Consider the following 187,272-nt stretch of genomic DNA (forward strand, 5'->3'; position numbering starts at 1 on the left):
GACCCTCGCGGGCTTTCCTCCGGGCGCTTCCTTCGTTCTTGCGTTTCCGACTCTATCAGATCTTTCCGATCCGATTTCCTCGGTGCTTTCCAGGTCCTCGCTCTCGCGTTTCCCTTTCCGGCGTTTCCGACTCTATCAGATCCTTTCGGGCCTGACTCCCAGTCAGCGGGTTTGCCTTCCGGGCCGTTTGGCCCTTGCGACGAGTGAGACCTTAGCGGATTCCTTGCCCCCGTCCTAATCGGCCGGAGTGTCACTCGGACACGGATTCCTCATTCGCAAATACGCATGAAAACGAGACGACACAGTGCGTCGTTCGTTCGAATGAGTGTTGCGGAATGGCTGTCCGGGGACCGACCGGAGTCGGCGCTCACGTCGGACAACTCGAAGAACCTTACGGATCGCGGAAGTCCGTGTCAACCCCGGGCTGACCCGCTAGCCTGGCTCCCATGACTACGCATGCGCTCACGCCCAGCCTTCGCTGGTGGGCCGCCTGACGGCGGCCCACCCCCACGCGCGCACGCATGCGCTCCACGGCCGCCGCCTCGGCGGCCGTTCTTGTTTCTGCCCCCCCCGGGCAGTCGGCCGCCGGCAGCGGTGGCGACGACACCACAGGGAGTAGAGACAGAGATGACGAGGATCTTCAGCGGGATCAAGCCGTCCGGGCACCTGACGCTGGGCAACTACCTGGGCGCCGTGCGGCAGTGGGTCGCCACCGAGCAGCGGCCGGACGAGGCGCTGTTCTGCGTTGTCGACCTGCACGCGCTGACCGTCGAGCACGATCCCGCGCGCGTACGGCGGCTGAGCCGGCAGGCGGCGACCCTGCTGCTGGCCACCGGGCTGGATCCGCGGGTCTGCACGCTCTTCGTGCAGAGCCACGTCGACGAGCACACCCGGCTGGCCTACGTGCTGGAGTGCACGGCCGCGGACGGCGAGCTGCGGCGCATGATCCAGTACAAGGAGAAGGCGGCGAAGGCCCAGGCGGCCGGGGAAGGGGTGCGGCTGTCGCTGCTCACCTATCCCGTGCTGATGGCGGCGGACATCCTCGCGTACGGGACCGAGGAGGTGCCGGTGGGCGAGGACCAGCGCCAGCACGTGGAGCTGACGCGGGACCTGGCGGTCCGGTTCAACCAGCGGTACGGATACACGTTCACCGTGCCGCGCGCGACGACGCCGGCGGTGGCCGCGCGGGTCATGGACCTCCAGCAGCCGACGTCGAAGATGGGGAAGTCCGAGGCCGTGGGGTCCGGAATCGTCTACCTGCTCGACGAGCCGGAGGTCATCACCAGGAAGGTGATGCGCGCGGTCACCGACAACGAGGGCGGGGTCGTGTACGAGAGGGAGGACCGGCCCGGGGCGGCGAACCTGCTGGACATCCTGGCCGCCTGCACGGGCGGGGACCCGGCAGTGCTGGCCGGCGGGTACAGCGGCTACGGGCAGCTGAAGCGGGACGTCGCCGAGGCCGTGGTGGAAACGCTGCGGCCGGTACGGCAGCGGCACGCGGAGCTGGCGGCCGATCCGGCGGCGGTGGACGCGGTGCTGCGGGCGGGGGCCGAGCGGGCGCGGGCGATCGCGCGGCCGGTCGTGGACCGGGCGTACGAGGCCATCGGGCTGCTCGCCCCCTGAAGGCTCGTCCCCTGAGGGTTCGTCGTCTCGGGGAGAGGGCGGGGCCCGGCGTGGCGATTCCGGGCCCCGTTCGCCTTCGCTCAGCTGTTGCCGGAGGCCAGCTCGCGGCTGCGGTCGCGGGCGGCTTCGAGGGCGGCGATCAGGGCCGCCCGTACGCCGTGGCGCTCCAGCTCGACGATGGCGTTGATCGTCGTACCGGCCGGGGAGGTGACGGCCTCGCGGAGCTTGACCGGGTGTTCGCCGCTGTCGCGGAGCATGACGGCGGCGCCGATGGCGGCCTGGACGATGAGGTCGTGGGCCTGGGCGCGGGGCAGGCCAAGGAGGATGCCGGCGTCGGTCATGGCTTCGACGAGGAAGTAGAAGTACGCGGGGCCCGAGCCGGAGAGGGCGGTGGCGGCGTCCTGCTGGGACTCGGGAACGCGCAGGGTCTTGCCGACGCCGCCGAAGATCTCCTCGGTGTGGCGGAGGTGCTCGGCGGTGGCGTGGCTGCCGGCGGAGATGACGGACATGGCCTCGTCGACGAGGGCGGGCGTGTTCGTCATGACGCGGACGACGGGGGTGCCGGGGGCGAGCCGTTCCTCGAAGAAGGACGTGGGGATACCGGCGGCGCCGCTGATGACCAGGCGGCCGGCGGGCACGTGCGGGGCGAGCTCGTCGAGCAGGGTGCCCATGTCCTGCGGCTTGACCGTGAGGATGAGGGTGTCCGCGCGCTTGGCGGCCTCGGCGTTGCTGACGGCCTCGACGCCGTAGCGGGTGCGGAGCTCCTCGGCGCGTTCCGGGCGGCGGGCGGTGACCAGCAGCTTCGAGGCGGGCCAGCCGCCGCGGATCATGCCGCTGAGGAGCGCCTCGCCGATCTTGCCGGTTCCGAGGACCGCGACTGTCTGGGTCATGCCCGATTCACCTCGCCTGGGATACGTGTACTCCCTCCTCATCCTTGCACCCGGGCGGGGAGCGGGGCGGGCGTGTCCGGAGTGCGGTCAGGTCCGGTCAGGGGGTGCGGCGGCGGAGGGTGGCCGCGCCGAGGGCGAGGACGAGCAGGGCGCAGGCGGCGACGACGACGGCGTCGCGGACGAACTCGGCGGTCATGTCGGTGTGGGTGAGGACCTGGGTCATGCCGTCGACGGCGTACGACATCGGCAGGACGTTCGAGAGGGCTTCGAGGGCGGGCTGCATGGTGTCGCGGGCGGCGAAGAGCCCGCAGAGCAGCAGCTGGGGGAAGATCACGGCCGGCATGAACTGGACGGCCTGGAACTCGCTGGCGGCGAAGGCGGAGACGAAGAGGCCCAGGGCGGTGCCGAGCAGGGCGTCGAGGAGGGCGACGAGCAGGAGCAGCCAGGGGGAGCCGACGACGTCGAGGCCCAGGAGCCAGAGGGCGGTGCCGGTGGCGAGGAGGGACTGGATGACGGCCATGGTGCCGAAGGCGAGGGCGTAGCCGGCGATGAGGTCGCCCTTGCCCAGCGGCATGGCGAGGAGGCGTTCGAGGGTGCCGGAGGTGCGTTCGCGCAGGGTGGCTATGGAGGTGATCAGGAACATCGTGATGAGGGGGAAGATCCCGAGGAGGGACGCGCCGATCTGGTCGAAGGTGCGCGGGCTGCCGTCGAAGACGTAGCGCAGGAGCGTCAGCATCAGGACGGGGACCAGCAGCATCAGGGCGATGGAGCGCGGGTCGTGGCGCAGCTGGCGCAGGACGCGGGCGGCGGTGGCGGTGGTGCGGGCGGCGTTCATCGGGGCTGCTCCTGGGCGGCGAGGGCGTTGGCCTCGTCGACGAGGTGGAGGAAGCCCTCTTCGACGGTGGCGGAGTGGGTGCGGGTGCGCAGGGCGTCGGGGGTGTCCTGGGCGAGGATGCGGCCCTCGCGCATGAGGAGCAGGTCGTGGCAGCGCTCGGCCTCGTCCATGACGTGGGAGGAGACGAGGATCGTGGCGCCGCGGGTGGCGGCGATGTCGTGGAAGAGGTTCCACAGGTCGCGGCGCAGGACGGGGTCGAGGCCGACGGTGGGTTCGTCGAGGACGAGGAGCTCGGGGGTGCCGAGCAGGGCGACGGCGAGGGAGACGCGGCTGCGCTGGCCGCCGGAGAGGTTGCCGGCGAGGACGGTGGTGTGGCTGGTGAGGTCGACGTCGGCGATGGCGCGGGTGACGGCCTGGTGGCGGCGGTCGGCGGCGGCGCGGCCAGGGTCGAGGACGGCGGCGAAGTAGTCGAGGTTCTGCCGCACGGTGAGGTCGTCGTACACGGACGGTGCCTGGGTGACGTAGCCGATGCGGGAGCGCAGGGCGGGGTGGCCGGCGGGGTGGCCGAGGACGTCGAGGGTGCCGGTGACGTGGGCCTGGGTGCCGACGACGGCGCGCATGAGGGTGGACTTGCCGCAGCCGGAGGGGCCGAGGAGGCCGGTGATGCGGCCGCGGGGGACGTCGAAGCCGATGCCGTGGAGGACGGTGCGGGGGGTGCGGCCGGTGCCGCGCCGGACGGTGAGGGCGTGGGCGTGGACGGCGGGTGGGGCGGCGGTCGAGGCAGCCTCCGGAGGGTTATTCATCATGTGATGAATAATGCTCCTGGCTGTGCCGGGGCGTCAACCGTCGGGAGGCCGGGACTACTTCTGCCCGGGTGCCGGGACTACTTCTTGCGCTTGGGGCGGCGGGCGGCCGGGTTCCCGGTACGGGCGCTGCGGCGGCGGGCGTACTCGGCGACGGCGCGCTCGTACTCGGTGCGGTGGAGCTTCTCGCCCGGGGCCTCGGAGAGGGTGCGCAGGAAGTACGCGATGAGGGAGCCGATGAAACCGATGGCCTTCAGGCCCTTGAGGGAGGCCTCGTCGGAGGAGGGAGCCGGGCGGCGGCTGTAGGACTCCCAGGTCTTGATGAAGGCGATGGCGCTGCAGACGGCGAAGAGGACGACGACCGAGATGCTGAGGAAGCTGCCGACCTTGCCGATCTCCATGCCTTCGTAGGCGAAGCGGAGCAGGTAGGCGGCGGAGAAGGCGCCGAGGAGGGAGCCGACGGCGAGGCCGGCGCGGCGCAGGTGGTAGCCGCCGTCGTGGTCGACCCAGGTGGTGCCGTAGAAGCGGAGCGGCTCGGGCTGCGGGCCGGCGGGCGGGTTCGCCGACGCGGCCGGGCGCGCGGACGGGGTCCGGGCCGGGTCCTGGGCCGGGTCCTGGGCCGCCTCGGCGGGGGTCTGGTCTCGCTGGTCGTCGCTCACGTCAGCGATTATCCCTCCCGCCGGGGCGGCGGCCGGGCTCAGGCGCAGCGGTTGGTGACGTAGCCGTCGGTGCCGGTCTGGACGTAGGCGTCGGAGATGAACTGGCCGTTGCCTATGCAGTCCCAGATGTCGGTCGTGCCGTAGGGGCCGGAAACGGTGGTGCCCTCGCACTGGCAGCGGATGGTCACGACGGCGCCGTACGGCAGCACCTTGATGATCGAGTAGCCGGTGCCGGGGCCGCTGCGCACGTTCACGCGGTAGCCGGGCGCGACCGGGAACGACGGGTAGCCGGACGCGACGGACAGGGCCTGCGCCTCGGACAGGCCCTCTGCCCCGCCGGCCGCCTGGCCGGTCTCGTTCTCCACGGACATACGAAATCTCCCCCCCTGGGCATTACGCTCCGCAACTCGCGCAGGGTAGCAGGACCTTGTGGCTCCGCAGGTGCGATCGTCTAGGCTCGCGCGGGGGTGGTACGCGATGCAGGCGCGGCGCGGGGAGTACGGCGAGTACGCGGGAGTCCCGGAGTACGCCGGGCAGTACCGGCTGGAGTCCGTGCTCGGCTCCGGCGGCATGGGCGTGGTCCACCTGGCCACCTCCGCGTCGGGGCTGAAACTCGCCGTGAAGATCGTGCACGCGGAGCACGCGGTCGACCCCGAGTTCCGGGCCCGGTTCCGCCAGGAGATCGCCGCGGCCCGGCTGGTGAGCGGGGCGTTCACGGCGCCGGTCGTGGACGCCGATCCCGATGCCGAGCGGCCGTGGATGGCGACGCTGTTCATCGACGGGCCGACGCTCGCCGAACGGGTGCGGGAGCGGGTGCTGGAACCGGCCGAGGTCGGGCGGCTGGGGGCCGGGCTCGCGGAGGCGCTGCGGGACATCCACCGGGCCGGCGTGGTGCACCGGGACCTCAAGCCGAGCAACGTGCTGATGGCGGCCGACGGTGCGAAGGTGATCGACTTCGGGATCTCGCGGCCGTACGACAGCGATCTGCGGACCGAGACGGGGAAGCTGATCGGGACGCCGCCGTTCATGGCGCCGGAGCAGTTCCAGCGGCCGCGCGAGGTGGGGCCGGCGGCGGACGTGTTCGCGCTGGGTGCGGTGCTGGTGCACGCGGCGACGGGGCGGGGGCCGTTCGATTCGGACAGCCCGTACCTGGTGGCGTACCAGGTGGTGCACCACGAGCCCGATCTGACGGGGCTGCCGCCGCAGCTGGCGGCGATCGTCACGCGCTGCCTGGCGAAGGACCCGACGCGGCGGCCGAGCGCCGACCAGCTGATCACGGCCATGCGGGCGGTGGCGTACCCGACGTCGGAGGAGACGCAGGCGTTCATACCGCAGCCGAGGCGGCCCGTGGGGGCCGGTGGTGCGGCGGAGGGGGAGGTCACGCACCGGCGGGAGCGGCCGGGTGTGGACGCGCAGGACGTTCCGCCGTCGCCGCCGTCGCCGCGGCGACGGCGTCGGTGGGCATGGGTGGCGGGCCCCGTCGCGGCCGTCCTCGCCGCCGGCGGGGTGGCGGTGGGGGCGGGGGCGCTGGCGTCGGAGGACGACGCGCCCCGGCGTTCCGGGGGCCGGACGGTCGGGCAGCCCGCGCCGCCGCTCCTGCCGTGGGCGGTACGGCTCGGCGCTGCGCAGCCCCAGGGCAACCAGGCGGCGGCGTGTTCCTGGCAGGACGCGGCGCTGTACTGCTCGGGGCCGTCCGTGGCCGCCGCCCGCCTGGACCCGGGGAACGGTGCGGTGAAGTGGTCGGTGCCGGCGCCGGCGGCGGGGTCGTCCCGTACGGCGGCGGGCGGCGCCCCGCAGTACGCCGGGGGGCTGGTCCTGGTGGTGGCGGCCAACAGCGGGCTGCTCCAGGCGCTGGACCCGGCGACGGGCGCGGAACGCTGGCAGCGGAAGCTGGCGCAGGGGGCCCGGGTCGTACCGGCCGCGCAGCGGGTGCTGGTGGTCGGCGGGGACGGCGGCGTCAGCGCGCTGGACGCGGCGACGGGCACGCAGGCGTGGACGAAGCGGATCGGCGGGGTGGGGTCGGTCTGGCGCAGCGAGCGCGACGGCTCGCTGTACGTCGCGACGCCGGCCGCCGACGGGTCCTCGACGCAGGTGGCGCAGGTGGACGCGGCGGGCGGGGGCACGGTGCGGGAGCTGACGCGGACCCCGGGGCAGGCGGAGCCGATCGGGGTGGCGCAGGGGGCGCTGTACCTGTTGGAGACCGACGTACGGTCGATGGCGGTGGCCGTGGTGCGCGTGGAGCTGGCGACGCGGGCGGTGCGGGTGACGCGGCTGTCGACGCCGCTGCTGCAGGCGGGGGCGAGCGTGGGGTCGAACGGGGTGGTCTACGCGTTCGGGACCAGCGGATCGCTGGTGGCGGTGGGGCCCGAGCGGGAGGAGTGGCGGCTGGAGACGGGGGTCGCGGTGGCGTCGCTACCGGTGGCGGGCAACGGTCGCGTCTACCTGACGGGGGCGGACGGGCGGCTGCTGGCGGTGGACACCGCGACGCGGCGGCTGGTGGGCGGGACGGAGGCGCGGATGGCGGCGGGGGCGCATACGTACGCCGCGACGCTGGCCGCGCCGGTGGTGGCCGCGGGGTACGTCTTCGCCACGGCGCCGGACGGCTCGGTCTTCGCGGCCCCTGAGGCCGACCCGGGCGGGTGGTGACGCCGGGTGCCCGCGCCTCAATCGCCGGCGAGGCTGGCTGACCGGGGGCTCCGCCCCCCACGCCCCCGCGCCTCAAACGCCGGCGGGGCTGGGAGAGGTGCCCGACGGCCCTGATGGTTGCCCGGTGAGCCGGGTTTCGGGGCTCCGCCCCGGACCCCGCGCCTCAAACGCCGGCGAGGCTGGAAAGGGGGCCCGGCGGCGCTGATGGTTGCCCAGCGGGGCAGGTTTCGGGGGCTCCGCCCCCGCACCCCGGCGCCTCAAACGCCGGCGAGGCTGGGAAAGGGGGCCTGGCGGCCGCAGAGCGGCAACTCCAGCCCGCGCGGCGTTTGAGCGCACGGGCGCGGAGCGCACGTATGGGGGTCCGGGGGCGGAGCCCCCGTTCTTTGAGCCCCGCCGGCGATTGAGGCGCACCGATCCAGCCCCGCCGGCGATTGAGGCGGACCTTATGGGAGGAGTGAGACGTCGCGGACTGCGCCCTTGTCGGCGCTTGTCGCCATCGCCGCGTACGCGCGCAGGGCCGCCGAGACCTGGCGGGTGCGGGTCTTCGGGGCGTACGCGCCGCCCAGCGCCTCGCGGCGGGCCGCCAGGGTCTCGTCCGGGACGAGGAGTTCGATCGAGCGGTTCGGGATGTCGATGCGGATCCGGTCGCCGTCCTCGACCAGGGCGATCGTGCCGCCCGACGCCGCCTCGGGCGAGGCGTGGCCGATGGACAGGCCCGACGTGCCGCCGGAGAAGCGGCCGTCCGTGACCAGGGCGCAGACCTTGCCCAGGCCTCGGCCCTTGAGGAAGGACGTCGGGTAGAGCATCTCCTGCATGCCGGGACCGCCGCGCGGGCCCTCGTAGCGGATGACGACCACGTCACCGGGCTGGACCTGCTTGGTGAGGATCTTCTCGACCGCCTCGTCCTGCGACTCGCAGACGACCGCCGGGCCCTCGAAGGTCCAGATCGACTCGTCGACACCGGCCGTCTTCACGACGCAGCCGTCCTCGGCGAGGTTGCCGCGCAGGACCGCGAGGCCGCCGTCCTTGCTGTACGCGTGCTCCACCGAGCGGATGCAGCCGCCCGCGGCGTCGAGGTCGAGGGACTCCCAGCGCTCGGACTGCGAGAAGGCGGTCGCCGAGCGCTTGCAGCCGGGGGCCGCGTGCCACAGTTCCATGGCCTCCGCCGAGGCCGTGCCGCTGCGGGCGTCCCACGTCGCCAGCCAGTCCTCCAGGTTCGCCGAGTGGACCGTGGTGACGTCCTTGTTCAGGAGGCCGCCGCGGTGCAGCTCGCCGAGGATCGCCGGGATGCCGCCGGCGCGGTGCACGTCCTCCATGTAGTACGTGCCGCCGGGGGCGACGTTCGGCGCGACCTTGGCCAGGCACGGGACCCGGCGCGAGACCTCGTCGATGTCCTTGAGGTCGTAGTCCAGGCCGGCTTCCTGGGCGGCGGCCAGCAGGTGGAGGATCGTGTTCGTGGAGCCGCCCATGGCGATGTCCAGGGCCATCGCGTTCTCGAAGGCCTGGCGGGTGGCGATGTTGCGGGGCAGGACGGACGCGTCGTCCTGCTCGTAGTAGCGCTTGGTGATCTCGACGACCGTGCGGCCCGCGTCCTCGTACAGGGCGCGGCGGGCGGTGTGGGTCGCGAGGACGGAACCGTTGCCGGGCAGGGCCAGGCCGATGGCCTCGGCGAGGCAGTTCATCGAGTTGGCGGTGAACATGCCCGAACACGAGCCGCAGGTGGGGCAGGCGTTCTCCTCGATGCGCAGGACGTCCTCGTCGGAGACGTTCTCGTTGGAGGCGTCGACCATGGCGTCGATCAGGTCGAGCTTGCGGACGGTGCCGTCGACGAGGGTGGCCTGGCCGGCCTCCATCGGGCCGCCGGAGACGAAGACGACCGGGATGTTCAGGCGCATCGCGGCCATCAGCATACCCGGGGTGATCTTGTCGCAGTTGGAGATGCAGATCAGGGCGTCGGCGCAGTGGGCCTCGACCATGTACTCGACCGAGTCCGCGATCAGGTCGCGGGAGGGCAGGGAGTACAGCATGCCCGCGTGGCCCATGGCGATGCCGTCGTCGACCGCGATGGTGTTGAACTCGCGCGGGACGGCGCCCGCCGCGCGGATGGCGTCGGAGACGATCCGGCCGACCGGGGCGAGGTGGGTGTGACCGGGCACGAACTCGGTGAAGGAGTTGGCGACCGCGATGATCGGCTTGCCGATGTCCTCGCTCGCTACGCCCGAGGCGCGCATCAGGGCGCGCGCGCCCGCCATGTTGCGGCCGTGGGTGACAGTGCGGGACCTCAGCTCGGGCATCGGGTCTACTCCCCATGAGTGCGGATAAGGCTCAGTACGAGGCTACGCCTGGTTATCGGGATGCGGACAGGTTGTCCGGATGACGGGACGGCGTGGTCATTCCGTGGGCGGAGGTCCGTGGGGGCGGGGGGCCCGCCCGCGGGGTTCCATTCGGGGGCGCGTCACGGCGCCGTCAGGTAGCGCTGGAGGGTCGGGGCCACCAGGGCGACGATCTCCTCCGGGTCCGCGGACGCCATGGGCTCGACCTGGACGACGTACCGCAGGATCGCGATGCCGATCATGTGCGAGGCGGCGAGCTCGGCGCGGAAGGTGGGGTCGGGGACCTTGAGCTCGGCCGCGACCCGCTCCAGGACCTTGCGCAGGATCAGGGTGCGCAGCACCTTCGCCGCGGCCTCGTGGGTGAGGGCGGAGCGGATGACGGCGAGCAGCGGGGCGCGGGTGACCGGGTTCTCCCAGATGCCCAGGAAGTAGCGGGCCAGGCGCTCGCCGATGCCGTCGGGGCCGGCGCCCAGGATGGCCGGGACGACCAGGGCGGGCTCCAGGCTGACCTCGATGGCGGCGGCGAAGAGGTCGTCCTTGGAACCGTAGTAGTGGTGGACCAGGGCCGGGTCCACGCCGGCGGCCTTGGCGACGCCGCGTACGGAGGTCTTGTCGTAGCCGCGCGCGGAGAACTCGGCGCGGGCGGCGAGCAGGATGCGCTCCTGCGTGCCGGGTCCCTCCTCGGCGGCGTCGCGCGGCGGGCGCCCGGGGCCGCGGCGGGGGCGGGGGCGCTTGGGGGCCTCGGGCGCGGTCACGGGCGCGGCACCTGCCGGGAGCGGCTGGCCAGGTGCAGCCGGGTGAAGGCGAGCGCCTCGGCAAGGTCGGCCTCGCGCTCGGCCGACGACATGGCGCGGCGGGTGTTGACCTCGATGACGACGTGGCCGTCGAAGCCGGTGCGGGCGAGCCGTTCCAGCAGCTCGGCGCAGGGCTGGGTGCCGCGGCCGGGGACGAGGTGCTCGTCCTTGTTGGAGCCGTTGCCGTCGGCGAGGTGGACGTGTGCGAGCCGCTCGCCCATCCGGTCGACCATGGCGGTGGCGTCGGTGCGGGCGGTGGCGGTGTGGGAGAGGTCGACCGTGAAGTGGCGGTAGTCGTCCTTGGTGACGTCCCATTCGGGCGCGTAGGCGAGCATCTCGCGGTCGCGGTAGCGCCAGGGGTACATGTTCTCGACGGCGAACCGTACGTCGGTCTCGTCGGCCATCCGCCAGATGCCGCGGACGAACTCGCGGCTGTACTGGCGCTGCCAGCGGAACGGCGGGTGCACGACCACCGTGGACGCGCCGAGCCGCTCGGCGGCGGCCTGCGCGCGCTGGAGCTTGGTCCACGGGTCGGTGGACCAGACGCGCTGGGTGATCAGCAGGCAGGGGGCGTGGATGGCGAGGATCGGCACCTGGTGGTGGTCCGACAGCCGCCGCAGGGCCTCGACGTCCTGGCTGACGGGGTCCGTCCAGACCATCACCTCGACACCGTCGTAGCCGAGGCGCGCGGCGATCTCGAAGGCCGTCGCCGTGGACTCCGGATAGACGGAGGCGGTGGAGAGGGCGACTTTCGCGTCGGGGATGCGCACCACTGGATCTGCCACGGCCTAAGGGTAAGGGCCAGGCCGTTTCCCGGTACGGCCCGGTCCGGTCAGCTCGGCAGGTGGTCCAGGCGGCGGAGGATGACGCCCTCGCGCAGCGCCCAGGGGCAGATCTCCAGGTCGTCGACGCCGAAGAGGTCCATCGCGCCCTCGGCCACGAGCGCGCCCGCCAGGAGCTGTCCCGAGCGGCCCTCCGAGACCCCGGGGAGGGCGGCCCGCTGGGCGGCGGTCATGGCCGCCAGCCGGGGGACCCACTCCTCCAGGGACTTGCGGGTCAGGTCGCGCTGGACGTACGGGCCCGCCGCCGAGCCCGCCGCGCCGGCGATCCGCGCCAGCTGCTTGAACGTCTTCGAGGTCGCCACCACGTGGTCCGGCGCCCCCAGCCGGCTGATCTCGCCGACCGCGCGCGCGATCTGGGCGCGCACGTGGCGCCGCAGCGCCCGTACGTCGGCCGCCTCCGGCGGGTCGCCCGGCAGCCAGCCCGCCGTCAGCCGGCCGGCGCCCAGCGGGAGGGAGACCGCGGCGTCCGGGTCCTCGTCGATGCCGTACGCGATCTCCAGCGAGCCCCCGCCGATGTCGAGGACCAGGAGCTTGCCCGCCGACCAGCCGAACCAGCGGCGTACGGCCAGGAACGTCAGCCGGGCCTCGTCCTCGCCGCTGAGCACCTGGAGGTCGACGCCGGTCTCGGCGCGGACCCGCGCCAGGACCTCGTCCGCGTTGGTGGCCTCCCGTACCGCCGACGTCGCGAACGGCAGGACGTCCTCGCAGCCCTTGTCCTCGGCGGCCTGTACGGCGTCGGAGATGACCGAGACGAGTCGCTGGACCCCCTGCTCGCTGACCGCGCCCTGCTCATTGAGCAGCTCCGCCAGGCGCAGTTCCACCTTGTGCGAGTGCGCGGGCTGCGGGCGCGCGCCGGGGTGCGCGTCGACCACCAGCAGATGGATCGTGTTCGAACCCACATCGAGGACACCGAGTCTCATAGGCGAAACGCTACTGGCACGAACGCGGAGGGGTGACCCGAGGGGCGCTTACGCTTGGTTTGTGCCACAGACCAAGAAGGCCAAGACGAACGACCCCGGCAAGTCCAAGGGCAAGGCCGCCGAGGGCAAGTCCGCCCAGGGCAAGGCCGCCGAGGGCAAGGCTGCCAAGTCCAGGGCCAAGTCCGTCGTGAAGGGCAAGGGCAAGGGCCGGGACAAGGACGAGAAGGGGCTGGACTTTCCCCGTGCCTGGGTGGAGTTCCCCGATCCCGCCGACGACGAGCAGATCTTCCGCTGCGACCTGACCTGGCTGACCTCCCGCTGGACCTGCATCTTCGGCAGCGGCTGCCAGGGCATCCAGGCGGGCCGCGCCTCCGACGGCTGCTGCACGCTCGGCGCGCACTTCTCCGACGAGGACGACGAGAAGCGCGTGGCCGGGCACGTGGCCCGGCTGACGCCGGAGCTGTGGCAGTTCCACGACGTCGGCAGCGAGACCGGGTGGACGCAGTTCGACGACGACGGGGAGAAGCAGACCCGCCGCTGGGACGGCGCCTGCATCTTCCTCAACCGGCCCGGCTTCCCGGCCGGGGCCGGCTGCTCCCTGCACATCCTGGCGCTCAGGAGCGGGCAGGAGCCGCTGGAGACCAAGCCGGACGTCTGCTGGCAGCTGCCGATCCGCCGGACGTACGACTGGATCGACCGGCCCGACGACACGCGCGTGCTCCAGGTGTCGATCGGCGAGTACGACCGGCGCGGCTGGGGTCCGGGCGGCCACGACCTGCACTGGTGGTGCACGTCGGCGACGTCGGCGCACGGCGCGGGCGACCCGGTGTACGTCTCGTACCGGGCGGAGCTGACCGAGCTGATGGGCAAGAAGGGGTACGACGCCCTGGTCGAGCTGTGCGAGGCCCGGCTGGCGTCGCTGCTGCCGATGGCGCCGCATCCGGCGGACCCGGCGCCCTGAGCCTCACGGCGTGTCCGGCCCGCCCGCCGGGGGCGGCTCGGACGGGGACGCCGGCGGGGAGGGCGCCGGGCTGTCCGACGGGGCCGGCGTGGGGGTCGGTGTCGGCGTGGGCGTGGGGGTCGGTGTCGGTTCCGGCGGGGTCGGCGTGGGCGTCGGGTCGGGCGGGGTCGGCGCGGGGCGGCCGCGGCCCCGGCCCTGGATGGCGACGACCGCGCCCGCCGGGTCCACCCCGACGTGGGCTTTCCAGGGGCCGGCCGGTGCGGTGGCGGCGTCGACCGTGATCGTGACGGTGACCGATTCTCCGGGGGCCAGGCGGCCCGAGGTCCGGCTGGCGCGCAGCCAGGGGGCGTCCGACCACAGGTGCCAGTCGACGGGCGCGCCACCGGAGGCCTTCAGGGTGAGGTAGGTGGCGCCGCCGTGCGGGACCGCGTCCACGGTGAGCCGGCCGGGCGCCGGGCCGGGCGGACCGGGGGGCGACGGCGGGGCGGTCAGGGCGCCAGTGCTGATCACCTCGACGGAGATGCCGGGGGTGCGGGCGTCGGCGGTGAAGGGCGGCTGGGTGCCGGTACGGGCGGTGTTGCCGGCGTTCTCGTACGCGGTGAACGGGCGGCCGTCGTCGGGGCGGTCCGAGGGGAGCTCGGAGTCGCTCGCGGAGATCCGGGCGCTGCCGGAGGCGGTCGGTTCGCCGGTGCCGGGGGCGCCCCGGTACGCCGCCCACAGCGCCAGGACGGGCGCGGCGACCACGGTGGCGACGACCGTCGTGGTGACGGCGCGGGCCCGGAGCCGGTCGCGGCGGGCCGCGCGGTCACGGGGGTCCATGGGGAAACCGGTGCGGTCGAAGCGCGGCCGGGCGCGCCGGGTACGGGGGCGGGACGGGCTCTGCATCGCGGCGTGTACGGCGGTGCGGGGGGCCGCGACCAGCGGCAGCGCGGTGGTGTCGAGGCCGCCGGAGCCGGGCCACGGCGCGCAGGCGCCGACGCGTTCGGCCAGGCGGCGGCAGCGCGGGCAGTCGTCGACGTGGCGGACCAGCTCGGCGCGCAGGGTGGTGGACAGCAGCAGCCGGCTGTCGCCGGCCAGCCGGGAGACGGCGGGGCAGCTGCCGGTCTCGACGACGGCGAGGGCGGTGCGGGTGCGCTCGACCTCGCAGGCGGCGCCGGCCAGCAGCTCGCGGGCGGTGGCGGGCGGGGTGCCGAGGACGGCGGCCAGTTCGGAGACGGCGAGGCGGTGGCGGACCGCGAGTTCGAGGGCCTCGCGCTGCTCGGGGGTGGTGCCGGCGGCCTCGGGCCAGGCGAGCCGGGCCAGCTCGGTGCGGCGGTACGCGGACACGTCCAGCAGGTCGCGGGCGTCACGGTCCTCGCGGGCGTCGCGGGCGTCGCGGGCGTCGCGGGCGTCGCGGGCGTCGCGGGCGTCGCGGGCGTCGCGGGCGTCGCGGCCGAGGCCGGGGTCGGTCGCGGGGGCGTCGGCCGTGTCGGAGCCGGGGGCGGTGGGGGGCGCACCGGCCGGTGCACGGCGTGCGCTCGCGCGCACCGGCGTACGCCGTTCGGCGTGTGCGCCCCTGCCGTGCCGCTGCGCGGCGAGCCTGTGCAGACAGGCCCAGCGGCAGAGCGCGTAGAGCCAGGCCCGGCGGTCGGCCTCGTCGGGACATCGCCCCGGATGGCGCTCGGCGACGGCCAGGACCTCGCCGAGCACGTCGGTGGCGGCGTCGTGGTCGCACAGCACCGACAAGCAGTACGTGAACAGGCCGTCCAGGTACGGCTCGTGCCGAAAGGGGGGCGGCTGCTCCCCTGCGGGGGGCGTGCGCCCGTGCGCCCGGTGTGCGCCGGTGCGCGACGTGGGGTGTAGCTGGTCGCTGCTGCTCACCCGGCGACGGTAGGCGGCGCGCCGGTGACAGCCCGGAAGCCTTACGCGGTTTTAATCCTTACGGGTGAACAGATCGCCCGAAAGGGGACAGCCGCCCTGACGCGGCGCCGGTCCGGCGGTCCCCGGCGCCGGTGCGGCGGTGTCGGACCCGGCGGCTACCGTGGGGCGCATGGCTGCCCGTACATCTCGCTCATCCGCCAAGGACCGGCCGTCCTACCGCTGCTCCGAGTGCGGCTGGACGACCGCCAAGTGGCTCGGGCGCTGCCCCGAGTGCCAGGCCTGGGGGACGGTGGAGGAGCAGGGCACGCCCGCCGTGCGGACCACGGCCGCCGGGCGGGTCTCCTCGGCCGCGGTGCCGATCGCCCAGGTGGACGGCCGGCAGGCCACGGCCCGTTCGACCGGGGTCGACGAGTTGGACCGGGTGCTGGGCGGCGGCCTGGTGCCGGGCGCGGTGGTCCTGCTGGCCGGCGAGCCGGGCGTGGGCAAGTCGACGCTGCTGCTGGACGTGGCGGCCAAGGCGGCGAGCGAGCAGCACCGGACCCTGTACGTGACGGGCGAGGAGTCCGCGAGCCAGGTGCGGCTGCGGGCGGACCGGATCAACGCGCTCAGCGACCACCTGTACCTGGCGGCGGAGACGGACCTGTCGGCGGTGCTGGGTCACCTGGACGCGGTCAAGCCGTCGCTGCTGATCATGGACTCCGTGCAGACGGTGGCCTCGCCGGAGATCGACGGCGCGCCGGGCGGCATGGCACAGGTCCGCGAGGTCGCGGGCGCGCTGATCCGGGCGTCGAAGGAACGGGGCATGTCGACGCTGCTGGTCGGCCACGTCACCAAGGACGGCGCGATCGCCGGCCCCCGGCTGCTGGAGCACCTGGTGGACGTGGTCCTGCACTTCGAGGGGGACCGGCACGCGCGGCTGCGGCTGGTGCGGGGCGTGAAGAACCGGTACGGCGCGACGGACGAGGTCGGCTGCTTCGAGCTGCACGACGAGGGCATCACGGGGCTGGCCGACCCGAGCGGGCTGTTCCTGACGCGGCGGGCGGAGCCGGTGCCGGGGACGTGCCTGACGGTGACGCTGGAGGGGCGCCGGCCGCTGGTCGCGGAGGTCCAGGCGCTGACCGTGGACTCGCAGATCCCCTCGCCGCGGCGGACGACGTCCGGGCTGGAGACGTCCCGGGTGTCGATGATGCTGGCCGTGCTGGAGCAGCGGGGGCGGATCAGCGCGCTGGGCAAGCGGGACATCTACAGCGCCACGGTGGGCGGGGTGAAGCTGTCGGAGCCGGCGGCCGACCTCGCGATCGCGCTGGCGCTGGCGTCGGCGGCGTCGGACACGCCGCTGCCGAAGAACCTGGTGGCGATCGGGGAGGTCGGGCTGGCGGGCGAGGTCCGGCGGGTGACCGGGGTCCAGCGGCGGCTGGCGGAGGCGCACCGGCTGGGGTTCACGCACGCGCTGGTGCCGGGGGATCCGGGCAAGGTCCCACCGGGCATGAAGGTGCTGGAGGTCGCGGACATGGGGGACGCGCTGCGGGTCCTGCCGCGGTCGCGGCGCCCCTCGAAGCCGAGCGCCGAGGGCTGACCCGGGCCGGCCCGCCGGGTCACACCGCCCCGGTCGGGCCCGGGCGGAGGCCGGGGCTGCCGTAAGGTCCGGCGGGGGTGTAGTGGGCGCCGGTAGACTTTGGGCTGGTCCGCCCGGCCGTGGCCGGGCGGCGCAACCCGCGACCGGAGGAGTGCAGTGGCAGCCAAGGACGGGGCAGCAGCACCCGGAAAGTCCGGCGCGAGCTCCAAGCACGAGGCGTTGATGCGCGCTTCGCTGACCGCCGTCGCGCCCGGTCAGCCCCTGCGCGACGGCCTGGAGCGGATCGTCCGCGGCAACACCGGCGGGCTCATCGTCCTCGGCATGGACAAGACCGTCGAGGCGATGTGCACCGGTGGATTCGTCCTGGATGTCGAGTTCACGGCGACCCGGCTGCGCGAGCTGTGCAAGCTCGACGGCGCGCTGATCCTCGACAAGGACCTCACCAAGATCCTGCGGGCCGGCGTCCAGCTGGTGCCCGACGCGTCGATCCCGACCGAGGAGACCGGCACCCGGCACCGGACCGCGGACCGCGTCTCCAAGCAGTGCGGGTTCCCGGTCGTGTCCGTGTCCCAGTCGATGCGGCTCATCGCGCTCTACGTCGACGGCGAGCGCCGCGTGCTGGAGGAGTCCGGCGCGATCCTGTCCCGCGCCAACCAGGCACTGGCGACCCTGGAGCGGTACAAGCTCCGCCTGGACGAGGTCGCCGGCACGCTGTCCGCGCTGGAGATCGAGGACCTGGTCACGGTGCGCGACGTCACCGCCGTCGCGCAGCGGCTGGAAATGGTCCGCCGGATCGCCACCGAGATCGCCGAGTACGTGGTGGAGCTCGGGACCGACGGCCGTCTGCTGTCCCTGCAGCTGGACGAGCTGACCGTCGGGATCGAGCAGGAGCGCGAGCTCGTCATCCGCGACTACGTGCCGGAGCCGACGGCGAAGCGTTCCCGCACCGTCGACGAGGCCCTCGCCGAGCTGGACTCGCTCACCCACGCGGAGCTGCTGGAGCTGCCGATCGTGGCCCGCGCGCTGGGGTACACGGGCTCGCCCGAGACCCTCGACTCGGCGGTCTCGCCGCGCGGCTACCGGCTGCTGGCGAAGGTGCCGCGGCTGCCCGGCGCGATCATCGAGCGGCTGGTCGAGCACTTCGGCGGCCTGCAGAAGCTGCTCGCCGCCAGCGTGGACGACCTCCAGACCGTGGACGGCGTCGGTGAGGCCCGGGCCCGCAGCGTACGCGAGGGCCTGTCCCGGCTGGCCGAGTCCTCGATCCTGGAGCGGTACGTCTAGTCCGTCTCGTCCGACCCGGGACGGGCCGGGGGCGTCACTCCGGCTTCAGGACGAAGGACGTACGGGCCACCGGCAGGCCCGGGGCCTTGACCTCGACCACGTAGGTGTCCGGGGACGCGCTGCCCGCCGGCGGCGTCTGGCACTGGCCGGCCGCGCTGAACTTGCGGTCCCATTCCAGCGACTGGGCCGTCTCGCCCTGCGCCGGCACCCGGTAGAAGACGTTCCCGGCGCCGGCCGGGCAGTCCGCGGAGGACCAGACCGCCTTGCCGCTGCCGGCCTGAAGGATGGTCAGCACGGCCTGCTTCGGGCCGAGATCGACCTTGCAGGTGGAGCCGGTGATGTTGCGCGCCACGAGTTCGAGCCGGGGACGTTCGCCCGCCTCGTACTCGTTCTTGACGCTCCTGACCTCCCACTGGACGGCCGTGGAAGCGCACGTCGGCAGCGGCGAGTCCGCGGGGACCTGCGCCGCCGTACCGGAACCGCCCGTGCCGGCACCGCCGGCTGCGGCGCCGCCGGAATCGCCGTTCTTGCCACTGCTGCCGCCGCTGCCACCGCTCGCGCCCGCCCCGGCGTCCGTACCGCCGGCGCCCGGGCCCGTGCCGGCGGCCGCGCCGCCCGCGCCCGACTCGTCGCGCCCGCCGGGCGCCTGAGTGATCGCCGGCCCGCCGCCGGGGGCGCCGGGGGTGATCGAGGAGGCCGGGCGGGGACCGGCCTGGCCCTTGCCGTTGGCCGTGGTCCTGCCACCGCCGGAAGTGATCGTCCATACGGCGAGCAGCGCGAGGAGCGCGACGACGGACGCCAGCACTGCCCTCCGTCGCCAGTAGATGGAGGAGGGGAGCGGCCCGACCGGATTGCGCAGAGATCCCACGGAGGGAACTGTACGAGAGTCCGCGCCCCGATCCGTGCCCCCCATGCCGCGCAGGTCACGAGTTCTGCCGATGATCATCCTGCGGAGGGACGCCGGACGGCGGGAACCGGCCACCACCCGGTCCTCCATATGATCGGCTTTGAGTACTGTCGGTGAGCATGGACAGCTCCGGCCTCTATCGTGACATCACCGACTTCGCCCGTTCCGCGCCCGCCTGGCTGCAGGCCGCCGTCGAGGTGTGGACGACGGCCGGGATCCTGCTCTTCGGGGTGCTCTTCCTCGCCGTCTGGTGGCGGGCGCGCGGCCGCGACGCGCGGACGGCGGCCGTCGCGGTCCTGGCCCCCCTCGTCACGGCCGTCGCGTACGTCGTCTCCGAGCTCGTCAAGTCGACGGTCGACGAGGAGCGCCCCTGCCGGGCGGTGGCCGGCGCGGCCGCCTCCCTGGTCCCCTGTCCCCCGTACGGCGACTGGTCCTTCCCCAGCAACCACTCCGCGATCGCCGGCGCCGCCGCGGTCGCGCTCGCGCTGGCCGTGCCGCGGCTGGGGCTGCTCACCGTCCCGATGGCGCTGCTGATGGCCTTCTCCCGGGTGTTCCTCGGCGTGCACTACCCGCACGACGTGGCGATGGGCCTGCTGCTGGGCGGCTCGGTGGCGGTGCTCGCCACGCTCGCGCTCACCGGTGCGGCGACCGCGACGATCACCGCCGTACGCCGCAGCGGTGTCCGGCCGGCGCTCTGGCTCACCGGGCCGGGCCCCACGCGGTAGGGGCGATTCGTGCCAGGATGCGTCTGCCATGACTGCATCTGCCTCTGTCACCGCCGACAGCGCCCGCGCGCTGCACTCCCCCGTCATCGCCTGGTTCGACCAGCACGCCCGCGATCTGCCCTGGCGCCGCCCCGAGGCGGGCCCGTGGGGGGTCATGGTCAGCGAGTTCATGCTCCAGCAGACCCCCGTGAACCGGGTGCTGCCGGTCTACGAGCAGTGGCTGGCCCGCTGGCCCCGGCCCGCCGACCTGGCCGCCGAGGCCCCCGGCGAGGCCGTCCGGGCCTGGGGCCGGCTGGGCTATCCGCGCCGGGCGCTGCGGCTGCACGGCGCGGCGGTGGCGATAACGGAACGGCACGGGGGCGACGTACCCCGGGAGCACGCGCAGCTGCTGGCGCTGCCCGGGATCGGCGAGTACACGGCCGCGGCCGTGGCCTCCTTCGCGTACGGACAGCGGCACGCGGTGCTCGACACCAACGTGCGCCGGGTGTTCGCCCGGACGGCCACCGGGGTGGAGTACCCGCCGAACGCCACCACCGCCGCCGAGCGGCGCCTGGCCCGCGCGCTGCTGCCGCAGGACGAGGACACCGCGGCGCGCTGGGCGGCGGCCTCGATGGAGCTGGGCGCGCTGGTGTGCACCGCGAAGAACCCCGGGTGCGGGCGCTGCCCGGTCGCGGGGCTGTGCGCGTGGCGGCTGGCGGGCAAGCCGGCGCACGAGGGGCCGGCCCGGCGCGGGCAGAGTTACGCGGGGACGGACCGGCAGGTGCGCGGGAAGCTGCTGGCGGTCCTGCGGGACGCGGCCGGCCCGGTTCCGCAGGCGCTGCTCGACGCGGTGTGGGACGAGCCGGTGCAGCGGGCCCGGGCGCTGGACGGGCTGGTGGCCGACGGGCTCGTGGAGCCGCTCGACGGGGCGATGTACCGGCTGCCGATGAGCTGATCGCAAACTGACGTCAAGATTCCGTTTACGGCGGAGAAACCGCAGCTCACGGCCGCTGTTACACAACCTATGGATGTCCGTGCGTCCTTCGAGGTCTGGCTCGCACAGCCTCGTGACAACCCCTCCGTACCTTCGGATCCGTAAAGCCCAGGCGTGAGCGGTTGGACGGAAGCGGAGGCGGTCTGAGATGGCGCACGGCGAGGTACTCGAGTTCGAAGAGTACGTACGCACCCGGCAGGACGCCCTGCTGCGCAGTGCCCGTCGTCTCGTGCCGGACCCGACGGACGCGCAGGACCTCCTGCAGACCGCGCTGGTGCGCACCTACGGCCGCTGGGACGGCATCGCCGACAAGTCCCTGGCCGACGCCTACCTCCGCCGGGTCATGATCAACACCCGTACCGAGTGGTGGCGTGCCCGCAAGCTCGAAGAGGTCCCCACCGAGCAGCTGCCCGACGCCAGCGTCGAGGACGGCAGCGAGCAGCGCGCCGACCGCGCGCTGCTGATGGACATCCTCAAGGTCCTCGCGCCCAAGCAGCGCAGTGTGGTCGTGCTGCGACACTGGGAGCAGATGAGCACCGAGGAGACGGCCGCGGCGCTCGGAATGTCGGCGGGAACCGTGAAGAGCACTCTGCACCGGGCACTGGCCCGGCTCCGGCAGGAGCTGGAGAGCCGCGACCTGGACATGCGGGCGCTGGAGCGCGGTGACCACACGCTGCGGTACGAGGGGCGGGAGCGGTGCGCGGCCTGAGGGGCCTGAGCGACGGCAAGGGCGGCAGGAGAGGTTCGCTGGTACTGATGTCGGCGGGGACGGTCGTCCTCACCGGCACAGTGCTGTTTGTGGTGGGGTGCTCCGACGGCGGCACCGGGCTGCGCGACGGCGGGCCGGCCCGGACCGACCCGGTCGCCAAGGCCACGACGGCCCCGGCCGGCACGGCGTCGCCGTCCACCCCGGGGCTGAAGAAGGTCGACCCCGTGGCGCTGGTCAAGGCCGACCCCAAGGTCAGCCAGGCGGTCAAGCGGGACCTGAAGCCCTGCACGGGCAAGGAGTACCCGGTCGACGTCAGCTACGGGAAGGTCACCGGCAGTCCCGCGGTGGACGTGATCGTCAACGTGCTGTCCTGCTCCGATGCCGTCGGGCTGGGGTCGTACGTGTACCGCGCGGACGGCGGGAAGTACGAGAATGTGTTCTCGGACGAGCAGCCGCCGGTCTACGCGGAGATCGACCGGGGGGACCTGGTCGTCACCAAGCCCGTGTACGCGAAGACCGACGCGCTCGCCTACCCCTCCGGCGAGGACGTGATCACGTACCGCTGGAACGGTGAGAAGTTCATCGAGCACGACCGGGTGCACACGGAGTACAGCAACGTGGTCGACGGCGGGGCCCAGCCCGCCCCGGCCACGTCGGACAAGAACTAGAGGCGAGGCTTCCCGCATGGCCGAGACCCATGTCCTGTTCGTGGAGGACGACGACGTCATCCGCGAGGCCACGACCCTGGCGCTGGAGCGCGACGGGTTCGTCGTCACCGCGATGCCCGACGGCCTGTCGGGCCTGGAGTCGTTCCGCGCGAACCGGCCGGACATCGCCCTGCTCGACGTGATGGTGCCGGGCATGGACGGGGTGAGCCTGTGCCGCCGCATCCGTGACGAGTCGACCGTGCCCGTGATCATGCTGTCGGCGCGGGCCGACTCCATCGACGTGGTCCTCGGCCTGGAGGCGGGCGCCGACGACTACGTCACCAAGCCGTTCGACGGCTCCGTGCTGGTGGCCCGGATCCGCGCGGTGCTGCGCCGCTTCGGCCACGCGGGCGGCCCGAACGGCGGGGCGAACGGCGGCGGCGAGGAGCCGGCCGCCGAGCGCGGTGTGCTCTCCTTCGGCGACCTGGAGGTCGACACCGAGGGCATGGAGGTCCGCAAGGGCGGTGTCCCGGTGGCCCTGACCCCGACCGAGATGCGGCTGCTGCTGGAGTTCTCCTCCGCGCCGGGCACCGTCCTCTCCCGCGACCGGCTGCTGGAACGCGTGTGGGACTACGACTGGGGCGGCGACACCCGGGTCGTGGACGTCCACGTCCAGCGGCTGCGCACGAAGATCGGACAGGACCGCATCGAGACGGTCCGGGGCTTCGGATACAAGCTCAAGGCATGAAGCGGTTCACCCTGCGCACGGGAATCCGCTGGAAGATCACGATCGCCATCGCCGCCGTGGGCGCCCTCATCACGCTCGCGCTGAGCCTGGTGGTGCACAGCGCTGCCCGCACGTCGATGCTGGAGAGCCAGCGCGACACCCAGCTGGAGCGGGTCAAGTACATCGCCCGCAACGCCGAGGCCGGCCGCAAGCCGCCGATGGGCGCCAAGCTCAACGACCCCGACCTGCCGCAGCAGCTGCGCGACAAGGCCCTCTCGGGGCGGCTGGGCACCTTCATCCAGAACAAGCCCAAGGGGCTGCCCGAGGTCTGGGCGGCCGTGCCGCTGGGCAACGGGCAGGTGCTGTCGCTGCACAGCCAGTTCCGCGAGAGCGCCAACATGATGCGCGACCTCGACCGCGCCCTGGCGATCGGCTCGCTCGCGGTGGTGCTGGGCGGCTCCGCGCTCGGCGTGCTCATCGGCGGGCAGATCTCGCGGCGGCTACGCAAGGCCGTCACCGCCGCCGAGAAGGTGGCGCTGGGCGATCCGGACGTGCGGGTGCGGGACGCGGTGGGCGGTGTCGTACGCGACGAGACCGACGACCTCGCGCGCGCCGTGGACGCCATGGCCGACGCGCTCCAGCAGCGCCTGGAGGCCGAGCGGCGGGTGACCGCCGACATCGCGCACGAGCTGCGGACCCCGGTGACCGGGCTGCTGACGGCGGCCGAGCTGCTGCCGCCGGGCCGGCCGACGGAGCTGGTGCGCGACCGGGCGCAGGCGATGCGGGTGCTGGTGGAGGACGTCCTGGAGGTGGCCCGGCTGGACAGCGCGTCGGAGCGGGCCGAGCTCCAGGACGTGGCGCTGGGCGAGTTCGTCAGCCGCCGGGTCGCCTCGATGATGCCGGAGGCATCCGTACGGATCGTCGCCGACGAGATCGTCAGCACCGACCCGCGCCGGCTGGAGCGGATCCTGGGCAACCTGCTGGCGAACGCCGCCCGGTACGGCAGGCCGCCGGTCCAGGTGGACGTGGAGGGGCGCGTGGTGCGCGTGCGCGACCACGGGCCGGGCTTCCCCGAGGCGCTGCTGCGCGAGGGCCCGAGCCGCTTCCGTACGGGCTCCACGGACCGCGCGGGCGTCGGACACGGCCTGGGGCTGACGATCGCGGCGGGCCAGGCGCGGGTGCTGGGCGCCCGCCTGACGTTCCGCAACGTGGCGGCGCCCGGCGGCATCGACCGCGAGGGCCGCGCGGCGGGCGCGGTGGCGGTCCTGTGGCTGCCGGAGCACGCGCCGACCGCGACCGGCAGCTTCCCGGTGGTCCAGCTGCCGGGCTGAGACCGGCCTGAGACCGGAAGCGCGGCCCCGCGCACCGGGCGCGGCCACCGGGAGTGCGTCCAGGGGCTGTTGGGGCTCCTGCGGCGGGCGGAGCCGGAGCCGTCGGCGGGCGGACGGGAGATCACCCCGTGATCAGCCGTTCGTTCCGGGCGGCCGATGTCTTAGCATCCGTGCCATGACTGACGGTACGGATCGCCCCCACACCCCCCAGCCGGCCCCCGGGAACGGGACCGGCGGCTACGGATTCCCGCCGGGGCAGACTCCCGGGAGCGGGTACGGCTATCCGCAGCCGGGGCAGCCCAATCCGTACCAGCAGCCCCAGCAGGCGCCGCAGCCCCAGCCGCAGCCCCAGCCGCAGCCCCAGCCGTGGGCCGCGGGCCTGCCGCCGCAGGCGCAGCGCCAGCCGCTGCCCGACTTCACGCCCGCCCCGCAGCCCGACTGGGAGGCGATGGCGAACCGCTCGGAGTCCCAGCGCCGGACCCGCCGCCGGACGTGGACCATCGCGATAGGCGTGGTGGCCACGCTGCTCGGGGTGGGCGCGGGCTTCATCGTGATCGAGAAGACCGGCAAGAAGGACAAGCCCGAGGCGGGACCGACCCAGTCGGCCGCCCCCGACGGGCCGGGCGGCGGTGGCCAGGAGGACAACTCGCCCACCGTGCCGGGCGACCCGAAGCTGCTGCGCGACCGCAGCGGCCAGGTCAACATCGCGCTGGGCCCGGACGCCGTCCTGGGCAAGGTGGACAACGGCAACGTGCTGCGGCTGCGCAGCAACGGCAACTCCTACGCGCAGGCCGCCGACCAGGTCGTCGACGCCTCCAAGAGCTTCACCGTCTCGGCCTGGGTCTACAACGAGGCCGAGGGCGGCTCCCGGTTCGCCCTCAGCCAGGGGGACGGCACCTCGTACTCCTTCGAGCTGGGCCGCGAGGACGCCAACGGCAAGAAGTCGTGGGTGTTCCGGATGCAGACCAACGACAAGGGCGCGGCCTCGACGGCGGTGGCGGCGCAGTCCGAGAACCTGAACACCGTGCGGACCTGGGCGCAGCTGACGGGTGTGTACGACGCCGAGAAGAAGAGCATCGCGCTGTACGTGGACGGCAAGCCGGCGGGCCAGGCGGCGGTGCCGGGGGCCTGGAACGGTCCGGGGCCGCTGCAGCTGGGCCGGTCGCGCCACCACGGCATCTGGACGGGCCCGTGGGCCGGGGTCATCGGGCACGTGCTGGTGTGGGAGAAGCCCCTGAGTGCCGATCAGGTCGCCGCGCTCAAGGGCGGAAAGCTGGACAAGAGCATCAAGCCGGTCGGCTCCTGGCTGGTCGGCTGACGCCACCCGCACGGAGCCGCGTTGGGGGGGCGGGCCGGGCCCGGGACAGGGGCCCGGACCGTGACGGGGGCGACATCAGAGGTGAACTCACCCCCGGATGACCCGATTTGTCCGACCGTTTGATCACGGCGAGGTCACGGCGGTTGGAAGCCCGGCACACGAGTGGACTAGGGTCGCGGCTGCCCCGGAACTCCGATTCCCGGGCAGCCATCCGAACCACTCACGACACGGCCCGGCATCGGGTCCGGCCGAGATCCGATGGCACGTCGGCCCCGGGGGATGAATTGAACACGCTGTCCATCGTGATTCCCGCGCTCAACGAGGCGCCCAACCTGCCGACCGTCATGGACTCCGTTCCGACGGCCGAACTGCGGGCCATGGGATGGGATCCCGAGGTCATCGTCGTCGACAACGCGTCCACCGACGACACGGCGGCCGTCGCCGCCGCGCTCGGTGCCACCGTGGTGTCCCAGCCGGCCCGCGGCTACGGCAACGCCTACCACGCGGGGTTCCGCGCCGCGACCGGCGACGTCATAGCCACCGGCGACGCCGACTGCACCTACCCCTTCGACTCGCTGCCCGAACTGCTCAGCACCCTGACCGAGCGGGACATCGAGTTCATGACGACGGACCGGCTCCGCCGCGAGAACCGCTCCGCGATGAAGATCTCCCACACCGTCGCCAACCACGTCCTGAGCGCGCTGAGCCGGGCCCTGTTCCGCAACGGGCTGCGCGACTCCCAGTCCGGGATGTGGGTCTTCCGCCGCTACGTCTGGGACGTGGTCGACGTACGCTCGACCGGTATGGCCTTCTCCCAGGAGATCAAGAACGCGGCGACCCGTGCGGGCTTCCGCTTCCTGGAGGTGCCCATCGAGTACCGCAACCGGCAGGGCGAGGTGAAGCTCAACGCCCTCCCGGACGGGATGGCCAACCTCCGGCAGCTCTTCTCCCACCGCTTCCGCCGCTGCGCCGCCCCCACCGCCGCCTCGCGCCTCGAACAGCGGCGTACCGCGGCATGAAGAACCGTCTGCGCAGGGCCGCGCTGGCGCTCGTCCTCGCCACCGGCCTGGGCGCGGGCGCCTGGTCGCTGCCGCCCGTACGGACGGTGCTGCTGGAATCGTTCACCCGGCAGGAACAGCCCTTCATCGAGCTGTACTTCACCGAGAACCCCCGCTTCGACGGCGCCAGCGTCCTGGTCCCCTTCGCCGTGAACGACCACGGCTCGGGCGCCCGCTCGCTGGAGGTCAAGCTGACCGTCGAGGGCAAGGACGGCAAGGTGCTGGCCGCCGAGACCTACCCGGTCAAGCCCCACCAGGGCGCGGCGGTGCCGGTGTCGGCGCGGCTGAAGGCCAAGGGCGGGGACGTCAGACAGGTCCGGCTCTCCCTGGTGGGACACCCCCAGACCCTCCACTTCCGCTTCGGCCAGGCCCCGGAACTCTGATGCGCACCGTCCTGCAGATCACCCCGTACTACCCGCCCCACCTCGGTGGCCTCGAACGCGTCGTGCTGCGCCTGTCGCACGAGCTCGCCGCGCGCCACGACGTCCGGGTGCTCACCACCTCCCTCGGTTCCGGCGGCGCGCCGCGCCGCGCCCGTGAGGAGGGCGTGCGGGTACGCCGCCACCGGGCCGCCGAGGTCGCGCACACCGCCGTCGCGCCCGGCCTGGCGCTGTCCCTGCTGGCCGCCCCGCGCGACGCGGTGCTGCACGTGCACTGCGCGCACGCCCTGCTGCCGGAGATGGTCGCCCTGGCCGCGCGCGTCAAGCGGCGGCCGTTCGTCCTCCACTTCCACCTGGACGTGGACGCCAGCGGGCGCCTCGGCGGACTGCTGCCGGCCTACAAGAAGCACGTGTTCGGGCGGGTCATGAGGGCGGCGGCCGCGGTCGTCGTCCTGACGCCGCAGCAGGCCGCGTTCGTCCGCGACACCTACCGGGTGCCCGCCGCGAAGGTGTTCGTCGTGCCCAACGGGGTCGGCCCGGAGTTCTTCCGGCCGCCGCGGACCGCGCCCGGGGGGACCGATGCGGGGCGGCCGCTGGAGCTGTTGTTCGTGGGGCGGCTGAGCGCGCAGAAGAACGTGGCCCGGCTGCTCGACGCGATGGCCCTGGTACGCCGGCCCGTCCGGCTGCGGATCGTCGGCGACGGCGAGCTGCGCGCGGAACTGACGGCGCGGGCGGCCCGGCTGGGCCTGACGAACGTCGAGTTCAGCGGCGGCCTGCACGGCGGGGCACTGGTGCGCGCGTACGCCGACGCCGACGCCTTCGTCCTGCCCTCCGACCGCGAGGGGATGCCCCTGGTCGTCCTGGAGGCCATGGCGTCGTCCCTGCCCGTGGTCGCCACCGACGTCCCCGGAACCGCCGAACTGCTCGGCGGGACCGGTCTGCTGGCCGCCCCGGAGCCGGCCGCGCTCGCCGCCGCCGTGGACCGGCTCGCCGCCGACGCGGACCTGCGCGCGGAGCTGGCCGCGGCCAGTGCCGCCCGGGCCCGGCGGCACTCCTGGGCCGAGGTCGCCCGCCGCGTCGAGGACGTCTACCGGGAGGCCGGGATATGAGGGCTCCCGCCATACGGCTCCCGGCCGGCATCGCACCGCGCCAACTGGTCCGGGGACGCCTGGGCGTCCTGCTGAGCATCGGCCCCGCCTGCGCCGCCGAGATGATCCCGGGCCTGCCCGGGGTGCTCCGCGCCCTCGTCGGGCTGTGGCTGCTGTTCGGCGCGCCCGTCCTGCTGCTGCGCGGGTTCACCGACCGGGTGGTGGCCACCCGGGCCGGCTCGGTGCTGCTCGCCGTCGGCCTGACCGTGCTGCTGGACATCGCGGTCGCGCTGGGCGTCAACACCCTGCTGCCCCTGATCGGGGTGGAGCGGCCGCTGACCCGGCTCGTGCTCACCGCCGCGACCACCGCCGTCCTGCTCGTCCTCGGCGTGCTGCTGCCGGAACCCACCCGTCCGCTGGTCGTCCGTACGCCCACCGGCGCGCGGGAGGCCGGCACCCGCCGGCGGGGCGGCCGGCGGGGCCTGCGTCCGGTCGCCTGGGCGGGCGCCACGGCGCTGGTGCTGTCGGTGGCCGGCCCGACCCGGCTCAACAACGGCCTGGGCGGCACCGTCAGCACCCTCGCGCTGGTCGTCGTCACCGGCCTGCTGGTGCTGTTGCTGCTGCGCCACGAGCGGTACCCCCCGGCCGTCCTCGACCTCGGCGTCTACGCATCCGCCGCCGCCCTGCTGCTGCTGACCTCCCTGCGCGGCTGGTACATCACCGGCCACGACATCCAGCGCGAGTACCTCTTCTTCCGGCTCACGCTCGGCGGCGAGTACTGGGACATCTCCGCCTACACCGACCCCTACATGGCCTGCCTGAGCATCACCCTGCTCCCGGTGAGCGTCTTCCGCCTCACCGGCATCCCCGACCTCTACGTCTTCAAGGCCGTCCTGCCGCTGCTGTTCGCCCTCACGCCGGTCCTGGTGCACCGGGCCGTGCGCGCGATCGCGCCGCCGCTGGTCGCACTGCTGTCCGCGGTGTTCTTCATGACGTTCCCGACGTTCTTCACCGACATGCCGTTCCTGGGGCGGCAGGCCATCGCCTTCCTGCTGCTGGGCTGCGCGATGCTGGTGCTGACCGACTCCCGGCGGTCCCTGCGGCTGCGGCGCGTGGTGTTCACGGTGCTGCTGGCCGGTGTGGTGCTCTCGCACTACTCGACGATCTACGTCGTCGTCGGGGCGCTGGGCACCGCCTTCACCGTGGACAAGGCGTGGCGGCTGCTGTCCCGGCCCGGCCGCGGCAACCCGCGCCGCAGGCGCGGCCAGGACCGCATGTTCACCTTCCTGACCTGGTGGATGGTGGCCGTGCCCGCCGTGCTCGCGCTGCTGTGGGCGGGGCCGCTGACGCACACCGGCGGACAGCTCCAGAGCACCCTGAAGGTGGTCTCGCAGGACCTCTTCGGGGCCGGCGGCCAGCGCGGCGGCTCCTCCGACACCCGCTACAGCCTGTTCGGCGGCGCCGAGGTCACCCCCGAGCAGCGGCTGGCCGACTACGGCGCCGACACCGTCCGGTACACCGAGGCCGACCGGGCCGCCGGCAAGTTCCCGCCCCTGAAGTCCCTCTCCGCGTACCCGACGCCGGCGGTCGAGAAGGAGAACATGCCGCTGACCGCCGCCGGGCGGGTCCTGGACGCGGCCGGCGTGAGCGTGCCCGGCCTCAACGGGGTGCTGCGGCAGGCCGCCGCCCTGCTGCTCCAGCTGCTGGTGCTCATCGGCCTGGTCGTCGCCGTCCGCGGCCGCAACAGCGCCTTCACCCCGGTACGGGACCAGGTCACCCTGACCGTCGGATCGCTGGCGATGATGGCCCTGTTCACGCTGGTGCCGCAGCTGTCGGTGGACTACAGCGTGCTGCGCGCCTTCCAGCAGGGGCTGATCTTCTTCGCGCCGTTCATCGCGGCGGGCGCGCTGTGGGCGGTGCGCTGGGCCGGGCAGCGGGCCGTACCGGTCGTGTGCGTCCTGGTGGCGGGCCTGATGCTGGACCTCACCGGCGTGGTGCCCAAGACGCTCGGCGGCTACCCCGCCCAGCTCGCCCTCAGCAACTCCGGCCCGTACTACGACATCTACTACCCGCACACCGAGGACCGGCGGGCCGCGATGTGGCTCAACCAGCGGGCCGCGGGCGACGACGGCGTCGTCCAGACCGACCGCTACTCCTTCAGCCGGCTCCAGACCCTGCTCACCGGCCGCACCCAGGACGGCATCCACCCCACCGTCCTGCGCTCGCAGTCCTACGTCCTGCTGGGCTCCACGCCCACCCGCAAGGACGAGGTCACCCTGTTCTTCCGGGGCGACCTGGTGACCTACCGCTACCCGCGCGGTCTGCTCGACACGACACGGAACCTCATCTACAGCAGCGAGGGCGCGGTGGTGTACCGATGAGCACCGGCAGCACGCCGCCGAAGGTCCTGCTGGTCAGCCACTACTACCCGCCGCACCTGGGCGGGATCGAGAACGTGGTCCGCCAGGAGGCGGTGCACCTGGCCCGCCGCGGCGCCGACGTCACCGTCCTCACCAGCGGCGCGCGCGGCTCCGTCACGCAGGAGGACGGGGTGCGCGTCGTACGCGTCGCCGCCTCGAACGCCGTGGAGCACCGCGCCGGGGTGCCCTTCCCGCTGTTCTCCCCCGCCCTGCTGCCCACCGCCCTGCGCGAGGCCCGCCGGGCCGACGTGGTGCACGTCCACGACTGCCTGTACGCCTCCTCCTGGGCCGCGGGGCTCGCCGCCGCGCTGACCCGCACGCCCGTCGTCGTCACCCAGCACGTGGCGCTCGTCGCGCACCCCTCGGCGCTGGTGCGCGGGGTCCAGCGGGCCGTGTACGGCGTGGCCGGCCGGCCCCTGCTGCGCCGGGCCCGCCGGGTGCTGACCCTCAACTCCTCGGTCGCCGCGTTCGTACGGGGCCTGGGGGCCCGGCCCGACGCCCACCACCACCTCGCCAACGGCGTCGACACCGCGCTGTTCCACCCGGCCGCCGACGCGGCCGAGCGGACGCGGGCGCGCGAGGCGCTCGGGCTGCCCGCCGACCGCACCCTGGTGCTGTTCGCGGGCCGGCTGGTCCCCAAGAAGGGCTACGACCTGCTGCTCGACGCCCACGCGGGCGGCGCCGGCGGCTACGACCTCGTCTTCGCGGGGGACGGCGACAGCGCCGCGCTGGCCGGCCGTACCGGGGTCCACCACCTGGGCACCCTGTCCGCGCCGGACCTGGCCCGCGCCTACCGGGCCTGCGACGTCTTCGCCCTGCCCTCCACCGCGGAGGGCTTCCCGCTGACCGTGCAGGAGGCCATGGCCGGCGGGCTGCCCGTGGTCACCACCGACGATCCCGGCTACGCCCCGTACGGGCTGGATCCGGCCCGGGTCCTGCTGCTGGAGCGCGACACCGCCACGTTGCGCGCCGCTCTCGACGCGCTGGTCGCGGACCCCGCCCGGCGGGCGGAGATGGCGGCGTACTCCCGGGAGCTGGCGCTCGGGTCCTTCGGCTGGGACCGCCACGTGACCGCGCTGCTGGACCACTACGAAGCCGCCCGCCGTGGGAACGCCCGCCGTGGGTAGGCATGCCCGTCCTGCGGACCAGATGTTCCGCAGTTCCTTCTTCCTGCTGGCGTCCACGGTGACGACGGCGGGCCTGAGCTTCCTCTTCTGGGTCGTCGTCGCCCGCTTCTACTCCCCCGAACAGGTGGGGCTCGCGACCTCCCTCATCTCGGCCACCTCCCTGCTGGCCTACCTGAGCATGTGCGGCCTCAACAGCACCCTGATCCGCTTCCCGGCCGACGACGCCTCCCGCAACGGGCAGATCACCCAGTCCATGGCCGTGGTGGTGCTCGTCGCGTGCGTGGCCGCGGCGCTCTACCTGGCCGGGCTGCCCTGGTACGGCCACAAGCTGCTGTTCATCCGCGACCATCCGCAGCTGCCGGTGCTCTTCGTGCTGTTCTGCGTCTGCGCGGCGGTGAACCTGCTGGTCAAGTCGGTGTTCATCAGTGCCCGCATGGCGCAGTACAACGTCCTCGTCGACGGGCTGCTCCAGGGCCTGGCCAAGATCGCCGCCCCGGTCGCCCTCGTCGGCTTCGGCGCCGTCGGCATCGTCGGCGCCGCCGGAGTCGGCTACGCGGTCGCGGTGGCGGCGGCCCTGCTGGTGATGCGCCGCCGCCTCGCCTTCCGCTTCGACGTGCGCACCCGCGGCACCCGGCTGCGCGAACAGCTGCGCTTCTCCCTGGCCAGCTACGTCTCCAGCCTGATCAACCTCGCCCCCGTGCTGGTCACCCCGCTGATCGTGCTCCAGATGCTGGGGGCCGCCGAGGCCGGCTACTACTTCGTGGCCTTCCAGATAGCGGCCCTGCTCAACTCCGTGTCCACCGCCGTCGGCGAGGCCGTCTTCGCCGAGGTCTCCTCCGACGAGTCCCGCTTCGGGGAGCTGCTGCGCCGCTCCGCGCGGATCATCGCGGCCGTGCAGGTCCCCGCCGTCGCCGTGGTGGCCCTCGGCAGCGGGCTCCTGCTGCGCATGTTCGGCGGCACCTACGCCGCCAGCGCCCAGGGCCTGCTGACCGTCCTCGCCGTGGCCGCGCTCCCCGTCGCCCTCAACACCTGGGCCTGCTTCGGCCTCAAGCTCGCGCAGCGGATGAAGCGGCTCATCACCGCCAACGTCATCCTGGCGACCACCACCATCGGCCTCGCCGCCCTCTGGGCGCCGCGCGGGCTGGTCTGGGTGGGGTACGCCTGGGGCGCGGGCAACCTGGCGGCCGGGCTGTTCGCCACCGTCGCACTGCTGCGCGGGCGGCCGTCCGCGCCCCGTCCGCCGGAGCCGGACGTCGATCCGGGGCCGGCCTGGTCCCCTGTCGACACGATCCAGCTCCGGGCCATCCGCCTGCCCCACCCCGCACATCCGGCACATTCAGCACATCCGCTGCACCCGCTGCATCCGCCGCATCCAGAGAACGCCGAGAGGTACCCATGAAGATCGTGGTGATCAACGCGTACGTACGGGAGAACGCCGGCGACGCCGCCCTCCTGTCCGTCTGCCTGCGCCACGTACGGGAGGCGTTCCCCGGCGCCCACGTCAGCGTCGCCGGCATGGAGGACCCCGCCGTCCACCCCGACTTCGAGGGCGCCCCCAACCTCGGCTCGCTGCGCCGCCACGTCGCCGACGGCACCGTCTCGCTGCCCCGGCGGCTGCTGCGCAAGCTCGTCGTCGGCACGCTCGGCGCCGGGCTGCTCCTGCTGCCCCGCCCCGCCGCCGCCCTGCTGCGCCGGGCGCTGCCCGCCGAGGCCCGGCGCGAGGCCGAGGCGCTGGCCGCCGCCGACCTGGTGGTGTCCAACGGCGGCGCCTACGTCCTGGCCCGGCCCGGGCTCGACGGCCACCAGAACGTCTTCTTCGTGCTCCTGCCGGTCCTGCTCGCCCAGCGGGCCGGCGTCCCCGTCGTCTTCGCACCCCAGTCGTACGGGCCCTTCCCGGCCGCCGCCCAGCGCCGGCTGGTCCGCCGCGCCCTGGGCCGCTCCCCGCTGGTCCTGGCCCGCGAGGACGTCAGCGTCGGCCAGCTGCGCTCCTGCGGCCTGCCCGCCGAGCACGTCACGCGGGCCGTCGACTCCGGGTTCGCCTTCGACCCGCCCGTCACGTCCGACTGGCGGACCCGCCTCGGCGTCGCCCCCGGGCAGCGGCTGGTCGGCGTCACCGCCCGCCGCTGGCTCGCCCCGGCCGCCCAGGACGCGTACGAGCGGGCGCTGGCCGCCACCATCGACTCCGTCCAGGCCACCGGGGCCCGCGTGGTCCTCATCCCGCAGGTCAGCACCGACTACCTGGGCGACGACGACCGGATCGTGGAGCGCCGGATCGCCGCCCACTGCACCTCGGCACCGCTGCTGATCGACGAGCGGGTCGACTACCGCGACCTCAAGGGCGTCTACGGCGAGTGCGCCCTGCTGATCGGCACCCGCTTCCACTCGGTGATCTTCTCGCTGACCAGCGGGGTCCCCTGCGTGGCCATCGAGTACGAGCACAAGACCCGCGGCATCATGGCCGACCTCGGCCTCGGCGCCCACGTCCTGCCCATCGCCGACGTCACCCACGCCCGCCTGTGGGCCCTGGTCGAACCGCTGCTCCACGACGACACCGGCTACCGGACGGAACTCGCCGCGCGGCTGCCCGGCTACGTCGCCGAGGCCGAGCGCCTCCCCGCCCTGCTGCGGGCGCTGCCCGCCCGTACGGCGCCGCGGAGCGCCGCGTGAAGCGCCGTACGGTAGCCGTCGTCACCCCCTACTACCCCCCGCACATCGGTGGCGTCGAGCACTACGCGGCCCGCGTCGCGCGCGCCGTGGCCGCCGCGCCCGGCCTGGACGCCGTCGTCCTGACCACCGCCCCGCGCGGGCTGCGTACCACCGTCACCACCGAGGACGGCGTACGGGTGGTCCGGCTCGGCGTGTGGCTGCGGCTGTCCAACACCCCGCTCAGCCCCCTGTGGCCGCTGCAACTGCGCCACTGGCTGCGCCGCACCGGGGCCGACGTGGTGCACGCCCACGCGCCGGTGCCGGGGCTGGGGGACCTCGCGGTGGCGCTCGCCGGGCGCCGCCGGCCCGCGGTGCTGACGTACCACGCGGGCTCGATGCACAAGGGCCTGCCCGGCAGCGGCGCCGCCGACCGGCTGATCGGGGCGTACGAGCGGCGGGTGCTGCCCCGGGTGTTCCGGCGGGCCCGCGCGCTGGTCGCCGTCTCCCCGGTGTCGCTGGCGGCCGGTCAGCCGCACGCCGTGGAGATCACCCCCGGCGTGGACACCGCGCGGTTCACACCGGGCGGCCCGCCGTCCGGGCGCGGGCGCACCCTGCTCTACGTCGGCCGGATGGACCGCTCCTCCGCGTGGAAGGGCGTCGACGTGCTGGTGCGGGCCCTGGCCCGGGTGCCGGACGCCCGGCTGCGGCTGGTGGGCGGCGGGGACATGGTGGCGGACCTGCTGGCGCTGGCCGCGGACCTCGGGGTGGGCGACCGGGTCGAGGCGACCGGGGAGCTGACCGGGGACGCGCTGGTGGAGGCGGTGCGCGGGGCGGCCGTACTGGCGCTGCCGTCGCTGACCGCGTCGGAGTCCTTCGGGATGGCGCTGGTGGAGGCGATGGCCTGCGGCACGCCCGTGGTGGGCTCGGCGGTCGGCGGCATCCCGTACGTCATCGAGGACGGCGAGAACGGACTGCTGGTGCCGTCGGGGGACCCGGAGGCGCTGGCGGCGGCCTGCGCGCGGCTGCTGGACGACGCGGAGCTCGCCGACCGGCTGGGGGCCGCGGGGCGGCGGCGGGCCGAGGAGCGCTACGCGTGGGACACCCTGACCGGGCGCTACGTGGAGCTGTTCCGCTCGCTGTGACGCCGCCCGGCCGCCCGGCCGCCCGGCCTGGGCAGGACCGCCAGTGCGGTGTCCGCAATGTTCCGCAGCGTCTCCGGGTCCAGGCCGGCCGTGCCGACCGCCTCGATACCGCGGACCACCGTCAGCAGCAGTGCCGCCAACCGCTCCGGATCCGCAGCGCTGTCGATGTCGCCGTGGCGCTGGGCGGCGCTGATCTCCGTCCGCAGCAGGGTCAGCAGTGCCGTCATGGTCTCGGCCGACCGTCCGGCGACCGTCGGATCGTGCTGGGCCAGTTCCGCCGCGCCCTTGGCCAACAGGCACCCTCGGCGCTCGGTATCGGAGGCCGTGTTCTCCGCCATGAGGTGCACGTATCCCGACAGCCGGGCCAAGGCCTCTGCGTCCGGGCCACCTGACAGCCGTCCTTCGGCCACCTCGACGACCGCAGTGCACCAGTCGCCGAACACGCGGTGGAACAGCTTGCCCTTGTCGCCGAACGCGCCGTACAGGCTGCCCTTGCCCAGGCCGGTCGCCTGGGCGATGTCGTCCATCCGGGTTCCTGCGTAGCCGGTCGCCCAGAACTGTTCCCGGGCCCGCTCCAGGACGTGGCGTTCGTCGAATGCGCGTGGTCTCGCCATGATCTCAGCCTAGCCATTCTTGACTCGATCGTCCATTACTGCCTACGTTATGGACGATCCATTCCAGAACTGAAGGGATTCGACATGCCAGGCGTGCTGCAGGAGAAGGTGGCCGTGATCACCGGAGGGACCAGCGGGATCGGGCTGGCCATCGCCCACCGCTTCGTCCGGGAGGGCGCACGGGTCTTCGTGACCGGCCGGAACGTCGACCGCCTCGAGGCGGCGGTCAAGGAGCTGGGCCCTGCGGCCACCGGGGTGCGATCCGACGTCTCCGTCCTGGCCGACCTGGACGCGCTCTACGCGCGAGTCCGCGAGGAGGCCGGACGCATCGACGTGCTGGTGGCCAACGCGGGAATCGTCGCGGACGCGGCGCTCGGCGCCCACACCGAGGCGAACGTCGACCTGACGCTCGCCGTCAACGTCAAGGGCCCGCTGTTCACCGTTCAGAAGGCGCTTCCACTGCTGGCGGAGAACGCCTCCGTCCTGGTCGTCGGCTCGAGCAACAGCGTGCGGCCCAATGAGCAACTCGAGGTCTACAGCGCCTCGAAGGCGGCGGTGAGCAACCTCGTGCACAACTGGGCCCGGCAGTCGCGGGAGCGCCGATTCCGGGTCAACGTGCTCAGCCCGGGACCCACGCGGACCCCTGGCCTGCTGGGCGCCGCGGGGCCGGAGGTCGACCGGTTCGCCGAGGCCGTCGTGCCACTGGGGCGGCTGGCCGACGCCGAGGAAATCGCCGAGGCCGCCCTCTTCCTGGCATCGGACGCCTCGTCGTTCGTCACCGGCGCCGAACTGTTCGCCGACGGCGGCTACACCCGGGCCTGAACGACGGCCCCTGGTCCGTGTCGACCGCCATCCCGGCGGGCGACACGGACCCCCGGGGGGCTACTTGGGGTGCTTCTTCTTGTACTCCTCGATGGCCGTGCGCAGGGCGGCGAAGGCGGGCTTGGGCGTGCCGTCGTAGCGGCGCAGCCCGTAGTACTTGGAGTGGGCCTTGTCGGCGCCGGTGGCCGAGTCCTGGTGCGCGAACCAGAACATGCCCGCCACGTACTTGTCCTGGGCGGCGGTCGGCACGGTGTCCGTGGCGATCCGCGCCTGGAACTCCTCGGTGACGTGGGTGATGTCCTTCCCGTGCGCCTTCTCGTTCTGCGCCACCGTGCCGGGGCCGTTGGTCGGCGCGCCGGTCTCGGTGAGCCACACCGGCATGTTGGGCGTCCCGTGGCGCTCGGCGATCCCGACGAGGTTCTCGCTGGCGCTGCTGATCTCCTTGAAGACCTTGCCGTCCTTGGGCAGCTGCGGCCAGGCGTACGGGTGGTAGCTGAGCGCGTCGACCACCTTGTTGCCGCCCAGCTTGGAGACCTGTTCCAGGTAGTCCAGGTGGGAGACGTACTTGATCGGCTCCCAGGTGCCGACGGCGGCCAGCCCCGCCATCATCAGGTACGCGTTCGGGTCGCCCTCGCGCAGCGCCTTGGCGGTCAGCTTGAGCAGGGTGGTGTAGGCCTTGGCGTCGGGCTTGGGGGACCAGAACTGCGGGATGTTGGGCTCGTTCCAGATCTCCCAGGTGTGCACGCCCTGGGGGGCGTAGCGCTGCGCCGCGAGCTTGGCGAAGGCCGCGAACTTCTTGGGATCGGCCGGCGGGCAGGTCGGGCGGGAGTCCTTGCAGGAGCCGCGGGCCCACTTGGGGGTGTACGCGACGGTGGCCAGGACGTCCAGGTTCCGCTCGCGGGCGGCCTTGACGACCCGGTCGAAGCGCTGCCAGTTGTAGCCGGCGGGGCTGTCGGGCTGGATGTTGTTCCAGGACAGGTCGACCCGGATCCACTTGGTGCCCAGGCCCACGGCGTCGTTGAGCGCGGCCGCCAGGCCCTCGTCGGACTTCCAGGTGAGGGTGTCGCCGTAGCTCAGACCCAGGCGCAGGTCGTGCTCCTTGGGCGGCTCCGGCGGGCGGTGGGTCGGCGCGTTCGAGCCGCCGTCGGATTCGGAGGCCGAACCGGAGGGCGAGGACGCGGCGATGACGGTCGCGACCGTCGCCAGGACGAAGGAAACCACGGCGACGACCAACCGCTGCCGCTTGCTTGAATGCCCCACCATGGGGGACAGCCTAAGCCAAGGACCCCGGCCGTTCCGGATCAGCGGGTTCCGGCCGGAATGCCCTGTTCAGCCACTTTCGAAACGTTTCGTCAGAGGGTGACGCCCGCGGTGCGCAGGAAGGCGACCGGGTTGATGGAGGAACCGTAGTTCGGGGTGGTGCGGATCTCGAAGTGCAGGTGCGGGCCGCTGGAGTTGCCGGTGTTGCCGGACAGCGCGATCTGCTTGCCCTTGGCGACCTTCTGGCCGATCTTGACCTGGAGCTTCGACAGGTGCGCGTACTGCGAGTACGTGCCGTTGCCGTGCTTGATCACGATGGCGTTGCCGTACGCCGGGCCGTCGCCGCCGCCGTTGGGGCCGGACTTGACCACGACACCGGCGGACACGGCCTTGACCGGGGTACCGGTGGGCACCGCGAAGTCCTGGCCGGAGTGCTTGCTCGCCCACATCGCGCCGCCCTTGCCGTAGGTGGCGGAGAGCGTGTACTTGGCGAGCGGGGCCTGCCAGGCGGACTTCTTGGCCTTGGCGACGTCGGCGGCCTTGGCGGCCTGGACGGCGGCCTGCTGGGCGACCAGCTCGGCGGTGGCGGTTGCGGAGGCCGGGGCCTCGGCGGCGAAGGCGGTCCCCGCCCCGAGCACCACGGTGGCGCCGAGACCGGCGGCGACGACGGCGGTACGGATACGACGGGGGCTGACGCGCTTCGCGGACATGGGTGACCTCTCGGCAGGCTGCGGGGGAATGAAGTGACCCGGCACTTTGGCTCGTGCCGGGCTCGCTTGCTCATCCTTGGTAACCCGGGGTCCGCGAATCCCCCAAACACCCCCATTACTACCCAAGCTCGTAGCGGCTGGACGTGCTGCGCGTCACGTTGACGCGCCCGTTCTGCGCCGGGGACCGGCCCGACTTCGCACGTTCGCCCATTGGATCTACGAATTCATCTCGTAGGTCCGATTTGCCCCGTGGTGCTTGTCACCGGGACCGGCCCCTGCTCACCCGTTTCCGGATCACGGCGCCCCCGCCGTCGATACGCTCTCGGACCGTGGACCCAGCTGCGCCCTACGGCATCCTCATCCCGTCCGGAGTCATCGGCCCGATCATCGAGAAGCTGTTACGGCGCGGCCGTGTCGACGACGGGACCACCAACGGGCCGCCCGTCCGCCTCTCCGCGTACATGGCCCTGGAGGACGGACGCAGGCCCGCCGGCGCCGAGCTGCAGGAGGTCGCCGAGGCCCTGGTCGAGGCGGCCCTGGCGGTCGCGGGCGAGCGGCCGCTGCCCGTCGGCGGCCGGGCACGCGTCGCCAGCGCCCTGACCCTGAGCCTGTACGCGCTCGGCGGCCTGGAGGTGCCCGACATCCGGGCCGTGCAGAACGGCCACGAGGCCCTCGCCCGCGCTGTGCACGCCGTGCACGACACGCACCCTTACCTGCCCTCCCTCACCCCCGACACCGGGTCCTTCCACGACCGCCTGCTCGCCACCGTCTGCTTGCACGTGCTGTCCTCACTGAGCCGGCGCTCGGCCTTCGTGCGGGCCACCGCACCCCTCCCAAGCCTTCTGCTGGCCGAGCAGGTGGCGGCCGTGGACGCGGCGGCCGCCCGCCTCCCCCGCCCCGACGCCTCCGACGCCGCCTTCGAGCGGCGCTACCGCGGCCACATCGTGTCCCGGTACAGCGTCCTGACGATCTTCGGCATCGACCTGACCCGGTCCCCGGCGAAATGGCCGCTGGACGCGGCCTACATGACCCTGGAGGCCGCCGACACCTCGGCGACCCGGGTCACCGACCCGGCGGACGCCTGGGTGCTCAACCCGGCCACGGGCGAGTACGAGCTGAACCTGAGGCTGACCCCCTACGCCGAGGCCGTCGAGCCCGGCCCCGCCGACCAGGTCCTCGCCCGCCACGGCCGCGTCCTGCTGCGCGGCGAGGCGGGTTCCGGCAAGACCACGCTGATCCAGTGGCTGGCCGTCTCGGCCACCCGCCCCGACCCCGAGGAGCGGATGGCCTACGTCAGCGGCCTGGTCCCCTTCGTCCTGCCCCTGCGCACGCTCGCCCGGCGCCCCGGCGGACTGCCCGAGCCCGCCGACTTCCTGTACGCCGTCGGCGCGCCGGTGGCCAAGGACCAGCCCGTGGGCTGGGCCGACCGGGTTCTGCGGGCCGGCCGCGGCCTGGTCCTGATCGACGGGATCGACGAGGTCTCCGAGGAGGTCCGGGAGCACGCCCACGCCTGGCTCGCCGGCCTGATCGGCGAGTACCCCGACAACCGCTGGCTGATCACCTCGCGCCCCTCCGCCGTACCCGCCGAATGGCTGGACGCACAGCGCTTCGCCGCGCTCACCCTCTCCGAGATGACCCCCTCCGACGTGGCCGCCTTCGTCCGGCGCTGGCACACGGCGGCCCGCACCGGCGCCCCCGAGGACGAGGAGCTGCCCGCGTACGAGAAGCAGCTGCTGAAGGCGCTGCGGAGCAAGGAGGACGTGGGGCGGCTCGCCACCAACCCGCTGCTGTGCGGCCTGATCTGCGCCCTGCACCGGGACCGGCACGGCTTCCTGCCCCTGAGCCGCAAGGACCTCTACACCGCGGCCCTGTCCATGCTGCTCTCCCGCCGCGACCGGGAGCGGAAGGTGGCGGGCCCGCAGCTGCGCGACGAACCCCAGATCCAGGCCCTCCAGCGGCTCGCGGTCTGGCTGATCCGCAACAAGGCCTCCGAGATGGACCGGAGCCTGGCCGAGTCGGTCATCGACAAGGCCCTGCCCTCCCTGCCCTCCCTCCAGGCCCTCGGCGACGCCCGGGCGGTGTTCACCCGCTTCCTGGAGCGCACCGGCCTGCTGCGCGAGCCGGCGCCCGGCGCGGTCCACTTCATCCACCGCACCTTCCAGGACTTCCTCGGCGCCCGGGCCCTCGTGGACGAGAGCAGCTGGCGCGAGCTCGCCCAGCACGCCGAGGACGACCTGTGGGAGGACGTCATCCGCATGGCCGTGGCGCAGGCCCGGCCCCGCGAGCTGGGGGAACTCCTCAAGGAGCTGCTCGCCCGCAGGACGCCCCGCGCCGCCCTGCTGGCCTTCGCCAGCCTGGAGGACGCCACCGAGATCGCCCCGGGCGTCATGGCCGAGGTCGAGAAGGCCGTGCAGCAGCTGATCCCGCCCCAGTCGAAGGACGCGGCCCGCTCGCTCGCGTCGGCGGGGCCGCTGGTGCTGGCCCTGCTCCCCGGACCCGACGACGTGGCACCGGAGCACCTGCCGTACGTCATCCAGGCCGCGGCGAAGCTCGGCACCGACCGGGCCATGGGCTACCTGACCCAGTTCTGCCAGGAGTCGTCGCCGGCCGCCCGGGCCGCGCTCGCGGCCGCGTGGGAGCACTTCGACGCCCGGCGCTACGCGGAGGAGGTGCTCGCCCGTATCGACCCGGACGGGGTCACGTTCACCGTGACCTCCGACGCGCAGCTGGAGGTCCTGGCCGAGGTGGCTCCGCAGGCCTCCCTGACCGTCCGCGGGTACGTCTCCCAGGCGGCGATCGCCCGCTATGCGGACCAGGTCCCGCTGCGCTCGCTGACCGTGTCCGACAACTGGGACATCACCGACGTCGGATTCCTGCGCGGGCACGAGGAACTCACCCACGTCTCCTTCCGCACCTGCCGGCGGCTGCGCGATCTACGGGGCCTGGAGCACGCGGGCATCACCTCGGCCCGGCTCAGGCTCGGCGAGGACACGGACAGCCTGTACACGGACAGCCTGCACGTCGTGAGCACCTGGCGCAGCCTGCGTCTGCTGGTCCTGTCGGGCCCGCCCCTGCGGGGCTGGTCCCCGTACCGCCTGGCCCCCTCGGTCCAGCTCCACCAGCTCGGCCTGGGCGAAGGCCCTCAGCGGGGCGTCCTCGGCGGACTCGTCCAGCAGCAGGAGCTGCGCACCCTGCACCTGGACGACACCACCGGCCCCAGGTCGGCCATCGAGTGGAACGAGATCGGTGACCTGCCTCAGCTCGGGGACCTGATGGTGGCCGGCCCCGACCTGGCCACGGCGCCCCGCGGCCTGGAGCTCAGCGGCGTGACGACCCTGCGGTTCGCTTCGTCGAAGGAGCCGCCCAAGGCGGTGATCAAGCGGATCCCGCAGCTCTTCCCCGCCCTGCGCAGGCTCCAGCTCAACCTGGTGGCACGCTCCCCCGCGTACGCCAGGCTGCTGCCGCCCGACGTCCACGTGGAGGAGTAGGCGCCCCGGGCCGAGCCGGAAAAGCGGCCGGAAAAAGGGGCGGCCCCGGGACTCGTGGTCCCGGGGCCGCCCCTTGGATGCTGCCCGGCGCGGTTACGCGCCCTTGCTCAGGTCCGGGCCGGAGCCCGTCGCCTCGATCGGGGGAACGTCCGGCAGCGCCGACTTCTCCTCGCCGCGGAAGGTGAACTTGGCGGTCTCGCCCTCACCCTCCGTGCCGACGACCACGATGTGACCGGGGCGCAGCTCACCGAAGAGGATCTTCTCGGAGAGGATGTCCTCGATCTCGCGCTGGATCGTGCGACGCAGCGGGCGGGCGCCCAGGATCGGGTCGTAGCCGCGCTTGGCCAGCAGGAGCTTGGCCTCGCCGCTGAGCTCGATGCCCATGTCGCGGTCCTTCAGGCGCTCGTCCACCTTGGCGATCATCAGGTCGACGATCTGGATGATGTCTTCCTGCGACAGCTGGTGGAAGACCACCGTGTCGTCGACACGGTTGAGGAACTCGGGGCGGAAGTGCTGCTTCAGCTCCTCGTTGACCTTGGCCTTCATCCGGTCGTACCCGGTCTTGACGTCGCCCTGGGCGGCGAAGCCCAGGTTGAAGCCCTTCGAGATGTCCCGCGTACCCAGGTTGGTCGTCATGATGATGACCGTGTTCTTGAAGTCCACGACCCGGCCCTGGGAGTCGGTCAGGCGACCGTCCTCCAGGATCTGGAGAAGGGAATTGAAGATATCCGGGTGGGCCTTCTCGACCTCGTCGAAGAGGACGACGGAGAACGGCTTGCGGCGCACCTTCTCGGTGAGCTGGCCGCCCTCTTCGTAGCCCACGTAGCCGGGGGGCGAACCGAAGAGGCGGGAAACCGTGTGCTTCTCACTGAACTCCGACATGTCGAGGGAGATCAGCGCGTCCTCGTCGCCGAAGAGGAATTCGGCGAGCGTCTTGGACAGCTCGGTCTTACCGACACCGGACGGGCCGGCGAAGATGAACGAGCCACCGGGACGCTTCGGGTCCTTCAGGCCGGCCCGCGTACGGCGGATCGCCTGCGAAAGGGCCTTGATGGCGTCCTTCTGACCGATGACGCGCTTGTGGAGCTCGTCCTCCATGCGCAGCAGCCGCGAGGACTCCTCCTCGGTCAGCTTGAAGACGGGAATGCCGGTCGCGGTCGCGAGGACCTCGGCGATCAGGTCTCCGTCGACCTCGGCGACGACGTCCATGTCGCCGGCCTTCCACTCCTTCTCGCGCTTGGCCTTCGCCGTCAGCAGCTGCTTCTCCTTGTCCCGGAGGGAAGCCGCCTTCTCGAAGTCCTGGGAGTCGATCGCCGACTCCTTGTCGCGGCGCACGCCCGCGATCTTCTCGTCGAACTCGCGCAGGTCCGGCGGCGCGGTCATCCGGCGGATGCGCATCCGGGAGCCGGCCTCGTCGATCAGGTCGATCGCCTTGTCCGGGAGGAAGCGGTCCGAGATGTACCGGTCGGCCAGGGTGGCCGCCTGGACGAGGGCCTCGTCCGTGATGGACACACGGTGGTGGGCCTCGTACCGGTCGCGCAGACCCTTGAGGATCTCGATGGTGTGCGGCAGCGACGGCTCCGCGACCTGGATGGGCTGGAAGCGGCGCTCGAGGGCCGCGTCCTTCTCCAGGTGCTTGCGGTACTCGTCCAGCGTGGTCGCACCGATGGTCTGGAGCTCACCGCGGGCCAGCATGGGCTTGAGGATGCTGGCGGCGTCGATCGCGCCCTCGGCGGCACCCGCACCCACCAGGGTGTGGAGCTCGTCGATGAACAGGATGATGTCGCCGCGGGTGCGGATCTCCTTGAGGACCTTCTTCAGGCGCTCCTCGAAGTCACCGCGGTAGCGGGAGCCGGCGACCAGGGCGCCGAGGTCGAGGGTGTAGAGGTGCTTGTCCTTGAGGGTCTCGGGCACCTCGCCCTTGACGATCGCCTGCGCCAGGCCCTCGACGACGGCGGTCTTGCCGACGCCGGGCTCGCCGATGAGCACCGGGTTGTTCTTGGTGCGGCGGGACAGCACCTGCATGACCCGCTCGATCTCCTTCTCGCGCCCGATGACCGGGTCGAGCTTGGACTCGCGGGCCGCCTGGGTGAGGTTGCGGCCGAACTGGTCCAGGACGAGCGAGGTCGAGGGCGAGCCCTCGGCCGGGCCGCCGGCCGTGGCCGCCTCCTTGCCGCCTCCGGAGTAACCGGAGAGCAGCTGGATGACCTGCTGCCGGACCCGGTTGAGATCGGCGCCCAGCTTCACGAGGACCTGGGCCGCGACGCCCTCGCCCTCGCGGATGAGGCCGAGCAGGATGTGCTCGGTGCCGATGTAGTTGTGGCCGAGCTGGAGGGCCTCACGGAGCGAGAGCTCCAGGACCTTCTTGGCACGCGGGGTGAAGGGAATGTGACCGGACGGAGCCTGCTGGCCCTGACCGATGATCTCCTCAACCTGCTGGCGAACCGCCTCGAGCGAAATCCCGAGGCTCTCCAGGGCCTTAGCGGCGACACCCTCACCCTCGTGGATCAGGCCCAGAAGGATGTGCTCGGTGCCGATGTAGTTGTGGTTGAGCATCCGGGCTTCTTCCTGAGCCAGGACGACAACCCGCCGCGCGCGGTCGGTGAACCTCTCGAACATCGTTAATCGCTCCTCAGAGCGGTCGGGCAGTAAGGGGGCGGTCCCCTCCCTGTCCTTCCGCATGCTAGTCCCGCAGGGCGGGACAGCTCATTCCAACTGCCGACATCCACCGCGGCTCACCCCCACGTCGGTGAGGAAAAACCGGCCTGAACAGCCGACAACTGCTCCAACCCGATAGTGGGAGACGATGTTCCCGCAGGCCAGGCAGATACCCGTCACACGTGTACGCCGATGGCGAACGGCACCCGTCAAAACAGCGTGTCGGCCCTGGGGCCCCTAGGAATGTCTTACCCGTAAGGGCGGACCGTCCATGCCCTCAGCACGGTGTTGCTCCGCTAAGGGCGAACAAGCTTGCGTCCCAGATCTTCACGTTCCGCATTTACGCCGGAACGGTGCGTAACCACTGCGTGCCGGACGCCGTTGCTCCGGGCATGGCTCACACCGTGCCGCTCCCCCGCGTCGCACCCGAGAGCGCGTACGCCCCCTGGTACACGCAGGTCATGGGCTGGCCCGTGGCCGGCGGTCCGCCGGTCCAGCTGGTCACCGGGACGCACTTCGACGTCCTGGAGGTGCCCGCCGACGCCGGGGCGGCGCTGCTGTGCTCTGCGGTCGCCACCGGTCCGGTGGCCCGGATGGGGCGCCGGATGCGGTTCCTGGTGGCCGCGGGGTCCGCCGACGAGCTGCCGGGGCTGCTCGACTGGCTGGAATGGGGCGGGGTCGCCCTGGACCTGACCGCCCTGGGTGCGGGGGGCCGGATCACCGCTCCCGCGCCCCCGGGCTGGTGCGGCAGTTCCCAGGAGGCCGCCGTGTGGCTGCGGCCCCCCGAGCCGGGGTGCGAGGCGTCCCTGCCCGCTCTGTCCGCCGCCGTCGGCGGCCGGGGCGCCGGGCCCGCGCGGGGGCCCGACCTGGTCCGGCTGGTCGGAGCGGCGGCGACCCAGTGCCACCGGGCCCGCCTGACGCGTGCGGCGCCGGTGTACGCCGCCCGCGCCTGCGGTCCCGGTCAGACCTTGGCGTTCTCGTAGGCCTCGCGGATCTCCTGCGGCACGCGACCGCGGTCGTTGACGCTCAGACCCTGGGCCTTGGCCCACGCGCGGATCTCGGCGGTGTCCGGGTTGCCGGAGCTCACGGCGGCCCGGCCCTTGGCGCGCCCGGCGGCAGCCCGGCCACCGGTGCGGCGGCCGCCCTTGGTGTACGGCTCGAGCAGGCCGCGGAGCTTTTCCGCGTTGGCGGTGGTGAGGTCGATCTCGTAGGTCTTGCCATCCAGCGCGAACGTCACGGTCTCGTCCGCCTCGCCACCGTCGAGGTCGTCGACAAGAAGGACCTGAACCTTCTGTGCCACCGGATTTCCTTTCATCGAAAATGCAGTACGCGGAAAGGAAACCGCTTTTGCCTGAAAAACACAAACCCCCGGGGAGAGGTTCAGGACCGCAACAGGACGGGAAACATACGCGATTCGGACATAGGCCACAGGGGGGCGGGGGGCCGGAAAAGCCGTGCTGATCGTTCAGAGGTGCAGAAGCATCCGGCTGTTGCCCAAGGTGTTCGGCTTCACTCGTTCGAGACCGAGGAACTCGGCGACGCCCTCGTCATAGGAACGCAGGAGCTCGGTGTAGACATCGGTCTCCACCGGGGTCTCACCGATCTCGACGAAGCCGTGCTTCGCGAAGAAGTCCACTTCGAAGGTCAGGCAGAATACCCGGCGCACACCCAGGGAGCGGGCGGTGGCGAGCAACTTGTCCAGCACCTGATGCCCCACGCCCGCGCCCTTCAAGTCGCGGTCGACGGCGAGCGTGCGTACCTCGGCAAGGTCTTCCCACATCACGTGAAGTGCCCCGCAGCCCACTACCCGGCCGTCCGCGTCGCGTTCCGCGACCCAGAACTCCTGGATGTCCTCGTAAAGGGTCACCGGTGCTTTGTCGAGGAGGATCCGCTGCTGCACGTACTGGTCGAGGAGCCTGCGCAGTGCGGGAACATCCCCGGTGCGGGCCCGGCGGATCGTCACGGCTTTTGCATTCGCACCGGGCGCGGAGGAAGGTGAATCGGCTGCCATGCCCGGACGCTATCGCCCCGCGTCGGCGGGCGGCTCGTCGGCGTCCTCTTCCACGTCGCGCGCCTGGTCAGGGGCCTCGGGCTGGACGATCCGGACGGCGTCGCGCAGCGCCTCGCGCTGTTCCGGCGACATCATCCCGAAGAAGGCGACGAGTGCGGCCGCCGGGTTGTCGCTGGTGGACCAGGCCTCGTTCATCAGTGCGGCCGAGTAGGCGGCACGGGTGGAGACGGCCGTATAGCGATAGGCACGTCCCTCCGCCTCCCGGCGGACCCAGCCCTTCTGATGGAGATTGTCCATCACGGTCATGACCGTGGTGTACGCGATGGACCGTTCCTGCTGGAGGTCTTCCAGCACTTCCCGGACAGTGACCGGGCGGTTCCACTGCCACACCCGCGTCATGACCGCGTCTTCGAGTTCTCCCAGGGGGCGAGGCACAACAGCACGATAGTGCGGGATGTCCCGAATTTCCTGGCCATTCGGTCGGCGCGCACAACAAAATCGGACGGCCGGCCCAGTGGGCCGGCCGTCCGGTCACGTCAATCCCTGACGGGCTGGCCGCTCTCGGCCCGGGAGAGCGCGGCGTCGACGACCGCGTCCTCCTTGGCCTTGTTGGCACCGCCCTGGCTCTTCACGATCGTCACGACGAGGGCGATGAAGAACACGGCCATCACGAAGGGGGGCACGAGCGCGGATACGTAGTCCATGGCGTCCAGCGTAGCTACCCGGCCGCGCGCCGGGCCGCCGGGGGCGGAGTGGGCTTGCGGCGCGGCGGGAACACCTCGCCGGGCGTCGGGATCGGGCGCTCGGGCGCGGGCTTCGGCTCGGCCGGGGCGGGCCTGGGCTCCTCCCCCTTGTCCTTGCCCTGGTCACCGCGGTCCCGCCCGCCGCGACCGCCCCCGCGGCCGCCGCCCTGACCGGCGGACCGGTCCCCGGCGGCCGGGTCCCCGCCCCGGCCGCCGGTGCCGGCGCTCCGGTGCGCGGTCACCGCCTTGCCCCCGGCGAGGGCCAGCAGCCGGGCCCGCGGCGCACCGCCCGCGCCGGGCCACTGCCGTACGCCGCGCCCGGCGGCCTCCTGGGCGGCCTGCTCGGCCGCCTGCTCGGCGGACGCCAGCAGGGCCGCGGCGCCGGGGTTCCCGCGCAGCGCCCGCAGGGCGGCCAGATCGTCGGCGACGGGCTCGTACCCACCCGCCAGGGCCTCCCGCAGCAGCTCCAGGTACCCCACGACGCTGCCCGGCAGCGCCGCTCTGTACCGCCCCAGGTCCTCCACCAGGAACGCTCTGAGCCTGCCCGCCTCGCGCACCGCTTCGTCCACCGCCTGCGCCAGGCGCAGGCAGTCCTGGACCTCGGTGGCGGGCAGGGGGGCCGTGGAGGACTGGAGGGCGTGGGCGAGCGACCGCCGGAGCACGTGCAGCTCCGCCGCGCTGAAGGCCATACCGCCGCGGGATCCGTAGGGCGTGGGCATGGCCAGAAGATACGCGCTAATCGGACAAAATCCCCCGACCTCACCCCTCCCGGCGCGGCGCGCGCGGCGAGGGCGGCAGGGACGGGACGGGCAGGACCGGCAAGACCGGCAGGACCGGCAGGACCGGCCCTAGTCGACGCGGAATTCGTAGGCGATCTCGGAGCGGATGTCGGCCACCACGATGTCGGCGGTCTCCACCGGACGGCCCTCGCGGTCGTAATACGTGCGCTCGATCTCGGTGATCAGATCGCCGATGCTGATGCCGAGCAGGTTGGCCTGCGCCTGCGTGGCACGGGCGGGGCGGGGGATTTCCAGCGCGCTCGCGACGTCGATCCCGATCGACCGCATCCGTTCCACCACACCGACGCCTTTGAGCCGGCCCATTTCCGGGAGTTCGGCCGAAGTTCCGCCGGTGACGGCCATCGGCTCCCAGGACGTGGACAGCTGCACCGGCTGCCCGTCGGCCAGGAACTCGTACTGGGTCAGCACGCACGGGTCGCCGGGCTCGATCGCGAGCCGCGCGGCGATGTCCTCCGGCGCGGGAACGCGGGCCTGCGAGCGCGAGTCCCAGCTGGCCGACTGGCCCTGGTCCTTCATCTCGGCGTGGAAGGGGCTGCCGGCGCGCGCCGCCCGCTGCCGCGAGCGCACCAGGCGCAGCCGTTTGCGGGGGCGGCGCACGTAGGTACCGGAACCGGCCCGGCCCTCCAGGAAGCCCTCGATGATCAGGCGCTCCATGGCGCGCTGCGCGACGTTCTGCCCGACGGCGTACTCCTCGGCGAAGCGGGCGCGCGACGGCAGTTTCGCGCCGATCGGCCATTCTCCGGCCTCGATACGGGCGCGGAGTGCGTCGGCCACCTGCAAGTACGCGTTCTCACGGGGCATTTGGGCCGTCCTGTGCCTGTCCGTCGGAGATTGACAAGCTAACCCATCAGGTTGAAGCTGAATCTTCAGCATTACCATGAGCGACGTTGCGCTCACCCTGAGGAGGATTGGTGTCTTCCGCCGAGACCCACGCCGAGACTCATGCCGCGGCCGTGGCCGCGCAGCTGGCCGCCGCGACGGGCGGCGAACCGCGGCTCCACACGACCTCCGACCACATCCGGATCGAGGCGGACGTCCCCGAGGACCTCGGCCCCGAACCCCAGGCGGCGATCCTCAGCGCGCTCGCGCAAGGCGCTCGGTACGGCCATCAGCGGACCCACGGCGGCGGCGACACCGTGTGGGTCGAGATCGATCGAAGCGAGGTGAACGAGTGATCACAGCCGAGTTCGCGACGAGCCCGACGGACGTCGTGACGTGCGAGGCGTGCTGGAAGGAGCCGGTGCAGGCGGTCCGCACCCCCGGCGCCGGCCCGGCCCGCGACCTGCTCTGCGCGTCCTGCGCCGAACAGGGCTACCCGGTACGGGTCGACCTCTTCCCGCCCCTGGGCGTCTACCGGCTGACCTGGTCGATGGTGACCATGGAGAAGCACCGCAACCCCGGCTACCCCGAACCCCCGCCCAGCCCGGGCCCGCCGCTCCCGAACCCCCCACCCACCCCGACCCCGGGCCGCCCCCCGGTATGACCCCGGGGACGCCCCCCGGGGGCGCCCCGGCGCCTTCAGTCGAGGGTGATGCCGAACAGGTCGTGAAGGGCGTCGGCGCCGGGCGGGGTCACCCGGAGGGCGCGGCCGGTGCCGATGGGTTCGAGCCAGCCGGTGTCCATCGCGTGCGCGCGGAGCGCCGTGCCGAGGACGCCGGCGAGGTGGGGCCGGCGTTCGGTCCAGTCGAGGCAACTGCGGACCAGCGGGCGGGAGCCGCGGCGCATCGTGTCCACGTCGATGCCGATGCCGACCAGCCAGGCCCGGCCCGGTTCGGTCACGGCCAGACCTGTGTCCTCCGTGACGACGCCGCGTGCCAGCAGGGCGTCCGCGAGGGCGACGCCGAGGCGGCCGGCGAGATGGTCGTAGCACGTCCGGGCGCGCGCCTCAGCGCTGCGGCGGACGCTGTCACGCAGATTGCGTGGTGCGGGCGCGGGACCCGACTCCGCCGCGAACGCTGCCATGTCCTCGACCAGCGCGGCGGTACCGGGCCCGGCCAGCCGCAGGTAGCGGTGACGGCCCTGGCGCTCCTCGGCCAGCAGTCCGCCGGCGACGAGCCGGGACAGCTGCTCGCTCGCGGTCGACGCCGCGATGCCCACGTGGTGGGCCAGTTCGCTCGCGGTCCAGGCACGGCCGTCCAGCAGCGCGAGGCAGATCGCGGCACGGGTGGGGTCGGCCAGCAGCCTGGCGAGCCGGGCCAGAGGTTGCACGGACATGGGCCCATCATGCCCCGGCCACAGTTCGGCGGGCGCCGAAGTCTCCCGCACCTAGCGTGGGTCGCATGACGATCTCCGACCCGTCCGTCCTCTCCTCCCGTGTCACTGCGTACGCGGACGCCCGTGCGGTGCTCGACCAGCCGCTGCTGGTCCCCGAACCCGGCGCCGACGCGGCGGATGCGCCCGCAGGCTCCCTGGCCTGGCTGCGCGCCACTGTCGCCCGCTTCACCGGCGACGCGCAGACGCACGCCCGTCGGCGCGGCCACGCGGTGGTGGCGCTTGCGGGCCTGGACCCGCGCGAACTGCGCCGGGCGGCTGCCGGCTCGGCGGTCGGCGCGGACGACCGGCACACTGTCGTGCGCATCCTGGCCGAGGAGCTGGGTCTGCCGGGCCCGGACGCAGTGGCCGACGCCGTCATGACCGTCTCCGCCGGATACTTCGGCAGCGACCTGACGCCCGCCCAGGAGAAGACTGCCGACGAAGCCGTCGCGTCACTGCTCGCCCGGACCGCCCAGGAGGACGGCGTGGCGGACCTGGAGGCCGCCGCGCAGCGGATCGGGCTGTTGGTGCAGGCGTGCGACGCGACCGCCCGATGGGTCGAGCACGCCCGCCGGGCCGCGCCGGACGGACTCCCACCGGGTGGCGCGGATGCCCTCCTCGCCGAGGTACTGCGGCAGGACCCACCCGTGACCGCGCTGCGCCGACGAGCGCTGGCGGACGTCCGCGTGGGCGCGCTGGACTTCCGGGCCGGGGAGGTGGTGCTGATCGACGTCACCGCCGTAGAGCCGGGCACCCCCGCCGGCGGCGCCCCGTCCGACCCGGACATCGGCGCCCACGACGATCCGGCCCCCCTCGCCTTCGGCGCGGGGCCGCACCGGTGCCCGGGGCAGGCCCAGGCGCTGGCGCTCGCCGCCGGGATCCTGGAACGGGACGACCCGGCCACACAGGTCACAGACGCGGTCGCCGGGGCCGTCGGCCCTCTCGGCACCGCTGCCGACCCCGAGGAGCGGGCATGAGCACGGTCAGCGCTTCCGCCGCCATCGCCTTCCGTGAACTGCACCACCGCCCCGGCGCGCCGATACTGCTGCCGAACGCCTGGGACCACGCTTCCGCAGCCGCGCTGGCCGTGGCCGGCTTCCCCGCCGTCGGCACCACCAGCCTGGGTGTCGCCGCCGCGGCCGGGCTGCCGGACGGGGTCGGCCGGACCCGAGCCGAGACGATGCGGCTCGCGCGCCTTCTCGGCGGCGGGCCCTTCCTGCTCTCCGTCGACTTCGAGGGCGGCTTCAGCGACGACCCGGCCGAGGTCGCCGGCCTCGCGGCGGAACTCGCCGAGGCCGGCGCGGTCGGCATCAACCTGGAGGACGGCCGCGCCGACGGCGGTCTCACCCCGCCGCGCCTGCACGCGGCGAAGATCACCGCGGTCAAGGCAGCCGTGCCCGGGCTCTTCGTCAATGCCCGCACCGACACCCACTGGCTGGGCGGGGGACACGAGGCGGAGACCGCGTCCCGCTTGGCGGCTTACCAGGACGCGGGCGCGGACGGCGTCTTCGTGCCGGGTCTGACCGATCCGGCGTCCATCGCAGCGGCGGTGGACGCGACCGCGTTGCCGCTCAACGTCCTCGCCACACCGGACGGGCCGTCACTCGCCCGCCTGGCCGAACTCGGTGTGCGCCGGGTCAGTCTCGGCTCACTGCTGTTCCGGCTCGCCCTCGGTGCGGCCGTGGACACCGCCGCCGGCCTGCGCGCGAACGGCGTGTTCCCACAGACACCCCCGGTCCCGGGCTATGCCGCGGTCCAGGCCCTGGCCTCACCCAGGAGCTGAGGACCCGCCCTCGGCCAAGTCCCGGCCGGAGCGACCCGCTCAGGGCTGGTATTCGTAGCCGATGGTGAACCGGGGCGGCAGGCACCACTCCCCGTATTCGATGACCCCCTCCGCGTCCGACCAGCGGTGGGCGCCGGCCAGGATCGGGGAACCGACCGGCAGGCCGAGGGCGCTCGCCTCGCGGGCGTCGGCGGGGCGGGCGTGCATGTCGTCGCGGGCGTGGGTGATCGTGCGTCCGGTGGCTTCCAGCACCCGGGCGGACAGTCCGTGATTGCGACCGGGGGCGGTGTTCAGCAGGTCCGGTACGTGGGCGGCGAACGGGGCCGGGTACCACGTCACGGCGAACACGGTCCGGGTCTTGCCCCGGCCGGCCAGCCACTCGCGCCGGACCACCTGATCCCCGGCCTCCAGGTCGAAGATCTCCGCCACGTACAGCGGCGGGACGATGAGCTCGGCGGCCGTCACCCGGCTCGTCTCGCCCTCGGCCAGAAACGACTTCACCCGCTGGACCCGGGCCAGCCGGTCCCGCGCCGACAGCGTCCAGCGGGGATCATCGGCGACGTAGGTACCCCGGGGGGTGGTGCGGATGAAGTTCTCCACCTGGAGAGCCTGCAAGGCGCGGGAGACCGTGGCGGCCGCGGCCTGCCACTGGCCGGCGATCTCGCGGTTGGTCGGCAGCTTGGCGCCGGGTTCGAGCTCTCCCGACAGGATGCGCTCCCGGAAATGATCCGCGATCTTCGTGAACGTCTTGGGACTGGGCATAGGGCTTGCCCCTCCGTTGAGTTGACGTGCTGTCAGTGGGAGCACACTAGTGCACTGCCAACCGTAGCGGGAGTGCTTCGGCCACTCGAATACTGAACTAGAGCACCGGCCTGTCAAGAGGTCGGCCATGTGACGTTCGAGAGGTGGCGATGTGCCATGACGGAGCCGACCAGGTACTCCACGAAGCCGGTCGAACTGCCGTTGCGCCTGGACCCGGAGCCGATGCCCGTCGAAGGCTGCGCGGGCTGTGCCGAACTGGCCGACGTGCGCGACCGGGCCCGCGCGGTCGGCGACATGACCACCGTCAGCGACTGCAACATCTACATGCGACGCCACCCTGAAGGCCACCAGTGAGCCCCCGCGCCGTCCACCGGCACATCGCCCATGCCATCCGCCATGTGCCCGAAGGCGGTATCACCTACGAGGCGTTCTGTGTCACTGCCCACTGCGGAGCCGAATCCGGCCCCCATTCCGAGCAGGAAGCGGCACAGGACTGGGCACTCCGTCACACCGGACGCACCGGTCACGACCTCTTCAGACGCGTCTTCACCGACCACGCCAAGGTCACCCGAGCCGAGTAGAACCACCACAGGCCGGCCGGCGACCGGGCCGCGCAGCGGCCGGAATTCGCTGACCAGCAGGAATGCCGGTGACGCCCGACGGCACCGGAGACCCCCTGGTGACGGCGCCCCGCAGCCGCCGTGCAGGAGAAAGCGTGTAGCGATCTGACGCGCCCCTTCCCCCGTGGGGCTCCCGCCCCCGGCCGGCGAGCGCCGGGCTCCGCCCGGAGGGCGGCGAGGGCCGACGCAGACCAGGGTGGGCGTCCGCACCACCCGGCATCGGATCCCGTCCCCCTGCCGTCCCTCCGGGGGGTGGCCGGCAGGTCGTTGGCTGGGCGGGACGGGGGTCGGAGTCAGGGGTGGAGCGCAGCGGAATCGCGCAGCGACGCGACCGGAGGGAGCGCCCTTGACGCCGGCCACCGGCCCGCTCGGACAATGGACTGCCGGGCAGCACCCGGCCACCCCTGAGCCCCCGGCCGGGAACTCCGAACGCAGGTCACGCCGGCCGGGATCCCGGGCGGCCTGCGAAGCCCACGGCCGACCCGCCCCGCCCCACGCCCGCCCGTGGGGGCGGTGGGCAACCCAGGGCCCGGCAACGCCCGACCGGCGGGGGTTGAAGCAGGCGGCCAGCACGCTCCGTACCCCGGCCCACCCCTAAAGCCCCCGACCGGGAGCGCCAAACGTAGGCCACGCCGGCCGAGATCCCGGCCAGCCCGGAGCCCCGCCCCGCCCCCTCAGCTGAAGTTCGGTGCGTTGCGTTCGTACACCAGGCGCAGGCCGATCAGCGTCAGCCACGGCTCGTGGACGTCGACCGCCGAGGACTCGCCCAGGACCATCGGGGCCAGCCCGCCCGTGGCGATGACGTGGACGTCGGCCGGGTCGCCCTTCGGGCCGACCAGTTCCCGCGCCATCCGCGTGACCACCCCGTCGACCTGGCCCGCGAAGCCGTAGACGACGCCCGCCTGCATGGCCTCGACCGTCGACTTGCCGATCACGTTGCGCGGCCGGGCCAGCTCGATCTTGCGCAGCTGCGCCCCGCGGACGCCGAGCGCCTCCATCGAGATCTCTATGCCCGGCGCGATCACGCCGCCCACGTACTCCCCGCGCACCGACACCGCGTCGAACGTGGTCGCCGTGCCGAAGTCGACGACGATCGCCGGACCGCCGTACAGCTCCACGGCCGCACACGCGTTGATGATGCGGTCGGTGCCGACCTCCTTGGGGTTGTCCATGAGGATCGGCACGCCCGTCTTGACGCCCGGCTCCACCAGCACCGCCGGTACGTCGCCGTAGTAGCGGCGGGTCACCTCGCGCAGCTCGTGCATGACCGCCGGCACCGTCGAGCAGATCGCGATGCCGTCGATGCCGTCGCCCAGTTCGTTGCCGAGCATCGGGTGCATGCCCATCAGGCCCTGCATCATCACGGCCAGTTCGTCGGCCGTGCGCCGCGGGTCGGTCGAGACCCGCCAGTGTTCGACGATCTCGTCACCGTCGAACAGGCCGAGGACGGTCTGGCTGTTGCCGACGTCGATCGTCAGGAGCATTACCGCTCCTCGCGCAGGTCGAGACCGATGTCCAGGATGGGCGAGGAGTGGGTCAGGGCGCCCACCGCCAGGAAGTCCACGCCGGTCTCCGCGTAGGCGCGGGCCGTCTCCAGGGTCAGCCGGCCGCTGGACTCCAGCTGCGCCCGGCCGGCGACGATCGTGACGGCCTCCTCGGTCTCCGGCACCGTGAAGTTGTCCAGCAGGATCAGGTCGGCGCCCGCGTCCACGACCTCGCGGACCTGGTGCATCGTGTCGGCCTCGACCTCGACCGGGACGTCGGGGAAGGCCTCCCGTACCGCCTTGAAGGCCTGCGCGACACCGCCCGCCGCCACCACGTGGTTGTCCTTGACCAGCGCCGCGTCCGACAGCGACATGCGGTGGTTGACGCCGCCGCCGCAGCGCACCGCGTACTTCTCCAGCGCGCGCAGCCCCGGCGTCGTCTTGCGCGTGTCGCGGACCTTGGCGCCCGTGCCCTCCAGCAGGTCGGCCCAGCGGCGGGTGGCGGTCGCGATGCCCGAGAGCCGGCACAGGATGTTCAGGGCGCTGCGCTCGGCCGTCAGCAGGTCACGGGTGCGGGCCGTGACGGACAGCAGGACCTCGCCCGCCGCCACCCGGTCGCCGTCCTCCGCGTGCCGCTCCACCTCGAACGCCTCGGTGCACACGATGGACAGGACGGCCTCGGCGATCCGCAGGCCGGCCACCACGCCCTCCTCGCGCGCCGTGAAGTCGGCCGTGGCGACGGCCTCCTCCGGCACCGTGGCGACGGTGGTGACGTCCACGCCGCCGTCGAGGTCCTCGGACAGCGCCATGTGCGCGATGTCCTCGACCTCGATGGGGTCCAGGCCGGCGTCGGCCAGCAGCTGGGCCAGCGCCGGGTCCAGGCCGCTCTCGTCGTCGCCGCAGCCGCAGTCGTCGCCGCAGCCGCCTTCGTTCTGCTCGATCAGGGAAAGCTCGGGGAGTTCGGGGGTGCTCACGGTTACTGCTCCTGGCTCGGGGATTCGACGGTCTGAAGCGGATGGCGGACGGACGGGAGGTCCGCGCCGCCGGTGGGGGTGACGACCAGGGCGCGCCGGCGCGTCGACGACAGCCGGACGACCAGGTGACGGCGCCAGTCCGCGTCGTCGCGGTCGGGGTGGTCCTCGCGCCAGTGGCAGCCGCGGGTCTCCTCGCGCCGCAGGGCGGCGGCGACCAGGACCCGGGCCACGCACAGCAGATTGGTGGCCTCCCAGGTGTCCACACCCGGTTCGGCTGTCTTGCCGTGCGTCTCCAGATCGGTCAGCGCGGCCGCGTACAGGTCCTCCAGGGCCTCGGCGGCCGCCCGCAGGGACCCGGCGGACCGCAGCACGCCCGCGCCGTCCGTCATGATCCGCTGGACCTCGAAGCGCGCCTCGGCGGGCTGCAGCGGACCGGTGGCGGGCACCGGTATGCCCGGGCCGCTGCCGGCCGGCGGCCGCGCGGCGATGTCGGCGGCGATCCGCTCGGCGAAGACCAGGCCCTCCAGGAGGGAGTTGGAGGCCAGCCGGTTCGCGCCGTGCACGCCGGTGCAGGCGACCTCGCCGCACGCATAGAGGCCGGGCACTGTGGTCCGGCCGTTCAGGTCGGTACGGACGCCGCCGGACGCGTAGTGCGCGGCCGGCGCGACCGGGATCGGCTCGGTCACCGGGTCGATGCCGTGGGCCCGGCAGGCGGCGAGGATGGTCGGGAAGCGCTGCTCCCACATCGTGGCGCCGAAGTGCCGGGCGTCCAGGTACATGTGCTGGGCGTCCTGCTCCTGCATACGGCGCATGATGCCCTTGGCGACGATGTCGCGCGGCGCCAGCTCGGCCAGCTCGTGCTGTCCGAGCATGAAGCGCACGCCGTCGCCGTCGACGAGGTGGGCGCCCTCGCCGCGCACGGCCTCCGAGACCAGCGGCTGCTGGCCCTCGGCGTCCGGCCCGAGGAAAAGCACCGTCGGGTGGAACTGGACGAACTCCAGGTCGGAGACCTCGGCGCCGGCGCGCAGCGCGAGGGCCACGCCGTCGCCCGTGGACACCGACGGGTTGGTGGTCGCGGAGAAGACCTGCCCCATGCCGCCGGTCGCCAGGACCACGGCGGGCGCGTGCACCGCGCCGACGCCGTCGTGCTGGCCCTCGCCCATCACGTGCAGGGTGACGCCGGCGGTACGGCCCTCGGCGTCCTGGAGCAGGTCCAGCACGAGCGCGTTCTCGACGGTCTCGATGCCGGCCGCGTGGACGGCCTCGACCAGCGCCCGGCTGATCTCGGCGCCGGTGGCGTCGCCGCCCGCGTGCGCGATCCGGCGGCGGTGGTGGCCGCCCTCGCGGGTCAGCTCGATCTCGCCGGTCTCGGCCGAGGTGTCGAAGACCGCGCCGGTCGCGATGAGGCGGCGTACGGCGTCGGGGCCCTCGGTCACCAGCAGCCGTACGGCCGCCTCGTCGCACAGGCCCGCGCCCGCCACCAGGGTGTCGTCCAGGTGCTGTTCGGGGGTGTCGCCCTCACCGAGCGCGGCGGCGATGCCGCCCTGCGCCCAGCGGGTGGAGCCGTCGTCGAGCCGGGCCTTGGTGACCACGACGGTACGGCGGCCCGCCGCGGCGCAGCGCAGCGCGGCCGTCAGGCCCGCGACGCCGGAGCCGACGACCACGACGTCGGCGTCCAGGGCCCAGCCGGGGGCGGGGGCGTGCAGCCGTATGCCCGTACCGGCCACGCCGCTTCCGGTGCCGGCGCCGGTGGCGCCGGGAGTGCCGGCGCTGCCTGAGGTGGTCACGAGTGTGCTCCGAAGTCCAATGGGATGTTGTCGATCAGCCGGGTCGTGCCGACCTTCGCGGCGACGGCCAGCACGGCCTCGCCCGCGAAGGCGGGGCCCACGTCGGTGAAGTCCGCGGGATCCACCAGCGCCAGGTAGTCCAGGGCCAGCGGCGGGGTCGCCCGCCCGGCCTCCTCCAGGACGTGCCGGGCGGCGGCCCGTACGGCGTCGGGCAGGCCGGAGCCGGCGACCGAGGCGGCGTGCGCGTCGGCGGAGGCGCGGGCCTCGCCGAGCTTGGCCAGCCCGTCGGCCCGGCTGTCGTCCGCGGGCGCGGCGGTGGCCTCGGCGCGGGCCGCGAGCGCGGACTGCGCGGCGAGCCGGTCGCGGCCGGCGAACAGGGCGCGGGACAGGGCCAGGGCGGTACGCCGCTCCCCGCCCGAGAGGTAGCGGTTGCGGCTGGACAGCGCGAGCCCGTCGTCCTCCCGGACGGTGGCCACGCCGGACACCTCCACGGGGAAGTTCAGGTCGGTCACCATCCGCCGGATCAGGGCGAGTTGCTGCGCGTCCTTCTGCCCGAAGAACGCCACGTCGGGCCGGGTGAGGTGGAGCAGCTTGGCGACGACGGTGAGCATGCCGTCGAAGTGGCCGGGACGGGTGGCGCCCTCCAGCCGGGTGCCCATGGGGCCCGCGGAGACCCGTACCTGCGGTTCGCCGCCCGGGTAGACCTCCTCGACGGACGGCGCGAACACCACGTCCGCGCCCGCGGCCTCGGCCAGCGCGAGGTCGGCGTCGAGGGTGCGCGGGTAGCGGTCGAGGTCCTCGTTGGCCCCGAACTGCAGGGGGTTGACGAAGACGGTGACGACGACCTGGCCGTCGGCGCCGGCCCGCTCGCGGGCGGTACGGACGAGGGTGGCGTGGCCCTCGTGCAGCGCGCCCATGGTCATGACGACGGCGCGGGGGCCGCCGCTGCGCGGCAGCTTGTGCAGCGCCTCGGCGGTGGACAGCAGGTCCGTCATCGTTCCCCTCCCGGGGTTCCTTCGTCGTCGGTGGCGGCGGGGCCGGGGCCGCCGGGGGTGGTGTCGCCGTCGTCGGCGAGCACGCCGAGGAGGTCCTCGGCCAGCTCCGGCTTGAGCAGCCCGTGCGCGAGGGCCCGGTCGGCGGTGGTGCGGGCCATCGCGAGGTAGCCGGCGACCGTGCCGGGGGCGTGCCGGCGCAGCTCGGCGACGTGCGCGGCGACCGTACCGGCGTCGCCGCGGGCGACCGGGCCGGTCAGGGCCGCGTCGCCGGAGCGCAGGGCGTTGTCGAGGGCGGCGCCGAGCAGCGGGCCGAGCATCCGGTCGGGGTGCTCTACCCCGGCGGTGCGCAGCAGTTCCATGGCCTGGGCGACCAGGGTGACCAGGTGGTTCGCACCGAGGGCGAGGGCCGCGTGGTAGAGCGGACGCGCGTCCTCGGCGATCCACTCGGGCTCGCCGCCCATCTCGATGACCAGCGCCTCGGCGGCCAGCCGGAGCTCGTCGGGGGCGGTGACGCCGAAGGAGCAGCCGACCAGCCGCTGCACGTCGACCATCGTGCCGGTGAAGGTCATGGCGGGGTGCAGCGCGAGCGGCAGCGCGCCGGCCCGGCGGGCGGGGTCGAGCACCCCGGCCCCGTACCGGCCGGAGGTGTGCACGATCAGCTGCCCGGGGCGGACCGCGCCGGTCTCGGCGAGCCCCTGGACCAGGCCCGGCAGCGCGTCGTCGGGCACGGTCAGCAGGACCAGGTCGGCGAGCGCCAGCACCTGGGCGGGCGGCACGAGGGGGACGTCGGGCAGCATGTCCGAGGCCCGCCGTACGGAGGCGTCGGAGACGCCGGAGACGGCGACGGGGCGGTGCCCGGCGAGCTGGAGCGCACGCGCGAGTGCCGGGCCGACGCGGCCTGCGCCGACGACGCCGACGGTCAGCCGGGCGGGGCGGGGCTGCTGTGTTGGGTTCACGCGGGGCGGGCCTTCCGTTCCAGTCCGCGGGGGGTACCGGACGATACGTCGCCATGCTAGCCCCGTGGCCCTGCCCGCGTGGCGCGGGCCATGATCGGTGCCATGAGCGACAAGGACGACCGGAATCCGGGACAGCACCCGGGGGACGCACGGGACGTGACGGGGATGGCGGAGGCGGCGGGGACGCCGGGGGCGGCGAAGGCGGCGGGGATGCCAGCGGCGGCCAGAGGGCCAGTGGCGGCCGGGACGCCGGTGGCAGCCGAGGCGGCCGGGGCGCCGGTGGTGGCGGAGGCGGCCGGGACGCCAGCGGCGGCCGGGGGGCGGCCAGTGGTGGCCGGGGCGGTGGTGGCAGCCGAGGCGGCGGAGGCGGCGCGGGCACCCAGTGCCTCCGGGACACCGGAGGCGGTGCGGGTGCCCGGGGCGGAAGCGGCGGTGCGGGTGCCCGGTACCTCCGGGACACCGGGGGTGTCTGGGGCGTCCAAGGCGGACGAGACACCGGGGGTGTCTGGGGCGCCCGGGGTGGACGGGACTTCGGGGGTGTCTGGGGTTCCCGGGGCCGTGGAGGCGGTGGGCGCTGTCGAGGTGTCCGGGTCGGCAGACGCCGACGGGGCCGACGGGGAGGACCGGGCCGACGGGGAGGACGAGGACCGGGACGCGCGGGCGGTCGCCGCCTGGCGGGCGGCCCGGCGGCGGCTGACGCGCGGGGTGCGGGAGGCGAGCGTCGGGGAGCTGCTGGCGGGGCTCGCGGACGGCCTGCCCGAGGACCTGGCGGCCGGACCGGCGGACGTCTACGGCGACGGCATCGTGGCCCGGCTGGAGCAGCGCGTGGCGGAGCTGCTGGGTACGCAGGACGCGGCGTACTTCCCGTCCGGGACCATGGCCCAGCAGATCGCGCTGCGCTGTTGGGCGGGCCGCACCGGCAACCCGGTGGTGGCGCTGCACCCGATGAGCCACCCGGAGCGGTGGGAGGGCGGCGCGCTGTCGGCGGTCTCCGGGCTGCGCACGGTGCACCCGACGACCGCGCCGCGCCAGCCGACCGCCGAGGAGGTCCGGGGCCTGGCGGAGCCCCTCGGGACGCTGATGCTGGAGCTGCCGCTGCGCGACGCCGGCTTCCTGCTGCCGTCCTGGGAGGAGCTGACGGAGCTGGTCGAGGCGGCCCGGGACCGGGACGCGGTGGTCCATTTCGACGGCGCGCGGCTGTGGGAGACCACGGTCCACTTCGGCCGGCCGCTGCCGGAGATCGCGGGCCTGGCCGACTCGGTCTACGTCTCCTTCTACAAGTCGCTGGGCGGGCTGAGCGGCGCGGCGCTGGCCGGTCCGGCGGCGCTGGTGGAGGAGGCGCGCGTCTGGCGGCACCGCTACGGCGGCCAGGTCTTCCGCCAGTTCCCGCAGGTGCTGTCGGCGCTGGCCGGGCTGGACCGGGAACTGCCGCGGCTGCCGTCGTACGTGGCGCAGGCCCGCGTGGTCGCGGCGGCCCTCGCCCAGGCGCTCGAGGCCTCGGCCGTGCCGTGGTTCCGGATCAACCCGGAGGTCCCGCAGACCCATCAGTTCCAGGTCTGGCTGCCGTACGAGCCGGACCGGCTGACCTCGGCAGCCGTGCGGCAGGCCGAGGAGACCGGTACCTGCCTGTTCCGCACCTGGTCGCCGGACGGCCCGCCGGGACTGGCCGTGACGGAACTGACGATCACCTCGGAAGGCCTGTCCTGGACACCGGCGGACGTCGCCGCGGCAACCGCCGACTTCGTGGCCCGCGTGACGGCGTAACGGCGTGACGGCCGGCAAAGCCGCAGGCCGCAGGCCGCGCGTAACCGGGCTCGGGATCGTGTGGCCCGGGGACCGGTGGCAGGGTCCCCGGGCCGTGCCCCACCGCCCCGGGACCGGGATCGCGTGGCCTCCGGGCGGGCGCCGGGCCGCGGGGGCCCGGGCGTCTCCCCCCGGCCGGGCCCCGTGGACGGCGGGCGGACGCCGGTCAGTGGCAGGTGCGGTGGCGGACGAGGAGCCGGCGCAGGGCCGCCCGCCACGGGTGGTTGGCCGGGCGCCCCTCCAGGACGGCCTGGAACTGGCCGTACGAGCGGGCCGCCCGCAGCACGGCGACGTCGTCGCGCCCCGGCGGGGGCGGCGGCGGGTCCTCGTGCTGCGCGGACCGGTACGTGTCGATGAGGTACTGCTCGATCGCGGTCATGTCTCCACCCTGGACCCGTCCGCGCCACCCCGCCCGTCGATTGACGGGCCCCGTCAATCGACGGGCGAAACCCCTGTTCAGCGCAGTGCGCCCACCCGCGCGGCGCACCCCGGGCGGCCGTGCGGACAGCGCGGCGGTGAAGATGGACCCCATGAGTGTGAGCATCGACATCGCCGGGCTGGGCGAGGAGCGGATCGCGATCGCGCCCTCGCCCCTCGCCGAGCTCTGCATGGCCCTGCACGCACTGTCCCAGCCCGCCCACCACCCCGGGCTCACCACCTGGGCCTCCGCCACCTCCGCCGCCCTCGATCCGTGCCTCGCGGACCGGCTGCTGGACGCGGACTTCATGTGGCGCGCCTCCTTCGCGGACGTGTTCATGCCGTTCGCCGGCGTGCCCGGCGGCAGCGGGCTGCCCGCCGCGACCCTCACCGCGGAACTCGACGTACTGGACCGCCTCGACGACGAGCGGTTCGTGATGGCCGCGCTGGAGCACTGCTGGCTCGCCCTCTACAACGAGGGCGGCGGCCCGCACCCGCTCAAGGACCCCGCGGCCCGCGCCAAGGCCCTGGAGACGGCCGCCGCCCGCGGCCCGCGCCAACTGGAGTTCTCCGTCCGGCTCCTGGACGACCCCACCGCCGTACGGCGCTGGCTGCGGACCCTGATCGAGGACTGCGACGAGGCCTTCTTCGCCGAGACCTGGCGCCGCATCGAGCCGGAGCAGAGCGCCGACGCCCGCCACAAGACGCAGGTGCTGCGCCGCAAGGGCCTGCCGGCCCTGCTCAAGGAGATCTCACCGGCCCTGTCCGTGGACGAGGCCCGGACCCGGATCACCGTCGACAAAATGGTCAACGGGACGGCCACGGCCACCGATCCGGCCGTCGGCGAGGGGCTGGTCTTCATACCCACGCACTTCGGCTGGCCGCACCTGCTGGTGCTGCACGCGCCCGGCTGGCGGCCGGTGGTGCACTATCCGCTGGCGCTCCCCGAACTGGCCAGGGAGCCGGGCTCGGTGGAACTGCTCCAGCGCCGGATGGAGGCGCTGGCCCACCCCCTGCGGATGATGCTGTGCCGCAGCCTCGCGCGGGCGCCGTACACCACCAGCGAACTGGCCACCGTGCACGGGATCACCGCACCCGAGGTGTCCCGGCACCTGACGGTGATGCGCAAGGCCGGGCTGCTGCACACGCGACGCCGTGGGCGTTACGTCCAGCACCAGTTGGACCTGACGGCGGTCGCGCGGATCGGCTCGGACTTCATAGAGGGCATACTCCGCTGACCCGGCGCGCCCTGCCCGCCCGGCCCGATCCCCTTTCCCTGCCCGCCCGGCCCGCGCTGCCCGCCTGACGCCGGATCCCCCGCGCACGGCCGTCCCACGTATCCGGTGGTCCGGCAGTCCGGCAGTCCGGCGGTCCGGTTGCCCGGTTGTCCGGTTCTCGCCCTTTCGCGCTTACCGATATACGGAATTCATAAACCGGAATCAGTGAAAACTCTGGCGAGAGTGGCCTCTTGCTGCTTAACGTGCGTCCACCGTTCCGCCACACGGCGCACACCGCGTCCGCACGTCCGCACGCCTGCTCATGTCTGCTCTGTCGTGAAAGGACCTTCATGCCCTCTCGCCGTATAGCCGCAGTCGCCGCCCTGGCCGCCGCGGCCCTCGTCTCACCGCTGCTGCTCGCCGGACCGGCCGGTGCCACCGGAAGCCCGCAGAGCGACGCCGCGAAGGGTGACGCGCTGGCCAGGAAACTCGTCAAGGACGCCACGGGCAAGGGGGCGTACAACCACCTCAAGGCCTTCCAGTCCATCGCGGACTACAACAACAGCACCCGTGTGGCCGGTTCGAAGGGCCACGTGCAGTCGGCGCAGTACGTCGAGGCGGTCATGAGGGCGGCCGGCTACAACGTCAGCCGGCACGAATTCGATTTCGTCTACGTCGAGACGCTCGCCGAAAAGCTGTCGGTCAACGGCGCGGGCGGCCGGGACGTCCCGGTCAAGCTGATGACGTACACCGCCAGCAGCCCCGAGGGAGGCGTGACCGCGCAGGTCGCCGCCGCCCCGGTGGACGCCGACGGCACCAACGGCTGTGAGCCGGGCGACTTCGCGGCCGGCTCGTTCACGGGCAAGATCGCGCTGGTCAAGCGCGGCGGCTGCACCTTCGCCGTCAAGCAGCAGAACGCGGCGGCGGCCGGCGCGGTCGGCGCGGTCATCTACAACAACACCGCGGGCGCCCTCAACGGCACCCTCGGCGACCCGGCCGCCGGCAAGATCCCGACCGGCGGCATCACGCAGGAGGACGGCGAGAAGCTGGCCGCCGAGGCCGCCGCCGGACCGGTCGAGGTCACCCTCGACATCCGGGAACTGCGCGAGAACCGCAAGACGTACAACGTCGTGGCGGAGACCAAGGGCGGCGACGCGAACAACACCGTCTTCCTCGGCGCGCACCTGGACTCGGTGGCGGACGGCCCGGGCATCAACGACAACGGCTCCGGCTCGGCGGGCATCCTCCAGGTCGCCCAGCGGCTCGCGGGCGACCAGAAGAAGATCAAGAACAAGGTCAAGTTCGCCTGGTGGTCGGCGGAGGAGTTCGGCCTGCTCGGCTCCGAGGCGTACGTCGCGTCGCTGACGGACGACCAGAAGAAGCAGATCAAGCTCTACCTGAACTTCGACATGATCGCCTCGCCGAACGCGGCGTACTTCGTCTACGACGGCGACAACTCCGACGGCGTCGGCGCGGGTCCCGGCCCGGAGGGCTCCGCCCAGCTGGAGCGGGGCATCACCGACTTCCTCGACTCCAAGAACATCCCGCACGAGGGCACGGACTTCAGCGGTCGCTCCGACTACGGGCCGTTCATCGCGGTCGGCATCCCGTCGGGCGGCACCTTCACCGGTGCCGAGGGCATCAAGACCGAGGCCCAGGCGGCGAAGTTCGGCGGCCAGGCGGGTGTCGCGTACGACGTGAACTACCACGGCGCCGGTGACACCCTCGCGAACATCGACCACAAGGCGCTCGACATCAACGTCGACATCATCGCCAACGCGGTGGGCCACTACGCGTACGACCTGGCCCCGCTGTCGCAGCCGGTGACCTCGCAGCCGACCGACGGCTCCGGCAGCGGCGGCGGTCTGCACGACGGCCACGACCACGAGACGCAGTGACGTACCGCCGCGCTGAAGTGATCTGACCTGACCTGACCTGACCTGATCGACCCGATCCGACCCGGAGGGCCGGGTCCCCCGCCCGGGGGACCCGGCCCTCCGGCGTCACACGGAAGGCGCCGCCGGCCCCGGCTCCGGCTCCGGCTCCGGCCCCGGCTCCGGCCAGGCCGGCAGGCCCACCGGCTGGGCCAGCCAGCGGAAGTCACCGAGCCCGCCGCGCGCCGTCAGTTCCGCCGCCTCGCCCGCCGAGGCGAGCGCCCTGACGTACGCCGCCGGGTCCGACGAGGCCAGCGCCAGCGGCGGCCTGGCCCCCGAGACCCCGAGGGCGCCGAGCGCCGCGCGCTGGGTCAGCAGCTGCGCGCCGGGCCCGGCGCACGCGTCCAGGGCCACGTGAGCGGTCACATCACACGTACCGTCCGGCACCGGCGGCACCTCACGGCCCGCCCGGAACCCCGTCAGCGTGCCGAACGCGGGCCGGTCCGCGGCGGTGTGCGCGTAGTCCACGGCGACCGCCAGCCCCCGGTCCACGCCGGCGACCGCCCTCCGCCAGGCCTCGTCCCGCGGCCGGCCGACCTCCCGCCGGCCCGGCCCCGGCCACCACCGCTCCAGCCACGCCCGGTCGGCCGGCGACACGGGCCCGCCCACCGACTCCGTGCCGTCGCGGCCCACCAGCACGTAGCGGCCGTCCTCGGCGACGTCGAGCGGTACGTTGTCCAGCCACTCGTTGGCGAACAGCAGCCCGGTGACGCCCTCGGGCGGCCGCGCCACCCACCGGATCCGCGGATCCAGGCCCTCCGGGCGCGCGGCCCGCTCCACCGCGTACGGCCGCACCCGCGCCGCCACCTCCACGGGCAGCGCCCGCAGCACCCCGGCGACCAGCTCACCGCGCCCGGCCCCGACATCGACCAGGTCCAGCTCCTCCGGGTGGCCGAGCTGCCCGTCCACCCACCGCAGCAGCCGGGCCACCGCCCCCGCGTACAGCGGCGACGCATGCACCGACGTGCGGAAATGCCCGGCCGGCCCCGGCCCGCCCGGGCGCACGTAGAAGCCCCCGGGGCCGTACAGCGCGGCCTCCATCGCCACGCCCCAGCGGACCGGAGCGGCCCCGTCACCCACGTCTCCCACAGCGTTCATCCCCAGAAGGCTATGCTCACCCTCCACCTTGGGGAGTAGTCCCCCTCCGCCCGGATCGCCCCTGTGGTTGACTCCAGCACCTATCCCTCTTCCCTACTCTGGGTTACGTGCAGCGCCTCTACGACTTCCTCCGCAGACACCCGACGGGCGTCGACAGCTTCTGGGCTGTGATGCTCTTCGGGATCTCCATGCTGCAGGTCGCCGGAAGCGTGAACACCGCCCGCGAGCGACTGATCGCCGTCCCCTCCGTGCTCGGCATGACGGCCGTCGTCGCCCTGCGCCGCCGGTGGACCACGACGATGTTCTGGGTGGCCGTGGCCAGTGGCTGCTACCAGCTGCTGCTGTCCGTCCCGGCGCACTTCGGCGACTTCGCGATGCTGGTGATCCTCTACACGGTGGCCGCCGCCGACGTCCCGCGCCGGCTCTCGCGCACCGCGCTCGGCGTCGGCCTGGCCGCGTCACCGCTGTACTTCCTGCGCTTCCCCGTGGACAAGAACGCCGGCGGCGTCGAGGAAGCCCTGTTCGTGCTGTTCATGATGGTGCCGTTCGCCCTCGCCTGGGTGCTGGGCGACTCCCTGCGCACCCGCCGGGCGTACTACGCCCAGCTCATCGAGCGCAATCAGCGGCTGGAGAAGGAGCGCGAGGCCCAGGCCAAGGTGGCCGTCGCGGCCGAGCGCGCCCGGATCGCCCGCGAACTGCACGACGTCGTCGCGCACAACGTCTCGGTGATGGTCGTCCAGGCCGACGGCGCCGCGTACGTCATGGACGTGGCCCCCGAGCAGGCCAAGGAGGCCCTGCAGACCATCTCCGGCACCGGGCGCCAGGCGCTCGCCGAGATGCGCCGCCTGCTGGGCGTGCTGCGCACCGGCGAACCGCAGGAGTCCGAGGACTACGTCCCGCAGCCCGACGTCGAGCAGATCGAGGTCCTCGTCGAGCAGGTCCGCAGCTCCGGACTCTCGGTCGACTTCACCGTCGAGGGCGCCCCGCGCCAGCTGCCCAGCGGCGTCGAGCTCACGGCGTACCGGATCGTGCAGGAGGCGCTGACGAACACCCGCAAGCACGGGGGCCCCGACGCGCGGGCGAGCGTCCGGCTGGTCTACTTCGACGACGGCCTCGGCCTGCTGGTCGAGGACGACGGCCGGGGGGCGGCGCACGAACTGTACGAGGACGGCGGCGCCGACGGCGCCGGGCACGGCCTGATCGGCATGCGGGAGCGGGTCGGTATGGTCGGCGGGACCCTGGACGCCGGGCCGCGGCCCGGCGGTGGCTTCCGGATCAGCGCCCTGCTCCCGCTCAAGAAGAGATGACGAGGTCGAGGTAACTGATGTCCATCCGAGTGATGCTGGTCGACGACCAGATGCTGCTGCGCACGGGCTTCCGGATGGTGCTCGCCGCCCAGCCGGACATGGAGGTCGTCGCCGAGGCCGGCGACGGCCTGGAGGCTCTGGAGGTGCTGCGGGCGACCAAGGTCGACGTGGTGCTGATGGACGTCCGGATGCCCCGGCTCGACGGGGTCGAGGCCACGCGGCGGATCTGCGAGCCGGAGGAGCACCCGAAGGTCATCATCCTGACCACGTTCGATCTGGACGAGTACGCCTTCTCGGGCCTGAAGGCGGGCGCGAGCGGGTTCATGCTCAAGGACGTGCCGCCGGCGGAGCTGCTGGCCGCGATCCGCTCGGTGCACAGCGGCGACGCGGTGGTGGCGCCGTCGACGACGCGGCGGCTGCTGGACCGTTTCGCCCCGATGCTGCCGACGACGACGGCGGAGCCGCAGCACAAGGAACTGGAGCGGCTCACGGACCGCGAGCGCGAGGTCATGCTCCTGGTCGCCCAGGGCCTCTCGAACGGCGAGATCGCCGCGCGTCTGGTCCTCTCGGAAGCCACGGTGAAAACCCACGTGGGCCGCATCCTGACCAAGCTGGGCCTGCGCGACCGCGTCCAGGTGGTCGTCCTGGCGTACGAAACGGGCATGGTCCGCGCGGGCGGCGGCGGGACGGCGTAACCACGCGGTACGAGGCCGCGGAGCCTGCGCCCGCCCCCGCACCGGGGGCTCCGCCCCACGCCCCCGCGCCTCAATCGCCGGCGGGGCTGGACAGGGCCGGACCCCAGGCCCTGCGCCCACACGCCGGCGGGGCCGCGTGGGCCGGCGCGAGCCCGGCCAGGCACCCTTCCGGGGGCTCCGCCCCCGCACCCCCGCGCCTCAAACGCCGGCGGGGCTGGATAGGGCCGGGCCCCAGGCCCTGCGCCCCAAACGCCCGCAGGGCCGGGTCGTCGATGAGCCCACCGGGCCACATCCAGCCCGCGCGGCGATTGAGCGCACCGGGCGCGAAGCGGCCGGGTCGGCGGACACCGAGGGCCGGGCCACCGGGCTGCGGCGTCCGGGCCCACCTGGGCCGCGGGCCTGGGGCCGCCAAGGCCCGTGGACCCGGGGCCGCCGGGGGCCCGGGGGCTTGTCAGCCGTCCGTCGGGGCGGGGGCGGTGCCTGCCGGCTGGAGGACCTGGACCTTCGCGCCGCGGGCGTGGAGCCACTCCTCCAGGGCGGACCCCGACAACCGGCGCGCGCCGGCGGCCGTCGTCACCTCCACCGGGCCGAACACCGACCCCGTCAGCCCCTTCAGCCGCGTGTGCTCGTCCACCCGCACCTGGAAGGTGTTCTCCACGACCTCCGCCCCGCGCAGATCCGCCCCGCGCAGGTCCACGTCCAGCAGCGACGCGCCCTGGAAGCGCGTGCCCCGGCAGGACGCGCCGCGCGCGTCCACGCCGTACAGCGAGGCCTTCGCCAGATCCGCCCCGGCCAGCACGCAGTCCCGCAGCACCGCGTCGTCGAGGTTCGCCCGGACCAGGCACGCCCCGCTCAGGTCGGCCCCCGTCAGGTCCGCGCCCTGGAGGTCGGCCCGGTAGAACGACGCCCCGGCCAGCCGGACCCCGACCAGCCGGGCGTCCATGAACCACGACGAGGAGAAGTCCCCGCCGGCCAGTTCCGCGCCGCCGAGGTCGAGCCCGATGACGTCCAGCCCGCCGCCGGCCCCGCCCGCGGCCCACTCGCGCAGCCGCCCGGCGGCCGCCGGGTCCGCGGGCAGGACCAGCCGGCCCGGCACCCCGGGGTCCGCCGCCAGCGCTTCCGTCAGCGCGATCGCCTCGGCCTCGTTCCCCCTGATCAGCACTGTTGTCTCCTTACTGCTTGCCACGGCTCACGCGCGTCCGGCGTCCCGCGTCCGCACCGTCTCATCCCACCAGACGGCCGGACGGACCCGTTCGGTTGAGCCCGGCGCCCCGCGTGTTCCGGACGTCAGGTCATCCAGCGGTCCGGCCGGGCGTCCGCGCGCCCCGTGCGGGACCGGTCGGCCTGCGCCCACAGCAGCTCCGCGGCCTCGGCCGCCCCGCGCAGCCGCGCGGTGACCGTCCCGTTGGCCCCCGTGTCCACGTGGAGGTCGGCCACGCCCCGGGCCCGCTCCCAGGGCCCCTGGGACAGACGTACGCTCTGCACCTTCGCGTGCGGCACGATCTGCGTGCGCCGGCACAGCCGGCCGTGCCGCGCCGCGAAGACCTGGTCCGACAGGGCCAGGCCGTAGCCCTTCCACCACACCGGCACCACCCAGCGCGACCCGCGCGCGGGCGAGGGCGCGAAGGCCAGCGCCGCCACGTCCACGTCCGGCAGGACGCGCGCGATCACGGCGTACGCGTCGGCGCGCGCCGCCACCGGCACCAGCACGTTGTTGTCCGAGCCGGCCACCGCCAGCTCCACCCGGACCCAGCCGCGCCGCCGCCACAGCAGCGGTTCCACGATCCGTACGGTCTGCACCCGCCCCGGCGGCACCGTCTCGTGGGAGCGGTCCAGCAGCCCGTGGTCCAGGCGCAGACCGTCCGGGGACTCGGCGACCGTCCAGTCGTACTCGGTCAGGAAGCGGCCGACGCTGCCCGCCCAGACGCCGCCCAGCATCGGCACCAGGACCGCCAGCGCCGCCCACAGGCTGTCGCTGAACCACCACACCAGCGGCGGCACGACCACTCCGGCCGCCAGCGCCGCCCACGTGCCCAGGGTCAGCGCCAGCGAGGTCGCCAGCTGTCCGGCCGGGACCCGCACCAGGGTGCGTACGGGCGCCTCGCCGACCGAGGCCGCCTCCTCCGGGGCGAAGCCGGCCGCCCGTGCGAGCAGCTCCGCGCGCAGCTCCCGGGCCTCCGTCTCGCCCAGGAAGGCCAGCTCGTCCTTCTCCTCCGTGCCGATCACGTCCAGCTTGAGCTTGGCGACGCCGACGATCCGGGCCATCAGCGGCTGGGTGACGTCCACCGCCTGGAGCCGGTCCAGCCGGATGTGCGCGGTGCGCCGGAACATCAGCCCGGTACGGATCCGCAGCTCGGTGGCCGTGACGGCGTAGGAGGTGAACCGCCAGCTCAGGAACCCGTACACGCCGGCCACCAGGACCAGGGCGGCCAGGATCAGCGCGCCGAACCCGCTGCCCACGCCGCGCACCCACTCCTGGGCCCGCTCGCCCTGCTGGGCGACGATGCCGATGCCGATGCTGATCGGGACCCAGGCGCGCCGCAGCGGGGTGAAGGGGTGCAGCCGCCGCTCCGCCGACGGCGCGGGCACCACGGCTGGGTCCGGGGTCGGGGCCAGGTCCGGGGTCGGGTCCTGGTCCGGGTCCCGGGCCGGTTCGTGCGCCGTGGTCACAGGCCCGCCGACCTTGCCTCGCCCAGCTCCGTCAGCCGGTCGCGCAGCCGCTCGGCCTCGGCCGGGACCAGGCCCGGGATCCGGGCGTCACTCGCGGCCGCCGCCGTGTGCAGCTGCACGGAGGCCAGCCCGAAGCGCCGCTCCAGCGGCCCGGAGGTCACCTCGACCAGCTGCATCCGCCCGTAGGGCACGACCGTCTGCTCCCGCCACAGCACGCCGCGGCTGATCAGCAGGTCGTCGGCGCGCTCGGCGTACCGCCACGAGCGCCAGTTGCGGGCGAGCAGCACCCAGCCCCAGACCAGCACCGCCACCCAGAACAGGCCCAGCGCCGCCCACGCCGGCCCGACGAACGCGCCGAGCAGCACACCGGTGACGACCGCCAGCACCGTCATCCACACCACCAGCAGCAGCCGGCGCAGCGTGAGCAGACCGCCGGGCAGCCCCACCCACCGCGGCCCGTCCGCCGCCTCGACCCGCGCGCTCGCGCCCGTCCCCGTATCCATCCCTCCACCCTAGGTGCCGGTCCGATCCGCCTGTAGAGACCAAAGGACGAGATCAGGCGTCGGGCTGAGACAATGCGGCCATGACGGAGACCACGGTCGGCATCGGCGGTGCGGCGGAGAGCACGGACATGGTGCTCAACATCGGCCCCCAGCACCCTTCCACGCACGGCGTGCTGCGCCTGCGGCTCGTCCTGGACGGCGAGCGGATCACCAGCGCCGAGCCGGTGATCGGATACATGCACCGTGGTGCCGAGAAACTCTTCGAGGCGCGGGACTACCGTCAGATCATCATGCTGGCGAACCGCCACGACTGGCTGTCCGCCTTCTCCAACGAGCTCGGCGTGGTCATGGCCGTCGAGCGGATGCTGGGCATGGAGGTCCCCGAGCGCGCGGTGTGGATGCGCACGCTGCTCGCCGAGCTGAACCGGGTGCTGAACCACCTGATGTTCCTCGGGTCGTACCCCCTCGAACTGGGCGGAATCACCCCGATCTTCCACGCGTTCCGCGAGCGCGAGGAGCTCCAGGCCGTCATGGAGGAGATCTCCGGCGGCCGGATGCACTACATGTTCAACCGGGTCGGCGGCCTCAAGGAGGACCTCCCGGCCGGCTGGCTCGGCCGGGCCCGCGCCGCCGTCGCCGACGTCCGCTCCCGCATGGACGTCTACGACAAGCTGGTCCGCGGCAACGAGATCTTCCGCGGCCGCACGCGCGGCGTCGGCGTGCTCTCCGCCGAGGCCGTCCACGCGTACGGCGTGTCCGGGCCGATCGCCCGGGCGTCGGGCGTCGACTTCGACCTGCGCCGGGACGAGCCGTACCTCGCGTACGGCGAGCTGGCCGACGTACTGAAGGTGGTCACCCGCGAGGAGGGCGACTGCCTGGCCCGCTTCGAGTGCCTGCTCGACCAGACCCACAACGCGCTCGACCTCGCCGACGCCTGCCTGGACCGGATGGCCGAGCTGCCGCCCGGCCCGGTCAACCAACGGCTGCCGAAGGTGCTGAAGGCGCCGGAGGGCCACACGTACGCGTGGACCGAGAACCCCCTCGGGATCAACGGCTACTACCTCGTCTCCAAGGGCGAGAAGACCCCGTACCGGCTCAAGCTGCGCTCCGCGTCGTTCAACAACATCCAGGCGCTGACGGAGCTGCTGCCCGGCACGCTGGTGGCGGACATGGTGGCGATCCTCGGTTCGCTCTTCTTCGTCGTGGGCGACATCGACAAGTAGGAGCGGGCCGGGGCGGTTTCCCGGCGCGTCCGGGCGGGGCCGTGCCTAGGCTGGCCCATGACCGCGACGACACGCGCAGCGCTGCTGTCCGCCTACCTGCGCCGGCTGGGGACCGAGGATCCGGGAGCACCGTCCCGCGCCGGGCTGTTCGCCCTCCAGCGGGCCCATCTGGAGCGGGTCCCGTACGAGAACATCGACATCCAGCTGGGCCGGCCGCCGGGCATCGACCCGGAGGAATCGGCCCGCCGCATCGCCGCCGGGCGGGGCGGGTACTGCTTCCACCTCAACGGCGCGTTCGCGCTGCTGCTGGAGACCCTGGGGTACGACGTCACCCGTCACATCGGCGGTGTGTGCAGCGACGCGGACACCGGGGCGGGGCGCACGGCCCCGCAGGTCAACGGAAACCACCTGGTGCTGACCGTCCGGGTGGACGGGACGGCGTACTTCGTGGACACCGGACTCGGCGACGGCCCCCACGAACCGCTGCCGCTGCGCGAAGGGAGCTACCGCCAGGGCGGGTTCACGTACCGCATGGCACCGCTGTCCGACGGCCGGGGCTGGACCTTCCACAACGAGGGCGGACCGTGCCCGGTGGTCGACTTCCGCTGCGCCCCGGCCACGATGGCCGACTTCGCCGCCGAACACGTCCGGCTCTCCACCGCCGAGGACTCCGGCTTCGTCCGCACCCTGGCCCTGCTGCGCCGGCACCGGGACGGCGTCGACGCGCTGCGCGGGCGCACCCTGAGCCGCGCCACGGGTCGCGGCGGCCCGGAGGGCTGGCACACGGACAAGCGGGAACTGGGTTCGCAGGAGGAGCTGCACGAGGTCATCGCAAGCGTCTTCGGCCGCGCACTGGACGACCTGACCGAGCCGGACCGGGCCCGCCTGTGGCACCGGTCGGCGTCCCCGTCAGCCGCGGGCCGGCCGCCCGGCCCCCTGAATGTCGGTGGGAACGGGCAGACTTGAGGCCATGTCCCACTCCCCCCGCCGCGCCTGCCCCGCCTGCGGCCGCGACTGCGCCGTCACCGCGGGCCGGATCGCCCGCCACGACCCGCCCGGCCGCCCCCCGCGCGGCACGGGCGAGCTGATCTCCTGCCCGGGCTCCCGTGCCCGCGTGGTGCTGGGCGCGTCGGCGCCGACGCTGGACGGGTTCGTGCTGCCGGACGTACCGGGCCAGCTGCCGCTGTTCTGAGCGCGCCCGCGTTCTGAGTACGCGTACGGATGCCGGCGTCCGGGGCGGCGGGCTTGGATGGGCCCATGACCTGGAAGCCGCAGCCCGCCACCGTGTCCGCGCCGCCGTCCGCCGCCACGACCCGGACCCGCATGCTCTCCGTCCTGGCCGCGGTGGCGCTGATCCCGGCCGTCGTGCTCGTGAAGGTCCTCGTGCTGACGACGGAGACCGGGGGGCGCTGCTTCACCCAGGGCTGCGAGCCCTTCCCGTACGACGCCTTCGGGATCGTCCTCGCCGCCGCCGTGACCGCGTTCGCGGCGACCCAGCTGGTCCCGTCCCGCCTGCGCCGGGCGGCGCTCGGAACCCAGCTGCTGCTGGAGGCCGCCGCCCTGGTCATCGTCCTGGCCTATCCGTAGGGCCTCGCCGTCCCTACGAGATCGCCGTCCGCAGCTTGCCCACGCTGATGGGCTCCGTCTCGTCGTGCGCCGTCAGGTCGATCACCTGGCCCACCGCGCGCTGTTCCGGGGTGGCCGGCTTGAACTCCGGGGCGCCCTCCGGAGAGGTCGCCTCCGCCTTGTGGGCCGCCAGGGCCTCCGCGCCCACCACGTCCGCCAGGTCCTCGTTCTGGACCGCCTCGATCGCCGCGCGCGCCTGCGCCTCGGTCTTCGTGCCGAAGAAGTCGAAGCCGCCCTCGACGCGGGACGCCGAGTGGCGCGGCGGCGAGTACGGCGCGACCGCCGCCGCCAGGCGGCGGGCCGGGACGGCCGACGGCCGGCCCGCGGACGGCTGCCCCTCGGACGGCCGGTCCCCGGACGGCCCGTCTCCGGACGGCTCGTCTCCGGACGGCTCGGGCGCGTGCGCCCGGCGCCCCAGGGCCACCAGCGCCACGTTCGCGCGGGCGTAGCCCACCGACGTCGGGGCGCCGCTCGACGTGCGCTCCTCCGACACCGCCGGGAGTTCCTTCGGCGGCGCCGCGGCCGCCGACGCCTCGATGGCCAGCAGGCGGCGCTTCTCCAGCGCCGTGGCGCGTTCCGTTTCGGCGGTGGCGTAGCGCCGCAGCAGTGCCGCGTGCTCCCCGCGCAGCCCCGCCAGTTCGACCCGCTTGGCCCGCAGCTTCGCGTCCAGCCGGCCGCGCAGGACCCGGGCCTCCTCCAGGTCGCTCTCCAGCTCGGCGACGCGCTCCTCGGTGCGCCACTCGTCCTTGACCCGTTCGCGCGCCAGTTCGGCGACCCGGCGCCCGGCCGAGCGGTCCCAGGACCGCATGAGGGCCGCGCCGGCCACGCCGGTGGCCGCGGCCACCGCCACGAGCAGCCGCAGCGGAATCGGTTCTGCCAGCAGCCAGGCAGCCCCGGCGCTGGATATGGACACACCGGCGACGAGCGTCGGGGTGAGCAGCCGGTGCAGCGGTTCGGGATTGCGGTGGCGTCCACGGGGCATGGCCCGAAATTTACAGGGCGTAGGCACCCGATGGGGTAACCGCCCGGCAATCTGTTGCCGGGCGGTTACGCCTCAATCCGGTATGAACCCGGAATCCCTCGAGATCCCCGGCGTTCTCCCGCGCCCGCCCTACTTCTTCAGCAGGCCCTTCGACTCCAGGTACGCCTTCGCCACGTCCGCCGGCTTCGCGCGCTCCGCGTCCACCTTCCGGTTCAGGTCCACCAGGTCGGCCGTCGTGAGGACCTTGGTGAGCTTGTCCAGCGCGGCCGCGATCTCCGGGCCGCCCGCGTCCTTGGCGTTGACCACCGGCAGCACGTTGTCCGCGTTCTGGAGCTTCTTGTCGTCCTCCAGCAGCACCAGCCCGAAGCTGTCGAGCGTGGCGTCCGTGGTCGTGGTCAGCACCAGCTGGTCGACGCCGTCCTTGACCGCCTGCTTGGCCTGCGGCGTACCGACGCCCTTCGGGTCGACACCGGAAACGTCGATTCCGTACGCCTTCTTCAAACCCGGTGCGCAGAACGGGCGGACGGTGCATTCGTCGCCCGCCGCGATCTTCACCTTCAGTCCCGACTTACCGAGATCGGAAAGGGTCTTCAGGTTGTTCTTCTGGGCGAATTCCTTGCTCACGGCGAACGCGTTCTGATCCACCGCGCCGCCGGCCGCCAGCGCCTTGAGCCCGAGCGGGGCGGCGAGCTTCTCCAGCCCCGCCACGGTCGCCGTCACGTCGCTGGACGCGACCGGCTTCTCCTCCGGCGCCTTCGGACCGTTCACCTTGGCGTTGAGGAACTCGGCGAGCGTGGCGGCGTACTCCGGTACGACGTCGATCTCGCCCTTCTCCAGGGCCGGCTCGTACAGCTCCCGGTTGTTGACCGTCGTGACGGAGGTGCCGTAGCCCTCCGCCCGCAGCACCTGCGCGTAGAGCTCCGCCAGCACGTTGGACTCGGTGAATCCGGCGGCGCCGATCACCAGCTTGCCCTTCTCCCCCGACCCCGAGCCCGAGCCCGTGCCGGAGGAGGACGCGGAACCGCCGCCCTCCTTCGACTTCTCCAGACTGTCGCCGCCGCACGCGGCCAGCGACACGGTCAGGGCCAGCGCACCCAGGGACGCGCCGAGGACGCGCGTGCTCTTGCTCATGTTCTGCTCCGTTTCCCAACGATGTCCGGGCCGGCCGGACCGGCCGCGCCCGTCGCCCGTGCCGGTGACAGCAGCCGGTCCGCCGCCACCAGCGCGCCCTCCACCAGCAGCGCCAGCAGGGCCACCAGCAGGGCACCCGCCACGACCTGCGGGGTGTTGTACGTGTTGAAGCCGGCCGTGATGATCCGGCCCAGCCCGCCCTGGCCGACCATCGCGGCGATCGTGGCCGTCGCGATCACCTGGACGGAGGCCGAGCGCAGGCCCGTCATCACCAGCGGCCACGCCAGGGGCAGTTCCACCCGCCAAAACAGCTGCCCGCCCGACATCCCCATGCCCCGCGCCGCCTCGACCACCGAGCGGTCGACCTCGCGCAGGCCGACGTAGGCGTTGGTCAGCAGGGGCGGGACCGCGAACAGCACGAGGGCGACCACGGTCGGCACGTAGCCGGCGTTGCGCAGCGGCGAGACCATGAACAGCGCCAGTACCGCGAAGACGGGGACGGCCCGTCCCACGTTCGAGATGTTGACGGCGAGCGCGCCGCCCCGGCCCAGGTGGCCGAGCCACAGGCCGACCGGCAGGGCCACGGCGCAGGCGATGGCCAGGGCCAGCCCGCTGACGTACGCGTGTTCCGCGAGCCGGTGCCAGACCCCGCTCTCGCCGGCCCAGTTGGCCCCGTCGCTCAGCCAGTCCCAGGTACCGCCCAGCACTCCGGTGTCCACGGCCCTCACATCCCCTTCGCCGCGGCCCGCGTCCAGGGCGTGAGCAGCCGCTGCACGCCGAGCAGCAGCAGGTCCGCCACCAGGGCGAGCAGGACGCACAGGACGGACGCGGTGAGCACCTGTGCCTTGAACGAGCTGGTGACGGCGGGGGCGATCAGGTTGCCCAGGCCGCCCTTGCCGACGATGGCGCCGACCGTGGTCAGCGCGACCGTGGAGACCGTGGCGATCCGGACGCCGGCGAGCAGCGCGGGCAGCGCCAGCGGCAGTTCGACCTGCCACAGCAGCCGCGCCGGCCCGTATCCCATGCCGCGCGCGGCCTCGCGCACGTCCTCCGGTACGGCCTCCAGCCCGGCCATCACGTTGCGCACCAGGATGGTCAGCGAGTACAGCACCAGCCCGGTGACCACCAGGGCCGCCGAGAGCCCGAAGACGGGCAGCAGCAGCGAGAACATCGCCAGCGAGGGGATGGTGTAGAGCAGGGTGGTCAGGCCCAGCACCGGCGCGGCCCAGCGGCGGCCGCGCCGCGCGAGGAGTGCCAGGGGCACGGAGACGGCGATCCCGATCAGGACCGACACCGCGGTGATCCAGACGTGCTGGAGGGTGGCGTCCGTCAGTTCCTGGCTCCGCGAGGTGAGGTACTCCCAGCAGATCCAGTCGTTCGCCACCAGGCAGCTCTCGCGCCCGGCCATGCCGCTCCTCACCCCGAGTCACCGGATCCCGGCGCCCGCCGGAGTCCCGAACATCCGTGCAGATATTCGTACGGAAGCGACCCTAACCCTCACGGCGGCCCGGGGCCGGATCCCTTCGCACAGGGGTAACACTTACGTCACACTTCACTCACGCCGCATAGGGAAAGATGGCGGGGTGATCCGATTCGAGCATGTGACCAAGCGCTACGCCGATGGAACGACCGCCGTCGAGGACCTGTCGTTCGAGGTGGCGGAGGGCGAACTGGTCACCCTCGTGGGCCCGTCCGGCTGCGGCAAGACGACCACGATGAAGATGGTCAACCGGCTGATCGAGCCGACCTCCGGCAGGATCCTGCTGGGCGGCGAGGACATCGCGGCCGCCGACCCCGTCGAGCTCCGCCGCCGCATCGGGTACGTCATCCAGCAGGTCGGGCTGTTCCCGCACAAGACGGTGCTGGAGAACACCGCGACCGTCCCGCAGCTGATCGGCACCCCGAAGGCGGCCGCCCGCGCCCGGGCGGCAGAACTGCTCGAACTGGTCGGCCTGGACCCCGCCGTCTACGGGGACCGCTATCCGGAGCAGCTGTCGGGCGGCCAGCGCCAGCGCGTCGGCGTGGCCCGCGCGCTCGCGGCCGATCCGCCGGTCCTGCTGATGGACGAGCCGTTCGGCGCGGTGGACCCGGTGGTGCGCGAGCGGCTGCAGAACGAGTTCCTGGCGCTCCAGCGGTCGGTGCGCAAGACGATCCTGCTGGTCACGCACGATCTGGAGGAGGCGGTCCGGCTCGGTGACCGCATCGCCGTCTACGGGCACGGCACCATCGAGCAGTTCGCGTCCCCGGCCGCGGTGCTCGGGGCGCCGGCGACGGAGTACGTCGCCTCGTTCGTCGGTGCCGACCGCGGCCTGAAGCGGCTCGCGGTCACCCCGGTGGAGCGGGCCGACCTGGAGCCGGCCGGCCCGGACGGGGCGGACGGCTCCGGCACGGCCGCGCCCGCCGCGTCGGTGGCGCTGGGCGCCTCGCTGCGCGAGGCGCTCGCCGTACTGCTCCAGGAGGACTCCGGCCGGATCGCGGTCACGGATCCCGCCACCGGCGCGCTGGCCGGCGTCCTCACCCCGGAGGCGGTGCACCGGGCGCTGCGCCGGGCCCACCTCCAGGACGCCGCCTGACCGGGCACCTGTGCGAGGACCCCCGGCCGGGCTCTGCACGGCACATGCGCGAGGACCCCCGACCGGTGCCGGTCAGGGGTCCTCGCGTCGTTCATGCCCGGGATGCACCCGGCCCGCGGCTCACGCGTGGATGCGGCCGCTCATCCACGTCAGCATCGGCGGGATCTCGCGGCGCCAGGTGTTGAAGTTGTGGCCGCCGCTGTCGAGGATGATCGAGGAGACCCGGTCCGGGCCCTTGACCCCCTTGATGAACTTGCGGGTGCCGGCGAGGTTCGGCTCGCCGATCTCGCTGGTGGTGACCAGGAACGACGTACCGGTCGGCGTGCGCTTCTCCAGGCTGGCCAGGATGTCGGCGCGCTTCTTGAGCTTGTCGTCACCGTGGAAGAGGTTGCCGGTGGTCGGGTCGTCCGGGGCCTCGTAGTACGCCGACAGACCCGCGGCGGCGCCGAAGGTCTGGGGGTGGTGCATGGCGATCTTCAGGGCGCAGTAGCCGCCGGTGGAGTTGCCGATGAAGCCCATGTTCTCGGGCTTCTTGCCGACCCGGAAGGTGGAGGTGATCGCCTGCGGGAGGTCGGTGGCGAAGAAGGTCTCGGTCTGCGGGCCCTCGGGTATGTCGACGCACTCGGTGTCGCGCGGCGGCGCGACGGTCGGGCGCATCATGACCAGGATCATCGGCTTCATCTTGCCCTGCTTGGCCTGCTTGAAGGCCGTCATGGGGTAATTCAGCCCTTTGATCAGGTTTTCGGCTGTACCCGGGTAACCCGTCAGGACGATCGACGCCGGAAAGTTCTTGTCCTTGTACTGCGGCTGGAAGTACTCCGGCGGCAGCCACACGTAGCCGGGGCTGGTTATCTTCGACTTCTGCCCGCTGATGGCCACTTTGAGGATCTGTCCGGCGACCTGCGGCTTGGTCCCGCCCGGCACGTCGAGGTGCTGCTTGTCGACGACCTTGATGTCCCTGCTGCTCATGGAGTGGTCGACGACCTTGCCCATCTCGGTCTGCTGGCCGAAGAGGTCGGCCCAGGAACCGTAGAAGAGGAAGGACTTGTTCGCCCCCAGGCCGATCGCCGAGAACAGCGTCAGCTGGGTGGCGAGCAGGAGACCGACCCGGCCGAGGACCGCGCGCCACGTGCGGCCCGACAACCGCGGCCAGAGCCAGACCGTGGCCGCGAAGAGCAGCACTCCGGCCACGATGGCCAGCGCCAAGACCGTATTACTGGTGAGACCCATGAGCAGTTAGCCGACTTTCTCGTGGCAGGCCGATTTTTTTCCGGGCGAAGAGTGAACCCGCTGTCCCCTGATGTCGTCCTACTGGACGCACACTCCGGAGGCTGGTGCGGCCTTCGGCCACATGATCTCTCGCGGAGCAACGGGAAGCGATGTCTAGCAGGATAGATGGCGATAAGTCGGGACAGGTTCCAAGCCGGGTCCGCCGAATCCTCAGTGGCCCACGACCTGAGCGCGTCCCCAGTCTGATCGGTACGGCCGTCACGATCGTCGGCCTCCTCGACCTCGCGGCGGGTATCTTCCCGCGGTTCCGGCACAGCCGGATCCACGCCGTCGCCGAGGTGATCCCGGGCTCGACCCGGCCCATGGCAGCCGCCGTGACCATCTGCGCGGGCGTCCTGCTGCTCCTGCTCGCCCACGGGCTCAAGCGCCGCAAGCGCCGCGCCTGGCGGGCGGCCGTCGTCCTGCTGCCGGTCGGCGCCGTGGCGCAGTTCGCCTACCGCCACTCCTACATCGGCGTGGTGATCGCGGCCGTACTCCTGGCGGTGCTGCTGCGTCATCAGGGTGAATTCAAGGCGCTGCCCGACCCGCGCAGCCGCTGGAAGGCGCTGGCGAACTTCGTCCTGATGGGTGCCGGCTCCATCGGGCTGGGCCTGGTCATCGTCAACGCCCACCCGAGCAAGGTCGTGGGCAACCCCGGCCTGTACGAGCAGATCGCCCACGTGATCTACGGCCTCTTCGGCATCGAGGGCCCCGTCGCCTACTCCGGCGGCCGCGCCGACTGGATCGTCGGCTACTCGCTCGGCTCCCTCGGCATGCTCACCGCGCTCACCACGATCTACCTCGCCTTCCGCCCCGAGCACCCGGCGGCCCGCCTCACCGCGGACGACGAGACGAAGCTGCGCGAGCTGCTGGCCAAGCACGGCGCCCGCGACTCGCTCGGCCACTTCGCGCTCCGCCGCGACAAGGCCGTCGTCTTCTCCCCCAGCGGCAAGGCCGCCGTCACCTACCGCGTCGTCTCCGGCGTGATGCTCGCCTCCGGCGACCCCATCGGCGACGTCGAGGCCTGGCCCGGCGCCATCGAGCGCTTCATGGCGGAGGCCAAGGCCCACTCCTGGACCCCCGCCGTCATGGGCTGCAGCGAGACCGGCGGCGAGGTGTGGACCCGCGAGACCGGCCTGGACGCCCTGGAGCTCGGCGACGAGGCCATCGTCGACGTCAAGGACTTCTCCCTCTCCGGGCGCGCCATGCGCAACGTCCGCCAGATGGTCAAGCGCATCGAGCGCAACGGCTACACCACCAAGGTCCGCCGGGTCAGCGAGCTGACCGACGAGGAGCTGGCCGCGGTCCGCGGCGCCTCCGACGCCTGGCGCGGCACCGACACCGAGCGCGGGTTCTCCATGGCGCTGGGCCGGGTCGGCGACCCGGGCGACGGGGACTGCATCATCGCGACCGCGCACCGCGTCGAGGAGGGCGACACCAGCCCGTTCGGCGACCTCAAGGCCATCCAGCACTTCGTGCCGTGGGGCAAGGACGGCATGTCGCTGGAGCTGATGCGCCGCGACCGCGGCGCCGACCCCGGCATGAACGAGCTGCTGATCGTCGCCTCCCTGGAGGCGGCCCCGTCCCTGGGCATCGAGAAGGTCTCCCTGAACTTCGCGATGTTCCGCTCCGCGCTCGCCCGCGGCGAGAAGATCGGCGCCGGCCCGGTCCTGCGCGCCTGGCGCAGTCTGCTGGTCTTTCTCTCGCGCTGGTTCCAGATCGAGTCGCTGTACAAGTTCAACGCGAAGTTCCGCCCCCGCTGGGAGCCCCGCTTCGTCGTCTTCCGCACCACCCGTGACCTGCCCCGCATCGGTTTCGCGGCGATGCAGGCGGAAGGGTTCGTGACGCTGGCCCTGCCGCGCCTGTTCGCCTCCCGCCGCCGGCCCAAGCCGGTCCGCGCCTGCGCGCACAACCACGGCGTGGCCCCCGTGCCGGCCCAGGCCGAGCGCGAGGTCCAGGCGGCGTAACCGCCGCCCGCCCCGTACGGTGCCCACGGCCCCGGTCGCGTACAGCGGCCGGGGCCGTGGCGTGCGTACACCAGCTCTACCCTGGAAACCATGAACACGATGCGCGGACCCGCCGCCAGGGGTCGAGTCACAGGCCTGCCGGAATGGGACCGCTGCGCGGTCATGGGCGTCGTCAACGTCACGCCCGACTCGTTCTCCGACGGCGGCCGCTGGTTCGACACCACCGCCGCCGTCAAGCGGGGCCTGGACCTCGTCGAGCAGGGCGCCGACCTGGTGGACGTCGGCGGCGAGTCCACCCGTCCCGGCGCCAGTCGCGTGGACGAGGACGAGGAGCTGCGCCGGGTCGTGCCCGTCGTACGGGGCCTGGCCTCCGAGGGCGTCACCGTCTCCGTGGACACCATGCGCGCCGCCGTCGCCGAGCAGGCCGTCGCCGCGGGCGCGGTGCTGGTCAACGACGTCAGCGGTGGCCTGGCCGATCCGCGGATGATCCCCGCCGTCGCCGCCACCGAGGTGCCCTTCGTGGTCATGCACTGGCGCGGCTTCAGCGCCGGCATGAACAGCCTCGCCGTGTACGAGGACGTGGTCGCCGAGGTCGCCGCGGAGCTGCGGGCCCGGATCGAGGCGGTCGTGGCCGGCGGCATCGCGCCCGAGCGGCTCGTGGTCGACCCGGGCCTGGGCTTCGCCAAGAACGCCGAGCACGACCTCGCGCTCGTCGCCCACCTGCGCGAGCTGCGGGCGCTGGGCCACCCGCTGCTGGTCGCCGCCTCCCGCAAGCGGTTCCTGGGCCGGGTGCTGGCCGGTTCCGACGGCGCCGCCCCGCCGCCGGCCCGCGAACGCGACGCTGCCACCGCGGCCGTGTCCGCCATCGCCGCCCACGAGGGCGCCTGGGCGGTGCGCGTCCATGAGGTACGGGCCACGGCCGACGCGGTTCGGGTCGCGCGCGCCGTGGAAGGAGCCCTGTGACGACGGCCGGGGGGCCGCCGGGAGGAGCAGCGTGAGCAGAACCGACATCGAGGCGGTCGAAGAGATCAACACGGCCTTCTACGAGGCCATGGAGCAGGGGGACTTCGACGCGCTGTCGGCGCTCTGGCTCGACGACGAGGTCTCCTGCGTGCACCCGGGCTGGCCGGTGCTCAGCGGACGCGGCGAGGTCCTGCGCTCGTACGCGCTGATCATGTCCCACACCGAGTACATCCAGTTCTTCCTCACCGACACCAAGGTCACGGTGATCGGGGACACGGCGGTGGTCACGTGCACCGAGAACATCCTCAGCGGCGCGCCCGCCGAGGACGGCCAGGACCTCGGTCCGCTCGTCGGCCAGCTGGTGGTCGCCACAAATGTGTTCCGACGCACATCCGAGGGCTGGCGGCTCTGGTCCCACCACGGTTCTCCGGTCCTGACGGACTCCGACGAGGACGAGGAGGAGGACTCCGCGTGACCCCGTCGGCGGGGCAGCCGGTCGGTCGCAGGTAAATTCGAAGGTGGACGACGCCGACCGCACTCGGCGCAGGCCCATGGCGCCGGGGAGTCCCTGCGCCGGAAGCACCTACGAAAGCAGGAGTGATTCGCGTGGATCGTGTCGCGCTGCGCGGCCTCAAGGCCCGCGGGCACCATGGCGTCTTCCCCCGGGAGCGCGAGGAGGGCCAGACCTTCATCGTGGACCTGGTGCTGCACCTCGACACCCGCTCCGCGGCGGCCGACGACGACCTGGCCAAGACCGTCCACTACGGCGTGGTCGCGGAGGAGGTCGTGGACGTCGTCCAGGGCGAGCCGGTCGACCTGATCGAGACGCTAGCCGAGCGGATCGCCCAGAGCTGTCTCAAGCACGAGGCGGTGGCCCAGGTGGAGGTCGTCGTCCACAAGCCGGACGCGCCGATCACCGTCCCCTTCGACGACGTGACCATCACGATCACCCGGAGCCGCGTATGAACCAGACCCAGAGCGACCCCACCGTGCAGCCCGTCCCCGCGTCCGTCGTCGAGGCCGTCGACGCCGCCGACACGACGCTGTCCAACCCCAAACTCGCCGTCGTCGCCCTCGGCTCGAACCTCGGCAACCGCCTGGAGACCCTCCAGGGCGCCGTCGACGCCCTGGAGGACACCCCCGGCCTGCGGGTCAAGGCCGTCTCGCCGGTCTACGAGACCGAGCCGTGGGGCGTTGAGCCGGGCTCGCAGCCCTCGTACTTCAACGCGGTCGTCCTCGTGAAGACCACGCTGCCGCCGTCCTCCCTGCTGGAGCGCGGGCACGCCATCGAGGAGGCCTTCGACCGCGTCCGCGAGGAGCGCTGGGGCCCCCGGACCATCGACGTCGACATCGTCGCGTACGCCGACCGGGTCTCCGACGACCCGGTCCTGACCCTGCCGCACCCGCGCGCCCACCAGCGGGCCTTCGTCCTGGCCCCGTGGCACGACGTGGACCCCGAGGCGCAGCTGCCCGGCCACGGCGCCGTCGCGGCCCTGCTGGCCGAAATCGGCCTCACCGGCGTCACGCCGCGCCCGGACCTGGAACTCCGTCTCCCGGAGTAGTCGTTAGCCTGTGAGCTGCGCCATCGGGTAGAGGAACGGGGAGCGGGCACGTGAAGCAACTTCGGCTGGGCGTCCTGGCGGGCATCTTCGTGGTGGCCGGGGTGCTGTCCTGGGCGGGCGCCCGGCTGTGGAACGCGTACGGCACCCTGCCGGGCGTTCCGCTGGCGGCGCCCATCGTGCTGGCCGCCATCGCGGCGGTGCTGCTGGCCACGGCCCTGTCCCTGCGCGCCCGGCTGAAGGCCCAGCGCGAGCGCCGCCCGGGCGCCAAGGGCGTCGAGCCGCTGATGGCGGCCCGCGCGGTGGTCTTCGCACAGGCCAGCGCCCTGGTCGCGGCCCTGGTGGCGGGCATGTACGGCGGTGTGGGGCTCTTCCTGGTCCTGGAGGCCCTGGAGGTCCCCGCCCGCCGCGCCCAGGCCTGGTACGCCGGCTTCTCGGTCCTGGCGGGCGCCGCGGTCGTCGCGGCCGCCCTGTTCCTGGAGCACGTCTGCAAGCTCCCGGAGGACGACGACCCCGGCAAGGCCCCGGCCCGGGCCTGACCGCCCCCGCCCCGTGTGCCGGCGGACCACGGTCCGAGGGACGTCAGCGGGGAGCGAGGGGCTTCGGCGGGCGGAGGGGCGTCAGCGGGCCATGATCAGGCTCATCGCCTCGTTGCGGGTCGCCACGTCGCGCAGCTGGCCGCGGACGGCCGAGGTGATGGTCTTGGCGCCGGGCTTGCGGACCCCGCGCATGGTCATGCACATGTGCTCGCACTCGACGACCACGATCACGCCACGCGGCTCCAGGATCTCCATGAGCGAGTCCGCGATCTGCGTGGTGAGTCGTTCCTGCACCTGCGGCCGACGGGCGTAGACGTCGACGAGGCGGGCCAGCTTCGACAGGCCGGTGATCTTGCCGTCCGTGGACGGGATGTAGCCCACGTGCGCCACGCCGTGGAAGCTCACCAGGTGGTGCTCGCAGACGCTCTGCACCTCGATGTCCTTGACGAGCACCATCTCGTCGTGACCGAGGTCGAAGGTCGTCGTCAGCACCTCCTCCGGCCGCTGGTACAGGCCGGCGAATATCTCCTTGTAGGCGCGCGCCACCCGGGCCGGCGTCTCCAGGAGGCCCTCACGGTCCGGGTCCTCACCGACGGCGATGAGGAGCTCGCGTACGGCCGCCTCGGCGCGCTTCTCGTCGAATTCGCCGATGGTGCCCTCGCCGGCCAGGGTCACTGGGTCGGTCATCTGTGCCTCGTTCCTGTGTGCGCTCACGGCCGTGAGAAAAGTGCCGCGCCCCCCAGGCTAGAACCTGGGGGGCGCGGCATCCATTCCGGAGGGGACGGACCGGTCCGCCGTTACTCGGCGCGGTCCTCCGGGGCGATCTCGAGGCCGGTGTCCGCGGTGGCGGACGCGGCGCTCGTACCGTTCGCCGAGTTCGTCAGCTGGAGCTCCTTGGGAGAGAGCACCGGCGGACGGGTGGAGGGGGTACGGCGGGAGGAGCCGGTCCACGCGGGGCGGGCCGGGCGCTTGACGATGGTCGAGAAGACCTCGGCGATCTCCTCCTTGCCCAGCGTCTCCTTCTCCAGCAGCGCGAGGACCAGGTTGTCGAGGACGTCACGGTTCTCGACGAGGATCTCCCAGGCCTCGTTGTGCGCGGTCTCGATGAGCTTCTTGACCTCTTCGTCGACCAGCGCCGCGACCTCTTCCGAGTAGTCCCGCGGGTGCGACATCTCGCGGCCCAGGAACGGCTCGGTGTTGTCGCCGCCGAACTTGATCGCGCCCAGCCGCTCGGTCATGCCGTACTGCGTGACCATCGCGCGGGCGGTGGCCGTGGCCTTCTCGATGTCGTTCGCGGCGCCCGTGGTCGGGTCGTGGAAGACCAGCTCCTCGGCCGCGCGGCCGCCCAGCATGTAGGCCAGCTGGTCGAGCATCTCGTTGCGCGTCGTGGAGTACTTGTCCTCGTCGGGCAGGACCATCGTGTAGCCCAGGGCCCGGCCGCGGGACAAGATCGTGATCTTGTGGACCGGGTCGGAGTTCGGGGAGGCCGCCGCGACCAGGGCGTGTCCGCCCTCGTGGTACGCGGTGATCTTCTTCTCCCGGTCCGACATGATCCGGGTCCGCTTCTGCGGGCCCGCCACGACACGGTCGATGGCCTCGTCGAGCATCTGGTTGTCGATGAGCTTGCGGTCCGAGCGGGCGGTCAGGAGCGCCGCCTCGTTCAGCACGTTCGACAGGTCGGCGCCGGTGAAGCCGGGGGTGCGGCGGGCGACGGCCGAGAGGTCGACGTCCGGAGCGACCGGCTTGCCCTTCTGGTGGACCTTGAGGATCTCCAGACGGCCCTGCATGTCCGGACGGTCGACCGCGATCTGCCGGTCGAAACGGCCCGGGCGCAGCAGCGCCGGGTCGAGGATGTCCGGGCGGTTGGTGGCGGCGATCAGGATGACGCCGCCCTTGACGTCGAAGCCGTCCATCTCGACGAGCAGCTGGTTCAGGGTCTGCTCGCGCTCGTCGTGCCCGCCACCGAGGCCGGCGCCGCGGTGCCGGCCGACCGCGTCGATCTCGTCGACGAAGACGATCGCCGGGGCGTTCGCCTTGGCCTGCTCGAACAGGTCACGGACGCGGGAGGCGCCGACACCGACGAACATCTCGACGAAGTCGGAACCGGAGATCGAGTAGAACGGGACGCCCGCCTCGCCCGCGACGGCACGCGCGAGCAGGGTCTTGCCGGTGCCGGGCGGGCCGTACAGCAGCACGCCCTTGGGGATCTTGGCGCCGACGGCCTGGAACTTGGCCGGCTCCTGGAGGAACTCCTTGATCTCGTGGAGCTCCTCGACCGCCTCGTCCGAGCCCGCGACGTCCGCGAACGTCGTCTTCGGGGTGTCCTTGGTGATCAGCTTGGCCTTGGACTTCCCGAAGTTCATGACGCGGGAGCCGCCGCCCTGCATCTGGTTCATCAGGAACAGGAAGACCAGGACGATCAGGACGAAGGGCAGCAGGGAGAGCAGCACGCTGAGGAACGGGCTGGTCTTGTCCGGCGTGACGGAGTAGCCGTCCGGGATCTGGCCGGCCTCGTACTTGGTCTGGAGGTCCCTGGCGACCGAGACGCCCTGGTCCCCGATGTAGTTGGCCTGGAACTTGGTGCCGTCGTTCTTGCCGAGCTTCTGGCCGTTCTTGAGCTCGATCTTGATCATCTGGCTGTCACCGGTGGTGAGCTTGGCGCTCTGCACCTGGTTCTGGCTGATCGCCTTGATGACCTCGCTGGTCTCCACCGACTTGTAGCCGCCGCCGGAGCCGACGACGTTCATCAACACGACCACGGCGAGGACGGCCAGCACGATCCACATGACCGGCCCACGGAAGTATCGCTTCACGTCCATCCATACGGGGCGGTGATCGCCCCGTCCCTCCTGCCCGTAGGTAAATGCTGCTGTGAGTAAAGACTGTTCTTCGGAATGTACCCCTGAATTGTCACCCCGTGCCCCATGGGACGGCTGACAAACCCGCCTTCGATCCTCCAACGGCGGGAACGGCCCCAGGGTTCCCCGGACCGGTGCCGGGTTCACCTGGGGCCGTGGGCCGGGGGTTCAGCCGCCGTAGACGTGCGGAGCGAGCGTGCCGACGAACGGCAGGTTGCGGTACTTCTCCGCGTAGTCCAGGCCGTAGCCGACGACGAATTCGTTGGGAATGTCGAAGCCGACCCACTTCACGTCGATGGCGACCTTGGCGGCGTCGGGCTTGCGCAGCAGCGTGACGACCTCCAGGGAGGCCGGCTGGCGGGAGCCCAGGTTCGACAGCAGCCAGGACAGGGTCAGACCCGAGTCGATGATGTCCTCGACGATCAGGACGTGCTTGTCCTTGATGTCGGTGTCCAGGTCCTTGAGGATACGGACCACGCCCGAGGACTGGGTCCCGGCGCCGTAGGAGGACACCGCCATCCAGTCCATGGTCAGGGGGGTGGACAAGGCGCGCGCCAGGTCCGCCATCACCATCACGGCGCCCTTGAGGACACCGACGATGAGCAGGTCCTTGCCCGCGTACTCCGCGTCGATCTTCGCGGCCAGCTCGGCCAGCTTCGCGTCGATCTCTTCCTTGGTGATGAGCACCGACGCCAGGTCGCTGCCCATGTCCTTCTCGTCCACCCGCATCACTTTCGTTGTCGGCCGGGGCTCCGGGGGTCGTACCCCGGAGGACTCAGCCGTGTTTCAGCACCATCAGCCCTGCCGGATGACAAGTCTGCCACCCTGCCGCTGGGCCTCGACGCGGCCGGGCAGGTTGATGGCGCCCTGACCCCGCCATCCGGTGATGAGCCGGTCGACTTCCTCGATGTGCCGGGCGAAGAGCGAACCGGCGGGGGAACCGGCGGCGACGACGGCCCTGCGCAGCACCCGGCGGCGGACGGCCGGGGGCAGGGCGTACAGCTTGGCGCACTCCAGCTGGCCCAGCTCGTCGCGTACGGCGTCGTCGGCCTCGGCGGCCCAGGAGTCGAGTGCGTCGGCGTCGTCGCGGGAGAGCTGGGCGGTACGGGCGAGCGCCTCGACGACCCCCTTGCCGAGCGCCTTCTCCAGGGCGGGCAGTCCCTCGTGGCGCAGCCGGGAGCGGGTGTACGCGGGGTCGATGTTGTGCGGGTCGTCCCAGACGGCGAGGGACTGGACCATGCAGGCCTTGCGGGCGGTCTGCCGGTCGATGTGGAGGAAGGGCCGGCGGTAGCGGCCGGAGCGCCCGGGGCCGCCGGAGACCTCGGCCATGCCGGACAGGGAGCGGATGCCGGAGCCGCGGGCGAGCCCCAGCAGGACGGTTTCCGCCTGGTCGTCGCGGGTGTGGCCGAGCAGCACGGCAGCGGCTCCGAGCCGGTCGGCGGCCTCGTCCAGGGCGCCGTAGCGGGCGTCGCGGGCGGCGGCCTCGGGCCCGCCGTCCCGGCCTACGCGCACGGCGACGGACTCCACCGGGTCCAGGCGGAGTGCGGTCATGCGGGAGACGACCTCGGCGGCGCGCAGGTCGGAGCCTGCCTGGAGCCCGTGGTCGACGGTGATGCCGCCGGCCCGGACGCCGAGCTTGGGGGCCTCGAAGGCGAGCGCCGAGGCGAGCGCCATGGAGTCGGCGCCGCCGGAGCAGGCGACGAGGACGAGCGGCCGGTGCCGCCCGTCACTTTCGGTGAGGCCGGTGAGGACGTCGTGGAGTACGCGGCGGACCGCCAGGCGTATCGCCGCGACCGCAGGATGGGGACCCATGTCAGCTGCCCTTCGCTGGAGTGGGGTGGGTGAGGCCGGAGGTGCTCGGGAGGTGCTCGCTCGGTGTCCCGGAAGGGAATGTCACTCAGAGTGCGTCGATGGTGACAGAACCGAGCCGTTCCCCGAGCATCGCACGCCCTTCCACGGCCCACGGTCCCTCGGACGGGTGATGCTGCTTCCCCCAGTGAGACATGTTTACGCCTCCGCCGTCACCCCTGTTCGGTTCCCTTGCGGTGGACGCGGGCCACCCAGTCCGACGGCCTGGCGATCTCCGCCTTCGTCGGCAGGGTGTTCGGTGAGGTCCACACGCGGTTGAAGCCGTCCATGCCGACGTCCTCGACGACGGCCCGTACGAAGCGCTCGCCGTCGCGGTACTGGCGCAGCTTGGCGTCCAGGCCGAGCAGCCTGCGCAGCGCGACGTCGAGCCGGCCGGCGCCGGTGGCCCGGCGCTTCTGGAACTTCTCGCGGATCTCGGCGACCGAGGGCACGACCTGGGGCCCGACGCCGTCCATGACGTAGTCGGCGTGCCCCTCCAGCAGGGACATGACGGCGGTGAGCCGGCCGAGGATCTCGCGCTGCTCGGGCGTCTGCACGAGCTCGACCAGGGAGCGGCCCTCCTCGCCGCGCTCACCCTCGGGGCGGGCGCCGGCCAGCGCCTGGGCGGCCTCGCGCAGCCGCTCCAGGACCGTCATGGGGTCCATCTCGGTGGCGCCGAGGAACGCCTGGATCTCGCCCCGGAGGTGGTCGCGCAGCCAGGGGACGGCGGTGAACTGGGTGCGGTGGGTCTCCTCGTGCAGGCAGACCCAGAGCCGGAAGTCGTGCGGGCTGACCTCCAGTTCGCGCTCCACGTGCACGATGTTGGGCGCGACGAGCAGCAGCCGGCCGCCGCCGGAGCCGCCGGGCAGGTCGCGGGCGACGGGGGCGAAGGTCTCGTACTGGCCCAGCACGCGCGAGGCCAGGAAGCTGAGCAGCATGCCCAGCTCGACGCCGGTGACCTTGCCGCCGACCGCGCCGAGCACGGCCCCGCCGGGGGTGGCGCCGCGGCGCTCCTGCATCCTGCCGAGCAGCGGCCCCAGCAGTTCGCGGAAGCCGGCCACGTTGGCCCTGACCCAGCCGGCCCGGTCGACGACCAGGACGGGGGTGTCCTCCACGGGGGCGCCCTCGGGCACCATCCGGGTGAAGTCGCGCACGTGCCGTTCCGAGGTTCTGGCGTGCCTGCGCAACTCGGCGACAACGGCCCGCGCCTCGTCCCGGCCGACCTCCGGGCCGGGCCGTACGAGCCGGGTCGCGGTCGCCACCGCGAGGTTCCAGTCGACCATCTCCGCACCACCGATGCTCGTCATGCGTCAACCGTACGTGGACCGGCCCCCGGACGGATCCCCTCGGAAACGCTAGGAACCGCCGGGGGAGGTGGTGGCGACGGCGGCGGCGAGCTTGTCGAGGGCCTTCTCGGCGCCTTCGGGGCCGGGGGTGTTGGCGGTGAGGAACGCGAAGGCGAGCAGCCGTCCGGAGGGGTCGACGACCGTGCCGGCCAGCGAGTTGACCCCGGACAGGGTGCCGGTCTTGGCCCGCAGCAGGCCGGCGGCCGGGGAGGAGCCGGCGTTGCGCCCGCGCAGGGTGCCGTTGAAGCCGGCGACGGGCAGGCCCGTGAGGACGGGCCGCAGTTCGGGCCGGCCGGGCTCGGTGGCCTTGGCGAGCAGGGCGGTGAGCAGGCCGGAGCTGACCTTGTCGGCGCGGTTGAGCCCGCTGCCGTCGGCGAAGCGGGTGCCGGTGAGGTCCAGGCCGAGGGAGGCGAGCTTCTCGGCGACGGCCTTCTCGCCGCCCTCGAAGTCGGCGGGCCTGCCGGCGGCGACGGCGGTCTGCCGGGCGAGGGCCTCGGCGATGTCGTTGTCGCTGGTGGTGAGCATCCGCTCGACGAGGCCGGCCACCGGGGTGGACCAGGTGGTGGCCAGGGCCTGGGCCCCGGCCGGGGCCTTGGCGCGGGCGGGGGTCCCGGTGACGGTGATGCCGCGCTCGCGCAGCAGCGCGGCGAAGGCGGCGGCGGCGTCCTGGGCGGGGGTGTCGGTGCGGTCCACGGGCCCGGACGTCGAGTCGTCGGGTCGGCCCTCGTCGGCCATCAGGGCGCTCATCGGCGCGATGTTGGGGTTGCGGCCGATGGGGTGGCGGGCGGGCCCGGTCCACAGCGAGTCGTCGTAGGCGAGCGTGACGGTCTCGGTGCCCTGGGCCTTGAGGGCCTGGGCGGTGTCGGCGGCGAGCACGACGAGGCTGCCGCCGGGGCCCGCGGGGTTCTTCTTCTTGGCGCTGAGCGAGGGGTCGCCGCCGCCGACGAGGACGATCTGGCCCGCGCCGGCGCCGGGCACCACGGTGGTCGCGATCCGGTGCTCGGGCCCGAGGGCGGCCAGCGCGGCCGCCGCGGTGGCGATCTTGACGGTGGAGGCCGGGGTCATCGGCTCGCGCGGCCGCTCCTCGTACAGGACGGCGCCGGTGGCCGCGTCCACGACGGAGGCGGCCCGTACGTCGCCCAGGGCGGGATCGGCCAGCAGCGGCCGCAGGGCGTCGGCGAGCGCGGTGGGGGCGCCGGCCTGCCGGGGGCCGGCCCCGGAGACCGCCGCGAGGACCCCGGGGGCGCTGGGCGCGGCCTGCGGAACGCGGCCCTCCCCGTGATCTGCGCCACCCCGGGGGCTCCGGGAGGCGGCCCGTTCGCGCTCGGCCGTACGCTGGCCGGAATCCCAGGGACCGGCCGCGACCACCACGGATGCCGCCAGGGCGAGGCCTGCGACGCCCGACCCCGCGACGACCTGCCACGTCCTCAGCGTCGGCACCTCGGACCAGCCCCTTTCGCGATCACATGCATGCGTGAGGGACACTTAACCACTGCGTCTTGCCGCGAGCATGGCACCCCACCCAGCCAGGGGGGGCCGGACGCGCTATCACTCGTCACCAACGAAGCTGGACACGGAGGAGCAGGACGTGGAGTTCGACGTCACCATCGAGATCCCCAAGGGTTCGCGGAACAAGTACGAGGTGGACCACGAGACCGGCCGGATCCGTCTGGACCGTCGCCTCTTCACCTCCACCAGCTACCCGGCCGACTACGGCTTCGTCGAGAACACCCTGGGTGAGGACGGCGACCCGCTGGACGCCCTCGTCATCCTGGACGAGCCGACCTTCCCGGGCTGCCTGATCAAGTGCCGCGCCATCGGCATGTTCCGCATGACGGACGAGGCGGGCGGCGACGACAAGCTGCTGTGCGTGCCGGCCTCCGACCCCCGTGTGGAGCACCTGCGCGACATCCACCACGTGTCCGAGTTCGACCGCCTGGAGATCCAGCACTTCTTCGAGGTCTACAAGGACCTGGAGCCGGGCAAGTCGGTCGAGGGCGCCAACTGGGTCGGCCGCGCCGAGGCCGAGGCCGAGATCGAGGCCTCGTACAAGCGCCTGGAGGCCCAGGGCGGCCACCACTGACGTTCCGCCCACCCGGCGGTAACGCGAGCTTCGCCGACGGCGGGCGGCACCCCCTTCACGGGGTGCCGCCCGCCGTCGCGTTCCCGGCTCCCGCGCTTCCGGCCCCCGCGCTCCCGGCCCCCGGCCTCCCGCTTTCGCCGTGGATGAAACGATTCCGCATACTGATCTCCGGGGCGGTCAGGGACTGGAGGGCACGTGGCGGAGGCCGAGGGGGCAGAGGACAGGAAGCCCCGTTCCGACGAGGCGCGCAGCGCGTTCACGCCGCCGCCCGGGATGGAGCCCGAGGTGCCCGAGGAGGACCAGCCCACCTCGGAATTCGCCCTTCCGGCGGGCACCGGAACGGCCCTCCCCGACGCCGCCCCCGCCGGGCCGGAGGGCTCCGCCTTCGCCCTGCCGAGCACCTACAGCGCGCAGGCCTCCCCGCCCGCCTACACCCCCGGCCAGGACTTCCCCGTCTCCCGGATGACGGAGTCCCCCTGGCAGGACCGCATGCGCACGATGCTGCGCATGCCGGTCGACGTCCGCCCGGTCCCCGAGACGGTCCACCGGCCCAGCGAGTCCGGCCCGGCCGTCGGCCGCGTGCTCGACCTGACCCTGCGCATCGGCGAGCTGCTCCTCGCGGGCGGCGAGGGCGCCGAGGACGTCGAGGCCGCCATGTTCGCGGTCGCCCGCAGCTACGGCCTGGACCGCTGCGAGCCGACGGTCACCTTCACCATGCTCTCGATCACCCACCAGCCCTCCCTGGTGGGCGACCCGGTCTCGGCGAACCGGACCGTGCGGCGGCGCGGCACCGACTACACGCGCCTGGCGGCCGTCTTCCGGCTGGTCGACGACATCAGCTCCCCCGACGTGGCCATCTCGCTGGAGGAGGCCTACCGGCGGATGGCGGAGATCCGCCGCAACCGCCACCCGTACCCCACCTGGGTGCTGACCGCCGCCGCCGGCCTCCTCGCCGGGGCCGCGTCGATCCTGGTCGGCGGCGGGGTCTTCGTGTTCTTCTGCGCGATGCTCGGCGCGGTCCTCGGCGACCGGCTGGCCTGGTACTGCGCCGGGCGCGGGCTGCCGGAGTTCTACCAGTTCGTGATCGCCGCGATGCCGCCGGCCGCGATCGGCGTGGCGCTGAAGCTCGCCGAGATCGACGTCCGCGCCTCCGCCGTGATCACCGGCGGGCTCTTCGCGCTGCTGCCCGGACGGGCCCTGGTGGCCGCCGTGCAGGACGGCCTGACCGGCTACTACATCACGGCCTCCGCCCGGCTGCTGGAGGTCATGTACCTCTTCATCGGGATCATCATCGGCGTCCTCGTGGTGATCTACCTCGGGCTTCAGCTGGGCGCCGCGCCCAACCCGGACGACGTCCTGAAGATCCCGTCACGGCCGGTGGTCCAGATCCTGGCCTCGATGGTGCTGGTCTTCACCTTCGCGATCCTGCTCCAGCAGGAGCGCTCCACGGTGTGGATCGTGACGCTCAACGGCGGCGTGGCCTGGGTGACCTTCGGCGCGCTGACGGCGGCCGGGCTGCCGCCGGTGCCCTCGACGGCCGTCGCGGCCGGCCTGGTGGGCCTCTTCGGCCAGCTCTTCTCCCGCTACCGGTACGCCTCCGCCCTGCCGTACGTGACGGCGGCGATCGGGCCGCTGCTGCCGGGTTCGGCGACGTACTACGGGCTGCTGTCGATCGCCGAGAACAACCTGAACGCGGGGCTCGCCTCGCTGACCAACGCCGCCGCGATCGCGCTCGCGATCGCGATCGGGGTGAACCTGGGCTCGGAGACCTCCCGCCTGTTCATGCGGATGCCGGGCGCGACGAGCGCGGCCAAGCGCCGGGCCGCCAAGCGCACGCGCGGCTACTGAAGACCCCCAGGGGCCCGTACGGCGGCCGTACGGCGCCCCCCGGCAGCACGACGCCCCCGGAACCCTGTCAGGGTCCCGGGGGCGTCGCGTACGCCCGTACGCCCGTCCGGACGGCCGGAAGGCCGGGCGGGCGAGAGGCGTCAGCGCTTGGCGTGGCGGCCGCGCGTGACGGCGGCCGGGGCGGCCGTGCCGTCGGCCGGGTCGGCGGCGGCGGCCGCCTTGTTCTCCTTGCGGGCCTTGAGGACCTCGAAGACGACCGGGATCACCGAGATCAGGACGATGCCGACCAGGATGGGCTCGACGTTCTTGTTGATGAACTCGATCTGGCCCAGCCAGTAGCCCGCGACCGTGACACCGGCACCCCAGGCGACGCCGCCGATGACGTTGTACGTCAGGAAGGTGCGGTACTTCATCGAGCCGGCGCCCGCGACCATCGGCGCGAACGTACGGATGATCGGCACGAACCGGGCGAGCACGATGGCCTTCGGACCGTGCCGGTCCATGAACTCGTGCGCCTTGTCCAGGTTCTCCCGCTTGAACAGCTTGGAGTTCGGCCGGTTGAACAGCTTCGGGCCGAAGAATTTGCCGATCATGTAGCCGACCTGGTCACCGATGATCGCGGCGGCCACGATCAGGGTGCAGACCAGCCACAGCGGCTGGGTGATGTACTTCCCGTCGGCGACCAGCAGGCCCGCCGTGAAGAGCAGCGAGTCGCCGGGCAGGAACGCGAAGAGTCCCGACTCGGCGAAGACGATGACGAGGATGCCGATCAGGCCGTATTCCGAGATCAGGTAGTCCGGGGACAGCCACTCGGGGCCGAGCGCAAGCGTCGTGTACACGGGTTCCGGGCTCCTGGATGGGGTCGCGGCGGTGCTGCGGGCAGGTCAAGTTCTTCTCAATTATCAACGCACGCGGTCCCGGCCCGGTTCCAGGGGCCGGGCCGGGACCGCGTCGCCGCACCACCGGGCCCCCGCGGGCCCGCTACTGGATCTTGCGCAGCGCGTTGGCGAGGATCGCGTCGCGCAGGTGTACGGCCATGCCGGGGCGGATCCGGTCGTAGAACGCCGTGAACCGCTCGTCCGAGACGTACATCTCACCCAGGCACTGGTGGAACTCGTGGTCGCACGGGTAGAACCACGCGTCGATGTGCCGGCGGTGCTCCTCGGCCAGGTCCATCGCGCCCTCGCCGTCGGCGGGCTCGCCGGCCTCCATCAGGGCCGCGTAGCGGACGCCCCATTCGGCGGACTCCTGCTGCATCCGCTTCCAGTCGTCCTTGGTGTAGCGGGCGGCCCGGCGCTGCGACTCCGCGTACGCCTCCGTGTCGCCCCAGCGCCGCTCGGTCTCCTCGGCGTACTGGCCGGGGTCCTGGTCCCCGAAGACCTCGAAACGCTCCTCGGGCGTGAGGTTGATGCCCATCTTCTGTGCCTCCATGGCGTGCTCGACGGCCTTGGCCATCTGCTGGAGACGCTCGATCCGGTCGGACAGCAGGGCGTGCTGCTTGCGCAGGTGCTCCCGCGGATCCGTGTCCGGGTCGTCCAGCAGGACCGCGACCTCGTCGAGCGGGAAGCCGAGCTCCCGGTAGAACAGGATGCGCTGCAGCCGGTCGAGGTCGGCGTCGTCGTAACGCCGGTGACCCGCGTGGCTGCGTCCGCCCGGGGAGAGCAGACCGATCTCGTCGTAGTGGTGCAGGGTGCGCACCGTGACTCCGGCGAATCCGGCGACCTGGCCCACGGAGTAGCTCATCGTTCCCGCTCCTCTGGTTGGGTACGCACCTCACTGTGGTCCCTCACGTGACGTGAGGTGCAACCCCGAACCCCGTACGTCTCGAGCACGCCCTGGCCGTCAGCCGCCCGTCAGCCGTCGGCCGCCCGTCAGCCCATCGCCTTGTGGCCGTCGATGGACTCGCGGATCACGTCCGCGTGGCCCGCGTGCCGGGCGAACTCCTCCACCAGGTGGAGCAGCATCCACCGCACCGAGACCTTGCCGTTCTCGGGGAACCAGGGCGCCCGGGGCAGCGGGAAGGTCTCGTCCAGGCTCGCGGCGGACGCGACGAACTCCTCCAGCTCGGCGCGTACGCCGTCCCAGAAGGCCAGGACGCTCTCGATGCTCTCACCTTCGACGAGCCGGAAGCCGTCGGCCCAGCTCTCCGGGCCCGTGAAGCGCTCGTTGGGCCGCTGCTGCGCCAGCCGCAGCCAGTTGTGCTCGGCCAGGGACACGTGCTTGAGCAGCCCCGACAGGGACAGCTCGCTCGCGCTGGGGCGGCTCGCCGCCTGCTCGGCGCTCACCCCGTCCAGCGTCTCGCGGATCGCGACGCGCTGGGCCTCGACGAACTTCAGGAGCGTGGCGCGCTCGTCGCCGAGGACCTCTTCGGAAATCTGAGCCATGACCGACCGCCTTCTGCGTGGAGGTGTTTCCCGCTGACAACCACCACGCTACGGACCATTGAGGACAGCGTGTGTCCTAGAAGGGGAAGTGGCTCCGGCCGTGCTGGACCGAGATCCACTTCTGCGTCGTGAAGGCCTCCACCGTCGAGGCGCCGTTGAGCCGGCCGAGCCCGGAGGCCTTCTCGCCGCCGAAGGCCGCCAGCGGCTCGTCCCCGATCGTCGAGTCGTTCACGTGGATCATCCCGGTCTCGATCCGCTCCGCGAACCGCACGCCGCGTTCGACGTCCCGGGTGTGCACCGCGCCGCTGAGGCCGTACGGCGTCGCGTTGGCCAGCCGTACGGCCTCCTCCTCGCCGTCGAAGACCACCAGCAGCGCCACCGGACCGAAGATCTCCTGGCCCAGCAGCGGGGAGTCCTCGGGCAGGCCGGCCAGCACGGTGGGCTCGACCAGGTTGCCGCGCGTAGACCCCCGGACCAGTGCCTGCGCCCCGGACTCCAGGGCACGGTCGACGAGAGCGGTGAGGGCGTCGGCCTGGAAGGAGTTGATCAGCGGGCCGATATGGGTGTCCGCCTCGTGGGGGTCGCCGGTGTTCAGCGCCCGCACCCGCGCGGTGAACTTCTCCGTGAACTCGTCGGCGATCGTACGGTCGACCAGGATCCGGTTGGCGGCCATGCAGACCTGGCCCTGGTAGACGAAACGGCTGAAGACGGCCGCGTCCACGGCGTAGTCGACGTCGGCGTCGTCGAGGACGACCAGCGCGCTGTTGCCGCTGAGCTCCAGGACGGTCCGCTTGAAGTGGCGGGCGGCGACGGAGCCGACGTGGCGGCCGACCCGGTCGGATCCGGCGAAGGAGATCACCTTCGGCACCGGGTGGGTCAGGAGCGCGTCGCCTATCTCGGCGATGTCGGTGACCAGCACGTTGAGGAGGCCGGCGGGCAGGCCCGCGTCCTCGAAGATCTTGGCGATGACCCCGCCGCCCACCACGGGCGCGTTCTGGTTCGGCTTGATCACGACGGCGTTGCCGAGCGCGAGGGCCGGCGCGACCGACTTCATGGTCACCAGGAAGGGGAAGTTGAACGGGCTGATGACGGCGACGACACCGACGGGCAGCCGCTGGACCCGGTTCTCCTTGCCGGCCACCGTCGACGGCAGGATCTGGCCCTCGGGCCGGACGGCGAGCTGGATGGCCTCGCGGATGAACTGCTTGGCGAGGTAGATCTCGTACTCGGCCTTGGGACGGGTCCCGCCGAGCTCGTCGATCATCGCCTCGACGATCTCCTTCTCGCGCGCCTCGGTCAGCCGCAGGGCGCGTTCGAGGACCTCGCGTCTCGCGTACGCGCCGATGGCCGCCCAGTCCGCCTGGGCGCGCTCGGCGGCCCGGTAGGCGCGGTCGACCTGCTCGACGGTGGCCACGGTGATGGCCGCGAGCTTCTCCCCGTTGTAGGGGTTGATATCGATGATGTCCCACGAACCGGTGCCGGCCAGCCATTCGCCGTCGATGTACTGGTGAGCCAGGTCGTCGAATATGGACATGCCATCCCTTACTGCGAGCGCGCACCTTGCGCTGCACCGGAGACCACCCGATCAGCCGATGGGAGACTGATCAGACGTCATGGTACGTGCGATTCAAGACAGTTGGAGCAATCCTCGGAGAAGATCCCGGGTCTGATCAGGCCCCGGACAGTCGCGTTGGAGCCGTTCCATCGCCCTGCCGTACTGCGCCACTTCCTCGTCTTTGTCCAGGTAGAGGGCGCTGGTGAGCTGTTCCAGATAGACGATGTCCTGGAGGTCGGACTCCGGGAACCGCAACAGCGTGAACGCGCCGGACTCGCCCGCGTGGCCGCCGAAGGAGAACGGCATCACCTGGAGCTGCACGTTCGGCCGCTGGGACACCTCGATGAGGTGCTCCAGCTGCCCCCGCATCACCGCGCGGTCGCCGTACGGGCGGCGCAGCGCCGCCTCGTCCAGGACGGCGTGGAAGAGCGGGGCGTTCTCGCTGACGAGGGTCTTCTGGCGTTCCAGGCGCAGTGCCACGCGCCGGTCGATCTCGGCCGGGGTCGCCTCGGGCATGCCACGGCTGACGACCGCGTGCGCGTACGCCTCGGTCTGCAGCAGTCCGTGCACGAACTGGACCTCGTAGATGCGGATCAGGGAGGCGGCGCCCTCCAGACCGATGTACGTCTGGAACCAGCCGGGCAGCACGTCGCCGTAACTGTGCCACCAGCCCGCCGCGTTGGCCTCACGGACCAGGCCCAGGAGCGACTCGCGCTCCGCGCCGTCCGTGACGCCGTACAGCGTCAGAAGGTCCTCTACATCCCGGGCCTTGAAGCTCACCCTTCCCAACTCCAAGCGGCTGATCTTCGATTCGGATGCGCGGATCGAGTAGCCGGCCGCCTCACGGGTGATGCCGCGGGATTCCCGGAGTCGCCTGAGCTGTGAGCCCAGGAGGATGCGGCGCACCACAGAACCGCTGGCTTCTGCGGTCACTAGTCCTGCCCTCCCCATCGAAAAGGTGTGCGGTGTGCGTCGCGGGGCCCCCGTACCCCAGAGGCCGCAGTCTGCCACCAAAACGCAGCCGCCCGTACTCGTTCTGTAACGGAATCCGGCCCGCCGGGAAAGAAGTCCGTAAGTCTGCGTAGGAAGAAATGAGCAAGAACCGTCACGGGAGGGGACAGGTCCGGCGCGTGCACGTGCATCTGCCCTTGCATCTGACATCCCCATTCGGAACGATGGTGCCGCGCACCTGCGTGCTCTTCGCGCCGGCGCCGGACCCACCCCGCAGTTCTTTTTGGACAGTGCCGCCGCTCCGTCCGCGAATCCCGGGAGTGCCTCGCATGGGGACGAATGGATCGACCATGCTCGAGCCGTTACGGCAGGGGCTGCCCCCGGTCGACCCCACGGCTGTCTCCGGGTCCGCCTCCTGTGCCCTGCCCGCCCGCTACGAGGCGGTGCGGGGCGCCCGTTCGTTCACCCGGTCCACCCTGGCCCAATGGGGTCTCGATGACCGTTTCGACGACGTGGCCCTGGTCGTCTCCGAACTCGTCACCAACGCGCTGCGGCACGCCGCCGGGCCGGAGGATTCCGCCCGTCCGGGTGAGGAGCCGCCGGTGCGGCTGCACCTGATGCGGTGGAGCACCCGGCTGGTGTGCGCGGTCCGGGACCCCAGCGAGGACAAGCCCGGCGGCGACTTCTCGCCGGAGCGCACGGACGAGAACTGCGACGCCGAGTCGGGCCGGGGACTGTTCCTGGTCGACTCCTACAGTGACAACTGGGGCTGGCACCCACTCGCGGGGCGCCTGACGGGCAAAGTGGTGTGGGCGCTCTTCCTGCTCCAGGACTGAGCCGACCGGAACCCATGCGGAACGAAAAATGACCGAGACCGATCGCTGCGATCGGTCTCGGTCAGCGCACGTGCATGGCTTGATCCATGGCGTGTCGATCAAGCGATCAGATGGTCGAATTCACCGTCCTTGACACCGAGCAGCAGTGCCTCTATTTCGGCCGGCGTGTAGACGAGTGCCGGTCCGTCCGGGTGACGCGAGTTGCGTACGGCCACGTTGCCGCCCGGCAGCTTGGCGAACTCGACACAGGAACCCTGCGAGTTGCTGTGCCTGCTCTTCTGCCAGAACACACCGTCGAGTTCTGCAGCTGCCATCCCGTTGTACGCGTGGTCCACAGGAAGCCCCCGATAGTGCAGATGTCAACTGCACCGGATCATAGCTGTGTTCATACGCGGCTGCACGGGCAGATGCACGTGCACGCGGGGTGGTTCCTTGATCACGCTGCGGCGGGACCCGGGCCCCAGGGGCGTCGTACGAACGCCGTACGGAGCCGGTACGCAGCCGGTACGGACGTCGTACGGGCATAGAGTCAGACGCCCGGAAGCCCTCCGCCGGTTGCCCGCCGACCGCTGCGCATCTGACTCCCCGTCGGCGGCGGCTCAGGTCCGCAGGGCCCGCGCGACCTCGTCCAGGGCGTCGACGAGCCGGTACGCGTCCGCACGCAGGGCGTCGGCCTCCGGCACGTCCCAGGCGTCCAGGACCGCGCGGACGGGGGTGAAGTCCGGCACCCGGCGCTCGCGCACCGCCCGGGCCCCGGCCCGCGTGGCGGCGCGCAGGACCCCGGCGAGCGCGGCCGGGGCGGATCCGGATCCGGGCGGGGAGCCGGGGCCCGGGTCACGTCCGCGCACGCTGTCGCTGTCCGGGTCGCGGTCGCGGTCGGGCAGGTGGGCCTCCAGGAGTACGGCGCCGCGGCCCACCCCGGCCAGGGCTTCCCCCGCAGCGTCGGCGGCGGCGCGCGACAGCCCCCGGTGGCGGACCGGTTCCCCCTCCGCCGTGGCCACCGCGTCCTGCCAGGCGAGCCGGGCCGACCGGGCGGCCAGCAGCGCCGTGCGGACGTCGGCGCGCCGGGCGGCGGACGGGTCGGCGTACTGGTCGAGGACGGCCGCGGCGTACTGGCCGACCGCCGCCAGCCAGTCCGCCAGCCGGCCGCGCAGCCGCGGGGTCTCCCACGCCGGGTAGAGCGCGTACCCGGCCATCGCCAGCACCCCGCCGACCAGGGTCAGCGCGACCCGGTCCGGGACCGTCTGGTCCCAGCGCAGACCGCCTGTCCCGAGCAGGAAGACCACGTACATCGAGACGCACAGCGTGGCGACCGCGTACCCCGTGCGCAGCAGCACGAACATCAGGCCGGCGCTGAGCACGGCCAGCGCGCCCGAGAGGTACGGCCCCGGCTGCGCGAGCTGGACGACGGCGGTGGCGACGGCGACACCGGCGAGCGTGCCGGTGAAGCGGGCGACGGCCCGGGCGTAGGTCTGCGTGAAGTCCGGCCGCATGATCATGACGGAGGCCATCGGCGCCCAGTAGCCGTGCCCGAACGGCAGCAGCAGGCCGACGGCGTAGCCCGCGGAGGTGACCCCGGTGAGCCGCAGCGCGTGCCGCAGGACGGGCGAGCCGGGCCGCAGTTCCGCGCGGACGGCGCGGGCGACGAACGGGACCAGGGCCGGCAGGCCGGGCCGCAGCATGGCCGCGCCGGGGTCCGCGGTCGCGGCGGCCCCGGTCCCCGGCTCGGCGGTCTCCAGGACGTCCTGGAGCAGGGCCGCCAGCCGCCGGGCGGCCCGCAGCGCGGCCCCGTCCAGCAGGTCGGCCGTGTCGGGGGCCTTCAGGACCGCCAGCGCCGGGCCGGGGGGCCGTACGGGCTCACCGTGCCGGATCGCGCGGGCGGCCGCGTCGAGTACGGCGGCGGCCGCCGCGAGCAGCTCCCGCACCCGGTCCCGGGCCGGCCCGTCCCGCGGCTCCGTGCCGCCGGGCTCCGCGCCGCCCGGCTCCGCCAGGGCGGCCAGGACCGGGCGGATCCGTTCGGCGAGACCCCGCGCGCCGTGCAGCTCGGCCGGCCGCCGGCGGGCCTGATGCCGGGTTACGGTGGCCGCCTCCCGCGCGGTCATGAGCGGCTCCGGGTCGAACGGGGCCGCCGGATCGTGGCGCAGCCGCCGCGCGTAGTCCGCCTCGGCGGCGAGCGCGTCGGCGAGGGCGTCACGCTGGGCGCCCCAGCGGCGGACCGGGAACAGCACGATCAGCAGGGCCTGCACGACCCCGCCCGCCGCGATCAGCGCCGCGTGCCCGGCGGCCTGCGCCACGGAGGTCGGCAGCGTGACCGTGACCAGCATCATCGCCACGTTGCCGGAGGCGATGACACCGACGGTCGGCCCGGCCGCCCACAACAGGCCGGCGACGAGGGTCCACACGGCGAGCAGGACGAGGAACGCCGCCATGTGGGAGGCCCCGACCAGGTAGCCGACGAAGGTGGAGACCGCCAGCGTCAGCCCCGACGCGAGCGCCAGCACCGGGCGCGGCCGCCAGCTGCGCTGGAAGGAGGCGATGGCGGCCATGAACGCGCCGAAGGCCGAACTGACCGCCGAACCGGGCCCGAGCAGGGCCAGGGTGACGCCGAAGACCAGGGCCAGGCCGGCGGTGGCGCGCAGGGCGACGAGCGGTTCCAGGCAGGCCCGCTCGACCCTGACGCCCGCGCGGGCGGTCTCCTTCAGCGCCCGGAACCAGCTCATGCGGACGAGCGTAGCCGCCGGGGACGTACCGGACGGGTCGGAGTTGCCGCAGAAACCGCAGATATCGGTGCTCTTCAGGACTTGTTCAGATTTGTGCGGGCCGCCCAGAGCGGGTTCCATGGGCGCCATGATCCGGAACGCGCTCGAACCCTGGCACCTGGTGATCCTCGCCGTCGTCTGCCTGCTGGTCTTCGGCTCCAAGAGGCTGCCCGACATGGCCCGCTCCGCGGGCCGGTCGCTGCGGATCCTCAAGGCCGAGACCCGGGCCCTGCGCGCCGAGGACGACGGACCGGCGCGCTGACGTCCGACGTGCCGACGCCCGGCGTGCCGCGTGCCGACGCCCGGCCGCCCGGCGCGCCGCGGCCCGCCGCACGGCCGTCCGGCGCACCCACACGTAGAGCACGGCGACGGCGACGGAGGCCCCGCACCACACGGCGGCGGCGACCACGGTCACGGTGAGGACGTCGGCCATGGGAACTCCTTACGGGATTCCTGCGGACTCCTGCGGGACTCCAGCGGGACGATTCCGGATCCCTTACGGATCCCTTACCCAGGAGAACGCCTCACCGCACGGGAGGACTTCACACTCGGCCGGTCCGTGCCTACTCGGGCAGGTGCGGGCGCCCGCCGCGCGCCACGCTCGCCCGGTCGGCCGCCGCCGTGCCATCGGTCCATCCGGCGTGGTCGGTGGCCCCGCGCAGCCGGCTGGTGGTGGTCTTCGGGAACATCTCCTGCGCGCGCGATCCGACCGCCACGTCACGGGCGACGAGCGCCGGCAGCAGCGAGCCGGCCACCGCGTGTTCGGCGGTCTCGGCGAGCCGGTGGCCGATCCGGCTGGCGTAGGCGAGGAAGAAGGACTGCCGGAACGTCTTGGTCCGCTTGCGTCCGCCGGAGCGCTGGGCGGCCTCGGCGCGCGTCATCGCCGCCGTGCCCTGCACCAGCAGCGAGGTGTACAGCAGTTCCACCGCCTCCAGGTCGCTCTCGAAGCCGACCACCGTGGAGAACTCGAACGCCGCGTTCCACACCGCCTGGCAGTGGTTGGCGCTCGCCACCGCGTCCAGCAGCACCGCCTTCGCCTCCTCGTACGGCGGCTCGACGCCGATCCGGCACGCGGCGGGCGTCTGCGCCGGCCGCTCGCCCCGGGCCGCCAGCACCGCCTCGTCCACCGTATGGCGGGCCATCAGGTCCTGCGCCTTCGAGCTGAGTGCCTCCGCCTCCTCCGGGTACGGGGTCGCCTCCGCCTTCGCCAGCAGCGCCCGGATCCGGGTCAGCATGCGCGGCTCGATGTGCGCGGCCTCGGGGAGGTCGGCGGGATCGCCCGGAACCGGGCCCACCGGTTCGATGGACGGCAGCCGCACCAGCAGCCGCAGCAGTTCCAGGACGGCGGTCGCCAGCGCGAAACGGTCGGCCTTCTCGCGGCGCGCGAGCGCCTCGGCGTACCCGTCGTCCTCGCCCCACCAGGCGTCGTACGCGCTCCAGCGGGCGGGCAGCCGCGCGTACCGGCGGCCCTCGGCGGCGAAGAGGTCCTCGGCCAGCCGCAGGTGCCGCTCGCCGCCGAGGTCCCGGCGGACCAGCCGGAGCACGTCGGCGGGCTGCCAGCCGCGCTCCCAGGCCTGCCGTACGTACGTCTCCCCGCGCGCGAGCAGCGCCCGGCCGACCCCGGGCCAGGCGGCCGGATCGGCGGCGAGCAGGGAGGCGCCGGTGTCCAGCCCGGTGTCGTCCTGGGCGTAGAGGGCGGCGGCACAGGCCCGCTCGACGATGTCGTTCACGTGTTCAGCTTGACACGCGCGCGTCCCACGCCCGCCGGGCGGCTTCGATGTGCGGCCGGTGGACGAGCGACCAGTCGGCCAGCGCCCGCACCAGGTGGGTGAGGCTGTGGCCGAGCTCGGTCAGCTCGTACTCGACCTGCGGCGGCACGGTGGGGTGGACGGTACGGGTGACCAGGCCGTCCCGCTCCAGGCGGCGGACGGTGAGGGTCAGCATGCGCTGCGAGATGCCGTCGACGGAGCGCTGGAGCTCCTTGAACCGGCGGACGCCGGCGGCGAGTTCGACGACCACGAGGACGGACCACTTGTCGCCGAGCCGGTCGAGGACGTCCCGGATCCCGCAGTCGTCGTCACAACTGACGACGGGGTCGGCGGGGGCGGTTACCCCGATGTGCCCTACTGACATGAAAGTGCCTCCTTATGCGGTGGTTCGTCACCCGCCACGATGTCTGCACGTACCAAGGAATGAACCAAGGAACTGACGGAGGACTTCCCATGTTGTTGATCACTGGCGCCTCGGGCGGACTGGGCTCGCTGATCGCCGGGCGGCTGGCGGGGCGGCCGGACGTCAGGCTGGGCACGCGCCGGCCGGCCGGCCCGGAGCAGCTGCGGGTGGACTTCGACGACCCCGCCGGCCTGGACTTCTCCGGTGTGGACACGCTGTTGCTGATCTCGGCCGGGTTCGGGGAGGACGACACCGTGCGGGCGCGCCACGAGGCGGCGATCGCGGCGGCGGAGCGGGCGGGGGTGGGGCACATCGTGTACACGAGCCTCACCCGGGAGGGTGACCACCTGCCGTACGCGCTGCCGCACCGCTGGACGGAACGGCGCCTGGCCGCCTCGCCGGTGGCGTGGACGGTGCTGCGCAACGGGCTGTACGCCGAACTCCTGGCGGCGCTGGCCGCGCCGGGCCCGGACGGGCGGATCACGGCGCCGATGGGCTCCGGGCGGATCGCGGCGGTGGCGCGCGAGGACCTGGCGGAGGCCGCGGTCCGCGTGGCGACGGACCCGGCGGCGCACGCGGGCCGCACGTACGAGCTGGTGGGCGACCGTCCGATCGGCGGCGCGGACCTGGCCGGGGCGGTCGGCGCCACGTACACCCCCGGGACCCTGTCCGAGGCCCGGGCCGCGCTCGCGGCCGCCCCGGACATGACCGCCTTCCAGATCCCGATGCTGGTCGGCACGTACTCGGCGATCGCGGCGGACTGCCTGTCCACCCCGGACCAGGGCACCCTCGCCGCCCTCCTCCCCCACCCCCCGCGCCCGGCCCTGACCACGTACGCAACCTCCCTGACCACCCCCTGGACCCCGGCCCAGTAACCACCCCGCCCCCGCCGCACCACCGCACCCTCGCCGCACCATCCCAGCCCCGCCGGACACCACCCCAGCCCCGCCGGCGTTTGAGGCGCGGGGGCCCGGGGCCGCGCCCCGACGCCCACTGTCAGACCCCGGTGGCACACTCGCACCCATGACCGACCCCAGCACCCGCACCCGTTGGCTGCTGGCCGAAGACCCCACCGGCGGCTGGCAAGCCGTCCCCCTGACCCACGGCGCCACCCCCCAAGGGGCCGCCACCCCCCACCACGCCCCCCACCCCGCCGCCGCCGTCGCCCTGGCGCCGCCCGACACCCGCTGGGTCTGGCGCAGCACCGCCGCCGTGTACCCCGGCCTCCTCGCCGCAGGACTCCGCGTCACCCGCTGCTACGACATCGAGGACGCCGAGCTCCTCCTCCTCGGCCACGAGGGCCGCCTCGGCGAGCCCCGCTCCGCCGCGGCCGCCTGGGCCCGCCTCACCGGCGGCCCCGTACCCCCCGACCCCCCGCAGCGCTCCGCCGAGCCCGGCACCCAGTCCTCCCTCTTCGAGCCCGGGCCCGTCCCCGTACCCCCCGACGCCCTCCGCCGGGTCTACGAGGACCAGCTGCGCCGCCACGACGCCACCGCCCACCCCGACCGCATGCACCTGCTGACCGCCGCCGAGTCCGCCGGCTTCCTCGTCGCCGCCGAGATGAACCGGGCCGGCCTGCCCTGGCGCGCGGACGTGCACCGCGCCGTGCTGACCGAGCTGCTCGGCGAGCGCTACGCCGGCGGCGGCGAACCGCGCCGCCTGGCCGAGCTCGCCGACCAGGTGTCCGCCGCCTTCGGCCGCCGCGTCCGCCCCGAACTCCCCGCCGACGTGATCAAGGCGTTCGCGCAGGCCGGGATCAAGGTCAGGTCCACCCGCCGCTGGGAGCTCCAGGAACTCGACCACCCCGCCGTCGAACCGCTGATCGCCTACAAGAAGCTGTACCGGATCTACACCGCCCACGGCTGGGCCTGGCTGGGGGACTGGGTCCACGACGGCCGCTTCCGCCCCGAGTACGTCCCCGGCGGCACCGTCACCGGCCGCTGGGTCACCAACGGCGGCGGCGCCCTCCAGATCCCCAAGGTCATCCGGCGCGCCGTCGTCGCCGACCCCGGCTGGCGCCTGGTCGTCGCCGACGCCGACCAGCTGGAGCCGCGCGTCCTGGCCGCGATCTCCCGCGACCCCGGTCTGATGGAGGTGGCCGGCCGCCCCGAGGACCTGTACACCTCCATCTCCCGGCAGGGCTTCTCCGGCGACCGTGACATGGCCAAACTCGCCGTGCTCGGCGCGGTGTACGGCCAGACCTCCGGCGACGGCCTGAAGAACCTGGCCGCCCTGCGCCGCCGGTTCCCGCGCGCGGTCGCGTACGTCGACGAGGCCGCCCGCGCCGGCGAGGAGGGCCGCCTCGTACGGACCTGGCTGGGCCGTACCTGCCCCCCGGCCGTCGGCGCCGCCGACCCGGACGAGGCCGGCCTCCCCCAGGAGGAGGAGCCCACGGCCGGCCCGGCCGGTACCGCGCGCGAGGGCACCGAGTGGGTCCCCGGCTACGCCTCCACCGACTCCCGGGCCCGCGGCCGCTTCACCCGTAACTTCGTCGTCCAGGGCAGCGCGGCCGACTGGGCCCTGCTGATGCTGGCCGCCCTGCGCCAGTCGACCGCGCACCTGCGCGCCGAGCTGGTGTTCTTCCAGCACGACGAGGTGATCGTGCACTGCCCCGAGGAGGAGGCGCAGACCGTCGCCGCCGCGATCCGCGCCGCCGGCGACCTCGCCGGCCGCATCGCCTTCGGCGACACCCCGGCCCGCTTCCCGTTCACCACGGCGATCGTGGAGTGCTACGCCGACGCCAAGTGACGCCCGGCCACCGCACCGGACGCCACGCCGGCCCCACACCGGCCCCACACCGGCCGCCGGTGCCTACCGGGTGGGCGTGGTCCACGCCGGGCTGAGCGCGATCGCCTTGAGCTGTTCGACGGTCAGCGCGGGCTTCGCCCGGGTCGCCGCCTTGTCCTGGCCCGGGCTGTTGAAACCGTCCACGATCACCCGCAGGCCGTTCGGCCGCAGCGTGTCCACGGTCCACCGGACCACGCCCGCCCCGCCCTTCTCGCCGGGCCCCTGCCGCACCCGCACCTTGATGCCGTCCGGCAGCGTGGTGACCTCGGGTCCGCCGAAGAGCCACCGCTCGGGGATCGACGGCTCGACGAACCCCGGCTGTACCTCGGCCTGGACCAGCGACGTGCCCTTGCCGTCGTCGAGGACGGCGTACGCGTAGTTGTACGCGCCGTCCCGGGAGCCGACCTTGATCCCGTACGCCGTGAGCTGCTCGTCGAGGACCGCCGTCGCGGGGGCCTCCAGGCCCAGCGCCGACAGCGGAACCGAGCCGAGCGTCGCGGCGGCCGGCAGGTCGTCCAGCGCCGGGCGCCACTTCGGCGAGGTCACCAGGTCCTTCAACTGGGCCGGGGTCAGCGGCGGGTTCGGCCGGGAGACCGCCGCCCCCCGCTCGGCCGCCGCGTTCCACTCGGAGACGTCGACCTGGAAGCCCTGCGGGGTCGCCAGCACGGCCCGCCACAGCTTGGTCGGCTCCCGGCGGTCGGGGTGCTCGTAGCCCTGGTAGACCGCCAGCCGGGAGCCGTCCGCGAGGGTCTCCGTGCGGCAGTCGTCGTAGTCGGCGAGCTCCTTGTCGGGGCACTCCGCGGCCAGGCCGACGCTCACGTGCCCGGGATCGGTGCGCGAGAGACCGACGCTGACGGCAGCCTTGCCCCTGCCGTCGTCGTAGACGCCGTACGCCATCGGGCCCGGCTCCTCGCCGGTGCCGCGCGCCTCGGTCCCGCTCAGCGTGCCGCCCGGGAGCAGTTCCTTGAGCACAGCGATCAGCTGCTCGCCGGACACCGCCCCCGTGCCCACCCTGGACCGCCGGGACGCGTCACCGGTCCCGCCGGTCGGTGTCGGCGCGGCGGTCACCCGGGAGGCGTCGTCCGCGCCGGAGCCGAGCAGTCCGCCGGAGTACGCCCCGACCGTGCCCACCGCCGTCATGGCCAGCAGCGTCCCGGTCACCGCGACGGCCCGGCGGGCCACCAGCCGGCGCCCCCGCCGCTCCCCCGCGTCCACGAGCGCGCGCCGGTCCGCCACGAAGCCGCCCCCCGCACGCCGGAGGGCTTCGCCGAGTTCGTCTTCAAGGGACATGCGGAACCAGACCTTTCGAAAGAGGGTGTGGAGCGGGCGGGAGATCAAGCGATGAAGGAAGGGAGGAAGCATGGAAGGAAAGAAGGAAGGGGATCAGCGCGACGCGAATTCCGCGAGGCTGCCGCCCAGTTGCTCGCGCAGCCGGGCAAGCGCCCGCGTGGTGCGCGTGCGTACCGCCGCCGAGCTGGCGTTCATCGCGTCGGCGGTCTCCTCGATGCTGCGGTCCTCCCAGTACCGCAGCACCAGCACCGCCCGGTCCTTGGGTGCCAGCCGCCCAGGGCCTCCAGCAGCGTCAGCCGCAGCGTCGGATCCGAGCCACCGCCCCCGCCCTCCGCTCCGGTGTCCGGAATCCGCCCCATCGGCCGTTCGCCCGCCGACCGGCGGCGCTGGTGGGTGAGGAACTCACGTACGAGCACGGTCTGCGCGTAGGCGGCGGGGTTGTCGATCCGCTGGATCCGCCCCCACAGCAGGTACATCCGGCCCAGCGTCTCCTGCACCAGGTCCTCGGCCAGGTGGGTGTCACCGCTGGTCAGCAGGCATGCCGTCCGGAACAGCTGCCCCGACCTGCCGTCCGCGAACTCGCGGAACCCGTCCCTGCGCCTGTGCCACATGCGGCCCCCTCACCGTCCGTCCCACCCCACTGACGCGGCAGCCGTACCGGAATGTTTCACGATTCCGATGAACCGATGACCGGTGTGGTGCCACCCTTGTGGCATGTCGGGTTTTCGGGGGGCGGACCCGGCGCCTACACGGCGCTTGGTGCTGGACCGGTACGAGTTGCTCGAGCGTTTCCACGGCGGCATGGCGGAGGTGTGGAAGGCCCGTGACCTGCGGCTGGACCGTACGGTCGTGGCGAAGTTCCTGCACGTGGCGGACCGCGGCACACCCGCCGCCAAGCGCTTCCTGCGGGAAGCCCGGATCCTGGCCGGAATCGACGATCCGCGCGTGGTCCGCATCCACGACGTCGACGAGGCCGAAATCGACGGGTCCTGGAACCTGTACCTGATCACCCAGTACGTCGACGGGCGCACGCTGGGCGCGGCCCTGCCCCGGGACGCCTCCATGCCGGTGAACCAGGCCCTGCACTGGGCCGCCGAGCTGTGCGAGGCCCTCGTCCCCGTGCACGCCCAGAACCTGGTCCACCGCGACGTGAAGCCGGGCAACGTCATGGTGCGGGAGGTGGGCGGGGAGGAGCGGCTGGTGCTGCTCGACTTCGGGATCTCCCGCTCGTACACGGTCGTCGGCGATCTCGGCAACGCGGCGGGCGTGACCGGCACCGGACAACTCCTCGGCACACCCGGCTACATGGCGCCGGAGCGCTTCATGCTGGAGCTGCCCGGTCCCGCCACCGACCTCTACTCGGTCGGCTGCGTGCTGTTCGAGTTACTCACCGGCCAGCAGCCCTACGTGGCCCCGGACTTCGGCGACTACTTCCGCCTCCACTGCCACGCGCCGATCCCCTCCGTACGGGCGCTGCGCGCCGACGTGCCGGCGGCCGTCGACCAGCTGGTCACCAGGCTCCTGGCCAAACACCCCGGCGAGCGGCCGGCCGACGCCCGGGGCATGGCCCGCACCCTGCGGGAGCTCGGCGGCGGCGCCCACCGCCGGCCCGAGCCGCCCGCCGACCCGGTCGGCGCGGTCGAGGACCGCTGCAACGCCGTCCTGGCCGCCGACCACACCCCCGACGAGCGGGTGCGCCGGCTGATCGAGGTGGCCGCACTGGCCCGCGACGTCCTGCCCGCCGACCACCGCGGCGCCTGGCTGGTCGCCCTGCACCTGGCACAGGCGCTGCACGCGGCCAAGAACCCGGCCGCGGCCGCCGACCGGCTCGCCCCGGTGGCCGCCCGCGCCCGCCAGGTCCTCGGTGCGCTCGACCCGCTGACCCTGACCTGCTCCCTCAACCTCGCCCGCTACCTGGGCGAGGCCGGCCACCCGGCGGCCGCCGCCAAGCACCTGGGCGAGCTGCGCACCGCCCTCACCGGCGCCCTGGAGCCCACCGACCCGCAGATGGCCGAGCTCCGCTTCGACCTGGCCCACTGGCTGGCGGCCGCGGGCGAACAGCAGCGGGCCGCCGCCGAGTTCCGGGCGCTGTACGCCGACCACTGCCAGGCGTTCGGCCCGGACGCCCCCCAGACCATCCAGCTGTACGAACTCATCACGCAGGCACCGAACGAGGGATGATGCGCATGCCTGACATGTACGACCTCAACGCCATCCGCGAGAGCTTCTTCGCCAGCCAGGCCAAGAGAACGGACGGCCCGCAGGCGGGCCGCGACCAGGTGTACGTCGACCGGGGCGGCAAGGTCCGGCTCGGCACCGGCGGCGAGAGCGACGCCCCGCTGTCCAAGGTCCCGCACAGCACCTTCGCCGCGCGCCGGGGCGGCGGCGGCCATTCCGCCCGGCTGGCCCAGGAGTACCAGGTCGCGGAGACCAAGATGCCGCCGGGCACCTACTACGAGAGCACGCCCGGCGCCGAGGGCTGGGTGTACGAGCTCACCACCGACTTCGGCAACACGTACGTGATGTGCGCGCACTTCGACGGCACCGACTACAAGGTCCGGCTGCTCGAACCGGAACTGGAATCACTGCCCGGCCACGACCAGCACGGCGTCCACCTCTACTACAGCGGGAAGATCTGCCTCTCCGACAGCCCGGGATCGGGCCAGCCCACGCTCCAGGAGGCGTACGCGCGCTCGGCGGCCTGGGCCCTCGGCGTGGACTTCGTCCGCATGGGCCACCCCTTCCCGTTCAACCGCAACCAGTAGGAGCGCCCGCGGTGCTGCCCGTACATGTCTTCGACTACGTCATCGAACAGGTGGGGACGGACATCGGGCGCACCCGGCCCGAGCAGGGCGGCGCCCTGCTCGGGCTGCGCGGCCGGGACGTCCTGACCGCCTTCGTCCACGACGCGCACGCGCACGTGACGCGGGTGGAGTACAGCAACACGTCCTGGCTGCTGGAGGAGATCGTCCGGCGGGAGGCGAGCGGCACCGAGCGCTTCAAGGGCATCGTGCACTCGCACCCGCTGGGCATGCCCCACCCGTCCAGCCAGGACCACCGCGAGTACGGCCGCACGCTGGAGTCCGTCTCCGAACTCGGCCGCTACATCGCCCCGATCGTCACGCACGACGTCCACACCCCCGGCGGGCCGCACGAGCTGTTCACGGACACGGCGCGGATGTCGTTCTTCGGCGCCGTCTGGGCGGCCCGGGGCGTACGGCTGGACCCCATGCGGCCGGTGGTGGTCCCGCTGGCCACGGCCGTACGGCAGGCGGGCCTGCCCTGGACACCGGACCTGCCGGTCACCGACCGCGTGAACGGCGTCGACGGGGTCCGCGTCCCGCTGCCTGCGGACCCGCACACCGGGGCCCAGCGGCACCTGTTCGTCACGCCCGACTTCCCGGTGACCGCGCCCCTGCTGCTGGAGGAGGGCCCGGCGGGGCACGACCCGGGGGCACCGTCGCGGGGCGCGCGGGAGGTGAGCGTACGGGAACTGGTGTGGGACCACCGGATACCGGAACTGGAACGCCTGGGTCACGCCCTGCACGAGCCGCGCACCCAGTCGCAGCCGTCCTTCACCCCCCTGCCGGCCACGCTGACGGCGACCGTCCCGGAGCTACGGCCGGAACCGGACCGGGAACATGACCTGGAACAGGACTGGCAACAGGGCTGGGAACAGGAACCGGTGGCGGCACCACCCCAGGCCCCGGCCCCGGCCCCGGCCCCGGCGGAAGAAGAACTCCCCGCCCCCGCTCCCGCGGCCGCCCGTCCCGCCGTACGGGCGGCGGCGGACCCTCCGAGCCCGATCGCGGCCGAGCGCCCGCCCGGATGGCTGCGCCGGCGCGCCCTGCGGCTCGGCATCGGGCGGAGCCGGGCGGTCCGCGCCGGCCTGTTCGCCCGGACCGGCGGGCTGCTCTCCCCCGAACTCGCCGGCGCCCACGTCCTGCTGGTCGGCGTCGGCTCGGTCGGCAGCTACCTCGCCGACGTCCTGGTCCGCTCCGGCATCGGCCGGCTGACCCTGGTGGACCCCGACCGGGTCGAGGCGTCCAACGTCGGGCGCGCACTGTTCGGCGTACGCGACATCGGCCGCAACAAGGCCAAGGTGACCGCGCGGCGGCTGCGCCGGATCAACCGGAAGCTGTCGGTCGACGTCCGGCCGTACGAGGTCGCGCGCCTGGACAACCACAGCTGGCAGCAGCTGATCGCCGGCGCCCACCTGGTGATCGCCGCCACCGACGACAACGCGGCGCAGCAACGCCTCAACCACCTCAGCTACTTCGTCGGCCGCCCGGCGGTCTTCGTCGGCCTGTACGAGGGGGCGGCCGGCGGCGAGATCGTGTTCACCACGCCCGGCTCGCCGTGCTGGTCCTGCGCGACGGGCGGGGTGCGCGAGCGGCTGGGCGACCTCGGACACCAGCCCCGTACGGACTACGGCACGGGCCGGACGTACGCCGTACCCGGACTGCTGCCGGACATCCAGCACCTGGCCTCCTCCGCCGCGAAGGTCGTGCTGTCGCTGCTGCACGAGCCGGACGGGCCGGAGCGGATCGGCGGGTTCCTGAGCATGCCGCTGCGGGAGGGGCTGTCCATGGTCCAGTTCGGCATGGAACCGGACCACTGGTTCTTCCCGATGATCCTCGACGGGGTGCCCGGCCAGCACGCCTTCCAGAGCGTGTGGCTGCGCACGGGGAGCCGGCCGGACTGCGCGGTGTGCGGGAACCCGGCACTGCGCAGCGACCCGGGCGACTACGCCGGGACGGGCGACGACTCCGAGATCACGCAGGCCCAGAAGCAGGCCCTGGCGGAACGACGGCGGACGGGGTCCTCCCGGGCCGCCCACGGCCGGCGATAGGAGGACGGGGCGCACGATGGCCGACGACAAGACGGAGGCGATGCGCGCGGCCCGGCGCGCCCGCACCCAGGCGAGCACGGGCGCCACCGGGCAACCGCCCCCACCGCCACCCCCCACCCGAACCCCGCCGCCACCACCCACCCGAACCCCGCCGCCGCCCCCCATGGCGCCCCGGCCGAGGTACGTCGCGCCGCGCCCGCCCCGGTCCGCGGCCGGCCTGGGGGGCTTCGCCCGGCTGGGCCAGGCGGGGGCGCTGGCCGTCCTGTTCTGGCAGCTCCTGGTACTCGTCAAGTGGCCGCTGCCGTTCACCACGTCGGCGCAGTACGCCGGCGTATGGCAGGAGCCGTTCGCGCTCGCCGCCGCCCAGCGGCGCTGGGAACACTTCGGCGAGGTCCAGCGCTTCGTCCTCGGGCAGGGTCCGGCGGTCGAGTACCCCTGGCTGTTCCCGGCGTGCGCGGTCGCCCTCGTCCTGCTGGTGCGGGCCGTGCGGCTGCCCGACGAGGCGCAGGCCCTGCTGGGCGGCTGCGCCGGGCTGTACGGCGCGGCGCTCCTGTTCGCGGGCGGCCCGGTCCTGCTCCACCAATGGCCGCTGACCGCCGTCCTGCTGGCGCTGAGCCTGACCCTGCTGTACGCGATCCGCATCAAATAGAGACCGAACGACCGACGCCCCGCCCACCCTCCCCTCCCGATGTCCGCATCCCGCCGTACCGTGACCGAACCGTCTCCGCCCCGACGCCGACACCGGCCCGCGGCGTTGCTAGGTTCGCGGCGCAGCCGACCGCGGGAGGACCGCACCCATGACCGTCAGACGTGCCCTGCTGACCTCCATAGCCACCACGGCCCTGCTCCTGCCGGTCACCACCGCCTGCTCCAGCACCCCCGCACCCCCACGCGCCACCTCGTCCCCGTCCCCGTCGCCCGAACCGACGACGCCCACACCACTCCCGGTATCCACCCCCACCCCGATACCACCCACCTCACCCACCCCCACAACAACCACCACCACAACCCCACCCCCATCCCCTTCCCCGACCCCGTCCCAGGCCCGCACCCGGGCCGCGATGTCCGTCGAGACCAGGGGCGGCCGGCTCACGCTCGTCCGCGGGGGCGCAGCCCAGGAGTTCACGGTCACCGTCCGCAACGGCAACACCCAGGCCTACGACCACCTGCTGCTGACGTTCCAGATGGAGATCCTGTTCGGCGGCGGCACCGCCGAGCCGGCCCGCCCCGGCCCGGGCTTCGTCCTGGAACGCAAGGACCCGGCGACCGGCGCCTGGCGCCCGGCCGCCCTGCGCATCGCCAACGACTCCCTGCCGAACGCGCTGCTGCGCGGCGGCACCCCGCTGGCCCGCGACACCACCCGCACCGAGCACTACCGCCTGCGGGCCCTGCGCGTCGGAGCGGCCGGCAGCACACCGGTCATGGTGCACCTGGTCGACACGGACACCGACCACACGGTGGCCACGCTCAACCTCCCGATGAGCACAGCCCGCCGCTGAGCACACGGGGTCGGGAGCCCCGTCGAGAGCACAACAAAAAAACCCAGGTCACGGATGGTGTGACCTGGGCTTCGATGGAGCCGCCTTCGGGATTCGAACCCGAGACCTACGCATTACGAGTGCGTTGCTCTGGCCAACTGAGCTAAGGCGGCGCGCCACTGCAGAGGGATCTTCCGGGGAAGGCTCTCATCAGCAGCGGCGCTAAGTCTACAGGGTTAATCAGGGTGCCCCGAACCAGGCTGCGAGGGGGTGGGCGCGGCGACGCGGAGCGGGGTCCGCCGTCCTGCGCCCGCTAGCACTTCTTGCCGTCCTTCGGGGGTGTGCCGTCCAGCAGGTAGCGGTTGATCGCCGTGTCGATGCAGTCGCTGCCGCGCCCGTACGCCGTGTGGCCGTCGCCGTCGTACGTCAGCAGGACCCCGGAGTCGAGCTGGCCGGCCAGGGCCTGGGCCCACTTGTACGGGGTCGCCGGGTCGCGGGTGGTGCCCACGACCACGATCGGCGCGGCCCCCTTCGCGGTCAGCTCCTTCGCCGAGCCGGTGGCCTTGACGGGCCAGTACGCGCAGTTCAGGGAGGCCCACGCGAGGCCCGCGCCGAAGACCGGGGAGGCCTTCTCGAAGGAGGGCAGGGCCGCCTCGACCGCCTCCGGGCCGGAGAAGGCCGGGGGCTGGTCGAGGCAGTTCACGGCCGCGTTCGCGTACATCAGATTGGCGTACTTACCGTCCGCCTCGCGCTCGTAGTAGCTGTCCGCCAGCCCCAGCAGCCCGGCCCCGTCGCCGTCCATCGCCTGCTGGATCGCCTCGCGCAGCTGCGGCCAGGCGCTCTCGTCGTACAGCGCCGCGATCGCCCCGGTGGTGGCCAGCGACTCGCCCAGCGGGCGGGCCGGGTCGCCGCTGGGGACGGGCTGGGCGTCGAGCTTGCGGAAGAAGTCCTTCAGGCGGGTGGCCAGCTGCTCCGGGGTGCCCCGGCCGAGCGGGCAGTCGGGCTGCTTGGCGCAGTCCTTGGCGAAGGACCGGAACGCGGTCTCGAAGCCCTCCGTCTGGTCCCGGTTCAGCTCCAGCGCGGGGCGGGAGGGGTCCATCGCCCCGTCCAGCACCAGCCGGCCGACCCGGCCGGGGAACAGGTTCGCGTACGTCGCTCCGAGGAACGTGCCGTACGAGGCGCCGACGTACGTCAGCTTCTCGTCGCCGAGCACCGCCCGCAGCAGGTCCAGGTCACGGGCCGCATCCGCCGTGGAGACGTGCGGCAGGACCCGCCGCGAGCGCTCCTCGCAGGCCGCCGCGAACTTCTTGAACGCCGCCACCAGATCGGACTTCTCCGCCGCGTTGTCCGGGGTCTGGTCCACCTGCGTGTACGCGTCCATGGCCGGCCCCGTCAGGCACTCGACCGGGGTGCTGCGGGCCACGCCGCGCGGGTCGATGGACACCATGTCGTACCGGGCGCGGACGGGGGCCGGGTAGCCGATGCCCGCGTAGGCCTGCAGATAGCCGACCCCGGAACCGCCGGGTCCGCCGGGGTTGACCACGAGCGAGCCGAGCCGCTTGCCGGGGCCGGTCGCCGCCCGGCGCGCGACGGCGAGGTCGATGTCCTGGCCGGCGCCGGGCCTGGCGTAGTCCAGCGGCGCCTTCATCGTGGCGCACTGGAAGCCGGGGACACCGCAGTCGCGCCACGCCAGCTTCTGCGCGTAGTACGGGCGCAGCGCCTCCGGAACGGCGGGCGGTGCGACGCCGGCCGCGCCGTCACGGCCGGCGGGGGACGCGGCCGCCTTGGAACCCGACGTGCCCTGTGCGCACCCGGACAACAGCAGCCCGGCGGCGGCGATCACGGTTCCGGTCGTACGCAGCAGGCGGCTGGTGTCCATCCTCGCAGCCTATGCCTTCCTGCACGGGACGCGAGTCGATCGCCCGCCACCGGACCCGGGGTGGCGCCGCCCCCGTACCCGCGGGGGCCGGTCCCCCCTCGTACGAGTGACGCGTCAACCCTCGTGAGGTGTCCGCTCAGCCGCGGCGCAGGGCCATCGTCATCGCCTCGACCGCGAGGAGCGGAGCCACGTTGCGGTCGAGGGCCTCGCGGCAGGCGATGATCGCCTCGATGCGGCGCAGGGTGCGCTCGGGACCGCCGGCGCGGGCGACCCGGTCGAGGTCCGGCCGTATCTCCTCGTTGGCGATGGCCACCGCCGAGCCGAGCTGGAGGGCCAGCACGTCCCGGTAGAAGCCGGTCAGGTCGGTCAGGGCGAGGTCGAGGCTGTCGCGCTGGGTGCGGGTGCGGCGGCGCTTCTGCCGGTCCTCCAGCTCCTTCATCACGCCCGCCGTGCCGCGCGGCATCCGGCCGCCCGTGCCGGCGGAGGCACCGAGCGCGGCGCGCAGCTCCTCGGTCTCCTTGGTGTCGATCTCCTCGGCGACCTGCTTGGCGTCCTCGGCGGCGGCGTCGACCAGCTCCTGCGCGGCCTTCAGGCACGCGCCCACATCGTCCACGCGCAGCGGCAGCTTCAGCACGGCGGCCCGGCGGGAACGGGCCGCCTCGTCCGTCGCCAGCCGGCGGGCCCGGCCGATGTGCCCCTGGGTGGCGCGGGCGGCGGCCGCGGCGACGGCCGGCTCGATGCCGTCCCGCCGGACCAGGACGTCGGCGACGGCATCCACCGGCGGTGTGCGCAGCGTCAGGTGGCGGCAGCGGGAGCGGATCGTGGGCAGCACGTCCTCCAGGGACGGTGCGCACAGCAGCCACACCGTGCGGGGGGCGGGCTCCTCCACGGCCTTCAGCAGCACGTTGCCCGCGCCCTCGGTGAGCCGGTCGGCGTCCTCCAGGACGATGACCTGCCAGCGCCCGACGGCCGGGGACAGCTGGGCGCGGCGGACCAGGTCGCGGGTCTCCTTCACACCGATCGAGAGCAGGTCCGTACGGACGATCTCCACATCCGCGTGGGTGCCGACCAGCGTGGTGTGGCAGCCGTCGCAGAACCCGCAGCCCGGGTCGGCGCCGAGCTTGCGGTCCGGGCTGGTGCACTGCAGGGCCGCGGCGAAGGCCCGGGCGGCGGTGGCCCGCCCGGAGCCGGGCGGGCCGGTGAACAGCCAGGCGTGCGTCATCTTGGACGCGGCGGGTGCCTGCTCCCCGTGCTCCGCGGCCGTGACCAGGGCGTCCGCGTCACGGGCGGCGGCCGCCAGCTGCGTCTGCACACGCTCCTGGCCCACCAGGTCGTCCCAAACGGGCATGGCACCCACCGCCTTTCTTCTCCGTGCGCTCCCCATTGTGGCCCGGACCACCGACAGCCCGGACCGCCTGTGGACAACCGTCCCGGGGGCGTCGCGGATCAGCGGCGACGGCGCCCGCGGCCGCCCTCGTCGTCGTCCTCGTCGCGGTGCGGTCCGAGGAGCTCGTCCGCGAGCGTCGGCAGGTCGTCCAGCGGGGTCTCCTCCGCCCAGTCCGAGCGAGGACGCGGCCGGCCCTCTTCGTCGAGGACGGGCAGCTCGCGCGTGGCGTCGTTGCCCGTCCCGGCGCCGGAGCCGGGGGCGTCCCGGAAGATGCCCGGCGGCACCCGGTCAACGGGGTCCTGCCCCGGCCGTACGGGCGGCAGCACGGCCGTCTCGTCCGCCGGACCGGTCACCGGACCGGCCACTGGGGCGGCAGGCGCCGCGGGGGCCGCCGGCGCCGCGGGGACGGGCGGCAGGACCGCCGTCTCCTCCACCGCCGTGGGCTCCTTGGGCGCCGCGGGCGCCTTCGGCACCGGGATCGGCTGGGTGACGTCGTCCGGCATGACGACCCGCTTGCCCACGGGCGTCTCGACCGTGAGCGCGTCGTCGGGGTGCGGCTGCGGCTCCTTGGTCAGGTCGGCCTTGGGCCCGGCCCAGCTCGGCGTCGGGTGCGCGGCGGCGGTCCGCCCCCGGTCCGGCTCCGGAGCCTTGGTCAGGTCTGCCTTCGCCCCGGCCGTCGCGGAAGCAGCGGGAGCAGCAGAAGCAGCGGAAGCGTCCGCCTCAGGGGAGGCGGGAGCCGGCGAAACCGGTGCCGCCGGGGCGGCCTGCGCCGCCGCGGCAGCGGCGGCCGCGGCGGCAGCCGCCGCCTCCGCCAGCCGACGCGCCTCCTCCGCCTTGACCAGGGCCTCCTCGGCCCGCCGCTGCTTCTCGCGGCGCCGCTCCTCGGCCTCCGCCCGCAGCCGCGCCTCTTCCTCCGCCTGCCGGCGCAGCCGCTCGGCCTCCGCCGCCCGCGCCTTCTCCTCGGCCTCCTTGCGCAGCCGCTCGGCCTCGGCCCGGGCCCGCGCCTCCTCCTCGGCGCGCAGCCGCTCCTCCTCCGCCTTGCGGGCGGCCTCCGCCTCGGCCCGGACCCGTGCCTCCTCGGCCTCGCGGGCCTTGCGCGCCTCCTCCTCGGCGCGCAGGCGCTCCTCCTCGGCCTTGCGCGCGGCCTCTTCCTCCGCCTTGCGCCGGGCCTCCTCCTCGGCACGCCGCCGGGCCTCCGCCGCCGCGGCCACCTCGGCCTCGGACAGCGGCAGCATCCGGTCCAGCCGGTGCCGTACGACCGTGGTGACGGACTCCGGGTCCTGCCCGGCGTCCACCACCAGGTAGCGGCCCGGGTCGGCGGCCGCGAGCGTCAGGAAGCCGGCCCGCACCCGCTGGTGGAACTCCGCCGGCTCCGACTCCAGCCGGTCCGGCGCCTCGGTGAAGCGCTCCCGCGCCGCCTCCGGCGAGACGTCCAGCAGCACGGTCAGGTTCGGGACCAGCCCGCTGGTCGCCCACCGCGAGATCCGGGCGATCTCCGTCGGCGACAGGTCACGGCCCGCGCCCTGGTAGGCCACGGACGAGTCGATGTAGCGGTCGGTGATCACGACCGCGCCGCGCTCCAGAGCCGGCCGGACCACGGTGTCCACGTGCTCCGCCCGGTCGGCGGCGTACAGCAGGGCCTCGGCGCGGTTCGACAGCCCGGCCGACGACACGTCCAGCAGGATCGAGCGCAGCCGCTTGCCCACCGGCGTCGCGCCGGGCTCGCGCGTCACGACGACCTCGTGGCCCTTGCTCCGTATCCACTCCGCGAGGGCCCGGACCTGCGTGGACTTGCCGGCGCCGTCACCGCCCTCCAGGGCGATGAAGAAGCCGGTCGCGGACGGCGCCTGCACCGGCTCGCCGCCGCGCAGCGCCTCGCGCAGGTCGCGCCGCAGCGGTACGCCGCCACGGTCGTCCCCGCGCGTGAGCACGATGACGGCGGTCGGCAGCAGCAGCGCGCCGACCAGCATGAGGGTGAACGCCGCGCCGCCGTGGGAGAGGACGACCCCGCCGCCGCCGAACCGGTGCGGGCCGATCGCGGCCGCCACCACCGGGGCGCCGAGCGCGCCGAGCGCGACCGCGACCCGTACGACCGCGTGCAGGTGCTCGGTGACCCGGGCCCGGCGGAACTCCTCGGTCTCCTGGTCCAGCAGGGTGTGCCCGGTGTTCGCCGAGACCCCGGCCGCGGTGCCGGCCAGCAGCGACAGGAACAGCACGGTGGCCGTGTCCGGCACCAGGCCGGCCAGCAGCAGCGCGAGGCCGGTCACCGCGATGGCGAGGGCCAGCAGGCGGCGCCGCGACAGGGCGGGCAGCACCTTGCCGGCCTGGGTGGCGCGGATGCCGAGGCCGGTACCGCCAGCCAGGGCGAGGACCAGCAGGGCGAAGGTCGCGGGGCCGCCACCGAGGTCGTACGCGTGCAGCACGGCGACGCCGACCGCGGAGGCGATGGCTCCGGCGACGGCGGCGCAGGCCAGCACGAGCAGCGGGACGGCGCCGGTCCGGCCCTTGTCCGGGCCCCCATCGGGCGTCCTGGGCGCGCGCAGCCCCTCCAGCGGGGAGCGCGGGCGCGGGGTCTTGTCGCCGGGCAGGACGAGCGGCACCAGCAGCGAGACGGAGGCGGCGAAGAGGCCGGCGGCCACGTACGAACCGAGGGCCGCCTGGTTCTGGGCGAACCAGTCGACGCCGAGGCCGAGGGCCTTGCCGACGAGGGTGGCGGCCAGCAGCACGGCGGCGGCCGCGGGCAGCGCGGCGAACCCGGTCCGCAGGTTCAGGCGGCGCAGGGCGTCGAGGTGGTCGGGCAGCGGCCGTACGGTCGCGCCCTCCGGCGGCGGGGCCGGCAGCAGCGCCGGGGCGGCGGAGTCCTTGGCCAGGGTCCACAGCCGCTCGGCGACGCCGGACAGGAAGACGGTGCCGAGCAGCGCGGCGAGCGCGTGCGCGGGGATCCAGTCGAGCCACAGGGGCGCGACGACGAACAGGGCCAGCCGGACCCCGTCGGCGCCGACCATCGTCCAGCGGCGGTCGAGCTTGCCGCCGGCCTCCTTGGGCGCGAGGAGCTTGGCCAGCGGGCCGAGGAGCACCGCGCCGGTCAGGAGGGTGGCGAGGATGCGTACGCCGAACACGGCGGCGACGGCGAGCGCGGCACCGCGGTAGCCACCGCCGAACGCCTGCTCGGCGACGGCGGCCTGCAGCGCGAGCAGGACCAGCACCAGCAGGGCGAGGGCGTCGCCGATGCCGCTCAGCAGCTGCGCGCTCCAGAGGCGGCGCAGCCGTGGGGTGCGCAGGAGTGCGCGCACCGCACGCTCGCGGGAATCCGCGGCGAGGGCTTCGTCGTAGGTGGGGTTCGCGGTGGTCACGACCGTTGGCTGCTCGGCTCGCGTCATCCGCCCAGCCTATCCGCTGCGCCCACCCCACCGAATGCCCCGGACCTCACCAGCCCCTCCGGGCGGGCGGGGCTCGGCCCCCGGACCTCCCCCGGCACCCCGAACGCCGACGAGGCCGGATGCGCTGCACGCATCCGGCCTCGCCGGCGTTCGGTGGGGAAGGGCTCCGCGCAGCGGACCGCGGCCTACTCGTCCGCCGGGACCGCCGCCGCCTTCTTCGTGGCCGTCTTCTTGGCGGCCGTCTTCTTGACCGTGGCCGTCGTCTTCGCGGCCGTCTTCTTCGCGGCGGCCGTCGTCTTCGCGGCCGTCGTCTTCTTCGCCGCCGTCTTCTTCGCGGCAGCGGTCGTCTTCTTCGCCGGCGCCTTCTTCGCCGTCTTCTTCGCCGGCCCCTTCGCCCGCTTCTCCGCCAGCAGCTCGTAGCCCCGCTCCGGCGTGATCGTCTCGACGTCGTCGTCGCGCCGCAGCGTCGCGTTCGTCTCGCCGTCCGTCACGTACGGCCCGAAGCGGCCGTCCTTGACGACCACCGGGCGCTCGCTGACCGGGTCGGTGCCCAGTTCCTTCAGCGGCGGCTTGGCGGCCGCCCGGCCCCGCTGCTTGGGCTGGGCGTAGATCGCCAGCGCCTCGTCCAGGGTGATCGAGAAGAGCTGGTCCTCGGTCTCCAGCGACCGCGAGTCCGTACCCTTCTTCAGGTACGGGCCGTAGCGGCCGTTCTGGGCCGTGATCTCCACGCCCTCCGCGTCGGCGCCCACGACCCGGGGAAGGGACATCAGGCGCAGCGCGTCGTCCAGCGTGACCGTGTCCAGCGACATCGACTTGAACAGCGACGCCGTCCGCGGCTTCACCGCGTTCTTGCCCGTCTTCGGGGTGCCCTCGGGCAGGATCTCGGTGACGTACGGCCCGTAGCGGCCGTCCTTCGCCACGATCTCGTTGCCGCTGACCGGGTCCTTGCCCAGCTCGAACTCGCCGCTCGGCTTCGCGAACAGCTCCTCCGCGAAGCCGAGCGTCAGCTCGTCCGGGGCCAGGTCGTCCGGGACGTCGGCCCGCTGGTGGCCCTCCGCGTCCTTCTCGCCGCGCTCGATGTACGGCCCGTAGCGGCCGACGCGCAGCACGATGCCCTCGCCGACCGGGAAGGAGGAGATCTCCCGGGCGTCGATCGCGCCCAGGTCGGTCACCAGCTCCTTCAGGCCGCCCAGCGCGTCGGCGTCGCCCGCCGCCGGGGCCTCGGCGCCCTCGCCGAAGTAGAAGCGCTTGAGCCACGGGACGGACTGGGCCTCGCCCCGCGCGATGCGGTCGAGGTCGTCCTCCATCTTGGCCGTGAAGTCGTAGTCGACGAGCCGGCCGAAGTGCTTCTCCAGCAGGTTGACCACGGCGAACGACAGGAAGGACGGCACGAGCGCCGTGCCCTTCTTGAACACGTACCCGCGGTCCAGGATCGTCCCGATGATCGACGCGTACGTCGACGGGCGGCCGATCTCGCGCTCCTCGAGCTCCTTGACCAGCGAGGCCTCGGTGTAGCGGGCCGGCGGCTTGGTCGCGTGACCGTCCGCCGTGATCTCCTCGGCGGTCAGCGCGTCGCCCTCGGCGACCTGCGGCAGCCGCCGCTCGCGGTCGTCGAGCTCGGCGTTCGGGTCGTCGGCGCCTTCGACGTACGCCTTCATGAAGCCGTGGAAGGTGATCGTCTTGCCGGAGGCCGTGAACTCGGCGTCCCGGCCGTCCGAGGCACGGCCACCGATCTTGACGGTGACCGAGTTGCCGGTCGCGTCCTTCATCTGGGAGGCGACGGTCCGCTTCCAGATCAGCTCGTAGAGACGGAACTGGTCGCCGGTCAGACCGGTCTCGGCGGGCGTGCGGAAACGATCACCCGAAGGCCGGATCGCCTCGTGCGCCTCCTGCGCGTTCTTGACCTTGCCCGCGTAGACGCGCGGCTGCGGCGGCAGGTAGTCGGCGCCGTACAGCTGGGTGACCTGCGCGCGGGCCGCCGCGACGGCGGTGTCGGACAGGATCGTGGAGTCCGTACGCATGTAGGTGATGAAGCCGTTCTCGTACAGCTTCTGGGCCACCTGCATGGTCGCCTTCGCGCCGAAGCCCAGCTTGCGCGAGGCCTCCTGCTGGAGCGTGGTCGTACGGAACGGCGCGTACGGCGAGCGGCGGTACGGCTTGGACTCCACCGAGCGGACCGCGAACGAGGTGTCGGCGAGCGCGGCCGCCAGGGCCCGGGCGTTCGCCTCGTCCAGGTGCAGCACATCGCTCTTGAGCTGCCCGTTCGAGCCGAAGTCGCGGCCCTGCGCCACCCGGCGGCCGTCGACGGTGTTCAGGCGGGCGACCAGCGTCGAGGGGTCGGACGCGTCACCGGCGCGGCCGGTGGAGAACGTACCCGTCAGGTCCCAGTACTCGGCGGACCGGAAGGCGATGCGCTCGCGCTCCCGCTCGACGACGAGGCGGGTGGCCACCGACTGCACGCGGCCGGCCGACAGGCGCGGCATGACCTTCTTCCACAGGACCGGCGAGACCTCGTAGCCGTAGAGGCGGTCGAGGATGCGGCGGGTCTCCTGGGCGTCGACCATGCGCTGGTTCAGCTCGCGCGGGTTGGCGACGGCGTCGCGGATCGCGTCCTTGGTGATCTCGTGGAAGACCATCCGGTGGACGGGGACCTTGGGCTTGAGGACTTCCTGGAGGTGCCACGCGATGGCTTCGCCCTCGCGGTCCTCATCGGTGGCGAGGAAGAGTTCGTCGGACTCGGCCAGCAGCTCCTTGAGCTTCCTGACCTGGGCCTTCTTGTCGGCGTTGACGACGTAGATCGGCTGGAAGTCGTGCTCGACGTCCACGCCGAGGCGGCGGACCTCGCCCGTGTACTTCTCGGGTACCTCGGCGGCGCCGTTCGGGAGGTCACGAATGTGCCCGACGCTCGCCTCGACGACGTATCCCGGGCCGAGGTAGCCCTTGATCGTCTTCGCCTTGGCAGGGGACTCGACGATGACGAGTCGGCGGCCGCCCTTTGCGGTCTCGCTAGTCGGGGACAACTTGGCTCTTCTCTCCGGTCGGCACTCGGTCGCAGTACGGCGACGCTGCGGAGTGTGACGGTACAACCCGCCCCCGTGTCAAACGGCACAAGCCCGCAACGGCCACTCGAACGGTAACCCGACTAGTGCCCTTCCTGCCGCCCGGATACCGCGCCGGACCCTTGTCGATCACCAAGCCGAGTGGCCCGGGGGCCGTCTGGCCCCGCCCCCGGCCCGGCCGGAGCAACGTCTTCCGCAGGGGGTGCGACACGCCGGGACCGGACCGGAACGACAGGCTCAGCGGGCCGGGGCGGGACGGTCGGCGACTCGGTCACAGCCGCCCGAGGCACCAGACGCCGGCCGCGAGCGAGACCCCGCCGGCCAGCAGGGCGAGCGGTACGGCCAGGGCGGGGCGCACGCCCTCGGCGACCGGCGCGCGGTGCAGGACGCGCGTGCCGGTCCAGGTCAGCACGGCGGCACCGAACAGCAGGAACACCACCGCGGCGAAGATCGCCGGTACCGTCTCCATGCCGTTCCCCTTACCTCGTGCGGGCTCGCCCCGGGTCCTGCCGGGTTCCGTGCCGGGTCCTGCCCGGGCCCGCCCACAGCCACACCCCGCGCGGTGCGCGTGGCCCCGGGCGGGACCCTGCCAGCCCGGGGAGTACGGCAGGCGAACCCACGGTGAAGTCCGGCGACGTCCGGCGGCATCCGGCGGCATTCGGCGACGTCAGCGCCTCGCCGCGCCCTCGGGCTCCAGGAAGCCCTGCTCCACCAGCAGCCGGATCGCCTCGGGCGTCCGGTCGCGCAGAACGACCGGATCCTCCTGCACCAGCTGGGCGATCGCGTCGAGGATCCGGCCCGCGCTGAGTGAGCCGTCGCACACACCTGCGAAGCCCGCCCCGACCGTGTCCACCTTGGTGGCGCGGCGCATCCCGCGGTGCTGGCGCAGCACCACGTGCTCGGGGTCCTCCGCGCCGGGCGCGCCGACCTGCTCCTGGACGACCTCGTCGGCCAGCCGGAAGTAGCCCTCCAGCAGGGAGGCGTCGTCGTGGTCGCGCAGGAAGTCCTGCCGGGCGAAGTGGGCCCGGACGGTCTCGCCGAGCGGCTGCTCCACCGGGTGCGGCCACTCCTCGACCACGATCGACGCGACCTCCGCGTCCGTACGGCGCAGGGTGATCCAGCCGAAGCCGACCGCCTTGGTCCCGCGGGCCTCGAACTCCTCCAGCCAGTCCTCGTAGCGCTCCGCGTACTCCTCGGGACCGCCGCGGTGGTCCCCCGCGTCGCGCAGCCACAGCTCCGCGTACTGCGTGATGTCCTGCTCCTCGCGCTGCACGATCCACGCGTCGCAGCCGCGCGGCACCCACGAACGCAGCCGGTCGCGCCAGTCCTCGCCCGCCACGTGCTCCCAGTTGGCCAGGAACTGGGCGTACCCGCCGGGGTTGAGGTGCGCGCCGGCCTGCTGCACGAGGGTGCGGCACAGGTCGTCGCCCGCCATGCCGCCGTCGCGGTAGGTCAGCCGGGCACCGGGGGAGATCACGAAGGGCGGATTGGAGACGACCAGGTCGTACGTCCGGCCACCCACCGGCTCGTAGAGGGAGCCCTCCAGCAGCTCGGCCGCCGGGGCACCGGAGAGAGCCAGCGTCAGACGGGTGAATTCCAGCGCCCTCGGATTGACGTCGGTGGCGGTCACCCGGGTGGCGTGCTGGGCGGCGTGCAGCGCCTGGATGCCGGATCCGGTGCCGAGGTCGAGGGCCGAGCCGACCGGGGTGCGGACGGTGATCCCGGCGAGGGTGGTGGACGCGCCGCCGACCCCGAGGACCACCCCCTCCTCGTGGCTGCCGATGCCGCCAGCACCGCCGACCGCGCAGCCGAGGTCCGAGACGATGAACCAGTCCTCGCCCTCCGGGCCGCCGTACGGCCGGACGTCGACGGTGGCGTGCACCGTGTCCTCGCCGTCGGCGGCCTCCTCCCGGCGCAGCCAGCCGTCGGCGAGGGCCGCCTCGACGGGCAGGGCGGCCGCCGCGCGCCCGTACGGGACGGGCCGCTGGAGCAGGAACAGCCGTACGAGAGCGGCCAGCGGGCCGTCGCCGCGGGTGGCGCGCAGGGCGGGGACGGTCTCGCTGCGGGCGAGCGCGGCGTACGCGGGGGCGCCGAGCAGGTCGAGCAGGCCGTCGGCGGTGAAGCCGGTGGCCAGCAGGGCCGCGCGCAGTTCGGCGGCGTGGTCGGGCGAGGGAAGGCGGGTGGTGGTACTCACGCGTCCATTGTGTCCGCAGGCACCGCCGATCGGTGCGACACGGCCGGGGCCCTGTGGAGAACCCCGGCCTCCGCTTCGGCCATGGAGCCGGGTCCCTGTGGAGAACCCGGGCCTCCGCTGCGGCCGCGTCAGCTCTTGGTGGACGCCGGGGCCGTGCTGACCTGGCAGCCCTTCTGGGCGTTCATCGCCTTGGACACGCCGGCGACCTTGAGGCGCTCGCGGGCCTCCTCGTCGCCCTTGACCGCTGCCTTGAGGCCGCCCGCGATGCCCTTGAGGTCCTCGGCGAACTTGGCCTGGTCCGCGGGGTTGAGACCTTCCATCTGCGTCTTGAGGTCGGCGTAGCTCTTGGACGCCGCGGTGAAGCCCTCGGCGGCGGCGCGCTGGGCGGCCGCACCGTCCTTGACGGGCGGGGCACCGGCCTTGTTCAGGGCCTCGGCCAGCGCCTTGTAGGCGTCGGAGATCTGCTGGAACGCGGCCGCGTCGGTCTTCTGGACGTCGGCCGACTTGGAGTTCTCCGTGGAGACCCGCTTGATCTCGGCGTTGGCCGCCTCCAGCTTCTTGAGCTCGGGCTCCCAGCTGTCGCAGACCTTCTTGGCCCAGTCGTTGGTCTTCTGGTCGCCGTCGTCACCGCAGCCGGACAGCACGAGCATCAGCACCGCGCCGCAGGAGGCCGCGCCCGCAAGCTTCTTGTTCACCGGATTGGTCCCTTCCAAGGCTCTGGCCGGAAGATACACGCCATCCGCCGGAGAGCGCAGAAGGGCGGACGGACGACGCGTCAGTCCACGTCGTCCGTCCGCCGTTCAGGCGTACCCGGGTGCCGCCGCTACGACGCCACGGTGGCCGGGTCGGACGGCTGGGCCACCCGATCGGCGGCCGCGCCGCCGCTGTCGTCGCCGACCGCGATGCCGCGCCGCTTGGAGATGTACACCGCGGCCACGATGACGGCGATCGCGAGGACCGCGACGACCGCGCGGACGACGGGGCTCGCGTCGTCGCCGTAGCTGAACTGCACGACCGCCGGGGCGATCAGCAGGGCCACCAGGTTCATGACCTTCAGCAGCGGGTTGATGGCCGGGCCCGCGGTGTCCTTGAACGGGTCGCCGACGGTGTCGCCGATGACGGTCGCGGCGTGCGCCTCGCTGCCCTTGCCGCCGTGGTGGCCGTCCTCGACGAGCTTCTTGGCGTTGTCCCACGCGCCACCGGAGTTGGCGAGGAAGACCGCCATCAGGGTGCCGGTGCCGATCGCGCCCGCGAGGAACGAGCCGAGCGCGCCGACGCCGAGGGTGAAGCCGACGGCGATGGGGGTCAGCACCGCGAGCAGGCCGGGCGTGGCGAGTTCGCGCAGCGCGTCCTTGGTGCAGATGTCGACGACGCGGCCGTACTCGGGCTTCTCGCTGTAGTCCATGATCCCGGGGTGCTCGCGGAACTGGCGGCGCACCTCGTAGACGACCGCGCCCGCGGAGCGGGAGACGGCGTTGATGGCGAGGCCGGAGAAGAGGAACACGACGGCCGCGCCGAGGATCAGGCCCACCAGGTTGTTGGGCTGGGCGATGTCGAGGCTGAGGGCCATGTCCCCGGCCTTGGCGCCGACGTCCTTGATGGCGCCGGCGATCGCGTCGCTGTAGGAGCCGAAGAGCGCCGCGGCCGCGAGGACGGCGGTGGCGATGGCGATGCCCTTGGTGATGGCCTTGGTGGTGTTGCCGACGGCGTCGAGGTCGGTGAGGACCTGCGCGCCGGAGCCCTCGACGTCGCCGGACATCTCGGCGATGCCCTGGGCGTTGTCGGAGACCGGGCCGAAGGTGTCCATGGCCACGATGACGCCGACGGTGGTGAGCAGGCCGGTGCCGGCCAGGGCGACCGCGAACAGCGCCAGCATGATGGAGGTTCCGCCGAGCAGGAACGCGCCGTACACGCCGAGGCCGATGAGCAGCGCCGTGTAGACGGCGGACTCCAGGCCCACGGAGATGCCGGCGAGGACGACGGTGGCGGGGCCGGTCAGCGAGGACTTGCCGATGTCCCGGACGGGACGGCGGTTGGTCTCGGTGAAGTAGCCGGTCAGCTGCTGGATGAGGGCCGCGAGCACGATGCCGATGGCCACGGCGACGAGCGCGAGGACGCGGGGGTCGCCGGAGTGGCCGGTGATGGCGGCGTTCTCGACGCCGACCAGCTCCTTGTAGGTGGCCGGCAGGTAGACGAAGACCGCGACGGCGACCAGGGCCAGGGAGATGACGGCGGAGATGAAGAAGCCGCGGTTGATGGCGGTCATGCCGGAACGGTCGCTGCGCCGCGGGGAGACGGCGAAGATGCCGATCATCGCGGTGATGACGCCGATGGCGGGCACGATCAGCGGGAAGGCCAGGCCGAGGTCGCCGAAGGCGGCCTTGCCGAGGATGAGGGCGGCCACCAGGGTGACGGCGTAGGACTCGAAGAGGTCGGCCGCCATGCCGGCGCAGTCGCCGACGTTGTCGCCCACATTGTCGGCGATGGTCGCGGCATTGCGCGGATCGTCCTCCGGAATGCCCTGCTCGACCTTGCCGACCAGGTCGGCGCCGACGTCGGCGGCCTTGGTGAAGATGCCGCCGCCCACACGCATGAACATCGCGATGAGCGCGGCGCCGAGACCGAAGCCCTCCAGGACCTTGGGGGCGTCGGCGGCGTAGACGAGTACGACGCACGAGGCGCCGAGCAGGCCGAGGCCGACCGTGAACATGCCGACCACGCCGCCGGTGCGGAACGCGATCCTCATGGCCTTGTGGGCGACGTCGGTCAGGTCCTTGGCGGGCTCACCCTTGGCGGGGGTGGCCTCGCGGGCGGCTGCGGCGACGCGGACGTTGGCGCGGACCGCCAGCCGCATGCCGATGTAGCCGGTGATCGCCGAGAAGATGGCGCCGACCAGGAAGAAGGCGGAGCGGCCCGCCCGCTGCGACCAGTCGTCGGCGGGGAGCAGGAAGAGCAGGAAGAAGACCACGACGGCGAAGACGCCGAGGGTGCGCAGCTGGCGGCCCAGGTAGGCGTTGGCGCCTTCCTGCACGGCTGCGGCGATCTTCTTCATATTGTCGGTTCCCTCGTCGGCGGCGAGGACCTGGCGGACCAGGATCTGCGCGACGACGAGTGCGGCAATGGCGACAATCGCGATGACGATCACGATGAGACGATTGTCATCGGTGAGTACTGCCGCCGCTTGAGGGGTGAAGAGCCCCGTCATTCGTCCTCCTTGACGTGTGAGCTCAAAGATGTGGACGGATTGTAGGGAGCGTCACCTGATCAAAACAGTACGCGGGAAACGGAATTGGCCTGCTGTTGCTCCTCAGCAAAAGATCGCGTCACTCCATTACCCTCGAAAGAGGTAATGGGACAAAGGCATTGACGCCTGATCATTGATTCCGGAAGTCCGCACCGGAACATGAAAAAGGCCCTGCTCAGCAGGGCTGACAGGGCCTTTCAAAAAAATATCCGACGATGGGATTAACGATCTCGTCGGCGGGTCACGGAAGGTCCGCATCGCCCGCGGTCGGCCAGCTCATGCGGATGACACCGCCCGATTCACCGCTGGTGACCTCGACGTCGTCGACCAGCCCGCTGATCACGGCCAGCCCCATCTCGTCCTCGCCGTCGGCGTCCGGATCGAGCACGGCGGTCATGCCGGGAACGGTCTCGTCGCCCCCTCCGGGCGGTCCGGGGACCTCGTCGCCGACCTCGATGGAGAAGACCTTCTCCTCCTCGTTCAGCACGACCCGGACCGGGGCGGTCAGCCCGTGGCTGCGGTGCAGCCCGACGGCACGCGAACAGGCCTCGCCGACGGCGAGCCTGACCTCGTCGAGCACTGCCTCCTCCACACCGGCCCGGCGCGCCACGGCGGCCGCGACGAGGCGGGCCGTCCGGACGTGTTCGGGCTGAGCGCTGAAGCGGAGTTCAACGGTGGCCATGCGCGTCCCCCTCGGACTCAAGGCGTGCCTTGCAGGGGCCCGGACCGCTCCGGCCCGGTACCCCCGCTCCTACTACCGGAAGCCGTCAGTCGGTGGCCGCGACGGCGTCGTCCACCGTCGTGTGGATCGGGAACACCTTGGTGAGACCGGTGATCCGGAAAATCTTGAGGATGCGCTCCTGGTTGCACACCAGACGCAGCGAGCCCTCGTGCGCACGGACGCGCTTGAGGCCTCCCACGAGCACACCGAGACCGGTGGAGTCGAGGAAGTCCACCCGCTCCATGTCGACAACCAGGTGGTAGCTGCCGTCGTTCACCAACTCGACCAACTGCTCGCGCAGCTTGGGCGCGGTATACACATCAATCTCGCCACCGACCTCCACGACCGTGCGGTCGCCGACAGTGCGAGTCGACAGGGACAGGTCCACGGATCCTCCAGCACCTTGCTATCGAGCGGCGCCCCCCAGGGGCCTCCCCACCCGAAGGTAGGGGAGGGATTGGCTGCCGCGATGGCATTCAATCACTTACCGGCAGGCGCGCACGACGCCTTGGGACCATTGTCCCCGACGCCAGTGACACACTCGGTTCCAATGGCCAATACTCCTCGTCCCGGTCGGCCCACGGCACCCGCGGACGCACGACCCACTCCCGGCACGGTCCTGGACCGGCTGTCACGGGGGCCTTCCCGGGCTGCGCGCATCACCCATACGGAGCACTTGCCCCCTCGGGAGGGCCGTCATGCCGTCTGGCCCGACCGCATCCGAACGGATGTCGTAGCCGCCATTCGGTCCAACGGCATCGAGCACCCGTGGGAACACCAGGTCAGGGCCGCCGAGCACGCCCTGGACGGCCAATCGGTGGTCGTCGCCACCGGCACCGCCTCGGGCAAGTCCCTGGCCTATCTCGCGCCCGTCCTGACCGCTCTCGCGGACGGCGCCGAGGCCCCGAACGGGCGCGGCGCCACCGCCCTGTACCTGGCGCCCACCAAGGCGCTCGCCGCCGACCAGCGCCGCCGCGTACGGGAACTCGCCGCGCCGCTGGGCAACGCGATCCGCCCCGCCGTGTACGACGGCGACACGCCGGTGGAAGAACGCGAATGGGTGCGTCAGTACGCGAACTACGTGCTCACCAACCCCGACATGCTGCACCGCGGGATACTCCCGGCCCACCCGCGCTGGTCCTCCTTCCTGCGCGCCCTGCGCTATGTCGTGATCGATGAGTGCCACACCTATCGCGGCGTGTTCGGCTCCCACGTGGCCCAGGTCCTGCGCCGGCTGCGGCGGCTGTGCGCCCGCTACGGCTCCGAACCCGTCTTCCTCCTCGCCTCGGCCACCGCCAGCGACCCGGCGGCCGCCGCCGCCCGCCTGACCGGGGTGCCGGTCACCGAGGTCGTCGACGACGCCTCCCCGCGTGGCGAGGTGGTCTTCGCCCTGTGGGAGCCCCCGCTGACCGACCTGCACGGCGAGAGGGGCGCCCCCGTCCGCCGGACGGCCACCGCGGAGACCGCCGACCTGCTGACCGACCTGGTCGTCCAGGGCGTCCGTACGGTCGCCTTCGTCCGCTCCCGGCGCGGCGCCGAGCTGATCGCCGTGATCGCCCAGGAGCGGCTTGCCGAGGTGGACCGCTCGCTGCCCGGGCGGGTCGCGGCCTACCGCGGCGGCTACCTTCCCGAGGAGCGCCGGGCCCTGGAGGGGGCCCTGCACTCCGGCGAGCTGCTGGGCCTGGCCGCCACCACCGCCCTGGAGCTGGGGGTGGACGTCTCGGGCCTGGACGCCGTCCTGATCTCCGGCTACCCCGGCACCCGGGCCAGCCTGTGGCAGCAGGCCGGCCGGGCCGGACGCTCCGGCCAGGGCGCCCTGGCCGTGCTGATCGCGCGGGACGACCCCCTGGACACGTACCTCGTCCATCATCCCGAGGCCCTGTTCCGCCGTCCGGTGGAAGCCACCGTGCTGGACCCCGACAATCCCTACGTCCTCGCCCCCCACCTGTGCGCGGCGGCGGCCGAGCTGCCGCTGACCGAGGCGGACCTCGCGCTGTTCGGCCCGGCCGCCCCCGGACTGCTGCCCCAGCTGGAGTCGGCGAAGCTGCTGCGCCGCCGGGCCACGGCCTGGCACTGGACCCGGCGGGAGCGGGCCTCGGACCTGACCGACATCCGGGGCGGCGGCGGCCGGCCCGTCCAGATCGTCGAGGCCGCCACCGGACGGCTGCTGGGGACGGTCGACGAATCCGCCTCCCACACGGCCGTCCATGACGGCGCGGTCCACCTCCACCAGGGCCGCACCTATCTGGTCAAGCACCTGGACCTGGAGGACTCGGTCGCCCTGGTCGAGGAATCGTCTCCGCCGTTCTCCACCACGGCCCGCGACACCACCACGATCTCCATACTGGAGACCGAGACCGAGATCCCGTGGGGCGACGCCCGGCTCTGCTACGGCTCCGTCGAGGTCACCAACCAGGTCGTCTCCTACCTGCGCCGCAAGCTGATCACCGGCGAGGTGCTCGGCGAGGCCAAGCTGGACCTGCCGCCGCGCACGCTGCGCACGCGGGCCGTGTGGTGGACGGTCACGGAGGACCAGCTCGACGAGGCCCGGATCAACCCGGAGATCCTCGGCGGCGCCCTGCACGCCGCCGAGCACGCCTCCATCGGCCTCCTCCCGCTCTTCGCCACCTGCGACCGCTGGGACATCGGCGGCGTCTCCGTGCCGCTGCATCCCGACACCCTCCTGCCGACGGTCTTCGTCTACGACGGCCACCCCGGCGGGGCGGGCTTCGCCGAGCGGGCCTTCCACACCGCCCGGGCCTGGCTGACGGCCACCCGGGACGCGATCGCCTCCTGCGAGTGCGACGCCGGCTGCCCCTCGTGCATCCAGTCCCCCAAGTGCGGCAACGGCAACGACCCCCTCCACAAGCGCGGCGCGGTCCGGCTCCTGACCCGGCTCCTGGCCACCGCGCCCCCGCCCGCCTGAGACCTCTTCCGGCTGTGGCCCGGCCCGGGCCCGGGCCTGCGGGGCGAAGGGGCCGGCGCGGACCTCGGCCGTGACCTCGGCCAGCTCGCCCGTGACCGTGCAGACGCTGAGCCGGGCCCCCTGCGCCCGGGCCACCCGCCCGGCCGTCACGCAGGCCGCACGCGGGCCGTGGGCCCAGCTCGCCGCCGCGGCCAGGGCCGCGAGGTCGGCGGCCGCGGCGGCCCGGTGCCGGGCGGCCACCGCCTGGCCCAGGACCAGGACGCCGCCGAAGACCGCGCCCAGGACGGTGGTGACCAGCGCCGCCCACACCGTGGCCGAACCCCGGTCCCCCCTCATGGCGGCGGCCCCACGGAATCCTCGGCCAGGGCCACCGCCCGGGCGCCCAGGCGGACGGGCAGGGCCCTGGGGCCCGGAGCGGGCGCGGACACCCGCACCCGCCACAGGTCTCCGGTACGGGCCAGCTCCACCACGGCGCCCGGCGGGGCGGCCGACCGCGCGGCCGCCACCGCCACTTCCGCCGGCTCGGAGGCGGCCGCCGCCCGCGCACCGGCCCGGGCCGCGTCCACGCACCGGATCTGTGCGGCGGCCGCCATCAGCGCCCACACCAGCAGTGCCGCGAAAAGCACCAGCGCGGGAATCACCATCGCGGCCTCCGCCGTCACGTATCCACGGTCGGCCTTTCGATCAGAACGGCACATCGAGTGCCTTTCCGATGGTCGACTGCAGTGCGGTGGAGACCACCTCGCTCGTCACCACCTTGTACAGAACGGCCGCGAACGCACAGGCCGCGATCGTGCCCATGGCGTATTCCGATGTGGACATCCCGGCATCGGCCCTCCGCGGGTGCCTGAGTTCGATCAGTCGGGTACGGACCGAGGAAATGATCTTCACGGTGACTCTCCTTGCTGTCGCGTGTCATGAATCGCCGTCACTGTCGCTGCCGTTGTCGCTGTCACGGCTCGGATGTTCTTGTGTTCTCGTGTTGTTGATGTGATTTCAGGTGGAGCCGAGAAGACCGGCTGCCATTCCGATCACCACCGGCGCGACTCCCACCGCGAGAAACGCGGGGAGGAAACACAGCCCGACGGGCGCGGTCACGAGGACCGCCGCCCGCTGGGCCTTCGCGGTCGCCCGGCGGGTCCGCTCCGCACGCAGGCCCGACGCGATCCGCGAGACCGGCTCCGCGGCGGGAGCACCCGTGCGCGCCGCCCGCTCCAGGCAGTCCGCCAGCGGTCCGGCGCCCGGCAGCTGCGCCAGCCTCCCCCACGCGGCCCCCGGTTCACCGCCGAGCCGGAGCTCCGCCCCGGCCAGCGCCAGCCGCTCGCCCACCGGGCCACCCAGCGACTCGCCCACCACTTCGGCGGCCTCCACCGGCCCCGCCCCGGCCGCCAGACAGGCGGCCAGCAGGTCGGCGGCGAAGGGCAGCTGGCGCTCGGCGCCGGCGAGGTCCTCCCGCGGCGTCCGCTGCCGGACCCTGCGCTGCCAGCGGCGCACGCCGACCGCGGCCACACCCCCGGCCAGCACCCCCGGCACCCCGCCGACCAGCACCCAGCAGACGGCCAGCGCGCCCACCGGAGCTCCCCAGGCGGCCGCGGCAGACCGCGCCCGGGGGCCGACCGGACTCCTGCGGTGGCCGAGCTCCGCCGCGAGCAGCAGCGCCAGCCTGCGCCTGGCCGCACGCTCCCGGACCCCCGCCGCCACCACCGCCCCCATCCCCAGCACCACCGCCGCGAGCACCAACACCGTCCCCAGCCTGTGGACGAAGGACCCGCCCTCCATCACCGCTCCCCCGCCCGCACGATCCGCCGGCACCACACCAGCCCCAGGACTTCCAGGACCCCGCCCACCAGCAGGCAGCCCAGCCCCATCGGGGTGTGCAGCAGCACCCTCAGCGGGTCGGCGCCCAGCGCCGTGCCCATCAGCAGCCCGACCACCGGCAGCAGCGCCAGCACCACCGCCGTGGAACGCGCCCCCGCCAACTGGGCGCGCAGCGACTCCTGCCGGTCGCGCTCCGCGCGCAACGCCCCTTCCAGCCGCTCCAGTCCGGCGGCCAGCCCGGCGCCCCCGTCCACCGACACCCGCCAGCAGGCCGCCATCCCGGCCAGCCCCTGAGCTCCCGGCTCCCGGGCCGCCTGCCGCAGCGCCCCGGCCACATCCCCGCCGAACGCCGCCGCGGCCAGCACGCCCGCCTCCAGCGGGCCCGGCCCGCCGGGCCCGGTCACCGTCCGCCGCAGCGCCGCCGAGAGCGCCTGACCCGGCTGCGCCCCCGCCCGTAACTCGCCGACCGCCGCCCCGCACAGGGCCAGCACCTGCTCCGCCCGCGCACCGCGGGCTCGGGCCCGCTCCCGCGCCCGCAGCCGGCGCCGCACCAGGGGCACCGCCAGCGCCCCCGCCACCAGGGGCAGCACCGACCCGCCCAGCAGGGCGAGAAGGAGCCCGGCCGCGACACAGGCCACCTCGCCCCACCGCACCACCGCCGCCCGGGCCGCCAGGCGCTCCCACGGCACCGCCCGCCCCGGCGGCCGCACCCCGTGACCTCGCGCCAGCAGCGCCCCAGCCCGGCGCGAGACCCGCTCGCCCCGCACCGGCAGCCAGGCCAGCACCGCCCCCGCGCACAGCAGCCCGGCGAGCACCGGCGCCTGCCCGCCCACCGCTCCCGCGCTCATCGCAGGCCTCCCAGCAGCGGCCGCAGCCGCTCCCAGCCCCGCTCCCGCGCGAAGCCCCGCGCGCCCCAGCGCAGCGCCGGCACCGTGACCACCAGACCGGCCGCGTCCCGCTCCAGGACGTGCACCTCGGCCACCCGCCGCCGCCCGTCCCGGCCCCGGACCAGATGGATCACCAGGTCCAGTGCGGCCGCCAACTGGCTGTGCAGGGCGGCCCGGTCGAGCCCGGCAGCCGTGCCGAGCGCCTCCAGCCGGGCCGGGACGTGGGCGGCCGCGTTGGCATGGACCGTGCCGCAGCCGCCCTCGTGCCCGGTGTTGAGCGCGGCCAGCAGATCCGCGACCTCCGGACCGCGCACCTCGCCCACCACCAGCCGGTCGGGCCGCATCCGCAGCGCCTGCCGGACCAGATCGGCGAGCGTGACCAGACCGGCGCCCTCCTGATTGGCCGGGCGGCTCTCCAGCCGCACCACATGCGGGTGTTCGGGGCGCAGTTCGGCCGAGTCCTCGGCCAGCACGATCCGTTCCCCCGGCCCCACCAGCCCGAGCAGCGCGCTCAGCAGCGTGGTCTTGCCCGTGCCGGTGCCGCCCGAGATGAGGAACGACCGCCGGGTCTCCACCAGCGCCCGCAGCATCCGCTGTCCGCCGGGTGGCAGCATGCCCACCGCGACCAGTTCCTCCAGCGTGAACGCCCGTGGCCGCACCACCCGCAGCGACAGGCAGGCCGATCCGACGGCCACGGGAGGCAGCACCGCGTGCAGCCGGGTCCCGTCCGGCATCCGGGCGTCCACCCAGGGCCGGGCATCGTCCAGCCGCCGCCCCGCCACCGCCGCCAGCCGCTGCGCAAGCCTGCGCACCGCGTCGGTGTCGGCGAAGGTGACCCCGGTCAGCTCCAGCCCGCCGCCCCGGTCCACCCAGACCCGGTCGGGCGCGGCCACCAGCACATCGGTGACCTCCGGATCGGCGAGCAGTGGCTCCAGGGGTCCGGCTCCCACCAGTTCGGAACGCAACGCGGCGGCGGTTCCCAGCACTTCCGCGTCGCCCAGCAGCCTGCCCTGCTCCCGCAGGGCCGCCGCCACACCCGCCGGGGTCGGCTCGGTGCCGGTCTCGGCGAGCCGCTGCCGTACGGCATCCAGCAATCCCGTACTCATGCCGGCACCCCCTGGGCCGCGAGCGCCCGCTGCCAGAACCCGGCGCAGAACCGGGCCAGGGCGCTGCGGGCGGACGATCCCGGCGGCTCGCCCTCGGCCACCCTCCCGGGCAGCCCCACCTCCAGCGGCACCTCACCGGCGAGCGGCACCCTCAGCAGCCCGGCCACCGCCTCGGCGTCGAGCCCGCCCGGGCAGCGGCCGCGCACCACCACCCGCACGTCCCGGGCCACCATGCGCACCCCGGCCGCGACCCGCGCGGCGGCGGCCACCGACCGCAGCTCCCCCGGGACCACCATCAGCACCAGGTCCAGCTGCGCCAGCACCTCGGCGACCGCCTCGTCGACCCGGCGCGGGAGGTCCACCACGACCACCCCGCCCCGCCGGCGGGCCGCGGCCACCACCGACCGCACCGCCGCGGGCGGCACCGCCACCCGCTCCCCGCGGTCCCAGCTGAGCACCCGCAGGGCGTGCAGCTCGGGCAGCGACTCCTCCAGGGCCCCGGCGGCGACCCGCCCCCGCGAGCGGGCGAAGTCCGGCCAGCGCAGCCCCTCCGCGCCCTCGCCGCCCAGCATGACGTCCATACCGCCGCCCAGCGGATCGCCGTCGATGAGGATGGTCCGCTCCCCCGACCGCGCCGCCGTGACCGCCAGGGCGCACGCCAGCGTGGAGGCGCCGGCCCCGCCGCTGCCGCCGATCACGCCGACCGTCAGCGCCGGCCGCCCGGCGCCCTCCACCACATCGGCGAGCCGGTCGACGAGCCGGGCCTCCGCGTCGGGCAGCCGCAGCACCTGCTCGGCGCCGATCTCCACCGCCCGCTGCCACACCAGGGGATCGTCCGGCTCCCGCCCGACGAGGAACACCCCGTCCCGGCGCGGGGCGCCGCGCACCCGCCCGGCCGCGTCGTCCCCCACCAGCACCAGGGGTGCGGACTCCCATCCGCTGTGCTCGGGCACCGCGTGCCGCACATGCGCCCGCGCGCCCGCGGCGGCGCACAGCCGCAGCAGGTCGTCCAGCAGCGCCGGGTCCTCGGTGATGATCAGCGGCCTGCCCGCGCCGGGCTGCGGCACACCCCCACCCGGCCCGCCACGCTCCAGCAGTTCACTCGACTTCGATCCAGCCACGATCTCCGCCCCCTTCTCACCGCAAATCCACGACCGCGCACTTCGCGGCCGGAATCACCGTGCAGCGATCCGGAAAAAGGTGTGGATCTTGGTCGAATACTGTGGACAGCAAGCCCCCTGTGAATAACTCCATCACCCCAACAGGTGAGTTTCAGAGCGCGGCGGAACCACTACGCAGCGTTACGCGTCTCATGTGATGTGGAAGGACGCCGCTCAGGGCCGCGAAAGAGGAAGGGCCGGGGCCGGGGACGCTCAAACTGCGTCCGGACATGCGACGACCCCCGCCGGGGGGGAGAGCGGGGGTCGTCCCCACGGCCGACTCGGGGGGGGAGGAGTCGGACCGGGTTAGCACGGTCGCGAACGATCCGTGACTTCCATGGTGTACCCGAGAGCCTTCTCAGGCAAACCCACGCGCCACACCTTACGCCGAATGGTGGGCGCATATGCTCGGCTCGTGGAAATCCAGTCCTTGGCGCACTCCTCGCCCCGCACCGCTGCCTTCTTCGACCTGGACAAGACGGTCATTGCGAAGTCGAGCACACTGACGTTCAGCAAGTCCTTCTACCAGGGCGGCCTGATCAACCGACGCGCCGTGCTGCGCACCGCGTACACCCAGTTCCTCTATCTGGCCGGCGGCGCCGACCACGACCAGATGGAACGGATGCGCGAGTACCTCTCCTCCCTGTGCAAGGGGTGGAACGTGCAGCAGGTGAAGGACATCGTCGCCGAAGCCCTGCACGACCTCATCGATCCGCTGATCTACGACGAGGCCGCCTCGCTCATCGAGGAGCACCACACGGCCGGCCGCGACGTGGTGATCGTCTCGACGTCCGGGGCGGAAGTGGTCGAGCCCATCGGCGAGATGCTCGGCGCGGACCGGGTCGTCGCCACGCGCATGGTCGTCGGTGAGGACGGCTGTTTCACCGGTGAGATCGAGTACTACGCGTACGGCCCGACCAAGGCGGAGGCCGTACGGCAGCTCGCCGAGTCGGAGGGGTACGACCTGGCGCGCTGCTACGCCTACAGCGACTCCATCACGGACGTACCGATGCTGGAGGCGGTCGGCCACCCGCACGCCGTCAACCCGGACCGGGCGCTGCGCAAGGAGGCGTACGCGCGCGACTGGCCGGTCCTGGTCTTCAACCGCCCGGTACGGCTCAAGCAGCGCCTGCCCGGGCTCTCGATGCCGGCGCGCCCCGCGCTCGTCGCGGCGGCGGCCGTGGGCGCGGCCGCGGCCACGGCGGGACTGGTCTGGTACGCCAGCCGGCGCCGCGCGAACGCGCTCACGAGCCTGACGGGCTGATCCCGGAGCCGGCCCCGGCCCCGCCTGACCTGCGGCGACGCGGGCCGTCCGATTCGCCCCGCCCCGTCCTGAAAAGTAAAGAAGTGCGGCAAGGGGTTCCGCTTGCCTCGGAAGCGGAGTACAAAGGAGTCAACGGCCCGCGAGACCAAGGACATCCGAGAGGATCATTCTTAAACGCAGCAAGGCCCCACGGACCGAAGCATGAACGCCGAGCACCCACGCGACGTCGACCCGTCGATTACGGGCCAGCCGCACCAGGTGACGGGCAAAGTTCCCGACCTGATGGGCAACTATCGAGGACGCTTGGTAACTGGGCGTGAATGCCAGCGGCGACACCATGAGCAGGACGGTGTCGCCGCAACCCGTGTCCGGGCCCGAAAGCGCACGCCCCCGGCCCGGCCTACGGCTACGTCGGCCTGCGCCTACGCCGCGCCGCGCTGGAGCGCCTCGCACACGGCCGTCGACTCCCGCACCCCGAGCTCGACCGCCCGCCCGCAGTGCGCGATCCACGCCGCCATCCCGTCCGGGGTCCCGGACACGTACCCGTCGAGCGCCGCCAGGTACGCCGCCCGGCCCTGCTCCGCGTGACCGACCTCCGCCGGGCAGATGGCCTTGGGGTCCAGCCCGCTGTTGATGAGCACGATCCGCTCCGCGGCCCGCGCCACCACCCCGTTGTACGAACCGAAGGGCCTCAGCGCCAGCAGCTCGCCGTGCACGACGGCGGCCGTGACCAGCGCCGGAGCCGAACCGCCCGCGATGATCAGCCGGGAGAGTCCGTCCAGCCGCCCCGCGACCTCGTCGGCGCCCGGCAGCGGCAGCTCCACGAGCGGCTCGTCCACCGGCTCGCCGGCCAGCCGCGGCCGGCCCACCGTGTCGTCGGAGGCCGCCCCGCCGGCCGCCACCAGGTGCAGCCGCGCCAGCACGCGCAGCGGCGACTGCCGCCAGATGCTCAGCAGCTGGCCGGCCTCGGCGGTCAGACGCAGGGCCGCGCCCACCGTCCGGGCCTGCTCGTCCGCGCCGAAGTCGGTCCGGCGGCGCACTTCCTCCAGCGCCCAGTCCGCGCCCGACAGCGCGGCGCTGCCCCGCGCCGCGCGCAGCGCGGCCTCGGAGGTGATCTCCCCGCTGCGCCGGCGCATCACGCGGTGGCCGTACACCCGGTCCACGGACTTGCGTACGGAATCCACGGACTCCGCCACGCCCGGGAGCGCGGCCAGCGCGGCGAGCGGATCGTTCGGAGCGGCAGGCGGGGTGGCAGGCGTACTCATAAGTAGGGAGCCTACGCACCCATAGCATCCACCCCACCTTTGAGTGGTCTTCTTCACTCACATCGACCACTCAAAGCGAGCGGACTACTACGCTACGTGAACATGAAGATCGCTTTCGTGGGAAAGGGCGGCAGCGGCAAGACCACGCTGTCCTCCCTCTTCATCCGCCACCTCGCCGCCAATGAAGCCCCCGTCGTCGCGGTGGACGCCGACATCAACCAGCACTTGGGGACGGCGCTCGGTCTCACCGAGGACGAAGCCGCCGCACTGCCCGCGATGGGCGCCCACCTGCCCCTGATCAAGGAGTACCTGCGGGGCTCCAACCCCCGGATCGCCTCCGCCGAGACGATGATCAAGACGACTCCGCCCGGCAGCGGCTCCCGGCTGCTGCGGGTCCGCGAGGACAACCCGGTCTACGCGGCCTGCGCCCGCCCCGTCGAGCTCGACGGCGAGCGGGTCCGGCTCATGGCCACCGGCCCGTTCACCGAGGCCGACCTGGGCGTGGCCTGCTACCACTCCAAGGTCGGCGCGGTCGAACTGTGCCTGAACCACCTGGTGGACGGACCCGACGAGTACGTCGTCGTCGACATGACAGCGGGCTCCGACTCCTTCGCCTCGGGCATGTTCACCCGGTTCGACATGACCTTCCTGGTCGCCGAACCGACCCGCAAGGGCGTCTCCGTCTACCGCCAGTACAAGGAGTACGCCCGCGACTTCGGGGTCGCGCTCCGGGTGGTCGGCAACAAGGTGCAGGGGCCCGACGACATCGACTTCCTGCGCGCCGAGGTGGGCGAGGACCTGCTGGTCACCGTCGGCCACTCCGACTGGGTCCGGGCGATGGAGAAGGGCCGGCCGGCGCCGTTCGACCTGCTGGAGGCCGGCAACCGGCTGGCCCTGCAGGCGCTGCAGGACGCCGCCGAGGACTCCTACGCGCACCGCGACTGGATCCGCTACACCGAGCAGATGGTCCACTTCCACTTGCGCAACGCCGAGAGCTGGGGCAACGCGAAGACCGGGGCCGACCTGAGTGCCCAGATCGACCCCGGCTTCGTACTCGGCGAGCCCCGGAGCGGGCCGGCCGGTGAGCCCTTCGGCGAGCCCGCCGACGGGCAGGAGCGGCTCAGTCCTCTTCCGCAGCCTCCCCTTCCGGCCCCGCAGCCGGCGTAGCGCCCGCGGGCGTCGCGGGAGGGGACGGCGGCAGGACCGGACCGCTGGTCAGGAACTTCTTCCAGCCCTCCTTCGGCGCCTCGCCCACGTCGAGCGTGCGTAGCCACTCCACGGCCTTGGGGTCCTGTGCGTCCAGCCAGTCGACCAGCTCGCGGAAGGGCACGCAGCGCACGTCCTTCTGGGTGCAGACCGTCTTGATGGTCTGCTCGAGGGCGCGCATGTACGTGCCGCCGTTCCAGGACTCGAAGTGGTTGCCGATGATCAGCGGGGCCCGGTTGCCCTGGTAGGCGCGGCCGAAGGCCTGGAGCAGACCGTCGCGCAGCTGGTTGCCCCAGTACTCGTGCTGCGCCGGGTCGCCCTGCGAGGTGGTCCCGGACTGGTTGACCATGAAGTTGTAGTCCATGCTCAGCGTCTCGAAGGCGCGCCCGGGGATGGGCACGAGCTGGAGCGGGATGTCCCACAGGCCGTCCGTCTTCTTCGGCCACTTCTGCTTGCTGATGCCGCTGGAGTCGTAGCGGAAGCCCAGGTCCTTGGCGGCCAGCATGAAGTTCTTCTGGCCCTCCAGGCACGGGGTACGGGCGCCGATGAGCTCCTTGTCGTAGTCGAAGGGGAGTGACGCGACCTGCTTGAGGCCCGAGTTGGTCCGCCAGTTCTTGACGAAGGACCTGGCCTGGCTGATCTCGCTCTTCCAGTCCTCGACGGACCAGGTGCCCACTCCCCCGTCCGGACCGCAGAAGTGGCCGTTGAAGTGGGTGCCGATCTCATTGCCCTCCAGCCAGGCCCCGCGCAGCTGCTCGGCGGTGTCCTTGATGCCCTGGGGGTCGCCGAAGCCGATCTCGGAACGGCCCGGGCCGTGCTGGGGCGCGTTGTAGAGCGAACGTTTCTCCTCGGGCAGCAGGTAGACGCCGCTGAGGAAGTACGTCATCCGGGCGTTGTGCTTCCTGCCGACCTCACGGAAGTGGGAGAAGAGCTTCTGACTGTCCTCCCCGGCCCCGTCCCACGAGAACACCACGAACTGCGGCGGCTTCTCACCGGGAGCCAGCCGCGTCGCCTTCGACACGTGGGGCTGCGGACCGGTGTACGAGGTCGAGCCGTCGCCGATGGGCCGGTTCACACTGCCGGGGGCCTCGGGCGCGGCGACGCCCTTGCGGGGGCCCTCGCGCGGGGCCTGCGCGCCACTGCATCCGGCGACGCCCAGCGCCAGGGCCGTGGCGGCCAGGCCGCCGGCGATCTTTTTCTTGGCGGTCATGTCCGCCCACCTCTCCCGTGCCGTAGGACGTCTCGACCGCAACGTCCCATGCACCCAACCCCGGGAATGATGTGACAAGCCGGACAAAATGCTTAATCACTCCTGCGAGTTAATTCGTAGGCCATTTGCCCCCTTTGTCGGGCAGGGTCCTTTACTCTCCATTACCTTTCATTTACCGAGTGTTGAGACTCCCGCCGCTTCCCCCCTTGTCCAGAGGAGACGGGACATGACCCCCCGCTTCACCGCGGATCTCTCCGCATCCATCGCCGTATTCCTGATCGCGCTGCCGCTCTCCCTCGGTATCGCCCTGGCCACCGGCGCCCCGCTGCAGGCGGGCCTGGTGGCCGCTGCGGCCGGCGGCATCGTGGCCGGGCGGTTCGGTGGTGCGCCGCTCCAGGTCAGCGGCCCCGCCGCCGGACTCACCGTCGTCACCGCCGAGCTGATCCAGCGGTACGGGTGGCGTACCACGTGCGCCATCACCGTGCTCGCCGGTGTCTGCCAGATCGCGCTCGCCGCGCTGCGCACGGCCCGGTCCGCCCTGATGGTGAGCCCGGCCATCGTGCACGGCATGCTCGCGGGCATCGGCGTGACGATCGCCCTCGCCCAGCTGCACATCGTCCTGGGCGGCACCCCGCAGAGCTCGCCCATCGCCAACGTCCACGGCCTGCCGGGCCAGTTGGCCGATCCGCATCCGGCCGCGCTCGCCGTCAGCGCCCTGACGTTCGCCGTCCTGCTCGGCTGGCCGCGCCTGCCCGGACGGGTCGGCCGGCGGCTGCGCAAGATCCCGGCCGCCCTGGCCGCGGTGGCCACCGCCACCACCTTCGCGGTCCTGGCCGGGCTCACCCTGCCCCTCGTCGACCTGCCGTCCTGGCGCAGCCACGCGCTGCCCGAGCTGCCCGAGGGGCCGGTCCTGGGGATCGTCGCGGCGGTGCTGACCATCACCCTGGTCGGCAGTGTCGAGTCGCTGCTCTCCTCGGTCGCCACCGACAAGCTGATCGCCTCCGAGCGCACGACGGAGAACCGCCCGCCGCGCGCCGACCTCGACCGCGAACTGCGCGGCCAGGGCGCGGCGAACATCGTCTCCGGCGCGCTCGGCGGACTGCCCATCACGGGCGTGGCCGTGCGCAGCGTGGCGAACGTCAAGTCCGGTGCCGTCAGCCGCAGGTCGGCGATCATGCACGGGTGCTGGGTGGTGCTCGCGGCCGCGCTGCTCGTACCCGTCCTGGACCTCATCCCGCTGGCCGCGCTGGCCGCGCTGGTGATGGCGGTCGGCATCCAGATGGTCAGCATCACGCACATGCGCACCGTCACCCGGCACCGCGAGATCCTCGTCTACCTGACGACGATCGTGGCCGTCGTCCTCGGCGGCGTGCTGGAGGGCGTCGCGATCGGGATCGCCGTGGCGGTCGCGGTGGCGCTGCACCGGCTGGCGCGGACCCGGATCACCGTGGAGCAGCCCGACGAGGGCGTCCACCGGGTGCGGGCGCGCGGGCAGTTGACCTTCCTGGCCGTGCCCCGGCTGAGCCGGGTACTGGGCCAGATCCCGCACCAGTCGCACGCGGTGATCGAGCTGGACGGTTCCTTCATGGACCACGCGGCGTACGAGGCACTGCACGACTGGCAGGACTCGCACGTGGCGCACGGGGGCTCGGTGGAGGTCACCGGCCGCTCCGGGGCGCGGATCGCCGATCCCGACCGGGGCGAGCGCGGCCACCAGTGCTGCCGGCCCTGGACGCCGTGGGCCAACCACTGCGACCACCGCGAGGCACCGGCGATGCCGGCCCGCCGCGGCAAGGGGCAGCTGGCCAGCGGGATCACCGCGTTCCAGCGGGACACGGCACCGCTCGTACGCGACGAGCTGGCGCGGCTGGCGCGCGAGGGCCAGCGGCCCTCCCAGCTCTTCATCACCTGCGCGGACTCCCGGCTGGTCACCAGCATGATCACGGCGAGCGGCCCGGGAGACCTGTTCACCGTCCGCAACGTCGGCAACCTGGTGCCGCTGCCGGGCGCGGAGTCGGGTGACGACTCGGTCGCGGCCGCCATCGAGTACGCCGTGGACGTCCTCCAGGTGGAGAGCATCACGGTGTGCGGGCACTCGGGCTGCGGGGCGATGCAGGCCCTGCTGAACTCCTCGCCCGACGCGCCCCCGAGCCCCCTGCGCCGCTGGCTGCGGCACGGCCGGCCGAGCCTGACCCGGATGGCCAGCCGCCACCACGCGTGGGCGCGGATCTCGGGCCGGCTGCCGGCCGACGCCGTGGAGCAGCTGTGCCTGACCAACGTGGTGCAGCAGCTGGAGCACCTGCGGGCCCACGAGGCCGTGGCGCGCCGGCTCGCCGAGGGCACGCTGGAGCTGCACGGGATGTACTTCCACGTGGGCGAGGCGCAGGCCTACCTGCTGACCGGCGGCGAGGACCACTTCGACTGCCGTGTCTTCGACAGCGTGGGCATTCCGGCGGAGAACTGGACAGAACGCGTCAACAGCGGCGTGTGACATCGGCGTCGTGAACCGACACGCCGACGAAACCGTGGAATCGTGTGGCCCCTTCCCGCACCCTGCGGCGGGAAGGGGTCATACGCCGCTATAGGTCTACACCAATTTTCGGACAAGGCCTTGCCACCTGGCCCTCTGACTGGTGAGCTATGCCCGGGGACACAACGGACACCCTGGGAAAGGGAGATGTCGGTGAGCAACGAGAGCCTGGCCAACCTGCTCAAGGAGGAGCGTCGCTTCGCGCCGCCCGCCGAGCTGGCCGCCGCCGCGAACGTCACGGCGGACGCCTATGCACAGGCAGACGCCGACAGGCTGGGCTTCTGGGCCGAGCAGGCCCGGCGCCTGACCTGGGCCACGGAGCCGACCGAGACGCTCGACTGGTCCAACCCGCCCTTCGCCAAGTGGTTCGCGGACGGCAAGCTGAACGTCGCGTACAACTGCGTCGACCGCCACGTCGAGGCCGGCAACGGCGACCGCGTCGCCCTCCACTTCGAGGGCGAGCCCGGCGACAGCCGCGCGATCACCTACGCCGAACTCAAGGACGAGGTCTGCCGGGCCGCCAACGCCCTGACCGAGCTCGGTGTCGAGGCCGGCGACCGGGTCGCCGTCTACCTGCCGATGATCCCCGAGGCCGTCGTCGCGATGCTCGCGTGCGCCCGTGTCGGTGCCGCGCACTCGGTGGTCTTCGGCGGCTTCTCCGCCGACGCCGTCGCCTCCCGTATCCAGGACGCCGACGCCAAGCTGGTCATCACCGCCGACGGCGGCTACCGGCGCGGCAAGCCGAGCGCCCTCAAGCCGGCCATCGACGAGGCCGTCGCCAAGTGTCCGCAGGTCAAGAACGTCCTGGTGGTACGGCGTACCGGCCAGGACACGGCCTTCACCGAGGGCCGCGACGTCTGGTGGCACGAGCTGGTCGGCCGGCAGTCCAAGGAGCACACGCCCCGGGCCTTCGACGCCGAGCACCCGCTGTTCATCCTGTACACGTCGGGCACGACGGGTAAGCCCAAGGGCATCCTGCACACCTCCGGCGGCTACCTGACGCAGGCCGCCTACACGCACCACGCGGTCTTCGACCTCAAGCCCGAGTCCGACGTGTACTGGTGCACCGCCGACATCGGCTGGGTGACCGGACACTCGTACATCGTGTACGGGCCGCTGGCCAACGGCGCCACCCAGGTCATGTACGAGGGCACGCCCGACACCCCGCACCAGGGCCGCTTCTGGGAGGTCGTCCAGAAGTACGGCGTCACGATCCTCTACACCGCGCCGACGGCGATCCGGACGTTCATGAAGTGGGGCGACGACATCCCCGCCAAGTTCGACCTGTCCTCCCTGCGGGTCCTGGGTTCGGTCGGCGAGCCGATCAACCCCGAGGCCTGGATCTGGTACCGCAAGCACATCGGCGGTGACCGCTGCCCGATCGTCGACACGTGGTGGCAGACCGAGACCGGCGCCATGATGATCTCCCCGCTGCCCGGTGTCACCGAGACCAAGCCGGGCTCCGCCCAGCGCGCGCTGCCCGGTATCTCCGCCACCGTGGTGGACGACGAGGCGCGCGAGGTCCCCGACGGCGGGGGCGGCTACCTGGTGCTGACCGAGCCGTGGCCGTCGATGCTGCGCACCATCTGGGGCGACGACCAGCGGTTCATCGACACGTACTGGTCGCGCTTCGAGGGCAAGTACTTCGCCGGTGACGGCGCCAAGAAGGACGACGACGGCGACATCTGGCTGCTGGGCCGGGTCGACGACGTGATGCTGGTGTCCGGCCACAACATCTCCACCACCGAGGTCGAGTCCGCTCTCGTCTCGCACCCCGCGGTCGCCGAGGCGGCCGTCGTGGGCGCCGCGGACGAGACCACCGGCCAGGCGATCGTGGCCTTCGTGATCCTGCGCGGGACGGCGCACGAGGACAGCACCCTCGTCGCCGAACTGCGCAACCACGTCGGCGCCACGCTCGGGCCGATCGCCAAGCCCAAGCGCATCCTGCCGGTCGCGGAGCTCCCCAAGACCCGCTCCGGCAAGATCATGCGCCGGCTGCTGCGCGACGTGGCGGAGAACCGTGAGCTGGGCGACGTCACCACGCTCACCGACTCCTCGGTGATGGACCTGATCCAGACCAAGCTGCCGTCCGCCGCCAGCGAGGACTGACCGGCAGCGCACAGACGGGCGAGGGGCATTCGGCGCGACCGCGCCGGATGCCCCTTTCGCGCTTAAAGTGAAGATCGTCGCATAGCCCTCGCGCCCACCCTGTAAAGTATTGAAAGCGTAAATAAAGACCACAGGGTGCGCCGGGAAGTCTGGTCGGCAAGCGATTCGTCATGCCGTCCAACGCACCCCGGAGGTGCCCCACCGTGGCCACGCCCAGCCCCCGCCGCAAGCTCCTCGGACGGCTCTCGCTCCCCGAGAGCCGTTTCGTGGCCGATGCCCTGCGCACCGAGACGGTCGGCGGCATCCTCCTCCTCGTGGCCGCCGTCATCGCCGTCATCTGGGCGAACACACCGCCGATGACCGACAGCTACACCGCCGTCCGCGACTTCCACATAGGCCCGGCCGCCCTCGGCCTCGACCTCTCCCTCCAGCACTGGGCCGCCGACGGCCTGCTCGCGATCTTCTTCTTCGTCGCCGGCATCGAGCTCAAGCGCGAACTCGTCGCGGGCGACCTGCGCGAACCCAAGGCCGCCGCCCTCCCGGTCATCGCCGCGCTGTGCGGCATGGCCGTGCCCGCACTCGTCTACGCCCTGGTCAACACGGCCGGCAACGGCTCGATGGCGGGCTGGGCCGTACCCACCGCCACCGACATCGCCTTCGCGCTCGCCGTCCTCGCGGTCATCGGCACCTCGCTGCCCTCCGCGCTGCGCGCCTTCCTGCTCACCCTCGCCGTCGTCGACGACCTCTTCGCGATCATCATCATCGCGGTGTTCTTCACCGAAGAGATCAGCTTCCCGCAGCTCGGCGGTGCCGTCCTCGGCCTGGTCCTGTTCTGGTTCCTGCTCCGCAAGGGCGTCCGCGGCTGGTACATCTACATCCCGCTCGCCCTGGCCATCTGGGGCCTGATGTACAACAGCGGGGTCCACGCCACCATCGCCGGTGTCGCCATGGGCCTGATGCTGCGCTGCCGGCGCACCGACGAGGAGGAGTACTCCCCCGGCGAGCACATCGAGCACCTGGTCCGGCCCGTCTCGGCCGGCCTCGCCGTCCCCCTGTTCGCCCTGTTCTCCGCCGGGGTCTCCCTCTCCGACGAGGCGATCGCCCAGGTCTTCACACGCCCCGAGACCCTCGGTGTCGTCCTCGGCCTGGTCGTCGGCAAGACCGTCGGCATCTTCGGCGGCACCTGGCTGGCCGCCCGCTTCACCCGGGCCGAGCTGAGCGAGGACCTGGCCTGGCCCGACGTCTTCGCGGTGGCCTCCCTCGCCGGCATCGGCTTCACCGTCTCCCTCCTGATCGGTGAACTCGCCTTCACCGGGGACGCCGAGCTCACCGACGAGATCAAGGCCGCCGTCCTCATCGGCTCGCTCATCGCGGCGATCCTGGCCTGCGTCCTGCTCAAGCTCCGCGACCGCAAGTACCGCGCCCTGACCGCCCACGAGGAGCGCGACGACGACCGCGACGGCATCCCGGACATCTACGAGGAGCACACGCCGGACTACCACTGGCGGATGGCGCGGATCTACGAGGAGAAGGCCGCCGAGCACCGACGCAAGGCCGAAGCGGCGGCCGGGTCCAGCACCGACGGCGGTCGTCCGGCATGATCTGAGTGACGACAGGACGCCGCAGACTTGAGGGAGAGAGCGATGAGCGCAGTGGACCAAGGGGCGCAAGGAGCCGAGCGCACACTCGGCCAGCTGGTCGCCTCGGCCACGGCCGAGATGTCCGCCCTGGTGCACGACGAGATCGCCCTCGCCAAGGCGGAGATCCGCCAGGACGTCAAGCGGGCCGGCGTCGGCGGCGCCGCCATCGGCGTGGCCGGCGTACTGGTCCTGTTCTCGCTGCCGGTGCTCAGCTTCGCCGCCGCGTACGGGATCCACAACCTCGGTCTCGGCCTCGCCTGGTCCTTCCTCATCGTGGGCGTGGCGTTCCTGCTGATCGCCGCCCTGCTCGCGCTGCTGGCCGTGTCCAAGTTCAAGAAGGTCAAGCCGCCGGAGAAGACCATCGCCTCCGTCAAGGAGACGGCGGCGCTCGTGGGCACCGTCAAGCCGCACCCGCGGCCGTTGAGTGACAAGGCCGTGGGTGTGACACGCTCGTCCTCATGACAGCGCCCACACCGGAATCCACCCCTGCGCCCACAGCCGCCTCGGCGGTACGGCTCGACCTCCCCGGCGGGCACCGGGTGACCCACCGGGACGTCGCCGCCAACGGCGCCCGGTTCCACGTCGCCGAGGTCGGGGACGGGCCGCTGGTCCTGCTGCTGCACGGGTTCCCGCAGTTCTGGTGGACCTGGCGGCACCAGCTCACGGCCCTCGCCGGCGCCGGCTACCGCGCCGTGGCCATGGACCTGCGCGGGGTCGGCGGCAGCGACCGCACCCCGCGCGGCTACGACCCGGCCAACCTGGCGCTCGACGTCACCGGTGTCATCCGCTCGCTGGGCGAGCCGGACGCCGCCCTGGTCGGCCACGACCTGGGCGGCTACCTCGCCTGGACGGCCGCCGTGATGCGGCCCAAGCTGGTGCGCCGGCTGGTGGTCTCCTCCATGCCGCACCCGCGGCGCTGGCGCGCCTCGATGCTGGCGGACTTCGGGCAGACCCGTGCCGGTTCGCACATCTGGGGATTCCAGCGGCCCTGGATCCCCGAGCGGCGCCTGGTCGCCGACGACGGGGCGCTGGTGGGCGAGCTGCTCCGGGAATGGTCGGGGCCGCGGCCGCCGGAGGAGGAGGACGTGGACATCTACCGGCGCGCGATGTGCATCCCCTCCACCGCGCACTGCTCGATCGAGCCGTACCGGTGGATGATGCGCTCGATGGCCCGTCCTGACGGTCTGCAGTTCAACCGCCGGATGAAGCGGCCGATCCGGGTGCCGACGCTGCACCTGCACGGCTCGCTCGACCCGGTGATGCGCACGCGCAGCGCGGCCGGTTCCGGCGAGTACGTCGAAGCCCCCTACCGCTGGCGGCTGTTCGACGGGCTGGGGCACTTCCCGCACGAGGAGGACCCGGCCGCCTTCAGCGCCGAGCTCATCAACTGGCTCAAGGACCCCGAGCCCGACCGCTGAGCCGTACGCCGGTGCGCGCCGCGCCCCATGACGGTCCGTCCGGCGTTCGTACGACGATCCGGTGAGCGTTCAATTGCCCGGCGCATAGGCCAAATAGCCGCGCCGAACGCGGTTACCGACCTTGGGGTACGGGCACAGGTCGGAGTATGGGCTGGACGCACGACCACAGTGACTCCGCACGCGAACGCCGCTCGGCCGCCACGCCGGGCACCCACGAGAGGGTGGCCCGGCAGGGCCACGACCCTCGTCTCGGGATCCCTCGCATCCTGCGCCGGCGGGCCCGCTGGGTCTCGGCCCGCCTGCGCCATCAGCGCACGTAGGACCGCCCGCGCCGGGGACACGAGCGGCACCGGCCGGGCCGCGCGGCGTCAGAGCGCGCAGCCCTCGGTGCCCACCCGCTGGGTGGCGGTCGTCCCCAACCGGATGTCGTCGCGGACCTCGTCCGCGGTCAGCGCGTACCCGGTGTTCGGGTCGTCCAGCGACTTGGCGAACACGACCCCGTAGACCTTGCCGTCGGGCGTCAGCAGCGGGCCGCCGGAGTTGCCCTGGCGGACCGTCGCGTACAGCGAGAAGACGTCGCGGCGCACCGTCTTGCGGTGGTAGATGTCCGGTCCGCTGGCGTTGATCCGGCCGCGCACCCGCGCCGCGCGGACGTCGTACGCGCCGTTCTCCGGGAAGCCGGCCACGATCGCGTCGTTCCCGCTGACCGCGTCCTTGTCGGTGAACTCCAGCGGCGGCGCCTTCAGCTTGGGCACGTCCAGGACGGCGATGTCGCGCTGCCAGTCGTAGAGCACGACCTTGCCGTCGTAGAGCTTGCCCTCGCCGCCGATCTGTACGGTCGGCTCCGCGACCCCGCCGACCACGTGCGCGTTGGTCATCACCTTGCCGGGCGCGAACACGAAGCCGGTGCCCTCCAGCACCTTGCTGCAGCTGGGCGCCGTACCCACGACCTTGACGATGGACTTCTTCGCGCGCTCGGCGACCGGGCTCGTGGCCAGCGCCGGGTCGGGAGCCTTCACCTCGGTGATGTGCTCGTTGGAGAACGGGGAGAAGACCTGCGGGAAGCCGTTCTGCGCGAGGACCGAACTGAAGTCCGTGAACCAGGTGTTGGCCTGGTCGGGCAGCACCCGGGACACCCCGAGCAGCACCTTGGAGTTGCGGACTTCCTTGCCCAGCGTGGGAAGTGACGTCCGGGCGAGGGCCGAGCCGATGAGCCAGGCGACCAGCAGCATCGCCACCACGTTCACCAGCGCCCCGCCGGTCGCGTCGAGGGCGCGCGCCGGTGACCAGGTGATGTGGCGGCGGAGCCGGCTGCCGAGGTGGGTGGTCAGGGCCTGCCCGATCGAGGCGCAGATGATGATCACGACGACGGCGATGACCACGACCGTGGTGGAGGCCTGCTTGCCGTCGTCCGTCACCTGGTCCCAGATCAGCGGGAGCAGGGACACGGCGACGAGACCACCGCCGAGGAAGCCGATCACCGACATGATGCCGACGACGAACCCCTGGCGGTAGCCGACGATCGCGAACCACACGGCCGCGAGCAACAACAGGATGTCCAGCACGTTCACGTGGGCCACCGTCTCACGCGCGCCAGTCGAGCGGGACCTGCCGTGACCGGTCCCACGGCTCCTCCCAGCCCGCGAAATGCAGCAGCCGGTCGATCACTCCGGCGGTGAAACCCCAGACCAGGGCCGATGCGACCAGGAACGCGGGGCCGTGGTGGCCGCTCGGGTGGACGGCCACGGCCCGGTGTGCCGGGTCCGTGAGATCCGCCACGGGAACCGTGAAGACCCGGGCGGTCTCGGCCGGATCGACCGCGCCCACCGGGCTCGGCTCGCGCCACCAGCCCAGGACCGGGGTGACCACGAACTCGCTGACCGGGATGTAGAGCCGGGGCAGCACGCCGAAGAGCTGCACGCCCGACGGGTCCAGGCCGGTCTCCTCCTCGGCCTCGCGCAGGGCCGCGCGCAGCGGGCCGGTGGTGTGCGGATCGCCGTCCTCGGGATCGAGCGCGCCGCCGGGGAAGGAGGGCTGGCCGGCATGGCTGCGCAGGCTGCCCGAGCGCTCCATGAGCAGCAGCTCGGGGCCGCGCGGGCCCTCTCCGAAGAGGATCAGCACGGCAGACTGGCGGCCGCGGCCGTCCTCGGGCGGCAGGAACCGGCTCAGCTGCGGCGGCCGGACGGTCCGCGCCGCCTCGACCACGGGATCGAGCCAGGCCGGCAGGCCGGTCACCGACACGACGGGCCCGCCGTCGGCGCCGCCGCCCTCGGCGAGCGCCTGCCCGGTGGCGCGCCCGGCGGTGTGCCCGATGGCGTGCCCGGTGGCGTGTGCGGCGCCCGTCCGAGCGCTCTGCCCGGCGGCCGCCGCCGCGCCTTCGTCCCGCGTACCGCGCGTCATAGACGCCCCTGCCTTCCGTCGTGGACGTACACCGGCTGAAACGCGGGCCGGGTACGGATTCGTTCCACCCGGCCCGCGACCGGTTCCCGCGGGTTACCCCTGCGCCCCCGGCCCGTGACGCGGCCCGTGGCCCATGACGCGGCCCGGGGGACGGGTCAGCCCGCCGAGCCCAGCGGGAGGGCCGGCCGGCCCGGGTAGTCGGGCGGCGGCGAGAGCCGCTGCCCCGGATGGCCCCCCATCTCGTACTTCAGCAGCTTCTTCGCCTTCTCCGGGTCCGTCTCGCCCTCCCCGTACGCCGGGCACAGCGGGGCGATCGGGCAGGCTCCGCACGCCGGCCGCTGCGAGTGGCACACGCGCCGCCCGTGGAAGACGACCCGGTGCGAGAGCATCGTCCACTCGCTCTTGGGGAAGATCGCGCAGATCTCCGCCTCGACCTTCTCCGGGTCCGTCGCCGCGGTCCACTTCCACCGGCGCACCAGGCGGCCGAAATGGGTGTCCACCGTGATGCCCGGGACCCCGAACGCGTTGCCGAGGACCACGTTCGCCGTCTTGCGGCCCACGCCGGGCAGCGTGACGAGGTCCTCCAGCCGCCCCGGCACGTTCCCCCCGAAGTTGTCCCGAAGGGCCGCGGACAGCCCCATCAGCGACTTCGCCTTCATCCGGAAGAAGCCCGTCGGCCGGATGATCTCCTCCAGCTCCTCCGGCACGGCCGCCGCCATGTCCTCGGGCGTGGGGTACTTCGCGAACAGCGCCGGAGTCGTCTGGTTCACGCGCAGGTCGGTGGTCTGCGCGGACAGGACCGTGGCGACCAGCAGCTCGAACGGATTCCGGAAGTCCAGCTCCGGGTGTGCGTACGGGTAGACCTCGGCGAGCTCCCGGTTGATCCGCCGGGCCCGCCGGACCATCGCCAGCCGCGACTCCGGTTTCGCGGCCTTCACGGCCCCGGCCTTCGCTGCTCTCGCGGTCACGGGGCTCGCAACCGCTTTTTTGGGCGAACCTTTGCTCTTTTCCCGTGCCATGGGCCCCGCCTGGGCCTTCGCGACCCCTTGTTCGCCCACAGCTGAATTCCGGCCCCCGGTCACTCCCGTGGACCCCTTGGCCTGTGCTCTCACCGGCTTATTGGACACCCGGCCAGCCTACGGCGGAGCACTGACACCCGCCCGGACCTCCGGTAACACCACCCAGCACACCCGTACGTCCGGCATCCTTGTGACTGATCGCACTGTTTGATGCGTCCGGCAAAATGGGGAACACGGTCCCCTGAGGCGGTCGACATAGGAGAGAGACTCGTGGACGACGTTCTGCGGCGCGCCCCGCTCTTCGCGGCGCTCGATGACGAGCAGGCCGCGGAGCTCCGCGCCTCCATGGGCGAGGTGACCCTCGCACGCGGCGACGCCCTGTTCCACGAGGGCGACCCCGGTGACCGGCTGTACGTCGTGACCGAGGGCAAGGTGAAGCTGCACCGCACCTCCCCCGACGGCCGCGAGAACATGCTGGCCGTCCTCGGCCCCGGCGAGCTCATCGGTGAGCTCTCCCTCTTCGACCCGGGCCCGCGCACCGCGACCGCGACCGCGCTCACCGAGGTCAAGCTGCTGGGCCTGGGCCACGGCGACCTCCAGCCCTGGCTGAACGCCCGCCCCGAGGTGGCCACCGCCCTGCTGCGCGCCGTCGCGCGCCGCCTGCGCAAGACCAACGACCAGATGTCCGACCTGGTCTTCTCCGACGTACCGGGCCGCGTGGCCCGCGCGCTCCTGGACCTCTCGCGCCGCTTCGGCGTGCAGTCCGAGGAGGGCATCCACGTCGTCCACGACCTGACGCAGGAGGAGCTGGCCCAGCTCGTCGGCGCCTCGCGCGAGACGGTCAACAAGGCACTCGCCGACTTCGCCGGCCGCGGCTGGCTCCGCCTGGAGGCCCGCGCCGTGATCCTGCTCGACGTCGAGCGCCTGGCGAAGCGCTCGCGCTGACGCCTCTCGCGCTCCGGCGCCACCGCGTACCCGCGCCGCCGCGGGCTCCGCGCGTGCCCGCGCCGCCGTATCGCCGCTGGAGGGCCCCATCCACCCGGGTGGGGCCCTTCGTACGTCCCGCTCCCACACGGCCGTCACAGCCGTCACAGTGGTCTCATGGAGCACAAAACCCCGGACACCCACGGGTACGTCGAGCGGGAGGGCTCCCTCGGACAGGTGCAGCCCGCCTTCGCGGCCGTCGTCGCCACCGCGCGCACCCGCGTCGCCGAGGCGTACGGATGCCGGCTGCACAGCGCCTACTTGTACGGATCACTGCCGCGCGGTACCGCCCGGCCCGGCCACTGCGACCTGGACCTGCTGCTCGCCCTGCACCGCGCACCCCGCGACGAGGACCGCCAGCGCGCCGACGTGCTCGCGCGCGGGCTCGACGAGGACTTCGACGTGATCGACGGCGTCGGCATCCTGCTGTCCGACAAGGACACCCTGCTGAGCGAGCGGGAACGTGACGACCTGGGCCGGTTCCTCGCCTGCCGGTGCACGCCGCTGCTCGGCGCCGATCTCGCCGAGCACCTGCCCCGCTACCGGCCCCGCTGACAGCCCGGCTACCGGCCCCGCTGACGGCCCGGCACGAGGATCAGGCAGACCTGGACGTCAGGGCCTCCACGGCCCGCTTGGCCTCCACCAGATCCGCCCCGGTGATCCGGCGGTAGGCCTTGATCGCCGAGATCTCGCGGCCATCGCGCAGCAGCGCCCGTACCTCGTCCAGGCCGGCCGGCTCCGGCTCCTCGACGCCGAGGTGGTCCATGACCAGCCCGAGCCGCCGGTCCAGCCGGTCCACCGCGCGCTCCAGGCGCTGGACCCGGTACACCACCGACGACGTGACCCATCCGGCCGTCGCGATCAGTGCCACCAGCAGGAACAGCGTGTTCATTCGGGCCCCCCGGGGATCAGTCCGTGGTCCTGAAGGTACTCGAGCTGCGCGCGCACGGACCATTCGGCGGCCGGCCACAACGACCGGTCCACGTCCGCGTAGACGTGCGCCACGACCGCCTCGGGCGTGGTGAACCCGCTCTCCACGGCCGTCTCCACCTGCGCGAGCCGGTGGGCCCGGTGCGCCAGGTAGTACTCCACCACGCCCTGGGCGTCGTCCAGCACCGGCCCGTGGCCGGGCAGGACCGTGTGCACGCCGTCGTCGACGGTCAGCGAGCGCAGCCGGCGCAGCGAGTCCAGGTAGTCGCCCAGCCGCCCGTCGGGATGCGCGACCACGGTGGTCCCGCGGCCCAGGACGGTGTCGCCCGTCAGGACCGCGCGGTCGGCGGGCAGATGGAAGCAGAGCGAGTCGGCGGTGTGCCCGGGGGTGGCGACCACGCGCAGCTCCAGGCCGCCGACCCGGACCGCCTGCCCCGCGGCCAGGCCCTCGTCGCCCAGCCGCAGCGCCGGATCCAGGGCCCGCACCTTGGTACCGGTCAGCTCGGCGAACCGGCCCGCGCCCGCCGCGTGGTCGGGGTGGCCGTGCGTGAGCAGGGTCAGCGCGACCCGCTTGCCGGCCCGCTCGGCGGTGGCGATGACATGGCGCAGGTGTACGTCGTCCAGCGGGCCCGGGTCGATGACGACCGCGAGTTCGGAGTCCGGCTCGGAGACCAGCCAGGTGTTGGTGCCGTCCAGCGTCATCGGCGAGGCGTTCGGCGCCAGGACGTTGGTGGCGCGGGCGGTGGCCGGCCCGGAGGCGACCACGCCGCGCGGCTGGCCGGGCAGGGCGGCGGCGTCCGTCATGAGGTGCCTCCCGACGACGTGTCTCCCAGGTCCACCCGTTTGGTGAACTCGTCGTGGCCCGGCCAGCTGAGCACCAGTTCGCCGCCCACCAGGGCAGCCTGGGCCAGCACCGGCGTCAGGTCCTGCGCGGCGGCCGCGTCGAGCGCGGCGGCGGCGTGGGCGTACGGCTCCAGGGAGCGCAGGGTGGAGATGGTCGGCGGCATCATCAGCAGCTCGCCCTTGTCGTAGCCCGCGGCCGCGTCGGCCGGGCGGATCCACACCGTCCGGTCGGCCTCGGAGGAGGCGTTGCGGGTGCGCTGGCCCTCGGGCAGGGCGGCCACGAAGAACCAGGTGTCGTAGCGGCGAGGCTCGAACTCGGGCGTGATCCAGCGCGCCCAGGCGCCGAGCAGGTCGGAGCGCAGCAGCAGACCGCGACGGTCCAGGAACTCGGCGAAGGACAGCTCGCGGGCCACCAGCGCCTGCCGGTCGGCCTCCCAGTCGTCGCCGGTCACATCGCCGACGAGGGTCCCGTCGGCGGATCCGGCGAGCAGGACCCCGGCCTCCTCGAAGGTCTCGCGCACCGCCGCGCAGACGATGGCCTGGGCGGTGCCGGTGTCCGTACCCAGCCGCTCGGCCCACTGCTCCAGGGAGGGCCCGGCCCAGCCGACGAGGTGGTCGTCGTCGCGCGGGTCCACGCCGCCGCCCGGGTACGCGTACGCGCCTCCGGCGAAAGCCATGGAGGCGCGTCGGCGCAGCATGTGTACGGCGGGCCCGGCGGCGGTGTCCCGCAGCAGCATCACGGTGGCGGCGCGCTTGGGAGCGACCGGGGTGAGCGAACCGTCCGCGAGCGCGCGGATCCGGTCGGGCCACTCCGGCGGGTACCACTGGCCCCCGGCGGGGGGCTGGGCCTGGGGTTGCTGCTGACCATTCGGCATGGGCGGATGCTACGGCCATCCGGCCCGATGTTCGAGAGCCCCCGAGCGGGCCGGGGCGCGCCGCCCGCGAGGCCGCCCGTTCGCCACGGCGCGAACGGGCCACCACGGGCACGGGCCACCCCGGAACGGACCACCACGGGAGTGGACCACCCCGGGAGCGGTACGTCAGGAAGCGGTAGGTCAGGAAGCGGTAGGTCAGGAAGCGGTCAGCTCGACCTGGATCTCGACCTCGACCGGTGCGTCCAGCGGCAGGACCGCGACGCCGACCGCGCTGCGCGCGTGGACGCCCTTGTCGCCGAGGATCTCGCCGAGCAGCTCGCTCGCGCCGTTGAGGACGCCGGGCTGGGCGGTGAAGTCGGGGGCGGAGGCGACGAAGCCGACCACCTTCACGACCCGCGCGATCTTGTCGAGGTCACCGACCACCGACTTGACGGCGGCCAGGGCGTTCAGCGCGCAGGTCGCGGCGAGCTCCTTGGCCTGCTCCGCGGAGACCTCCGCGCCGACCTTGCCGGTGACCGGCAGCTTGCCCTTCACCATCGGGAGCTGGCCCGCGGTGTAGACGTACACGCCCGAGCGGACCGCCGGCTGGTACGTGGCCAGCGGCGGGACGACCTCGGGCAGGGTCAGGCCGAGCTCGGCGAGCCGGGCCTCGACGACGCCGCTCATGCCTTCTCCCGCTTGAGGTAGGCCACGAGCTGCTCGGGGTTGTTCGGGCCGGGCACGACCTGGACGAGCTCCCAGCCGTCCTCGCCCCAGGTGTCCAGGATCTGCTTGGTGGCGTGGACCAGCAGCGGAACCGTCGCGTATTCGAACTTCTTGGTCATGAGAGCGAGGGTAGTGCCTGCCACGGACGGCTCTTGCGCACCCGCCTCCACCGCGTCCGCCACCGAGGAATTAGGCTCGGTGGCTGTGAGCAGGCTCCAGGTGGTCAGCGGCAAGGGCGGAACCGGGAAGACCACGGTCGCCGCGGCACTCGCGCTCGCCCTCGCGCGCGAGGGCAGACGGACACTTCTGGTGGAGGTCGAGGGCAGGCAGGGCATCGCCCAGCTCTTCGGGGCGGAGGCGCTCCCCTACGAGGAGCGGAAGATCGCCGTGGCACCCGGCGGCGGCGAGGTCCACGCCCTCGCCATCGACGCCGAGCGGGCGCTGCTGGACTACCTCCAGATGTTCTACAAACTCGGCTCGGCCGGGCGCGCCCTGAAGAAGCTCGGCGCCATCGACTTCGCCACGACCATCGCCCCCGGGCTGCGGGACGTGCTGCTGACGGGCAAGGCGTGCGAGGCGGTCAAGCGCAAGGACAGGACGGGGGCCTACGTCTACGACCACGTGGTCATGGACGCGCCGCCGACCGGCCGCATCACCCGGTTCCTGAACGTCAACGACGAGGTCGCCGGGCTCGCCCGGTTCGGGCCGATACACCACCAGGCGCAGGCCGTCATGGGGGTGCTGAAGTCCCCTCAGACGGCCGTGCACCTGGTCACCCTGCTGGAGGAGATGCCGGTCCAGGAGACCGCCGACGGCATCGAGGAACTGCGGGAGGCCGGGCTTCCGGTGGGCCACGTCGTGGTCAACATGGTGCGCCCGCACCATCTCGACGAGGACGCCCTGCGGGCCGCGGCGGGCGAGCGGCGCGCCGAGGTGGCCCGGGCGCTCTCGCAGGCCGGCCTCGGCGGCGCGCGCCGCGGGGGCCTGGCGGAGCGCCTGGTGGATCCGCTGCTGGAGCAGGCCGCCGAGCACGCGGGGCGCGTACAGCTGGAACGGGAGCAGCGGACCGTACTGGAGGGACTGGACGTGCCGACGTACGAGCTCCCCCTGCTGGGGACGGGCATGGACCTGGCCGGGCTGTACGAGCTGGCCGTGGAACTGCGGAAGCAGGCGGACGACGCATGACGGGCACCACGACGCGCACGACGGGCACGACGCGCACGACGGGCACCACCACGACGACCGGAAGCGCGAGCGGCAGCGGCAGCGGGAGCGGAGGCGCGGCGATGGGGCTGGGCTCGGGGCTGGACAGACCGCCGCGGCTCGCCGTGGACGCGCTGCTGGACGATCCGGGCACCCGGATCATCGTGTGCTGCGGCGCGGGCGGGGTCGGCAAGACGACGACGGCCGCGGCGCTGGGCGTACGGGCGGCGGAGCGCGGCCGCAAGGTGGTCGTGCTGACCATCGACCCGGCGCGCCGGCTCGCCCAGTCGATGGGGATCGACTCCCTCGACAACACCCCTCGCAAGGTCACCGGGGTCGACGGCGACGGCGGCGGCGAACTGCACGCCATGATGCTCGACATGAAGCGGACCTTCGACGAGATCGTCGAGGCGCACGCGGACCGCGAGCGGGCCCGGGCCATCCTGGAGAACCCCTTCTACCAGTCCCTGTCGGCCGGCTTCGCGGGCACGCAGGAGTACATGGCGATGGAGAAGCTCGGGCAGCTGAGGGCCCGGGACGACTGGGACCTGATCGTCGTCGACACGCCGCCGAGCCGGTCCGCGCTGGACTTCCTGGACGCGCCGAAGCGGCTGGGGTCGTTCCTGGACGGGAAGTTCATCCGCGTGCTGATGGCGCCGGCGAAGGTCGGCGGCCGGGCGGGGCTGAGGTTCCTCAACGTCGGCATGTCGATGATGACCGGCACGCTGAGCAAGCTGATGGGCGCCTCGCTGCTGGGGGACGTGCAGACGTTCGTGGCCGCCATGGACACGATGTTCGGCGGCTTCCGCACGCGGGCGGACGCGACGTACCGGCTGCTGCAGGCTCCGGGTACGGCGTTCCTCGTGGTCGCGGCGCCCGAGGCGGACGCGCTGCGCGAGGCGGCGTACTTCGTGGAACGGCTGGCCGCGGACCGGATGCCACTGGCCGGGCTGGTGCTCAACCGGGTGCACGGCAGTGGCGCCGACCAGCTGTCCGCGGAGCGGGCCCTGGCCGCCGCGGAGAATCTTGAAGAGGGCGGCATTGTCGATCAGGAGTCCGGGAAAGCTGGACCTGGTGACGCTGACTCCGACGCGGGCACTCCCCCGCCCGTGGACGGGATCACGACCGCCGCCGACCCCGCCGTCGATCCGACCGCCGACCCCGCCGCCGGCCCGGCCGACGACACGATCACGACGGACGAGATCACCGCGGACCAGATCACCGCGGGGCTGCTGCGCCTGCACGCCGAACGCATGCAGGTGATCGCGCGCGAACAGCGCACACGCGATCGCTTCACCTCGCTCCACCCCGAGGTGGCGGTGGCGGAAGTGGCCGCCCTGCCCGGCGATGTGCACGACCTCGCCGGGCTGCGGGCCATCGGAGTACGGCTCGCGACCGGGTGACCTACCCGGCCGCCGCGTACGTCTCGTACGGAACGTCGACGTCCGCGACGTCGTCCACGGTGAGAAGGCCCGTACCGCGTTCGTACTCCGTGCGGGCGGTTTCGAGCAGCCGTCGCCACGAGGTGACGGTGGGACGCCTGCGCAGCAACGCGCGACGCTCCCGCTCGGTCATACCACCCCATACGCCGAACTCGACACGATTGTCGAGCGCGTCGGCCAGGCACTCCGTACGCACCGGGCATCCGGTGCACACCGCCTTGGCCCTATTCTGTGCCGCTCCTTGAACGAACAGTTCATCCGGATCGGTAGTGCGGCAGGCTGCCTGCGCACTCCAGTCGGTAACCCAGCCCATGCCGGCGCCGTCCTCTCCCGAATCGAGGCTCCCCCACGGCGGCAGCGGCATATTCACCGCTGCCAGTTGAGGACGTTACGCAGGGCGAGCACAGTGCAACACCCCCGACGGGCCCAATCTTGAATGGTCCGAACGGACTATGGGTAAGCGGCAGATCACCCGACGGAGTGATCGGGCGACATGCCCGGCCATTCCGGCAATTCGGATGGAATCACCGGAAGCAGGGATCAGATTCGGACATCAGTCCACCCCATTCGGGAAGGGTGAAAATCAAGCCGAGGGGTTGATGTCGCACCGCACTGCTGTGACAGTTGAGAGCAGCTTAGGCCAAGGCATACACGCGTGTCCGGCGAATGAGAACGTAGGCTGCCCTTCATGGGAAAGAAGCGCTCGGGCGGAGGGCTCTCGCCGAGTCATCAGGCCGCCAAGTTCCTCGGGGTGTCCGTTCTCGCCGGAGTCGTCCTCGCCGGCATCGCCATCCCCGCCGCGGGGGCCTTCGGTCTCGCGGCCAAGGGGACCGTCGAGGGTTTCGACGAGATCCCGGCCAATCTCAAGACCCCGCCGCTGAGTCAGCGCACCACGATTCTGGACGCCGAGGGTGGCTTGATCGCCACGGTCTACTCGCGTGACCGGCAGGTGGTCCCGCTGACCGCGATCTCCCCGTACATGCAGAAGGCGATCGTCGCGATCGAGGACGCGCGCTTCTACGAGCACGGCGCGGTCGACCTCAAGGGCATCCTGCGCGCGGTCAACCGCAACGCGCAGGAGGGCAGCGCGGCGCAGGGCGCCTCGACGCTCACCCAGCAGTACGTCAAGAACGTCTTCGTCGAGGAGGCGGGCGACGACGAGACCAAGGTGCGCGAGGCCCAGGAGAAGAGCCTCGGGCGCAAGATCCGCGAGCTGAAGTACTCGATCCAGGTCGAGGAGGAACTCGGGAAGAAGAAGATCCTCGAGAACTACCTCAACATCACCTACTTCGGGCAGCAGGCGTACGGCATCGAGTCCGCCGCGCAGCGCTACTTCAGCAAGCCCGCCAAGGACCTCACCCTGGAGGAGTCCGCGCTGCTCGCGGGCGTCGTCCAGTCGCCGAGCCGGTACGACCCCGTCAAGGACGCCGTCGAGGCCGCCAAGCGCCGCAACACGGTCCTGCAGCGGATGGCCGACATCAAGGACATCTCGCAGGACGAGGCGGAAGAGGCGAAGAAGAAGCCCATCCAGCTGAAGGTCACCCGGCCCAAGAACGGCTGCATCACCGCCGTGAAGGGCGCCGGCTTCTTCTGCGACTACGTCCGCAACACGTTCCTGTCCGACCCGGTCTTCGGCAAGACGCGCGAGGAGCGGGCGAAGGTCTGGAACCAGGGCGGCCTGACGGTCCGTACGACGCTGGACCCGCAGTCGCAGGACTCGGTCAACGAGTCGATCAAGGACCACGTCGACCAGGACGACAAGGTCGCCACCGCCGTCACCCTGGTGCAGCCGGGCACGGGCCGGGTCATGGCCATGGGCCAGTCCAAGCCGTACGGCTTCGGCAAGGACGAGACGCAGATCAACTACTCCGTCGACAAGCGGATGGGCGGCTCGAACTTCGGCTTCCCGACCGGTTCGACGTTCAAGCCCTTCGTGGCGGCGGCCGCCATCGAGAACGGCGTGTCGCCCACCAAGTCGTACGCGGCGCCGTACTCCATGCTCTACCCCGCGTCGGTCGACACCTGCAGCGGCAAGCCGTGGGTGCGCGACAGCGACAAGCCGGTGGAGAACGAGAAGGAGTCCGAGGTCGGCCCGTACGCCCTCCGGGAAGCCATGGCGTTGTCGGTCAACACCTACTTCATCGAGATGATCGGTGACCTGGGCCTGTGCCCGCTGGCCGAGATGACCACCAAGCTCGGTGTGATCCCGGCCGACGGCACCAAGCTCAAGGAGGTGCCCTCGATCGCGCTCGGCACCGAGGGCATGTCCCCGCTGACCATGGCCAACGCGTACGCGACCTTCGCCAACCGGGGTCTGTACTGCACGCCGGTCGCCATCGAGTCGATCACCGACGCGCACGGCAAGGCGCTGCAGGTGCCGAAGTCGAAGTGCGAGCGGGCGATGTCGGAGAGGACCGCCGACACCATCAACGCGCTGCTGCTCGGCGTGGTCGACTCCGGTACGGGCGCCACCGCGGGCCTGACCGACCGGCAGAGCGCGGGCAAGACGGGTACGACGGACGAGCGCTACAACGCCTGGTTCGTCGGCTACACGCCCAACATCGCGGGCGCGACCTGGCTGGGCTCGGGCGGCACCAAGCAGGTGTCGATGGAGCAGATCACCATCGGCGGCCAGTACTACGCGGAGGTCTGCGGCGGCTGCCTGCCCGGTCCGATCTGGAAGCAGGCGGTCACGGGCGCGCTGGCCGGCCGGCCGGTGGAGAGCTTCCCCGCCGTCCACATCCCGGACAGCGGGCTGCCGGTCGGCGGCAGCCGGCCGGGCGGTGGCGGCGGCCAGACGCCGACCCGCCCCACCAAGCCCGGTAAGCCGAACAAGCCGGGCGGTGGCGACACCAAGCCCGGCGACTCCCGGCCCGGCGGCCTGACCACGGGCGCCACCGGCGGGACCGGGGGCACCGGGGGCGGCACGACCACCCCGTTCCCGGGGATCACCCTGGGCCCGGGCGGCGTGATCGGCGGCCCGGACGACGGCAACTCGGGCGGCGGCCGCCCGTAACCGGAGCCGGTAGCCGGTAGCCGGTAGCCGGTAGCCGGCGTAGCCCGGAACACCGAAGGCCCCCCGACCGTGCAGACGGCCGGGGGGCCTTCACCATGTCCGGGCCCGATCCGCCCGATCAGGCGGATCAGGCGGATCAGGCCCGGCCCAGGCGGATCAGGCGAGGTGCTGCTTGACGACGGCGGCGACGCGGCCGCCCTCGGCCAGCCCGGCCACCTTCGGGTTCACGATCTTCATGACGGCACCCATGGCACGCGGCCCCTCGGCCCCCTGCGCCCTGGCCTCCTCGACCGCCTGCGCCACGATCGCGGCGAGCTCGTCGTCGGAGAGCTGCTTGGGCAGGTAGGCGGCGAGGATCTCGCCCTCCTGGGTCTCCCGCTCCGCCTGCGCCGGGCGGCCACCCTGGGCGAAGGCGTCGGCGGCCTCGCGGCGCTTCTTCGCCTCCTTGGTGATCACCTTGAGGATCTCCTCGTCGGAGAGGGTGCGCGCCTCCTTGCCGGCGACCTCTTCCTTGGTGATCGCGGAGAGGGTGAGCCGGAGCGTGGACGAGCGCAGCTCGTCGCGCGCCTTGATGGCGGTGGTGAGGTCTTCCTGGAGCTGGGCCTTGAGCGTGGTCATGCATCGAGTCTGCCAGGTGATGACCGGGTGCCGCCCACTCGTTTTCGGCGTCTGCGACGATGTCCCCATGCGCGCGCGTTACGGAATCCCCCTCAAGGTCACCGCCGGAATCGCGGCGGTGGGGGCCGCCGGAGTGGCCTACGCCGCCGGTTTCGAGGCCCGGTCCTTCCGGCTCCGGCGAATCACGGTCCCGGTGCTCCCGCGGGGCATGCGGCCGCTGCGGGTCCTGCAGGTGTCGGACATCCACATGGTCCGCGGGCAGCGCAAGAAGCGCGCCTGGCTCCAGTCGCTGGCGGGCCTGCGCCCGGACTTCGTGGTCAACACCGGCGACAACCTCTCCGACACCGAGGGCGTGCCCGAGGTGCTCGACGCCCTCGGCCCGCTGATGTCCTTCCCCGGCGTGTACGTCTTCGGCTCGAACGACTACTACGGGCCGCGGCTGCGCAACCCCGGGCGCTACCTGATCGAGAAGGTCCAGGGCCGGCACGGGCTGAACGGCAACAAGCCGGTCGTCGGCGCCGTCCACAACCCGTGGGAGGACATGCGCGACGCCTTCGACGCGGCGGGCTGGCTGAACCTGACCAACACCCGGGCCCGCCTGAAGCTCGAGGGCCTGGAGCTCGCCTTCACCGGCCTGGACGACCCGCACATCAAGCGCGACCGGTACGAGCGGGTGGCCGGCGGCCCGGAGACGGACGCCGACTTCTCGATGGCGGTGGTGCACGCCCCGTACCTGCGCTCGCTGGAGTCCTTCACGGCGGACGGCTACCCGCTGATCCTGGCCGGGCACACCCACGGCGGCCAGCTGTGCGTCCCCTTCTACGGCGCCCTGGTCACCAACTGCGACCTCGACACCGACCGCGTGAAGGGCCTGTCCACCCACGAGGCCAACGGCAACCGCGCCTACCTGCACGTCTCGGCCGGCTGCGGCACGAACCGCTACACCCCGGTCCGTTTCGCCTGCCCCCCGGAGGCCACCCTCCTGACCCTGACCCCGGCCACGACCTGACCGCCCCCCTCCGCGAAACCGGATTTCGTCTCAGGCCGAGGGTCCGCTAAAGTAATCGATGTCGCCAGGGCAGCCAGTCTGCAGGGGCGGCGATCGGGGTGTAGCGCAGCTTGGCAGCGCGCTTCGTTCGGGACGAAGAGGTCGTGGGTTCAAATCCCGCCACCCCGACAGAGTAAGACCAGGTCAGGGGCCTGATCCGAGAAATCGGATCAGGCCCCTGACTGGCGTTTGCCCCTGTCGTGGGAGCCATCGGGGAGCCGACCCCGAAACCCGGCTCCCCCCACCCCTCCGACATCCTCGACCCCGACGCGTGGGGAACTCTGGCCAGGACCAGCCTCGCCGGCCTGGCCAAGCAGCTCAGCGGCACCGGCAAGGACCCCGGTTTCCGCTGGACCGACCCCACCCGCACGGACTCACCCGCCGATGTCCTGGCGACCGAAGGCGTCCACTTCGACGCAGACGCCGCCACCCAGGAGACACGCCTCACCTTGGACGAGCTCCGGCGCCTGCTCGGCGACTGAGCCACGCCTCGCTGCGGGTGTCGCGGTACGGCGCGGCTGTTCCTGATCACCCCGAAGGCAGTCGGCTCTTCCTGGTCCATGCGCGGTATGCCCACCGCGCGAGCGCCCCGACGGCCAGGGACACGAGAATCGCGCCCCAGTCGATGACGTGGGGGAGGCCGGGGAAGAACGCGAAGAAGGTGAGGGACACGACGGTTCCGACGGCGAACGCGATGATGCCGGCGCGGCGGCGCCTGGCATCCTGCTCGGGGTCTTCCGGGGTGGATTGGATGGTCATGTGCTGCTCACTTCGTGATGTGGTGGCACTGGCTGACCCGGCGGACCCCGTTGACGTTGAGGTGGGCGCAGGCCTTGCCGTAGCGGGGGAGCGTCTGGGGTGCGTTGTCCCGCATGGGGTTGATCTTGCACTCGGTGTGGGTCTTGCCGCGCGAGGTCTTGTACGTCTTGTTGTCGGTGTCGGCGTACGTGAAGTCGATGCGCCAGTTGCAGAAGCCGGCGTTGAGGGCTCCGACGAAACCGCAGTCGACACCGGCGTTCTGGTAGGTGATCTTCTTGCCGTCGCCGCGGATGATGTGCGTGAACATGCAGCCCGTGGGGACCTTCATGGTGACGCCTCCGACCTGGTAGTCGAAGGTGGCAACCGGGGTGGAGCCGATGGCACCGGCGTGCGCCTGCGCCGGAGTTAAGAACGCGAGCGCGACGGCTGCGGCAACGGTTGCGGTGACGCGGACTGCGAGATGGCCGACCATGTCTGGTGCCCTTCCGAAGGATTGTCCTTTCAGAGGGCGGAACTCCTCCACATGGCTCGTGGACTCTCCGGCAGGCACACATCCACTGCGAAGAGTGATCAAATACGTCGGTGGGCTGATTACACCGTTCGGGGCACCGAGCGAATGCCCGACCTATGGCTTGTGCCCGCGCAACCGTTGACGGCACGACGATCACATGCACCGTTGGGCCCCGTTCGATCTGCCCAACGGACTCGGCGCCCTTGTGCCGGGGGCGGTCGGTCGGTCGGGGGCAGCCGGTAGCCTGCGGGTATGGCCGATGACATGGTGGGGCTGTCCGGGCGGGTGACGGGCACGGTGGGGCCGGGGCTGGTGGGCGAGGTCATCGTGCGGATCCGGGGCGGGGCCGAGCACTTCCTGGCGTACCCCGCGCTCGGGGAGCGGGACCGGCTGGAGGTCGGGGCCGTGGTGACGGTCGTGGAGTACCTGGCGCCGCGGACCGTGTACGTGACGGCCGCCTATCCGGGCGGCTGAATTCCGCAACTGTCCCTTTTCGTCTCAGGATTGCGACAAGTGACGGTCAGCGGCTTCTGTCGCGGGCTCGCCGGGCGCACACTCCCCTTCACCGGCGCCGAACGGCGCCGGCCTAAGGGGGCGAATGTCGATGGCCATCGGCGTCGTTGCGGGACTCGTTCTCGCCGCTGTCATCGTCGTGATCGGCCTGTTCAAGCTCATGTGGCGGGTCGCCGAGCCGAACGAAGCACTCATCATCTCCGGTTCCACCCACAAGACCGAGGGTCTCGGGGAGGGGATGGGATTCCGGATCGTCACCGGGCGCGGCACCCTCGTGCTCCCCGGCGTGCAAGCGGTACGCAAGCTGTCCCTCGACCTCAACGAGACCCAGCTGTCGGTGGACTGCGTGACCCAGCAGGGCATCCCGCTGCGGGTCAAGGGCGTGGTCATCTTCAAGGTGGGCGACGACTTCGTGTCGATCGCCAACGCCGCCCGCCGCTTCCTCGACCAGCAGAAGATGATGCCCGAGCGGGTGCACATCGTCTTCGCGGGCCACGTCCGCTCCATCGTCGGCGGGCTGACCGTCGAGGACATGATCCGTGATCGCGAGAAGCTCACCGGGCAGACCCGGGCCGCCTGCGGCACCGAGATGGAGAAGCTGGGGCTGATCGTCGACTCGCTCCAGATCCACGAGATCGAGGACCCCACCGGCTACATCAAGAACCTCGCGATGCCGCACGCCGCCGCGGTCCAGCGCGACGCCCGCATCGCGCAGGCCGAGGCGAACCGGCTGGCGACCGAAGCCGAGCAGACCGCCTTCGCGCGGATGGCCGAGGCGACCCGGGACAGCGAGATCCTGCAGGCCGGCTACCAGGCCGAACGGGACAAGGCGGCCGCCGCCGCACGGCAGGCGGGCCCGCTCGCGGACGCGGCCGCGCGGCAGGAGGTCGTGGTCCAGGAGACCCGGGTCGCGGAGCTGGAGTCCCACCGCCGCGAGCAGCAGCTCCAGGCCGACGTGCGCAAGCCCGCGGACGCCCGGGCCTACGAGCGGCGCACGATCGCCGAGGCGGAGCGCGACGCCCGGATCTCGGCCGCGCAGGCCAAGGCCAAGGAGACCGAGCTCGCGGCGGCGGCCGAGGCGCGGGCCACCGAGGCGCGCGGGCTGGCGGCGGCGACGGCGACCCGGGCCACCGGTGAGGCGGAGGCGGCGGCCGCGCAGGCCAAGGGGCTGGCGGCGGCGCAGACGGCGAAGGCCAGGGGCCTGGCGGAGGCCGAGTCCATCAAGGCGCGGGCGGAGGCACTGGCCGAGAACCAGGAGGCTGTCGTCGCCCAGCAGCTCGCCGAGAACTGGCCGCTGATCGTGGAGGCCGCCGCGGGCTCCTTCGGCAAGGTCGAGCACATGGTGCTGCTCAACGGCGCCGAGGGGATGTCGGAGATGTTCGCCAAGGCGCTCACCATGGGCGGCACCGGGCTGGGTCTGGCCCGGCACCTGATCGCCTCCATGGGGCCGGGCGGCGTCAACGGAGCGGGTGGCGCCAACGGGGCGGGTGCTGCCACTGGGGTGGGTGCCGCGAACGGGGCGGGTGCGGTCAGTGGTGTGGGTGCGGCTGGTGAGCCTGTTTCCGAGGTGGTCGCGATCACCGAGACGTAAGGCCGGCAGGCGCGGTGCCAACGGGGTCTATGGACTTCGTCAACGGCCCGTCAGCACTGCGTCAGGAACGGCCCGCCGGCTCCCCGGCGGGCCTACCGTCGGGGTCATGGGACGACGTACCAGCCTGCCCGACACCGACCAGGGTTGGGCATCCGAGCGACGTACCGCCCTGGGGGCGGCCGGCCTGCTGCTCGCGGCGATCCTGACGGTCGACGCAGGCGCCGGACTCCTCACCCCGGCCCGGGCCGCGCTGTGGGCCGGGCTGGCCGCCCTCGTCTTCGTGATCCTGCTGCCGTCGCGGGTCTCGGCCGGGCCCGGCCGGCTCGCCGTGCGCGGGCTGCTGACCGAGCGGGAGGTGCGGACGGACGCGCTGGTCTCCGTGCGGTGGATGGACGGGGTCGCGCAGCGCATGGTGCTCCGCGACGCCGACGGGCACCGCGTGGAGATCGATCCGGAGGTGTTCGTACGCAATCCCGCGATGTGGCGGCGGGTCGACGAGGACACCCGGGGCTGTGTCGAGCGGGGCACGCTGCTCTGCGGCGCGACCGCGATGCGGCAGCTGGCGGCACGGATCGACCGGAGCACGGCGCGGTCGGTGTTCCAGGTGTCCGGGCTGGGGTGAGCTCCGGCCACCGCGCCCGGCCGGCACACCACCGCCAACCGGCTCATCATCAGCGTTGAGGACGCGTCGGGACTGCGTCGTCGACGTGCGGATCAGATCACCCTGCGTACGCTGGCTGCGCCGTCCCGTGTCGACGGTCGGAGCAGGCCGTACGACAGGAGCGCCCGACGATGGCCACCCCTGCCCGCACCTCGCGCCTGAGGGCGTGGCTGCTGGAAGGTCTGACCGACCGCCCCCGCAAACCCGGGCACGCCGGCCCCGAAGTCGAGGTACGCCCCTGGTGGCGTGTCATGTGCCTGACCGGCCTGGACTACTTCTCCACCCTCGGCTACCAGCCCGGTATCGCCGCCCTCGCGGCCGGCCTGCTCTCGCCGCTGGCCACGATCGTGCTGGTGCTGCTCACGCTGTTCGGGGCACTGCCCGTCTACCGCCGGGTGGCCGAGGAGAGTCCGCACGGCGAGGGCTCGATCGCGATGCTGGAGCGGCTGCTGTCGTTCTGGAAGGGCAAGCTGTTCGTCCTGACCCTGCTGGGCTTCGCGGCGACCGACTTCCTGATCACCATCACGCTCTCCGCGGCGGACGCCACCGCCCACATGGTGGAGAACCCGCACCTGACCGGCACCCTGCACGGCCACGAGGTGCTGATCACCCTGATCCTGATCGCCCTGCTCGGCGCGGTCTTCCTCAAGGGGTTCGGCGAGGCCATCGGCGTGGCGGTCGTCCTGGTCGCCGTCTATCTCGCGCTCAACGCCGTCGTGGTGGCGGTGGGCCTGTACCAGGTGGCCACCGAGCCGCACGTGGTCACGGACTGGACGCAGGCCCTGACCGCCGAGCACGGCAACCCGATGATGATGGTCGCCATCGCGCTGATCGTCTTCCCCAAGCTGGCGCTGGGCCTGTCCGGCTTCGAGACCGGTGTCGCGGTCATGCCGCACGTCGAGGGCGAGCCGGGCGACACCGACGACAGGCCCGCCGGGCGGATCCGCGGCACCAGGAAGCTGCTGACCACGGCCGCCCTCATCATGAGCGTCTTCCTGATCACCTCCAGCTTCATCACCACGCTGCTGATCCCGCCCGCCGCGTTCCAGCCGGGCGGCGAGGCCAACGGCCGCGCGCTCGCCTACCTCGCCCACGAGTACCTGGGCTCCGCCTTCGGCACCGTCTACGACATCTCGACCATCCTGATCCTGTGGTTCGCCGGCTCCTCGGCGATGGCCGGGCTGCTCAACCTGATGCCGCGCTACCTGCCCCGCTACGGCATGGCCCCGCACTGGGCCCGCGCCCTGCGCCCCATGGTCATCGTCTTCACGCTCATCGCGTTCCTGGTGACCTGGATCTTCGACGCCGACGTCGACGCGCAGGGCGGCGCCTACGCCACCGGTGTGCTCGTCCTGATCACCTCGGCGGCCATCGCCGTGACCATCGCCGCCCGCCGGGCGGCCGAGCGCGGCTGGACCATCGCCTTCGGCCTCATCTCCGCCGTCTTCATCTACACGACGGCCGTCAACGTCGTCGAACGCCCCGACGGCGTGAAGATCGGCGCCTGCTTCATCGCCGGCATCATGGCCCTCTCGCTGCTCTCCCGCCTCGCCCGCATCTTCGAGCTGCGCGTCACGCACGTCGAATTCGACGACCTGGCCGCGCGGTTCGTCCGCGACACCGCCAACCGCACCATCCGGCTCATCGCCAACGAGCCCGACAACCGCGACCAGGCCGAGTACCGCGAGAAGGTCGAGCAGATCCGCGCCGACAACGACATCCCGGCCGGCGACGACCTGATGTTCGTCGAGGTCACCGTCCTGGACCCGTCCGAGTTCGAATCCGGGCTGCGGGTACGGGGCGAGGTCCTGCACGACCGCTACCGCGTGCTGACGCTGGAGAGCTCCACCGTCCCCAACGCCCTCGCCGCGCTGCTCCTGCACATCCGGGACGAGACCGGGCAGCGGCCGCACATCTACTTCGAGTGGACCGAGGGCAATCCGCTGGCCAACTTCCTGCGGTTCTTCCTCTTCGGGCAGGGCGAGGTCGCGCCCGTCACGCGCGAGGTCATCCGCGAGGCCGAGCCCGACCGCGCCCGCCGCCCCCACGTCCACGCGGGATGACGCCGGCCGGCCGCCGTCCTGTCCGTGGCGGGGCGGAGCGGGGCGGGGCGCGGGTGGCTACGGGTGGGTGAACGTCACCTCCCCAGGGGGCTCGTCCGGCCAGGTGAGGCGGGTCGGCGCGAGCGGCGTCGTGGCCAGCAGGTGGCCGCGGGAGACCACGTGGCGGGGCCTGACCTGGCGGCGCAGCGCCTCGGCCGGTGAGGGCGCCGGGAGGAGGACGAACGAGGCGGGCGCGCCCTCCGTGATGCCGTAGTCCTCCAGGCCCAGCACCCGCGCCGCCCGGTCGGTCACCATCGAGAAGGCCGTCGGGATCTCGTCCGCGCCGGTGAGCTGCGCGGCGTACAGCCCCATCAGGGCCGTCTGGAGCGGGTTCCCGGTGCCCAGGGCGTTCCACGGGTCCATCACGTCGTCGTGCCCGAAGGCCACGTTGACCCCCGCCGCCAGCATCTCCTTGACCTGGGTCAGGCCCCGCCGCCGCGGGTAGCCGTCGAAGCGGCCCTGGAGATTGAGGTTGGCGAAGGGGTTGCAGACCAGGTTGATGCCCGAACGCCGCAGCAGCCGCTGCAGCTTGTAGCTGTACGCCCCGTTGTACGACCCCATCGCCGTCGTGTGCGACGCGGTGGCCCGCCCGCCCAGGCCCGAGCGCAGCGCGAGGGTGGCCAGGACCTCGACGAAGCGGGACTGCTCGTCGTCGATCTCGTCGCAGTGGGCGTCCACCCGCAGCCCGTGCCGCTCGGCGAGCTCGAACGCCAGGTGGAGGGAGGCCACCCCGTCCTCCCGGGTGTCCTCGAAGTGCGGGATGGCGCCGATGACGTCCGCCCCGCGCGCCACGGCCTCGCTCATCAGCTTCCCGCCGCCCGGGAAGGAGAGGATGCCCTCCTGCGGGAACGCCACGATCTGGAGGGTCATCACCTCCCGCACCCGGTCGCGGACTTCGGCGAGCGCGTCCAGCGCCACCAGCCGGTCATCGGTGACATCGCAGTGCGTCCGCACGTACAGCACGCCCTGCGCGGCCTGCCAGCGCAGCACCTCCGTCGCGCGGGCGATCACGTCCTCCCGCGTCAGGCTCCGCTTGCGCTCGCTCCAGCAGGCGATGCCCTCCCAGAGCGTCCCCGAGGCGTTCGGGCGCGGCTCGCCCGCCGTCAGCGCGGTGTCCAGGTGGATGTGCGGCTCGACGAAGGGGGCGCTGATCAGGTCACCGTGCGCCTCGATCAGGGTGCCGGTCGCGGGCGGCTCCTTCTGGTCGTCGTACGGCACGACGCACGCGACGCGGCCGTCCTCCGCCACCTCCACGTCGACGAGACCGGGGGCGAGCCGGCCCTCCCCCGTGTGCAGCCGGGCACCCCGGACGATCATTCGCATACGCTCACGATACGACCGGTCACGCAGTGTGCCCACCCCGCGCCCGCCCCTGTGGACAACCGCCCGCCCGGCCCGCGGCAATCGGCCCGCCTTCGCGCGCCGGCCGCGGGCCGGGTGACCGGTGCCGGGACTCAGCCGCGCTTGGCCTGAGCCTTCTGCTGCATGCCCCTCGTCTTCGCGGAGAGCTGCTGCGCGTCTCTGACCGCGGCCTTGGCACGTGCCTCGGCCGCCGTGTTCTTCGCCATCGCGCGCTCGGAATCGTGGTGACCGATCTTGCCGGCACGATCCTTCTTGGCCATGATCACTCCTCCTCGGAGCACTCGGACATAGCGGGGCGTACGCAGTCCACTGTCCCCCCGTTCAGCCCAGTCGGCATCCCGGGGCCCCGCCGTCAACGCCCGGGCCGGAAATCCCCGCCCGCGGGGCCGCGCCGTACGCCGAGAATGTGGCTATGACCAGCGATACGACGATCACGCCCGACATGCCCGACTGGGAGAAGCGCTTCCGCGCGCCCCGCGTCCTGATGCCCGAGTGGGCCGAGGACGCCCCCGACCGCTCCCTCTACATCTCGAACGTGACGGGTACGTACGAGTTCTACGCCTGGGACCGTGCGACCGGCGACCGCCGTCAGGTGACCGACCGCCCCAACGGCACCACCGACGGCACGCTCTCCCCCGACGGCGAGTGGATCTGGTGGTTCAACGACAAGGACGGCGACGAGTTCGGCACCTGGGTGCGCCAGCCGTTCGCGGGCGGCGCCGACGAGCCCGCCACCCCGGGCCTGGAGCCCTCGTACCCGGCGGGCCTGGCCATCGGCCGCGACGGCACGGCCGTCGTCGGGCGGTCCACCGACGAGGACGGCTCGACGGTCTTCGTCTCCCGGCCGGGCGCCGCGCCCGTCGAGATCTACCGGCACCGCGAGTCGGCGGGTGTCGGCGACCTCTCCCGCGACGGCACGCTGATCGCCATCGAGCACACCGAGCACGGTGACTCGATGCACTCCTCCCTGCGCGTGGTCACCCTCGACGGCACCACCGTCGCCGAGCTGGACGACACCAAGGACGGCACCGAGGAGCTGGGCCTGTCGGTCCTCGGCTTCGCGCCCGTCCCCGGCGACACCCGGCTGCTGGTCTGCCACCAGCGCCGCGGCCGCTGGGAGCCGATGATCTGGAACGTCGCCGACGGCACCCAGCGGGACCTGGCGATCGACCTGCCCGGCGACGTGGGCGCGCAGTGGTACCCGGACGGCTCGGCGCTGCTGGTCTCGCACAGCTTCGAGGCGCGCGACGAACTGTGGCGCTACGACCTGGCGGGCCGCGAGCTGGTCCGCGTGGACACCCCGCCCGGCTCCCTCTCGGACGCCTCCGCGCGGCCCGACGGCACGGTGGAGTACCTGTGGTCCTCGGCCGCCGAGCCCTCCTCCGTCCGGTCCACCGCGGGCGGGGTCGTCCTGGAGCTGCCGGGCCTGCGGGCGCCGCGCTCGGTGCCGGTGGAGGACGTGTGGGTGGAGGGCCCCGGGGGCCGGATCCACGCGCTCGCGCAGCGTCCGGTGGGCCACGGCGACGGCCCGTTCCCGACCGTCTTCGAGGTGCACGGCGGCCCGACCTGGCACGACAGCGACGCCTTCGCCGCGGGCCCGGCGGCCTGGCTGGACCACGGCTTCGCGGTCGTCCGGGTCAACTACCGGGGCTCGACCGGGTACGGGCGGGAGTGGACGGACGCCCTCAAGCACCGCGTCGGCCTGATCGAGCTGGAGGACGTGGCCGCGGTGCGCGAGTGGGCCGTGGCCTGCGGGCTCGCCGATCCGCGCCGGCTCGTCCTCTCGGGCGGGTCGTGGGGCGGCTACCTGACGCTGCTGGGCCTGGGCACGCAGCCCGACGCGTGGGCGCTGGGGCTGGCGTCCGTGCCGGTGGCCGACTACGTGACGGCGTACCACGACGAGATGGAGACGCTGAAGGCGCTGGACCGCACGCTCTTCGGCGGCACCCCGGAGGAGGAGCCCGAGCGCTGGGCGGCCTCGTCCCCGCTGACGTACGTGGACGACGTGCGGGCGCCGGTCTACATCGCGGCCGGGGTCAACGACCCGCGCTGCCCGATCCGGCAGATCGACAACTACGTGGACCGGCTGGCGGCGCGCGGCGCGGTGCACGAGGTGTACCGCTACGACGCCGGGCACGGCTCGCTGGTGGTCGCGGAGCGGATCAAGCAGCTGCGGCTGGAGCTGGACTTCGTACGCAAGCACCTGCCGTAGGACGTGTGACGCGACGTGTGACGCGACCGTGTGACACGGCACACCTGACGCGGGACCTCGGCCGCGCGGCCGGCGCGGACCTGCCGTGAGGTCGCCGGTGCACCCCCCGTACCGTGGAGGGGTGCACCGGTTTCTGCTGACCCCGCGGTGGTGGGGGATCAACGTCTTCGTCGTGCTGGCCGTCCCCTTCTGTCTCTTCATGGGGTCGTGGCAGCTCGGCCGGTTCGAGGACCGCGTCGACACCCATCGGGAGGCGTCGGCCGGGCGGCCCGCCGACGAGGCCGCCGTCCCGCTGGACTCGCTGCTTCCGGTGGACAAGAAGACCTCGGGCCGCATGGCGACGGCCTCCGGCGAGTACGCCGAGCAGTTCCTGGTGCCGGAACGCTCGCTGGAGGGCCGGACCGGCTTCTACGTGCTGACGCTGCTGAAGACGGCCGGCGACGGCAAGGTCGTCCCGGTCGTCCGCGGCTGGCTGCCGGGGGACGCGGACCCCGCGAAGGCGCCCGCTCCGCCGGCCGGGCCGGTCTCGGTGACCGGCGCCCTCCAGGCCCCGGAGAACTCGGGCACCAGGGGCGTGCACGCCTCGGGCGGCCTGCCGGCCGGGCAGCTCGGCGTCATCGGGGCGGCCTCCCTGGTCAACCTGGTGCCGCACGACCTGTACGACGCCTGGCTGACGGTGCAGACCGCCTCGGACGGGCTCACGCCGGTGCCGGCGAAGGCGCCCGCGAACACCGGCCTGGACCTGAAGGCCTTCCAGAACCTGGGCTACACGGGCGAGTGGTTCGTCTTCGCCGCGTTCGTGCTCTTCATGTGGTTCCGGCTGTACCGCCGCGAGGTGGAGTCCCTGCGCGACGCCGAGGCGGGCCTCGCCGCCTGATCCGCCGGCCCCCTACGGGGTGGGCGACTGCGGGATGGTGCCCGTCCGGTAGACCGTGCCGGCGCACGGGGACGACGGGAGCGTGGTCTGCGCCGTCGGTGCGCCGGGCCGCGCGGTGAGCGTGACCGAGACGCCCGGCGACGCGGGCGGCTGCGGCGGGGGCGCGGCGGCCTCGGTGTTCGCCGCGGGACCGGTGGCCGGACCCTGCGGGTCGCTGGCGGTCGGCGCGGGGCAGGACAGGGCCGACGGCACCCAGGCGTAGCGCACCTCGTACGACATGTGCGGCGCCAGGACCAGCGAGGTGACCTCGGACGACGGATCCGGCAGCCCCGGGGCCGGGTCGGACGGCCCATGGGCGAGGACCTCGGTGCCCGCCGACGCGGTCACCGCGTCCGGCCCGGTGACCATGCAGCCCAGCGCCGAGACGTTGGTGACGCGGAAGCTGCCGTAGACCTTGCCGTCGGCGTCGGGGGTGCCCGCGCTGCCCGTCACGCCCAGCTGTCCCGCGGTGCACAGGGGCACCCCGGGGGCGGCGGCGGGCGGCTGCGGCCCGGAGCTGAGGGTGGGCGCGGCGGAGGTGCCGCCGGTCGCCGTCTGCGAGGACTCCGGCGAGACGCCCGGCCGCTGGCCGGGGACCGCCGGGACGGTCGCGCCCCGGGACGGGGAGCTGGTGGGCTGCGGCTGGTGCCCGGAGCCCGTGGCGTGCGGGTCGGAACCGGTGCCGGCGGTGCCCGGCACGTCCTGGCCGTGTCCGGCCATCGCCGGACCGTCGGCCTCCGTGTGTTCGGTGCCGTCCGTCAGGTGCAGCACCGCCGGGGTCCCGCCGCCGATCAGCAGTACGGCGGCCGCGGCGCCCACCAGCGCCTGCCGCTTGCGGGCCCGGCGCGCGGGGACCGCGTGCCGCAGCCGCTCCAGGGCCAGCGGGGCGGGTCGCAGGTCCGAGACCGCCCCGTGCAGCAGCGCCCGCAGGGCCCGTTCGTCGTCCGGGGCGGGGGCCTGGCCGTCGTTCCGGTCGTCCTTCATGACTGCGCAGCCTCCATCGCCACCCGCAGCGCGGCAATGCCCCGCGATCCGTACGCCTTGACCGAGCCCAGGGATATCCCGAGCGTCTCGGCGACCTGAGCCTCCGTCATGTCCGCGAAGTAGCGCAGGACCAGGACCTCGCGCTGCCGCCGCTGAAGGCTCTTCATGGCCTTGATCAGGTCGTCCCGCTCCAGCTGGTCGTACGCGCCCTCCTCCGCGCTCGCCATGTCCGGCATCGGCTTCGAGAGCAGCTTGAGGCCGATGATGCGCCGGCGCAGGGCGGACCGCGAGAGGTTGACGACGGTCTGGCGCAGGTAGGCCAGGGTCTTCTCGCGGTCCCGGACGCGGTTGCGGGCCGAGTGGACCCGGATGAAGGCTTCCTGGACGACGTCCTCGCAGGAGGCGGTGTCGTCGAGGAGCAGCGCGGCGAGCCCCAGCAGGGAGCGGTAGTGCGCCTGGTAGGTGGCGGTGAGATGGTCGACCGTCGTCCCGGCGACGACATCGCCGGCGCACGCCACGACCTCCTCGGCACCGGCGACGACATCGCCGGCGCACGCCTCGGTACCGGGCGCACCGGTCGGGCCGGGCGCGCCGGTGCCCGTCAGGTCCTTGTCGCCGGATTCGGCACTCTCGCGCGGCGCGGGCACGCTACCGCCCCGCACCGTGCGCGGGGGTGCCGTACCCGTGTCGGCGGCGGCCGGTCTCACCGTGACGCCGTCGGAGATGCGTACGGGCCGCCGCACCGGGCCGAATCCCGTGCGCGCCGGTACGACGGCGAAGTCCAGCAATGCCTCTGCCACGCCAGTTGGACACCCGTCCCCCCGTCAGGGTTGTACGCGCGCGGCAGCGTCACTCCTGGTGCGTCAAATACCGTCATGCGTACCCGCTCTTCCCGATTTGCCCCGCTCGTCGAGGCGGCACCGGGCCTACACCTTGATCAAGGGATCAGTGCAGATCCTACAAAGCGAATTACGCATATTCACGCGCGATCAGTTCCGCGATCTGGGCACCATTCAGCGCGGCCCCCTTGCGCTGGTTGTCGGCGCACACGAAGAACTCCAGCGCCCGCCGGTCGTCCAGCGAGCCCCGCACCCGCCCGACCCACGCCGGATCCGTCCCGGCCGCGTCCGCGGGCGTCGGGAACTCCCCCATCGCCGGGTCGTCGACGAGCACCACACCGGGCGCGGCGTCCAGGATCTCGCGGGCCCGCGCCGGGTCCACGTCCTGCTCGAACCGGGCCCGGACGCTCACCGAGTGCCCGGTCACCACCGGTACCTGGACGCAGGTGACGGCCACCGGCAGCGCGTCCAGCTGCAGGATCCGGCGGACTTCCGCCCGTACGGCCAGCTCGTGCGAGGAGTGGCCGCCCTCGCGCAGCTCGCCGGACCACGGCACCACGTTCAGGGCGAGCGGGGCCGCGAAGGGCCCGGTGTCCTCGCCCACGGCCCGGCGTACGTCGCCCGGCTGCTCGCCGAGCGCGGTGCCGGCGACGAGGGACAGCTGACGGCGCAGCGCGTCGGTGCCGGCGCGGCCGGCGGCGCCCGCGGCCTGGTACGAGGAGAGGGCCAGCTCGGTCAGGCCGTACTCGGCGTGCAGCGCGCCCACCGCGGCGATCATCGCGGCCGTCACGCAGTCCGGCCCGGCCACGATCCCGCGCGGCCGGATCCGCGCCGCGTGCGCGTTGACCTCGGGCACCACCAGGGGCACTTCGGGGTCCTCACGGAAGGCGGCGGAGGTGTCCACCGCCACCGCGCCCCGGGCCACGACCACGGGCGCCCAGCGCGCCGAGATCTGTGCCGGGGTCAGGAAGAGCACGACGTCGCCCGGGCCGAGGCCGTCGAAGGCGTCCTCGGTCAGGGCGAGCACCTCGCTCTCCTCGCCGCGTACGGCCAGCATGCGGCCGGCCGAGCGCGGCGAGGCGATCAGGCGTATGCCGCCCCAGACGTCCGCCCGCTGGGACAGGATCTGGAGCAGGACGGAGCCCGCCGCCCCGGTCGCCCCCACCACGGCGAGCGCCGGGGCGGCGGGCGGCCGGGTGGCGGTCATCGTCCGGTGCCTCCGTAGACGACGGCCTCGTCGCTGTCGGAGTCGAGGCCGAAGGCGGTGTGCACGGCGCGCACGGCCTCGTTGACGTCGTCCTGGCGGGTCACGACCGAGATGCGGATCTCCGAGGTGGAGATCAGCTCGATGTTGACGCCCGCGTCGGACAGCGCCTGGAAGAAGCTCGCCGTGACGCCCGGGTTGGTCTTCATGCCCGCGCCGACCAGCGAGATCTTGCCGATCTGGTCGTCGTAGCGCAGCGAGTCGAAGCCGATCGCGTTCTTCGCCTTCTCCAGGGCGTCGATGGCCTTGTGGCCCTCGGTCTTGGGGAGGGTGAAGGAGATGTCGGTCAGGCCCGTGGAGGCCGCCGAGACGTTCTGCACGATCATGTCGATGTTGATCTCGGCGTCCGCGATGGCGCGGAAGATCGCCGCGGCCTCGCCCGGCTTGTCCGGGACGCCGACGACCGTGATCTTGGCTTCGGAGACGTCGTGGGCGACTCCGGAGATGATGGCGTGCTCCACCTGCTGGTCCCCTTGCGACTCGGGCTTCTCGTTGCTGACCCACGTGCCCGGCAGTCCCGAGAAGGACGAGCGGACGTGGATCGGGATGTTGTAACGGCGCGCGTACTCCACGCAGCGGTGCAGCAGCACCTTGGAGCCGGAGGCGGCGAGCTCCAGCATGTCCTCGGAGGAGATCCAGTCGATCTTCCGGGCCTTCTTCACCACGCGCGGGTCGGCGGTGAACACGCCGTCCACGTCGGTGTAGATCTCGCACACCTCGGCGTCCAGCGCCGCGGCGAGCGCGACGGCGGTGGTGTCCGAGCCGCCACGGCCGAGGGTGGTGATGTCCTTGCTGTCCGCCGAGACGCCCTGGAAACCGGCGACGATGGCGATGTTGCCCTGGTCCAGCGCGGTACGGATCCGGCCCGGCGTGACATCGATGATGCGCGCTTTGTTGTGGACCGAGTCGGTGATGACGCCTGCCTGGCTGCCGGTGAACGACTGGGCCTCGTGGCCCAGGTTTTTGATCGCCATGGCCAGCAGGGCCATGGAGATCCGCTCTCCTGCGGTCAGCAGCATGTCGAATTCCCGTCCGGCGGGCATCGGAGATACCTGCTCGGCGAGATCGATCAACTCGTCCGTCGTGTCGCCCATCGCCGATACCACGACGACCACCTGGTGGCCGTTCTTCTTGGCGTCGACGATCCGCTTGGCAACACGCTTGATGCCCTCGGCATCGGCTACGGAGGAGCCTCCGTACTTCTGCACGACAAGGCCCACGTGCGCTCCTCGCTCAGTCCATTACTGCGGTCAGCTCCGCAGTCTAACGAGCGACCGGATTCCGACCGCCGTGTACCACATCATGAGACGTAGTGTTCGTCACATGTCGACACCGGGGGTGGGCGAGGGGATCGTGGGAGAAGGGGGCGTGCAGGGGGTGCGGGGGCGTTCGTGAGGGGGTCCGCAGGACGGGAGAAACCATCATGAACCGAGGCTCGACGTTCGCCGTCGCCGGGGCCGTGGCCGTGGCCGCGGCCTGCACGGTCTCGCTGGGCGGCGTCGCCACGGCCCTGCCGCCGGCCGCGGCGGCACCCGCCGCGACGTGCACGAAACAGCCCGTCGAGGGCGCCCCGAACACGGTCTACCTCAAGGGTGAGGGCTTCGACTCGGTCAAGGTGAGCCTCGGCTCGACCGGCGGCGACGGCTACGTCCCCGACGTGGCGCTGAAGCACGGCTCGTTCACCGTCGGCCCCGTCGCCGACCACCTGTGGTGGGCCCACCCGGACAAGGGACCGTCGGTCCCGTGCGTGCAGGCGGCCCCGGGCCAGCAGCCCCCGCAGCAGAGCCAGGAAGAGGCCAGGGACCAGTACAGCAAGGGGTTCCAGCAAGGCCTGAGGGAAACCCTGGCCGCGTGCTCGAAGACCACGCCGAAGACCCTCACCGCGGACCCGAACTGGCAGGCGGGCTACGCCAAGGGTGCCGAGACCGCCCTGGCCACCAAGCGCTGCCAGGGCTCCTGACCGGGCAGCGCTACGGGCGGGCCGGGCGGCGGCCCAGGCCGCCCAGTTCCTCCGCCATGACCAGGCCCGCCTGCTCCGCCAGATCGTCCTCGGCCAGGTCCTCGTCGGTGTCCAGGCCGTCCAGCTCCTGGAGCGGCTGGTCGAGACGGACGTGGGCGATCAGGGACTGCAGGGCGCGCAGCGTGGCCGAGGCCGTCGGGCCCCAGTTGGTGAAGTACGAGAACTGCCACCACCACAGCGCCTCCGTGACCCGGCCCGCCTGGTGGTGGATGAGGCCGTGCCGCAGGTCGGCGACCACATCGGCCAGGTCGTCCGAGATCCGGTGCGCGACCGGGGCCTTGCGCGGCTCGTACGGGTCGAAGACCTCGGAGTAGACGTCGACCGGCTCCAGCATGAGCGCGAAGCGCTCGCGCAGCTCGTCCACGTCCGGCTCGGGACCCAGGTCCGGCTCGTAGCGCTCGTCGGGCAGGACGTCCTGGTACGCACCCAGCCGGCCGCCCGCCAGCAGCAGCTGGGAGACCTCCAGCAACAGGAACGGGACGGCGCTGTCCGGGTCCTCGCCCTTGGCCACCTCGGTGACCGCGACGATGAAGGACTCGATCTGGTCCGCGATCGAGGCGGCGAAGTCGTCCGGGTCCTGGCCCAGTGCGTGCAGCGTTGCGTCAGACATCGAGGAGTCGCCTTCCTTCAAAGGCCCGCCCGAGCGTGACCTCGTCCGCGTACTCGAGATCGCCCCCGACGGGGAGTCCGCTGGCCAGGCGGGTGACCTTCAGGCCCATGGGCTTGATCATGCGGGCGAGGTACGTGGCGGTCGCCTCGCCCTCCAGGTTCGGGTCGGTGGCGAGGATCAGCTCGGTGACCGAGCCGTCCGCGAGCCGCGCCAGCAGCTCGCGGATGCGCAGGTCGTCCGGGCCGACGCCCTCGATCGGGCTGATCGCGCCGCCCAGCACGTGGTAGCGGCCCCGGAACTCGCGGGTCCGCTCGATCGCGACGACGTCCTTGGGCTCCTCGACCACGCAGATGACGGCGGGGTCGCGGCGCGGGTCGCGGCAGATGTTGCACCGCTCCTCCTGCGCCACGTTCCCGCAGACCGCGCAGAACCTCACCTTGTCCTTGACCTCCAGCAGGGCGTGCGCGAGCCGGCGCACGTCCGTCGGCTCGGCCTGCAGGATGTGGAAGGCGATCCGCTGCGCGCTCTTGGGCCCGACGCCGGGCAGCCTGCCCAGTTCGTCGATCAGGTCCTGGACCACGCCTTCGTACAACGGACTGCCTTCTTCCTGTTCAGCTGGGGACTGCAGAGACTAGAGGGACGGGAGGGAATGCTGAAGGGTCTGGAGCCGAAGCGCCTAGAACGGCAGGCCGGGGATCCCGCTGCCGCCGCCCAGGCCCTGCGCCAGCGGACCGAGCTTCTGCTGCTGGAGCGCCTGCGCGTTCTCGTTGGCCGCCTGGACCGCCGCGACGACCAGGTCGGCCAGGGTCTCGGTGTCCTCCGGGTCCACCGCCTTCGGGTCGATCACCAGGGCCCGCAGCTCGCCGGAACCGGTGACCGTCGCCTTGACCAGGCCGCCGCCGGCCTGCCCCTCGACCTCGGTCCGCGCGAGCTCCTCCTGGGCCGCGGCGAGGTCCTGCTGCATCTTCTGGGCCTGCTGGAGCAGCTGCTGCATGTTGGGCTGGCCACCACCGGGGATCACGGGTCACTCACTCCATGCTGTCGACAGACTTCGACCTTCGACTACGTTTTGGTCAATCCGAGCCTACGTGCTCCCCGCGCGGCGCGCCCTACGCCGTGCGGACCAACTCTTTCGGGTGAGAGACGGGACGTACCCGCACCTGATCAAGACCTCCTTGCGGGCGGAAATCCCGGGATTCGCCGCCCATCGCCCGCCATTCGGAGGTAGGAAGTGCATGCGCACCATTGCGCACACGCGCACCACCACACGTCAGCGCAGGCAGAGGGAGTGCCGGGTGAGCCAGCCGGAGATGCAGCCCGAGGGGCCACCCCGGGATCCCCGGGAGGAGAGCAGCGGCCCGACGGCGGCGGGGGATCTGACCGGCAGGCCGTTCCCCCTCGGGGACTGGGGCGAACCCGCCGAACGCCTGGACGAGCTCTACCGGCGCGTGGAGGCGGATGCGCTGCGCACCGCCGAGTGGTATCTGTCCGACCGCGCGTGGAAGCGGCGCGGCGCCCGCGTGCTGCGCGCCGGCGCGGCGCTCGGCGCGGTCACGGGGGCCGCGCTGCCGCTGGTGGAGCTGACCGGCTCGGCACCCGGCGCGGCGGCGTACGGGTACCTGGCGCTGCTGCTGGCGGCCGCCTGTCTGGCCTGCGACCGGTTCTTCGGGCTGACCTCGGGCTGGATGCGCGACGTGGCCACGGCGCAGGCGGTCCAGCGGAGACTGCAGACGCTGCAGTTCGACTGGGCCTCGGAGAACGTACGGGAGGTCCTCGGGCCGACCGAGGGCACGGCCAGCGAGGCCGCCGAGCGCTGCCTGACCGTGCTGCGGCGGTTCTCCGAGGACATCACCGAGCTGGTGCGCTCGGAGACCGCGGACTGGATGGTCGAGTTCCGTTCGGGGCCGGCGCCGCTGGTGATGCAGTCCCTCGGCACCGCCGCCCCCCGCCCGGAGCCGGGCGCGCACCCGAGCCGCTTCCCGCTGCCCCCGGGCACCCGCCCGAACATGCCGCGCCAGCGGCCGCCGGAGCAGCCGCGCTGAGCGACGGCCGCCCGGCCGCACCTCCCGGTGGCGCGCTCAGCTGAAGATGATCATCGACCCCTGGCCCAGGCTGCGGGTCGCCGCCGCGTGCAGGCCCAGCCACACGTGGCGCTCCCGGGCGAAGGGACTGTTGTCGTACGGAATGGGACCCGCCGGTTCCTCCAGCGAGGTGGGGCGCCCCGGCGGGGCCGGCGCGGCCGGGGGCCGGGCCGGGTCGATCCCGATCGCGGGCGCGACGAACGCCAGCTCGCGCAGCAGGCCCTGCGCGGAGCCCAGCGGTCCGCCCCCGGCCAGCAGCTCCTCGTTGGCCAGCGGAGCGGCGAAGTCCACCGGCACGTAGGCGCCCGCGTGGTCGTAGTGCCAGACCAGGTGGGACTGCTGGGCCGTGGCCTCGAACATCTCCAGCAGCTGCTCGTAGTCCCCGCCGAGCTCGTCCACCGGGGTCACCGGCAGCCCGCAGATCTGCAGCAGGTAGGCCCGCCGCAGGAAGTGCAGGGCGTCGTAGTCGAAACCGGCGACCGGGGCCACGTCCCCGGAGAGGCCCGGCATGTAGGCGAAGACGGGCACCGACGGCAGTCCGGCCTCGCCCAGGGCCTTGTCGTACGAGGCGATCTCTTCCGCGAAGGGGTTGTCGGGGCTGTGGCACAGCACGTCGACAAGGGGGACCAGCCACAGGTCACAGGCCACGCGGGCTCCGTTCGGTCGTTGTGCGCCGATCGGGCCAGAGTAGTGCTCCGAACACCCTCCGCGAAGGGGTGCGCAGAACCTGGCCGGGCGAACCCGGCCGGGCAGACGCCGGCTAGGCCGTCTCTTCCGGATCTTGCCTGACCCGCGCCGCCCAGCACCGCACCTCGCCGCGTTGTCGAGGCACCCGAGGACGTCCAGTAATCGGGAGCCTCTCCGCCTTGCGATGCACGGCACCGGACGACGCGGGCT

The 187,272-nt window shown here is 72.9% G+C and carries 172 protein-coding genes, 2 tRNA genes and 3 pseudogenes; 80 read left to right on the top strand and 97 right to left on the bottom strand.

What is annotated here, in order from left to right; all coding sequences use genetic code 11:
• Nucleotides 1-627: 627 nt before the first annotated feature.
• The gene (trpS, locus tag ACZ6KO_RS27840) at nt 628-1,623 is read left to right on the top strand and encodes a tryptophan--tRNA ligase (protein WP_469306779.1); all 996 of its coding nucleotides are present in this window, start codon (nt 628-630) and stop codon (nt 1,621-1,623) included.
• Nucleotides 1,624-1,703: 80 nt separating this feature from the next.
• Here trpS and proC read toward each other — a convergent pair whose 3' ends face one another.
• The 5 genes from proC to ACZ6KO_RS27865 all read right to left on the bottom strand — a co-directional run bounded on the left by proC (nt 1,704) and on the right by ACZ6KO_RS27865 (nt 5,181).
• Nucleotides 1,704-2,513, bottom strand: coding sequence for a pyrroline-5-carboxylate reductase (gene proC, locus ACZ6KO_RS27845; RefSeq protein ID WP_469306780.1), 810 nt, complete (start codon nt 2,511-2,513; stop codon nt 1,704-1,706).
• A 97-nt stretch (nt 2,514-2,610) separates the two neighbouring features.
• On the bottom strand, nt 2,611-3,348 hold the full coding sequence (locus ACZ6KO_RS27850; protein ID WP_469306781.1) for an ABC transporter permease: 738 nt from the start codon (nt 3,346-3,348) through the stop codon (nt 2,611-2,613).
• Nucleotides 3,345-4,154 (bottom strand): ABC transporter ATP-binding protein, encoded by an 810-nt coding sequence (locus ACZ6KO_RS27855; RefSeq protein ID WP_469306782.1) that lies wholly within the window; start codon nt 4,152-4,154, stop codon nt 3,345-3,347. Before ACZ6KO_RS27855 ends, ACZ6KO_RS27850 begins: the two co-directional genes overlap by 4 nt.
• Nucleotides 4,155-4,231: 77 nt before the next feature.
• The gene (locus ACZ6KO_RS27860; RefSeq protein WP_469306783.1) at nt 4,232-4,810 is read right to left on the bottom strand and encodes a hypothetical protein; all 579 of its coding nucleotides are present in this window, start codon (nt 4,808-4,810) and stop codon (nt 4,232-4,234) included.
• Between the two features lie 38 nt (nt 4,811-4,848).
• The gene (locus ACZ6KO_RS27865; protein ID WP_469306784.1) at nt 4,849-5,181 is read right to left on the bottom strand and encodes an SH3 domain-containing protein; all 333 of its coding nucleotides are present in this window, start codon (nt 5,179-5,181) and stop codon (nt 4,849-4,851) included.
• Between the two features lie 106 nt (nt 5,182-5,287).
• Here ACZ6KO_RS27865 and ACZ6KO_RS27870 point away from each other — a divergent pair, with 106 nt between their 5' ends.
• On the top strand, nt 5,288-7,456 hold the full coding sequence (locus tag ACZ6KO_RS27870; protein ID WP_469306785.1) for a protein kinase domain-containing protein: 2,169 nt from the start codon (nt 5,288-5,290) through the stop codon (nt 7,454-7,456).
• A gap of 443 nt (nt 7,457-7,899) precedes the next feature.
• Here the strand turns inward: ACZ6KO_RS27870 and ilvD are convergent, their stop codons facing one another.
• The 4 genes from ilvD to ACZ6KO_RS27890 all read right to left on the bottom strand — a co-directional run bounded on the left by ilvD (nt 7,900) and on the right by ACZ6KO_RS27890 (nt 12,345).
• The gene (ilvD, locus tag ACZ6KO_RS27875; RefSeq protein WP_469306786.1) at nt 7,900-9,750 is read right to left on the bottom strand and encodes a dihydroxy-acid dehydratase; all 1,851 of its coding nucleotides are present in this window, start codon (nt 9,748-9,750) and stop codon (nt 7,900-7,902) included.
• A 161-nt stretch (nt 9,751-9,911) separates the two neighbouring features.
• Nucleotides 9,912-10,544 carry a TetR/AcrR family transcriptional regulator gene (locus tag ACZ6KO_RS27880; protein ID WP_469306787.1) on the bottom strand — a complete coding sequence of 211 codons (633 nt, stop codon included), beginning with the start codon at nt 10,542-10,544 and terminating at the stop codon, nt 9,912-9,914.
• On the bottom strand, nt 10,541-11,368 hold the full coding sequence (locus ACZ6KO_RS27885; protein ID WP_469306788.1) for a sugar phosphate isomerase/epimerase family protein: 828 nt from the start codon (nt 11,366-11,368) through the stop codon (nt 10,541-10,543). Before ACZ6KO_RS27885 ends, ACZ6KO_RS27880 begins: the two co-directional genes overlap by 4 nt.
• A 47-nt stretch (nt 11,369-11,415) precedes the next feature.
• Complete coding sequence (locus tag ACZ6KO_RS27890; RefSeq protein ID WP_469306789.1) at nt 11,416-12,345, bottom strand: Ppx/GppA family phosphatase; 930 nt, start codon at nt 12,343-12,345, stop codon at nt 11,416-11,418.
• A 187-nt stretch (nt 12,346-12,532) separates the two neighbouring features.
• On the opposite strand from ACZ6KO_RS27890, the gene ACZ6KO_RS27895 reads away from it, so the two are divergent.
• Nucleotides 12,533-13,306: a DUF3109 family protein gene (locus tag ACZ6KO_RS27895; RefSeq protein WP_469306925.1), complete on the top strand. Its 774-nt coding sequence runs from the start codon at nt 12,533-12,535 to the stop codon at nt 13,304-13,306.
• A 3-nt stretch (nt 13,307-13,309) separates the two neighbouring features.
• On the opposite strand, the gene ACZ6KO_RS27900 is transcribed toward ACZ6KO_RS27895, so the two are convergent.
• Nucleotides 13,310-15,166 (bottom strand): BACON domain-containing protein, encoded by a 1,857-nt coding sequence (locus tag ACZ6KO_RS27900; protein WP_469306790.1) that lies wholly within the window; start codon nt 15,164-15,166, stop codon nt 13,310-13,312.
• A 169-nt stretch (nt 15,167-15,335) separates the two neighbouring features.
• On the opposite strand from ACZ6KO_RS27900, the gene radA reads away from it, so the two are divergent.
• Complete coding sequence (radA, locus tag ACZ6KO_RS27905) at nt 15,336-16,742, top strand: DNA repair protein RadA (RefSeq protein WP_469306791.1); 1,407 nt, start codon at nt 15,336-15,338, stop codon at nt 16,740-16,742.
• A gap of 156 nt (nt 16,743-16,898) precedes the next feature.
• Nucleotides 16,899-18,023: a DNA integrity scanning diadenylate cyclase DisA gene (gene disA, locus ACZ6KO_RS27910; RefSeq protein ID WP_401445753.1), complete on the top strand. Its 1,125-nt coding sequence runs from the start codon at nt 16,899-16,901 to the stop codon at nt 18,021-18,023.
• Nucleotides 18,024-18,057: 34 nt separating this feature from the next.
• Here the strand turns inward: disA and ACZ6KO_RS27915 are convergent, their stop codons facing one another.
• Nucleotides 18,058-18,891: a hypothetical protein gene (locus ACZ6KO_RS27915; protein ID WP_469306792.1), complete on the bottom strand. Its 834-nt coding sequence runs from the start codon at nt 18,889-18,891 to the stop codon at nt 18,058-18,060.
• A 158-nt stretch (nt 18,892-19,049) separates the two neighbouring features.
• On the opposite strand from ACZ6KO_RS27915, the gene ACZ6KO_RS27920 reads away from it, so the two are divergent.
• The 15 genes from ACZ6KO_RS27920 to ACZ6KO_RS27990 all read left to right on the top strand — a co-directional run bounded on the left by ACZ6KO_RS27920 (nt 19,050) and on the right by ACZ6KO_RS27990 (nt 35,221).
• Nucleotides 19,050-19,655, top strand: coding sequence for a phosphatase PAP2 family protein (locus ACZ6KO_RS27920; protein WP_469306793.1), 606 nt, complete (start codon nt 19,050-19,052; stop codon nt 19,653-19,655).
• Nucleotides 19,656-19,683: 28 nt separating this feature from the next.
• Entirely contained in the window at nt 19,684-20,589 is a 906-nt protein-coding gene (locus ACZ6KO_RS27925; RefSeq protein ID WP_469306794.1) for an HhH-GPD family protein, read from the top strand.
• Between the two features lie 187 nt (nt 20,590-20,776).
• Complete coding sequence (locus ACZ6KO_RS27930) at nt 20,777-21,337, top strand: SigE family RNA polymerase sigma factor (protein ID WP_401445742.1); 561 nt, start codon at nt 20,777-20,779, stop codon at nt 21,335-21,337.
• Between the two features lie 47 nt (nt 21,338-21,384).
• Entirely contained in the window at nt 21,385-22,005 is a 621-nt protein-coding gene (locus ACZ6KO_RS27935) for a hypothetical protein (protein ID WP_469306926.1), read from the top strand.
• A 16-nt stretch (nt 22,006-22,021) separates the two neighbouring features.
• Nucleotides 22,022-22,732, top strand: a complete 711-nt coding sequence (gene cseB, locus ACZ6KO_RS27940) for a two-component system response regulator CseB (protein WP_469306795.1) — start codon at nt 22,022-22,024, stop codon at nt 22,730-22,732.
• On the top strand, nt 22,729-24,042 hold the full coding sequence (gene cseC / locus ACZ6KO_RS27945) for a two-component system sensor histidine kinase CseC (protein ID WP_469306796.1): 1,314 nt from the start codon (nt 22,729-22,731) through the stop codon (nt 24,040-24,042). The genes cseB and cseC overlap by 4 nt, the downstream gene beginning before the upstream one ends.
• Before the next feature lie 175 nt (nt 24,043-24,217).
• Nucleotides 24,218-25,360: a LamG domain-containing protein gene (locus tag ACZ6KO_RS27950; protein ID WP_469306797.1), complete on the top strand. Its 1,143-nt coding sequence runs from the start codon at nt 24,218-24,220 to the stop codon at nt 25,358-25,360.
• 302 nt (nt 25,361-25,662) lie between these two features.
• Nucleotides 25,663-26,379, top strand: a complete 717-nt coding sequence (locus tag ACZ6KO_RS27955; protein WP_469306798.1) for a glycosyltransferase family 2 protein — start codon at nt 25,663-25,665, stop codon at nt 26,377-26,379.
• A complete protein-coding gene (locus tag ACZ6KO_RS27960) occupies nt 26,376-26,801 on the top strand; it encodes a hypothetical protein (RefSeq protein ID WP_469306799.1) in 426 nt (141 codons plus the stop codon). Before ACZ6KO_RS27955 ends, ACZ6KO_RS27960 begins: the two co-directional genes overlap by 4 nt.
• Nucleotides 26,801-27,907, top strand: a complete 1,107-nt coding sequence (locus ACZ6KO_RS27965) for a glycosyltransferase family 4 protein (RefSeq protein WP_469306800.1) — start codon at nt 26,801-26,803, stop codon at nt 27,905-27,907. Before ACZ6KO_RS27960 ends, ACZ6KO_RS27965 begins: the two co-directional genes overlap by 1 nt.
• Entirely contained in the window at nt 27,904-30,267 is a 2,364-nt protein-coding gene (locus ACZ6KO_RS27970; protein ID WP_469306801.1) for a hypothetical protein, read from the top strand. Before ACZ6KO_RS27965 ends, ACZ6KO_RS27970 begins: the two co-directional genes overlap by 4 nt.
• The gene (locus ACZ6KO_RS27975) at nt 30,264-31,433 is read left to right on the top strand and encodes a glycosyltransferase family 4 protein (protein WP_469306802.1); all 1,170 of its coding nucleotides are present in this window, start codon (nt 30,264-30,266) and stop codon (nt 31,431-31,433) included. The genes ACZ6KO_RS27970 and ACZ6KO_RS27975 overlap by 4 nt, the downstream gene beginning before the upstream one ends.
• A gap of 22 nt (nt 31,434-31,455) precedes the next feature.
• Nucleotides 31,456-32,832, top strand: coding sequence for a lipopolysaccharide biosynthesis protein (locus tag ACZ6KO_RS27980; RefSeq protein ID WP_469306803.1), 1,377 nt, complete (start codon nt 31,456-31,458; stop codon nt 32,830-32,832).
• Complete coding sequence (locus ACZ6KO_RS27985; protein WP_469306804.1) at nt 32,829-34,100, top strand: polysaccharide pyruvyl transferase family protein; 1,272 nt, start codon at nt 32,829-32,831, stop codon at nt 34,098-34,100. Before ACZ6KO_RS27980 ends, ACZ6KO_RS27985 begins: the two co-directional genes overlap by 4 nt.
• Nucleotides 34,097-35,221, top strand: coding sequence for a glycosyltransferase family 4 protein (locus tag ACZ6KO_RS27990; protein WP_469306805.1), 1,125 nt, complete (start codon nt 34,097-34,099; stop codon nt 35,219-35,221). Before ACZ6KO_RS27985 ends, ACZ6KO_RS27990 begins: the two co-directional genes overlap by 4 nt.
• Here ACZ6KO_RS27990 and ACZ6KO_RS27995 read toward each other — a convergent pair.
• Nucleotides 35,194-35,835: a TetR/AcrR family transcriptional regulator gene (locus tag ACZ6KO_RS27995; RefSeq protein ID WP_469306806.1), complete on the bottom strand. Its 642-nt coding sequence runs from the start codon at nt 35,833-35,835 to the stop codon at nt 35,194-35,196. The genes ACZ6KO_RS27990 and ACZ6KO_RS27995 overlap by 28 nt on opposite strands.
• Nucleotides 35,836-35,919: 84 nt before the next feature.
• Between ACZ6KO_RS27995 and ACZ6KO_RS28000 the strand changes: the two genes are divergently transcribed.
• A complete protein-coding gene (locus tag ACZ6KO_RS28000) occupies nt 35,920-36,657 on the top strand; it encodes an SDR family NAD(P)-dependent oxidoreductase (protein ID WP_469306807.1) in 738 nt (245 codons plus the stop codon).
• 60 nt (nt 36,658-36,717) lie between these two features.
• Here ACZ6KO_RS28000 and ACZ6KO_RS28005 read toward each other — a convergent pair whose 3' ends face one another.
• Nucleotides 36,718-37,920 (bottom strand): cellulase family glycosylhydrolase, encoded by a 1,203-nt coding sequence (locus tag ACZ6KO_RS28005; protein WP_469306808.1) that lies wholly within the window; start codon nt 37,918-37,920, stop codon nt 36,718-36,720.
• Nucleotides 37,921-38,009: 89 nt separating this feature from the next.
• Entirely contained in the window at nt 38,010-38,627 is a 618-nt protein-coding gene (locus ACZ6KO_RS28010; protein WP_469306809.1) for a M23 family metallopeptidase, read from the bottom strand.
• Between the two features lie 329 nt (nt 38,628-38,956).
• Between ACZ6KO_RS28010 and ACZ6KO_RS28015 the strand changes: the two genes are divergently transcribed.
• Nucleotides 38,957-42,115, top strand: a complete 3,159-nt coding sequence (locus ACZ6KO_RS28015) for an NACHT domain-containing protein (RefSeq protein WP_469306810.1) — start codon at nt 38,957-38,959, stop codon at nt 42,113-42,115.
• Nucleotides 42,116-42,208: 93 nt separating this feature from the next.
• Here the strand turns inward: ACZ6KO_RS28015 and ACZ6KO_RS28020 are convergent, their stop codons facing one another.
• Complete coding sequence (locus ACZ6KO_RS28020) at nt 42,209-44,734, bottom strand: ATP-dependent Clp protease ATP-binding subunit (protein ID WP_469306811.1); 2,526 nt, start codon at nt 44,732-44,734, stop codon at nt 42,209-42,211.
• A 431-nt stretch (nt 44,735-45,165) separates the two neighbouring features.
• Between ACZ6KO_RS28020 and ACZ6KO_RS28025 the strand changes: the two genes are divergently transcribed.
• A complete protein-coding gene (locus ACZ6KO_RS28025; RefSeq protein ID WP_469306812.1) occupies nt 45,166-45,756 on the top strand; it encodes an SCO3374 family protein in 591 nt (196 codons plus the stop codon).
• Here ACZ6KO_RS28025 and ACZ6KO_RS28030 read toward each other — a convergent pair.
• From ACZ6KO_RS28030 to ACZ6KO_RS28055, 6 genes are all read right to left on the bottom strand, one after another.
• The gene (locus tag ACZ6KO_RS28030; protein WP_401445688.1) at nt 45,735-46,073 is read right to left on the bottom strand and encodes a histone-like nucleoid-structuring protein Lsr2; all 339 of its coding nucleotides are present in this window, start codon (nt 46,071-46,073) and stop codon (nt 45,735-45,737) included. The two genes, ACZ6KO_RS28025 and ACZ6KO_RS28030, sit on opposite strands and share 22 nt — an antisense overlap.
• 165 nt (nt 46,074-46,238) lie before the next feature.
• Nucleotides 46,239-46,784, bottom strand: coding sequence for an amino-acid N-acetyltransferase (locus ACZ6KO_RS28035; protein ID WP_469306813.1), 546 nt, complete (start codon nt 46,782-46,784; stop codon nt 46,239-46,241).
• 9 nt (nt 46,785-46,793) lie between these two features.
• A complete protein-coding gene (locus ACZ6KO_RS28040; protein ID WP_469306814.1) occupies nt 46,794-47,219 on the bottom strand; it encodes a BlaI/MecI/CopY family transcriptional regulator in 426 nt (141 codons plus the stop codon).
• A 101-nt stretch (nt 47,220-47,320) separates the two neighbouring features.
• Entirely contained in the window at nt 47,321-47,488 is a 168-nt protein-coding gene (locus ACZ6KO_RS28045; RefSeq protein WP_469306815.1) for a hypothetical protein, read from the bottom strand.
• 14 nt (nt 47,489-47,502) lie between these two features.
• Nucleotides 47,503-48,246 carry a hypothetical protein gene (locus ACZ6KO_RS28050; protein ID WP_469306816.1) on the bottom strand — a complete coding sequence of 248 codons (744 nt, stop codon included), beginning with the start codon at nt 48,244-48,246 and terminating at the stop codon, nt 47,503-47,505.
• Between the two features lie 129 nt (nt 48,247-48,375).
• Nucleotides 48,376-49,128, bottom strand: coding sequence for a GntR family transcriptional regulator (locus ACZ6KO_RS28055; protein WP_469306817.1), 753 nt, complete (start codon nt 49,126-49,128; stop codon nt 48,376-48,378).
• 110 nt (nt 49,129-49,238) lie between these two features.
• On the opposite strand from ACZ6KO_RS28055, the gene ACZ6KO_RS28060 reads away from it, so the two are divergent.
• Both ACZ6KO_RS28060 and ACZ6KO_RS28065 read left to right on the top strand, forming a co-directional pair.
• Nucleotides 49,239-49,502 carry a hypothetical protein gene (locus ACZ6KO_RS28060; protein ID WP_469306818.1) on the top strand — a complete coding sequence of 88 codons (264 nt, stop codon included), beginning with the start codon at nt 49,239-49,241 and terminating at the stop codon, nt 49,500-49,502.
• Complete coding sequence (locus tag ACZ6KO_RS28065) at nt 49,499-49,810, top strand: hypothetical protein (RefSeq protein ID WP_469306819.1); 312 nt, start codon at nt 49,499-49,501, stop codon at nt 49,808-49,810. The genes ACZ6KO_RS28060 and ACZ6KO_RS28065 overlap by 4 nt, the downstream gene beginning before the upstream one ends.
• Before the next feature lie 35 nt (nt 49,811-49,845).
• On the opposite strand, the gene ACZ6KO_RS28070 is transcribed toward ACZ6KO_RS28065, so the two are convergent.
• A complete protein-coding gene (locus ACZ6KO_RS28070) occupies nt 49,846-50,541 on the bottom strand; it encodes an ArsR/SmtB family transcription factor (RefSeq protein ID WP_469306820.1) in 696 nt (231 codons plus the stop codon).
• A 65-nt stretch (nt 50,542-50,606) separates the two neighbouring features.
• Between ACZ6KO_RS28070 and ACZ6KO_RS28075 the strand changes: the two genes are divergently transcribed.
• Both ACZ6KO_RS28075 and ACZ6KO_RS28080 read left to right on the top strand, forming a co-directional pair.
• Entirely contained in the window at nt 50,607-51,557 is a 951-nt protein-coding gene (locus ACZ6KO_RS28075) for a cytochrome P450 family protein (protein ID WP_469306821.1), read from the top strand.
• Nucleotides 51,554-52,363, top strand: a complete 810-nt coding sequence (locus ACZ6KO_RS28080; RefSeq protein WP_469306822.1) for an isocitrate lyase/PEP mutase family protein — start codon at nt 51,554-51,556, stop codon at nt 52,361-52,363. Before ACZ6KO_RS28075 ends, ACZ6KO_RS28080 begins: the two co-directional genes overlap by 4 nt.
• 39 nt (nt 52,364-52,402) lie before the next feature.
• Here the strand turns inward: ACZ6KO_RS28080 and ACZ6KO_RS28085 are convergent, their stop codons facing one another.
• The gene (locus ACZ6KO_RS28085; protein ID WP_469306823.1) at nt 52,403-53,125 is read right to left on the bottom strand and encodes a GntR family transcriptional regulator; all 723 of its coding nucleotides are present in this window, start codon (nt 53,123-53,125) and stop codon (nt 52,403-52,405) included.
• 156 nt (nt 53,126-53,281) lie between these two features.
• Between ACZ6KO_RS28085 and ACZ6KO_RS28090 the strand changes: the two genes are divergently transcribed.
• Together ACZ6KO_RS28090 and ACZ6KO_RS28095 are read left to right on the top strand one after the other, a co-directional pair.
• Nucleotides 53,282-53,479 carry a hypothetical protein gene (locus ACZ6KO_RS28090; protein ID WP_469306824.1) on the top strand — a complete coding sequence of 66 codons (198 nt, stop codon included), beginning with the start codon at nt 53,282-53,284 and terminating at the stop codon, nt 53,477-53,479.
• Entirely contained in the window at nt 53,476-53,706 is a 231-nt protein-coding gene (locus ACZ6KO_RS28095; RefSeq protein ID WP_469306825.1) for a DUF7848 domain-containing protein, read from the top strand. Before ACZ6KO_RS28090 ends, ACZ6KO_RS28095 begins: the two co-directional genes overlap by 4 nt.
• 713 nt (nt 53,707-54,419) lie before the next feature.
• Here the strand turns inward: ACZ6KO_RS28095 and ACZ6KO_RS28100 are convergent.
• Genes ACZ6KO_RS28100 through ACZ6KO_RS28120 form a run of 5 tightly spaced genes read right to left on the bottom strand, consistent with a single transcriptional unit; the run spans nt 54,420 to nt 59,941 of the window.
• A complete protein-coding gene (locus tag ACZ6KO_RS28100) occupies nt 54,420-55,229 on the bottom strand; it encodes a type III pantothenate kinase (protein WP_469306826.1) in 810 nt (269 codons plus the stop codon).
• Entirely contained in the window at nt 55,229-56,203 is a 975-nt protein-coding gene (nadC, locus tag ACZ6KO_RS28105) for a carboxylating nicotinate-nucleotide diphosphorylase (RefSeq protein WP_469306827.1), read from the bottom strand. Before nadC ends, ACZ6KO_RS28100 begins: the two co-directional genes overlap by 1 nt.
• A gap of 2 nt (nt 56,204-56,205) precedes the next feature.
• Nucleotides 56,206-57,930 (bottom strand): L-aspartate oxidase, encoded by a 1,725-nt coding sequence (locus ACZ6KO_RS28110; protein ID WP_469306927.1) that lies wholly within the window; start codon nt 57,928-57,930, stop codon nt 56,206-56,208.
• 56 nt (nt 57,931-57,986) lie between these two features.
• Nucleotides 57,987-58,985, bottom strand: a complete 999-nt coding sequence (gene panC, locus ACZ6KO_RS28115) for a pantoate--beta-alanine ligase (protein ID WP_469306828.1) — start codon at nt 58,983-58,985, stop codon at nt 57,987-57,989.
• A complete protein-coding gene (locus tag ACZ6KO_RS28120; protein WP_469306829.1) occupies nt 58,982-59,941 on the bottom strand; it encodes a Rossmann-like and DUF2520 domain-containing protein in 960 nt (319 codons plus the stop codon). Before ACZ6KO_RS28120 ends, panC begins: the two co-directional genes overlap by 4 nt.
• Nucleotides 59,942-60,523: 582 nt before the next feature.
• Between ACZ6KO_RS28120 and ACZ6KO_RS28125 the strand changes: the two genes are divergently transcribed.
• Nucleotides 60,524-61,705, top strand: coding sequence for a threonine aldolase family protein (locus ACZ6KO_RS28125; RefSeq protein ID WP_469306830.1), 1,182 nt, complete (start codon nt 60,524-60,526; stop codon nt 61,703-61,705).
• 205 nt (nt 61,706-61,910) lie between these two features.
• Here ACZ6KO_RS28125 and ACZ6KO_RS28130 read toward each other — a convergent pair whose 3' ends face one another.
• Entirely contained in the window at nt 61,911-62,123 is a 213-nt protein-coding gene (locus ACZ6KO_RS28130) for a hypothetical protein (RefSeq protein WP_469306831.1), read from the bottom strand.
• Between the two features lie 151 nt (nt 62,124-62,274).
• On the opposite strand from ACZ6KO_RS28130, the gene ACZ6KO_RS28135 reads away from it, so the two are divergent.
• Both ACZ6KO_RS28135 and ACZ6KO_RS28140 read left to right on the top strand, forming a co-directional pair.
• Complete coding sequence (locus tag ACZ6KO_RS28135) at nt 62,275-63,399, top strand: DUF5937 family protein (protein WP_469306832.1); 1,125 nt, start codon at nt 62,275-62,277, stop codon at nt 63,397-63,399.
• Nucleotides 63,400-63,728: 329 nt separating this feature from the next.
• Nucleotides 63,729-65,276 (top strand): M28 family metallopeptidase, encoded by a 1,548-nt coding sequence (locus ACZ6KO_RS28140; protein ID WP_469306833.1) that lies wholly within the window; start codon nt 63,729-63,731, stop codon nt 65,274-65,276.
• 105 nt (nt 65,277-65,381) lie between these two features.
• Here the strand turns inward: ACZ6KO_RS28140 and ACZ6KO_RS28145 are convergent, their stop codons facing one another.
• Nucleotides 65,382-66,410: an SAM-dependent methyltransferase gene (locus ACZ6KO_RS28145; protein ID WP_469306834.1), complete on the bottom strand. Its 1,029-nt coding sequence runs from the start codon at nt 66,408-66,410 to the stop codon at nt 65,382-65,384.
• 107 nt (nt 66,411-66,517) lie between these two features.
• Between ACZ6KO_RS28145 and ACZ6KO_RS28150 the strand changes: the two genes are divergently transcribed.
• Nucleotides 66,518-67,717: a sensor histidine kinase gene (locus ACZ6KO_RS28150; protein WP_469306835.1), complete on the top strand. Its 1,200-nt coding sequence runs from the start codon at nt 66,518-66,520 to the stop codon at nt 67,715-67,717.
• Nucleotides 67,718-67,734: 17 nt separating this feature from the next.
• Nucleotides 67,735-68,412, top strand: a complete 678-nt coding sequence (locus ACZ6KO_RS28155) for a response regulator transcription factor (RefSeq protein ID WP_469306836.1) — start codon at nt 67,735-67,737, stop codon at nt 68,410-68,412.
• A 451-nt stretch (nt 68,413-68,863) separates the two neighbouring features.
• Here the strand turns inward: ACZ6KO_RS28155 and ACZ6KO_RS28160 are convergent, their stop codons facing one another.
• The 3 genes from ACZ6KO_RS28160 to ACZ6KO_RS28170 all read right to left on the bottom strand — a co-directional run bounded on the left by ACZ6KO_RS28160 (nt 68,864) and on the right by ACZ6KO_RS28170 (nt 71,585).
• Nucleotides 68,864-69,574 carry a pentapeptide repeat-containing protein gene (locus tag ACZ6KO_RS28160; RefSeq protein WP_469306837.1) on the bottom strand — a complete coding sequence of 237 codons (711 nt, stop codon included), beginning with the start codon at nt 69,572-69,574 and terminating at the stop codon, nt 68,864-68,866.
• 125 nt (nt 69,575-69,699) lie between these two features.
• Entirely contained in the window at nt 69,700-71,082 is a 1,383-nt protein-coding gene (locus ACZ6KO_RS28165; RefSeq protein ID WP_469306838.1) for a PH domain-containing protein, read from the bottom strand.
• On the bottom strand, nt 71,079-71,585 hold the full coding sequence (locus tag ACZ6KO_RS28170; protein WP_469306839.1) for a PH domain-containing protein: 507 nt from the start codon (nt 71,583-71,585) through the stop codon (nt 71,079-71,081). The genes ACZ6KO_RS28165 and ACZ6KO_RS28170 overlap by 4 nt, the downstream gene beginning before the upstream one ends.
• 80 nt (nt 71,586-71,665) lie before the next feature.
• Here ACZ6KO_RS28170 and ACZ6KO_RS28175 point away from each other — a divergent pair, with 80 nt between their 5' ends.
• From ACZ6KO_RS28175 to ACZ6KO_RS28190, 4 genes are all read left to right on the top strand, one after another.
• Complete coding sequence (locus ACZ6KO_RS28175) at nt 71,666-72,808, top strand: NADH-quinone oxidoreductase subunit D (protein ID WP_469306840.1); 1,143 nt, start codon at nt 71,666-71,668, stop codon at nt 72,806-72,808.
• A 57-nt stretch (nt 72,809-72,865) separates the two neighbouring features.
• Nucleotides 72,866-73,774: an arylamine N-acetyltransferase family protein gene (locus tag ACZ6KO_RS28180; protein WP_469306841.1), complete on the top strand. Its 909-nt coding sequence runs from the start codon at nt 72,866-72,868 to the stop codon at nt 73,772-73,774.
• Nucleotides 73,775-73,778: 4 nt separating this feature from the next.
• Nucleotides 73,779-74,000: a hypothetical protein gene (locus ACZ6KO_RS28185; protein WP_469306842.1), complete on the top strand. Its 222-nt coding sequence runs from the start codon at nt 73,779-73,781 to the stop codon at nt 73,998-74,000.
• Nucleotides 74,001-74,065: 65 nt separating this feature from the next.
• Nucleotides 74,066-74,395 carry a hypothetical protein gene (locus ACZ6KO_RS28190; RefSeq protein WP_469306843.1) on the top strand — a complete coding sequence of 110 codons (330 nt, stop codon included), beginning with the start codon at nt 74,066-74,068 and terminating at the stop codon, nt 74,393-74,395.
• Nucleotides 74,396-74,408: 13 nt separating this feature from the next.
• On the opposite strand, the gene ACZ6KO_RS28195 is transcribed toward ACZ6KO_RS28190, so the two are convergent.
• The 4 genes from ACZ6KO_RS28195 to ACZ6KO_RS28210 form a co-directional block, all read right to left on the bottom strand.
• Nucleotides 74,409-75,416, bottom strand: coding sequence for a hypothetical protein (locus ACZ6KO_RS28195; RefSeq protein WP_469306844.1), 1,008 nt, complete (start codon nt 75,414-75,416; stop codon nt 74,409-74,411).
• Between the two features lie 129 nt (nt 75,417-75,545).
• A complete protein-coding gene (locus ACZ6KO_RS28200) occupies nt 75,546-76,547 on the bottom strand; it encodes an ABC transporter substrate-binding protein (RefSeq protein WP_469306845.1) in 1,002 nt (333 codons plus the stop codon).
• Nucleotides 76,544-77,266: an ABC transporter permease gene (locus tag ACZ6KO_RS28205; protein WP_469306846.1), complete on the bottom strand. Its 723-nt coding sequence runs from the start codon at nt 77,264-77,266 to the stop codon at nt 76,544-76,546. The genes ACZ6KO_RS28200 and ACZ6KO_RS28205 overlap by 4 nt, the downstream gene beginning before the upstream one ends.
• 5 nt (nt 77,267-77,271) lie before the next feature.
• Complete coding sequence (locus ACZ6KO_RS28210; RefSeq protein WP_469306847.1) at nt 77,272-77,955, bottom strand: ABC transporter permease; 684 nt, start codon at nt 77,953-77,955, stop codon at nt 77,272-77,274.
• 175 nt (nt 77,956-78,130) lie between these two features.
• Here ACZ6KO_RS28210 and ACZ6KO_RS28215 point away from each other — a divergent pair, with 175 nt between their 5' ends.
• Entirely contained in the window at nt 78,131-79,120 is a 990-nt protein-coding gene (locus tag ACZ6KO_RS28215; protein ID WP_469306848.1) for an ABC transporter ATP-binding protein, read from the top strand.
• 120 nt (nt 79,121-79,240) lie between these two features.
• Here the strand turns inward: ACZ6KO_RS28215 and ACZ6KO_RS28220 are convergent, their stop codons facing one another.
• Entirely contained in the window at nt 79,241-80,350 is a 1,110-nt protein-coding gene (locus tag ACZ6KO_RS28220; protein ID WP_469306849.1) for an alpha/beta hydrolase, read from the bottom strand.
• A gap of 149 nt (nt 80,351-80,499) precedes the next feature.
• Between ACZ6KO_RS28220 and ACZ6KO_RS28225 the strand changes: the two genes are divergently transcribed.
• From ACZ6KO_RS28225 to ACZ6KO_RS28250, 6 genes are all read left to right on the top strand, one after another.
• Nucleotides 80,500-82,356, top strand: a complete 1,857-nt coding sequence (locus tag ACZ6KO_RS28225; protein ID WP_469306850.1) for a phosphatidylglycerol lysyltransferase domain-containing protein — start codon at nt 80,500-80,502, stop codon at nt 82,354-82,356.
• Between the two features lie 90 nt (nt 82,357-82,446).
• The gene (gene folP, locus ACZ6KO_RS28230; RefSeq protein ID WP_469306851.1) at nt 82,447-83,319 is read left to right on the top strand and encodes a dihydropteroate synthase; all 873 of its coding nucleotides are present in this window, start codon (nt 82,447-82,449) and stop codon (nt 83,317-83,319) included.
• Nucleotides 83,320-83,350: 31 nt separating this feature from the next.
• Nucleotides 83,351-83,794, top strand: a complete 444-nt coding sequence (locus ACZ6KO_RS28235) for a nuclear transport factor 2 family protein (protein WP_469306852.1) — start codon at nt 83,351-83,353, stop codon at nt 83,792-83,794.
• A gap of 131 nt (nt 83,795-83,925) precedes the next feature.
• Complete coding sequence (gene folB, locus ACZ6KO_RS28240; protein WP_401445616.1) at nt 83,926-84,285, top strand: dihydroneopterin aldolase; 360 nt, start codon at nt 83,926-83,928, stop codon at nt 84,283-84,285.
• The gene (gene folK / locus ACZ6KO_RS28245; protein WP_469306853.1) at nt 84,282-84,881 is read left to right on the top strand and encodes a 2-amino-4-hydroxy-6-hydroxymethyldihydropteridine diphosphokinase; all 600 of its coding nucleotides are present in this window, start codon (nt 84,282-84,284) and stop codon (nt 84,879-84,881) included. The genes folB and folK overlap by 4 nt, the downstream gene beginning before the upstream one ends.
• 50 nt (nt 84,882-84,931) lie before the next feature.
• Nucleotides 84,932-85,417 (top strand): DUF3180 domain-containing protein, encoded by a 486-nt coding sequence (locus ACZ6KO_RS28250; RefSeq protein WP_469306854.1) that lies wholly within the window; start codon nt 84,932-84,934, stop codon nt 85,415-85,417.
• 81 nt (nt 85,418-85,498) lie between these two features.
• Here ACZ6KO_RS28250 and folE read toward each other — a convergent pair whose 3' ends face one another.
• The 6 genes from folE to dacB all read right to left on the bottom strand — a co-directional run bounded on the left by folE (nt 85,499) and on the right by dacB (nt 92,909).
• Complete coding sequence (folE, locus tag ACZ6KO_RS28255) at nt 85,499-86,104, bottom strand: GTP cyclohydrolase I FolE (protein WP_401445608.1); 606 nt, start codon at nt 86,102-86,104, stop codon at nt 85,499-85,501.
• 110 nt (nt 86,105-86,214) lie between these two features.
• Entirely contained in the window at nt 86,215-88,236 is a 2,022-nt protein-coding gene (ftsH, locus tag ACZ6KO_RS28260; RefSeq protein ID WP_469306855.1) for an ATP-dependent zinc metalloprotease FtsH, read from the bottom strand.
• Between the two features lie 207 nt (nt 88,237-88,443).
• Nucleotides 88,444-89,004 (bottom strand): hypoxanthine phosphoribosyltransferase, encoded by a 561-nt coding sequence (gene hpt / locus ACZ6KO_RS28265; protein ID WP_114053543.1) that lies wholly within the window; start codon nt 89,002-89,004, stop codon nt 88,444-88,446.
• Nucleotides 89,005-89,070: 66 nt separating this feature from the next.
• Nucleotides 89,071-90,087 carry a tRNA lysidine(34) synthetase TilS gene (gene tilS, locus ACZ6KO_RS28270; RefSeq protein ID WP_469306856.1) on the bottom strand — a complete coding sequence of 339 codons (1,017 nt, stop codon included), beginning with the start codon at nt 90,085-90,087 and terminating at the stop codon, nt 89,071-89,073.
• Between the two features lie 209 nt (nt 90,088-90,296).
• A complete protein-coding gene (locus tag ACZ6KO_RS28275) occupies nt 90,297-91,430 on the bottom strand; it encodes a zinc-dependent metalloprotease (RefSeq protein ID WP_469306857.1) in 1,134 nt (377 codons plus the stop codon).
• 48 nt (nt 91,431-91,478) lie between these two features.
• A complete protein-coding gene (gene dacB / locus ACZ6KO_RS28280; protein WP_469306858.1) occupies nt 91,479-92,909 on the bottom strand; it encodes a D-alanyl-D-alanine carboxypeptidase/D-alanyl-D-alanine endopeptidase in 1,431 nt (476 codons plus the stop codon).
• Between the two features lie 148 nt (nt 92,910-93,057).
• On the opposite strand from dacB, the gene ACZ6KO_RS28285 reads away from it, so the two are divergent.
• The gene (locus ACZ6KO_RS28285; RefSeq protein WP_030031597.1) at nt 93,058-93,552 is read left to right on the top strand and encodes an inorganic diphosphatase; all 495 of its coding nucleotides are present in this window, start codon (nt 93,058-93,060) and stop codon (nt 93,550-93,552) included.
• A 195-nt stretch (nt 93,553-93,747) separates the two neighbouring features.
• Entirely contained in the window at nt 93,748-95,400 is a 1,653-nt protein-coding gene (locus tag ACZ6KO_RS28290; RefSeq protein ID WP_469306859.1) for a threonine/serine exporter family protein, read from the top strand.
• Nucleotides 95,401-95,582: 182 nt separating this feature from the next.
• Here the strand turns inward: ACZ6KO_RS28290 and ACZ6KO_RS28295 are convergent.
• From ACZ6KO_RS28295 to ACZ6KO_RS28315, 5 genes and pseudogenes are all read right to left on the bottom strand, one after another.
• Nucleotides 95,583-96,239: pseudogene (locus tag ACZ6KO_RS28295) on the bottom strand (VTT domain-containing protein); the annotation flags it as partial.
• A 142-nt stretch (nt 96,240-96,381) separates the two neighbouring features.
• On the bottom strand, nt 96,382-97,143 hold the full coding sequence (locus ACZ6KO_RS28300) for a MerR family transcriptional regulator (protein ID WP_469306860.1): 762 nt from the start codon (nt 97,141-97,143) through the stop codon (nt 96,382-96,384).
• A gap of 128 nt (nt 97,144-97,271) precedes the next feature.
• A complete protein-coding gene (locus tag ACZ6KO_RS28305) occupies nt 97,272-97,784 on the bottom strand; it encodes a DinB family protein (protein WP_469306861.1) in 513 nt (170 codons plus the stop codon).
• A 76-nt stretch (nt 97,785-97,860) separates the two neighbouring features.
• Entirely contained in the window at nt 97,861-99,318 is a 1,458-nt protein-coding gene (locus ACZ6KO_RS28310; protein ID WP_469306862.1) for an aldehyde dehydrogenase family protein, read from the bottom strand.
• 93 nt (nt 99,319-99,411) lie between these two features.
• Nucleotides 99,412-100,290 (bottom strand): helix-turn-helix domain-containing protein, encoded by an 879-nt coding sequence (locus tag ACZ6KO_RS28315; protein WP_469306863.1) that lies wholly within the window; start codon nt 100,288-100,290, stop codon nt 99,412-99,414.
• Nucleotides 100,291-100,619: 329 nt separating this feature from the next.
• On the opposite strand from ACZ6KO_RS28315, the gene ACZ6KO_RS28320 reads away from it, so the two are divergent.
• Complete coding sequence (locus ACZ6KO_RS28320) at nt 100,620-101,126, top strand: ATP-binding protein (RefSeq protein ID WP_469306864.1); 507 nt, start codon at nt 100,620-100,622, stop codon at nt 101,124-101,126.
• A 98-nt stretch (nt 101,127-101,224) separates the two neighbouring features.
• On the opposite strand, the gene ACZ6KO_RS28325 is transcribed toward ACZ6KO_RS28320, so the two are convergent.
• Entirely contained in the window at nt 101,225-101,461 is a 237-nt protein-coding gene (locus ACZ6KO_RS28325; protein WP_401445570.1) for a DUF397 domain-containing protein, read from the bottom strand.
• Between the two features lie 264 nt (nt 101,462-101,725).
• Complete coding sequence (locus tag ACZ6KO_RS28330; protein ID WP_469306865.1) at nt 101,726-103,846, bottom strand: FUSC family protein; 2,121 nt, start codon at nt 103,844-103,846, stop codon at nt 101,726-101,728.
• A 127-nt stretch (nt 103,847-103,973) separates the two neighbouring features.
• On the opposite strand from ACZ6KO_RS28330, the gene tatA reads away from it, so the two are divergent.
• Nucleotides 103,974-104,147: a Sec-independent protein translocase subunit TatA gene (gene tatA, locus ACZ6KO_RS28335; protein ID WP_469306866.1), complete on the top strand. Its 174-nt coding sequence runs from the start codon at nt 103,974-103,976 to the stop codon at nt 104,145-104,147.
• Nucleotides 104,148-104,448: 301 nt separating this feature from the next.
• On the opposite strand, the gene ACZ6KO_RS28340 is transcribed toward tatA, so the two are convergent.
• Both ACZ6KO_RS28340 and ACZ6KO_RS28345 read right to left on the bottom strand, forming a co-directional pair.
• The gene (locus tag ACZ6KO_RS28340; RefSeq protein WP_469306867.1) at nt 104,449-105,615 is read right to left on the bottom strand and encodes a DUF2786 domain-containing protein; all 1,167 of its coding nucleotides are present in this window, start codon (nt 105,613-105,615) and stop codon (nt 104,449-104,451) included.
• Between the two features lie 4 nt (nt 105,616-105,619).
• Nucleotides 105,620-106,018 carry a winged helix-turn-helix transcriptional regulator gene (locus ACZ6KO_RS28345; RefSeq protein WP_469306868.1) on the bottom strand — a complete coding sequence of 133 codons (399 nt, stop codon included), beginning with the start codon at nt 106,016-106,018 and terminating at the stop codon, nt 105,620-105,622.
• Between the two features lie 89 nt (nt 106,019-106,107).
• Here ACZ6KO_RS28345 and ACZ6KO_RS28350 point away from each other — a divergent pair, with 89 nt between their 5' ends.
• Nucleotides 106,108-106,932 (top strand): NAD(P)H-binding protein, encoded by an 825-nt coding sequence (locus tag ACZ6KO_RS28350; protein WP_469306869.1) that lies wholly within the window; start codon nt 106,108-106,110, stop codon nt 106,930-106,932.
• Between the two features lie 148 nt (nt 106,933-107,080).
• Entirely contained in the window at nt 107,081-108,805 is a 1,725-nt protein-coding gene (locus ACZ6KO_RS28355) for a bifunctional 3'-5' exonuclease/DNA polymerase (protein WP_469306870.1), read from the top strand.
• 63 nt (nt 108,806-108,868) lie between these two features.
• Here ACZ6KO_RS28355 and ACZ6KO_RS28360 read toward each other — a convergent pair whose 3' ends face one another.
• Both ACZ6KO_RS28360 and ACZ6KO_RS28365 read right to left on the bottom strand, forming a co-directional pair.
• On the bottom strand, nt 108,869-110,134 hold the full coding sequence (locus ACZ6KO_RS28360) for a hypothetical protein (protein ID WP_469306871.1): 1,266 nt from the start codon (nt 110,132-110,134) through the stop codon (nt 108,869-108,871).
• A 93-nt stretch (nt 110,135-110,227) separates the two neighbouring features.
• Nucleotides 110,228-110,745: pseudogene (locus ACZ6KO_RS28365) on the bottom strand (SigE family RNA polymerase sigma factor).
• A 148-nt stretch (nt 110,746-110,893) separates the two neighbouring features.
• Between ACZ6KO_RS28365 and ACZ6KO_RS28370 the strand changes: the two are divergent.
• The 5 genes from ACZ6KO_RS28370 to ACZ6KO_RS28390 all read left to right on the top strand — a co-directional run bounded on the left by ACZ6KO_RS28370 (nt 110,894) and on the right by ACZ6KO_RS28390 (nt 116,485).
• Nucleotides 110,894-112,315, top strand: coding sequence for a serine/threonine-protein kinase (locus ACZ6KO_RS28370; protein WP_469306872.1), 1,422 nt, complete (start codon nt 110,894-110,896; stop codon nt 112,313-112,315).
• Nucleotides 112,316-112,320: 5 nt separating this feature from the next.
• On the top strand, nt 112,321-112,899 hold the full coding sequence (locus ACZ6KO_RS28375; RefSeq protein ID WP_469306873.1) for a hypothetical protein: 579 nt from the start codon (nt 112,321-112,323) through the stop codon (nt 112,897-112,899).
• Between the two features lie 11 nt (nt 112,900-112,910).
• The gene (locus ACZ6KO_RS28380; protein WP_469306874.1) at nt 112,911-114,986 is read left to right on the top strand and encodes a ThiF family adenylyltransferase; all 2,076 of its coding nucleotides are present in this window, start codon (nt 112,911-112,913) and stop codon (nt 114,984-114,986) included.
• A 16-nt stretch (nt 114,987-115,002) separates the two neighbouring features.
• The gene (locus tag ACZ6KO_RS28385; protein ID WP_469306875.1) at nt 115,003-115,635 is read left to right on the top strand and encodes a hypothetical protein; all 633 of its coding nucleotides are present in this window, start codon (nt 115,003-115,005) and stop codon (nt 115,633-115,635) included.
• 412 nt (nt 115,636-116,047) lie between these two features.
• Complete coding sequence (locus ACZ6KO_RS28390) at nt 116,048-116,485, top strand: hypothetical protein (RefSeq protein ID WP_469306876.1); 438 nt, start codon at nt 116,048-116,050, stop codon at nt 116,483-116,485.
• 75 nt (nt 116,486-116,560) lie between these two features.
• Here ACZ6KO_RS28390 and ACZ6KO_RS28395 read toward each other — a convergent pair.
• The 11 genes from ACZ6KO_RS28395 to bldG all read right to left on the bottom strand — a co-directional run bounded on the left by ACZ6KO_RS28395 (nt 116,561) and on the right by bldG (nt 132,716).
• Nucleotides 116,561-116,637 (bottom strand) — tRNA-Thr (locus ACZ6KO_RS28395).
• Nucleotides 116,638-116,777: 140 nt separating this feature from the next.
• Complete coding sequence (locus tag ACZ6KO_RS28400) at nt 116,778-118,343, bottom strand: alpha/beta hydrolase (protein WP_469306877.1); 1,566 nt, start codon at nt 118,341-118,343, stop codon at nt 116,778-116,780.
• Between the two features lie 136 nt (nt 118,344-118,479).
• On the bottom strand, nt 118,480-119,691 hold the full coding sequence (locus tag ACZ6KO_RS28405; RefSeq protein ID WP_469306878.1) for a DNA polymerase III subunit delta': 1,212 nt from the start codon (nt 119,689-119,691) through the stop codon (nt 118,480-118,482).
• Between the two features lie 98 nt (nt 119,692-119,789).
• On the bottom strand, nt 119,790-123,110 hold the full coding sequence (tmk, locus tag ACZ6KO_RS28410; RefSeq protein ID WP_469306879.1) for a dTMP kinase: 3,321 nt from the start codon (nt 123,108-123,110) through the stop codon (nt 119,790-119,792).
• Nucleotides 123,111-123,295: 185 nt separating this feature from the next.
• On the bottom strand, nt 123,296-126,130 hold the full coding sequence (topA, locus tag ACZ6KO_RS28415) for a type I DNA topoisomerase (protein WP_469306880.1): 2,835 nt from the start codon (nt 126,128-126,130) through the stop codon (nt 123,296-123,298).
• A gap of 310 nt (nt 126,131-126,440) precedes the next feature.
• Entirely contained in the window at nt 126,441-126,638 is a 198-nt protein-coding gene (locus ACZ6KO_RS28420; protein ID WP_401445474.1) for a hypothetical protein, read from the bottom strand.
• Between the two features lie 198 nt (nt 126,639-126,836).
• On the bottom strand, nt 126,837-128,363 hold the full coding sequence (locus ACZ6KO_RS28425) for a DUF7059 domain-containing protein (protein WP_469306881.1): 1,527 nt from the start codon (nt 128,361-128,363) through the stop codon (nt 126,837-126,839).
• 128 nt (nt 128,364-128,491) lie between these two features.
• A complete protein-coding gene (locus ACZ6KO_RS28430) occupies nt 128,492-129,058 on the bottom strand; it encodes a small secreted protein (RefSeq protein ID WP_469306882.1) in 567 nt (188 codons plus the stop codon).
• A 128-nt stretch (nt 129,059-129,186) separates the two neighbouring features.
• Nucleotides 129,187-131,568, bottom strand: coding sequence for a sodium-translocating pyrophosphatase (locus ACZ6KO_RS28435; protein WP_469306883.1), 2,382 nt, complete (start codon nt 131,566-131,568; stop codon nt 129,187-129,189).
• 280 nt (nt 131,569-131,848) lie between these two features.
• Nucleotides 131,849-132,289 (bottom strand): ATP-binding protein, encoded by a 441-nt coding sequence (locus tag ACZ6KO_RS28440; protein ID WP_469306884.1) that lies wholly within the window; start codon nt 132,287-132,289, stop codon nt 131,849-131,851.
• Between the two features lie 85 nt (nt 132,290-132,374).
• On the bottom strand, nt 132,375-132,716 hold the full coding sequence (bldG, locus tag ACZ6KO_RS28445) for an anti-sigma factor antagonist BldG (RefSeq protein ID WP_125647807.1): 342 nt from the start codon (nt 132,714-132,716) through the stop codon (nt 132,375-132,377).
• Between the two features lie 81 nt (nt 132,717-132,797).
• Between bldG and ACZ6KO_RS28450 the strand changes: the two genes are divergently transcribed.
• On the top strand, nt 132,798-135,254 hold the full coding sequence (locus tag ACZ6KO_RS28450; RefSeq protein ID WP_469306885.1) for a DEAD/DEAH box helicase: 2,457 nt from the start codon (nt 132,798-132,800) through the stop codon (nt 135,252-135,254).
• Nucleotides 135,255-135,329: 75 nt separating this feature from the next.
• On the opposite strand, the pseudogene ACZ6KO_RS28455 reads toward ACZ6KO_RS28450, so the two are convergent.
• From ACZ6KO_RS28455 to ssd, 7 genes and pseudogenes are all read right to left on the bottom strand, one after another.
• Nucleotides 135,330-135,590: pseudogene (locus tag ACZ6KO_RS28455) on the bottom strand (Rv3654c family TadE-like protein); the annotation flags it as partial.
• A complete protein-coding gene (locus ACZ6KO_RS28460) occupies nt 135,587-135,916 on the bottom strand; it encodes a TadE family type IV pilus minor pilin (protein ID WP_469306886.1) in 330 nt (109 codons plus the stop codon). The pseudogene ACZ6KO_RS28455 and the gene ACZ6KO_RS28460, both read right to left, overlap by 4 nt.
• Nucleotides 135,917-135,938: 22 nt before the next feature.
• A complete protein-coding gene (locus tag ACZ6KO_RS28465) occupies nt 135,939-136,139 on the bottom strand; it encodes a DUF4244 domain-containing protein (protein ID WP_469306928.1) in 201 nt (66 codons plus the stop codon).
• A 111-nt stretch (nt 136,140-136,250) separates the two neighbouring features.
• Nucleotides 136,251-137,033, bottom strand: a complete 783-nt coding sequence (locus ACZ6KO_RS28470; protein ID WP_469306887.1) for a type II secretion system F family protein — start codon at nt 137,031-137,033, stop codon at nt 136,251-136,253.
• A complete protein-coding gene (locus ACZ6KO_RS28475) occupies nt 137,033-137,920 on the bottom strand; it encodes a type II secretion system F family protein (RefSeq protein WP_469306888.1) in 888 nt (295 codons plus the stop codon). The genes ACZ6KO_RS28470 and ACZ6KO_RS28475 overlap by 1 nt, the downstream gene beginning before the upstream one ends.
• Entirely contained in the window at nt 137,917-139,065 is a 1,149-nt protein-coding gene (locus ACZ6KO_RS28480; RefSeq protein ID WP_469306889.1) for a TadA family conjugal transfer-associated ATPase, read from the bottom strand. Before ACZ6KO_RS28480 ends, ACZ6KO_RS28475 begins: the two co-directional genes overlap by 4 nt.
• Complete coding sequence (ssd, locus tag ACZ6KO_RS28485) at nt 139,062-140,162, bottom strand: septum site-determining protein Ssd (RefSeq protein ID WP_469306929.1); 1,101 nt, start codon at nt 140,160-140,162, stop codon at nt 139,062-139,064. Before ssd ends, ACZ6KO_RS28480 begins: the two co-directional genes overlap by 4 nt.
• Before the next feature lie 454 nt (nt 140,163-140,616).
• On the opposite strand from ssd, the gene ACZ6KO_RS28490 reads away from it, so the two are divergent.
• Nucleotides 140,617-141,489 (top strand): HAD family hydrolase, encoded by an 873-nt coding sequence (locus ACZ6KO_RS28490; RefSeq protein WP_401445426.1) that lies wholly within the window; start codon nt 140,617-140,619, stop codon nt 141,487-141,489.
• A gap of 422 nt (nt 141,490-141,911) precedes the next feature.
• Here the strand turns inward: ACZ6KO_RS28490 and ACZ6KO_RS28495 are convergent, their stop codons facing one another.
• Nucleotides 141,912-142,754 carry a Fic family protein gene (locus ACZ6KO_RS28495; protein ID WP_469306890.1) on the bottom strand — a complete coding sequence of 281 codons (843 nt, stop codon included), beginning with the start codon at nt 142,752-142,754 and terminating at the stop codon, nt 141,912-141,914.
• A 102-nt stretch (nt 142,755-142,856) separates the two neighbouring features.
• On the opposite strand from ACZ6KO_RS28495, the gene ACZ6KO_RS28500 reads away from it, so the two are divergent.
• Nucleotides 142,857-143,921, top strand: coding sequence for an ATP-binding protein (locus tag ACZ6KO_RS28500; RefSeq protein WP_469306891.1), 1,065 nt, complete (start codon nt 142,857-142,859; stop codon nt 143,919-143,921).
• Here ACZ6KO_RS28500 and ACZ6KO_RS28505 read toward each other — a convergent pair.
• Nucleotides 143,875-145,170, bottom strand: a complete 1,296-nt coding sequence (locus tag ACZ6KO_RS28505) for a polysaccharide deacetylase family protein (RefSeq protein ID WP_469306892.1) — start codon at nt 145,168-145,170, stop codon at nt 143,875-143,877. The two genes, ACZ6KO_RS28500 and ACZ6KO_RS28505, sit on opposite strands and share 47 nt — an antisense overlap.
• Nucleotides 145,171-145,396: 226 nt before the next feature.
• On the opposite strand from ACZ6KO_RS28505, the gene ACZ6KO_RS28510 reads away from it, so the two are divergent.
• The 5 genes from ACZ6KO_RS28510 (at nt 145,397) to ACZ6KO_RS28530 (ending at nt 152,867) form a co-directional block, all read left to right on the top strand.
• A complete protein-coding gene (locus ACZ6KO_RS28510) occupies nt 145,397-147,661 on the top strand; it encodes a SulP family inorganic anion transporter (protein WP_469306893.1) in 2,265 nt (754 codons plus the stop codon).
• Between the two features lie 192 nt (nt 147,662-147,853).
• A complete protein-coding gene (gene acs, locus ACZ6KO_RS28515; RefSeq protein WP_469306894.1) occupies nt 147,854-149,809 on the top strand; it encodes an acetate--CoA ligase in 1,956 nt (651 codons plus the stop codon).
• A 203-nt stretch (nt 149,810-150,012) separates the two neighbouring features.
• Nucleotides 150,013-151,410, top strand: coding sequence for a Na+/H+ antiporter NhaA (gene nhaA / locus ACZ6KO_RS28520; protein ID WP_469306895.1), 1,398 nt, complete (start codon nt 150,013-150,015; stop codon nt 151,408-151,410).
• A gap of 42 nt (nt 151,411-151,452) precedes the next feature.
• Nucleotides 151,453-151,911 (top strand): phage holin family protein, encoded by a 459-nt coding sequence (locus ACZ6KO_RS28525; RefSeq protein WP_469306896.1) that lies wholly within the window; start codon nt 151,453-151,455, stop codon nt 151,909-151,911.
• On the top strand, nt 151,908-152,867 hold the full coding sequence (locus tag ACZ6KO_RS28530) for an alpha/beta fold hydrolase (RefSeq protein ID WP_401445405.1): 960 nt from the start codon (nt 151,908-151,910) through the stop codon (nt 152,865-152,867). Before ACZ6KO_RS28525 ends, ACZ6KO_RS28530 begins: the two co-directional genes overlap by 4 nt.
• Nucleotides 152,868-153,235: 368 nt before the next feature.
• On the opposite strand, the gene ACZ6KO_RS28535 is transcribed toward ACZ6KO_RS28530, so the two are convergent.
• From ACZ6KO_RS28535 to nth, 3 genes are all read right to left on the bottom strand, one after another.
• Entirely contained in the window at nt 153,236-154,438 is a 1,203-nt protein-coding gene (locus ACZ6KO_RS28535; RefSeq protein ID WP_469306897.1) for a MarP family serine protease, read from the bottom strand.
• Between the two features lie 13 nt (nt 154,439-154,451).
• Nucleotides 154,452-155,267 carry an NUDIX hydrolase gene (locus tag ACZ6KO_RS28540; RefSeq protein WP_469306898.1) on the bottom strand — a complete coding sequence of 272 codons (816 nt, stop codon included), beginning with the start codon at nt 155,265-155,267 and terminating at the stop codon, nt 154,452-154,454.
• A 155-nt stretch (nt 155,268-155,422) separates the two neighbouring features.
• Entirely contained in the window at nt 155,423-156,394 is a 972-nt protein-coding gene (nth, locus tag ACZ6KO_RS28545; RefSeq protein ID WP_469306899.1) for an endonuclease III, read from the bottom strand.
• A gap of 162 nt (nt 156,395-156,556) precedes the next feature.
• Between nth and ACZ6KO_RS28550 the strand changes: the two genes are divergently transcribed.
• Nucleotides 156,557-157,231 (top strand): Crp/Fnr family transcriptional regulator, encoded by a 675-nt coding sequence (locus ACZ6KO_RS28550; protein ID WP_003981529.1) that lies wholly within the window; start codon nt 156,557-156,559, stop codon nt 157,229-157,231.
• Between the two features lie 156 nt (nt 157,232-157,387).
• Entirely contained in the window at nt 157,388-157,825 is a 438-nt protein-coding gene (locus tag ACZ6KO_RS28555; RefSeq protein ID WP_469306900.1) for a hypothetical protein, read from the top strand.
• Between the two features lie 40 nt (nt 157,826-157,865).
• On the opposite strand, the gene ACZ6KO_RS28560 is transcribed toward ACZ6KO_RS28555, so the two are convergent.
• The 5 genes from ACZ6KO_RS28560 to ACZ6KO_RS28580 all read right to left on the bottom strand — a co-directional run bounded on the left by ACZ6KO_RS28560 (nt 157,866) and on the right by ACZ6KO_RS28580 (nt 160,742).
• Nucleotides 157,866-158,162: a hypothetical protein gene (locus ACZ6KO_RS28560; RefSeq protein WP_469306901.1), complete on the bottom strand. Its 297-nt coding sequence runs from the start codon at nt 158,160-158,162 to the stop codon at nt 157,866-157,868.
• Entirely contained in the window at nt 158,159-159,004 is an 846-nt protein-coding gene (locus ACZ6KO_RS28565; RefSeq protein ID WP_469306902.1) for an MBL fold metallo-hydrolase, read from the bottom strand. Before ACZ6KO_RS28565 ends, ACZ6KO_RS28560 begins: the two co-directional genes overlap by 4 nt.
• Nucleotides 159,001-159,918 (bottom strand): NUDIX hydrolase, encoded by a 918-nt coding sequence (locus ACZ6KO_RS28570; protein WP_469306903.1) that lies wholly within the window; start codon nt 159,916-159,918, stop codon nt 159,001-159,003. Before ACZ6KO_RS28570 ends, ACZ6KO_RS28565 begins: the two co-directional genes overlap by 4 nt.
• A 195-nt stretch (nt 159,919-160,113) precedes the next feature.
• Nucleotides 160,114-160,584, bottom strand: coding sequence for a RidA family protein (locus ACZ6KO_RS28575; protein WP_469306904.1), 471 nt, complete (start codon nt 160,582-160,584; stop codon nt 160,114-160,116).
• A complete protein-coding gene (locus tag ACZ6KO_RS28580; RefSeq protein WP_007264966.1) occupies nt 160,581-160,742 on the bottom strand; it encodes a DUF4177 domain-containing protein in 162 nt (53 codons plus the stop codon). Before ACZ6KO_RS28580 ends, ACZ6KO_RS28575 begins: the two co-directional genes overlap by 4 nt.
• 85 nt (nt 160,743-160,827) lie before the next feature.
• Between ACZ6KO_RS28580 and bagA the strand changes: the two genes are divergently transcribed.
• Together bagA and bagB are read left to right on the top strand one after the other, a co-directional pair.
• Complete coding sequence (gene bagA / locus ACZ6KO_RS28585; RefSeq protein ID WP_469306905.1) at nt 160,828-161,808, top strand: ATPase BagA; 981 nt, start codon at nt 160,828-160,830, stop codon at nt 161,806-161,808.
• A 101-nt stretch (nt 161,809-161,909) separates the two neighbouring features.
• Nucleotides 161,910-163,229: an ATPase BagB gene (gene bagB / locus ACZ6KO_RS28590; RefSeq protein WP_469306930.1), complete on the top strand. Its 1,320-nt coding sequence runs from the start codon at nt 161,910-161,912 to the stop codon at nt 163,227-163,229.
• Nucleotide 163,230: 1 nt separating this feature from the next.
• Here the strand turns inward: bagB and ACZ6KO_RS28595 are convergent, their stop codons facing one another.
• On the bottom strand, nt 163,231-163,581 hold the full coding sequence (locus ACZ6KO_RS28595; protein ID WP_401445384.1) for a WhiB family transcriptional regulator: 351 nt from the start codon (nt 163,579-163,581) through the stop codon (nt 163,231-163,233).
• 375 nt (nt 163,582-163,956) lie between these two features.
• Between ACZ6KO_RS28595 and ACZ6KO_RS28600 the strand changes: the two genes are divergently transcribed.
• Nucleotides 163,957-166,284 (top strand): transglycosylase domain-containing protein, encoded by a 2,328-nt coding sequence (locus ACZ6KO_RS28600; protein WP_469306906.1) that lies wholly within the window; start codon nt 163,957-163,959, stop codon nt 166,282-166,284.
• Nucleotides 166,285-166,440: 156 nt separating this feature from the next.
• Here ACZ6KO_RS28600 and ACZ6KO_RS28605 read toward each other — a convergent pair whose 3' ends face one another.
• On the bottom strand, nt 166,441-166,902 hold the full coding sequence (locus ACZ6KO_RS28605) for a GatB/YqeY domain-containing protein (RefSeq protein WP_469306907.1): 462 nt from the start codon (nt 166,900-166,902) through the stop codon (nt 166,441-166,443).
• Between the two features lie 67 nt (nt 166,903-166,969).
• Here ACZ6KO_RS28605 and ACZ6KO_RS28610 point away from each other — a divergent pair, with 67 nt between their 5' ends.
• The 3 genes from ACZ6KO_RS28610 (at nt 166,970) to ACZ6KO_RS28620 (ending at nt 168,432) form a co-directional block, all read left to right on the top strand.
• A complete protein-coding gene (locus ACZ6KO_RS28610; protein ID WP_469306908.1) occupies nt 166,970-167,911 on the top strand; it encodes a metallophosphoesterase in 942 nt (313 codons plus the stop codon).
• Nucleotides 167,912-168,005: 94 nt separating this feature from the next.
• Nucleotides 168,006-168,079, top strand: a tRNA-Pro gene (locus tag ACZ6KO_RS28615).
• A 71-nt stretch (nt 168,080-168,150) separates the two neighbouring features.
• Nucleotides 168,151-168,432, top strand: coding sequence for a hypothetical protein (locus tag ACZ6KO_RS28620; protein ID WP_469306909.1), 282 nt, complete (start codon nt 168,151-168,153; stop codon nt 168,430-168,432).
• Nucleotides 168,433-168,478: 46 nt separating this feature from the next.
• Here the strand turns inward: ACZ6KO_RS28620 and ACZ6KO_RS28625 are convergent, their stop codons facing one another.
• Together ACZ6KO_RS28625 and ACZ6KO_RS28630 are read right to left on the bottom strand one after the other, a co-directional pair.
• Nucleotides 168,479-168,709, bottom strand: coding sequence for a hypothetical protein (locus tag ACZ6KO_RS28625; RefSeq protein WP_469306910.1), 231 nt, complete (start codon nt 168,707-168,709; stop codon nt 168,479-168,481).
• Between the two features lie 7 nt (nt 168,710-168,716).
• On the bottom strand, nt 168,717-169,181 hold the full coding sequence (locus ACZ6KO_RS28630) for a hypothetical protein (protein WP_469306911.1): 465 nt from the start codon (nt 169,179-169,181) through the stop codon (nt 168,717-168,719).
• 303 nt (nt 169,182-169,484) lie between these two features.
• On the opposite strand from ACZ6KO_RS28630, the gene ACZ6KO_RS28635 reads away from it, so the two are divergent.
• The 4 genes from ACZ6KO_RS28635 to ACZ6KO_RS28650 all read left to right on the top strand — a co-directional run bounded on the left by ACZ6KO_RS28635 (nt 169,485) and on the right by ACZ6KO_RS28650 (nt 174,048).
• Nucleotides 169,485-169,694, top strand: a complete 210-nt coding sequence (locus ACZ6KO_RS28635) for a hypothetical protein (protein WP_401445840.1) — start codon at nt 169,485-169,487, stop codon at nt 169,692-169,694.
• A gap of 124 nt (nt 169,695-169,818) precedes the next feature.
• Complete coding sequence (locus ACZ6KO_RS28640) at nt 169,819-171,324, top strand: flotillin family protein (protein WP_469306912.1); 1,506 nt, start codon at nt 169,819-169,821, stop codon at nt 171,322-171,324.
• Nucleotides 171,325-171,430: 106 nt separating this feature from the next.
• The gene (locus ACZ6KO_RS28645) at nt 171,431-171,946 is read left to right on the top strand and encodes a hypothetical protein (RefSeq protein WP_469306913.1); all 516 of its coding nucleotides are present in this window, start codon (nt 171,431-171,433) and stop codon (nt 171,944-171,946) included.
• A gap of 170 nt (nt 171,947-172,116) precedes the next feature.
• Entirely contained in the window at nt 172,117-174,048 is a 1,932-nt protein-coding gene (locus ACZ6KO_RS28650) for an APC family permease (RefSeq protein WP_469306914.1), read from the top strand.
• 57 nt (nt 174,049-174,105) lie between these two features.
• On the opposite strand, the gene codA is transcribed toward ACZ6KO_RS28650, so the two are convergent.
• Nucleotides 174,106-175,410 (bottom strand): cytosine deaminase, encoded by a 1,305-nt coding sequence (gene codA, locus ACZ6KO_RS28655; RefSeq protein ID WP_469306915.1) that lies wholly within the window; start codon nt 175,408-175,410, stop codon nt 174,106-174,108.
• A gap of 131 nt (nt 175,411-175,541) precedes the next feature.
• Complete coding sequence (locus tag ACZ6KO_RS28660; RefSeq protein ID WP_401445363.1) at nt 175,542-175,709, bottom strand: hypothetical protein; 168 nt, start codon at nt 175,707-175,709, stop codon at nt 175,542-175,544.
• 152 nt (nt 175,710-175,861) lie between these two features.
• Between ACZ6KO_RS28660 and ACZ6KO_RS28665 the strand changes: the two genes are divergently transcribed.
• Nucleotides 175,862-177,661 carry a S9 family peptidase gene (locus ACZ6KO_RS28665; RefSeq protein ID WP_469306916.1) on the top strand — a complete coding sequence of 600 codons (1,800 nt, stop codon included), beginning with the start codon at nt 175,862-175,864 and terminating at the stop codon, nt 177,659-177,661.
• Between the two features lie 121 nt (nt 177,662-177,782).
• Nucleotides 177,783-178,538, top strand: coding sequence for an SURF1 family protein (locus ACZ6KO_RS28670; RefSeq protein ID WP_469306917.1), 756 nt, complete (start codon nt 177,783-177,785; stop codon nt 178,536-178,538).
• A gap of 12 nt (nt 178,539-178,550) precedes the next feature.
• On the opposite strand, the gene ACZ6KO_RS28675 is transcribed toward ACZ6KO_RS28670, so the two are convergent.
• From ACZ6KO_RS28675 to ACZ6KO_RS28690, 4 genes are all read right to left on the bottom strand, one after another.
• Complete coding sequence (locus ACZ6KO_RS28675) at nt 178,551-179,561, bottom strand: hypothetical protein (RefSeq protein ID WP_469306918.1); 1,011 nt, start codon at nt 179,559-179,561, stop codon at nt 178,551-178,553.
• Nucleotides 179,558-180,166 carry a SigE family RNA polymerase sigma factor gene (locus tag ACZ6KO_RS28680; RefSeq protein ID WP_469306931.1) on the bottom strand — a complete coding sequence of 203 codons (609 nt, stop codon included), beginning with the start codon at nt 180,164-180,166 and terminating at the stop codon, nt 179,558-179,560. The genes ACZ6KO_RS28675 and ACZ6KO_RS28680 overlap by 4 nt, the downstream gene beginning before the upstream one ends.
• Before the next feature lie 364 nt (nt 180,167-180,530).
• The gene (locus tag ACZ6KO_RS28685) at nt 180,531-181,607 is read right to left on the bottom strand and encodes an aspartate-semialdehyde dehydrogenase (RefSeq protein WP_469306919.1); all 1,077 of its coding nucleotides are present in this window, start codon (nt 181,605-181,607) and stop codon (nt 180,531-180,533) included.
• Entirely contained in the window at nt 181,604-182,884 is a 1,281-nt protein-coding gene (locus ACZ6KO_RS28690) for an aspartate kinase (protein WP_469306920.1), read from the bottom strand. Before ACZ6KO_RS28690 ends, ACZ6KO_RS28685 begins: the two co-directional genes overlap by 4 nt.
• A gap of 203 nt (nt 182,885-183,087) precedes the next feature.
• Here ACZ6KO_RS28690 and ACZ6KO_RS28695 point away from each other — a divergent pair, with 203 nt between their 5' ends.
• Complete coding sequence (locus ACZ6KO_RS28695; RefSeq protein ID WP_469306921.1) at nt 183,088-183,624, top strand: hypothetical protein; 537 nt, start codon at nt 183,088-183,090, stop codon at nt 183,622-183,624.
• A 10-nt stretch (nt 183,625-183,634) separates the two neighbouring features.
• Here the strand turns inward: ACZ6KO_RS28695 and ACZ6KO_RS28700 are convergent, their stop codons facing one another.
• The 3 genes from ACZ6KO_RS28700 to ACZ6KO_RS28710 form a co-directional block, all read right to left on the bottom strand.
• On the bottom strand, nt 183,635-184,294 hold the full coding sequence (locus ACZ6KO_RS28700) for a DUF5063 domain-containing protein (RefSeq protein WP_401445341.1): 660 nt from the start codon (nt 184,292-184,294) through the stop codon (nt 183,635-183,637).
• The gene (gene recR, locus ACZ6KO_RS28705) at nt 184,287-184,886 is read right to left on the bottom strand and encodes a recombination mediator RecR (RefSeq protein WP_469306922.1); all 600 of its coding nucleotides are present in this window, start codon (nt 184,884-184,886) and stop codon (nt 184,287-184,289) included. The genes ACZ6KO_RS28700 and recR overlap by 8 nt, the downstream gene beginning before the upstream one ends.
• Nucleotides 184,887-184,970: 84 nt before the next feature.
• Nucleotides 184,971-185,315, bottom strand: coding sequence for a YbaB/EbfC family nucleoid-associated protein (locus ACZ6KO_RS28710; protein WP_076044258.1), 345 nt, complete (start codon nt 185,313-185,315; stop codon nt 184,971-184,973).
• Between the two features lie 274 nt (nt 185,316-185,589).
• Between ACZ6KO_RS28710 and ACZ6KO_RS28715 the strand changes: the two genes are divergently transcribed.
• Nucleotides 185,590-186,336: an SLATT domain-containing protein gene (locus ACZ6KO_RS28715; RefSeq protein ID WP_469306923.1), complete on the top strand. Its 747-nt coding sequence runs from the start codon at nt 185,590-185,592 to the stop codon at nt 186,334-186,336.
• 36 nt (nt 186,337-186,372) lie between these two features.
• On the opposite strand, the gene ACZ6KO_RS28720 is transcribed toward ACZ6KO_RS28715, so the two are convergent.
• The gene (locus ACZ6KO_RS28720; protein ID WP_469306924.1) at nt 186,373-187,023 is read right to left on the bottom strand and encodes a hypothetical protein; all 651 of its coding nucleotides are present in this window, start codon (nt 187,021-187,023) and stop codon (nt 186,373-186,375) included.
• Nucleotides 187,024-187,272 lie beyond the last annotated feature (249 nt).

Source organism: Streptomyces sp. NPDC042102, from assembly GCF_055582305.1.

Excerpts from the sequence above, each read along its gene's own strand:
- trpS (WP_469306779.1), top strand. The coding sequence starts at position 628 with ATGACGAGGATCTTCAGCGGGATCAAGCCGTCCGGGCACCTGACGCTG.
- proC (WP_469306780.1), bottom strand. The coding sequence starts at position 2,513 with ATGACCCAGACAGTCGCGGTCCTCGGAACCGGCAAGATCGGCGAGGCG.
- ACZ6KO_RS27850 (WP_469306781.1), bottom strand. The coding sequence starts at position 3,348 with ATGAACGCCGCCCGCACCACCGCCACCGCCGCCCGCGTCCTGCGCCAG.
- ACZ6KO_RS27855 (WP_469306782.1), bottom strand. The coding sequence starts at position 4,154 with ATGATGAATAACCCTCCGGAGGCTGCCTCGACCGCCGCCCCACCCGCC.
- ACZ6KO_RS27865 (WP_469306784.1), bottom strand. The coding sequence starts at position 5,181 with ATGTCCGTGGAGAACGAGACCGGCCAGGCGGCCGGCGGGGCAGAGGGC.
- ACZ6KO_RS27870 (WP_469306785.1), top strand. The coding sequence starts at position 5,288 with ATGCAGGCGCGGCGCGGGGAGTACGGCGAGTACGCGGGAGTCCCGGAG.
- ilvD (WP_469306786.1), bottom strand. The coding sequence starts at position 9,750 with ATGCCCGAGCTGAGGTCCCGCACTGTCACCCACGGCCGCAACATGGCG.
- ACZ6KO_RS27890 (WP_469306789.1), bottom strand. The coding sequence starts at position 12,345 with ATGAGACTCGGTGTCCTCGATGTGGGTTCGAACACGATCCATCTGCTG.
- radA (WP_469306791.1), top strand. The coding sequence starts at position 15,336 with ATGGCTGCCCGTACATCTCGCTCATCCGCCAAGGACCGGCCGTCCTAC.
- ACZ6KO_RS27920 (WP_469306793.1), top strand. The coding sequence starts at position 19,050 with ATGGACAGCTCCGGCCTCTATCGTGACATCACCGACTTCGCCCGTTCC.
- ACZ6KO_RS27925 (WP_469306794.1), top strand. The coding sequence starts at position 19,684 with ATGACTGCATCTGCCTCTGTCACCGCCGACAGCGCCCGCGCGCTGCAC.
- ACZ6KO_RS27930 (WP_401445742.1), top strand. The coding sequence starts at position 20,777 with ATGGCGCACGGCGAGGTACTCGAGTTCGAAGAGTACGTACGCACCCGG.
- ACZ6KO_RS27935 (WP_469306926.1), top strand. The coding sequence starts at position 21,385 with ATGTCGGCGGGGACGGTCGTCCTCACCGGCACAGTGCTGTTTGTGGTG.
- cseB (WP_469306795.1), top strand. The coding sequence starts at position 22,022 with ATGGCCGAGACCCATGTCCTGTTCGTGGAGGACGACGACGTCATCCGC.
- cseC (WP_469306796.1), top strand. The coding sequence starts at position 22,729 with ATGAAGCGGTTCACCCTGCGCACGGGAATCCGCTGGAAGATCACGATC.
- ACZ6KO_RS27950 (WP_469306797.1), top strand. The coding sequence starts at position 24,218 with ATGACTGACGGTACGGATCGCCCCCACACCCCCCAGCCGGCCCCCGGG.
- ACZ6KO_RS27960 (WP_469306799.1), top strand. The coding sequence starts at position 26,376 with ATGAAGAACCGTCTGCGCAGGGCCGCGCTGGCGCTCGTCCTCGCCACC.
- ACZ6KO_RS27965 (WP_469306800.1), top strand. The coding sequence starts at position 26,801 with ATGCGCACCGTCCTGCAGATCACCCCGTACTACCCGCCCCACCTCGGT.
- ACZ6KO_RS27970 (WP_469306801.1), top strand. The coding sequence starts at position 27,904 with ATGAGGGCTCCCGCCATACGGCTCCCGGCCGGCATCGCACCGCGCCAA.
- ACZ6KO_RS27975 (WP_469306802.1), top strand. The coding sequence starts at position 30,264 with ATGAGCACCGGCAGCACGCCGCCGAAGGTCCTGCTGGTCAGCCACTAC.
- ACZ6KO_RS27980 (WP_469306803.1), top strand. The coding sequence starts at position 31,456 with ATGTTCCGCAGTTCCTTCTTCCTGCTGGCGTCCACGGTGACGACGGCG.
- ACZ6KO_RS27985 (WP_469306804.1), top strand. The coding sequence starts at position 32,829 with ATGAAGATCGTGGTGATCAACGCGTACGTACGGGAGAACGCCGGCGAC.
- ACZ6KO_RS27995 (WP_469306806.1), bottom strand. The coding sequence starts at position 35,835 with ATGGCGAGACCACGCGCATTCGACGAACGCCACGTCCTGGAGCGGGCC.
- ACZ6KO_RS28000 (WP_469306807.1), top strand. The coding sequence starts at position 35,920 with ATGCCAGGCGTGCTGCAGGAGAAGGTGGCCGTGATCACCGGAGGGACC.
- ACZ6KO_RS28005 (WP_469306808.1), bottom strand. The coding sequence starts at position 37,920 with ATGGTGGGGCATTCAAGCAAGCGGCAGCGGTTGGTCGTCGCCGTGGTT.
- ACZ6KO_RS28010 (WP_469306809.1), bottom strand. The coding sequence starts at position 38,627 with ATGTCCGCGAAGCGCGTCAGCCCCCGTCGTATCCGTACCGCCGTCGTC.
- ACZ6KO_RS28020 (WP_469306811.1), bottom strand. The coding sequence starts at position 44,734 with ATGTTCGAGAGGTTCACCGACCGCGCGCGGCGGGTTGTCGTCCTGGCT.
- ACZ6KO_RS28025 (WP_469306812.1), top strand. The coding sequence starts at position 45,166 with ATGGCTCACACCGTGCCGCTCCCCCGCGTCGCACCCGAGAGCGCGTAC.
- ACZ6KO_RS28035 (WP_469306813.1), bottom strand. The coding sequence starts at position 46,784 with ATGGCAGCCGATTCACCTTCCTCCGCGCCCGGTGCGAATGCAAAAGCC.
- ACZ6KO_RS28045 (WP_469306815.1), bottom strand. The coding sequence starts at position 47,488 with ATGGACTACGTATCCGCGCTCGTGCCCCCCTTCGTGATGGCCGTGTTC.
- ACZ6KO_RS28050 (WP_469306816.1), bottom strand. The coding sequence starts at position 48,246 with ATGCCCACGCCCTACGGATCCCGCGGCGGTATGGCCTTCAGCGCGGCG.
- ACZ6KO_RS28055 (WP_469306817.1), bottom strand. The coding sequence starts at position 49,128 with ATGCCCCGTGAGAACGCGTACTTGCAGGTGGCCGACGCACTCCGCGCC.
- ACZ6KO_RS28070 (WP_469306820.1), bottom strand. The coding sequence starts at position 50,541 with ATGTCCGTGCAACCTCTGGCCCGGCTCGCCAGGCTGCTGGCCGACCCC.
- ACZ6KO_RS28075 (WP_469306821.1), top strand. The coding sequence starts at position 50,607 with ATGACGATCTCCGACCCGTCCGTCCTCTCCTCCCGTGTCACTGCGTAC.
- ACZ6KO_RS28080 (WP_469306822.1), top strand. The coding sequence starts at position 51,554 with ATGAGCACGGTCAGCGCTTCCGCCGCCATCGCCTTCCGTGAACTGCAC.
- ACZ6KO_RS28085 (WP_469306823.1), bottom strand. The coding sequence starts at position 53,125 with ATGCCCAGTCCCAAGACGTTCACGAAGATCGCGGATCATTTCCGGGAG.
- ACZ6KO_RS28090 (WP_469306824.1), top strand. The coding sequence starts at position 53,282 with ATGACGGAGCCGACCAGGTACTCCACGAAGCCGGTCGAACTGCCGTTG.
- ACZ6KO_RS28100 (WP_469306826.1), bottom strand. The coding sequence starts at position 55,229 with ATGCTCCTGACGATCGACGTCGGCAACAGCCAGACCGTCCTCGGCCTG.
- panC (WP_469306828.1), bottom strand. The coding sequence starts at position 58,985 with ATGACGGACCTGCTGTCCACCGCCGAGGCGCTGCACAAGCTGCCGCGC.
- ACZ6KO_RS28130 (WP_469306831.1), bottom strand. The coding sequence starts at position 62,123 with ATGACCGCGATCGAGCAGTACCTCATCGACACGTACCGGTCCGCGCAG.
- ACZ6KO_RS28135 (WP_469306832.1), top strand. The coding sequence starts at position 62,275 with ATGAGTGTGAGCATCGACATCGCCGGGCTGGGCGAGGAGCGGATCGCG.
- ACZ6KO_RS28140 (WP_469306833.1), top strand. The coding sequence starts at position 63,729 with ATGCCCTCTCGCCGTATAGCCGCAGTCGCCGCCCTGGCCGCCGCGGCC.
- ACZ6KO_RS28145 (WP_469306834.1), bottom strand. The coding sequence starts at position 66,410 with ATGAACGCTGTGGGAGACGTGGGTGACGGGGCCGCTCCGGTCCGCTGG.
- ACZ6KO_RS28155 (WP_469306836.1), top strand. The coding sequence starts at position 67,735 with ATGTCCATCCGAGTGATGCTGGTCGACGACCAGATGCTGCTGCGCACG.
- ACZ6KO_RS28170 (WP_469306839.1), bottom strand. The coding sequence starts at position 71,585 with ATGGATACGGGGACGGGCGCGAGCGCGCGGGTCGAGGCGGCGGACGGG.
- ACZ6KO_RS28175 (WP_469306840.1), top strand. The coding sequence starts at position 71,666 with ATGACGGAGACCACGGTCGGCATCGGCGGTGCGGCGGAGAGCACGGAC.
- ACZ6KO_RS28180 (WP_469306841.1), top strand. The coding sequence starts at position 72,866 with ATGACCGCGACGACACGCGCAGCGCTGCTGTCCGCCTACCTGCGCCGG.
- ACZ6KO_RS28185 (WP_469306842.1), top strand. The coding sequence starts at position 73,779 with ATGTCCCACTCCCCCCGCCGCGCCTGCCCCGCCTGCGGCCGCGACTGC.
- ACZ6KO_RS28190 (WP_469306843.1), top strand. The coding sequence starts at position 74,066 with ATGACCTGGAAGCCGCAGCCCGCCACCGTGTCCGCGCCGCCGTCCGCC.
- ACZ6KO_RS28195 (WP_469306844.1), bottom strand. The coding sequence starts at position 75,416 with ATGCCCCGTGGACGCCACCGCAATCCCGAACCGCTGCACCGGCTGCTC.
- ACZ6KO_RS28200 (WP_469306845.1), bottom strand. The coding sequence starts at position 76,547 with ATGAGCAAGAGCACGCGCGTCCTCGGCGCGTCCCTGGGTGCGCTGGCC.
- ACZ6KO_RS28210 (WP_469306847.1), bottom strand. The coding sequence starts at position 77,955 with ATGGCCGGGCGCGAGAGCTGCCTGGTGGCGAACGACTGGATCTGCTGG.
- ACZ6KO_RS28220 (WP_469306849.1), bottom strand. The coding sequence starts at position 80,350 with ATGGGTCTCACCAGTAATACGGTCTTGGCGCTGGCCATCGTGGCCGGA.
- ACZ6KO_RS28225 (WP_469306850.1), top strand. The coding sequence starts at position 80,500 with ATGTCTAGCAGGATAGATGGCGATAAGTCGGGACAGGTTCCAAGCCGG.
- folP (WP_469306851.1), top strand. The coding sequence starts at position 82,447 with ATGAACACGATGCGCGGACCCGCCGCCAGGGGTCGAGTCACAGGCCTG.
- folK (WP_469306853.1), top strand. The coding sequence starts at position 84,282 with ATGAACCAGACCCAGAGCGACCCCACCGTGCAGCCCGTCCCCGCGTCC.
- folE (WP_401445608.1), bottom strand. The coding sequence starts at position 86,104 with ATGACCGACCCAGTGACCCTGGCCGGCGAGGGCACCATCGGCGAATTC.
- ftsH (WP_469306855.1), bottom strand. The coding sequence starts at position 88,236 with ATGGACGTGAAGCGATACTTCCGTGGGCCGGTCATGTGGATCGTGCTG.
- hpt (WP_114053543.1), bottom strand. The coding sequence starts at position 89,004 with ATGCGGGTGGACGAGAAGGACATGGGCAGCGACCTGGCGTCGGTGCTC.
- tilS (WP_469306856.1), bottom strand. The coding sequence starts at position 90,087 with ATGGGTCCCCATCCTGCGGTCGCGGCGATACGCCTGGCGGTCCGCCGC.
- ACZ6KO_RS28275 (WP_469306857.1), bottom strand. The coding sequence starts at position 91,430 with ATGACGAGCATCGGTGGTGCGGAGATGGTCGACTGGAACCTCGCGGTG.
- ACZ6KO_RS28300 (WP_469306860.1), bottom strand. The coding sequence starts at position 97,143 with ATGAGCTACTCCGTGGGCCAGGTCGCCGGATTCGCCGGAGTCACGGTG.
- ACZ6KO_RS28305 (WP_469306861.1), bottom strand. The coding sequence starts at position 97,784 with ATGGCTCAGATTTCCGAAGAGGTCCTCGGCGACGAGCGCGCCACGCTC.
- ACZ6KO_RS28310 (WP_469306862.1), bottom strand. The coding sequence starts at position 99,318 with ATGTCCATATTCGACGACCTGGCTCACCAGTACATCGACGGCGAATGG.
- ACZ6KO_RS28315 (WP_469306863.1), bottom strand. The coding sequence starts at position 100,290 with ATGGGGAGGGCAGGACTAGTGACCGCAGAAGCCAGCGGTTCTGTGGTG.
- ACZ6KO_RS28320 (WP_469306864.1), top strand. The coding sequence starts at position 100,620 with ATGGGGACGAATGGATCGACCATGCTCGAGCCGTTACGGCAGGGGCTG.
- ACZ6KO_RS28330 (WP_469306865.1), bottom strand. The coding sequence starts at position 103,846 with ATGAGCTGGTTCCGGGCGCTGAAGGAGACCGCCCGCGCGGGCGTCAGG.
- tatA (WP_469306866.1), top strand. The coding sequence starts at position 103,974 with ATGATCCGGAACGCGCTCGAACCCTGGCACCTGGTGATCCTCGCCGTC.
- ACZ6KO_RS28345 (WP_469306868.1), bottom strand. The coding sequence starts at position 106,018 with ATGTCAGTAGGGCACATCGGGGTAACCGCCCCCGCCGACCCCGTCGTC.
- ACZ6KO_RS28350 (WP_469306869.1), top strand. The coding sequence starts at position 106,108 with ATGTTGTTGATCACTGGCGCCTCGGGCGGACTGGGCTCGCTGATCGCC.
- ACZ6KO_RS28355 (WP_469306870.1), top strand. The coding sequence starts at position 107,081 with ATGACCGACCCCAGCACCCGCACCCGTTGGCTGCTGGCCGAAGACCCC.
- ACZ6KO_RS28360 (WP_469306871.1), bottom strand. The coding sequence starts at position 110,134 with ATGTCCCTTGAAGACGAACTCGGCGAAGCCCTCCGGCGTGCGGGGGGC.
- ACZ6KO_RS28375 (WP_469306873.1), top strand. The coding sequence starts at position 112,321 with ATGCCTGACATGTACGACCTCAACGCCATCCGCGAGAGCTTCTTCGCC.
- ACZ6KO_RS28385 (WP_469306875.1), top strand. The coding sequence starts at position 115,003 with ATGGCCGACGACAAGACGGAGGCGATGCGCGCGGCCCGGCGCGCCCGC.
- ACZ6KO_RS28390 (WP_469306876.1), top strand. The coding sequence starts at position 116,048 with ATGTCCGTCGAGACCAGGGGCGGCCGGCTCACGCTCGTCCGCGGGGGC.
- ACZ6KO_RS28400 (WP_469306877.1), bottom strand. The coding sequence starts at position 118,343 with ATGGACACCAGCCGCCTGCTGCGTACGACCGGAACCGTGATCGCCGCC.
- ACZ6KO_RS28405 (WP_469306878.1), bottom strand. The coding sequence starts at position 119,691 with ATGCCCGTTTGGGACGACCTGGTGGGCCAGGAGCGTGTGCAGACGCAG.
- tmk (WP_469306879.1), bottom strand. The coding sequence starts at position 123,110 with ATGACGCGAGCCGAGCAGCCAACGGTCGTGACCACCGCGAACCCCACC.
- ACZ6KO_RS28420 (WP_401445474.1), bottom strand. The coding sequence starts at position 126,638 with ATGGAGACGGTACCGGCGATCTTCGCCGCGGTGGTGTTCCTGCTGTTC.
- ACZ6KO_RS28435 (WP_469306883.1), bottom strand. The coding sequence starts at position 131,568 with ATGACGGGGCTCTTCACCCCTCAAGCGGCGGCAGTACTCACCGATGAC.
- ACZ6KO_RS28440 (WP_469306884.1), bottom strand. The coding sequence starts at position 132,289 with ATGGCCACCGTTGAACTCCGCTTCAGCGCTCAGCCCGAACACGTCCGG.
- ACZ6KO_RS28450 (WP_469306885.1), top strand. The coding sequence starts at position 132,798 with ATGGCATTCAATCACTTACCGGCAGGCGCGCACGACGCCTTGGGACCA.
- ACZ6KO_RS28470 (WP_469306887.1), bottom strand. The coding sequence starts at position 137,033 with ATGGAGGGCGGGTCCTTCGTCCACAGGCTGGGGACGGTGTTGGTGCTC.
- ACZ6KO_RS28475 (WP_469306888.1), bottom strand. The coding sequence starts at position 137,920 with ATGAGCGCGGGAGCGGTGGGCGGGCAGGCGCCGGTGCTCGCCGGGCTG.
- ACZ6KO_RS28480 (WP_469306889.1), bottom strand. The coding sequence starts at position 139,065 with ATGAGTACGGGATTGCTGGATGCCGTACGGCAGCGGCTCGCCGAGACC.
- ACZ6KO_RS28490 (WP_401445426.1), top strand. The coding sequence starts at position 140,617 with ATGGTGGGCGCATATGCTCGGCTCGTGGAAATCCAGTCCTTGGCGCAC.
- ACZ6KO_RS28495 (WP_469306890.1), bottom strand. The coding sequence starts at position 142,754 with ATGAGTACGCCTGCCACCCCGCCTGCCGCTCCGAACGATCCGCTCGCC.
- ACZ6KO_RS28500 (WP_469306891.1), top strand. The coding sequence starts at position 142,857 with ATGAAGATCGCTTTCGTGGGAAAGGGCGGCAGCGGCAAGACCACGCTG.
- ACZ6KO_RS28505 (WP_469306892.1), bottom strand. The coding sequence starts at position 145,170 with ATGACCGCCAAGAAAAAGATCGCCGGCGGCCTGGCCGCCACGGCCCTG.
- ACZ6KO_RS28510 (WP_469306893.1), top strand. The coding sequence starts at position 145,397 with ATGACCCCCCGCTTCACCGCGGATCTCTCCGCATCCATCGCCGTATTC.
- ACZ6KO_RS28525 (WP_469306896.1), top strand. The coding sequence starts at position 151,453 with ATGAGCGCAGTGGACCAAGGGGCGCAAGGAGCCGAGCGCACACTCGGC.
- ACZ6KO_RS28530 (WP_401445405.1), top strand. The coding sequence starts at position 151,908 with ATGACAGCGCCCACACCGGAATCCACCCCTGCGCCCACAGCCGCCTCG.
- ACZ6KO_RS28540 (WP_469306898.1), bottom strand. The coding sequence starts at position 155,267 with ATGACGCGCGGTACGCGGGACGAAGGCGCGGCGGCGGCCGCCGGGCAG.
- ACZ6KO_RS28555 (WP_469306900.1), top strand. The coding sequence starts at position 157,388 with ATGGAGCACAAAACCCCGGACACCCACGGGTACGTCGAGCGGGAGGGC.
- ACZ6KO_RS28560 (WP_469306901.1), bottom strand. The coding sequence starts at position 158,162 with ATGAACACGCTGTTCCTGCTGGTGGCACTGATCGCGACGGCCGGATGG.
- ACZ6KO_RS28565 (WP_469306902.1), bottom strand. The coding sequence starts at position 159,004 with ATGACGGACGCCGCCGCCCTGCCCGGCCAGCCGCGCGGCGTGGTCGCC.
- ACZ6KO_RS28570 (WP_469306903.1), bottom strand. The coding sequence starts at position 159,918 with ATGCCGAATGGTCAGCAGCAACCCCAGGCCCAGCCCCCCGCCGGGGGC.
- ACZ6KO_RS28575 (WP_469306904.1), bottom strand. The coding sequence starts at position 160,584 with ATGAGCGGCGTCGTCGAGGCCCGGCTCGCCGAGCTCGGCCTGACCCTG.
- ACZ6KO_RS28580 (WP_007264966.1), bottom strand. The coding sequence starts at position 160,742 with ATGACCAAGAAGTTCGAATACGCGACGGTTCCGCTGCTGGTCCACGCC.
- bagB (WP_469306930.1), top strand. The coding sequence starts at position 161,910 with ATGGGGCTGGGCTCGGGGCTGGACAGACCGCCGCGGCTCGCCGTGGAC.
- ACZ6KO_RS28595 (WP_401445384.1), bottom strand. The coding sequence starts at position 163,581 with ATGGGCTGGGTTACCGACTGGAGTGCGCAGGCAGCCTGCCGCACTACC.
- ACZ6KO_RS28600 (WP_469306906.1), top strand. The coding sequence starts at position 163,957 with ATGGGAAAGAAGCGCTCGGGCGGAGGGCTCTCGCCGAGTCATCAGGCC.
- ACZ6KO_RS28605 (WP_469306907.1), bottom strand. The coding sequence starts at position 166,902 with ATGACCACGCTCAAGGCCCAGCTCCAGGAAGACCTCACCACCGCCATC.
- ACZ6KO_RS28610 (WP_469306908.1), top strand. The coding sequence starts at position 166,970 with ATGCGCGCGCGTTACGGAATCCCCCTCAAGGTCACCGCCGGAATCGCG.
- ACZ6KO_RS28625 (WP_469306910.1), bottom strand. The coding sequence starts at position 168,709 with ATGACCATCCAATCCACCCCGGAAGACCCCGAGCAGGATGCCAGGCGC.
- ACZ6KO_RS28630 (WP_469306911.1), bottom strand. The coding sequence starts at position 169,181 with ATGGTCGGCCATCTCGCAGTCCGCGTCACCGCAACCGTTGCCGCAGCC.
- ACZ6KO_RS28635 (WP_401445840.1), top strand. The coding sequence starts at position 169,485 with ATGGTGGGGCTGTCCGGGCGGGTGACGGGCACGGTGGGGCCGGGGCTG.
- ACZ6KO_RS28640 (WP_469306912.1), top strand. The coding sequence starts at position 169,819 with ATGTCGATGGCCATCGGCGTCGTTGCGGGACTCGTTCTCGCCGCTGTC.
- ACZ6KO_RS28645 (WP_469306913.1), top strand. The coding sequence starts at position 171,431 with ATGGGACGACGTACCAGCCTGCCCGACACCGACCAGGGTTGGGCATCC.
- ACZ6KO_RS28650 (WP_469306914.1), top strand. The coding sequence starts at position 172,117 with ATGGCCACCCCTGCCCGCACCTCGCGCCTGAGGGCGTGGCTGCTGGAA.
- codA (WP_469306915.1), bottom strand. The coding sequence starts at position 175,410 with ATGCGAATGATCGTCCGGGGTGCCCGGCTGCACACGGGGGAGGGCCGG.
- ACZ6KO_RS28660 (WP_401445363.1), bottom strand. The coding sequence starts at position 175,709 with ATGGCCAAGAAGGATCGTGCCGGCAAGATCGGTCACCACGATTCCGAG.
- ACZ6KO_RS28665 (WP_469306916.1), top strand. The coding sequence starts at position 175,862 with ATGACCAGCGATACGACGATCACGCCCGACATGCCCGACTGGGAGAAG.
- ACZ6KO_RS28675 (WP_469306918.1), bottom strand. The coding sequence starts at position 179,561 with ATGAAGGACGACCGGAACGACGGCCAGGCCCCCGCCCCGGACGACGAA.
- ACZ6KO_RS28685 (WP_469306919.1), bottom strand. The coding sequence starts at position 181,607 with ATGACCGCCACCCGGCCGCCCGCCGCCCCGGCGCTCGCCGTGGTGGGG.
- ACZ6KO_RS28695 (WP_469306921.1), top strand. The coding sequence starts at position 183,088 with ATGAACCGAGGCTCGACGTTCGCCGTCGCCGGGGCCGTGGCCGTGGCC.
- ACZ6KO_RS28700 (WP_401445341.1), bottom strand. The coding sequence starts at position 184,294 with ATGTCTGACGCAACGCTGCACGCACTGGGCCAGGACCCGGACGACTTC.